Raw genomic sequence first — 168,333 nt, 5'->3', positions numbered from 1 at the left:
CTCACGCTATTTCTCTTGTTAAGGTGAGCATTTTACTCAAGAGAAAAAATAAGCGATTATCATAGGTAATGTTTAAGACAAGAAAGCCATTTATCTGTATTACTAAAAGTTATTTATTCACTTAACTAACAGATAACTTCTTTTTTTGATTGTTATGTTATAAGGACTGAGATGATCCGTGATGATATTGAGAATAAGCTGATTTCACGCTTTTCTCCCCATTTTTTGCAAGTCATTAACGAAAGCCATCGTCATAATGTACCTGCAGGCTCGGAGAGCCATTTTAAAGTCGTTATTGTGAGTGACTTATTTAATGATAAACGCAGTGTGTCACGTCATCGTGATGTTTATCAAACGTTATCTCATGAATTAGATAATGGCGTTCATGCTTTAGCTCTGCACACTTTTACCTTGAGCGAGTGGGATGAACAACAAGATAAAGCATTACACTCTCCAGGATGTCGTGGTGGAAGCCAACAAGATTAATAAGAAGATTGTTAATCGTGAGTAAATGATGACTAAGATGCGTATTTTTTGTTCTTTATGGGGCTAAAAAGCAGTGTTAACCTTGTTTTTATGAAAAAATTGAGGAATAAAACGGCTCTTTCTCGACTCAACCCCTCTAGATCGTTATAATGTCGCGTCTAATTTTCAGTAAGGTTTCGGGATGCTTCTGATATCAGGGATCCTCGTTTTTTTAAATGTGGCGGCCCCGGTTCTGAAAGGAGTATTAAGTCTAATACTACTTGCCGTAGATTAGCTTCCTTTAAAGTAGACCGAGCACTAAAACTTATTTTGAGGTAACAAGATGCAAGTTTCTGTTGAAACGACTCAAGGCCTAGGGCGTCGTGTCACAATCACCGTACCAGCCGCTGATATCCAAAAAGCTGTAGACAGCGAACTGAAAAAAGCTGCTAAAACTGTTCGCATTGATGGTTTCCGTAAAGGACACGTACCAATGTCTATGGTTAAACAACGTTACGGTATGTCTGTTCTGAATGATGTTCTGGGTGATCTGATGCAGCGTAATTTCATCAACGCTATCATCGAAAACAAAGTTAACCCAGTAGGTGCACCTGATTACAAACCAGAGCAATACAAAGAAGGTGAAGACTTTGTATACTCTGTAGAATTCGAAGTTTTCCCAGAAATCGAACTGAAAGATCTGGAAAGCATTGAAGTGGTAAAACCTATCGTGACAGTTAAAGACGAAGACGTTGATAACATGTTAGAAACTCTGCGTAAACAACAAGCCGAGTGGAAAGATAAAGAAGGTGAAGTTGCGGCAGAAGATCGTGTAACTGTTGATTTTAATGGTTCTATTGACGGTGAAGAATTTGAAGGCGGAAAAGCTGAAGATTTCGTACTAGCAATGGGCCAAGGCCGTATGATCCCAGGTTTTGAAGAAGGTCTTATCGGTCATAAAGCAGGTGAAGAATTCACTATCGATGTGACTTTCCCAGAAGATTACCACGCTGAAAACCTAAAAGGTAAAAAAGCACAATTTGCTATCAACCTGAAAAAAGTGGAAGAGCGTGAACTGCCAGAATTAACTGAAGAGTTCATCAAACGCTTCGGTATTGCAGATGGTTCAGTTGATGGTTTACGTGCCGAAGTACGTAAAAACATGGAACGTGAGCTGAAAAATGCGATCCGTACACGTGTTAAATCACAAGTTATCGATGGCTTAGTGAAAGCTAACGAAGTTGACGTACCTGCAGCTGCGGTAGATAGCGAAATTGAAGTTCTGCAACGTCAAGCAGCACAACGTTTCGGTGGTGATGAAAAACAAGCTCTGCAATTACCACGTGAATTGTTCGAAGAACAAGCAAAACGTCGTGTTATCGTTGGATTACTGTTAGGTGAAGTGATCAATAGTAATGAACTGAAAGCAGAAGACGAGCGTGTGAAAGCGTTGATCGACGAAATGGCTTCAGCTTATGAAGATCCATCAGAAGTTGTTGAGTTCTACAATAAGAACGAACAACTGATGAATAACATCCGTAATTTAGCATTAGAAGAGCAAGCGGTAGAAAAAATCTTAGCAACTGCTAAAGTAACGGAAAAAGAAACTAACTTCACTGAACTAATGAACGAAGTTCAGATGGGTTAATTTTTAACCGCGATATCGGTTTTAAGCAAAAACCCGTGGTAAAAACCACGGGTTTTTTTCAGTTTGTGTATATTTATCAAATTTTGTCTTGAAATTTGAGCGATTATCTCCAGATAATTCTATAGTCATTTTATCACTCCTCGCGAGGCGCCTTGAATGTCTTGTGAGAGATTGGATCATTTGCAATGGTCATGATCAATTATCTCAAGTAAAATTGTTGTCATTGGCACCAATAAGAATGCAATAGGAGACAGATATGTCATTTAACGACACCCAGGAACAATTCGCACCTAATATGGCTTTGGTGCCGATGGTTATAGAGCAGACTTCACGAGGTGAGCGCTCTTACGATATTTATTCACGTTTATTAAAAGAACGTATCATTTTCCTGACTGGCCAAGTTGAAGATCATATGGCCAATCTCATTGTTGCTCAGATGTTGTTTTTAGAAGCTGAGAACCCAGAAAAAGATATTAACCTGTACATTAATTCACCGGGTGGTGTGATCACTGCAGGTATGTCGATTTATGACACAATGCAATATATCAAAGCGGATGTTAGCACTATTTGTATGGGACAAGCTTGTTCAATGGGTGCATTTTTATTATCTGCAGGTGCAAAAGGTAAACGTATTTGTCTACCTAACTCACGTGTCATGATCCACCAGCCTTTAGGTGGATACCAAGGCCAAGCGACAGATATTCAAATCCACGCTCAAGAAATTTTGAAAGTGAAATCGCGTATGAATGAGTTAATGGCTCAACATACGGGGAAATCTATTGAAGAAATAGAAAGAGATACTGAGCGTGATCGTTTCTTATCCGCTAACGAAGCGTTAGAATATGGTTTAGTTGATAAAGTTTATACACAACGCAGCTAGTCATATTCCGTTGTAATAGCTATGGAGTTAACAGGTTTTCTTTGTTATAGATTGATATAAAGAAAGCTGCTATTAATCTCTAGATAAAAAAGTCTTTCTTCCTCTTATTTGCTGATAAGAGGAATAACTAAGTGAGGTTAACTGATGACAGATAAGCGCAAAGATAGCTCTGGGAAGCTTCTGTATTGCTCTTTCTGCGGTAAAAGCCAGCATGAAGTAAAGAAATTAATCGCTGGCCCGTCGGTTTATATTTGTGATGAATGTGTCGACCTTTGTGTTGATATTATTCGTGAAGAAATAAAAGAATTAGCACCTCATCATGAACGCAGTGAATTGCCAACGCCACATGAAATCCGTAAACATCTTGATGATTATGTTATCGGTCAGGAGCTGGCGAAAAAAGTATTGGCAGTTGCCGTTTATAATCACTATAAACGTCTGCGTAATGGCGATAAAGCCGATGGTGTTGAGCTAGGGAAAAGTAATATCCTGCTGATTGGCCCGACAGGTAGTGGTAAAACATTATTAGCAGAAACGTTAGCACGTTATCTTGATGTACCTTTTACCATGGCCGATGCGACAACGCTAACAGAAGCGGGCTATGTAGGGGAAGATGTTGAAAACATCATTCAAAAACTACTACAAAAATGCGATTACGATGTGCAAAAAGCACAACGTGGTATTGTTTATATTGATGAAATTGACAAAATCACTCGTAAATCTGAAAACCCATCAATTACACGTGATGTTTCTGGCGAAGGTGTACAGCAAGCATTATTGAAATTAGTTGAAGGGACAGTAGCTTCTGTACCTCCTCAAGGCGGGCGTAAACATCCACAGCAAGAATTCTTACAAGTAGATACTTCGAAGATCCTCTTTATTTGTGGTGGTGCTTTTGCCGGACTGGATAAAGTAGTTGCGCAACGTCTAAATACCCATTCAGGTATTGGTTTTGGTGCAGAAGTGAAAAGCCAAAATGAGAAAGCGAGTGAAGGGGAGTTATTAGCGCAAGTTGAACCAGAAGATCTGATTAAATTTGGTCTGATCCCTGAATTTATTGGTCGTTTGCCTGTTGTTGCAACATTAGGTGAGCTCAATGAAGATGCGTTAATTCAAATTCTGCAAGAGCCTAAAAATGCCCTGACTAAACAGTATCAAGCATTGTTTAAATTAGAAGGTGTAGATTTAGAGTTCCGTAAAGATGCGTTAACCGCGATTGCTAAAAAAGCGATGTCGCGTAAGACAGGGGCGCGTGGTTTACGTTCCATTGTAGAAGCTGCATTACTTGATACAATGTACGATCTTCCTTCATTTGAAAATGCAGAGAAAGTGGTCATTGATGAAAATGTAATCAATGGGAAATCTGAACCGCTGATTATATATAGTCAACCTGAAAATCAGGCATCGGGTGAATAATATAGCGAAAATCAGCAATACCTCTTGTCTGATATTATCTATTTTCTCCCTTTTAGGGCAAAAAAATAGGATAACGCGTGCCAACGCAATAAAAATGAGGGAATTTTCCCTCATTTTGTTTTTTTAATAGGGAATGCTATTGAATGTCGGAAAACTGCCCTTATATATTTTGACAATCCGTAGAATTAATTTTATTTGGTGAGATGCGAATAAAATTACCTGTAAAAGCGTTAAGCTAAAAACGAAGAGAGAGCTCTATGAATCCTGAGCGTCCAGAACGTATTGAAATACCTGTATTGCCATTACGTGATGTCGTTGTATATCCACATATGGTGATCCCGTTGTTTGTTGGTCGTGAAAAATCTATTCATTGCTTAGAAGCTGCGATGAACGACAACAAACAAATTATGCTGGTTGCGCAGAAAGATGCATCTACTGACGAACCAGGTGTTAATGATCTTTTTTCTGTGGGGACAGTGGCTTCTGTTTTACAGATGCTGAAACTGCCTGACGGAACCGTAAAAGTGCTTGTTGAAGGTATTCGCCGCGCAAAAATTACCACATTATCTGATAATGGTGAGTATTTCCAAGCTAAAGCGGAATATCTAGACACGCCCGTTGTTGATGAGCGTGAACAAGAGGTACTAAATCGCACGGCGATCAATCAGTTTGAAGGTTATATCAAGCTGAATAAAAAAATTCCGCCAGAGGTATTAGCCTCATTGCATGCGATTGAAGAATCTGCGAAGTTAGCTGATACCATTGCTTCGCATATGCCTTTGAAATTAAAAGATAAGCAAGCTGTGCTTGAAATGTCTGATGTAACAGAACGCCTAGAGTATTTAATGGCGATGATGGAATCAGAAATCGATCTGCTACAAGTTGAAAAACGCATTCGTAACCGCGTTAAAAAGCAGATGGAAAAAAGCCAGCGTGAGTACTACCTCAATGAGCAGATGAAAGCGATCCAAAAAGAATTAGGTGAGATGGATGATGCACCTGATGAAATGGAGTCGTTAAAACGCAAAATTGAAGCGGCGAAAATGCCCAAAGAGGCGAGAGAAAAGACAGAAGCTGAACTTCAGAAATTAAAAATGATGTCGCCAATGTCTGCTGAGGCAACAGTAGTCCGTAGCTATATTGATTGGATGGTACAAGTTCCTTGGAATAGCCGTAGCAAAGTGAAAAAAGACTTAGTGAAAGCGCAGGAAGTACTTGATACGGATCATTATGGCTTAGAACGTGTGAAAGAGCGTATTCTTGAATATCTCGCGGTTCAGTCTCGTGTCAGCAAAATTAAAGGGCCAATCCTGTGTTTGGTAGGGCCTCCTGGGGTAGGTAAAACGTCGCTAGGTCAATCTATCGCGAAAGCGACAGGGCGTAAATATGTGCGTATGGCATTAGGTGGGGTACGTGATGAAGCTGAAATCCGTGGTCACCGTCGTACTTACATTGGGTCGATGCCTGGTAAGTTAATCCAAAAAATGGCCAAAGTTGGCGTTAAAAACCCGCTATTTTTATTAGATGAAATCGACAAGATGTCATCAGATATGCGCGGTGATCCAGCTTCAGCACTATTAGAGGTGTTAGATCCAGAACAAAATATCGCCTTTAATGACCACTATCTTGAAGTGGACTACGACTTATCCGATGTTATGTTTGTGGCGACATCTAACTCCATGAACATTCCGGCGCCATTACTCGATCGTATGGAAGTGATCCGCTTATCGGGTTATACCGAAGATGAAAAACTCAACATTGCAAAACAGCATCTGTTACCAAAACAGATTGAACGTAATGCACTGAAAGAGAATGAGCTAACAATCCACGATAGCGCGATTATGGGCATTATTCGCTATTATACGCGTGAAGCGGGTGTACGTAGCTTAGAGCGTGAAATTTCTAAATTATGTCGTAAAGCGGTTAAACAACTGCTGATGGATAGTACTATCAAGCATATTGAAATCGATGAAAATAATCTGAAAGATTATTTAGGTGTACGTAAAGTCGATTATGGTCGTGCTGATACAGAAAATCGTATTGGTATGGTAACAGGGCTTGCTTGGACAGAAGTTGGTGGTGACCTACTGACGATTGAAACGGCAAGTGTACCGGGTAAAGGTAAACTGACCTTCACTGGCTCGTTAGGTGAAGTTATGCAAGAGTCGATTCAAGCAGCGATGACTGTGGTTCGTGCTCGAGCTGACAAACTGGGCATTAATGGCGACTTCTATGAAAAACGTGATATTCATGTACACGTACCAGAAGGCGCGACGCCAAAAGATGGTCCAAGTGCGGGTATTGCAATGTGTACCGCGTTGGTTTCCAGTTTAACGGGTAATCCAGTTCGTTCAGATGTTGCAATGACGGGAGAAATTACCTTACGTGGTCAAGTATTGCCAATCGGTGGATTAAAAGAAAAGTTACTTGCGGCACATCGTGGCGGAATTAAGACAGTTCTTATCCCTGATGAAAATAAACGTGATTTAGAAGAAATTCCTGAAAACATTGTTGCTGATCTGGATATTCACCCAGTGAAAACAATTGAGGAAGTTTTAACGTTAGCCCTAGAGAAATCGCCATTTGGCATCGAAGTAGTGACTAACAAATAACACTAAATCGTGATGTGAATCATAATATTTCACTAAAAAAAAGGCTGGATAAGCAATAAAAGCTTGCCAGTCTTTTTTTGTGTCGTTAATTTAATGGGGTTTATTAATTAATAGTCCTGTTTTATCAGTCTTGCTATATATAAAAAGGCTTGATATAACGACGTTTGCAAAATTTGCCATTAATGGTAAAAAATAACGCATAAATTATGGGGATGAAAAGCGTGAATAAAACTCAACTGATCGACAAAATTGCTGCGAATGCAGATATCACTAAAGCGGCAGCGGGTCGTGTTGTAGATGCAATGGTAGCTTCAATCACTGAATCTTTACAAAAAGGTGATGACGTTGCATTAGTGGGCTTCGGTACATTTACCGTACGTGATCGCGCAGCACGTACTGGCCGTAATCCACAAACAGGTAAAGAAATTCAAATTGCTGCGGCCAAAGTGCCTGCATTCCGTGCGGGTAAAGGTCTAAAAGACGCAGTAAATCAATAATTGAGTAAATCGTTTTTCTGCCTAATGTGTTATTGGGTTGACGTTATGGATAAACAGAAAACGAATCGATTAAGAAATAAAGCGCATCTTTAAAGGATGCGCTTTTCTTTTTTACCACAGAAAAGGGGATTAAACCGAGTATTCTCTGGTGATAAGACGTGAAACTAAAGTAGTCATTTGATAGAATAGCGCGTTGTTCTATAACTGAAATAGACAACATGAGAGCATCTCATGGTTAGCTAAAGACTTAACTGACCAATGAGTCAATTAGAGCTGTTTATTTTGTATCTGTAAGATGTGTGTTAAGACTCAAATTTTATACGGGATTGGCTATTTCTAAGGATTGTCGCGTGTTGCGACATTTTGATATTAAGCCAGCGATGAGCATGTTAAATTAGCTGTGCTCAAAATAGTCGTGTAACACCAATAAAAAATAATTTTTTCACCAAACGGAGCCTAGTCTCGTTATGATGGACAACATTCGTTCAACTGCTAATAATCCTTTTATTAAGATACTATTAGCTGTGATCATCCTCTCTTTCGTCCTAACTGGTGTGGGCGGATATCTCTTTAGTTCTGGTGTTAATGATGCCGCTGAAGTTAACGGTTATAAAATAAGTCGTGCTCAGTTAGAGCAAGCTTATCAACAACGCCGAGCACAACTACAAAAAGATATGGGTGACAATTTTGCTTCCCTCGCATCATCAGATGAGGGACAAAAAATGATCCGCCAACAAGCATTGAATGTGCTGATTAACCAAGCTTTGCTGGATCAATTTGCTCAAGAGTTAGGTATTTCTGCTGGCGACCAGCAAATCAGAGACGCGATTTTTGCGCTACCTTATTTCCAAACTGATGGTAAATTTGATAACAAAAAATACGTTGAGTTATTAACGGCGAATAATATTGACGCGGATGCCTTTGCTGAAGGAATTCGTCAAAATCTGATTAATCAACAATTACGTTATTCTATTCAAGGCACTGACTTTGCTTTAGAGAGCGAAGTTAAAGACTTTGCCGGCTTAATGCTACAAAGTCGTAATGTGCGTCTCGCTTCATTAGATATTCAACCATTCCTTGAAAAAGAGACGGTATCAGATGAAGAATTAAAAGCCTTTTATGACCAAAATACCTCTATGTTTATCGCTCCAGCACAAGTTAAAGTGAGCTATATTCAGTTAGAAGCCCAAAAAGATTTAAGCAACATCACTATTTCAGATGATGAAGTTAAAGCTTATTACGATAGTAATATCAGTGAATTTACTGTCCCCGGACAAAAAAAATACAGTCTACTTGTCTTAGCAGATGAAACCGCTGCGAAAGAAGCTGAAGACGCGTTGAAAAATGGCGCTGACTTCGTCACTTTAGTAAAAGAAAAATCTATTGATACTTTTTCTGCTAAACAAAATGGTTCATTAGGCTGGATCACTATTGGTCAAGAGCTACCAGAATTAGCAAATGCGAGTTTGACTGAGAAGGGGCAAATTTCACAGCCAGTTAAAATCAGCAACGGTTATGCTATTTTCCGTCTTGATGATATGAAACCTTCGGTGGTAAAACCTTTTGATGACATTAAAGCTGACTTATTAGTAAAAATGCGTGAAAACAAAGCCATTGATGATTTCTTCGCATTGCAGCAAAAAGTGAGTCAAGCCGCTTCAAATGATAACGACACGCTAGCGACAGCAGCAAAAGCAGGGAACGTCACTGTAATCAATACAGATTGGTTTGATGAAAACAATGTACCAGCAGCCTTGAATAACGAAAAGTTAACACAGCTTATCTTTGGTGGTTCACTGGTTGATGACAATGGCCCTACAGGCATGAACTCAGATATGGTTACCCTTGGTAATGATAGTGCTTATATTGTTCGTGTCGAAGGATATAAACCTGCATCAACCCAACCATTAGATAAAGTACGTGACAAGGTTATTACACTGGTCAAACAGCAAAAAGCTTCTCAAGCGATGAATGCGCAAGCTCAGAAACTCCTTGCAGCCTTAAAAGAAGGTAAAGGAGAGGCGGCATTGAAAGAAGCAAATATCTCGTTTGGTGAGGTAGAAAGCGTGGTTCATTCATCAGCCACAGATCCGATACAAAGTGCTATTTTTGCTATGCCAAAACCAGCAGAAGGTAAAAAAGAGTACGGTATGTCTAATGTACCGGGTTCAAAAGTGGTCTTAATCCAATTAGATAGTGTCACTGATGGTAAGCCAACGGCAGAACAGCTTGAATTTATGACTAATCTCTATCGCGCCCAAATGGGAGAAGAAGCTTTACAACTTATGCTCAGCGATTTAAGAGAAAAAGCAAAAATCGAGATTTTTGATAAAGATTATCAATAAACTATCTTAGATTGATTGAATAAAAACCCAGTTTCGACTGGGTTTTTTTATGGCTAAAATTATATTCAAGATTAGAAATTGCGAGCAGTCACGTCATTTTTTGTAACGCTATTTTTTTATTCAATTTATTTTTCTTACTCTCTCGTAATTCATATGGTTGCTAATTGCTGAATTATTTAAGGCTTGGCATTATTTGATGGCATTCAGTAATCGCTGTTTGCTGTTGAATATACAGTTATTTTTACAAAAAGGAGATGATTAAAATGGATAAAAAAACACTATCAGCATTTATGGCATCAATATGTTTAACATTAGGTTTAGGGTTATCACCACTCTCTTATGCCGATGATATATCGCCTTCAACATCAACCATGTTGATTGAAAAAGGAGATCAAAAAGAGAGTGCTGTCAGTGAGGTAAACGCTAGTGCACAAGGAAAGTTGGATATTAATAGTGCAACACTTGATGAATTAATGACGCTAAAAGGGATCGGAAAAGCAAAAGCGCAAGCCATTATCGATTATCGAGAAAAAGTGGGGCGTTTTGCTTCTTTTGATGATCTCGCCAAGGTCTTTGGTATTGGTATGAAGCTTATTGAACAAAATAAAGATCTAATTATTATCAACTAATTACTCGATAATACTGTACCCCTTTTTTGTGATCAAAAAGGGGTACAGAATTGCCTTTATATAATATTAATAATCAGATGGTATTTTAATTTGGGTAATAAATAATCGGATGAAATATACCCTATTTGATATTTTTGACTATATTTAAGATATTACATAGAAATTTCTCTTAGCTAAAGTTTGTTAGGGATATCAAGAGGTAATAAAGTCATATGAGTACATTAATTAAAGTTTATGGATTCCATTTAGATGTTTTTGAGCATGTGAATAATGCACGTTACCTTGAATTTTTAGAACAAGCGAGATGGGATTGGATTGAACAACACTTAGATCTCGCTTGGTTTAAACGGCATGGTCTAGCACTCGTTGTCGCGAATATTAATATCAACTATCGTTTGCCCGCTAATTTAGGCGATGAACTAATCATTAGTTGTGATATTGCAGAAGTCGGTATTAAAAGTGGCGTGTTGTCTCAAAAAATAGTGAGAAAACAAGATGGTGCATTGATTTCAGATGCATTAGTGACTTTTGTACTCGTTGATATCAATACTAAAAAAGCATTAACACTTACAGATCAGTTACGAGAAAAATTGGAGTATGTACGCCAGTCTGCTGATTAGCATTGATGTTATCCAGTTAACCGTCTAATTCTATCGGTGATCGTAACATATTAGCGGCAGGATATACCGTACTTACCTGTGTAAGGGAGGGAGTAGTCAGCCCACTCGCTGAAGCAGGAACCCACCGAGGCGAGTCAGACTGTGGTCTGAACCGCTGTAGGGAGCCACGTCCTTTAGGGCATGGAGGAGGTCAATTGGTTTTGGTATAGAATAATTCCCCGCTCTGTTGTTTTCAGGGCGGAGAAAATCACAGGGGAAAACTGGGTAAAACAACTGGTTAATTAGTTATCACGGCTTCGACGACTTTATTAGCAACCAAACAGGTCACGAATTAAAAATAACTGCTACGCGTGTAAACGCACAGAAAACAAAGCTAACACATTTTTGACAGATTATTTAAGGCCAACTTTATTTTTCATGGCGTCCATGACGGCATTTTTGTCTTGTAAATAGCCATGAAGTCCACGCTCTCTTAAATGGCAAGCGGCACATTGACCACAACCATCACCTTGAATACCGTTATAACAAGTTAAGGTGTTGTGGCGTACAAAATCTAACTTACCGTAATAGTCAGCGAGTGCCCAAGTTTGCGCTTTATCTAACCACATTAACGGAGTGATAAACTGAATATCACGAGCAATACCTAAATTTACCGCATGATTTAGAGCCTTAACAAACTCATCGCGACAATCTGGATAACCTGAGAAATCAGTTTCACATACGCCGGTAATAACGCTTTCAGCACCAATCTGATAAGCATAAATGGCGGCTAATGTAAGAAATAGAATATTTCTACCAGGTACAAAGGTACTAGGAATATCGCTTTGTTCACTCTGTTTAAAATCAGGCACAGGAATATTGTCACGTGTTAAGCTACTGATAGCGAGTTCATTGAGTAAACTGACATCCAAAACTTTATGTGCGGTTGCACCTAATAATTGACTGACTCTTTGTGCTACCTCAATTTCTTCTTTATGACGTTGTCCATAATTAAATGTAATACAATGAACTTCATCATACTGCTCTAGTGCTTGGATTAGGCAGGTTGTCGAATCTTGTCCACCACTAAAGACAACGACCGTTTTTTTCATCAGAATACTCCTGAATATTGATATTTTTTAAGGATTAATACGCATAATATTGCAGATATTATGACAAGTTATCACCAAATTATCAGTAAGAGATTATTCTTATAGCAGGGGTAGATTATTACTATTTTTTGTAGGGGCATATGTTAAAGGAGTATTTATGTTAGATAAGATTGACCGAAAACTATTAACGCTATTACAGGAAGATTCAAGCCTCTCACTGAATACTTTGGCAGAGGCGGTTAACCTAACCTCAACACCTTGCTGGAAACGATTGAAAAGACTCGAGGATGAAGGGTATATTCGTAAACGTGTTGCATTACTCGACAGCGAAAAAATTGGGCTTGGCTTAACAGTTATTGTTATGATAAGAACACAGCAACATAATAGCGAGTGGTATGAACAATTTGTATCATTCGTTAAGCAAATGCCAGAAGTACTGACATTCTATCGAATGGCGGGTGAGTGTGATTATCTAATGCATGTTGAAGTTGTAGACATGAAAAGTTATGACCAATTTTACAAACGCATGGTTAACGGCGTTCCTGGGCTTATTGACGTAACTTCTAACTTTGCAATGGAAAAAATTAAATACACAACGGCAATGCCGATACCTGAATAAGATCCCTCTTTACCAACTGGCACTTTTATTTTTGTACAACCTTAGGATTTAAGGCGTGGCTCTATTTTCACAGCTCAGTTGGTATTTTATCAGCGAATGGCGTCGTTATGTCGGTGCTATTTTCTTATTGATGGTTATCGCCGTTCTACAAGTGATCCCTCCGAAAATCGTCGGGATTATTGTTGATGGTGTTGATAGCCATAGCCTGTCTTTTCAGCAAATTATGGGGTGGATCGGGATCATGGTATTGATCGCCCTTGCTGTCTATTTATTACGTTATATTTGGCGTCTGTGGTTATTTGGTGCTTCTTACCAACTGGCGGTGAAATTACGTATGCAAATCTATCGCCAACTTAGTCTTCAATCATCGGCTTTTTATCAACGCTATCGCACGGGTGATTTAATCGCACGTACCACTAATGATGTTGATAAAGTCGTTTTCGCCGCAGGGGAAGGGGTGTTAACCCTTGTTGACTCTATGGTAATGGGACTTGCGGTGTTAGTGATGATGAGTATTCAGTTAAGTTGGCAATTGACACTTATCTCATTGTTACCTATGCCATTAATGGCAATATTAATTAAACGCTATGGCGATAAACTACATCACCGCTTTAAAAGTGCACAAGCACTATTTTCTTCATTGAATAATCAAGCGCAAGAAAGTTTAAGTAGCATTCGTATGATCAAATCTTTCGGTCTTGAACAGCAACATGCTTCACGTTTTGAAACGGTTGCAAAAGAGACGGGTCGACAAAATATGCGAGTGGCAAAAGTCGATGCATTGTTTGACCCCACGATTTTTATGGCAATTGGTTTTGCTAACTTACTTGCTGTGGCGGGAGGAAGTTATTTTGTTCTCAATGGCACGATGACATTGGGAGAATTAACCAGTTTTGTAATGTATTTAGGGCAAATGATTTGGCCTATGTTAGCACTGGCATGGATGTTTAATATTGTTGAGCGTGGTAGTGCGGCTTATAGCAGGATCAATGCATTACTTAATGAGCAACCGGCTATGGTTGATGGTCAATTATCACCAATGCATCAAAAAGGAACTTTAGCGGTAGATATTAAAGCGTTTCATTACCCCAAACAGCAAGTTGATGTACTAAAAAACATTCATTTTACACTCTCTCCTGGTGAGATGTTGGGTATTTGCGGTATGACTGGGGCGGGGAAAAGCACTTTGTTAGCGCTGATCCAGCGCTTATATGATGTCAGTGAAGGGGATATTCGTTTTCAATCTGTCCCCCTTTACCAATTAAAATTGGATGAATGGCGGGGAAGACTTGCTGTTGTCAACCAAACACCGTTTCTTTTTTCGGATACGATTGCCGGAAATATAGCCTTAGGACGCCCTGATGCTACCAAAGAAGAGATAGAGGCAGTAGCCAAAATCGCCAATATTCACGATGATATTTTAAATTTACCCGAAGGATATCTGACTCAAGTTGGTGAAAAAGGGGTCATGCTCTCGGGGGGACAAAAGCAACGTATTTCCATTGCTAGAGCTTTACTGTTAGATGCGGAAATCTTGTTATTAGATGATGCGTTATCAGCCGTTGATGGACAAACTGAATACCAGATCTTACAAAATCTGGCTCAATGGCGTAAAGAGAAAACCATTATTATTAGTGCTCACCGTTTATCTGCACTGGTTGATGCAACAAATATATTGGTATTAAAACAAGGCGAAATCATAGAGCAAGGTACTCATCAAACACTTATTGCAATGCCAGGTTGGTATCAAGATATGTACCATTATCAACAACTCGAGGCCGCATTAGATGACGATAAATAATAATAAATCCATTAAAACGTTATTGCCGGCCTTAAAAAGATTATTAGCTTATGGCAAAACCTATCGCAAACCGATGACATTAGGTGTGGTGATGTTATGGGTGGCAGCGATTGCAGAAGTGGGTGGACCTTTACTTATTAGTTATTTTATTGATGCTAAAGTAGCGACTCATCAAGTTGAATGGCGAGGCGCATTAGGTCTTGCTGCTGCTTTTATTCTATTACAAATTATTGCGGCACTATTGCACTATTACCAAACAATCGTCTTTAATTATGCCGCTGTTGGGGTGGTACAACAGTTACGAGCAGATGTGATGAGTGCTGCGCTAAAACAGCCATTAAGTGCATTTGATAATCAGCCTGTAGGACAGCTGATTTCTCGTGTTACCAATGATACAGAAACTATCAAAGATCTATTTGTTAACGTCTTTCCTGCTCTATTTCGTGCTATAGCATTGGTGGTTGTGATGTTAATCGCTATGTTTCTACTCGAATGGCAAATGGCATTAGTGGCGATGACGATTTTCCCTGCGGTTATTGGTGTGATGATGCTTTATCAACGGCTAAGTACACCGATTGTCCGCAATGTGCGTCATTATCTTGCCAATATTAATGATGGCTTTCATGAAGTGATTAATGGTATGTCGGTTATCCAGCAATTTCGTCAACAAGCTCGCTTCGGTAAGAAAATGTCAGATGATAGCTGGCAACATTATCAAGCACGAATGAAAGCACTAAAACTTGACGGGTTATTATTGCGCCCGTTACTCAGTATGCTCTCTGCATTGGTGCTATGTGGCTTATTGATACTGTTTGGATATCAAGGTAGTGCTGTGATTGGTGTTGGAGTAATTTATGCTTTTATCAGCTATTTAGGTCGTCTTAATGAACCTCTTATTACTCTGACGTCTCAACAATCTTTATTACAACAAGCGGTTGTTTCCGGTGAACGAGTCTTTGAGTTAATGGACGCCCCGATGCAGCAATATGGCAATGCAAGCTATACCATTAACCAAGGAGATATAGCCATTAACGGCTTGTGGTTTGCGTATCTAAAACAGCAGTGGGTATTAAAAGAGATTAATCTTGATATACCTGCTCGCCACTTTGTCGCTTTTGTGGGGCATACTGGCAGTGGAAAAAGTACCTTAGCCAGTTTGCTTATGGGAAATTATCCATGGCAGAAAGGACATATCTACTTAGATAACCATCCATTAGAATGTTATTCCCATCAGGCATTAAGAAGCGGTATTGCGATGGTACAGCAAGATCCTGTTTTATTATCAGGCACTTTGCGTGACAATATTACTTTAGGGCGTCACTGCTCTGAAGCTCACTTATGGCAAGTATTAGCAACAGTACAATTAAATAGCTGGGTAAAAACATTACCTGATGGTTTAGAAACCCCCTTAGGTGAACAGGGTAGTCGCTTATCCGCGGGACAAAAACAGTTATTAGCATTAGCTCGAGTATTATTATTTCCACCCCGTATTCTTATCTTAGATGAGGCAACGGCAAATATCGACTCGGGTACAGAGCAAGCTGTTCAAAAAGCCCTTACGCAAATAAGAGAAAAAACCACATTAATTGTTATCGCTCATCGCCTTTCAACCATTATCGATGCTGACGAAATTGTTGTGCTTCATCGTGGTGAGATTGTTGAGCAAGGTAAACATGCACAACTATTGGCACAAAAAGGTCGCTATTACAATATGTACCAATTACAACAAGTTAAAGAGTCATTACAAGTTCAAGAGCCAGCCGTTGTTGAGTGATATAATCTAAATTCCATTCATCCTAACCCAGCCAATGCTGGGTTTTTTATTGCCTCACTTTTTGCCCCAATTTTTAGCATTGTGGACATGATAAGAGCATTTATTGCACTAAGTTAGTGAGTGATATTTATTTTTTATTTATTTATCAATGAAATAAGTATTGGCATATCTCTTGCTCTATCAGTATGGCGCTTTCTAAAACTGTATGGAGCAATTATATGAAATATATCATCGCGATTATTAAACCATTTAAATTAGAAGATGTAAGAGAGTCACTCTCTGAGCTTGGGATTAACGGAATGACAATCAGTGAAGTAAAAGGATATGGGCGACAAAAAGGACATGCCGAGCTTTATCGGGGCGCTGAGTATGAGGTTAACTTTCTTCCTAAAGTAAAAATAGAATTAGCGGTTTGTGATGGGCAATTAGAGCCTGTGCTACAAGCCATAAGCCAAGTTACTGATACTGGTAAAGTAGGAGATGGCAAAATTTTTGTTTTAGAGTTATTGCAGGCGATCCGTATTCGTACAGGAGAGTCTGGTGAAGAAGCCTTGTAGAGGAGCTAACAAATGAAACGATTTATTAGTTATTTTTTTACGTTAGCACTTACATACTTTTTATTACCTCAGTTAGCGATTGGAGCCACCACAATAGACATAGATAAAGCGGACAACAGTTTTATGCTGATCTGTAGTGCATTGGTGTTTTTTATGACTATTCCCGGTATCGCACTCTTTTATGGCGGGTTACTACGCAGTAAGAATGTATTATCACTAATGACGCAAGTGATGTTGATTTTCAGTGTAGTGATTATCCTTTGGATTATGTTTGGCTATAGTTTGGCGTTTACTGCTGGAAATAAGATTTGGGGTGGGTGGTCACTTACTTTTCTCAATAATATTTCAGTCGATTCTGTTGCTGGTGAAATTAATCAATATGTGCATGTTGTATTTCAAGGCTCTTTTGCGGTGATCACCGTGGCCCTGATTGTTGGCGCATTAGGTGAACGTATTCGTTTTTCAGCACTGCTTATCTTTACTGTTATTTGGTTTACTTTTTCATATATTCCCATTGCCCATATGGTATGGGGAGAAGGTGGTTGGCTTATCGATGATGGAGCATTAGATTTTGCGGGAGGGACGGTTGTCCATATTAATGCCGCTGTAGCAGCGCTTGTTGGTGCTTACTTACTAGGTAAACGAGGTGATTATCAACATACTGCGATTAAACCACATAATTTACCTATGGTCTTTACTGGTACAGCGGTACTTTATATTGGTTGGTTTGGTTTTAATGCAGGCTCTGCAGGGAGCGCTAATGGTATTGCTGCATTGGCGTTTTTAAATACAGTTGTAGCTACCGCAGGTGCAGTTCTTGCGTGGACATTTGCTGAATGGCTAGTGAGAAGGAAACCTTCTATGTTAGGTAGTTGTTCAGGATGTATTGCGGGATTAGTTGCTATTACCCCAGCCGCGGGAACCGTAGGCCCTATTGGTGCTTTGGTTATTGGTATTATTGCTGGCATCATCGGGCTTTGGGGGGTTGTGGTTCTTAAACGTTGGTTAAAAGCAGATGATGTCTGTGATGTTTTTGGTATTCATGGTACTTGTGGTATTGCGGGCTGTTTATTAACGGGCATATTTACGGCTTCATTTTTAGGGGGCATTGGTTATAGCGAGCATATGACATTAGGTAAGCAAGTGCTAACTCAATTATTTAGTGTTGTGATTACGCTTATTTGGTCAAGTGTTGTGGCTTACATTGCCTTTAAAATTGCCGATAAGCTAGTGGGATTGCGTGTCTCACAAGAAGAAGAGCATGATGGATTAGATATAACCACTCATGGCGAAAGAGCGTACGAGCAGTAATGGTCTATTCCCCCTCAACTGAGGGGGGAATATTCTCACTGCGTTATTTGTTTGATTTTATTCGTTTTTGGCGGATAACACCTTCTTGAACAGAAGAGGCAACTAGTTGCCCACTCATATTAAACATTTTTCCTCTCACAAATCCGCGACCACCTGAGGCTGATGGACTTTCAATAGCATAAAGTAACCAGTCATCAACACGAAATGGGCGATGGAACCACATGGAATGATCGATGGTAGCCACTTGTAAACTCGGATCCATAAAACCTAAACCATAAGGTTGCAGTGAGGTGGGTAAAAAATCAAAATCAGAGATATAACCTAATAAGTATTGGTGTAGGAAAGGATCAGATGGCATTTCTCCGCGACTACGATACCAAACATAACGTTCCGCAGGTGCTTTCTCATAACCAAACGGGCTAAAATATTGCACGGGGCGTGCTTCAAAAGGTGTTTCTCTTAATGCGAGTGTTCTTAGCGGTTCGGGTAATTTTGGGGCAAGTTTTTTCAATATCTCATCTTGAGAGATCAAATCATTTGGAAAAGGGACTTCAGGCATCATATCTTGATGTTCAAAGCCTTCTTCAAACTCTTGGAAAGAGACGGTCATATAAAAAATAGGCTTACCTTGTTGGATAGCACTGACGCGACGAGTACTAAATGAGCCACCATCACGGATAGATTCCACATCGTAAATAATAGGCTTATGGCTATCACCAGGTCGTAAAAAATAGCTGTGAAATGAATTAACATAGCGATTATCAGCAATTGTTTGTTTTGCCGCATAAAGAGCTTGGCCAACAACTTGTCCACCAAAGACTTGTGGTAAACCTAAATCTTCACTTTGACCTCTAAATAGGCCTTCTTCTATTTTTTCAAGCTCCATTAAGTTGATAAGTTTTTTTAATGCCTGGCTCATAGTTTACCTATATATCATCGGATAGATTATGTTTTATAGTTTTGATTATATACAATCCGCTATCGGATAAAAAAATAATCTGCTGTTTATATTTTGCTAAAAATGCCGTAACACCTTATTTGATAGGGGAGCAATCGCGATATTAGCTAATAGAGGGTATAAATTGAAAGAATTTGGCAAAGCATAAGGCCTTATTGAGTAATTTATCAGCACTTGGTTGGGCTTTCCTTGCTATTTGGATAGCTTTAAAAGATAATGCATATCGTCTTAGCAATAAGACAATCTATGGGGTCTTGTTGGTTCTCCCGCAACACTAACTTGTTAACTCGGTCAGGTCCGGAAGGAAGCAGCCATGGCAGGTGTCGTGTGTGCCGGGATGTCGCTGGCAAGGCCCCACCCAATTTCTGCATTGCAATCCCGCTATTTTTTATCCAGTTACTTTCTTCATCGTAATCGTATCGTTGAACGTTTGCATCTAAACATATTTCTATTTACATATTGTTTAATTAATAGTTTTTTTAACTATATTTACTCTCAATATGGGTTTGGTGAATTAATAAGAAACAGAATGCCTTTCACCTATTATCGCCTACGCGTTATAGATGAATAATAAGAGAAGTTGTAAGAATTATGCCGTCATGCCGTTATAAGCACGGCATGATAGTGTGTAATCATTTTACTTATTAAAAAAGCATGAATAAAACGATACCTAAAAATAAGAACTATTAACCCAATTACTATAAAGAGATAGTAAAAATAAGAGGATACTAATGGTTACTTGCTAATACGATTATCTTACAAATTTCCAAACAGATGCTGGGATCTTGTCATAAAGTTTGTTCATGGTTAGCTCTGCTAAGCGATGGTCTGCAGCTGAATAAAATAGCTCTAACTCATCATCGGTCAGTTCATATTTGTTCTTTTCAATCACTCTTTCAAGGGTTTCGATTGAGGTGCATTTTCTTAAACGCATTAGATAGTCTGTTTTAGTCATGTTGTCTTTTCTCTATAATTTAAATAAAACTAAAGGTAATTTAATTTACTTGATATAACTTTTAGGATTTTTATCGATAAGCGTTAACAGTGAATAGTTTAACTCTTTCCAATTATTCAATTCCGAGTAGGAAATGGAGTCACTACCGAATAACCGATAAGTCTCTTCTATGCACTCTTCCATTAAAGTGTTAATAGCGTGTTTATCAGGATATTTTATCTTAAACAGCCAACTAAAGCCCATAATGTGATCAATTAGGGCATTAAGGTCAACGCTTTTTGTGCTACTTAGATCATTGTTCCAAACTGCGGTACCTTTATCTAATGAGCTTAATGCTTGCTGTAATAGCTCTTCACATAAAAATGACAATTCAGCTAAATCTATTTTTTCTGGTGAATATTCGTCCATAGCTTATTGTGACTGAATTATGCTAAAGAAACACTAATAATTAATACTGATAAATTAGCTATTAATGAAGCTTGCGGCTTAATTCAGTAATGAATTAATTAAACAATCTTAAAATAAACAGCAACTTTATATTTTATTCATATACCAATAATGTTTAATAATTGTTTTTATTATTTCTACATAGTAATGGTGTAATTTGAAAAAGGTATTTAAATACGAAACTACATTCAATGCAAGTTGAAAAAGTGTACAAAATAAAAGTACTGTACGCTTAATATAGCACTATTATTGCATAAGTCACTATCTGAGCGATAGAAATTTGTCTATTTTCGTAAAAATTTAGTTGAGAAGCGTAAAAGTAAGGATAATTAACTTGATGATTATCCTAGTATTTGTTTGCTAAAAATGTCTTATATCGCTAAATAGTCTTGGTGATAAGCTGATATTAATAAAAAATAGTGCGTTAAATTTGACAAAAAGTCATATATAAGAAAAAAATTAAACTGATTTATTGATTAGGGATATGTTTTTCTTTAATTGATAACAATATAAAGGGGCGGGATTAACACGAAAAATTAAAATAAAACAAAAAGGCCGCTAAGCGACCTTTTTGATGGGTAGCCAACAAATTATGTTGGCTGTGGTATAGCATAATGATTACTTAGTTTGGTGCGGATAGTTTGGGTGCTCTAAGTCTTCGTTTTTCTTCGCAAACCTTCTGCGGATCACAACGAAGAAAATAGGAACAAAGTAAATAGCAAGGGATGTCGCGGCAATCATACCACCGAATACCCCTGTACCTACTGAGTTTTGCGCACCGGAGCCTGCACCGTTACTTAATACCAGAGGAATAACCCCAAGCATAAAGGCTAACGATGTCATTAGAATTGGACGTAGACGCATTCTAACGGAGTCTAACGTCGCTTCTACTAGCCCTTTACCCTCTTTTTCCATTAAGTCTTTGGCGAATTCGACAATCAATATGGCGTTCTTCGCCGATAACCCAATGGTGGTAAGTAGCCCAACCTTAAAGTAAACGTCGTTTTCAAGCCCTCTCAATGTAGTAAATGCTAATGCACCAATGACCCCTAAAGGTACGACTAACATAACTGAGAAAGGCACTGACCAACTCTCATAGAGTGCCGCCAAACAAAGGAATACTACAATTAATGAAATAGTATACAGTGCTGGCGCTTGGTTACCTGATAGACGTTCTTGGTATGACATACCCGTCCACTCGTAGCCAATACCACTTGGTAATTTGCTGGCGAGTTGTTCCATCATTAGCATTGCATCACCACTACTTTGTCCTGGTGTTGCACTACCTTGGATCTGGACAGCTGGTAAACCATTATAACGCTCTAAACGTGGTGAGCCATATAACCAAGGATCTTTACTAGTATCAATGAAGGATGAGAAAGGCACCATCTGACCCGCATTGTTACGAACATAAAGATTAGCAATATCTTGTGGCAACATGCGGAATTGTGATTCTGCTTGAACGTAAACTTTCTTCACACGACCACGGTCGATAAAGTCGTTAACGTAGCTACCACCAAACATCGTACCTAATGTTGAGTAGATATCACTGACCGCAACACCTTGAGCTTGTGCTTTTTCTAAGTCGATATAAAGACGATACTGAGAGGTATCTTCTTGACCGTTAGGACGCACACCCGTCAACATTTGTGGCTCTTGTGCTGCCATTCCAAGCAATTGGTTTCTTGCTTCCATGAGTTTTTCGTGTCCCAGGTTGGCATTATCGATTAACTCGAATTCAAAACCACCTGCAGAGCCTAACTCAACAATCGCTGGAATATTAAAGGAGTAAACAAAGGCTTCTTTAATTTGAGAAAGAGCTTGGTTAGCACGACCGACAATAGCAGGGACTTTGTCTTGGTCTGATTTACGCTCATCCCAATCATTTAATACGACGAAAGCAAGCCCCATGTTTTGACCTTGACCACCAAAACCAAAGCCGCTGACGGTAAAGACCGACTTAACCACATCTTTTTCTTTAGTATTAAAGTAGTCATTGACTTGTGCTAATACGTCTTGAGTTTGCTCTTGGGTTGATCCAGCGGGCAACTGAACCATTGTCAGTAATACCCCTTGGTCTTCTTCTGGTAAGAAAGACGCCGGTAAACGCACAAACATAATTGCCATAGCAGCAACAAGTAAGACGTAGATCAGTAAGTAACGACCTGTACCACGCAGTGTACGAGAAACACTGTCTGTATAGTGGTGACTACTTTTTTCAAAAACGCGGTTAAACCAACCAAAGAAACCTGTTTGTACACCATGGCTGCCTTTCGGGATTGGTTTTAACAATGTCGCACAAAGTGCAGGGGTTAAAATCAATGCCACGAAAACAGACAGCACCATCGCTGATACAATAGTAACTGAGAACTGTCGGTAAATCGCACCCGTTGAACCACCAAAGAATGCCATTGGAATAAATACCGCAGATAACACGAGGGCAATACCCACCAATGCACCTTGGATTTGTCCCATAGACTTACGTGTCGCTTCTTTAGGTGACAGTCCTTCCTCTTGCATCACACGTTCAACGTTTTCTACTACAACGATAGCATCATCAACCAGTAGACCGATGGCAAGTACCATCGCGAACATCGTCAAGGTGTTTATCGAATAGCCAAACGCGGACAATATGGCGAAAGTCCCTAATAATACGACGGGTACAGCAATGGTTGGAATTAATGTAGCACGGAAGTTCTGTAAGAACAGATACATGACTACAAATACCAGCATAATGGCTTCAACGAGCGTTTTAACCACTTCAAAAATAGAGATCTTAACAAATGGTGTTGTATCGTAAGGATAAACGACCTCTAATCCAGAAGGGAAGAATGGCTCCATATCAGCCAGTGCCGCACGTACTGCTGTTGCGGTATCAAGGGCGTTAGCACCTGTTGCCAGTTTAATACCAATACCTGCTGCAGGTAAGCCATTAAAGCGAGCAATCGTGCTGTAGTTTTCAGCCCCCATCTCAACAATACCCAGATCTTTTAGCTTAACCTGTGAACCGTCTTGATTGACTTTCATCAGAATATCAGCAAATTGCTCAGGTGTATTAAGTCGAGTTTGCGCAATGATAGATACATTTAAACGCTGACCAGGCACTGGTGGCGTACCACCTAATTGACCTGCCGCCACTTGGTTATTTTGCGATTTAATCGCATTAATAACATCAAGTGTGGTCATGTTATATTTCACCAGTTTATCTGGATCTAACCAAATACGCATCGCGTATTGTGTACCAAATAACTGCGTTTCACCCACCCCTGTGACACGGCTTAATGGATCTTTAATTGTTGCACCTACATAGTCGGCGATGTCATCTTGTGACATCGAGCCATCACCAGAGATAAAACCTGCAACCATTAAGAATGAACTAGAAGATTTATCGACACTAATCCCTTGTTGTTGTACTTCCTGAGGTAAAAGAGGCATTGCCAATTGCAATTTATTTTGCACTTGGACTTGCGCAATATCAGGGTCAGTACCAGCTTCAAAGGTCAGCGTGATATTCATCATACCTGCAGAATCACTGGTTGAAGACATATAAACCATGTTATCGATACCATTCATATTCTGTTCGATAACTTGGGTTACAGTATTCTGTACCGTGGTTGCATCAGCTCCTGGATAGACCGCAGAGATGGAAATCGCTGGCGGTGCAATCGTTGGATATTGTGCAACAGGCAGTTTGATGAGTGCCAAAAGACCAGCAAGCATGGTAATTATGGCAATTACCCACGCAAATATTGGTCTGTCTATAAAAAACTTAGGCATAGATCATCGACTCCTTATTGAGGATCCTTCGCTGGTTCAGATTTTTCAGTTGATGCTGTTGCATCTAAATTTTCTTCTTGTGGCGTAACCTTCATTTCAGGTTTTGCTTTTTGTAGCCCCGAAACGATAACGCGGTCACCAACCTGAACACCACTATTCACTAGCCACTTATTACCAACTGCTTGTGATACTTCAATAGTACGCACTTCAACCACGTTGTCTTTATTAACGACCATGGTTGTTGCTTCACCACGAGGAGTACGAATAACAGCTTGTTGTGGGATCAAAATAGCATTTTGACGAATACCATTTTCTAATTTTGTACGAACAAACATACCAGGCAGTAATTCACCTTTAGGATTAGGTACGATTGCACGCATAGTGATAGAGCCTGTGGATTCATCAACGGTCACATCAGAAAATTCTAAATGACCTTTTTGAGCGTAGGATTGACCATTGGTTAAGGTTAAGTGAACAACAGGTTTACCTTGCTCTTGACGAACAATGCCACTTTCAATTTCATTTTTTAATTTCAGATAATCTTCACTCGATTGTGTCACATCGACATAAATCGGATCGATTTGCTGAACGGTTGTTAAAGCCACTTGCTGACCAGGTGCAACTAATGCGCCTTCTGTTACCGTTGATTTACCTGAACGGCCAGAAATTGGTGCGGTGACTTTGGTATATTCAAGATTAATTTTTGCATTAGTCACTGTAGCTTCAGCTGCTTTTACTGCAGCAACAGCTTGAGCGTACTGAGATGTTGCGGTATCAAAATCTTGTTTACTGACATAATTGGTGCCGAGTAGAGGTTTATAGCGCTCTACAGTTAGGCGAGCAATTTCAGCATTCGCTTTCGCTTTTGCTAAATTAGCTTGAGCACTGTTTAATGTAGCTTGAAAAATAGCAGGATCGATTTGGTACAAAGATGTTCCTGCTTCTACATAACTACCTTCGGTGTAATTGCGTTTTAAGATGATGCCGCCAACCTGAGGGCGAACCTCTGCGATACGATAAGCAGATGTACGACCAGGTAAGTCTGTTGTGATAGTCAGTGGTTTCGCATCTAATGTAACAACACCTACAGCAGGAGCAGGAGGTGGACCTCCAGCAGACTGATTTTTGTCGCCACATCCAGCAATAACCAAGCTGCCTGAAAGCACTAACAGAGCCAGAGGCAAAACCCCTCTGTTTTTTCGCATAAGAAAACCTCTATTCAAAAGTTGTTTCCCGGGATAAAAAATAATTAAGTTGATGAATGATTGCGATGTATAGTACAAACATACATGAATGTATGTAAATTAACTTCAGTCAAAATCGAGGAATAATGGCACGAAAAACTAAACGCCAAGCACAAGAGACAAGACAGCAGATTATTGATGCTGCACTTAGGCTATTTACTGTGCAAGGTGTTTCTGCCACATCACTTTCAGATATTGCAACCGAGGCCGGAGTAACTCGAGGTGCAATATATTGGCACTTTAAGAATAAAGTGGATTTATTTACTGAAGCGTGTGAACTCACCGACTTAAAAATAGAATCATTAGAATTAGAGTATCAATCAAAATATCCAGATGATCCACTATTTGTATTAAGAGAATTGCTTATTTACATATTGACATCAATTGTCGAAGATCCGAAACATAATGCACTTCTAGAAATATATTTCCATAAGTGCGAATTTGTTGGTGAAATGACACCAATTGTTGAAATCCGCCGAGAATTATGTGCAGCCGATTACTCTAGAATAGAGCAATCTTTATCTCGCTGTATCGAAAAAAAACAACTCCCAGCCAACCTTGATTTAAGAAGAGCTGCGATTATGTTAAGAGCTATGATGACAGGGCTTGCTGAAAATTGGTTATTTTCACCAGAAAGTTTTTCTATTAAAGAGGAAAGTCAATATTTGGTTGATAGTTTTATTGATATGATTAAGCATAGCGTAAATATGAGAATATCGGCGCTATCTTAATTTATTCTTAAACATAAGGAAGAAGTTCATGAGCAAAGTATTAGTGATTGCAAATGGTGCAGCATACGGTAATGAATCATTATTTAACGCACTGCGTTTATCTATTACTTTAAAAGAGCAACATCCAGAAACGCAATTAAATATCTTTTTAATGTCTGATGCGGTAACCGGTGCACTGGCTCATCAGCAACCCAAAGAAGGTTACAACCTCCAACAAATGTTAGAAATTTTAACGGCACAAAACGTCCCTGTTAAGTTATGCAAAACCTGTACAGATACTCGTGGTATCAGTGAATTACCTTTAGTGGATGGTGCTGAACTTGGGACATTGGTGGACTTAGCACAATGGACTCTCGACGCGGATAAGATTTTGACTTTCTGATCAATATTCTGTTTTCTCAGGGGAGAAACATCTAGGCGACTTGTTCTAATGACACTGCCAATTTCAAGTAATTGGATTATACTAAGAGGCAGTTTTTCAATATTCATTGAACAAGTTGCTCAATATGCGTGGATCTAACGTTTTTATTCGATTAAATCATTTTATTTCGACAATATTTATTGTCTCTATCCTCTTTGTTTTGTTAGGAAATATACTTTTTACCCCGGCTAAAGCAGAAACAGTCAGCAATAATTTACCCACCAAAGAAAGTATTCAAAACCAGCTTAATTTATTAAATAAACGTAGTGACTTAAGTGCCGAAGATAAACTCACTATTGGTGATCTAGAGCAGGCATTGCTACTTCTTGATAATATTCAACAACTAGAGAAAAAAGCAGACGACTATAATAAGACAGTAGAGCAATTACCAGAAAAGCTACGCAGTATTCAAAATCAATTAAGTCAATTAAAACAGAAAATAGCAAACAAAGAAGTTGATGACTACCGTCAATCTTTAGAGAGTCTACCGCTTGCAACTTTAGAGTCGCAATTAGAAGAGGTTTTACAATCCTTAGCGAAAGCACAGGAAGATTTAGCCAATTACAGTAATGAGCTTATTGTTTTACAAACGCAACCAGAAAGGGCGCAATCTGTTTTATTTAATAACTCAGAAAGATTGCAACAAATACGAATTGCATTAAATAAAAGCAGTGCAGATAAAGCTCAAATGCGATCTTCTTCTGTGCAACTTTTACAATTAGAACAATATTATTTGCAACAACAAAACAGTTTTCAAAAACGAACACTGCAATCTAATGTACAGCTACAAAGCTTATTACAATTACAGCGTGATTATAGTTCAGCCTATATTGACCTCTCTCAAGAGCATGCTCAACTACTGCAAGAGATCTTAAGTGATAAACGTTTAGACAGTTCAGAAGAGGTTGCCAAAGAGGCGCAGACGGCAGAGCTGAGTAATCAGGCGATTAAAAATAACGCTTTTTATTTAGCTCAAGCTGATATTAATAAAAAACTCAGCGATAAGCTGATTATTACTACACAAAATAATAATGAGTTAAATCGCCATAGTTTAATGGTCAAAAACCGCCTAGATAGAGCTATCCAATCAGAGCGCAATCTTAAAGAGCAAATTGATGTATTGAAAGGGAGTCTGTTGCTCTCTCGTATTCTATTTGAAGAGCAAATTGAGCTACCTGATGATATCTTTATCAATAAGTTACCGGATAAAATTGCTGACTTACGTTTAGAACAGTTTGAAATCAATAAACAAAGAGATCAGATTTTTCAGCCGAATCTCTATATCGACCAATTAATGCAAGAGTACCAAGCCGCACATCCGGAAATTACTGATAAAAATGAGCTAAAAGAGCTACATAATGCATTATTACAACTGATTGATGCGCGACGAGATCTACTGGATAAGCTCAATAATCAACTGGGTAGCCAAATTTCTGAATCTATTAATTTACAGATGGATCAGCAACAGCTACGTAGTGTGGTGAGTTCATTAGAAAGCACCTTAGCGCAACAAATATTCTGGGTAAGCAGTAATAAACCGATTAACCTCAGTTGGTTCTCAACCTTTCCAGAGCAGGCAGTGGCTGAATTTCAAAGTTTTAAACTCAACTGGTCAAATGAAAATCTGTTGACCGGGGCTAAAAAATCATATCCTGTGCTGATTGCGCTAGTTTTGTTCAGTAGCATACTGATTTGGCAACGTAAAAAATTTGATAAGCAGTTTGATAAATTAAGTGCTGATATTAATAAGCTTAATAAAGATACGCAGTTACATACTCCATTGGCTTTAGGGATTGTTTTCTTAAAAACATTACCCCTTTCTTGTATTGTGTTAGCGATAGGATATTGGCTAATTAATAGCTTTAATGTGCAACAAGAGTTTATCTGGTCTTTTACTTGGCAGTTTGCGGTATTTTGGCTGATGTTTGAGTGGTCTTATCGTTTAATGTCGGATAATGGAGTGGCCGTTAATCACTTTAAGATCCCCCTAGAGCGAGTACAACAAAATCGTAAACGTTTATTACGTTTATCGCTTCCCATGTTGCCAATTATTTTACTTTCCGCTTATGGTATTAATAACCCATTATTGTTAGTTGGCGATGTGATTGGTCAATTAGTGACAATTATTTCACTCTTTTTTATTAGTCTGTGTGCATTACCTTTTTGTCGTGAAATGTGGCAAGAAAAGGGTAATCATGTTGTGAGAACGGTGGTTATCACCTTATTAACTTTCTCGCCTTTACTTTTAATGGGGTTAGTTATTTTTGGTTATTATTACACCGCACTACGTTTAGCCAATCGTTGGATTGATAGTTTATATCTACTTATGTTGTGGTTTATTGCTTACCACGCGAGTTTACGCGGCCTTACTGTTGCTGCAAGACGACTGGCGTATCGTCGAGCGCTAGAGCGCCGACAAGCGATGCTTAAAGAGAAAAAAGAGGGGGACGATAACACTCTCGAGCCAATCCAAGAGCCACCGATGGATATGGAGCAGATAAACCAACAATCATTAAGATTAACCACAATGATCTTATTTATTATCTTTGCTTCCAGTTTTTATGGTATTTGGTCTGACTTTATTACAATCTTTACTTACTTAGATGGTATTACGCTTTGGCATTATAATTTGCCTACTGAGTTAGGTAATGTGGTTAAAGCAGTGACGGTTGCTGACTTACTCCTCTCTTTTGCCATTATGGCTATCTCTTGGTTTATGATAAGAAACCTACCGGGTTTACTCGAAGTTCTTATTCTTTCAAGAATTAAATTACAGCAAGGCGCTTCTTATGCCATTACGACTATTCTGACCTATATTATTATTGCGATAGGTACAATTGTTTCGCTGGGGATATTAGGCGTAGCATGGGAAAAACTACAATGGTTGGCGGCAGCCTTAACGGTTGGTTTAGGGTTTGGTTTACAAGAAATATTCGCTAACTTTGTTTCAGGGATAATTATCTTATTTGAAAGGCCGGTCAGAATTGGTGATACGGTGACAATTGGCTCTTATTCTGGAACAGTGAGTCGTATTCGTATCCGAGCAACCACGGTAACGGACTTTGATCGCAAAGAGGTTATTATCCCGAATAAAGCCTTTGTGACTGAACGACTGATCAACTGGACATTATCTGATACTGTCACACGTATTATCATTCAAGTCGGTGTTGCTTATGGTTCTGATTTGGATAAAGTGAAAACCATTTTAATGAAAGCAGCAAAAGATAATCCCAAAGTGATGACTGAGCCAGAGCCTGTGGTGCTGTTTACCGAATTTGGGGCTAGCACGCTAAATCATGAATTACGTTTTTATGTTAGAACGCTTGGGGATAGGAATACTGCTATCGACGAAGTCAACCGCGCTATTGATAAACTTTGCAATGAAAATGATATCAATATCGCGTTTAACCAATTAGAAGTGTATCTGCATAATAAACAAGGGGAAGAAGTGCAAGAAATAAAAAAAGGCCCTCTTGATGGTTCAACACCTGAAGCGAATACGCCATTTAATTAAATAGTAGATGTTTAGTTAGCGGTTTGATTATCTCGTTTTTTCTCATAATCAACTCGCACAATTTCCAGTGCCTCAAGTACGGTGTTGGGATCAATATGATTGGTTTCAAATAAGTAAATCAAATCAACCGCTAACTGAACTGATTTAGGGGCATCTTTTAATTCCATTATGGCTCCGATTAATATTTATCTTCTTGTCGTTCAATACTCTTTTCTATAGAAACTAGGGCACTTTTACAACGCGCTAGGCGATTTTCAAGAGCAGCAATCTCTTTTTGTAATTCTTGTTGGCGTACAAAGCCTTGTGCTTGAGTTAAAGCAAGCTCTCTATCTTGGATCATCGACTGTAATCGGCGCTCGTAATCCTGATGTTGGGCAAGTTTTTGGTATAAATCGACACTTTTTTTGCGTTGACTAAGCTGGTTTTCTTGCTTTCTTAGTGTTTGTGTCGATAATTCACGAGTTAATGCTTCAATTTGTTGTAGGATTTGTGTTGCCAGAAACTTAACTTGCTGGCTACGTTGTGCCTCAACACAAGTTATTAACTGAGTAAAATTATCGCGGATCTGTTGCATATAACCACCAAGAGAATCACTACGGTGGTGAAATAGTGCTGTGTCGAAGCAAGGTGCTGCAATTTTTTTGTTTGCAATTGGCGCTAAGGTTTCGGCGAGATTGTCGATCTGTTTTTTAAACAAACTCAATGGATCTGTTTTTTTCATTTGGGCTTTGTACCTGTTTTGCTAAAAACATGAATTGACTTAAAGCAACAAAAAAGAGTTGTTCACTGGCTTTCTGTTGCATTTTAACGGCATATTGCATAGATTCTATCGTTTCGTTTTTTATTATGGCACTGATTATGACTGCTAACGCGCAACAACTGCAATTTATTAAAGACAGCATTGAAACCATTCCTGATTACCCTAAAGAAGGGATCTTATTCCGTGATATTACGACATTACTGGATAATCCCGCGGCATATCAGGCAACGATTGATTTATTAGTTGAGCACTATCAAGGTCAGGGTATCACTAAAGTTGTAGGTACCGAAGCCCGCGGGTTCTTATTTGGTGCCCCTGTTGCTTTACGTTTAGGTGTGGGTTTTGTGCCAGTGCGTAAAAAAGGTAAATTGCCTCGTGAGACGCTTAGTGAAACTTATGATCTAGAGTACGGTACAGATACATTAGAGATCCATAAAGACAGCATTACGGATAAAGATAAAGTATTAATGGTTGATGACTTATTAGCAACTGGTGGTACTATCGAAGCGACTGCTCGTCTTATTCGTCGTTTAGGTGGAACTGTAACAGAAGCTGCATTTATTATCTGTTTACCTGATTTAGGCGGTATTGAGCGTCTAGAAAAAGAAGGGATCCATAGCTTCACATTAGTTAATTTCCCAGGGCATTAATGCTTTTTTAGTGTCAATCAGATGCTTAATGCATTTGCTGGTAAATGCCCATCATCGTGCGGGTGTATCAAAATGTATGACCCAATACATTGAGCCCGCACAATAGTCACCGCTTTAAAGTGTGTGGATAATTTCATCAATATCTCATTTGTTTCCTACAGATCTCGCTCAATAGGCTATCCCTGTGTTAGCATAGAGATAAATCTTGTTCATATTTAGCGGAATCAATGAGCTATCAGGTACTTGCCCGAAAGTGGCGCCCACAAACTTTTAACGATGTTGTCGGTCAACGTCATGTTTTGACCGCATTGGCTAATGGTCTTGATCACCAAAGGTTACATCATGCTTATCTTTTTTCTGGCACTCGCGGTGTTGGAAAAACGACGATCGCCCGTCTATTTGCTAAAGGGCTGAATTGCGAAACAGGCATAACCAGTAAACCTTGTGGTAAATGTGCTAATTGCCTTGAGATAGAGCAAGGGCGTTTTGTTGATTTAATAGAAATCGATGCGGCATCAAGAACGAAAGTTGAAGATACACGAGAGCTACTCGATAATGTTCAATATGCGCCGGCTCGTGGTCGTTTTAAAGTCTATCTTATTGACGAAGTGCATATGCTTTCTCGTCATAGTTTTAATGCGTTACTTAAAACGTTAGAAGAGCCACCTGAACACGTTAAATTCCTGTTGGCTACCACAGATCCTCAAAAACTACCTGTTACTATCTTATCTCGTTGTTTGCAATTTCACCTGCGGGCACTTGATGTTGACCAAATAGCGACACAGCTTGAGAAAGTACTATCCGCAGAACACATTGAAAATGATGTGCGAGCACGCCAATTAATTGCCCGTGCAGCAGATGGAAGTATGCGTGACGCATTAAGCTTAACCGACCAAGCAATTGCGAGTGGCGAAGGTATTGTAAGTACAGAAGTCGTTAGTCGTATGCTAGGCACGATCGATGATGCACAACCATTAGCACTGATTGAAGCTTTAGTAAAAGCAGATGGTCAACAAGTGATGTCGTTGGTTAATGAGGTTGCTTTAAGAGGAACGGATTGGGAAAACTTTTTAGTCGAAACGCTCTCATTATTACATCAAATTGCGATGTTACAACTTTTGCCGAGTGAAAATAATCCCCAAGAGCAATTTACACAAGAGCGTTTACGTTTATTAGCCAAATCAGTGTCGCCACAAGATTTACAACTTTATTATCAAACTTTATTAGTTGGGCGAAAAGAGCTGGCTTATGCGCCAGACAGACGTATGGGTGTAGAAATGACCCTTCTCAGGGCGCTTGCTTTTCATCCTAAAACTGTCATTGATGAAATCCCTACGGCTCCTTTAGCGCAAACATTGCCTTTAGCATCACAGCCGAATCAACAGCGAGTTGAAACATCGGCGCCTCAAGTGAGAAGCAATATGGCAACGGCGACACCTAAAGTATCACCGTCGCCAGAAAACAGTGCTACATTAGGAAATAGCCCTGCGGCACAACTGTTAAGAGCACGGCAAGCCATAAGGGGAGCCGAGCAAGAGACGCCACCAAAAAAGCCTCAACCGGCGACGCCTAAACAGGCTAAGCCGGCTGCTAGTGCATTAGAGCGGCTAGCAGCCGTCAGTGAAAAACGCCAGCAAAGGGTTAATGAAAAACGGTCATCTGTTGCAGTCGAGAAAAAGAAAAAAGAAGCTTATCAATGGAAGCCACAAAATCCACAGGCACAAGTAACTGAGCCCGTGGTCTCTTCACCGAAAGAGATCAAAGAAGTTCTTGAGTATGAAAAAACGCCTGAATTAGCCGCTAAAATTGCGCAAGAGTCGCAACAGCGGGACGAGTGGGCGGCGGAAATAGCTAAAATGCCATTGCCGAAGTTAGTGCAGCAGTTAGCGTTAAATGCCTATAAAGAGACGGTCGGTGAAGAAACGATCATTTTGCATTTACGCAGTAAGCAGAAACATTTAAATTCAGCAAATGCACTACGAACACTGACAAATGCGCTAAGTGAATTGCATGGAAAAGCAATTTCACTCACAATTATAGAAGATGATAATCTAACGGTTAAAACGCCGTTAGAATGGCGACAAGCCATTTATGAAGAGAAGTTGGCGTTAGCGCGTCAATCGATTACTACGGATAAAACCATTCAGACATTACAGCACTATTTTGATGCTGAATTGGATGAAGAGAGTATCCGGCCTGTTTAATCGCAACATGTTGTATATTTCTATACAGCGTAGCTTTTACAAAGAGAGACAATTATGTTCGGAAAAGGTGGTTTGGGCAATCTGATGAAACAGGCCCAACAGATGCAAGAAAAAATGCAGCAAATGCAAGAAGAGATCGCAAACTTAGAAGTCACCGGTGAATCTGGTGCTGGCTTAGTGAAGATCACTATCAATGGTGCTCATAATTGCCGTCGTGTTGAAATAGATCCTAGTCTGCTAGAAGATGACAAAGAGATGTTAGAAGATCTGATTGCTGCCGCCTTTAATGATGCTGCACGTCGCATTGAAGAGACACAAAAAGAGAAGATGGCATCAGTCTCTAATGGTATGCAATTGCCACCAGGCTTTAAGATGCCATTCTAATGCAAACTAGCCCTCTTCTTGAATCATTAATGGAAGCGTTGCGTTGTTTACCCGGCGTCGGGCCAAAATCAGCGCAACGAATGGCTTTTCATCTGCTTCAACGTGATAGAAGCGGAGGAATGCGACTTGCACAAGCATTAACGCGTGCAATGTCTGAAATTGGTCACTGTTGTGATTGTCGAACATTTACTGAAGAAGAGCGTTGTACGATCTGTGCTAATGCTCGACGTCAGCAAAATGGTCAGATATGCGTAGTGGAAAGCCCGGCAGATATTCATGCTATCGAGCAGACAGGGCAGTTTGCAGGTCGATACTTTGTGTTAATGGGACATCTATCTCCGCTAGATGGCATTGGTCCCATGGATATTGGCTTAGATAGACTTGAAGAGCGTCTAAGCCAAGAGCCTATATCAGAAGTGATTTTAGCCACCAATCCTACGGTGGAAGGTGAAGCTACAGCAAACTATATTGCTGAGATATGCGCTCAATATGATATTGCTGCTAGCAGAATAGCACATGGCGTGCCTGTTGGTGGTGAATTAGAAATGGTGGATGGTACCACGTTGTCACACTCTATCGCGGGACGCCAGAAGATCCACTATTAATACACAAAAGATTTAATAAAAAAGCACCTTGTTATCAATATAATGAGGTGCTTTTTTTTTGATTTTACTGTCACCTTGACTGATATTGTTAATATCGCCTCAATTATATTAATAATGACTATTTGTTGCTTATTTGTGATCTAAATCTCCCTTTTTTGCATAATAAAAAAGATTTTTTATGTAATTAATAGTTTTCTAACTTATTGATAGTCATAAATTTGTTATCTCGATCACAAAAAAATCACCTTTTAACATCAGTAAAACCACTCAACTGAGAAAATAGACCGCTTAACTCACTATATAACCGTTTAGCGATTTAATAACACTATTCATCAGACATTCTTCATATGATGTCACTGCGGGTCATTATTTTCATATTCGCTCAAATTATTATCAATTGTCCCGTACTACTCTTTGGCTGTTCGGTCTTGCCTGAAAAAAAGGTGTCTCATGAACAAAAATACATTTCTTAAGCACATACCTTGGGTGATCCTAGGGATTATTGGTGCTTTTTGTCTGTCAGTGGTTGCACTACGCCGTGGTGAACACGTCAGTGCATTATGGATAGTTGTTGCTTCTGTTGCGGTCTACTTAGTCGCTTATCGTTATTACAGTCTTTATATTGCTCAAAAAGTAATGAAGCTCGATCCTACTCGAGCCACTCCTTCAGTAATTAATAATGATGGTTTGAACTATGTTCCAACTAATCGTTATGTCCTCTTTGGTCACCACTTTGCCGCTATTGCGGGTGCTGGACCACTTGTTGGGCCAGTATTGGCTGCCCAAATGGGTTATTTACCCGGTACACTGTGGTTATTAGCTGGGGTGGTACTTGCTGGAGCCGTACAAGACTTTATGGTGCTGTTTATTTCGACGCGTCGTAATGGTAACTCTCTCGGTGAGATGATAAAGAAAGAGATGGGGCCTGTACCGGGAACTATCGCGCTGTTCGGCTGTTTCCTTATCATGATCATCATTCTTGCGGTGCTAGCCCTGATTGTAGTGAAAGCATTAGCAGAAAGTCCTTGGGGAGTATTCACCGTCTGTTCAACAGTACCTATTGCCCTATTTATGGGGATCTATATGCGCTATATTCGCCCAGGTCGTGTGGGTGAAGTTTCTGTTATTGGTATTGTTTTACTGATTGCCGCTATTTGGTTTGGTGGCGTTATCGCGAGTGATCCTTACTGGGGACCTGCATTAACCTTTAAAGACACCACTATTACTTTTGGGTTGATTGGTTATGCGTTTATCTCTGCTTTACTGCCAGTATGGCTGATTTTAGCCCCTCGTGATTATTTAGCGACTTTCCTAAAAATTGGTGTAATTGTTGGTTTAGCTATCGGGATTGTTATTCTAAATCCTGAGTTAAAAATGCCAGCGATGACCCAATATATTGATGGTACAGGACCATTATGGAAAGGGGCTCTATTCCCATTCTTATTTATTACTATTGCTTGTGGTGCAGTTTCTGGTTTCCACGCACTGATTGCATCAGGTACAACGCCTAAATTGATCGCCAATGAAATGGATGCGCGTTTTATCGGTTATGGCGCAATGTTAATGGAATCATTTGTTGCGATCATGGCATTAGTGGCTGCCTCTATTATTGAACCGGGTCTCTATTTTGCGATGAATACACCGCCTGCCGGATTAGGCATTACAATGCCAAATCTGCATGAGTTAGGGGGTGAAAACACCGCAATGATTATGGATCAATTAAAAGATGTCACCGTACACGCGGCTGCGACAGTTAGCTCATGGGGCTTTGTTATCTCACCTGATGAGATTTTACAAACTGCCAAAGATATAGGTGAGCCTTCTGTACTTAATCGTGCTGGTGGTGCACCTACATTAGCGGTGGGTATTGCTATGGTGTTCCATAAAATTTTACCTGCGGCAGATATGGGCTTCTGGTATCACTTTGGGATCTTATTTGAAGCACTCTTTATTTTAACAGCATTAGATGCAGGAACTCGTTCTGGTCGTTTTATGCTGCAAGACTTGTTAGGTAATTTTATCCCATACTTGAAGAAAACAGACTCTTTTATTGCTGGTGTTATCGGTACAGCAGGTTGTGTCGGTTTATGGGGTTATCTATTGTACCAAGGTGTTGTTGACCCACTGGGTGGTGTTAAGAGCTTATGGCCACTGTTTGGGATCTCCAATCAGATGTTAGCGGCTGTTGCACTTGTTTTAGGTACGGTCATCTTAATCAAGATGAAGAGAACGAAATACATCTGGGTAACCGTTATTCCTGCAGTATGGTTATTAATTTGTACAACATGGGCGCTAGGATTAAAACTGCTCAGTAATGATCCGCAAATGGAAGGTTTCTTCTATCTTGCTAATGAGTACAAAGCGAAAATCTTAGCCGGTGGGGCAGATCTTACTGCCGCAGAAATCACCAATATGAACCACATTGTGATTAATAACTACACCAATGCAGGTTTAAGTATTCTGTTCTTAGTGGTTGTTTACAGCATTATTTTCTACGGTATCCGTACCGCAATGAAAGCACGTAAAAATCCGAAAGAGTCAGCACAAGAAACACCATATGTACCTATGCCAAAAGATGTGAAGATATCTTCAGGTCATTAATCTTAGGCGAATAGGCTAAAAACCCTCGCACTCACTTAATGAGTGCGGGGCTTAGGAGAAACTTATGTTTGGTAATTTAGGGCAAGCTGGAAAATATCTAGGACAAGCCGCTCGTATGTTAATAGGTATTCCTGATTATGATAACTATGTGCAGCACATGAAGGACAACCATCCTGATAAACCAGTGATGACCTATAACGAGTTTTTCCGTGAACGTCAGGAAGCCCGTTATGGTGGCGGTGATGGTAAAGGTGGTTTCCGCTGTTGCTAATAATCTGTAAAGGAGACAAATAATGGAACCTATTGCAGTAACAATATTGACTGGCTTTTTAGGATCGGGAAAAACAACGCTTTTACGCCATATGCTCAATGAGGAGCATGGCTATAAAATTGCGGTGATTGAAAATGAATTTGGTGAAGTGCCTATCGATGATGAAATTATTGGTGATAGAGCAACACAAATAAAAACACTCACCAATGGCTGTATCTGTTGTAGTAAATCGAATGAGCTTGAAGATACTTTGCTCGATCTCTGCGATAGCCTTGATCGTGGTGACATTGTGTTTGATCGCCTAGTGATTGAGTGTACAGGGATGGCTGATCCGGGGCCTATCACACAAACATTTTTTTCTCATGAAATGATCTGCCAACGCTATTTATTAGATGGCATTATTACACTGGTTGATACAATCCATGCTCAGCAACAGTTAGATCAATTTGCTATTGCACAATCTCAAATTGGTTATGCGGATCGCATTCTATTAACTAAAACAGATATTCAACCTGCGAGCCAACAATTACTTGCTCGTTTAAGACGTATTAATGCTAGAGCGCCTACCTATACGGTGATCAATGGGCAAATAGATTTAGCACTATTATTTAACGTAAAAGGCTTTATGTTGAATGATACTTTAGAGGTCAAACAACCCCTGTTTCGTTTTCAGCCAGAAAAACAAGATGATATTCAGTCTATTGTACTAAATTTTGATTATCCCGTTGAGTTACAAGCAGTCTCTGATGTTATGGAGTCTTTGTTATTGAGCTTTGCCGATAACTTATTACGTTATAAAGGGATATTAAATATTAAAGATAGTCCTAACCGGTTGTTATTCCAAGGAGTGCAACGATTATATAGCGCTGATTGGGATAGACCTTGGCAAGAGAATGAAACTCGTCAAAGCACCTTAGTCTTTATTGGTATTCATCTGCCAGAAGAAGAAATAAAAGCCAGTTTCGATGCGTTAATGCATAACACTAAATAATATGAGTAATAGCGATTGTTTGAGAAAAGTGTTTGTTGGTAGTGATGTAATAGCAGTAAGTAGTAAGCAGTAAATAGCAGTAACGAATATTAATCATGCTCCTGGACTTGAGGAGGATCCTGTTCCTGGGATCTTATGTTTCACCCCATAATAACCATTATGGGGTGTTTTTTTATACTAATTAGCCATTAGCAACAGCTTTATATTCCATAATTTCAATAATTTGTACATCAGTATGTTGCATTGCTCGACTAGCTAATGCACAAAGATTCTCGATTGTCATATCAACATCATGAGTGACAATGCCGTCATTACCCGTCACACAGGTATCATCTAGCGCCATTAATACCGCTTTATAAGCGGCACTTGCTCCTGTCGACACTTTCATCGCACAACTGTTAGAGGCACCATCACAAATCACGCCACTAATATCGCCAATCATACTACTAATTGCCATTGCCATGGGTTCATAGCGTTCTTCCATTAACCACGCAATAGCACCAGCAGCTCCCATTGATGCGGTTGTTGCAGCACATAGTGCGGAGAGTGCCGGGAATTTGTGGTGAATATAAATGGCTAATAAATGTGAAAGCATTAATGCTCTTGCCATTTTTTCTTCACTAACCTGTAAATATTCAGCAACCACCACAACAGGCATTGTAGCTGCAATACCTTGATTTCCTGAACCTGAGTTACTCATGGCGGGGAGTACGGCACCGCCCATACGTGCATCAGAAGCCGCTGAAGTGCGGATCATAATTTCAGAAAGCAGATCTTTAGCTAACAAGCCACGTTGTTGCTGGCGTTGTAAGGTTTGACCAATATGCAAACCGTAAGTATTGTTCAAGCCTTCTTTTGATAATGCGTCATTTAATTGCGCCGATTGCAAAATAAAAGAAATTTCTTCTACAGGAGCTTGAGTAATAAACTGATAGATTTCTCGTGTGTTAGTGTTGGTTAAGGCTTGCTTAATTTGGCAAGGCGAGGCCGTTTGTTCAGATTGTGATGATAATTTATCAAGCACTACCTGACCATTATGGATAATTTTAACAATATTAGTATGATCACCTGCAATAATGACGGTGGCACTGTTTTCACCATCTTCAACGGTAACCTCAGAGTAAAGCACCTCTTGGCAGGCTTTTTTTATTGATACGCAGACAATGCCTGAATTTAATAGATTTTTACTCAACTCAACTTGTTCTGGTGTGGCATTTTTTAATACTTCTAGACCTGCTTCACTATCTCCAGCAACAGCCCCTAAACTAGCCGCAATAGATAATCCCACCATACCCGTGCCCGGTACAGTCACTCCCATTCCGTTTTTCATTAAGTTAGGAGAAACCTCTGCGCTAATACGGGTGATATTATGTTGCAGATAACGAGCTGCAGTGGCAGCAGCTAATGCAAGTGAAATGGGTTCGGTACAACCTAAAGCTGGCTTCACTTGTTGCTTAACAGCTTCAATTAATATTTTCCAGTAGGAAGATAATTGTTCTTTCATTGCATTATGTCCAATAAATAGTTTAATAATTCAAGGCGTTATATTGTAATTTTGATGCTTTGATCATACTGAATCTATTGGAGAAAATGTTTTCTGAATTTCCTAAGCGGGTGTAAATTTTGAGAAAAAAATACTATTTACAGATATTAAATTAGTAATATTTTATCTTGGATCAGTGAGGGTTATTGAAGAATTTGATGTAGCAGTAATAGTATCAAATCGAACAAAATAATTTCTTTAATGATAGTTGATGATTATAAATAAAAAACAATAGAATGAATGACTCATTCTATTGTTAGTATAATATCATACTTAATGTGGGCTAACTCAGAATAGTTAAATAAATGACCAGCCAGTGATGATGATAGCATCACTTACACTCATTATTTAACATAGTGAATATTATGACTTTTTGCAGCTTTGGTATAAGAATAATCTGAGGTTTTTTTATAAATATATTTATCTATTTGCATGATGTAGATAATAGTAAAATAATAATTAAAATATTCTTTACTATTTTTTATTTAAAATGATTAACAATAAAATAGTTACTATTAATTTTTAGATGGTGAATATTTATAAATTGCCTGAAGCAAATAAATGCTTCAGGCGAGTTACTTAATAATAAAATATAGCAATAATGGCGCAGTGGAAAACAAAACCAACCATAAGAGGAACAGCGGTTCTTTTTACCACATCAAAGGGTTGCAATTTAGCTCCACTGGAAACCGCAATGATCACGCCTGCCACAGGAGACATGCCGCGTCCCATATGTGACGCCTGCTGCATAGGTAAAATCATTGCAATTGGATTAACCCCCATGCTATGGGCAATTTGTGGAATAAGTTCAACGAATGCAAGGAAAGGTGCATTACCTGAGCCCATAATAATTGCGGCAGCCAATGTCACGATAGCGAACACTAATGCCATGGCAAATGGTGGTAGACCAACAGATTCCGCCATAACGATCAGGCTGTCTATTGCACCACTGACTTTAATACCATGAGCAAAAACACCCGCTGCGACTAATAGCCCAACAACATTACTAAATGCAGAACCCATACCCTTTAGAAAATGTTGGAAGCCTGCACACACTGATTTAAAATCACGTAAGCGTAATGTTTCAATCAGCATACAAATTGCCATTGAAATTAATACAATAGTGACGACATCAAGGTGAATACCTTCAACAAATAGGCTTGATGAACTTACTGCCATAATAATAGGTAACATTGGCAGTAGGGCATAAAAGCCGGGGATATTTTTATCACTTTTGGCTTCTTCTGCTATTTTTCCTAATTGGGGTACAAAACCCGCTTTGCGATCACAATGGCGTTGCCAGAAGATATGGGTAATACCAACAGCTAATACAGTTGCAATCGCCGCAGGCCCTTGGTAGTAAAGCACATACTCAACCACGCCTAAGTCAACCGCTTTTGCACCTCGAATAGCATCAATCGCTGTTGGCGTGTAAGCAACGCCTAATGAAGTTGCAATGACACCGGCAGCAGATGCTGGAGATAAACCTAGTCCTATCATAATGGGGAACATGGTACCCATTAGTAGAACGGCCAATCCTGTGGCTGACGGAATAGCAAGTTGCAAAATACTCGCGAGTAAAAAAGAGAAAAATAGCAACACATAAGGTGAGCGCATATTTTTCAATGGGCGAGTTGCAACACGTACAACAGCTTCATTAGCACCAATATGATCCATATAATGGGCGAATCCCATGAGTGCCATGATCATCAGACCTAAATCTGCAGCACGACTACTAAAGAGATCACGCATAACCTCAAAGGGATCTAGCCAGCTAATACCGGTTGTTTTGACATTTTTAGGCAGAATATCTCCCCAACCAAATATCATTGTTAGTGCCATTAAGATTAAACCAGCAACTAACAAAACCGGCTCGGCTTTATATCCTTTTAAGATCATTCTAGCGACAATAATAACGACAATTAAGACCGCAAGAATTTGGATCATGCTTTAGCTCCGGGGGCAAAACGCTCTGCGGTGATCTTAACGACAGATTTCAATACATCGCTGGCAGCATAAAGCGATTTAACGGGAAGATATTCATAAATAGAGTGGAAATTGTGCGCCCCGGTAAAGATATTAGGGCAAGGTAATCCTTTTTGCGATAATGCTGCTCCATCATAGCCACCCCGCATAGGGATTGGACGAGGGGTAATACCATTGGCTTTATAAGCATCAATAGCAATATCGATAGGATATCGATTTTCACCTTGTAGGCTATTAAAGACATTTGCATAACGATCGGCTTGCTTACAAACAACAGTCCCTTCACCCCATAACGCTTCACATTGCTCTGAAAGTTGTTTTAAAAATGCCATACGATGGGCGTAGCCTGCTTCTGTGAAATCACGCACATCCATTTTTAATACAGTACGTGCGCTATTACCCGCCAGTTGTTTTACCCAATAATAACCTTCACGACCTTCAGTATATTCCGGTGCTTCACCGCCCGGTAACATCGCAATAAATTTATGAGCCATTAACAGTGAATTTTTTAATTTACCTTTTGCTGACATAGGGTGTGCTGAGGTTCCGATAAAGGTTATTTCAACATCACCGGCATTCCAATTTTCATATACAAGTTCACCAATACCACAACAATCTAAGGTATAAGCAAAGTCTGCGCCGAATTCTGTTACATCAAAGGCTTTTGCACCACGTAAACCTTGCTCTTCATCGGGTACAAAACCAATTTTAACTGTACCGTGTTTGACTTCTGGATGTTGTTTAAAATATTGCAACATATCCATAATAGAGGCGATAGCCGCTTTGTCGTCAGCGCCTAATAAGCTAGTACCATCTGTTACGATGATATCGTCACCAATATAGTTTTCTAATTCAGGGAATTCACTTTGACGTAAAAAAATCTCAAGTTCTTTGTTTAAGCAAAGGTCGCCACCTTTATAAGGTAAAATTTGTGCTTTAGTATCATTAGTTTGTTCTGCACTGGTATCTAAGTGACCAAAGAAAGCCACGGTAGGAACCTCATAATCAAGGTTAGAAGGTAGTGTCGCGGTAACAATGGCGGTATCGCGAATTTTGATATCTTCAACACCTAACGCCTTTAACTCTTCGACTAATTGTAAAGCGAGGACTCGCTGACCTTCCGATGAAGGCATAATCCCCGCGGCGCCATTTTCTCTATTTGTTGTAGTATTCACCTTGGTGTAAGAAATAAACCGATCAACAATGTTCATGATTAGACTCCGTTGTGTTTTTTGTATTTTATTTAATAAAATTCTGTTGTCTCATTATTGAGAATGAACAACAGTTACTTTTATCACAAAAAAAGCATTAAAGAATTATAAAAAAATAATTTTTTTTACAAGAAAATTTTAATGTTAATCAATGTTTAATTTTTGTTTTTTCATTATTAAAAAACTGTTTTTAATTATGAAAATATTTTAAAGTATAATTATTTTTAGAAAAAACAAAAATAAGTTTTTGCTAGTGTAATTTATTGATTTTTTTAGTGATTTTTGATGTTTAAAATTATTTGTGAAGATAGTGGTGAGTAATTAACTAAAAATTAATTACTTATTGATAGAATTTAGCGAAAGTATAATATTTAATTCTGCTAAATCTATTAGGGAGCAGATATGCAAATTAAAAGTTATTTTAAAAACACTCCATTATCGCTAAAAAGCATTAATAATGAGAGTTATAAATTTAATACAAAATTGAAATCAGCTATATTAAGTTGTTATAATACAATATCCTCTTTTATAAAACCATTTTTTCATAAAACTTCAAATAATTCAGAATTTAAAGTTCATATTTCTAATATTGAAAATATGAAAAAGAATGAAAATATACAATCAGATAATAAAGTAATAAACACGCCTCACTCAATGAAAGATGATAATGATAAATTTGGAGATTTATCTAAAGTACACAAAAAGTTTAAAGTTGATGAAATAATAAATTTAATCATTAATGATATTATCTCTGTTTTAGAAGAAAAACCTACATTAGAGAAAGGAAAAATTATACAATTTGAGGATGAGTTACATTCTCACTCTAAAAGTATTTTATCATCTACTAATGACTTGTCTTTAACTGAGATTAAAAATAAATTTTTAGCATCAATCATCGATAGCATATTAACTTCAGACGAAAAAATAAAATCTGAATTTGGGAATATTAATAATTATAAATATTTTTTATCAAATAGTATAAATGAGACGGTTAGTCGTTCACTGGCTAAAGATAAAAATCTTGTAAAAAATGGCGATAAATAAAATGATAAGCATGAATTATAAAGCTTAAATAAATTTAAAATCATTAATGAATAATGTAGCAAGTTAACTTATTTATAGCTAGTTTCTCAAGGCCTAATAATATTATTAGGCCTTGAAAGAGCATCAAATATCTAAGCGCTTAGCTTGCCATTTACGAGAGCGCCAACGCCATGCATTTGTTAAGCCTCGTAGCCACTCATCGCAAAGAAAACCTATCCAAATCCCAATTAAACCCATTTCCATTTTTATACCAAGGAAATAGCCAATAGGAATAGCAACTCCCCACATAAAACAAACGGCTGTAATGAGTGGGAATTTGGCATCTCCGGCTGCACGTAACGCATTAACCATAACAATATTAAATGTACGCCCAGGCTCCAAAAAGACCGATAAAATAAATAAAGGCAACAGTTGGTCGATAATGCGTTGATCTTCGGTGATAGAATACAAAATAGGATCACGCATAAACCAATAAATAATCACCACACCAATAGTAAATAGCACACCTGCTTTTAAGCTTTTAAAACCCCGTGTAAATGCATCATCAAATCGTTTTGCACCAACTAAATGACCGACTAATATTTCATTACCAATGCTAATCGCAATGCCAAATAACATTAAGAATAATGATAGTTGGAAATAGAGTGTTTGTGCGGCGAGAGGAACTTCTCCCATTAATCCTATAAAGGCAGAGGCGGTCATATAATGTAGAATCCACACTAGGTTTTCACCTGCAGCAGGTAAACCAATATGTAGAATTTTAGCTAACATATTTTTAGACCAAATCACTAATAGTCTTATATCGAACTTAATTCTTAATCCATAGAATAAAAGACCACATAATAAGACAACGGCAATAATACGACCGACAACCGTTGACCATGCAACACCCACTAAACCGTATTGTGGAAGCCCAAAGAAACCATATAGTACAATCATATTGCCGATAACAGTGACAATATTGGCAATTAACGTCACATACATCGCCGCTTTCGATTTACCATAAACCCGCAAACAGGCTGCTAAGATAATTGAAATTGCTTCAGGAATAAGACAAATCCCCAAAATATGGAGATAGTTATAGCCATCTTGTACTAAATGCTCTGGCGTATTCATTACATTTAGAATGTTGTAGCCAAAAAAGAGAATAATAATGGCACTACTAAAGCCCAGCAAAAAGTTAAAGGCGATAGAAATATGAATAGCTTGACTGGCTTTATCGCGCTTACCGGCGCCTAAATATTGAGCAATAACAACGCTACATCCCACGCTAATAAAGTTAAATATGGTGATAAAAAGATCAAAAACTTGGTTACCTACGCCCATTGCAGCTAAATAGGCAGTAGAGACATGACTTATCATGTAAGTGTTAATCAATAGCGTGGCAAGATGAAGAAAAATATCAATAAAAATAGGCCAGCTAAGGGAAAAAAGTGAGCGATCCGCTACATCAGATTGATGCATTGAAAACCTTCTTAAAAACGAGTGAAATAGTGTTGTAAATATAATCAGAGGAAAGTGGAGCGATTTTACATGCTTTATGAATAAGGGAATAGCTAAATTGATGAACCAGTAGCAAAAAAACTTTTTATATGGTTTATTCGTTGATTATTAAACATTATTATCATTCAATAATGATTAACAACGAGAACAGGGAAATAAATGAATACTAAAATAAAAGTCGCTATTGTGGGCTATGGCAATATTGGGCGCTTTGCACTAGATGCAGTACTTGCAGCACCTGATTTTGAGTTAGTGGGGGTAGTTCGCCGTGATAGTCAAAATATTCCAGATGAACTGCGAAATATAACAGTAACAAATGATATTAAAAGCTTAGGTAAGGTGGATGTTGCTTTATTATGTTCACCAACGAGAGCCATTAAAGATTTGGCTAAATCGATATTGAGCTTAGGTATTAATACCGTTGATAGTTTTGATGTCCACAGTGATATCGTTGCATTAAAAACAGAACTGGATGAGGTGGCGAAAAAGCATAACCGTGTTGCAGTGATTTCAGCGGGTTGGGATCCGGGTTCAGACTCTATTATTCGTACCTTAATGTTAGCTATGGCACCTAAAGGTATTACCTACACTAATTTTGGTCCCGGTATGAGTATGGGTCATAGTGTTGCCGCTAAAGCTATTGATGGGGTAAGAGATGCGTTATCAATGACTATTCCATTAGGTACTGGTGTTCATCGGCGTATGGTTTATGTTGAATTAGAAACGGGTGCTAACTTTGCACAGGTTGAGCAAGCCATTAAGGCCGACAGCTATTTCTCATCTGATGAAACACATATTAAACAAGTTGATAGTGTTGATAGCTTAAAAGATGTTGGTCACGGAGTACAAATGACCCATAAAGGGGTGTCAGGCAAAACACACAATCAATTATTTGAATATGCTATGCATATTAATAATCCAGCATTAACATCTCAATTTATGGTTTCTGCAGCCAGAGCAAGTATGAAACAACAAGCGGGTGCCTATACTGTGATTGAAATTCCCCCCGTTGATTTTTTAGCAGGGGATTTAAATACATTAATCGCAAAACTGGTGTAATCAGTTAGGCTTCTTGCAAATAAAATATTGCCCACATGATGTGGGCAATAGGATCAACGCTTAGGCAAACTTGATGATTTGAGATTAGCGTTTAATATTTTTAAACTCTTTTGTTGTTGCAGTTAAAGCGACTTCTGTTGGTAAACGTTCCATTGAACTTGCGCCATAAAAACCATGGCAATCAGGACAGTTATCAAGGATATATTGCGCATCTTTTGGTGTTGCTATAGGGCCACCATGACAAAGTACAATCACGTCAGAGCGTACGGATTTTGCTGCTTTTGCCCAATCGTTAATAAGGGCGACACAATCATCTAAAGTAACGGCTGTTTCTGCACCAATATTGCCACCAGTGGTTAAACCCATATGAGGAACAATAATATCTGCACCAGCTTGTGTCATTGCAATGGCATCTTCACGACTAAAAACATAAGGTGTTGTGAGTAAGCCTTTTTCATGTGCTTTACGGATCATCTCTACTTCAAGAGCATAACCCATACCCGTTTCTTCTAGATTAGCGCGGAAGTTACCATCAATTAAACCAACGGTTGGGAAGTTTTGTACGCCAGCAAAACCGATGGCTTTAACGTCATCTAAAAACTTATCAAAATTGCAGAATGGATCTGTACCATTAACCCCGGCAAGTACAGGTGTCTGTTTTACAACAGGCAATACTTCTTTTGCCATATCCATAACAATTTCATTGGCATTGCCATAGGCTAATAATCCTGCCAGAGAGCCACGACCCGCCATACGATAACGACCTGAATTATAGATAACAATCAGATCGATACCGCCTGCTTCTTCGCATTTTGCGGAAAGGCCTGTTCCCGCACCGCCACCAATAATAGGCTCTTTACGTGCGATCATGTCATTAAATTTTTTGAGTAACACTTCACGTGAATAAGTCATACTTCTTTCTCCGTGGTTAACAAATAAGTTCCTGGTGTAAATCATAAACTTGCTGATTAAATTCAGCAGAATTTATGTGATATGGACTGATGACTAATTGACGAGTCTCGGTCTCTTTAAATGTTGTTATAAATGCATCAAAAAATGCTTGGTTTGCTTGAGGATCCCAGAATGGTCCCCCTTCAATATCTAAAGCAGAAAAACCGCCCTGTGGAAAAATAAACGTCAGTGGGCCTTCACACTGATTCAATTTTTCAGCGATCCAGATCCCCATTTGACAATTTTCCCTTGGTGTTGTACGCATTAAGGTGACTTGCGAATTATGGTGATAGAAATGACGATCTTTATATTTCTCAGGAACGGTAGCAGGGCGACCAAAGTTCACCATATCCAACGCGCCACAAGAGACGATACAAGGTGTTTTAGTGCGGGCGATGGCACCAAAACGATCTTCATCACAAGCAAGGACACCCTCAAATAAATAATCACATACTTCGGTTGTTGTTAGATCCAGAACACTATGAAGTAAGTGGCTGTCTATCAGTTTTTCCATGGCTTTACCGCCACTCCCCGTCGCATGGAAAACTAAACTGTCATAATTATTTTCAAGTTTTTTAGTTAGTTGTTGAATACAAGGCGTAGTTACACCAAACATCGTTAATGCAACAGCCGGTTTATCAACACTATTTTCGTCTTGGTAAAAATAAACAGCGCCGGCAATTTGGTTGGCCGCATTTCTCAATACCTTACGAGAGATACGGTTTAAGCCGGATACATCTGTTACGGAGTACATCATTGAAATATCGCTAGCGCCGATATATCCGGAGATATCACCGGAAGCCATAGTCGATACCATCAATTTAGGTACGCCAATGGGCAAAGATTGCATTGCTGGTGTAATCAATGCCGTTCCCCCTGAGCCGCCTAATCCTAAAATAGCGAGGACATCGTCACAGTGGGTTAAATAACGTTCAAAAGCGACGGACATTGCTGCGATAGCTTTCCCGCGGTCACCGCAAAACACGGCGTTTTTTCCATCTGGATGGTAACTAGCAACTTGTGCAGCTGTGACGTCAGCTTCTCTTTCTAATGCTGTAGGTTTGGTTGTCAAATCTACGGTTTTGACAGGAAGGCCTGCTTTTTTTATTAATTCACTGACATAAAAAATTTCAGCGCTTTTAGTATCAAGCGTAGTCGCAATATAAATGAAGCCAGCATACTGTTTCATAAGCCTTCCCTTACCTTTTATGATTATTGACGTGTAGATTATAATCACAATGAGACTTGAGTTTCATTTATAATAGCATTATTTTGAGACCCATGTCTCATTATTTTTATTTTTTCTCTTTTAAATGTCGCTTAGGTACACTCAATCGCCTAAAGTAAACTTTAATCGTATTAAGAATAGTTCTTAAAATCAGTATAGTAGCCACGAAAAGTGGAGTAATAGCGAAGGAATTTTTATGAGTTTTAGTCGTAATGAAATAGATACAATGTCAGGTACTCGAAAAAGAACCTACCAATTATTGGTGACAACGGCATTGCAACTTTTTGAACAAGGGATGTTACCTACCGTATCAGAGCTTGCAGCACATGCTGGTGTTTCAAGGGCAACGGCGTATCGCTATTTTCCCACTCAAAGTGATTTAATTAGTGCTACTGTTGATGCAAGTTTAGCACCGATCATTGCATGGCAGCCCACTCCAGAAGATAATACACAACAGCGCATTACTGCGTTGCTCAATCTTGCTTATCCACAAATGTTTAAACATGAAGGGGCGTTGCGTGGCGCATTGCAGGTTTCATTACAGCAGTGGGCTAAAGAGCGACAATCAAGCGAATATACAGAAAAACGATTTATTCGTGGTCATCGTAAAGAGATCTTACTTAAAGTCATCGAACCATTAAAAGCGCATTATCCGCAAGAAATGTGGGATAAAGTGATAAAAGCTTTCTCACTTATTTATGGTTCTGAAGTTTTTTTAGTAATGAAAGATATCTGGAAAATGGATGATCAGCGATCAGCAGGTCATTGATATGACCCAATGGATGGCTAAAGCTATTTTAAATCAGGCAAAGTCAGATTTTCCGATAGATAACGATTAATTATTTGAATAAATCGGTTAAAATTGTATAAATCATTTACGTTTTAGCTATTGTAGGATCGTTATGTCACACAAAACTGCAGACCAAGAGTGGCTGGTAGAACAACTAAAATATATTGCACAAGGCATTGGTAAAACATTATCGCCTTTTTGTGAAGTTGTACTTCATGATCTGACCGATAGTGAAAATACCATTATGGTGATTGAAAATAATCTATCAGGTCGAAAAGTGGGGGATAGAGCAACTGAGCTAGGTATGGCAAGGATTGAATCGTCTGATTTTCCACAAATTGTTGCAAACTATCCTAATCAGTTTCCTGATGGTAGAACAGCTAAAAGTACATCGATTGGTATTAAAGATAAACAAGGCAATTATGTTGCTGCTTTATGTTTAAATATTGATATATCGATGATTAAAGGTTTACAAATGGTATTAAATCAATTTTCGACTCTTGAAGAGGGAAATCATATCATTGAAACTTTTAGCTCAGTAACAGAAGATTCGTTGAAAAAACGTATTGATGAATTTTCTGCAACTTATTCAGTGACACCAAGAGCATTGAAACCGCATCAACGACGCGAATTGCTATTGTGTTTACAGGATGAAGGTTACCTTTCACTTCGCAAAGCGATGGAAATTACTGCGCAATATCTCGGTGTTTCAAGAGCAACAGTGTATAACGATTTAAAAGAATGATTAAACGATAAATTATTTTTTAAATTACAGCGGAATACAAATCATTAAACTAAAAAAAGATATCATTTTTGATATCTTTTTTTATTTCTATTTTAAATTAAATGTGATTTTTATTGTAAATGATTAATTAATTACTACTGTGTTATTTTTGTAAGTATAAATTGATAAAAAGAATAAAATAAACAGTTAATTTATTAATGTAAGGGCAATAAAATGAATAGAGTTAATGGTATTGATGTATTTAATAAGGGAATAGAGTTATCTACTAAGAAAGATTATTTAGGATCATGTTATGTAACTTTTGCAAAGAACATAAAGGATATTTCTAATACAACGGCTAAGCCCAGTTTTATAAAAAAAGTTATTCATATGATGGAACGATTTACAATGTTTTTTGCAATTAGCCAAACCGGTAGAATGGGAATAAGTAATAGAGATGGAAATTTAAATAGATATACTGAAACACTTACTGATTTAAAGATTAAGGTGAAAGATTTAAAGTGTAAGATAGATGAGTTTAATAATAAACTAATAAAAAAAGATACAGTAGATAAGGAAAAAGCTGAGATAGCTACAATTACAGCTGAATATCATAACCTAAACCATTTTCTCTCTTTAATAGAGAATGAAAATTCAAGTTTTAAAGATAGATATAGTTTTTTCAATTATTTAAATGAGTTGCAACGAGCGGAGGCCTTTTGCAGAAATTCATCAAATACAGATTATAATCGTCTGGCGGATGAATTTAAAAATATTATTAAGGAAAGAGTTGAAAGAATAAAAAAAGAAGATGTTATAAAAATATTTAATGAAGTGTTGGTAAGGTATGATAATGAAACTCGATTTAAAAATAGCAATGAAAGAATACTAGCTAATTTTTCAAGTAATAAGGAGAAAGAAAAATTTCTGTCTAAAATAAATTTTCTAGTCTGTGTTTCAAAATATAATCTTCCTCTTATGGTAGAGGTAGAGCAGCTTAAAGAAGAATTTCCAGTACAGTTACGGGAAATAATGAATAAAATTCTTTATGAAGAAAGTATAATGGGTGAAATTCTTAATGAAGCGAATATTGATTGCGTATATAAGTATTCACTTAATAAAGTGCAAAATATTTGGATTGAAGAATATATAAATAAGTTTTATGGTGGTGAAGAAATAATAATGGATAAAAGTACAGATGATAATGTCGCTTATTTTGTGGGGGATTTTGAGTGGGATGATGATGATCTTGATGGAGTTAATAGTACTAATAATGTCAAGTTAGATTCTGAACGTAATCTTTCTGAAGTAAGTGAAATTATTCAGGGAAAATTAAATAAATATGTTAAAGGCGATGAAATATCTGATTTAACTTCTATTCTGGAACAAATAGAAATAGATAAAATAGGAGGAAAAGAAACATATACTTTAATTTCTATTCTGAAAGAGATAGAACGAGGTAAATTAGAAGATAACGAAATATATACTTTAATTTCTACTATGAAAGGGATAGAACTAGATAAATTAGAATGGGACGGAATATATACTTTAATTTCTATTCTGAAAGGGATGGAACTAGATAAATTAGAATGGAAAGAAATATATAATTTAATTTCTATTCTGAAAGGGATGGAACTAGGTAAATTAGAATCGAAAGAAATATATAATTTAATTTCTATTCTGAAAAAGATAGAACTAGGTCAATTAGGATTGAAAGAAATATATACTTTAATTTCTATTCTGAAAGGGTTAGAACTAGGTAAATTAGAATCGAAAGAAATATATACTTTAATTCCTCTTCTGAAAGAGATAGAACAAGGTAAATTAATAGGGAAAGGAATATATAATTTAACTTATATTCAGGAAGAAACAGAACTAGATGAAGATAATATAAATAAGGGTAATTTAAAAGAAGGTGATATAAAATATGCTGATATTGTTGAATTAATTGAAGATCAAGTATTTACACAATTAAATGTAGATGGATTTAACATAATAGATAGCGACTATGCGTTCTCATCTGAATAAGGAAAATAAATATTTTATAGTATAAAATATTTATAATACTTTGTTTAAATAATATTTTTTGTCACTAATCGGATAATTTTCTAAGGTGCCAAAAACTTCAAATCCCTGCTTTTGATAAAAAGGCAGGGCTTGAAAGCTAAAAGTATCCACCTCAGCATATTTGGCACCTTTCTTTTTAGCTGTATTTTCCATTGCTTGCAGTAATTCTGTACCAATATTGTTACCACGATAGGCCTTATCAACCCATAGATAACGAATACGTAGCCAATTACCTAATATATCACCAGTGATCCCACCTATTTTTTTACCATTTTCCTCTTTAAAAACGGCTAAGGGCGTATATTGCTCCATCTGAATATACTGAAGGTTATGTGTTAATAAGCCTTCATAAATTTCGTTGATTTCATTCGTCGTCGGGGCGGTAGTAATTTTTAATGACATAATTAGCTCTTAATATTAATAAAAATAATATTTAAATTATCATTATTTGTTTATTAAATATTTATACCAGTGATAGGATTAGTACCATAATTAAAAAAACTGGATAACACAACATGTCATTTTTAAAAAAACTACCGGGAATTCTGTTTTGTGCACTAATTGGTGGGTTATTAACATTATCTGGTCTACCGATGGCGTTGATGTTTGGGCCAATCGTCGTGGTTATTATTGCTTATCGTTTTAAATGGCAGCTCTCTGTTCCTAAGCATACACTGACTTTTATCCAACTGACCTTAGGCACCTCTGTTGGATTGATGTTTAACCAAGTACATTTAGGGAGTGCGGATAATTTAGTGCTTCTTTTGATTATCCTCGTTATTTGTTTAGCCATTCAATTTGTTGTCAGTTTCTTATGGTTTCATCGTCATATTGGTTGGACAAAAGAAGAGGCTATGTTAGGCGCTGTACCTGGCGCGATGGCGGCTATTCTTGCTTTAACAGATCATACCAAAACACCACCACAAAAAATTGTTATTTCTCATACTATTCGTTTAATCGTATTGATTATTATGGCTGGATTTATTGTTGGCTCAGATAAAGCAACCCTTACGGAGTTTACATTACCTGAAATGACACTGTTGTCATCGATGTGGTTATTATTAATTGTCGCGTTAGGGCTAGTATCTGGGCTTTTATTACAGAAAATTCATTTTCCAGCACCGTTTATGTTGACATCATTAGGCAGTGCAATATTGGTACAATCTTTTGTCAGTGAGCCGATTGCTTTTCCAATGCTATTAAATGAACTCAGTATGGTGTTAATTGGGATGAATATTGGCGCACATTTTGTGGTTTTTCCTTTTGCTTCGTTAATTAAAAATGCTTTTTCCTCTGTGCAGGTGGTCATTATCAACGTTATTTTAACGGTGATCGTTGCATTGAGCGCAGCTTATTTAACAGGGGCTCCCTGGACAACGCTGGTATTAGCTTGGGCACCGGGAAGTATGGAAGCAATGACATTTGCCGCGATCACTATGAATGTCGATGCGGCTTTTGTGATGTCGAATCATATATTGCGCATGTTGATCATTCAAAGTATTCCTTCTATTGCCTTGTTTTACAGTGAACGAAAGCAGAAAAGAAAACGTGAGTAAAATAGCAATAACAGTAAGATATCGACAGATATAATAAATTGAAAAGCCACTGTATCAGTTTGATAGAGTGGCTTTTTTATACAATTAATAGTTTAGTAAGCTAAGTGATTTTTGGGCTAGTAGTTGACATTTTTTGTTATGAGCAATTTGTATATTTTTTAAATCCTGATAACTATCTTCATTAAGCTTGCTCATTGGGAGCATTGAATAATTAGAGACATCCCACTGCTGAGATTGTGAAAAAATAATCAGCGCTCGTTCTATTTTTTGTTTTGAGATCTGCTCATAACCACAATCATTATTTAAAAACAGGTATACCGCGGTTAAATCAGCTAAGTCTTCTGCTTGAGTATAAGTGAGTGCTTTTGCACTAGAAGAAAAAAGCGTGGCAAAAGAAAGAATAATAGTGCAGAACAAAGCGAACATTTTTTTCATTAGTGGTGACATTCCTATATGTGATGATTTCACAAGATTTGTTATTTGACTTAATTAAGTTAAAAGTTTTGCAAAGACCCGTTGCTTTGTGTGGTTTCTATTTGACCTTCCAGTAAGGGGAGACTTTAGCATTGCTCAATAGTTTATCGATAAATTTATTTACCTAATTATGACAAATATAGAGTAATTGATTTTATTCAAAGGAATACATTATGCAACGTCGTGAATTTTTAAAATTAGGGGCAACATTAAGCGCCGTCACACTATTACCAAGTTGGAGCCGTCTCGCATTCGCCCAAACTAACACGCCTTCACTCGCTATTCCACCTCAAATTAGCCCAGACAAACAACAAAAGATTGTTCTTAATATCCAACAAGGTGTTTCCCAGTTTACTGCTACAGCAAGTACAACTACTTGGGGATATAACGGTAGCTTATTAGGCCCAGCATTAAAATTAAAACGTGGTGAACCTGTTACTATTGAGATCAATAACACGCTGCCAGAGACTACGACGGTGCATTGGCATGGTCTTGAGATAAGTGGTGAACAAGATGGAGGTCCTCAAGCAACTATCGCACCGGGTAAATCACGAACAGTAACTTTTACGCCAGATCAAGCGGAGTCGACATGTTGGTTTCATCCCCATACTCATGGGATCACCGGAAAACAGGTGGCAATGGGGTTAGGGGGATTAGTGATCATCGAGGATGACGAAACGGCCAAGCGAAAGTTACCTCACCGCTGGGGAGTGGATGATTTACCGGTTATTTTACAAGACAAACGCTTAGACAGTAACGGTCAAATTGACTATCAACTTGATGTGATGAGTGCTGCAGTAGGTTGGTTTGGCGACATGATGCTCACTAATGGTGCGATTCAACCGCAACACATTGTACCAAAAGGTTGGATTAGATTACGTTTCCTCAATGGTTGTAATGCACGTAGTCTTAATTTAGCCACCAGTGATGGCCGACCAATGTATGTAATTGCTAGCGATGGTGGGTTATTAGCGGAACCAGTCAAAGTGACAGAACTCCCTATTTTAATGGGGGAGCGTTTTGAAGTACTGGTTGATACCTCAGATGGACGTGATTTCGATATTGTCACTTTACCTGTCCGACAAATGGGGATGGTATTAGCGCCATTTGATAATGTATTACCTGTATTACGTCTACTGCCTTCAGCAGAAAAAGCGGTGGGTATTTTACCTGATCAATTAGCCTTAATTCCTGCATTACCATCACTAAGTCATATTGCGACACGTTCATTACATTTACGTATGGATATGCGTTTAGATATGCAAGGTATGATGGCGCTAACGGAGCGTTACGGTGATAAAGCGTTAGCGGGAATTCACCATGGTATGAGTCATATGCGTCAGGGCAATGGAAATGGCATGATGGGGGGCGGCATGAATTGTGGTCATGGCTCTGCGGATGTTGATATTTATAATGCAAATAGCATCAATGGGATCCCATTCTCAATGACCGAACCTGCATTTGATGTTAAACAAGGGGTTTATGAACGCTGGCTGGTTTCTGGTCGTGGCGACATGATGTTACATCCATTCCATGTTCACGGAACACAGTTTCGTATTTTATCGGAAAATGGGCGTAAACCTGAAAAACATCGCCAAGGTTGGAAAGATATTGTCAGAGTGGAAGGGCAAATTAGCGAGATCCTTGTAAAATTTGACCATTTAGCGACAAAGGAACACCCATTTATGGCTCACTGTCACTTATTAGAACATGAAGATACAGGAATGATGGCGGGCTTTACGGTGAGTCGATAATTTTTACTGTAATAAGTAACAAAATTAGCGATAAAAGTTTGCAAAGGGAGTAAAGCTAATATTTTATTCCCTTATTTTCCTTCGTTGACAACGTCGCATGATGATAGAAATTCTGGTACAATCGGTTGCTTTCCCCGTTAACCCAATCGAAATAAATCATGAAACATATTGTTGATGTCATGATCTCTGAAGAAGAGATCAAACAGCGTATTGCTGAATTAGGTCGTGAAATCACAGAACATTATCGTTCTCGTCAAGAAAAACACGATTTGGTCTTAATTGGCTTATTAAAAGGCTCTTTTATTTTTATGGCGGATTTATGTCGTGAAATTGAAGTGCCACATGAAGTCGATTTTATGACAGTATCAAGTTACGGTAATGGAATGACGTCAACAAGAGACGTTAAAATCATTAAAGATCTTGATGAAGACATTCGTGGTAAAGATGTTCTGATTGTTGAAGATATTATTGACTCAGGTAATACTTTAAACCGTGTTAAAGAGATTTTAAGTTTACGTGAGCCTGCCTCTATTGCTATCTGTACGCTACTTGATAAGCCATCACGTCGTGAAGTGGATGTGCCAGTAGAGTGGATTGGCTACTCTATTGAAGATAAGTTTGTTATAGGTTACGGCATTGATTATGCACAACGTTATCGTCACCTACCTTATATTGGTCATGTAACGCTACTAGATGAATAATCTTGTTGATTTATATCGTATATTAAAAAACCCGCTTTGGCGGGTTTAATATTAGAAAATCAACGTGGATGGCTTAATTTTGCAATAGCTTGGCGATAAGAGAGTTCTAGTTTTTCACGACTGTCTGAGGTGATATCTAAATCGTGTAATTCACCATTGTTTAAACCGTAAACCCAACCGTGGATCATCACTTTTTGTCCACGTTTCCATGCGGCTTGCATAATAGTTGAGTGACCAAGGTTATAAACTTGTTCTATCACGTTAAGTTCACAGAGTAAATTTAATCTATCTTGTGGTGCGAGTTCACCTAACATGGAGCTATGTTTATACCAGATATCACGGATATGCAGTAACCAGTTATTAATTAAGCCCAGTTCAGTCCCTTCAATAGCAGCTTCAATACCACCACAGCCATAATGACCACAAACAATAATATGCTCAACTTGTAGGACATCAACGGCATATTGAATAACAGAAAGACAGTTTAAGTCGGTGTGGATCACAAGGTTTGCCACATTGCGGTGTACAAATAAATCACCAGGGGCGGCATTAATTAATTTTTCAGCGGGGACGCGGCTGTCTGAACAACCAATCCATAAGAAATGAGGTTTTTGGCCTTTACTCAGCTCTTTAAAAAATTGCGGGTTTTCTTCTGTAACAGAACTTGACCATTGTTTATTGTTGGCTAACAGTTCTTCAATTTTTCTCATCATGATGTGACTGCCTGTAAATTCAGTTTCCCACCATTTGCGCTGACAGTAGGCCAACACGAAATAGCTTTAGTGTTATTGTTGGATGTTTAAGCTCAATAAAGAAAGGGTATTTTTATACCATTACTTTTAAATGAATCAGAAGGCTTTTTTTGAGCCAAGTGACAGTTAATTGCTTGTCTATTTTTGCTTTCAAATAAGATAGAACTTTTTACAGTATTTGTTTAATGAATTTATCAACACATTATTTGATGTAAATCAAATGTATAAAAAGATAACTGATTGTTAACTCGATTATTCTTATTTTGAATAATCGAGGGTAATTATTTTTTCATAAAAAATATTAATGTTTATTTGGGCTGGCGAATGATGAGGATAAAACCTGTTAACGGTATCTGTCCGTTTTTTATTGATAAATTATTGGAGGTAATAAAGCGCATGATAATATCTATCAGTCAGATTGAGTAATAAGGCCAATAAATTTATTGCTATCAAACAGGCTAAATAATAACATTTAGTTATTATTGGCTTTTTATTGAGATTAATACTGGAAAATAGCTACAATTAATCGTCATTTTTATTGATCAGTAATTGCAGTGTTCGCTCTATTGACTATTAAAATAGTTAAATAAAATTTATTTATCTGTTTGAGGCATTATCTGTAAAACGGTTTATTTACGTCTTATTTTTCTCTAGAATATCTTATTCCATTTTGATCCTATTGAACTAAGCCCATTTTCTATACCTATCCTGATTTGCACTCAGGGGAGTAAGGCTTAGTTGAATAGCTATTTCTGATTTCAGCTCAGTCAATGCTGAATAATGCAGTTGATAAAAGGTAATTTCCACTTATGACTTATGCATTGGAGTTAACCGAGTTAACGAAAACTTACCATAATGGTGTCAAAGCGCTTAAAGGAATTAATTTAACCGTAGAAGCGGGGGATTTTTATGCGCTATTAGGCCCTAATGGTGCAGGAAAATCGACCACCATAGGGATTATCAGCTCTTTGGTGAATAAGAGCAGTGGTAAAGTCAAAGTATTTGGCTATGACACTGATACCGATATGGTTAATGCTAAAAGACAACTCGGATTAGTGCCACAAGAATTCAATTTCAACCCTTTTGAAACCGTATTACAAATTGTCCTTAATCAGGCTGGCTACTATGGTGTACCACGAAAAGTGGCATTAGAGCGTGCAAAAACATATTTAACCCAATTAGATTTATGGGAGAAAAAAGATGATAGAGCACGTTTTTTATCTGGGGGAATGAAACGGCGTTTAATGATTGCGCGTGCATTAATGCATGAGCCTAAATTGCTGATCCTCGATGAGCCAACGGCGGGAGTAGATATTGAATTACGTCGTTCAATGTGGACGTTTTTACAACATTTAAATGCACAGGGCACCACTATTATATTAACCACACATTATCTTGAAGAAGCAGAAATGCTGTGTCGGAATATTGGTATTATTCAGCGTGGTGAACTGGTTGAAAACACCAGTATGAAAGGTTTATTAAGTAAATTAGAGTCTGAAACCTTTATTTTAGACTTAGCGGCAAAAAGTCCGTTACCTGAATTACAAAATTACCAATATCGTTTAGTCGATACATCAACACTAGAAGTTGATGTGAAAAGAGAGCAAGGATTGAATGGGGTTTTTGCTCAGCTCAATGCACAAGGTATTCAAGTTTTAAGTATGCGTAATAAAGCTAACCGCCTTGAAGAGTTATTTGTGCATTTAGTTAATGAAGATCATACAGAAACAGAAAAAGGAGAGAGGGAATGATTCAGTTGTATTGGGTAGCCCTCAAGACGATTTGGATTAAAGAAGTGACCCGTTTTGGTCGTATCTGGGTACAAACTTTAATTCCTCCTGTTATCACGATGTCGCTCTATTTTGTTATTTTCGGTAACTTAATTGGTAAGCGTATTGGTGATATGGGCGGTGTTGATTATATGCAGTTTATTGTTCCCGGCTTGATTATGATGGCGGTGATCACAAACTCATATGCTAATGTCTCCTCTTCATTTTTTGGCGCTAAATTCCAACGTAGTATTGAAGAATTATTAGTATCGCCAGTACCGACCCATGTTGTTATTGCCGGATTTGTGGGTGGTGGTGTCGCCCGTGGTATTTGTGTTGGGATATTGGTCACTCTGGTTTCACTATTTTTTGTACCACTAGAGATACACTCTTGGACAATGGTTGTGGTGACATTATTAATGACCTCGATTGTTTTTTCTCTCGCAGGATTGTTGAATGCCATTTTTGCGAAAACCTTTGATGATATTAGTATTATTCCCACCTTTGTTTTAACGCCATTAACTTATTTAGGAGGTGTGTTTTATTCACTCTCCTTATTACCTGCATTTTGGCAAGGTGTTTCTAAATTAAACCCGATTGTTTATATGATAAGCGGTTTCCGTTATGGTTTTTTAGGGATCACTGATGTGTCATTAACGGTGACAATCACGGTACTATGCCTGTTTATTGCCGTGTTTTATATCGTAGCCTGGTACTTAATTGAAAAAGGTCGCGGTTTAAGAAGCTAATCTACAAATTAGTGTTTAAGGTAATAAAAATTAAAATCGGTGTCTGCAACAACAGATGCCGATTTTTTTTAGCTAAATTTCATTCAGTTATGTTAAATTTTATTTAAATTTGTCTTTTGCTATTAACAAGTCTAATTTCTTTGTTTAGTATACTAAACAAATAACTTTGGGATGGTAAAGGATAGAAGCATGGCAGTGGCAAGCGAAACAGCAAAAGAACCAACGGTACTTTCTCGTCGTAAATTGTTATGTATTGCCGGAATGGGGTGGACTTTCGATGCAATGGATGTGGGGCTTCTCGCCTTTTTATTAACGGCGTTAAAAGAAGATTGGGGATTAACAGCAGCGCAATTAGGTTGGATTGGCAGTATTAATTCTATCGGTATGGCCGTAGGTGCTTTTGTCTTTGGCATTATGGCCGATAGAAAAGGTCGTAAACCGGTATTTATCTTAACGTTGCTGCTATTTAGCCTTGGTTGCGGTTTAACCGCATTAGCAAGCTCCTTAATGGTGGTATTAATTTTACGCTTTTTTATTGGTATGGGCTTAGGCGGAGAATTACCCGTTGCTTCTACATTGGTGAGTGAAAGTGTTAAAGCTCATGAGCGTGGTCGTATTGTTGTTTTATTAGAGAGTTTTTGGGCGGTAGGGTGGTTAATTGCCGCGTTAATAGCGTATTTTATTATTCCTGATTATGGCTGGCGTATGGCTATGTTATTGAGCGCACTACCCGCAGTTTATGCACTCTATTTGCGTTCAAAGTTACCAGAACCCAGTTCCACACAGTCATTATTACAAAATCGTTTATCTCTTCGCCAATCAATGGCATTGATTTGGTCACCTCAATATCGCCGTTCAACACTGATGTTGTGGGTATTATGGTTTTGTGTGGTGTTCTCTTATTATGGCATTTTTTTATGGCTACCGAGTGTCGCAATGTTAAAAGGCTTTAGTTTAATTAAAAGCTTTCAATATGTGTTGATCATGACACTCGCTCAGTTACCGGGGTATTTTACCGCAGCATGGTTTATTGAACGTTATGGTCGTAAATTTGTGTTAATCACCTATTTAGCAGGCACCGCGATTAGCGCTTACTATTTTAGCGTAGCCGATTCCACAACCACACTATTAGTGTTCGGTATGTTGTTATCATTTTTTAATTTAGGTGCGTGGGGGGCATTATATGCCTATACCCCAGAACAATATCCTGATGGTATACGAGCTACAGGCGCTGGAACGGCGACGGCAATAGGCCGTATTGGCGGAATATTAGGGCCACTGATGGTAGGCTATTTAGTGCAATATCAATTTGACATAAGCACTATTTTTCTTATTTTTAGCCTTTCCATTGTGATAGCGATACTAGCGGTTATGTTATTAGGTAAAGAAACCAAAAATAGACCACTTAATTCCATTTAATCACTTTTTTTATGACTAAAAATACAGAACGTCTCCTTTCTTGTTATATGATAGCTAATAAGTATTTTATAGGAAAAGAGGAATAATTATGTCTCATTATGAGGAAGTGATTAAGCAGGTTGATGAGGCCATTGCCAGTGCTAGCATACAAACGATGAATGAATTGCTGGTGGAATTAGGTAAAGATAACACAATAGCTTTTGCTCAGCGTTATGAACAGCAAGAGCGTCTACGCACGGCTATTTTTCATCATGGTGAAAAACAGCGCTAAGCAACCTTATAATGATAGAATAATCAAAAAGCGTTTATTTCATGTATTTATTCCATAATAATGGATAAACGCTTTTGTTTTAATCTGTTGGTTTAAAAAGTCTTTTTTCCTTCGAGCACTGCTATTCTATTTTCAATCGAAGGATGGGTTGAAAAAAGAGAGTCTCCCTTATTAAAAATAAAGGCTGCTTTGCGATATGCTCGTCCTGTAGAGCCATCTTCAAAATTTTCAGTTTCGTGTTGTGCTGCAATTTTCTTTAGTGCATTGATCATTGATTGATTATCTTGGGTGAGATCAACCGCTGCCGCATCTGCCATATATTCACGTGTCCGCGATAAATAGAAATAGAGCACTTGAGTAATAATGGGTAAAACAACGTTGAGTACAATTAAAATCAATCGTGCTTTACTGGCGGCATCATTACTTTTACCACCACGGTTACCAGAGGCTATATATAAGCGGCTACCAAAGATATTTGTTACCGTTAAAATAACATTTGCTAAAATACCCACATACAGTGTTAAACGGGTATCACCATGAATAATATGACCTGTTTCATGGGCTAATACGGCTTGTATTTCTTGGCGATTAAGTTGATTTAACAACCCACGAGTGACACCAATAAAGGCATTTTTTTCAGACCAGCCGGCAGCAAAGGCATTGGCTTCTGGTGTATCTAAAATATAAAGCTTAGGGATATAGCCCAAAGTCGCACTTAAACTAAGCTCTTCCACGATATTTAATAATTGTCGCTCTTGGGCATTTAATGGCTCTTCAGAATTAATTAATCGTGCTTTCATGCCCGTCAACATGATTTTATGCCCTTTAAAGTGAACAATAATCAGCAACACAATTGAAATGGCAACAATAATCAATGAAGCAATAGGCAGTGATTGGAATGTCAGAAATGCCAGCATATTATCAATTAAACTTAAATGAGGATTGGCACCTATCGCGCTATCAACTAATAAGCCGATCATTAGCATTAATAGTAAATAGGTGACTATCACAAACCGAGTGCGAATGGCATTTTTTCGCAGTACATTTCTGAAATCCATTTATTATTCTCCAATAATATCTACCGTATTATTTTATGTATAAGCTATGGTGCGTGGTGTTAATCAAAGTTAATACGGCGCGCTTCTTCTGATTTAATCGCTGTTTCATCAAGACGCCAGTATTCTTTATTAATCACGAGACTTGGAAAAATCTTCACAATAAATACCGCAGGGATAGAGGCGATAAACGCACGATATTGCTCTAAGGTACGGTTATAGCCACGTTTAGCAAAAGAGAGTTTATTTTCTGTTGAGACAATCTCTTCTTGTAAATTAGCCATGATAGTATCTGATTTTAGTTCAGGATAGTTTTCAACAGCGACATTAATCGCACCACTTGAAACAATTTTTGATAGCTCATCTTCTGCCGCTTTTGCTTCTTGGTTATTGCTACTTTGTGTTTTAGCTCTTAATTCGGTGATTTTAGTAAAAACATCGGCTTCATGACTAAGATATTTTTTTACTGTAGCTAATAAGCTATCAAACACTTTACCACGACGGTCGAGTTGTACCGATATTTCTGTTTCACTTGAGATAACCGCTTCACGCATAGAGATAATACGGTTGTAATAATAAAAAATAAGACCCAATAACGCGATGGTAATAATTAATCCAGTCATGTGAAGCGCTCTCTTTTCTAATAATAAACAGGGAATTTAGCTAACTCATTGATGTTAATTTTGCCTATTATTATTCAAGATAGCTAGATGATTATTTCATCAAAGAGAAAAAGAATATTGATATGTCACTTAATATCTTAAAAAGAATGTTGTTTGAAGTATAAAAAAGCCCCAAATAAATTTGGGGCAAAATAAATAGGACTCATGTTAGGGAAAATAAAAATTAAAACCAAGGTGATTGGGACATCACATTGCCATAAAATAGCATTCTGCCGGCGATTTCACCGCTAAAAAGGATAAAAATAGTAATAATTGATATTAAAGCCTTTGTAAACAAAGAGCTACGAGATAGTGTGATAATAACACATCCTATTATTAAACTGGCGATGACTTGCCACCATAACAATAAGCTCGCTACGTTAGCACCTGAAATTTGAACTCGTATTACTAATCCCATCAATACTAACAGTAAGCCGATAAAAGCACCGAAATGCAATGTATGAATGGTTTTTTTACCTTGCAACTGTAACCAAGGAATAACAGAGCCAAAACCCAATAATAGGGCCGTACCAATAAAACTTATTTGTGTTGCGGGGGTATGCCATAACGCATGTGTTTGCATTTGATAATAAATTTGTGCTGTTATTAAAATAACGGGTAAGCCAATAAGGCCACAGAACAGACCTAGTAGGCTATTACGGCGTATTTTATTTGGTTGTAGCCAACTTGCTAATGCCCAGAGGGAAATTAAACCGTTTAACATAACAAAGGCAATAGCTTCACGACTTAACCATGAGTGAGCAATACCAAGTACTGAGCGATAAGCGCCGAGAGGATCGCCTAGGTGTCCCATTGACATAGAAGAACCAATTACTTCAATTAACCAAATAAGGGCAATCGTTGTACGTAACGCTTTGGGGCTTAACATGGCGGAGTTTTGTGTTTGCCATTGATAAAGAGATAAGGCAAGTACGGCACCGATCCCCCATTGACTCATTACGGTGAATAGAACCAAAGGCATTTGATAATCATGCATGGTTAATCCTCCATACCAATAATGACAATATTAGGATGACTGATGGTATGATCAGGAACCCCATAACGTTTTTCTAATAATGCCCAATTTGTGATATGTTTTTGGCGCAAATCTTCAATTTCGCCAAACTCAATGGCACCAGTTGGACAAGATTCAACACAGCGAGGTTTTAAGCCTTCGTCTATTCTATCGGCACACATATTACATTTACTGGTCTTCCCTTCTACAGGATCGTAAACCGGCGCATTATAAGGGCATGCCATAATGCACATTTGGCAACCAATACATTTGTCATGATCCTGTATCACAATCCCATCGGCTCGCTTAGTATAAGTATCGGCAGGGCATACTTTTAAGCATTGTGGATCGTCACAATGATTACAGGACATAGTGATAAAAGCTTGCGCATTGGGCAGATCTTCATTGAATTCGCGTACTCTACGCCACAAGACTCCAGGAGGGGTAACATTTTCTGATTTACAAGCCATCGAACAAGTGCGACAGCCATAACAATCTTTACTATTAATCAGAAAACCATACTGTTTTTTAGCCATGATTATGCCTCCCGTCTCACATTAACTAGGGTACTGTTACAACAATGACCATTACCTAAAGGTTCAACATGGTCATTTGTTACATGGCTACTACTCCCCCCTTGTTGTTCCCACCAACCATTATCAAGAGAAACAACACCTTGTTTTATGTGTGTGGTGACAACGGCTATTGCTCTATGTTCACCTCTATCATTAAAAGCAAACACCCAATCACCATTGTTTATTCCACGAGATAACGCATCATTAGGATGTATTAAAATATTGGGTTGATTACGCTGTACTTCTAAAATCCATTCATTCATCCCATGGCTTGAATGAACACTACGTGCTAGCTTACGTTGCACAGCCATTAACGGATATTTTTTTGCTAATTCAGGGGAGCCTGTTGTCGATTCCTTTACTGGATAATAAGTGACTATAGGGGAGTAGTTTTTATCTTGCCATTCTTCAATAAAGAAATGTGCTTTTTGGGTTGATGTACGAAATATTCCGTCTTTAAATGGGATCCAATCGCCTTCTACTGGTCGTACAGGCCCTTTTTCTAGCATTTCTCGCGTAATACCTGATCCCGCGAGGCAAGTATCAATATAGTGCTCAATAGGTTGATTAAATACGTCACCGAAACCAAAGCGTTCAGCAAGACGGGCAAAAATCCAATAATCAGGCTTTGCTTCTCCTGGTGGTTCAACGGCTTTTTCCATTAATTGAACATATTGGCTACGCACACCGGCCATTAAACTTGTATCTTCAAAAATGGTTGTCACTGGAAGTACTAAGTCGGCATAAAGCGCTGTTGATGACATTAAATTATCGGCTACAACAACAAAAGGAACTTTTTTTAGCGCCTTACGTACCATATTGGTATTGGGTAATTGTGTCATCACCCCCATCGTCATGATCCACCAGAAATTAATCGGGTGGGGTCTTTCGTTGACTATCCATTCACCCACTTTTGCAACAGGAATAGGATTAATGGGTTTAACATTTGGTGCAGGGGGAATAATAGGATTAAATTTTGCCATCTGACGCACGCCACCGGCATCACAAATACCCGCGCCTTTCTTACCAATATTGCCGGTTAATAGAGCAAGATAAAACTGGCTTGCTGCAACATAGGCACCAAATTCAGTGCGTTGTGCGCCAGACATATTTTGTACAATCATTGCAGGCTTTATTGTCGCGTAGTCTCGAGCTAAACGAATAATAGTCTCTTGTGGAATATCTGTTTCTTTACTGGTTTTTTCGATAGTCCAGGGTTTAGCTTGCAAATAGATTTGTTCAAAAACGGTGGTGTAATTTATTTTATTTGGCAGTTCATCATGAGTTAACGCCGGTACAATATTGGGGGTATCATGGCGAACAATTTGCTGAGTTAGGGTATCAAAGACTAAATAGCTATCTTTATCATTAGCTGAATCACGTAGTAGTTTTTGTTGTTCATCGACTAAATACACCGCTCCGGTATGGGCACGCAAAAAAGGTTTATCTGTAAGATTTTCTTCAATGATTAATTTGATCATTCCTAATGCAAGGGCGGTATCGGTACCCGGAATAATGGGGATCCACTCATCAGCTTTGGCTGCGGTTTCATTAAAACGCGGATCAATGACTACCATTCTGGCGCCATTACGGCGAGCCTGATTATAATTTTTAAAGTAGGCGTGCATAGTTACTGCTGGGTTATTGCCCCAACATAGAATATAACGGCTATCTTTTACCGTATCACGCGTATCTGCATAGCGTAGGCCAACCATAGGGATCATAGCTGCAGTAACCGCAGAGCAACATAAAGAGCCGGCTTGTTTTGTAGAACCGCCTAAATAGTCGAAAAAGGCTTTACCCATATCGTTTTTGATGGAATCCATATTTCCAGCGTGAGTAGAAATAAAAAGCCCTTCGTTGCCATATTTATCGATAGTTTCTCGAATATTTTTTTCGATAAGATCTAAAGCGTCATTCCAGCTAATAGGTTTAAACTCAGCCTTACCTTTTTCGCCAACACGTAGCAAAGGTGTAGTGAGTCTATCCTTATGATATACCCATTTAGTTCGGCTAATTCCTCGTAAACAACATTTGACATTAAAGCCTTCTGTAGCTTCAATTTTGATTAGTTTTCCCTGATGAGTAAAAGCGGTTAGGTTACAATGGAGACATTCCATTGCACAGGTGGATTGAAAAGTTTGATATTCAGATAATTTTATCCGAGTTTTCTGGTTAAATATGGGTTTATTTTCATTAGCTAGGCTAAACGCATTAGGGGAAAGAGCTGCCAAACCAATAGCTCCCATTCCTTTTAATAGCGTTCTTCTATCTAATTCCCACTGTTTATTTTTATACATAGGACATTCTCACACATAACAATGTTAACTATATATAAACTCAGTTCATTAATAATAAACTTGAGTTAGATCATTCAAGGATAAATAAAGAAGATAATCAACAGAAAATGATTTATATTCTTATTTTTCATAAAATTTTTAGTGTGAATAACTATAAAAATGAATAAAAAAAGAACAAACAATTATCGTCATAAATAAAGATAAATAACGGCTTAGGCGTGGAGAAATAAATGCAGAATTCTCAAGGGGTTAACTCTGTTGATATCGCAGTGACTATTTTAGAGTTTTTAGCATCTCAAGGAGGTGCTGCACGCTCTTCTGAGATAGCTAAGGCATGCTCACTATCAAAAAGTCGTCTACATAAATATTTAGTGTCTCTTTGCCGTAGTGACATGCTCTATCAAGAGAGTGAAGGAGGGCAGTATTGTTTAGGTAGCAAAATTATAATGCTAGCTGAGGCAACACACACAAACCTCTCTTTAGTTGATGAAATTAATCAAAGGCTTTGTGAATTTAGAGATGAGCATAATATGTCAACAGGACTTGTTATTGCTCAAGGTAAGAAGCTCTATTTAGTGAGATATAATCGTAGTTTTAAACATGTCGATATTGATTTTCTGCCAAATACACCCGTTCCACATAAATTGAGTGCGGCAGGCGCGACTTATGCAGTCTTTAGTCATTTAGAAATTGATGCTGATTTATCAATACAGCAAAAAAACAGTATACATCAACAAGGTTTTGCTATTCGCCAACAACCCGCTGAAGGTATTCCTGGGGCTCAATCTATTGCATGTCCTGTATTTAATAGGAAAGGTGAAATGGTCGCAGCCGCATTGACCATGGGATTTATTAAACCTGAAAACCAAATAGAATTAGGTAATGCATTAAAAGCAAAAATTCGCCATGTTTTATCTTAATATTGCGAATATTTTTATCAAATACGTTTACTGGAAAAGTAAACGTATTTGAAAATAGCAAAAATTAAGTAAATAGTCCTTTAGCTAATATATCGCTTGCTTGTGTGACGCCGGGTAATACGAAGTAATAACCCCCACCAAAAGGTTTTATATAGCGCTCTAACGGTTCACCATTTAAACGCTTTTGCGTATCAATAAAGCCTTTTTTAAGGTTATTCTGAAATGAGACAAAGACAAGCCCCATATCTAATTGCCCTGACGGTGTTAGCCCTAATGAGTAGCTATAACTGCGACGACGCAGTTTGGCGCTATAACGTTCGGGGGTTCTGGGTTCAGCTCGTCTCATATGGGAATCAAAGAGTATCCTGTCGCCATGAGGATCTTGTGCAAATTCAGGTGAGTCCATTTCTTGCTTCATTCCTATCGGCGCGCCTGTTGCACGATGACGACCAAAGTTATTCTCCTGATCTTCAAGAGGTGTTCTATCCCAAAATTCCAAGGCAAAACGAATAAGTCTCACTGCTTGATAGCTACCTCCTAAGCACCACTGCGGTTCATTTTGTTTATCGGTGATCCACACTAAATCATCCATTAAATGAGTGTCAGTGGCAGGGGCATTACCTGTGCCATCTTTAAAACCAAATAAATTAATTGGCGTTTGTTGATTATCAATATCACGAGCAGGTAGAAAACCATCTATTTTCCATCGTGCATGCACTTGCCCAGAAAGATATTTTAAAATATCTCTTAATGCATAAATGATACTTTCTTGACTATTGGCACAAAGCTGAAGTAACAGATCACCGCCACACCATTTAGGATCTAAGCGATCGTTGGGGAAGGGTTTCATTGCTTCAAGGCGTTTGGGTTTATGAGCTTGAAAACCAAACCGATTATCAAAAAAACTATCCCCTAACGCCACTGTGATGGTTAATTCATCAGGGTATAATTGGCTACCTAGAATACCGGATCCTGCGGGGGGAAGGTGAGGATTATGACTTTCTTTAAGTTCACGAGATTGTGTTAAAAAAGCAATCCGCTGTGTTAAGGTTCGGAAAATTTTTTCTACTTCCTCAGGGGTTGTTACTGTTAAATCAAGTGCAATAAATGAAGCATGCTTTTGTTCTGGCGTGATAACCCCAGCTTGATGTTTTCCTAAGTAGTTAATAGCACGTTGATAACGAAGTGTTGGTGAACACTTGTTTTTTTCGATGGCATTTGCGCCCATACTGGCAAGCAGTAAACTACCGCCTAACCATTTTAACGTTGTACGTTTATGGTGGTTAACGGGGATTGTGAGAAGTGATTTAAACAGAGTTTTATTTTTCACCATATGCTTCTTTATAGTAATAATAGACATCAATATTGAGCACGTTACGTAATTGTGCAACTTGCTCCGCTAATTGTGTTATTTGTGCAAAGAGCACTGCTTTCTCACTATCAGAAAGCGTATCTAAAGGCTGGAATAGTTCTTCATCTCGCTGATATTTTAAAAATAGTTTGCTAATAGTGTCATACTGTTTGCGTAGTGATTGATATTCCTGAAGTGGAATATGGTTAGATAGCGACTCAATAATTAAGCGTGATCCGTATAAATTGGCATACCCATCACCCAGATCACTTTTTGCATATTGATTTTCAATACCGGCTAATTTGTCGGTTAAAATCAGCTCTAAACTATCACCTGCAGATTGCACTAATTTAGCAATGGGAATATCTTCAATCGCTAAGCGTTTTTTTAGATCACTAATGCCTCTTAACAGTGCCTTGGCTGACTCGGCTGACGATTGCATATCCTCTAATTTAAAGAGTTGATATTCAACCAAATGAAATCCACTAAAACGGGGCGAGTTTTCTCTTTCAAGAAAGAAATCAGCCCGATTATTTAATAGGCGTTCAGTAGCGCCAAACAATGCAATAATCGGGCGGATCACCTCATAGTGATAATGCGCTTGTTGATAGGCGAGTTGGGCATCAGTCAGTTGATTTTTTTCACTGTTAACAATGACATTTTTTAATGCAGTTTCAACGAAGGTCAACTGATCAACAGCTTTCTGCCGATAGTTAAGAATATTGGTTGTAAATTTTTCAGGAGTGGGAATATCCCCTTTAGCAACAACAATATTTTCACTATCTTGAGTAATGCCTTGAATGATTTTTTTTGCAGAAACAGAAAAAGAGCATAGCGATATCAATAGCAAGATGACAATATGATCACCTTTCAATAGGGCGCTATTTGGCATGACGATCCCCTTGTTTAAATAACAGTGCGACCACCAACCAAAACACAATAAAAGTAACAACACTTAAACCGATGGGTTGTGAGCGATAAGCAAAGAATGAAACTAAGAAATTACCAAAAATGCTTGAATCATCCAGAATATGGCTAAGATCCCATAGTGGATAAATCAAAAAGTCAGGTAATTCAATATCCATTTCAATAAGTAGATTAGCTATCTCTTCTACTGCTTTTAATAGCAAGGAAACGGCGAGGAAAAGCAGTAAAAATCCGGTAATAACAAAGAATTTACGCCAAGAAATCATTTTTGATGTTAGCAAAAATAACCATAGAGTTAGTCCCGCTATCAATAGGCCAATGAATACTTCAATCAAGAAAGACAACGCGGTTTGTGCTGTGAGAGCCATAATATGGCTTGATAGGAAAACAACCACTTCGCTGCCTTCTCTCGCAATGGCAATGGCGATGATCAGTAAAATCCCCCAGACACTTTGTTGTTGTGTTTTTTGTGTCAATTCGTTTTCGATATTGGCTTTTAGTGATTTACCTTGTTTGTTCATCCAATAGACCATCTGAACAATTAATAGGCAGGCAATGATTTCCATCATAACCATAAACAGAGATTGCCAGATATCTTCTAAGGAGCTAAATACCCCATAAATGCTAAGAGCTAAAAGAATAGAGAGTAGTATTCCTACTATTACTCCTCCCCAGAGATATTTCATACCTTGTTTAGGGGTAGGAGAGCGTTTTATCCATGCATAAATGATCCCTACCACCAGCAGAGCTTCAAAACTTTCTCGCCAAACAACAAATAGAACTTGTCCCATATTTATTCAGCCTTTTCAGTCGCAACGATTTCACCTTGAGGGTGAGACAGATGAAAATCATCAAAGAAGGTGTAACGTCCAGGTTTTAGAGGCGCAATCACAACGACAGAACTTGCCCCAGGCGCTAATACTTTTTCTTTACGTAATTGAGTGCTTTCAAATTCAACGGGGCTACTACCAGTATTGCGAATTTTGATCCGTATAGGAGTTTTAGCAGGAACATTTAAAACTCGAGGGATCAGTTCCCCCTCTTTCATTTCTAATTCAACGGTGTATTTTTCTGCGGCTAAAGTAGAGCTTGCTATCATTAATAGCAGTAATAGCGTGTATTGATAGAGATGTTTAATCATTGAAATTTCACTTAACAAAATAGAGGAGATAGCCCTATACACAGGGCTATCAATAATTAAGCTAATTAGTAACTGCCTTTACGGCCAGTACCGCTATAGTTAAAATCCCATGACACTTCAAAAGGCTCGAACCAAGCGGCTACCCCCGTCTCTTTGTCGATATGACGACCAAAAACGACATCTTTATTGTAAGAAGGCGGGTAAATTTTATAGGTAACGTTATATTGGCCGTTGCCATCTAATTTTAGGTTTTCACCATAATGAGGACCATCACTGGCGACCATGGCCATAAAAGTTCCCTGCTGTTTTTTCTCCGGTGCATCTAATTTAGTCACGGTATATTCAACAGTGAGATAAGGGATCCAATCACCTTCAGCAAAACCATTCGGATTATCTTCAACAGCATGAATATCTGCTTCTAAATGGATATCAGCTTTATCAGCAGGTAGGTGCTTCATTGCATGATGGCCTTCCTCTGTGTCCATCGTGATAGGTTGTAGATAGACACCTTGAATTTCCATGCCATTTTTAATGATTGGTTGACCTACGGGATACTCAAGAGCGAAGACAGAAGTGGGAATTAATGATAACAACGTGAGAGCACGCACATAACGAGAGTTCATGTTTAATCCTTATATATTGAATGATAATTGTTATTATTCTTATTAAGATTAACATGATTTATAGCAAAAATAGCAGAAACTTATGTAAGAAAAATATCGTTTAATTTGAAGTGGGAAAGGATAAAAATAAGATTAACTAACTCTTTTTTAAAAGAAAAAATTTTGTTATTAAGAAATGATAGATAAATATACTCAATAGGTTTGCTTTTTAATACTAAGTAAAATCATAGTGTTAAAGAGAATAGATGGAAATCTTATTAACTATCTGACAAAGACGAGCAATCACTGATTTCCATATTAGATCATTAAATTTGACTCTGTGCGCTCCAAAATCTTGATTGTGGCGATTTAGCTAAAACTGATTGAATTGCATCGCTCACCACACTGCCTTTTTTAAGACAATTGATAGGTTGGCGGTAGAATGCTGAGCGAGATAGCAATGTCAACTGACAAGCTTTACTGACTGATAAGCCTGCATTATTTAATGATTGAGCGCAGAACTTCTTCTTAGCTACTACCAACCCTTTTTTACAAAAAGATCCTTCATTGCATAATGTTCAAGGCTAACTGCTACAAACATCTTTTTAAGTTTGGCATTTTCCTCATCAAGATCTTTTAATCATTTAACATCATTGGCTTCCATACCACCATACTTTGATTTCCAATTATAGTAACAGGCATTACTGATCCCGTTTTCGCGACAAATATCTTCTTCTTTCATACCAAAATCAGCGAGTTTTAAAAATTAACGATTCGAGTTTCAGTGAAAAAGATTTTTTCATCATGACTTATACAATAACCTAATTATAGCTGTCTCATTTTAGGGGAAGTGGATAATCTGTGATAGATATTTTAATGTAATTTTAAAATTATTCTGTTAATATCATTATAGACTGAATTAAATGGAGTGGTTATGTCTGACGTAAAATACTTAACCTTAAAAGGTAAAAAACAAGGATTAATATCAGCTAATTGTTCTACAGTTGATTCAATTGGTAATAGATATCAAACAGGCCATAAAGATCAAATACAGGTTTTAAGTTTAAATTACACAATAAGCAGGATGCAAAATTCAGTCCACCATCCAGTTTTATTCATTAAACCAATTGATAAGTCATCCCCGTTATTAGGCGTTGCCATATCTAATAATGAATTATTAGATGCTAATTTTGACTTTTTCAGGATAAACCAATTTGGTATTTTAGAAAAATATTTTGAAATTAAATTGAGTAATGCAACTATTGTGGATTTTACACAATCTTCACCAGAATCATCTAACGGATACTCTATCGTCTCCCATGAAAAAATATTACTACGATATGAGTCTATTTCATGGAACCATATTTGTGCTGGTACAAGTGGATATTCCATAAACGAGCAAAATATTATTTGAAGATTTTATAAGTTGCTTTACGTAGGTAATAGTATATTTTTTTTAGATATAGGAGTAGTAAAAGTGAAAACAATAGCCCTGCGACAAATGATGATTCAGGTAATCTAAACATAGCCAGTAAAAAAAATGCAATTACGCTATATCTGATACTATCAAGAATCGATACGAAAAAATTTTTCATCACTTAATTACCATTAATTATAAATTAATCCATTTATTGCTCGATAAACTTCATCAACACTTTTCTTTTCAGATCCTATCATATATAACCATTTTGATATATTTGGTTCTACTATAAAATACCCCATTTCTAAATTCATTAAAACAAGGTCATAATACAGAGTAGGATTGCTATAGCGTAATCTTTCCTTTGCTTGAGAAGCCATCTCTATGATGCCATACCCTCCCACAAAAGCCATTGCTATATTTCCACCACCTCTAATTAACTTGTGGGCAATGGCATTTCTTAGTACCGTATTATATATAAGTTCAGATGCGGCTGTGGCTATGTAAACACGAACTCCTCCTGTTGTTACTAGTGCCCCAGATGTAAGGAATACACCTCTTAATAGGGTTTTAAGATTATTCATTTCATCATCGTTCAGATTAGTAAAAAGGTGTTCTAAGTATCTTATGATAATTGCTCTTATTGGGTTATTACCTTTAAAAGTTTCCTTGACCATTAAAAAAAATCTATCATCTTCATATTTTATATTTTCATAGACATCTTCATAGCCATCAAAAAAATACGATAGATTCCTAACAGATCTATCAAACCCCAATCCCATTGTTTCTACATAACCAGCTGCTAGTTCTCTTGTTGATTCAAGCCCTTTATCTAACACTAAAGCGACTCGATATAGAGCATTATTGAGTTCGTCGTTGTTGTTGTTCATATTTTTACCACTTTTTAATGTTATGGTTATTAAGTGAGTTCAGATGTTATTAGATAACTATTTTTATTTTAGCAAAAAAATAACCTAATGACTCAATGAGGCATTAATTAAATTGGAGCAAAACGACATTATCTGTTTTGTTTTTTCTGTTGAATAAAGGCGATTCGCTTTTTTAAATAAGCACCCTTCAATTTGGATTAAAAGAGCCCAATTTTTTGGGTGCTGTTCAACAAGGTGGGGGAGTTACTAACTTGTATTTATATTGAAAAATGCAAAATAATACCTTTTGCGAAAAAATTCACTATAGATCCTAATTAACGGTTATTTAGGTCATTAAATTTGACTCTGTGCACTCCAAAATAGCTTAGATTGGGTGACAGCGCTGGAAGATGCGATAGGATCTTCATTAAGCGGTGAAGGAAGAAAAGCGGTTGGTGTAACATTTAATTCTTTAGCAATAAGGAAAAGCATATCAACATCAATTTTACATAGCCCATTCTCATAGCGTGAAAATTGCTGTTGGCTAACGCCGACTCTTTCAGCCACTGCTTTAGCGGATAAACGCAAGTGTTGGCGCTGTTGGCGAATTTTATGTCCAATAATTTGAGAAATAGGATAAACTTTTGACATTGGTGACCTCTTTCCTCCTATCAACTACTGATAATATTTCATTAAATATCAATGTTTTTTAAGCTGAATTTTAACGAGCTCAAGCTCTCCTACTTGAATGAGTCAAATTCATACTTTTTGTTATCGGTTAGTTGAGTAAATTATTTATAGTCACAAAATTATTATTGATAATTAATTTTTTATCCTATGTTAAAAAAAATTACTTTGGCAGAATGAAAAACGGCATTTTTTTGATAGAGAGTGCTATATATTGTATAAACGCAATTTTTCTACTTATATAGACTCGCATTTATGATTGAGAAGGAGTAAATAAGAAAGGAGAATAACAAATGATAAACACCTCTTTGACTGATTACACTCAAAAATAGGCGTTATATATTATTTATAACAGACTATTTTTGAGTTTTTTTGTCAGGTCAAATCCGCAATCAGCTTTATGTCATCGAATCAACTCGATTATTTTTACTTTATCTAAATTGATAAATTTACATTCACATCAGATAGACGATAGCGTTAAGATGGTTACTTATAATACATGGTGATTATAAGTATTACAGAGTCATTACCTAATTATCGTCAAGGTCGAGATTATGAATGTAAAAGAGATCATTCGTCATGAACCATTTGGAACATTACTCGGTTATGCACCTGGTGGTGTTGCGATTTACTCTTCAGATTACAGCAGTATAGATAAAGAAGATTATGCCGCCAATGATTCATTCCGTAGTTATATTGGTAATGAGTATATGGGGCATAAGTGGCAATGTGTTGAATTTGCACGCCGTTTTCTCTATTTACATTACGGGGTTGTTTTTACTGATGTGGGAATGGCCTATGAGATCTTCTCGTTACGTTTCTTACGGAGAACAATTGATGACGATATTTTACCCTTGCAAGCTTTTGCAAATGGCAGCAAACAGCCACCGACGGTAGGAGCGTTGCTTATTTGGCAAGAAGGGGGAGAGTTTAAAGTCACCGGTCATGTGGCGGTTATTACCGAAGTATTAGAAGATAAAATCCGTATTGCAGAACAAAATGTGATCCACACTAGGTTACCGCGAGGTCAACAATGGACACGAGAGTTACCGCTTAAAGTGAGTGATAATGGCTATTTTATCGAAGATACCTTTGATAATACCACCTTGCTAGGTTGGATGATCCAAACAGAACCTAATGCCTACAGTTTACCTCAACCTAAAGTTGCCCCTGAATTGTTAGCTATTCATGAGGCCAAATTAGCCAACAAGGGGCAATTTGCTGGAAAATGGCTAGATGAAAGCGATCCGTTAGAAAAAGCCTATGTGCTAGCACAGCACGGTCATACGATTAATCAAGACAGCTATGAATATTTCACCATTTCAGAAAGTGCTGAGCATGAACTTATACGTGCTAGTAATGAAATGCATTTGATGTATTTGCATGCAACGGAAAAAGTGCTGAAAGACGATAATTTACTGCGTTTATTTGCGATCCCTGAAGTGTTATGGCCCCGTATCCGCCTATCATGGCAAAATAGACGTCATCAAATGATCACTGGACGGTTAGATTTTTGTATGGATGAGCGCGGTATCAAGGTGTATGAATATAACGCTGATTCTGCATCTTGTCATACTGAAGCCGGATTAATTATTGAAAAATGGGCTAAACAGGGTGGCATTAAAGCAGGTTATAACCCGGGTGAACGTCTATTAGATGCGTTATCAGATGCTTGGAAACACAGTGATGCGAAGCCATTTGTACATATTCTTCAAGATGATGATAATGAAGAAGATTATCATGCTCGCTTTATGCAACAAGCACTGACTAAAGCCGGTTATAGCAGCAAAATTCTGCGTGGACTAAAAGAGCTGCATTGGAATAGTCGTGGTCAGTTAATTGATGGTGATAAACGTATTGTTGAATGTGTATGGAAAACATGGGCTTGGGAAACCGCGTTAGATCAACTAAGAGAAGAGAGTGAACAACAGTCACTTATTCCTATTCGTATTGGTGATCCGGCGGGAGAAGTTCGTTTAGTTGATGTTCTTTTACGCCCTGAAATCACGGTTTTTGAACCTCTTTGGACACTTATTCCAAGTAATAAAGCGATATTACCTATTTTGTGGCAACTTTTCCCAGATAATCCTTATCTACTTGATACTGAGTTCACTTTAACCCCACGTTTGTCGCAGAGTGGTTATGCAGTTAAGCCTATTGCTGGGCGCTGTGGTAGTAATATTGGTTTAGTTGATCACCAAGAAAATGTATTAGGTGAAACCAGTGGTCAATTTGAACATCAAGAAAATATTTATCAAGAGTTATGGTGTTTACCAAAAGTGTCTAACCGATATATTCAGGTTTGTACCTTTACGGTAGATGGACATTATGGTGGTTGTTGCTTACGCTCTGATCTGACATTAGTGATAAAAAAAGACAGTGATATTGAGCCATTAATTGTCCTTGAAGATAAACACTTTTTAGCGGATTAATTTCATCACCATCATCCAATGAGTAAGAGATCGGTTTAGATTAAACCGATCTCTTTTTTATTTTGTCAGATCACATCCCTTGTAAGATCTGTTTTTTCAGCCATTGAATAAAAAGTTGTACTTTAGCGTTACTCTTTTCATCGCGGGTAACCAGATAATAGCGTTGTGCACAAAAAAACTCACAATTATCAAAAGGGACTATTAATTCATTATTTGCGAGTTGTTTTTGAATTAAGCGTTTACGTCCCATTGCGACACCGGAATGATTAACGGCAGCAATAACAGCTAAATCAGAGCGATCAAAACAAATATTACTTTTATTTGGAAATAATCCTAATCCCATATATTCACTCCAAGCGCGCCATTCATCAAAATCAGAGTTATTACTCCAAGCTTGTCTATCATGTAACAAAGTACAATTAGCAAGGTGATGAATATTACCTACTAATTCATGGCGAGCAGCATATTCAGGGCTACAAACAGGAATAATTGATTCTGAGATTAAATCTTCACAATAGAGATTTTTCAGGTGTTTATCATCGAAATAGATAGCGAGATCGATACCATAACCACGAAAATTAATATCGTCATTGCCAGTAAGTAAGTTTAATTCAATAGAAGGATAGCGTTGAGTAAAATCAGAAATACGAGGTACAAGCCAACATTGCGCAATAGAAGGGCGAGAATACACCGTTAATACGCCAGATATTTCTTGATTATAGATATCTAAAATCTCTTGATTAATATCTTCAAGTGTTTTTTTCAATGCCCAATAAATACGTTCACCTTCTTCGGTTAATTCAATACGCCGATGAAAGCGATTAAATAGCTTTATCCCTAATTCTTTCTCTAGTGTATTAATACGATGGCTAATCGCGCTAGGCGTCAAGGACAATTCCTCTGCGGCTAAAGCGAATGATAAATGCCGTCCTGTTGCTTCAAAAGTGTGAAGTCGTGCTAATTGATAACTGGATAAGCGCTTATTTCTCAAAATCACGTTAGAAGATCCAAACATTTTTTATTCTCATTTAATTATTATTAGTAACGTAAGGTAATAATCAAGTTAATGTTAAGGTGAAAGATAGCCAAGATGAAATCTAAATGATAAATATTTGTGCATCTGATCACCTATTTGGCTTAATTGAATTCATCTTAGTATCTATTTTCATCATTTGTAAGTGTCGAATGATTAATATTCAATATGTTTAACAATAAATAAAAATTAGGGATTGATCTATGGAACCGACACTATGGGTACTAGGTACTCTGATTATAAGTATCTTGCTCATTGTTTTTACTATAATAAAACTTAAGTTTCATCCATTTTTAGCACTACTACTTGCCAGTTTTTTTGTCGGTATGGCAATGAAAATGAACCCATTAGAAATGGTCAGTGCAATTGAAAATGGGATTGGGGGAACGCTGGGATTTTTAGCCGCCATTATTGGTTTGGGTACTATTCTCGGTAAAATGATGGAAATATCGGGGGCGGCAGAGCGCATCGGTATCACCTTACAAAAATGCCGTTGGTTATCACCGGATGTTATTATGGTATTGGTGGGACTGATTTGTGGTATTACCCTGTTTGTTGAAGTAGGGGTAGTGCTACTTATTCCATTAGCATTCTCTATTGCTAAAAAAACAAACACCTCATTATTAAAACTCGCCATCCCTTTATGTACTGCATTAATGGCCGTGCATTGTATTGTTCCTCCACACCCTGCAGCGCTTTTTGTCACTAATGAGTTAGGGGCCGATATGGGAACGGTGATCGTTGCCGGTCTTGCTGTTGGATTATTAGCCTCATTAGTGGGCGGGCCTCTTTTCTTAAAAGTATTGGGTGAGCGCTTACCTTTTAAAACCGTACCAGAAGCATTTTCTGATATGGAAATTCGTCAAGAAAAAGATTTACCTTCACTTGGGGCGACATTATTTACGGTTTTATTACCTATTGTTCTGATGCTGATTAAGACCGCCGCAGAGCTTAATATGGAAAAAGGCACTTCGGTTTATATTGCATTACAATTTATTGGTAACCCGATTACGGCAATGTTTATTGCTGCTTTTGTTGCTTACTATATTTTAGGTATTCGCCGTAATATGGGCATGAGTACCCTATTGAAAAAAACAGAAGATAGTTTTAGCTCTATTGCCAATATTTTGTTAATTATTGGTGCTGGGGGCGCATTTAACGGCATTTTAAAAGGGAGTGGTTTAAGCGATTCATTGGCGGTGATCCTCTCTAATTTGGATATGCATCCTATTTTATTAGCTTGGCTAGTAGCGATTATTCTGCATGCAGCAGTAGGATCAGCAACGGTTGCTATGATGGGGGCGACCGCTATCGTTGCACCATTAATGCCAATGTATCCAGATATTAGCCCTGAAATTATTACATTGGCAATTGGCTCTGGGGCTATTGGCTGTACGATTGTCACAGACTCCCTATTTTGGTTAGTAAAACAGTATTGTAATGCCACATTAAGCGAAACTTTCCGTTTTTATAGTATCGCGACCTTTATTGCTTCATTTGTGGCATTAGGGGGCACTTTTATGCTTTCTTTTGTCATATAAAAGAGAATGACGATGACCACGATAGATATAAATAAATTAAAAAATGATTATCCACTGGTACGTGATTTAGTGGATTTAAAAGAGGTGGTTTGGTTTAACCCCAATGTTACCTCAACTGACCAGGGACTTCCTTATGTAGGTTTAACGCAAAATGATGTGATGGATGCACAGGCAAGATTACAACGTTTTGCACCTTATTTAATGAAAGCCTTTCCAGAAACCGCATCAACTGAGGGGATCATCGAATCAGCCGTTGTGGATATCCCTCAAATGAAAGAGGCACTAGAAAAGCGCTATAACACCCTTATTGAGGGACAATTGCGTTTGAAAAAGGATAGCCACTTACCTATTTCTGGTTCAATTAAAGCGCGCGGGGGGATTTATGAAGTGCTCACTCACGCTGAAAAATTAGCCATAGAGGCCGGGCTTCTGACCACAGAGGATAATTATGAAAAATTATTTTCTGATGAATTCCGCAAATTTTTTAGCCAATACAGTATTGCCGTCGGCTCCACGGGTAACTTAGGAATGTCGATTGGCATTATGAGTGCAAAACTGGGCTTTAGCGTTAGTGTTCATATGTCTGCGGATGCTCGTCAATGGAAAAAAGACAAGCTACGCGCTCATGGTGTTAATGTTGTGGAATATGAGCAAGATTACAGTATTGCGGTTGAACAAGGACGTAAAGAGGCAGAAAAAAATCCTCGTTGTTTCTTTATTGATGATGAAAATTCAAAAACATTATTCTTGGGTTATGCCGTCGCTGGATTACGTTTAAAACATCAATTTGAAACGCTTAATATTCCGGTCGATAGTGAACATCCTCTGTTTGTCTATCTGCCATGTGGTGTAGGCGGAGGGCCTGGTGGTGTTGCTTTTGGGTTAAAACTGGCATTTGGTGATGCAGTACATTGTCTATTTGCTGAGCCAACCCATTCTCCTTGTATGTTACTTGGGGTGTATACCCAGTTACATGATGGTATTTCTGTTCAAGAAGTGGGTATCGACAATATTACTGCAGCTGACGGTTTGGCGGTAGGTAGAGCCTCTGGCTTTGTTGGACGGGCAATGGAGCGTTTGATTGATGGCTATTACACCATTGATGATCAAGAGTTATATAACTTATTGAGCTTGTTAAACAAAGAAGAAGGGATCCAGTTAGAGCCTTCCGCTTTAGCTGGAATGACAGGGGCTATTCATGTTTCTCAAGCTAAAGATTATCTACAAGGTTTATCACTTGATAGTCAAAAAATGCACAATGCGACGCATTTAGTATGGGCGACGGGGGGCGGTATGGTGCCAACTGATGAAATGCAAAAATATCTTGCGCAAGGGGAATAGCAACTATATAACAATAAAACAAATAATAACATTATAAAACAAAAGGATAAGATTATAAGCTTATCTGTAATATCACTTCTGTATTTACACCAGGATGTCACATCAGGGGAAGATGCTGTAGTTTATAACGATAAAAAAAGAGGCACCCATTGGGTGCCTCACTCACTAAAATAAAAGCCATTATTCCAAGATAAACATTCCATAAGGATGGATTTGTAGATAATAGCTATCACCTTCATTAGGTTGAAGTTGGGTTGCATTCACTTGTAATAACAATGTTTGATTTTGCCATGCAACAGTCACCTCATATTGTGGTCCCATATAGGCGACATGGATTATTGTACATTGCTGGCAAGCTTCACCTTGTTGAGATAAGGTAATAGCTTCAGGTCTGACACCCACTCTAATTTCGGTTTTGTTGCTGTTAAAGTTCTCGGGGCGAGGTAAGCGATAATTAAAAATATCAACATAATCAGCCCCTAGAGTAGCAGGGAAGAGATTGGCATCTCCCATAAAACTTGCCATAAACTCAGAGGCCGGTTGGCGATATAAAGTTTGTGGTGAACCTAATTGCATTATTTTGCCTTTATTCATCACTAACACCATATCGGAAACGGCAAAAGCTTCACTTTGGTCATGGGTAACATACAGGGAGGTGATATTAAACTGTTGTTGTAATTCACGAATTTTCTCCCTCATGCTACGGCGCAAGTTAGCATCCAGATTACTTAATGGCTCATCAAATAACAGCACTTTGGGTTTTAAGATCAAAGCACGAGCTAATGCCACTCGTTGTTGCTGACCGCCTGAAATCTGATCGACAAAACGATCTTCAAATCCTGCTAAATCTACCAAGGCTAGAGCCTCTGCCACTCGCTGTTTGATCTCTGCCTTTGGGCGACCTAACATTTTTAAGCCATAACCAATGTTGTCACCTAAAGACATATGAGGGAACAGGGCGTAAGACTGAAACACCATACAAATATCACGTTGTTGGATTGAGCGATCAGTAACATCTTCACCATCAATAAAAATTTTACCTTCTGTCGGTTTTTCTAATCCAGCCACTAAGCGTAGTACTGTCGTTTTACCGCAACCTGATGGCCCCAATAACGAAACCATTTTTCCTTGAGGAATAGACAAACTGAGCGTGTCAATTACCGTGTTTGTACCAAAACGCTTAACAATATTTTTCAGTTCAACGAAATGTGATTGTGTCATGATTTATACTCCGTATTACTGTGCATTTTTGGCTTTAGAGCGTGAAACACGGGCTTCGCCAATCAAATAGTCAAATAAGAAAATAATAGCCAACATCACGATGATTAAAATCGAGCCATAGGCAATTGCGACGCCGTATTCACCATCTTCAACACGATTTAAAATATAAGCGGTAGCAACGCGAGTTTCAGGGGTGACTAAGAATACAATCGCACTGACGGTGGTTATTGCGCGGACAAAACTATAAATTAAAGCGGATAAAATCGCGGGGCGTAATAAAGGCAATAGCACATACAAAATAGTTCGCATTGAATTTGCTCTTAAACTTAATGACGCCTCATCCAGCGATTTATCGATTTGCCCCAATCCTGCAATACCTGCTCGTATTCCCACGGGCACGTTACGCATGGTCATTGAGATAATCACAATGGCTGCCGTTCCTGTTAAATAAAACGGCGAATCATTAAATGCCAAGATATAAGAGACCCCCGCAACAGTACCGGGAACGGCAAAACAGAGCATGGTCGTAAATTCGATACTCTTTTTACCTTTAAAATCTTGGCGCACGACAATATAGGCGATCAAAAGCCCTAAAATAGCGGTAATAGGTGCTGCGATACCTGCATAAAGTAAGGTATCAAGTAATGATGGCCATGCGCCGTCGCTCATCCCTTGACCAAATAATTTAATAAAGTTATCAAAGGTTAAGGTGTAATCCACTCCCCAGTTAACCGTAAAGCTACCGTAGAAAATGCTGCCATAGAGTAAGATATTAAAGATAACCCAAATACCCAACACGCTAGTGACAAAGGTTACTAAGGAGGTGGGTAATGGTTGAACATCACCACGATAGGATTTACCTGACACCGTGACATATGAGCGTTTGCCAATCCACATATATTGAATGCAGAACACTAATAATGAGAATACCAACAGTGAAGCACCTAACGTACTTGCTGCTTGGTAATCAAGTTGAGAGCCGGTGATATAGAAATAAATTTGAGTGGCAATCACGTCAAAGTTGCCACCTAGCACCAATGGGTTACTAAAATCAGCCAATGATTGCACTATAACGATCAAAAAGGCATTGGCTAATGCTGGTTTTAGTAACGGCATAAAAACATGAAAGAATGTTTGGTAGCGATTAGCTCTAAGGGTATAAGAAGCCTCTTCTAATGACGGATGGATTGTTTTAATTGCACCATCTAAGATCATAAAAGACATAGGGGTAAAGGCAAGTACTTGTGCAAGCCAAATTCCCGTAAAGCCATATAACCAGTTGGTATTTTCTAAACCTGCATAAGTTGCCAAAAATTCAGTGATATAACCTGAACGTCCCATCATCAAGGTCACACCTAAACCCACAACAAAAGGGGGAGTGACAATAGGTAAAATAGAAAATACTCGACCAATAATCGCTGATCTTACTGCAATACGTGATGTATAAATGGCGAGGATCAAACCAAAAAAAGTACAGCCAATACCAACTGCGATAGACAGTAAGATTGAATTGATCATCACCTGAACAATATGGGCTTGGCTGAGAATGGCAATAAATTCAAAGGGGGCAAAATTGCCAGCACTATCTTGAAACATCGGAATAAAGATAGCGACACTTGGAAAGATAATAAAAACACCGATTAAGGCGACAACTGTGATTAATGAGCCAATCACAAAGCTATCACCCCCTAACCACTCTAAGCGTGTTAAAGCATGCTTGGCTATCATTCCTAATGAAATAAATAGCACGATAACCGAATAACCCAGACCACGACCTTCCATCGTTGCGGTAACAATAGTGATAAAGGCGCAGAAAAAGGCAAAACTTGCATCAAAATAGTGACGAATACGATTTTCTCGCCCTACAGGATGTAAAGGACGAATTAATAGTATGCTGGGAAGTAAAAACCAGAGCAGACTGATATTTAAGTTACTCCAGCCATAAGAGGTAAGTAATTCATCTGCGGTAGAATCAAATAGACCATAATCAAGGCTCCATGAAGGCATTAATATAAATGCCATCCATGCAATCAGGATCCATAAAAATATGGGATCCCACCTCTTTTTTTCAGACAAAGCGAGTGTGTGAGACATAAATCCCCCGACAGTAAAGCTCATTATTATTATGTAAAAAAAAGAGCGAGAGCATCTCTCGCCCTATTGATAGGCTATTTACCCATTTTTACTTCGGTAACCCATTTATTTATCAGCTCCTTACGAACATCACTATCGCCATATTTATCCATGTCGTAGTTAATCAGTTTTAAGTCTGATAATTTCAAAGCCATCGGGGAAGACTCAGCCGTGGTATTGGTGAGAATTTGGTAAGATTTACCCTCTTTCCAACTAATTTCTTGTGCTTCTTTAGAGAGTGTCCAGTCTACAAATAACTTAGCGTTATCCATATTACGGGCATTTTTGATGATACTGACACCGCCAATTTCGTAACCTGTGCCCTCACAAGGTGAGATAAGCTCTAGTGGTGCCCCGTTTTCAACTTCGAGTGAATAGTCGTGTAAGAAGCCGATACCAATCGCGGCCTCACCACGGGCGGCGTTACGCGCTGGTGCAATACCTGATTTAGTATATTGAGAGATATTGGTATTTAGTTTTTTCAGATAATCAAAGGCTTGCTCTGTTCCCCACAATTGATCGAAAGTTGCTAATGCAGTGTATGCAGTGCCCGAACTTTGTGGATCAGCGATTTGAATTTCACCTTTGTATTCAGGTTTGACTAAATCTTTCCAACAGGTCGGAATAGGTAGACCTTTTTCTTTTAAACGATCTTTATTGACACCAAAACCTAGAATACCGACATAAACCGCAGAAGAGTAGTTTCCTTTGCGTTTAGCCGGATCACGAAATTGTGGCATGATCTGATCAAGATTGGCGGATACATAAGGCTCTAGCAGATCCATTTCACCCGCTTGTGAGTGAGGATCCATTGTTCCGCCATACCAAACATCAGCTTGCGGATTGCGTTTTTCTGCTTCTATTTTCGCTAATGTACTGCCGGAGCCATTACGAACAAAAGTGGTTTTAACATCATACTTTTCAGCAAAAGCTTTAGTTTCAGCTTCACACATCGCATTTGTGGCACTGCAATAAACCACTAAGCGACCCGCGGCACTGGTGGATAAACTTACCGTAGAAAGAGCTAAGCCGGCGGCAACAAGTGTAGAGAGAGTTTTCAGTTTCATGTTCAGAACCTTTTAAATGTGTCGTCATCGGAAAATGAAAGTGGGCCAACTAAATGCTCACGTTTACTGACATCAGCGATCAGCAATGGCATTAGTAGTAGTCCCATTAAGGCCGCAGCACTGGTTAATAATACAAACATCCCAGTCCAACCATAATGCGCCATGACCTGACTTAATGGCCAACCTGCTATTGCAGCCCCTAAATAGGCATACAATCCCAAGTAGCCTGTTACCGTACCTGCTGCGTTTTTATGACAATATTCTGTGGCAGCAAGTCCGATTAACATCTGTGGTCCAAACACAAAAAAACCGATACTGAAAAAACAGGCTGCAAGCAATGCATAATGATGAATTGGCATTAGCCAAAGTGCTGTTACTGCGATAAAAAGCCCGAGTGAAAACAGCAATATCATTGGTGCTCGTTGGCCACGGAATAATAAATCCGAGCCCCAGCCTGAACATAACGCGCCTAACAATCCACCCATCTCAAAAAGAGAAAGAATGGCATTAGCACTTAACAAGTTAGCGCCATGGGTTTCTGATAACCAAATATTTCCCCAATCATTTATCGCCATACGGATGAGATAAATTAAAATATAAGAAAAACCTAGTAACCAGATCATTCGGTTAAATAAGATGCTTTCTTTCAAAATGGTTAACATAGGGGTCGGAGGCGATACTTGCTCTTGACGTAATTCAAAAATATCGCGCCGCCATACACCTACTGTGGGTAACCCTTCTTCTGCTGGTGTTCCTTTTAGTTGCATACAAAGCCATAACCCCATAACAATGCCTATTAGGCCGGGAATAACTAAGGCTATTTGCCAACTAAAATGGGTTGCCAACCAAGCGGTTAAAAGGGGAATACTCATCCCGCCAAGATTGATGGAGATATTCCATAATCCCCACCAGAAACCGCGTTCATTACGTGAATACCAATGGGTGAGTAACCTTGCACAAGGGGGCCAACCCCATCCTTGAAAGAAACCATTAAGTGCCCAGACTAAAAGCAAGGCAGGAAAGGATAAACAGTAGGCAAAAATAATATTCATCACCCCTGTCATTACCAGACCTGCGCCCATAAACCAACGGTAGCCGTATTGGTCATGGAAAATACCAGAGAGAAATTTTGATAGACCATAAGTGAGATAAAACAGGCTGGCTATCCAGCCAATATCACTTTTATCTAGATGCAGTTCCGTTTGCATAACGGGCATCACAAAATTGACGCTTTTACGAGTCAGGTAAAACGTGGCATAGCCAATGATCATCGACAACATTAAATTTTTACGCCAAAAATCATAGGTCTTATTTATTGATGCCAAATTTTTACCTAACATAACATCCTCTCTGATATTGCCAATGTAAGAAAAATGCAGTTAAAAAGAATGAGAGAAGGTTGTAGATGACTAAGACTAATTCCTAGTTTTCACGCTTTTCTATTGAATTTGTGGGTAAGTTAACAATTATTTTAGTACCAAGCTGACTAATTACTTCCCATTCTCCCCCCAATGCGCAGATCCGCTCTTCAATACCTCGTAGCCCAAAACCGTTATTAGGTTGTGTAGGCAAAATGCCAATACCATTATCATGAACAACCAGTCGTAATTGTGCTTGATGTTGAGTAAGCGAAATGTGGATTTCACTGGCATTAGCGTGTTTGCTGATATTATTGAGTAGTTCTTGCACTAGTCGGTAGAGTGTAAAAATAATGGTGTCGCTTTCAGGCTCTGTTTCAAGAGCATAATGAAAATGACAGTGAATACCATTTTCATGAAATGAGAACTCATCAATTAAATGGTGTAGAGCCTTCTCTAATGACATCTCTTCTAAAATAGGCGGCCTTAGTTGGCGTAGCAGTTGTCGGGTAGATTGATGTATTTGTTGGGCTAATCGCTCAATTTGCTCGCCTGACTGGCGTGTTTTATCGTTATCTGCACTTCTTTTTACTAACATTGACTGAATTTGAATAGCTGTAATATTTTGTCCAATTTCATCATGTAATTCACGAGCAATGGCTTTTTTAACATCTTCTTCGGTATGTACTAGTTGTTCCATCAACGCTCGGCGTGCTTGTAACTCTTGCTCTAAACGTAGCTGATAATGACGTAAATTATTGGCAAGTTGTTGCTGGCGACTAATAGCAATACCTAAACCAATACCAATTAAGGCTTGGGTTGTTAAAAACATCTCTAATTCATGCAAATCGGCAAAAGCACCATTTACTTGTCTAGCAAAGGTAATCATTAAACTACCTAACAACGCGGATAATACGCCCCCTTGCCAACCATAACGATAAGCCATAAAAACATTAGGAATAAAAACCAGAATAACTAATAAGCGTTCAATTTCTGGGGTAAGAAAGAATTGTGCACTTAATCCAATAAGACAAAAGAGGAATACCCACATTAATAAGGAGGTACGCAATGGTGGCTCTGGGGTGATTTCGGCGATTAATACTCGACTTTGTAATTCGCGTAAATATTCATAAAGTAGAAAAACAAAGGGAGCTAATAAAATACCACCTGTTATTGAGGTCAAAAATATTGCGCTGGTGGACGTCGTGAGAAAAAAACTGAGTAGAAAGGCTTGTAATAGGCTATTAAATCCGACCGCTGCGATAAGTAAGGTTAACCGTTGCCAATAAAGTGGGTAACGCCACCAGATCCGTTGTACTTCTAGTGCGACCAATAAGCTGATTAAAGGTGAGAGATAAAGAGTTACATGGGTAATTAATTGCTGTTGAGTTAGCCAGTAATAAAGCCCCCATTCGGCCAATAACATCGGCAACCAAAAACGTCGCCAAAGTAAAATAAATAATGCTAGCCGTAAGCCTTGAGGTAAAAAAAGTGCGGCTTGTTGACCATTATGACTAAGATAAAAACTGATCACCCAAAGTGACAACCAGAGTAAAGAGTAGGTCAACAATAAAAAGAGAGATTGAAGAAAAAAACGTGCGCCTCTTTGCATGTTAGAGTGTTCCGGTGATTAACTGGTTGTTTAATGCAAAATGGACTAAATCAATGGTTGTTTCACAGTTCAATTTACCCAGTATATTGGCTCGATGAACATGCACCGTTTTATGACTGAGATTCAGTTGTACGGCGATAGCTTTAACATTAATACCTTGTACTAGCAGATTAAAAATCTCTCTTTCGCGAGGGGTTAAACTATGTAAAGCATCTTCTTTTTCTGGTGTCTGTCGAAGTGCTTTCATGGCATCAGCACAGAGATAACAGCCCCCTTGATACACAGCACGTACTGCTTGAACGAGCTCTTGTGGACCACAGCGCTTAGTTAAATAGCCATGGGCACCGGAATCTAAAGCGCTTTGTACAAATGCGGGGGTATCATAAATACTTAAAATAATTGTCCGAAAATCAGGGCGTTTTTGTTTTAATCGACTTTGTAATTGTAGGCCACTCTCTCCAGGCATAGAGAGATCCATCACCGCCACATCAATATTATCATTTAATAAATAGGGCCAAGCTTCTTGGCCATTTGCGTATTCACCGACAATATTAATATCCGGCTCTAGCATTAGCAGTTGTGCAAACCCAGAACGCACAACAATGTGATCATCGATGAGAGCAACGTTTATCATATTTTTATTAGGCTAAGCATTGTTAGGTAATATTTATCTGTTTTATAACAAGCTACAGGAAGTTATGCGAGAAAAAAGGGAGCAAAAACACGCTTTTGCGCTTTGTCTCTCGCTTTTAGCGTATTGAATCGAGACAATTAGCAGGGCAGAATTACCCCCTCACAAACAGGGAACCTCCATTTGTAAGGGGGATAGGCAGATTAAGCGACTTGAACGGGAACGGCTTTAGCAATGCGTTTCATTTCATTGTCGCCTTCAAAATAGGCAATGTTGGGTTTATGGCTACGCGCATCGCTATCTGGAATTTGCACATAAGAGCAAATAATTAAGCGATCACCTACAGCAGCACGGCGAGCGGCTGCGCCATTGACAGAAATAATACCAGATCCTCTTTCTGCGCAAATGGCATAAGTAGAGAAACGTTCACCATTATCAACGTTATAAATATCAATGGCTTCATTTTCAAGAATACCAGCGGCATCCATAAAATCCTGATCAATCGCGCAAGAGCCTTCATAGTGAAGATCAGCTTGGGTGACTTTTACGCGATGAAGTTTGCCTTGTAACATGGTGCGTAGCATTGTTGTGTTTCCTATTTTTAATTATTCATTAGACTAAGCTAACTTGTTGGCTATCGATTAAACGAGTGTTACCCAACCAAGCTGCCATTAAAATAACGGCACATCGGCTCTCTTCGCTAAGTGGTGCTAGTGTTTGTGCATCACAAATAAAACATTCATCAGCACGAAAGCCTTGCTGTTCAAGGGTTGCTTTGGCTGTTTGTAATAGTTGGTTAACATCAAGGTTTCCCGATTTTAATTGCTCGGCTATCTGTTGCATAGCTTGATAAAGCACAGGGGCTTGTTGTTTTTCATTATCTGATAACAAACGATTTCGAGAGCTAAATGCCAATCCTGTTTTATCACGCACAATAGGGACTGGAATAATACTGATATCAAAACATAAATCACTGACCATTTTTTTTATGATCTGCAGTTGTTGATAATCTTTTTCACCAAATAGCGCGACATCAGGCTGTACAAGGTTGAATAGTTTACTTACAACGGTTGTTACACCGCGGAAATGTCCTGGGCGACTAGCGCCTTCTAACACAGAAGAAAGTACTGGAACCTCAACAATCGTTTGGTTTTCCATCCCATTTGGGTACATCTCTTTCGCTGATGGGGCAAAGACAATATCAACATGTTTATCGCGCAGTAACTCACAATCTTCTTGTAGGGTTCGTGGATAGTTTGCTAAATCGGCTTCTCTATCGAATTGCATTGGATTAACAAAAATAGAGGCGATAACCACATCAGCATGAATACGCGCTTCTTCTATCAGTTTTAGGTGACCTTGATGCAGGTTGCCCATGGTCGGAACCAATGCAATGCGTTTACCTTCTTGTTTTAGTCGCTTAATTTCGCGGCGTAAGATAAGCGTTGTTTCAATAATTAGCATAGCGTGACTCCTTTAAACTATTTTAATGAATTTAAATGATAAATCAGTTAAATGAGTGTTGTTCTTGAGGGAACAGTTTTTGTTCAACTTGTTGAACATACAGTCTGACAGCCTCGGGTAAGGAGCCAGCTTCTTGTAAGAAATTTTTAGAAAATTTAGGGGCATTAGGTGTTAGACCTAATAAATCATGCATCACAAGAATTTGTCCATCAGTGACATTGCCGGCACCAATGCCGATAACGGGAATATTGAGTGATCCGGTAATAGTTTTTGCTACGGAAACGGGGACGCATTCTAATACAGCTAGTTGTGCTCCTGCGGCTTCAAGCGCCATAGCATCTTGCTTAAGTTGCTCTGCAGCAGCTTCTTCTCGACCTTGTACTTTATAGCCACCAAACACATTAACAGATTGAGGGGTTAAGCCTAGGTGAATACAAACAGGCACTGCGCGTTCAGTGAGCATTTTGACTGTAGGAATAAGCCAGCTTCCTCCTTCAATTTTGACCATATTCGCTCCCGCTTGCATTAAAATAGCTGCGTTAAGACAGGCTTGCTCTGGAGTGGAATAAGACATAAAAGGCATATCAGCAATTAAGAAAGCGTTAGGGGCGCCTGCTCTTACACAACGGGTATGATAGGCAATTTGCTCAACGGTGACAGGTAATGTGCTGTCATGACCTTGTAGTGTCATACCGAGTGAATCACCAATTAACATGGCAGGAATACCTTCATTGGCAAATAGACGAGCAAAGCTAGCATCATAAGCCGTGATAGTGGCAAACTTTTTCTTTTCTTGTTTATAGCGATTGAGCGTAGATAGCGTAACCGGCTTCATGATAATAAACTCCATGGTGTGTTGCGTGTAAATTGAGTTATTTATGTCAGTTAATTATTTGTTTATTAAAGAGAATATGGCATAAATAAAAAACATTAACTGCTGATTGTAGCATCTACGTACTAAAAACGAAGAAAAAGTCGTGAATTGAATAATAAAAAATAGAAATAAAAAATATTTTGATATTTATCCAAGAATTAGAAATGGTGATATAACAGGCGGGAGGGAAGGGCGTATTTTATCACTTATGGGGAGGGATAACGCGATAAAGGAACAGTACAAGAGAGTTGTGAACGGGGTTGATACTGTCAGTCAACAGCATCAACCATTAACATCAAACACGCTTATTATGTGGTATCACCACTTTTCCATACCATTTTTAGGTACGAGCGCTAATCTGTCTGCTAATCGTTCTCCGTCATCAGGGAAACAAAGTTCAGGTGCTAAATCCGCCAATGGATAAAGCATAAATTCACGCACCTTAAGTCCATAATGAGGCACAGTTAAACGTTCGGTCTGTATAACTTGATCACCAAATAACATGATATCTAAATCAAGGGTACGAGGTCCCCAACGATTACCTGCTTTTCTTTCACGACCATGGGCAAGTTCAATTGCTTGTGTATGGTCGAGCAACTCTTCTGGGGCTAAAGTAGTATCAACGGCGACAGCCATATTGAGATAATCGGGTTGATCTTGAGGTCCCATAGGGCGTGTGCGATACCAAGGTGATTGGGCAATCAGTGTAGTATTAGGGATTTCACTAATCGCTTTTATCGCCGATTTTACTTGCTGTTCTGGTGAGTTTAAATTACTGCCCAGAATAATATACACACGCTGTTGTTGCTTACTCATGTTTGTTCTCTTGTCTTGGTGCATTATTTTTTGCATTAGGGTGACGAGGACGTTTACGAGGACGTGTTCTTTTGCGTACCGGGCCTGGACCTAATTCAGAGACCATAGAGCGTTGTTGTGTATTGTTTGAAATCTGAAAATCAGCCCACCAAGCGGCTAATGCTTCCAGATCAGGATTTCTTTGTACATTAGCGCGTAATTCCAGTAGATCAAATGCTGCACGGAATTTAGGATGCTCAAGCAGTTTATTGGCTCGGCGCCCTTGACGCTTAGGTAAACGCTGCTGTAATTGCCAAATATCACGCATCGTGGTGGTGATACGTTTAGGGATCGCAATAGTACGACATTGCTCATCTAAAATATCATTCATTGCCATTGAGAAAGCATCGTAATAAGACAGTCCACTTTCTTGAGCCAGTTTTTCGGCATGCTCCACTAAGGGATACCATAGCATTGCTGCAAATAAGAATGCCGGATTTACGCGCATTTCTTTACTAATACGATAATCGGTATTCTTTAGCACCTGTTCGATCATTCTTTCCATTGGGGTATCTTGTTGCTCAGTGATCCTTGAGGCAACTAATGGAAAAAGAGGCTCTAAGAGTTGGAAATGGCGCATTAACCGATAGGTTTTATAACCATGTCCTGTTTGTAATAATTTCAGCGATTCTTCAAATAGGCGTGCTGAAGGAATATTACGTAATAGTGGTGCTAATTGGCTAATTGGCTCTGCAGTTTCCGGTGCGATACGCATATCCAGTTTACTGGCAAAGCGGATAGCTCTTAGCATCCGAACCGGATCTTCACGATAGCGAGTTTCAGGAGAGCCAATTAAACGAATAGTACCTGATTTAAGATCAGCCAAGCCCCCCACATAATCACGTACAGCAAAATCATCGACGCCGTAATAGAGACTATTTAAGGTAAAATCACGACGAATGGCATCTTCTTCAATCGATCCGAAGATATTGTCGCGTAGCAACATACCGCTTTGTGCTTGTTGTGACTGATTGCGATCGGATGTTTCATGATCTTCATGAGAGCCACGGAAAGTAGCGACTTCAATCACTTCGGGGCCAAACATAATATGCGCTAGACGAAAGCGTCGACCTACTAAGCGGCTATTACGAAATAATCGACGGACTTCTTCTGGCGTTGCATTGGTAGCAATATCAAAGTCTTTTGGTTTTTTCCCTAATAATAGATCGCGTACACCACCACCCACTAAATAAGCCTGAAAGCCTGAATTATTCAGACGATAAAGAACTTTTAGTGCGTTATCACTGATGTCTTTACGCGAAATCGGGTGTTGATCTCTTGGGATCACAGTCATTGGCAAATCACTCCCGTTCGCCTTTTCGTTATTACTTTTGTTCTTACGGGGACGGTCTGCGGATAGGGCAGGACGCCGACGCACAGTCGTTTGTGTTTCTTTTTTAGGTCGGTCAGATGCAGTGACAGGCCTTTCACTCGCTACCGATTCTGTATCTGACGATGTTGTTTGTCGTCCTAGCAAATTACGGCAGAAATGCGCTACTCGGTTAAAAATATGACACCTCGAATAATTAAATCTAATAATTAAAAAATTAAGCGGCTAATCATAGCCTACTGAACATTTTTTGAGAATGCTTTGTGTGGGTTATTGTGCATCTTCATCATAATGTTAACGAATAATCTTGCCTGACAGCAACGGTTGACGAGGTAAGAAAATGTGCTCCATCAATATTGTTCCTTGCTTATGGCCATCAGCTATAGTGATAGAATTATACGCAAATAACTTCTCTTTTATGTGAATAAACATCGTCATCACAGTGCGAATAGTCTGAGTTATTGTATCAAGAAGTATTAATTGGAGGATGATATTATTGATGTGAAAGCGCCAACGCTCATAATTTGTGTCAGCTTGAAGATAACGAGCCAATGCTGTAACCAAACCACCAAAACAAAGTTGGTTTATTAATAATGGCACTAAATGCCTAATACACATTGTCATCTTGGGTATTAATGTTTAGATTAAAGCCCCAGCACCTAAGTACTGAGGCTATACTCATTAATTAGCCAGCCATCTGTTTTTCACGGATTTCAGCTAATGTTTTACAGTCGATACAGAGATCGGCTGTTGGACGAGCTTCTAAACGGCGGATGCCGATTTCAACACCGCAAGACTCACAAAAGCCGAAGTCATCATCTTCAACTTTCTTCAGTGTTTTCTCAATTTTCTTTATGAGTTTACGTTCACGATCACGGTTACGCAGCTCAAGACTGAATTCTTCTTCTTGTGCAGCACGGTCAACAGGATCGGGGAAGTTGGCCGCCTCATCTTGCATATGAGTGACGGTACGGTTGACTTCATCCCTGAGCTGATTGCGCCAAGATTCAAGTATTAGCTTAAAATGCGCTAATTGGGCTTCGTTCATGTACTCTTCGCCCGGTTTTTCCTGATATGGCTCAACGCCAGCAATAGCGAGAATGCTCATGGACGATGTTTTACGCTTTTGCCCTTCTTGCATAATGCTTCTCCTACATACGCATTTTCTGAATAATCCCCCACCTTAAATAGGAAGGGAAAAAAATAGGGCGCTATAAATAGCAGATGCCCGCGCGGATAGCAATTATTCCTTTAATAAGTTTTCTCATGATGTGAAGGCACGCAAGTAAAAAGGCCATTTTAGTTAAAAAATACTTAACCAACACCATGAAAATGTATTAACCTTTTGAAATAAAAGGTAATTGCTTTCCAATTGTTAAATCGTACTCACTAATATTGATGCGATAACATAAAATTTCAACCCCAGCATCACATGCTTGTTTTAGCAATAAGTCATACTTAGGGTCAATCTCTTTAGCAACAGACACTTGTGTAATGCCAGTATGGGGGACAGCGTAAAATAAGATAGCCCTTAAGCCCGATTTTGCGATAGCGGTCAACTCTCGAAGGTGCTTTTGACCTCGCTCTGTTTTAGCGTCAGGAAAATAGCCCATTCCAGCATCTAATAAAGTGACCGATTTCACTTCAATATAGCAGTCAACTTTATGATTTGACTTAAGTAAAATATCAATACGGCTATTCTCACTACCATACTTCACTTCGCGTCTTATCTCATCATAGTCAGATAATTCTGGAATATCGCCAGCTTCTATCGCATCGGCAATGATCGTATTAGCTCTTAAGGTATTAATACAGATCCAATCACCTGATTGAGTTTGGGTTAATTCCCAACTATGAGGATATTTTCTTTTGACATTCGATGACGTGGAATACCAAACCGTATCACCTGGAGTTGCGCATCCCGTCATCGCACCCGTATTAGCACAATGGAGCGTGAATTCTTCACCATTTGCCGTCACTACGTCTGCTAAAAAACGTTTGTATCGTTTTAATAAAGTGGCAGATTGTAGTGGTTGTTCAAATTTCATAATCACCCCGGTGAAAATACGTCCTTTAATAAAGGGCTAATGCTACAATGAGCCACAGAGAAAGTTAATCAGTTATGGAGCTTGTGTGCATCTATTGCCAATTTTTGAGGTAGCAGGATCTGTTGTTACTGCATTAAAACAATGTCCCCAAGTCTTACTTCACGCCCCCACAGGGGCGGGAAAATCAACCGCACTGCCGCTGTATTTGCTTCAACAAAATATATTTGATGGCAAAATTATTTTATTAGAGCCAAGGCGTATTGCGGCAAAAAGCATCGCTTATCGTTTAGCAAGTCAACTCAATGAAGAGGTGGGTAAAACGGTGGGGTATCGCATGCGTGCTGAAAGTAAAGTGAGTCAGCAGACGCGCCTTGAAGTGATCACCGAAGGGGTGTTGACACGTATGTTACAGCAAGATCCTGAACTGACAGGTGTAAGTTTAGTGATACTTGATGAATTTCATGAGCGGAGTTTGCAAGCAGATTTAGCATTAGCACTGCTATTAGATGTGCAATCAGGATTACGTGATGATTTACGCCTTTTGGTGATGTCTGCAACATTAGATAATCAAAAATTAACTTCACTATTGCCGGATGCGCCGATGATTAGCTCTGAAGGGCGTAGTTATCCTGTTTCACGGCACTATTATCCTATTCAATCACACCTGCCTTTTGAACAAGAAGTTGCCACGATGGCGCGACGTTTGCTTACACAAGAGACGGGCTCTTTACTTGTTTTTTTGCCCGGTAGTGCAGAAATTATTAGAGTCGCGCAATTATTAGCTGACAAAGTGGATAAACACACCTTAATTTTTCCACTTTATGGGGCACTTTCATTAGCACAACAGCAACAGGCCATAGAGCCTGTAGAAAAGGGATATCGCAAAGTTGTATTAGCAACAAATATTGCAGAAACCAGTTTAACAATCGAAGGTATTCGCTTGGTGCTCGACAGTACCATTGAAAAACGTGCCCAGTTTGACTTAAAAAGTGGTGTAACAAGCTTATTGCGCCAACGAATAAGTCAAGCTTCACAAACGCAAAGAGCGGGGCGGGCAGGACGTCTTGAAGCCGGAATTTGTTGGCACTTAATCAGTCAGGAGCAAGCTGAGCGCGGGGCAACTCACCAAGTACCTGAAATTTTATCTAGTGATCTCTCTTCGTTATGGCTTTCAATATTGCAATGGGGATGTCGTGATATAAACCAACTCTCTTGGTTAGATACACCTACACCAGCAGCAATAAACGCAGCTAAAACATTATTGCAACGATTAGGTGCCATTGATAATCAAGGGGGATTAACCTCGCGGGGAGTACGTATGGCACAGTGGGGCATCGATCCCCGATTGGCGGCAATATTAGATTATGCTAGTGAAAAAAGTGAGCATCATCTTGCTACCGCAGCAAGGTTGTGTGCCATTTTAGAACAGCCACCAAGAGACAGAGAGATTAATCTTGAATGGCTGATCCAACAGAAAAATCATCAATGGTCACAGCGTGAAAAACAGCTATTACAGCAATGCAAAGGGCAATGTCGCCCAGAATTATTAGCATCACTATTGAGTGTCGGATTTGCAGATAGAATAGCCAAAAACCGTGATAATCAAGGTCGATTTCGCCTCGCTAATGGACAAGGCGCAATGATGGATAATACTCAACCAATGAGCCAATCGCCGTGGATTTTAGCACCATTGTTGTTGCAAAATGCACATTATGCGGATGTGCGAATTTTATTAGCCTTACCTATTGATATTAATGAAGTATCCTCTATCTTTCCGGAATTGATACAAGATAATACCACCGTTGAATGGGATGAAAAGCGCGGTACACTTCTTGCGTGGCAACAGCGCCGATTAGGTCAGTTAACCGTTAGCCAAATGCCATTAGATAAACCTAATAAAGCGCAAATGCAAACGGCATTATTAAATTGGTTACGTAAACAAGGATTAAGTGCTCTACCCTTAAGTGAAGAGAGCAAGCAACTGTTTATTCGCCTTGCTTTAGCGCAAAAGTGGTGCCCTGAGGCCAATTTACCTGTATTGAATGAAGCCGTTTTATTAGACTCATTAGAATTGTGGTTACAACCTGAATTAGGCGATACCCAATCACTTAAGGCACTGCTACAAATGGATATTAATGGGATAATTAAAAATCAGTTAACTTGGCATGAGCAACAATTATTGCAAGAGCTGTTCCCAACACACTATATTGCTCCAACGGGCACTAAAGTGATGATTAGGTATGATTTAGATAATCCGCCGATTATTGCTATCAGGATCCAAGAGGTTTATGGTGAAAAACAAAGTCCTATTGTGGCAAAAGGGCAATTACCTGTAGTGATGGAGTTACTTTCTCCAGCTATGCGACCTATCCAAAAAACACAAGATCTCGCTACTTTTTGGGCCGGAAGCTATACACAAGTGCAAAAAGAGATGAAGGGGCGATATCCCAAACATTTGTGGCCAGATTCACCCGCAACAACGGCCCCCACTCGACGTGTAAAAAAATGGAGTTAGCGCGTATTTATACGTGCTGAATAACAATTTGAGAGCTTTCCTGTGGGATAGCTTGGAAAAATAGCGACAATGTTAGGCTTCTTTACCCTAAGGGTGTGGTGAAGAGGTTTTAATGAGAGAAACTGTTCATGAGTAGAAAGAAAAAACCAGTAAAGAAAACCAATAGAAGGCGTTCTTGGTTTTGGTTATTTGTTAAAATCGCCATTGTGGTTGCGGTTTTAGTCGGCATCTATGGTGTTTATTTATATTCCCAAATTAAAGAGCGCCTTGACGGTAATGTATGGGAATTGCCTGCTGCCGTTTATGGACGTACTGTCAATTTAGAACCTGGCATGAACTATAGCCAAAAAGAGATGGTAAGTTTACTGGAAGGTATGCAGTATCGCCATGTCAATAAAATCACCCGTCCTGGGGAATTTGTCGTTAAAAATGGCACTATAGAGATGTTACGTCGACCGTTTGATTTTCCAGATGGTCGCGAAGAGCAAATTTTAGCGAAATTGACCTTTGAACAAAACTCATTGGTGAGTATCACCAATATGAATAATCAGCGTCAATTTGGTTTCTTCCGCCTCGATCCTAAGCTTATCACTATGATGCAATCGGCTAATGGTGAACAGCGTCTATTCTTAGCAAGAGATAAATTTCCTCAACTATTAGTCGATACATTAATTGCTACGGAAGATCGCCGTTTTTATGAGCATGATGGCATCAGTATTTATTCTATTGGTCGTGCGGTGTTAGCGAACTTTACCGCAGGTAGAGCGGTACAAGGGGGAAGTACTTTAACGCAGCAATTAGTAAAGAACTTATTCCTAACCAATGAAAGAACGCTAAAAAGAAAGCTTAATGAAGCCTATATGGCGATTATTATGGATGCGAGCTATAGCAAAGATCGTATTTTAGAGCTGTATCTTAATGAGGTGTTCTTAGGGCAAAGTGGTGATGAGCAAATTCGTGGTTTCCCACTGGCTAGCCTTTACTATTTTGGTCGACCTGTTGATGAACTAAGTCTTGATCAACAAGCATTATTGGTTGGAATGGTGAAAGGGGCTTCTGCATACAATCCATGGCGCAATCCTAAGGCTGCATTAGAGCGCCGTAATGTGGTACTAAAATTATTACAGACCCAACAAATTATCGATCAAGAGCTTTATGATGTATTAAGCGCACGTCCTTTAGGAGTAAAACCTCGTAGCGAAGCGCTAACGCCACAACCGGCATTTATGCAGTTAGTTCGTCAAGAGCTACAAACTAAATTAGGTGATCAGGTTAAAGATTTATCGGGGACTAAAATTTTTACAACGCTTGATCCTGTTTCACAAGATGCAGCGGAAAAAGCGGTAGAAGCGGGAGTTGCTGATTTACGTAAAACACGCAAAATCAACGATCTCGAAGGCGCGATGGTCGTTGTAGATCGCCTCAGTGGTGAGGTTAGGGCGTTAGTGGGCGGTTCACAACCACAATATGCCGGTTTTAATCGTGCCATGTCCGCTCGTCGTTCAATTGGCTCATTAGCAAAACCGGCAACTTATTTAACCGCATTAAGTGAGCCTGAGCGTTTTCGTTTAAATACCTGGTTGGCGGATGAACCTATTTCAGTGCCTATTCCGGGAGGAAAACCATGGCAACCACGTAACTACGATCGTGGTTATAAAGGGCGATTAATGTTGGTGGATGCTCTTGCTACATCACGTAATGTACCAACGGTTAATCTTGGTTTAGAAGTCGGGTTAGACCAAGTGATCAAAACGTGGATCAAACTAGGTGCCCCAGCAGAAAATTTAGAAAAAGTACCAGCGATGTTACTTGGCGCACTAAACTTAACCCCAATGGAAGTGGCGCAAACTTTCCAAACAATCGGAAGTTTAGGTAATCGCGCTAAATTATCGGCATTGCGCTCTGTTATCAACCAAGATGGTACGGTGCTTTATCAAAGCTACCCGCAAGCAGAAACAACGGTTTCTCCACAAGCAGCATATATGACACTGTTTGGTATGCAACAGGTGGTTAATTCAGGTACAGCAGCACGAGCATTAAAACCTAAATTTGGTCAATATAACCTTGCAGGTAAAACCGGAACCACCAACGACTTACGTGATAGCTGGTTTGCGGGTATTGATGGTAAAGAAGTCACTATTGCATGGATGGGACGTGATAATAATGGCCCAACTAACTTAACAGGATCGACAGGGGCATTGATCCTTTATCGTCATTATTTAGAAAATCAAACACCATTAACATTAAATCCACCTGTACCAGAAGATATAGCACAGATGTCGATTAATGCTGAAGGTAACTTTGTTTGTTATGGTGGCGGCGTGCGTACATTACCTGTGTGGACAGCAGATCCTGATAGCCTCTGTACACCGTTACCACAAGAGAGCGACGGCGACGATAGTGCGGCGCCTAAATGGTTACGCGATCTGTTTTCTGAGTAATTATTCACAATACTATTGAGATAAAAAATATCCTCCTGCAATCGCGGAGGATATTTTTTTGCCAGCAATACCAGCAATAAATGCTATTTAAGTAATGAAAGATTACGCTTTCATTTTGCTAAAGGCGTATTCAGCCGCATCGATAGTACGTTGAATATCTTCTTTGCTATGAGCGATAGACATAAAGCCAGCTTCAAAAGCCGACGGAGCGAGGTAAATACGTTTTTCTAACATTAAGTGGAAGAACTGTTTGAAGCGTTCGACATCGCAGTTCATTACGTCTTGATAGCAAGTCACTTCTTTGGCATCGGTAAAGAATAAACCAAACATACCGCCTACATGGTTCACTACCATAGGGATACCTGCTTGTTGTGCTTTTTCAAGTAAGCCATCCGCTAACATAGTGGTAAGCTCATCCAGTGTTTGGTGAACTCCCGGTTGTGAAACTTCTTGCAAACAAGCTAGACCCGCCGCCATCGCAATGGGGTTACCCGATAATGTTCCCGCTTGGTAGACAGGACCGATAGGGGCTAATTGAGACATCACTTCTTTATGTCCGCCGAAGGCGCCTACAGGCATGCCACCACCTATAATTTTACCTAAACAGGTCAAGTCAGGATCAATATCGTAATAAGCTTGTGCGCCGCCTAATGCGACACGAAAACCTGTCATTACTTCATCAATAATCAGTAATGCACCAAATTCATCACATAATGCACGTAATCCCGGTAGAAAATCGGCTTTAGGTGGAACACAGTTCATATTACCGGCAACGGGTTCAACAATAATACAGGCGATTTCTTCCGGATAATTTTCAAATGCTTGACGTACTGAATTTAAATCGTTGTAAGTACAAGTTAAAGTGTGTTTAACAAAATCAGCAGGAACGCCTGGAGAGTTTGGTTGTCCCATCGTCAATGCACCAGATCCTGCTTTGACTAATAAGCAGTCTGCATGTCCATGGTAACAGCCTTCAAATTTAATGATTTTGTCACGACCCGTGTAGCCACGAGCAAGACGAATGGCACTCATGGTGGCTTCTGTACCTGAGTTCACCATACGAACCATATCCATCGAAGGCACTAACTCAGTGACTAAATTTGCCATTTCCACTTCAGCAGCCGTAGGAGCACCAAAGCTTAGGCCTTTTTGCACCGCATCAGTTACAGCGTGGCGAATAGCGGGGTGATTGTGGCCTAATACCATCGGTCCCCATGAACCGACATAGTCAAGATAAGCACGTCCATCGGCATCATAAATATACGCACCATTAGCACGTTCAATAAAAAGCGGTGTGCCACCAACACCGTTAAATGCTCTAACCGGTGAATTGACGCCACCAGGTATCACTTGTTGTGCGAGATTATAAAGCGTTTCAGACTTGCTCATGTCAGACTCCTAATGATGGGTGAGCGTAAGATTAACGCCTATTCTAAAGCACAGTGCAGATGAAGCCAAATACACGACAACAACATTTTGATTTATCATTGTTATTGTTCGAGTTGGCACTCATTAATAATGAAAAGTTGTGTATCAAAAAGTGCATTTTGTCCACAACAAACTTGAAGGTTAAGAGCAGGTATTAGATAATCATCACATTATATCAGCAAGAAGCATCAATTTTTGCTGGCTGTTTTTTACTGGATTATCCAGTCTGGAGTGAACAATGAGTGATGATATGGCTCTGCCGTTACAATTTACAGATGCGGCTGCAAATAAAGTAAAAGATCTAATTGCGGATGAAGAAAACCCAAATCTGCGTCTACGTGTTTATATCACCGGTGGTGGCTGTAGCGGATTCCAGTATGGTTTTACCTTTGATGATGCTATGAATGAAGGTGATATGACTATAGAAAAACAAGGCGTTGCCTTAGTTATTGATCCAATGAGCTTGCAGTATTTAGTGGGTGGCTGTGTTGATTATACTGAAGGCCTTGAGGGCTCACGTTTTATCGTCACCAATCCTAATGCGAAAAGCACTTGTGGTTGTGGTTCATCGTTTAGTATCTGATTTTTATATTATTTGACGTCGTGGCTATCCTGCCGTGCCACGGCGTTAGCAATCCCCACATCTTTATATATGCTCCGCTCACTGCACGTTATTGGTTGTGTTGCAGCTTGCCTACGACTCTTGTCTTTTAACCTCTTCAATCTTCATTTAAATAGTTAATTGACTTTAAAATGAGTGGATTGCGATAGACTCACAAATCTGTTGAGCCGCATAAATAATACGTGGTGCTGGTCTGCTAAAACTATCTTCATCAATAGCGATAATAGGAATATCTAGTTGAGGTTGCCAAAATTGTTGTATTGCGGCAACTTGGTTTGGTTTACCACTAAATAAAATCAAATCAGGTTTTTTACTGATCACTTGCTCGCGGCTGACTTGTGGCCAAGGAACTGCACTATTTGCAAAAATATTTTCACCGCCACAAAGTTCGGTAATCTCATTTTGTAATGAATGTTTTGATGTCGTAAATAGGGGTTGCATACCAAACTGAATAAAGACTTTTTTCTTCGCTTGATGAGGCGTCGTTGAGGCGTACTTTTGCTGTAATTCTTGATATTGCTGACGTAATTTTTGTGCACTTGCTAAAGCGACTTCAGGATGAGTGCTATAAGAAGAAAGTCGGGTAAGATCGTCAATGATTTCTTCGATACTGTGTGGATCAGAGTAAATAATAGGGATACCCAATGATTTTAACTGATCGAGGGGTCGTTGAGGATTACCGCTTGGCCATGCAATAATTAAATCAGGTTTTAATAGCAAAATGCGTTCTACATTAATGCCTTGCCAGTCGGCAACTTGTACGAGATCTTTTGCTGCTTGTGGATAATCAGAATAAGCGCTCACCGCAACCATATTCTCTCCCATACCTGCGGCATAAGCCATTTCCGTGGCAGACGGGGATAAAGTAATAACACGTTGTGCGGGAGTGGCTGCGATAACATAACAAGGTGTCAATATCAGGCTTAGCAGCAGTGCAAAAGTGTTTAAGAAACGCATTTTTCTCGTCTTTATAGTCAAATATACCCGTCTATTTTTATCTTACCTGCTGAGCTAAAAGAGAGACGGGTTTGTTAAGCGGCTTATCGATTAAATAAATTAAAACTGAGTCTCTGTTTTTAATTTATCAAGCATAGTAGTGACCATTAAGCTTGATTGTTGTGCGGCAACAGATAAAAACTCATCAAAACTTAAATGCGATTCTTTATCTGCCACATCTGAAATGGCACGAACAACAACAAAAGGTGTATCAAATTGATGGCAAACATGTCCAATAGCGGTTGATTCCATCTCAACAGCGACGACTTCTGGAAAAGTACGACGAATACGTGCTAATGGCTCGGCACCATTAATAAAAGCATCGCCACTACAGATTAATCCACGCACGGCATTTAATTTTAGTGATCCAATACACTCTTGAGCAATATTGACCAGTTTGGGATCGGCAATAAATGCCGGTGGGCATTGTGCCATTTGTCCTGGTTCATAACCGAAAGCAGTAACGTCGGCATCGTGATAACGTACTTCTGTTGATACGACAATATCGCCAACATTTAATTTTGCATCTAACCCACCTGCAGAGCCGGTGTTGATCACAACATCAGGGCGAAAATGTTCAAGTAATAGTGTGGTACCGATGGCGGCAGCCACTTTACCAATACCTGATTTTAGTAATGCAACATCTACACCATTGATTTTGCCAGTATAAATTTCACAACCACCACGAGAGACTATTTCGCAGTTTTCAATTTGTTCACGCAGAAGTTTGACTTCTTGTTCCATTGCACCTATTACGCCAACTCTCATTGTGTCATACTCCCTTGTAGGTTAATAATATATAGCGTTAACCAAGAGTTTATCATTTATCGCAAAAACACGATATAACGCAGCGAATTCGTTTCATCGATACCAGAAAGAGGATAGAAATGATCGATTTTAAACTGAAGTTAAATTATCAACGCAAATATAACAGCAGTGATATCGATATTGATGATGAAATGCAGATCTCGCGCCAATTTGAAAGCGATCGTGGGCGTATTATTAATTCAGCGGCGATCCGTCGGTTACAACAAAAAACACAGGTATTTCCATTAGAGCAAAATTCGGCGGTACGAAGTCGATTAACCCATTCGCTGGAAGTACAACAAATAGGCCGTTATATCGCTAAGCAAATAATCGGCGAACTAAAAAAGCATAATAAATTAGAAGAATATGGCTTAAATGAACGGATTGATAGCGTTGAAAGTTTAATTGAAATGGCGTGTTTAATGCACGATATTGGCAATCCTCCTTTTGGTCATTTTGGTGAAGCTGCAATTAAACATTGGTTTCGTAAGGTGTTAGCACCTGATGCTTCCATAGAATTTGATAATTGTCCTTTTTTACCTATTCGCTATTCAGCAGACCGACACTTAAATGAATTAAAACAGACTTTGCGTCAAGACTTATGCCATTTCGAAGGCAATGCTCAGGCAATTCGCATGGCGCATCACTTGTTAAAACTCAATTTAACCTATGCGCAAATTGGCTGTGTTTTAAAATATACACGCCCAGCTTATTGGCAAGGTGCTACGCCGAAAGAATTTAGCTATTTAATGAAAAAACCAGGTTATTACTGGTCTGAAGCTGAATTTGTTAAGGAAGTACAAGAGAAACTTGCAATGAAAGATTTTTGTCGTTTTCCACTGACTTATATTATGGAAGCGGCAGATGATATTTCTTATTGTATTGCTGATTTAGATGATGCGGTAGAAAAAGGCATTTTTGATATCAATCGCTTAGTGCAGTTATTAAAAAATGCATGGAGTGAAAGTGGTGCGGTAACAGAAGGTGATCTGTTTGATATCACTGTTAATCGAGCTTTTAAGAAAGTTGATCAAAATGAAGCTAAGCGTAGCATGCAAGATCAATTTTTTATGTATTTGCGCGTCTATATTACCGGAAAACTAGTACCTTACACCGCCTATCGCTTTATCAAGAACTTACCTCAAGTTTATGAGGGCAGCTTTAACCACGCTTTACTGGAAGGAAAGAGTGCTGAACATCGTTTATTGGCAACGTTAAAACGAGTGGCGCAAAAGTGGGTATTTAGTCACCCCGAAGTTGAAGAGCTTGAAATGAAGGGCTATCGAGTGATCAGTGGGTTATTGGATATTTATAAGCCATTGCTTTTATTATCGACCGATGATTTTCTAAGACTACATAAATATAATGAACATCCTCATTATGTTATTGAGACGCGTTTATATCATAAGCTTTCGATTAAACATAAGCTTGCTTATAATGAAGCATTAGAAAAAATTTACGATATTAATAGTGAAGAGGGAAAAACCTTAGAGTTTTATTATCGTACAAGATTGATACAAGATTATATCAGTGGTATGACCGACCATTATGCATATGAAGAATATAGAAAATTAATGGTATGTGATTAATGTGTAATCGATTGAAATATCTATCATATTGATTAATGATAATTTTTAGATTTTTCTTAGAGATAGTTACGCGTTATTAAAATAACAGAAAATATTTGTTATTAATTGTAAATATATTCAATGTAAACGTTATATATAATAGTTTTTAGTTATAGAATAATATTAAATCTATATAAAAGAGTACTTCTACTTGTTAGCATAAAAATATTTTTCGATTTCATAAAAATATTGCTTATATCAGTTAAGTAAATAACTTGTTCGATGGTATACTCTCCTCATATCTTATTCTAAATGGTCTAGTAAACACTTAATTCTGTTTGCGGAGTGAAAATGTCAAACTAGGCTGTTTTAGAGTTAATCCGCAATAGATTCATAAAATTTAATACTATGGTGCAGTTTTATTCCCCTAAAAAACGTCCTGCTAAAAAACAGGTAAAAAACTTGGCGGTAACCGCTAATGCATTGGATGCTAACGGTCAAGGTATTGCTCATGCTGAGGGCAAAACCATTTTTGTTAAAGGATTACTTCCACAAGAAACTGCACGCATTCGTTTGACCGAAGAAAAACGCCAGTTTGCCAAGGGAGAAGTGATCACACGGTTAACCACAAACCCAGAAAGAGTGACACCACCCTGTCAGTACTATCAACATTGTGGTGGGTGCCAGCAACAACATGTGCCTATTGATTGGCAACGTACCACTAAAGCTGAGGTTTTATCACATCTTATTAAACGTGAAACTAATGTGGTCATTTCAGCACAGCCTGTTATTGCCGGTGCGGAGTATGGCTATCGGCGCCGAGCAAGATTAGGGTTACGTTATCACCCTAAAAAGGGTTTGGTAATGGGATTTCGCCAAGCACTCTCTAATGACTTAGTGATGGTCACCCAATGCCCAGTATTAAAACCACAACTTAATGTACTGTTATTGCCACTGTGGCAGTGTTTAAAGCAACTCTCTGTCGTGCGTGATTTAGGTCATGTGGAATTAGTGTTAGCAGATAATGGGCCATTAGTGATTTTGCGTCATTTATCACCGCTATCTGAGGGTGATAAGCAATTGTTAGATGATTTTTCTCATCACGCTCAAGTGATGATATATCTGGCGGGTGATAATGGTGAGATCGCACAATTAACAACGATTGAGAAGGAACCCTTCTATCAGATAGAGGGTCTAAAATTACACTTTGCACCAACGGATTTTATTCAAGTTAATGATGAAATAAATCATAAGATGGTTGCTCAAGCGATAGCATGGCTCGATTTATCGCCAAACGATCGCGTACTAGACTTGTTTTGTGGCATGGGTAACTTCACATTACCTATGGCAAAGCGTGTTGATAAAGTCGTTGGTGTCGAAGGTGTTCCTGCACTGGTGGCAATGGCGAAAAAAAATGCTGAACTTAATCAATTAGATAATGTTCAGTTTTGGCATGCTGATTTATCCGCCGATTTTTCTGCTATGCCTTGGGCACAGGAAGGATTTAATAAAGTTCTGCTAGATCCCGCAAGAGCGGGAGCTGCACAAGTGATGTCACATATTGTGACGTTATCCGCAGAAAAAATTGTGTATGTTTCCTGTAATCCGACCACGTTAGCCAGAGATAGTAAGATATTATTAGATTCCGGATATCAGCTAACCCAGTTAAGAATGTTGGATATGTTTCCACAAACAGGGCATCTGGAATCAATGGCATTGTTTATTCGCAAATAAACAGATAGCCACTCAATAAGTCGCAGATAAGATTTATATCGAGTAGGGAGAGAATATGGTTGCAGTTAGAAGTGCTCACTTAACACCTGCAGGGGAGTTTGCCGTTGATAAATGGGTTAATAGCTTGAATTTAACTCATGCGAATGCGGGGAGTGAAATCATGCAAACCTGGGAATACTGTCATCGTACTGTTCTGGGCCGTGAAGATGCGCAACTGTTGCTATGGCGCGGTGTTGAGATGGTTGAACTTCTTTCGACACTCAGTATGGATAAAGATAGCATGAGGGCAGCACTTCTCTTCCCACTTGCTGAAGAAGATCTTATTAACCAGGAAGTTATCACTGAACATTTTGGTGAGGCGATATGGAATTTAGTGCGTGGCGTAATGGAGATGGATGCTATTCGCCAGCTTAAAGCGACACATACCAACGAAACTAGCTCAGTACAAGTCGATAATGTACGCCGTATGTTATTGTCTATGGTAGAAGATTTTCGTTGTGTAGTTATTAAACTCGCAGAGCGGATTGCCCATTTACGTGAAGTGAAAGATGCCACTGAGGATGAACGAGTCTTAGCGGCAAAAGAGTGTTTTAATATCTATGCACCATTAGCCAATCGATTGGGGATTGGACAATTAAAATGGGAGCTTGAAGATTTCTGTTTCCGTTATCTTCATCCTGATGAATATAAGCAAATTGCAAATTTACTGCATGAACGCCGTATTGATCGCGAACAGTATATTGATAATTTCGTCAGTACGGTGCGTGGTTATATGCAGCAAGAGAATATTGAAGTCGATATCTACGGACGTCCCAAGCACATCTATAGTATTTGGCGAAAAATGAAGAAAAAAAATCTCGCCTTTGATGAGCTATTTGATGTTCGTGCGGTACGTATTGTTGTCGAACGCCTACAAGATTGTTATGCCGCTTTAGGTATTGTACATACTCATTTTCGTCATTTACCCGATGAATTTGATGATTATGTTGCCAATCCAAAACCAAATGGTTACCAATCTATTCATACGGTAGTACTTGGCCCTGAAGGTAAAACCGTTGAGATCCAAATACGTACTCGTCAGATGCATGAAGATGCTGAATTAGGTGTTGCAGCGCATTGGAAATATAAAGAAGGTGCTACTGGTGCAACAACCAAAGGCGGGACGGGAAGTTATGAAAATCGTATTGCGTGGTTACGTAAATTAATTGCATGGCAAGAAGAGATGGCTGATTCTGGTGAAATGCTAGATGAAGTACGTAGCCAAGTATTTGATGATCGCGTCTATGTCTTTACGCCAAAAGGGGATGTGATTGATTTACCTGCAGGCTCGACACCATTAGATTTTGCTTATCATATTCATAGTGATGTTGGTCATCGCTGTATTGGTGCTAAAATCGGCGGGCGCATCGTTCCATTTAGCTATCAGCTACAAATGGGCGATCAAATTGAAATTATTACTCAAAAACACCCTAATCCAAGCCGAGATTGGCTAAATCCTAATCTTGGTTATGTGACAACCAGTCGTGGTAGAGCAAAGATCCACAACTGGTTCCGTAAACAAGATCGCGATAAAAATATTATTGCAGGCCGCCAAATCTTAGATAATGAATTAGCGCCGCTTGATATTAATATGAAAGAAGCAGAAAAACTGCTGATTGCTCGTTATAACGTCCATAGTCTTGATGAAGTGCTGGCAGGTATAGGCGTTGGTGATATCCGTATCAATCAATTAGTCAATTTCTTACAAAGTAAGCTGAATAAAGCCACAGCGGAAGATGAAGACAAAGAGGCGTTACGCTCATTAGAAAATAAAACGGCTACACCAAAAACAACCACGTCAGGTGGTGGCAGTATTGTGGTCGAGGGTGTCGGGAACTTAATGCATCATATCGCACGTTGTTGCCAACCTATTCCTGGCGATAATATCGTTGGATTTATTACCAAAGGACGTGGTATTTCAATTCACCGTGCAGATTGTGATCAATTAGCTGAGTTACTTTCTCACGCACCAGAGCGTATTGTCGATGCGGTGTGGGGTGAGAATTACTCAAGTGGTTATTCATTAGTGGTGCGGGTTGTGGCTAATGATCGCAGTGGTTTATTACGCGATATCACCACTATTTTAGCTAATGAAAAAGTGAATGTGCTGGGAGTTAGTAGCCGCAGTGATGTGAAGCAACAAATAGCGACCATTGATATGAATATTGAGATTTATAATCTCCAAGTATTAGGGCGTATTTTAGCGAAACTCAATCAATTACCTGATGTCATAGAAGCCAAACGCTTTTCTCATTAAGACATTGGTCACCTTAACGGATAAAATGCCAAGCACAATGTGTCTTGGCATTTTTTTACGAAATTTTGTTAACTCGACATAACGATCACTTTTATATACAAGGCCAGATAATGTCAGAAAACCGTGAAATTTTACGTTTATTAGCCATTATGGCGCAATTACGTGATCCTCAAACAGGCTGTGAGTGGGATAGGGTACAAACCTTTGACACCATAGCCCCCTATACATTAGAAGAAACCTATGAAGTACTGGATGCTATTGCCCGCAAAGATTTTAGCGCACTTAAAGAGGAGTTAGGGGACTTACTCTATCAGGTCGTTTTTTATGCCAGAATGGCGCAAGAACAGCAATTATTTGATTTTAATGATGTCTGCGAAGCTATCAGCAATAAATTAGAACGTCGTCATCCACATATTTTTGCTACAGAAAATGAAAATAATTTAGCGACTGAAAAGCATCGTTGGGAAAAAATCAAGGCTCAAGAGCGTGAAGCGAAAGCACAATATTCATTACTTGATGATATTCCTGCTACTTTACCGGCACTGATGAAAGCAGAGAAAATACAAAAGCGCTGTGCCTCCGTTGGCTTTGATTGGCACGAGCTTTCTCCTGTATTAGATAAAGTGTATGAAGAAATAGATGAAGTGATGGCAGAGGTGAAAAAAGCCCCTAGAGATGATCAACGTATTGAGGATGAGTTGGGGGATTTGCTTTTTTCTGTGGTTAATTTATCGCGCCATTTAAAACAGAAGCCAGAGCAGGCACTTAATCGAGCTTGTCGTAAATTTGAGCAACGGTTTAGGTTTGTTGAAAAAATGCTCACAGAGCAGGGTATAAACATAGAAAATGCTTCATTAGAAGAGATGGAGATCAGTTGGCAAAAAGCGAAGGAAAAAGAAATTGAGTGAAGAATGACTCATCATTATTTGTTTTTGTGACATTAAGTGCGAAAAACAATAGATAGAATCTCATTGTTTTTGCTCACTTTTTATAAAAAATTATAAAAGGCGAAATTATAAAAGGTAATTTCGCTTTTTTTATTTTAGGTGGCTTTAAATATCGTTGTTGCATTTGATTTGCTAAAAAGTGTGATTAACCTCAAAAAAATTAAAAGCATGATCATAAGCAAAAGATATGTCACGAAACCTGCTACACTTTATATCGTGAAAAAAATAAAGCATCTATTCTCTAAAAGTGATATCTTAGCTGAAAGGATTAAGCTAAAATGCTTGAGAAATATTTTCACGGGTTTAGTTGATTGAATTTTTACTGTTTTTTCGTGTTTAAACGGATAAGTAATGTGATGAAAAAGAACTTTATACAACTAAGAATGTTTGTAGCGAAAATAAGGTTCGGGTATACTGTGTTCCCGTCCAGTTATATCCATCATCCAAATACACCTAAACTTTCAGGTTCAGCATGAAAACGAATTATATTTTTGTGACCGGCGGGGTCGTATCCTCTCTGGGTAAAGGCATTGCCGCAGCCTCTTTAGCGGCTATACTAGAAGCCCGTGGACTCAATGTCACCATGATGAAGTTAGATCCGTATATTAACGTCGATCCAGGTACGATGAGCCCAATTCAACACGGAGAAGTCTTCGTCACTGACGATGGAGCTGAAACTGATCTTGACTTAGGCCATTACGAGCGCTTTATTCGCACGAAAATGACGCGTCGTAATAACTTTACGACCGGCCGTGTATACTCAGAAGTGCTACGCAAAGAGCGTCGTGGTGACTATCTTGGTGCTACTATCCAAGTTATTCCTCATATCACTAATGAAATCAAAGAACGCATCATCCGTGGCGGTGAAGGTCATGATGTCGTGTTAGTTGAAGTTGGTGGTACTGTCGGTGATATCGAATCACTTCCTTTCTTAGAAGCTATCCGTCAAATGGCGGCGGAAGTAGGGCGTGAGCATACTTTCTATCTGCACTTAACATTAGTGCCTTATTTAGCGGCTTCGGGTGAAGTAAAAACCAAACCAACGCAACACTCTGTAAAAGAGTTACTCTCGATTGGTATTCAACCAGATGCATTAATTTGTCGCTCAGATCGCGTTATTCCAGCTAATGAACGCGCCAAAATTGCACTGTTTTGTAATGTTCCCGAGAAAGCGGTTATCTCATTAAAAGATGTCGATTCCATTTATAAAATCCCTGCACTCTTGAAATCGCAAGGATTAGATGATTATATCTGTAAACGATTCAGCTTAGATTGCCCAGTGGCAAATCTGTCTGAATGGGAACAGGTTATCTACGAAGAAGCCAACCCTGAAGGCGAAGTTACCATTGGTATGGTTGGTAAATATGTTGAATTACCAGATGCCTATAAATCAGTGATTGAAGCATTAAAACATGGTGGTTTCAAAAGCCGTGTTGCGGTAAATATCAAATTAATTGATTCTCAAGATGTGGAAACTCGTGGTGTAGAAATCCTAAAAGGGTTAGACGCAATCTTAGTTCCAGGTGGTTTTGGTGAACGTGGTGTTGAGGGCAAAATTATGGCTGCTCGATATGCACGTGAAAATAAAATCCCTTATTTAGGCATCTGTTTAGGTATGCAGGTGGCTATGATTGAATTTGCACGCAATGTTGCCAATATGGAAGATGCTAACTCCACAGAGTTTGCACCTGATTGTAAATACCCAGTTATTGCGCTTATTACTGAATGGCGTGATGAGAATGGCAATCTTGAAGTGCGTACAGAAAATAGTGACTTAGGTGGAACAATGCGCCTTGGTGCACAACCTTGTCATTTAAGTGGCGATAGTTTAGTGCGTACTCTGTATGGTAAAAATACCATTACAGAGCGTCATCGTCATCGTTATGAAGTGAATAATCTACTGTTAAAACGTATCGAAGATGCGGGTTTACGTATTGCAGGTCGTTCAGTTGATAACAAGCTGGTGGAAATTATTGAAAATCCAAATCATCCTTGGTTTGTTGCTTGTCAATTCCACCCTGAGTTTACCTCAACGCCACGTGACGGCCATCCGTTATTTGCTGGCTTTGTGAAAGCAGCCTTTGACTACCAAAAAGGCTTGCTAAAATAGGATATGTGAGAAGAGAGCGCGTATCTCTCTTCTCGGAAATTTAACTTGTACAGAGGAAAACCGTATGTCCAAAATCGTTAAAGTACTTGGTCGTGAAATTATCGATTCTCGTGGCAACCCAACAGTTGAAGCTGAAGTTCACTTAGAAGGTGGTTTTGTTGGTATGGCGGCGGCTCCATCAGGCGCATCAACAGGTTCTCGTGAAGCTTTAGAATTACGTGATGGCGATAAGTCACGTTTCTTAGGTAAAGGTGTTCTGAAAGCGGTTGAAGCTGTTAATGGACCAATCGCTAAAGCTCTTTTGGGTCAAGATGCTAAAGACCAAGCTAATATCGATAAAATCATGATCGATTTAGATGGTACTGAAAACAAATCAAACTTTGGTGCAAACGCAATCCTAGCTGTTTCTTTAGCAAACGCAAAAGCAGCTGCTGCAGCGAAAGGTATGCCTTTGTATGAGCATATTTCTGATCTGAACGGTACTCACGGTCAATACTCAATGCCTTTACCAATGATGAATATCATCAATGGTGGTGAGCATGCTGATAACAACGTTGATATCCAAGAGTTTATGATCCAACCTGTTGGCGCGCCTACTCTGAAAGAAGCGGTTCGTATGGGTTCTGAAATCTTCCATCACTTAGCAAAAGTGCTGAAAGCAAAAGGCATGAACACTGCGGTGGGTGATGAAGGTGGTTATGCGCCAAACTTAGAATCTAATGCGGCTGCATTAGCGGCTATCAAAGAAGCAGTAGAAGCTGCGGGTTATGTTTTAGGTAAAGATGTAACTCTGGCTATGGACTGTGCTGCATCTGAATTCTATAACAATGAGACTGGTAACTACGAACTGAAAGGCGAAGGTAAAACTTTCACTTCACAAGAATTCACTCATTACTTAGAAGAACTGACTAAACAGTATCCAATCGTTTCTATCGAAGATGGCTTAAACGAATCTGACTGGGATGGTTTCGCATACCAAACTAAAGTACTTGGTGACAAAATCCAACTGGTTGGTGACGACCTGTTTGTAACTAATACTAAGATCCTAAAAGAAGGTATCGATAAAGGTATTGCTAACTCTATCCTGATCAAATTCAACCAAATCGGTTCACTGACAGAAACGTTAGCTGCTATCAAAATGGCGAAAGACGCAGGTTATACTGCTATCATCTCTCACCGCTCTGGTGAAACAGAAGATGCAACTATCGCTGATTTAGCAGTAGGTACAGCAGCAGGTCAAATCAAAACAGGTTCTATGAGCCGTTCTGACCGTGTTGCTAAATATAACCAGCTGATCCGTATCGAAGAAGCATTAGGTAGCAAAGCACCTTTCAATGGTCTGAAAGAAGTTAAAGGCCAAGCATAATCGTAATTTCGATTAGAAAGATTTATTAATTTTAAATGGGTGAATGTATTGTTCACCCATTTTTTTTGGCGCTAGATAGGGAAAGTAGGATATTTACACTAGAACAATGGAATAAAAAGTGTGATGCGTAAGAGAAAATAGTGTTCAATTTTTACTCTTTTATTAATAAATCGGTTAATTCTCGTGGATCAGATCCCAATTATAACTTTTGCACATTTTCAATGGAGTGAAATGTTTTTATATTTCACATATAACCTATTTCGTTAACAATTATGGCTTAGTGAACTTAATGTTCACGTCAGCTAATGTGGAGTATTATCATGGATGCGTCCAATTTAGCCCCATCGGCGAAATCAAGCCCGATAAACAAACGAGGGTTAATTATTTTAGCAATCGACGTTGTACTACTGCTGTTATTGCTAGAATTTTTACCCTACGATCCAAAAGCTAATGCAGGTTTAGCGTTAATGGTGTTTGTGGGTGTGTTATGGCTGACAGAAGCTATTCACGTAACTATTACAGCGTTGTTTATTCCAATCCTTGCGGTAGTGCTCGGGTTAATGAACACCAATGAATCGCTAAAATCTTTTGCTAATCCGATTATTTTCTTATTCTTCGGAGGATTTGCATTAGCAACAGCGCTTCATATTCAAGGATTAGATCGCTTAATCGCTAACCGCTTATTGATGATTGCTAAAGGCAAGCTCTCCATTGCTGTCTTGTTACTTTTTGGGGTAACGGCATTACTCTCAATGTGGATCAGTAACACGGCAACTGCGGCAATGATGTTACCGTTAGTGTTAGGCATTTTATCTAACTTAGATATTCGTTCAGAACGTAATACTTTCGTCTTCGTACTATTAGGTGTTGCTTATAGTGCCAGTATCGGTGGTTTAGGTACGTTGGTGGGTAGCCCGCCAAATGCAATTGCTGCTGCTCAACTAAATTTAGATTTTATTACTTGGATGAAGTACGGTGTTCCAATCATGTTAGTGCTATTGCCTATCATGTTTATTGTGATGTATCTGATGCTACGTCCTAACCTAAAACATAAGTTTGATCTGAAATTAGAAGTGTTAGAGTGGAATAACAAACGTGTTATTACCATGATTATCTTCTTAGTAACGGTATTTTGCTGGATCTTTAGCTCCTTTATCAGTAGCGCTTTCGGTGGTGTGAAAGATTTAGATACCGTCATTGCAGTCAGTGCCGCTATTGTTATCGGGGTGACGGGTGTAGCAAGTTGGAGCCAAATTCAGGAAAATACAGAGTGGGGCGTATTAATGCTGTTTGGTGGTGGTTTAACACTGAGCGCAATTTTACAATCTTCTGGTGCAAGTTTGGTTATGGCTGATTTTATGAAAGATACTTTTGGTAACAGCCATTGGTTTGTCATTATTCTTGCTGTAACAACCTTTATTATTGTTTTAACTGAATTCACCAGTAATACCGCCAGCGCTGCGTTACTTGTTCCTATCTTTGCAACGGTGGCACAAGCTTTAGGTATGCCTGTTATGGCGTTAACGATGATTATTGGTATCGGTGCATCATGTGCCTTTATGTTACCAGTGGCAACGCCACCCAATGCGATTGTATTTGGCTCCGGATATATTAAACAGACAGAGATGGTACGTGTAGGTGGGGTACTTAACCTTGTGTGTATCTTAGTTATCTCTCTCTTTGCTTGGTTCTTCTGGTTATAATTACAATTACTAATTAATAAATAAAAGGTATCTATAAAAATAGGTACCTTTTTTATTTTAATTAAATTAGTTTTTTTATTTTAATTATTCTAATTTTTTTAATTTTATTAAATTAGAAAAAAAACAAATTGTACCTATACTTTAATTTCATTCTTTATTCTAATAAAAATAGTAGGTACAGGGTATGATTACAGTTTTAGATTATTTATTAGTAAGATTAAAAGAGTTAGAAATTAAAACTATTTTTGGTGTTCCCGGCGATTATAATTTACCTTTTATTGGTGTTGTTGATAATGATAAAGATATTCAATGGGTAGGCGCATGTAATGAATTAAATGCATCATATGCTTGTGAAGGATACGCACGGATCAAAGGTTTTTCTGCTCTGTGTACAACCTATGGAGTGGGGGAGTTAAGTGCGATAAATGGTGTTGCTGGCGTATTTGCAGAGCAGGTTCCCATTATTCATATTGTTGGTGCGCCTTCTCAGTCAAAGCAAGAGAAAGGAAAAACATTACATCATTGTTTAGCGACGGGTAGGTTTGATGCCTTTGAAAAAATGTATCGTCATATTTCAAAAACAACGGCTGTATTAACATATCACAATGCGACGGAAGAAATTGATAGAGTATTAGAAACATTGTGGCGTTATCGATATCCGGTTTATTTATTAATACCAGAGGATGTCGGCGTGATGAAAGTTAATAAACCAAAGTTACCATTACAATTAACATTACCTCAAAGTAATCCCGACGATTTAAATAAAGTTATTACTCTTCTTGAAAATAAAATTAAGCAATCAAAATCACCATGTATTATTATTGGCGAACAAGTATCACGTTACCAATTAAGAAAACAAGTTGAGAATTTATTAGAAAAAACTAATCTGCCGTTTTTTACTGTATGGGGAAGTAAAGGGGTTGTTGATGAAGGGCGTCAACAGTATGGTGGAATATTATTTGGTGAATTATCTAATCCACAAGGTTTAGATTATATTATAAATTCTGATTTAATTATTAGTCTTGGGGTGAGTTGGGATGAAGTTAATACAGCGGGATTTACCTTCGACGTTCCCACACAAAATTGCTATCAATTTTATGATACTTATAGCTTAATAGAGGAAGAGAAGATTTATGGCGTTTCTTTACTCGATATGCCTAACGCCTTATTAGCCCTTGACTATATTTATCCCCACAACATAGCGTTACTACCGCAAAAAATAGTACCGCCTGATTGGCAAGGACTGATAAAAATAGATTCTATTCCTCTTCTGTTAGATAAAGTCCTTGATGATAATTCGGTTATTCTTGCTGAAGCAGGTAATGCTTTTTTATGTGCTGTTAATCATATATTTTCTGGTAACAGTCAATTAGTGGTCAGTAATATTTGGGCATCCATTGGTTATACTTTACCCGCCGCATTAGGTGTTACTCTTGCATTAGAAAACCAAGGACGTGCCTTTGTTGTTATTGGTGATGGTGCATTTCAGATGACTGCACAAGAGCTTTCTACTTTATTACGCTTAAAACTCAATCCCGTTATTTTTATTGTTAATAATCAAGGTTACGCATTTGAAAAGATCTTTTACGGGCCTAAAGATACCTTTAATGATATCCAAAACTGGAATTACTCACAGTTACCTGAGCTATTTAATTGTGATGCTTATAGCGTGAAAGTGGATAGTCTAGAAGCGTTAGAAACCGTATTACCTTTATTAAAAGTGCATCAAGATAAACTGTGCCTTGTTGAACTTGATATGGATAAACATGACTATTCGGAGCCAATCAGTGAATTTATTGCGTTGCTTAATCAGTATAAATGATGGGTATTAAAATGTTATAAAGTAAACAGCCATCTAACTATCCGCTCGATAGTTAGATGGCGTTAACTGTTTATCAAGGCGCTAAAAACTATTTTTTTAAGTAAAGCGTTAATTGCGTTCCCGGTTTTAACATCTTGATATCAGCATTCCAGCTCATTAATTGCTTAAGATTAATATTGTGACGACGAGCAATACTGTAATAAGAGTCACCTTGACGAACTTTATAGTAACTTGGTGAAGCGCCGGTTGGTTTGCTTGTTGGACGATTGTTCACACTACCTGCATTATGAATTTTTAATGTTTGCCCAACTAATAAGGTACTCTTTGCACTTAATCCATTGAGTCGTTGTAGCTCTTTTACACTCATATTATAACGTCGAGCAATGGCATAAAAAGAATCACCGGAGCGGACTTTATAAATGCCTTCTTGTTTAATCGACTGATTGGCTTTAGCGACCGCTAAACGGATGGTCTTTAAAATCGCTTCGTCAGCAAACGCATTTTGGAACTGCGCAAGTTTATTACGAGGAAGCAAAATAACATGAGGGCCATTTGGTGCGGTGATCCCGCGCTTATAGCCTGGGTTATAGTCTTTTACGGTTGTAATAGGTAATTGGCTAAGTTCAGCGACTTTGCTTAATGTTATCTGTTCGCCAATATCAATTGCGGCTAATGATTTATCGCGATAGTTACTTTTCGGGAAAGTGATATCGGCTTCATTGTCACGGATAACTTTACTTAATGCGAGAATTTTAGGCACATAATTCATGGTCTCTTTGGGTAATGAAAGTGACCAGTAATCGGTAGGTAGGTTTTTGCTCTCATTAGCTTTTATCGCTTGCATAACACGACCTTCGCCCGCATTGTAAGCGGCTAATGCTAAAGGCCAGTCGCTATCAAACATAATGTAAAGGCGCTCAAGCAAATCTAAGGCTGCATTAGTAGAAGCGACAACATCACGGCGACCGTCATACCATTGATTTTGTGCTAGACCATAATAATTAGCTGTGACAGGGACAAATTGCCATAAGCCCGCCGCTTTAGCTGAAGAGGTGACATGAGGATTAAACGCGCTTTCTACCACCGGAACCAGTGCAAGCTCCATCGGTAGATTACGTTTTTCTATTTCCTCAATAATCCAATACATATAAGGCTCTGCACGTAATGCAACGGTTTGTATATGTTTTGGATTATTTAAAAAATAAGTTTCTTGCTGCGAAATCCTTTCATTGTCAGGGATATCCATTTTTAATTCACTTACTACATAACCCCACAAATTGGTTTTTATATCATATTGTGGTTGGTAAGAAGTTGAAGTCCCTAAAGATGTGGGTGTTATCGCAGACAAATCGGGTTTTATGCTCTTAGATTGCTGGCAACCCGCCAATAGCAATATAGAGAACAAAATCACTTTTGTCTTCATGTTCGAAAATTAGTCCTGTGTGTTTTTTGCCCTAAATAATACTAGTGTTCCCAAATAAAACAACCGATAGGAACTAAAAGTTGTCTTTTAATTCTCTTAATTTTGTAAATGTCTTTATTGGAGCATAAGTATTAGAAGTTATACCTAAAATTCTTTGTAAATCAATATCGTCAGATTTTAGAAAAAGATTAATATTCTTTTCATTTTTCAGTGTTATCGGCACTGTTGGTTGCAAATGATGGCGCATTTCAGTAACTTTGTTTAAATAATCGGTAATATCAGGATTTTTTGGCATAATATGGTGCGCAAAGGTCAAGTTAGCTAATGTATACTCATGGGCACAACAAATTAAGGTGTTATCAGGTAATGCCATTAACTTTTGTAATGAGCTAAACATTTGTTGTGCACTACCTTCAAATAAACGTCCGCAACCGCCGGAAAATAGCGTGTCACCGCAAAATAAATAAGGTTCGCTATAGTAGGCGACATGACCTAATGTATGGCCTGGTGTTCCGATGACTAAAAAAGAAAAAGAATCAACAATAATGTGTTCTTGATCATGAATAATTTTATTAGCGCCTTTAGTTTGTGTTTCTTGTGGACCAAAAACCTCAATGTTAGGATATTTACTAACCAACCCAGCAACACCACCGACATGATCTTCGTGGTGATGAGTTAACAAAATAGCGACAGGTGTTAATGAACGTTGTGAGATAGTATCTATAACCGGTTTGGCTTGGGAAGGATCGACAATCACACATTCACTATTTTCATTACTTAATAGCCAAATGTAGTTATCGGATAAAGCGGGAATTCTGATAAGCTCCATAAAGTTACCTTACTTATAAATATAAAAGGGTTAAACGATGAAAGCAGCGCGTTCGGGAAAACCAATTTGTATGCCAAGCTCTTGGCGTAATATTCCTTGGGGAGAATATTACCGTATGGCAATTGAATTGCGATTACAAAATTGGTGGCCGAAAATATACGGTTTTCATATGCTTAAATTAGGTCAACTTAGTGCTGAACTCGATACTAAATCCAGTATGGTCTCACATCAAGTTAACGTGACTACAACGACGACAAACACAGATGTTATGGCGTCTCTCAATTATCTGCCATTTGAAAATAAATCGGTTGATGTCTGTCTTATGGCTCATGTTTTAGATTACAGTGCAGATCCTCATTGGTTATTAAGAGAAGCCGATCGTGTATTAGTGGATGACGGTTGGATCATCCTATCAAGTTTTAATCCTATCAGCCTATTAGGTATAGGAAAATGTACGCCTATTTTACGGCATAAACAGCCCTATTATTGTCGGATGTTTTCACTTCGTCGCCAAGTTGATTGGTTAAGTGTGCTTAATTATGAAGTGATAACACAACAGAACTTCCAGATTATGCCATTTTCCCGTCCCGTAAAACGTGATGGTAAGCGCTATCATGTCGGGGGATGTTTAAATTTAATATTAGCACGTAAAAGAACGCTTCCTTTAACACCCACCGCGATGAAGTTTGCATTACCGCGTATGAGTGTAAAAGGCAGAGTTTTAGGCGCTACACGTAATCGACCTGATTAATATCACTATCTGCCGTTATTACTCTCAGGTTTTATCTTGTTGACTTTCTAGATAGCCAGTATCTTCTTTTGTGGGAGATTGCGCGGCCGCTTTGGCCAGTTCATCACAGCGTTCATTTTCGTCATGGCCTGCATGACCTTTAACCCAATGCCATTCAATTTCATGACGCTCAATGGCTTTATCAAGACGCTTCCATAAATCAACATTCAGCACAGGGCTTTTATCTGCTTTACGCCATTGGCGTTTTTTCCAACTATGTATCCACTTGGTAATTCCCTGTCTGACATACTGGCTATCCGTAGTCAGTGTAATTTTACAAGGGAATTTTAACGCTTCTAATGCTACGATAGCAGCAAGGAGTTCCATGCGGTTATTGGTGGTCATAAAAAAACCTTCACTAAGGGTTTTTTCATGCTGTTGGTAGCGTAAAATTGCACCATAACCACCAGGACCTGGGTTGCCTAAACATGAACCATCGGTGAATATTTCTACCTGCTTGTGCATAAAGGCGACTTATCCTTTTTAAGTAATACGAAAAATTAACCCTAAGTCTGACATAAAAACGGATTATGAGCACTCCAATCACACGACAAATTGTACTAGATACCGAAACTACCGGTATGAACAAACTGGGCGTTCACTATGAAGGCCATAATATCATTGAAATTGGTGCCGTTGAGGTTATCAATCGTCGCTTAACTGGGCGAAATTTCCATGTTTATATAAAACCAGAAAGACTGGTTGATCCTGAAGCTTTTGAAGTTCACGGGATCAGTGACGAATTTTTAGAAGATTGTCCTTCATTTGCAGAAATAGCGGATGAGTTTTTAGCGTATATTCGTGGTGCAGAATTAATTATCCATAACGCCTCGTTTGATATCGGCTTTATGGATTATGAGTTTCAGAAGCTTAACCGTGATATTCCTCTCACAGAAACTTTTTGCCAAATAACCGATAGCCTTGCTATGGCAAGGGAGTTATTTCCTGGCAAACGCAATAATCTAGATGCGCTATGTGACAGATATTTAATTGATAACTCCAAACGAACACTGCACGGCGCATTATTAGATGCCGAGATCCTCGCTGATGTTTACTTAGCTATGACCGGTGGGCAAACCGCATTAGCTTTTTCAATGGAAGGTGAACCGAACGAAGAGCAAAAAGGGGATGATATACAACGTATTGTACGACCAGTGCGTGGATTAAGAGTAATAAAAGCCTCTGCAGAAGAGTTAGTTGCGCACGAAGCTCGGTTAGATTTAGTGGTGAAAAAAGGAGGCCACTGTTTATGGCGTCCAGCTCCTGCTTCGAATGATGAAACTGCCTAAAGGTAAAGTGATATAAATAGAGTGTTGAGATTAAAAACTATCCAAACGCATCTTTTTGTTAGAAAAATAGTTGACGACAAGGTAAGAGATTCGTAATATTCATCTCGTCCGAAAGGATACGCGGAGCGGTAGTTCAGTTGGTTAGAATACCTGCCTGTCACGCAGGGGGTCGCGGGTTCGAGTCCCGTCTGTTCCGCCAGAATATGACGCCATGCTATTGATTAGCATGGCGTTTTTTTTTAGGTTATGATGGAATACCATTATTGACTTACTTAGATTTGGATATTTCGTATTGATAATCTCACCATTTTTATGGTCATCCTAATATATTTTGGGGTCAAAAATAATAGTAACCGTTCCACGGTAAGTATCAGGTCTTGTTAAAAGCATTTTATCGACATCATGTTGCGCTACCAGAAAATCAATATTCCCCTTACGATTACTTCCAATATCTTTTGTTAAAAACGTATTATTTACTATATCCTTATGGATTGGCATTAGCGCACGTGTAACCGTGCTATTGGTTTTCTGATTAATAATATTATTTGGTAAGCTCAAATACGCTTTTACTGGAACCAGTTGACCATTATTGTCACTTTTTATGGCACAATTTTCACCGTGAACATATTGGCATTGTATATAAGTCGTAAATGCACCTGTTGAAGACAGTAAAAAATCACTTCGAGCAGTAAGCTGAGGTGTAATTTTCGTTATCATCCAACGTTCCCAGTTTTGCTTTCCTTGCTCTTCGGTACAAATTTTACCTGCGCTACAAGGTTGCAATGATAACGCACGACTTTCAGGCGTTGTAGTGACGATTAAATCATGATTAACAGAAAGAATAAGATTGATATCAACAACGCTGTCACTGGCTTGGTAATTATCGCCAAAATCAAAGTCGCCTCCTGGTCCTACAGTAAATGATAATTTCCCTTTATAGGTCCCTGATCCTACGGTTAATAAGTTATCTTTAGCCACTAATGAATAACCCATGCTCATGTCATAAAATCGGTGAGGTTCGGTTCTGTTTATGGTACTTATTTTATAACAGGGTGAAGTGTTGTTTGATGTTTTCCAAATAAATTGGATCCAGCTTCCTGAGCCTGACCCTCCTCCCCATGAAGGAGTATAAAAAGTACAGCCCCCTCCCCGAGGTGCGCTAAAATCTTTGCCTTCATCCCAACTAGATGAACTGCTATTTGTTGTAAGTTGTGAAGAATAACTAGTAACCCTAAATATAACGTCAAATGTTTCACCAGTATTCTGATTTCTTACTGTAAGTATTCTAGGGGTTTTAGGAAAATTAAAGTAAGCACCTTCACGAGGTTTATTTTTAGCAACAATAGGATATGAAATTGTTGTTGTTAACGGCAAATAAACACTGACATCATTAGCATCGCAATATTTTGGCCATCGAGAACAATATCCGCTTCTGGGGGTTGTATTTGTAAAAATACCATCACTATTACTGTTATTTATTGCGGGGGTGAATTTTGCGGTTAAATTAATCGTTGCACTATTAACAACCGCACTCATTGCGAGCATAACAGTGCCAAGAATGTAATGATAATAGCGCATTACATATCTCCTATTGGTGAACAATGAATAACTGGGAAAAACTGTACGTCTTTTCCTGGTGATAGGACATCAGGTAATTGACACGATAACGCCGGTGATTGACTATTGCCTAAGACCGTTAATTTTTGGTTATTAATACCTGAATCTAATGTCAAAACGCCTTCTGCATTAATAATCCCACTGCTGATATCACTAGTAACCTGACGATGCTTTAATATTTGACCAAAGTTATCTTGTAGCATTGCCACCAGCACTGTTGTTTTGACGGCTTTTAATTTTAAATATTTCACACTACCCCGGTTCATATTTATCGATTCATACTCAGGAAAAACTTTGCCGTTATTTGTACCCATGCTGTAAAAATGAATAGGCTCATTTTTCCAGATATCAGTAGGAATGATATTTCGTCCCTGAAATAATTTTGTTTCTTTGATACTGTCTGAGGCGACAATTTGCATATCGGGATCATCTGACTCTAAGTCAACGATAAATGCCGATTCCATCCCTAAACTGCGTTCGCCACTACTCACCGCAAAATTTCCTTCACCCAACACCAGTGTTTGACTTATGTTGATCCCCGTTGTTGTGCTTTTGTCTTGCACGTAATGCTGGACATATGCATCACCACTAAGTGTTCGACTTTCCAAGGCGCCGTTACCGCTAATGAGTGTATTTTCACTACTTTGTGATATTCCTGCACCTAACCAACGAACAGCCCCTTCATCTTGGGGTTGCCATTGGTAATTTAGGCTAGAATAACTATTGCTATCGTTAATACCTGCATCTACTGATAAAGTATGTTTTGCACTCGGCATTACTGACAGGCTGACGCCTAGTGCCACACCCTGCTCCCGATTTTTTTGATTAAACCCGGGGCGGTCATACGCACTTAACCGAAAATTAACATCTCGATTAGCCAAAATCGCTTTTGTTGTCAATGCGGTATCAATCTCAACTCCTTCTCTTGATGGGGTTTTCATATATTGTCCATTCAATGTCAGTGAGCTAGACCAAGGTAATTGGGTGAATAGTGAAGCTCCCCAAGTATTTCCTACTTGTTGAGACGACTCTGTTAAACGATAATTTTGATTGGAAGTTCGACGCCAAAATACATTCATTGAATTCCCCGGTGAAAGTGTTCGGTAATAGCGTAAATCCACGCCTGAATTTTTTCGGGTATCTTCATTAGTCAGGGTGTATTGAGCAAAAAAACTATCATCAGAAGATAATGTTATATTTGATCTTGCACTGAGTTGATAGTTATCAGCCGATATCAAGAGGCTACTTCCTAAAATGACACGGGGGGTGAATAAGTAATCTATGGCTCCGCCACCAATAAATGCGCTATCATTTTCAGTTGTATTCTTACTACTAAGAACTAAATCCTTTTTTTGTCCTCCCCATAAATTCAAACGCCATTTTTGATTAGGGTTTTGCCACCCTAGCGGTTTGTATACTTGAGCCGTTTGAGTATCCACAACTTTACCATTTTCAAGGGTATTAATTGTTATGTTATAAATACCACTAGGTAAACGCCGTGTGTCAATGGCTTGCATGCCAGGTTGCAGTTGTTGTGAATAGATGAGCCGATTATCTAGCCATACTTCTGCGATCCCTTGATTGGCGGCCGTGATATAAATAGGGGAGGCACTGACACTTTCGTTATTTATCAATAATGCATTTGATGTTCCCCACATCACTCCGGCGACAGAGCCTGTATTAAATCCGTTGGTTTCGACATTTCCTTTATCCGTATCTGGAGAAAAAATGCCCAAGCGGATAAAGCTACCGGCTAATTCTTTTTGGGTGTATAGCGCATAAATATTGGTTTCTTGTGATTGGTTGGCCTGACTAGAGCCATAGGACTGTAGTGATATATTTTGCGTCCAGCCGAAAAGAGATGAAATTACGGATGAACTAAAATTCCAGGTCTTTGCTGAATGCACTGAAACGGCTGACAAATTATTGTGCATAATGACACCATTTGGCAAAGCGCTAGGCAAATAGATATAATCACTTTTCACTTGTTCAGTTTCATAGTGCGAAGTAAATAATTTTAATGAAGAATTATCTAGTCGATATTCAGCAGAGACGAGTCCTGCGGGGCAGGAAGCATCACAAGCACCTAATGAGATGCCTTTTTGTAAAATCTCAGCCCATTCATTTTTAACTTGCGGTTTAATATCAGGTTCTTCATCTAAAATTCTCAAGAGATTAATTTGTCCATTTTCATGAAGTGAAAAGACAGCTTCAAAAAGGGGAGAATCATTAAGATACACTTGAGAAACAATTTCTGAGTTATAAAAATATTGCTTAAATTCACTCGGTATTTTTATTGTATTATTTGCCAGGAATACACTTGATCCTAAGGCTATTTCTGGTATTAACATTAATGCAAATAATACTTTCATATCACATATACTCACTAAATCACTGTATACTTATGTAACAAAAGCGTTCCGATGCTTAATAAGCACAAAAATATTCTTATCAGAACGAAATGTGGTTAGCCTAGGTAACAAGAAGGAAGGCTCTAAAGAGCCCCCTTAGTTGAATAATTTATTAGCTTTCAGGCTCAACTGGAGTCTCAACTACAGGCTCAAAAACCATGGCTACTTGGCCTGTAAAAGAGCCTGTTACTGTTAGAGGGGTATCAGTTTGTTGTGTAATACGAAGGTTGGTACGACCGCCTGTTTTGGCATCATCAGCATTAACTACAGTGCTAGGCGTTTTACTGAGTGTTACGCCGTTAAAAATGACTGCTAATGGAATGGTATCATTACCATTTGATAAGATTGCGGTACCCTTTGAGTCAGTATTTGTTAAAGTTGCTTGAATACCCCCAGAGGTGTTTTTATATTGAAATTGCTTGGTGAAATCTTGTAATTTACGGGTGCCTAAATCGAAAGCCATTTCTTGTGTTTGGTTTATCCAACCACTCTCAACAGGGATAACCTGAAAAGATTCTGTAGGAATAGTTGCCGTTAAATCGATAGCATAGCGTTGTTCATCTGCTGCGTGAGCTACCATTGAACCTAAGGCGCCACAAGATAGAAATATAATGGATAATGATCTTTTTAACATTTAGAAATACCTCATATATTATGATTGATAAAAAATAAAACAAATAAACTCTATTTATTTGCGATTACTGAAATTTAAATTAGTTGTTTAGATTAATATTAATAATTAAACGTGTTAGATTTATCACCTTCGATTAATACAAAGTCAATTTTATTATTTATTTTTTTTTGTAGAACAAATTCTCTTCCTGGTAAGATAATTTCTCGCGCTTTATTCTCACAGTGTGACTTTATATTTTCACAATAACGGATATTATCCAATATAATGGTGGCGTTTCCTTTATTTTTTATTGAAATTTGTTTATTTGTGTCATCAATAACGGTATTAAATAAGGGATTTTTAGCTTGCATCACAACCACACTGCCGTAGCCAGTTAACACATTAACTCCCACATCCAATGCATTTTTTTTGTATTGTGTTATTTCATCTTTGCTCATTCCAAAACCATCATTTTCTTCAGGAAGAACGGGAGTAAAACGAATTCTAAAATAACGTTCTTTTTCTCTATCCCCTGGCCATAGTATGCGGACTGACTGAAAACTTGATGGTGGAATAATTAATCTCAATGGGGAGACAATCAGCCGTTCTTGCGTTAATGAACCTTCTTTAATTTCTTTTTGTGCTGATTCACGCTGATTCATTTTTGGATCAGCATCAATTTCCAATATCTCAACACGAACAAACGCAGTAGATGTTCCTGTGTTATATACGCGCTTGGTGAGGCTTTGGGTTTCTGGTGTAAAAACATCATACATACTACCAATGCCAATAGAAGGTGAAGCATAGACTGATGTTGTTATACTTATTAATGATAATACAGAATAAATTAAAATAAAGTTAAGACGTTTAAGCATATATAATCCAATCTTTATGTAATTAAATAATAATTCAAAATAATATAAATAGTAAATTTAAATCATATTAAGACTTAAATTAATTCCAGTAAAATAGATTGATGTTAAATGCAGTCTAGTTTATTAGTGTTAATTCAGTATTGAATTGTTGTTGACGCTGGTATTCAGTTAAAATTTCACCGGGATCTTCATAAAATACCTCAGCAACTAAATCAAATATTGTCTTATCCAATTCATTTAATAAATATAAAATAATTTCGATTGTAAAATTTGTTTGTCCTCGTTCTAATCGAGAAATATGTTGTTGGGAAAGATTTAATTTTTTTCCTAGGCTTTTCCCTGAGATACCTAGTAGTGTCCTATGTCTTCGAATAAATGAACCAACACGAACATTTATGTTTACTGTATTATATTTCATTAACACCTTTCACCTGTTTTTTTGAAATAAAATAAAGGGTATACCTAAATTATTAGGATAAGCATCTGGGCTGTTGGAAGGAAAGGGTAGGGTAAATTAGCCAGCAGTGGAAATAGTTTAAAACGATCTGTTTTGTCTTTTTTGATAGTTTTTAACTATCATTGTGTGTTTTATTGATCGTTTATATCAATATTTTTTGCCTTTTAATATTTTACTTTATGATTTTAAAATAGTTTTTTATAGCATATAAAGATACACAAAGAAATTATAACTCTAGTTATTATATTGTAATTGAAATATTAATTCATATGATGCAATGGTATGTGACACATTACTCATTTTAGTTGTTTTTTTTTTGGGCTAGTCATTAGCTATAGGATCATCATGGGTAATTGAGCTTTAGTGATGAATAAAGTATCTGTTGAAATGTTTAAGTTTTATTTGCTATTAAATAAGAGCAATTCATATCAACTGGTAGCTTTATTTTACCTATTACATCTTGTTATTGAGAATAGTAACTATTATCGTTATAGTTTTAATTCGCATTTGCTTGCTATAATATCGCTTATACCTAGCGTGGGGTAACTAACAGGCTAACATTCAATGAGCGAAAATAGAGCGTCTAAACAACACTCAAGTAAAACAACAAAAGCAAGGGTAGTGAAGGAATATCAGCGACAGATACTTCGTCGTTTCTTTTACTTAATGATATTAGGGGGCGTGTTATGTAGCGTTTTGATCCTTGATTTTACTTTAGGGCCTTCAGGATTATCGCTGACTGAACTGTGGAATACACTAATATCGCCAGAAACTGCCGATGCTGGCACTCGGGTTATTGTGTGGGATATCAGGCTACCTTACTCCCTTATGGCGGTTGTCGTTGGAATGTCACTCGGGTTAGCGGGTGCTGAAATGCAAACTATACTCAATAACCCGCTGGCAAGTCCCTTTACGCTTGGCGTCTCTTCTGCTGCTGCTTTTGGTGCTGCTTTAGCGATTGTTTTAGGAATTGGTATTCCGGGGGTTCCTGCTCAGTGGTTTATTTCAGTTAATGCGTTTATTTTCGCATTACTGGCAACGTTGTTACTGGACTTTATCTCACGTTGGATGCGAGTTTCTACCTCTGGAATTATTCTCTTTGGCATAGCGTTAGTGTTTACTTTTAATGCTGCCGTTTCCATTATGCAATTTATCGCTAACGAAGATACGCTTCAGGGATTAGTGTTCTGGACAATGGGTAGCCTTAATCGGGCATCGTGGGATAAGTTATACATTTTATTGGTTGTATTAGTGATTATCTTCCCCTTGTCATTGATGAATGCTTGGAAACTGACGGCACTTCGTCTAGGGGAAGATCGTGCGATGAGCTTTGGGATCAACGTCAGACGCTTACGCCTAACAACATTACTTCGTATTAGCATCATTTCTGCCTTGGCGGTGGCATTTGTTGGCCCAATAGGTTTTATTGGATTAGTCGCTCCTCATATTGCTCGGATGACTTTTGGCGAAGATCATCGTTTTTATTTGCCCGCAAGTGCTCTTATTGGCGCATTGGTATTATCGATAGCTTCTTTAGTCTCCAAAAACCTTTTGTCTGGTGTGATTATTCCGGTGGGAATTGTGACTTCTCTTGTGGGTATCCCTTTCTTTGTTAGTATCATTTTGCGTCATCGCGGGAGAATATAATGAACACGGGATTGAATGCTGGGTTGCGTATTGAAAAGCTTTCTACGGGATATTCGAAGCGAGAAATAATTAAAGAATTAACGGTCTCACTGCTTCCACGAGGGAAAATTACTGTTCTTTTGGGGCCTAATGGCAGTGGTAAATCGACATTGTTAAGGGCGCTTGCTGGGCTTAATAGCGCACAAGGAAAGCTTTTTCTTGGTGATGATGAATTACTCTCCCTCTCTTTTTCTAAACGAGCAGAGCAGGTGGTTTATTTGCCACAAACTCTACCTGCGGGTGTTCATTTGAGTGTCTTGGAGTCAATTCTGGTTGCAAGACGAGCTTTAGGTGAACATCGTTCTCATTCAGCGAATGATGAAGTTATAGATATATTAGAACAACTGGGAATTTCACATTTAGCTATGCGATATCTTGATGAGTTATCCGGTGGACAGAAACAATTGGTAGGGCTTGCTCAATCACTAATTCGACGACCAAGTTTATTATTGCTAGATGAACCACTCAGCGCACTCGATCTTAATTATCAGTTTCATGTGATGGAATTAATCGCGAGAGAAACCAAGAAACGTAATATGATTACTGTGGTTGTTGTTCACGATATTAATATTGCATTACGCCATGGAGAGTATGTATTAATGCTTAAAAATGGGGAGTTAGTTGCCAATGGTTTACCAACTGAGGTGATCACACCAGAAATACTCGCCGATGTTTATCGCGTTAGCGCCCGTATTGAACGATGCTCTAGAGGCCATCCACAGGTATTAATTGATGGGAGGATAAATGATATATAGCATTTTTAAACCACTCAAATAATTGTATTTGATATGATGACTATACTTATTTGGGTGGTCTTTGATAGATTCAATTTGGTTTATATTTACCATTGATAATACGGGTGGCTTGTTTTATTAAAGGTAAATCAATCATCTCCCCATTAATCTGAAAAGCATAACTGGCTGTTGATTGCTTAACTACTTCTTGCGCCCATTTAATTTTTTCCTCAGTAGGTTTAAATGCCTTATTAACAGTATCTATTTGATCTGGATGAATACAGAGTTTAGCGCCAAACCCAAGAGTGCGAGCATGGTTGGCATCCATTAATAATGTATTAGGTGTGCAAAATTCAGGGGTGACACAGTCAATAGGGGAGATAAGGTTGGCAATGCGTGAAGCGATAACGATTCGGCTTCTTGCGTATAGCAACGCTTCTGCTGTTTGTTGGCAATCAATATCTAGTGAGTAATCTAATGAGCCGAATGCTAATCTCGTTACACCACTATTGGCAATCTCTTCACAATGGTGCACTCCACGCGCTGTTTCTATAATGCCTATAAATGGTCGCTTTGATATAGCCAGATGAAGTTTTGATTTTATATAGGAAAGTATTTCCGCATCTTCCAGTTTTGGGATCATTACTCCTGTCATTAGCGTTTCATTTAATGAATTTAATAGATCAACATCGTTTTTAAATTCTTTCTCTTTAGGATGATTTATTCTGATATATATACTGGTGTTAATGATGGTGTTATTTATTGTCGTTAGCCAATTTTGAATGTTGTCACGTCCGAGCGGTTTTTCATCAGGATGAACCGCATCTTCAAGATCAAGAATGATCGCATTTGCACCATAAGTTAACGCTTTGGAAATCATAACTTTTTTATTAGCAGGGACAAACAGATAGCTAATCTCTTCGTTCATATTTACCTACCTTAGTAATAAATATAATGTATCTTCCATAAAAACGAATAATTATGAGAATGAGATTGATTATTATTTACATCATCATTTTCTGATGGTAGCTTACTCATCAACCTTTTTCAAGACGCTCGAAAAAGTAAAAAAAGGTTAAGTAACCCCCCAAGATAGATAAATTTAAATTAATTGTTTAAGCCTTATTTCTTTGGGAGAAAAATGATGGAGACGGTAGAGAAAAAGAGTATTGCAGGGCAACAAACTGCTATACAAACAGATTTTTCAACACGTAATGCCCTTGCTCGTATCATTCGCTGTCTTTTTGCAGAAAAATTATTGGATGATAATAAACTGCAAGTTTTCAATGATGAAAATAACGTTAAGTACCCGCTTTCTGATGGGATACATATCCTTCAATTTAATCAAACGACCGTTTTTCCTGCAAATACAGTTATTAATCGCGGTGATATTATCCTTAAATCAATGGATGGCCGCCACCGAATGGTGCAATCCCATGAAGAACTCATGGAGATACTGAAAAACGAACTTAGTTTCACCCCTACAACGGAGGGAATAACAAAATTCAATAAAGATGTAGCAAACAGTATCCATAATGATCGATTAGCTAGAGCACATCGGTCAAAGTGGCGGGATATGATTTCTAATGAGATGGCACAAGAGGGAACATCTTGTTTTATTGAATGGATAACACGTCATTACAGTCGGCGTGATGGTGCAACTTTTCTCGATCAGTGGGGCGCTCTTGAAGGTCATTCTTATTACCCAACTTGGAAGTCTAGACCCGGTTTAAGCGATGATGATATTGTCGCACTATCAGCTGAATTTGGTGCACGAGTTAATCTGCGTATCGCAGCCATACAAACCGATATGGTTTATTGTGAGAAGATGCCCCATATTCAGGATATCCATCAATGGTTTTCATCGGCTTTTCCAACCGTTTGGAATAAATGGTGTGAGTGGCTTACAAGTCAACATCAAAACCCACAAAAATGGTTACCTATTCCTCTGCATCCTTGGCATCTTGAACACTGGATCATTGAGCATTTCTCAAAAGAAATAGATGAAGGCATTCTTCTACCATTAGGCCCTCAACTTGAGACCGCGGCATCCATGTCGTTTAGAACCATGCTTCCTACCGCATCTAAATCACCTTTTATCAAATTACCTGTTGCTATCTGGATGACTAGCGAAATGCGCAGCCTTCAAGCCAAATCTATTCATATGGGGCCACGTATTAGTACGATTATTGAGGATATTTTGCGGGTGGATAAGGATTTTGATGGCAAGCTGGACTTTTTCCGAGAAGAAGTGGCGTGGCATTTCCGTCATAACGTGCGTATGGATGACGCTGAAGGTAAGTTTCTCTCGGTTGTATTTCGTGATACGCAAGCATGGGAAAGAAACGATAATTTAATCGCTATCACAGTTGCATCATTATTTACTGAACTCCCACATAAACCCCAACCCCTTATTAGCGAGCTGATCGCATTATCAGGCGACTTACCTGAAACATGGTTTCGTAATTATACCAAAGTCATACTGAAACCGGTTTTAGCGATGTATTTAATTTATGGCATTGCCCTTGAGGCACACCAACAAAATACGCAAGTTTTGTTTGATGATTCCGGTCGTGCGGTCACCATGCTTATTCGTGATTTTGGTGATGGACGCAGTTGGGCTCCTGCACTGCGCCAGCAAGGTTATGAGCTTCAACCTTATATCTGGCCCGGCATTTTACCCACGGTGTTTGAAGATGATATTGAACCTGTCAGAACCTTCGTTGTAGATGCTTGTCTTGTCAGCCATTTACATGAAATTGCGCTTTGTTTAACTCAACTTTATGACATCCCTGATACCCGCATATGGACTGTGATCGGCGAAGAGCTTGAACTTGTGTTTAAAGCACTTCAACCCAGAGTAGAGGCGGATTTTTGGCACAAAGAGCGTGAACATTTTCTCCACCACCCTTGGTATACCCGCTCATTAATGAGCATGCATTTACAGCAATATACTGATTACCGTCTTCAGCATGGACTTAACAATCCGTTAGCTGGTGAACAAGTAGATAACTCTAAGATCTGAGAGAATAATAATGATCACAAACAAACATTTTTTAGCATTGACTATTGCAGCAAGTTTAATTCCTGATTTCGTCAGCGCGGAAGAGAGAATTATTGTTAACGCAGAGCGCGTTAACCCCCAAACTAAAGGTAGGTTATCACAACAAGCCAACATAGGTTTATTGGGAAATAAGGATATCCAAGATATTCCATTTAGTATTAAGGGATATACCTCGAAATATATTGAGCAACGACAGGCTAAAACACTTGGCGATGTAATAAAAGATGATCCATCCGTTCAAGTGACATCTCCGTCAGGTGGTATTCTTGATTCCTTTATGATCCGAGGATTCCCTATCGGGGAAGGTAATATTGGTGAAGTTGCCCTCAATGGTGTTTATGGTGTAGCGCCAAATTATCAGTTATTACCTCAATATTTAGAGCGAATAGAATTACTAAAAGGGCCTGGTGCGGGGCTTTATGGTATCTCCCCCAATGGCGGCGTTGGCGGTGTTGTTAACGCTGTGACGAAAAGACCTACTCGTCAGGGAACTAAACAGATTACCACCACTTGGGGATCTGATAATCAACTTGGTGCCTATATAGATGTAGGTAAATTGTGGGTAACCCCAGACGGTGAAATGTGGGGCGTCCGATTTAATGGTGGTGGTAGTGGTGGAGATTTGGCGCTTGATAATACTCATAAAAAAACGGCATTAGGTGCACTCGCTCTTGACTATGGAAAAGATGGATTCACTGTTTCAGTTGATTTATTCGATCAATATCAATATGTCAAATCACCTAATCGTCCTTTTATTGTCTTAGCGGGTATCGATGTTCCTAAGGCCCCTAATGGTCGACGCAATATTGCCCAAAAAGGGATGTGGTGGAACACCCGCGATCAGGGCGTATTACTGCACAGTTCATACGAGCTTAACGATAATCTAACACTCTTCATGAATGCCGGTGGTGGTCGTTCAATCGTTTCACGTATCTCTGAGCAAACCCCAAAGATTATTAACGACAATGGAGATGTTGAATCGGCAATCACTAATTATCGCTTTAATGTACATCGTTATATTTTTGAAACCGGTGTCAGAAGTTATTTTTCAACGGGCGCTATTGATCATCAGATGACATTACAGGCCAGCTATTATCATGACCGCCTTGCTGTTGCGGGTAATGTAGGAAAACAAAAGGTGATTTCTAATATTTATTCACCATTAGAAGTCGATGTTACCCTACCATCGTCTCCAGCAAGCGTTCCCAAAGTATCTTCTAGTCAATTAACTAGCTTTGCCGTTTCGGACATCATGACCATATTGAATGGCAGTGTGGATATTATCCCCGGGATACGTTTGCAAAGAGTGCAAGCCGATAACTTTATGGCTAATGGACAGCGTTCGGTCACTTATGATGAATCAGCGGTGACGCCAATGTTGGGGCTGGTTTACCATCCTTTAGAGTCTGTTTCGCTCTATGCCAACTATATTGAAGGGTTAAGCAAAGGCGATATAGCGCCGAGTTTTGCAAAAAATGCCGGCCAAGTGATGCGTCCTTACCGCTCGCGACAGTACGAAGTTGGGGTTAAGTATGATAATGCGGGAATACAAAGCAGTTTGGCTCTTTTCCAGATAACCAAGCCTAGTGGTGCTATCGACAGCACTGATAATATATTTAATGCTAATAGTGAGCAGCGAAATCGTGGCGTTGAAGTTAATCTTTCAGCGCAGGTGCTGGATAATTTACAAATCTCAGGCAATCTTTCTCTTATTGATGCCGAACTTATCAAATCGCCTAAATCTGATATCCGTGGTAACAAACCCGTTGGCGTTTCTCCTCTACAAGCAAATGTGGGAGTGGAATATGACCTTCCTATTTTGCATGGATTGTCATTAAACAGTTATGTCAATTATAGCGCAAAGCAATATGTCAATCAGGCAAATACACAGTCTATCAATTCTTGGACAACGGTAGATATGGGAGCCTCCTATAAAACACGTGTGTATGGTGCGCCTACCACTTTCCGTTTTGATGTACAGAATCTATTTAATCACCATTACTGGTCTGGTGTCGCGTCATATACCACTATTGCACAGGGAGCACCACGTACTTTCCTTGCCTCGGTAAGTGTTGACTTCTAAGAGGGTTCCATATGTCTTCGTTGTTAAATACTTATTACCGAGCAAATGAATCTTGGCAGATCGCTATAACCCAAGCATTACCCCCTTATATCGATCCGGTTATTATCCGTTGGTTGGAGACATCCCCTGATACCCTTGTTCATTTAACACAGATATATGGTTCACCCCTTAATATTGTCTGGCCTCATACTGTGGAGCAGAACGTTAATGCCATGGTCGAAGTCGCCAAAACATTTGGTATACAAACCAATTTGTATTATGGGGTTAAAGTCAATAAATCACAGTCATTATTACAAGCCGCTGTTGCTGCGGGAACTGGGGCGGATGTATCTAGCCTATATGAACTCAACGATGCTATTCGTGCGGGATGTAAAGGTACAGAGTTGTGTGCTACAGGCCCTGCCAAAACAACGGCATTTTTACAGGCGTTAATAGTGCAAGGGGCACGGATTGTTATTGATTCTATTGAGGAAATGGACGAGCTTATTCACCTTGCTACAAGGTGGATAAGTCCATCAGGACGTATAAGTATACTGCTGCGTTTTCGTCCTGAGTCTAATCATATCAGTCGTTTTGGTATGTCATCCGCTGAGATCATGACAGCGCTTGAGAAACTTAATTATAGTGACCAAGTAAAGGTTGATGGATTCCATTTCCATCTTAGTGGTTACTCTTCGGTATCTAGGATCAAGGCTTTTTTTGATACCTTACCCTTGATTAGCTACGCACGTGCTTTGGGTTACTCCCCTTATATTATCGATATTGGGGGAGGGTTACCTGTTCAGTATGTAGACAGTCATTGTTATAAGAAATGGCTCTCTACGCAAACACATAAAGACTATCGTACTCGACGAATTCCTGATTCTTTCTATCCATATGGTGGAGAGATAAATGCCCAAGGCTGGCTCACTGAGTTTCTAACCGGAGTCGATCCCACAGGTAAAAGAGTTTGTGATGCATTAATTGAGGAAGGATTAACACTTTGCCTTGAACCCGGAAGGAGCTTGGTTAATCAAAGTGCGATCAGTGTGTTTCGTGTCTGTCGAGTTCGTCCATATGATCATGTCGGACATGTTATTTTTGTCGAAGGAACTAGTTTTAGCGCATGTGAAACGTGGTTTAATTCTGAATTCTTAAGTGATCCTCTCCATATTTATCGAAATAACCATCAGCCACTTTCTTCTGCTGGAAATGCTTGGATTGCAGGCCATAGCTGTTTGGACGACGATGTTATCACCAATCGTTTGATCGCTTTTGCACACCTACCAAAGCCAGGTGATTTACTGATATTTGCTAATACCGCAGGTTACCAAATGGATTTACTGGAAAATCAATTTCATCGGCATCCGTTGCCCACAAGATTAACTGCGGTCATAAACTCACATCCAAAACCTATATTTACCATTGATAATTAAGGACTTTTAATATGGTTTTTAGCAAAGTAACTGATTTAATTGGTAATACTCCTATCATTCAATTACCGCTGCTGCAATCGGATACGCGTCTTTATATCAAAGTGGAGAAAAATAATCCCGGAGGCAGTATGAAAGATCGCATGGCGAGAAATATGGTTGTTGCGGCACTGAAATCTGGAAAGATCAAGCCTGGTAGTACAATTGTGGAGTCGTCATCAGGAAATACTGGCATTGGGTTGGCAATCGCTGCTATCGAATTTGGGCTTCGATTTATCGCGGTGGTCGATCACCATGCTGCCCAAGATAAAATTGCTATCATGCGCGCTTTGGGTGCTGAGATCCGCTACGTTAAAGGCGACTATGGTGAAAATGAAGTTGCTGTTGTGGAACGCCAACGTATGGCGGCTGAAATCGCCAATGAAATTCCCGGCGCTATCTTTATGAATCAATCAGATAATGCAGCCAATGCGGGAGGATATGCAGATCTGGTACGTGAACTTATTAGTCAGATAGGCAAAATTGATGCGTGGGTTGGATGTGTAGGTACGGGTGGCTCTATGACAGGGATAGCCCATGGATTAAGGGTTCATAATCCAGAACTTGTAACCATTGCCGTAGAGCCGGAAGGCTCCATCGTATTCGGAAAACCCGGTAAACCATACTATCAATCAGGTACAGGCACCCCACAAGGCGATACAGTGGGGTTAGTGTTGGATTACAGTTGTATTGATTATGGCGAACAAGTCTCTGATGTATGTGCTTTTGAAACGGCTCGTTACCTTGCTCGTCGTTTTGGTTTACTGGTTGGTGGCTCTACAGGGGGAGTGGTATATAAAGCGCTGGAGTTGATTAATAACAGTACAATTTGCGGAAATGTTGCACTTGCTATGGCTGATGGTGGTGAAAAATATCTGCAGACGATTTTTAATGACACATGGCTTAAAGAGCGAAATCTAATATCGGAGTCAGTCTGGGAACAACTTGATAATTGGTTTTCTTTGCCAACTTGTTTGGGGGATAGCAGATGATCCCAAATGAGAAATTGAGAGTAACACTATGTGGAGCCGGTCGTACAGGGCATCTTGCGGCAATTTTATTTAGCTTAAATCCTGCGATTGACGTCACTCTTTACAGCAGTCGCTCAGAAACTGTGACAGCATATAAAGAAAATGATCATCAACTTCAGGCGGTGATGCCTGATGGTCAAGTTATTAAAACCCGTTCGGTTAGGATGACAGAAGCCATTGATGAGGCGTGCTCTAAGGCAGATATCATCATTATTACGACACCAAGTCATGTACGTGAAAGTTTACTTCAACGTATGGCGCCAATACTGCCGAAACATAAAAACATCTTTGTGGGCGCCATTCCCGGTTTTGCTGGCTTTGACTGGCTGGCTGAAAAAACGTTAGGCGATGCACCCAATATTGTTATATGGGGAATGAAAGATGTTCCCCATATTGCATTTGATCTGCAACCGGGAAAAAGTGTCAGAATGGGGGGCGGAAAATCACAACTCTATGTAGCTGTGCATGGAAGAGAAAAACCGCAATATGCCAATCTTCTTCTCAATTACCTCAAACAACTTTATGACTCACCTATTACGCTACTGACCGATTATCTAGAAATTACCCTAACGCCAGGAAATCCTATTATGCACAGCTCTGTTATCTATGGCCTTATCGGTCCATGGGGACAGTGGCACAATAGGCCTTTTGAGAGCATTCCATGTTGGTGGAACGATTGCCCTGAGTTGGGTGCCTATTTTCTTGCCCGCTGTGATAGGGAGAATCAAGCGTTATGTAATAAAGCAGAAATTGTATTGGGGATTAATCTCAGTTCCGTGCAACCATTACAGCAGGAAATAGTAGCCGCATATGCGGACTCAATTGCTGATCCGCGAACATTACTCAGTGTGTTACGAACGAATAAGGCCTATCAGGGTATTCCTTTACCTCTTATTTCTACAGCACGATCCCATGGTTATATTTTTGACAAACAACATCGGGTTTTTCAGGAAGACATTGCCTATGGACTAGCGCTTCTTGTTGCTCTTGGAGAACGTCTTCGAGTGCCAACACCCTATATAAGAGAAATATATGATTGGTGTTGTGGTTATATAGGAGGAAGTTTGCCTCACCCTCAGCTCCCAATGGATTGGCCAATAATAAGGGTGAAATAGTATGCGTGTTACCGGCAGTGTCATTTTTATTGTCCAGTTTTTATTTATCGTACAGCTACTCTCAATGGGAGCCATGGAAATGAGTGGCCCTTTTTGGCCGCTTCATCTCGAAAGTATGGCGTCGACAGAGCTACTGAGTATCGTGGGAACCGGCGTGTATATCGCACCTATGTTGGGCGTTATGCTAACCAGTACCTTTTGGGGACGAATAGGCGATAAAACTGGCAATAAAGTGATGATGATCCGTGCACTGATGGGGCTTGCATTAACGCAATTGGGGCTCGCTTTTGCCAATGATGTCTGGGTAATACTGCTACTACGCTTTTTACAGGGAACTTGTGCGGGGTATATTGCACCTGCTCAAGCTTATGGTATTGCCATGATCCCCATAGCACAACGTACTCGGCTTTTGGCATGGTTACAAGTATCTACCAATGCAGGATCGTTAGCTGGAGCCATTGCTGGTGGGGCCATCCTCGATTTACTGAGTTTCTTTTGGATAAACTTCGGGGCATTTATCATTTGTACGTTATGTGCACTACTGGTTTTTTTCATATTACCGAATGATTTACCGCGCCACGCTTCATCCAATTGCGTCACTTCCTCAACAAATAAAGCAAAAGCGATATCATCAATTAACCACAGCGTCATTGTTGGCTTACTTACCGTACTGGGTTTGTTATTAATGAGCCGCATGATCACACAAACCCCTTTTTCTCTTTATGTCAGTAGCGTATTTAATGCCCCTAACTGGTTAACAGGGGTCGCTTACGGATTGCAGGCTACAGGTGTGATTGTCTCAGCCTCCCTCTGGGCAAGATGGTTTGAAGCACACAACATATCTCACGCACTCTATCGAATGGTGGGGATCATTGCGGGATGTTTTATTGTGACCTTACTGCTAGCATCTGTAAGAGAAATAAGCTGGTTTATCGGACTTTATTTTTTGTGGGGCATTCTTCTTGGGGCAACAACGCCAGTATTAACCGCATTAATATCTCGCTCAACCGCTGAAAGTAAACAGGGTTATATTTTGGGACTGGTGCAAAGTATTAGCCAGTTTGCCTCTATGGTTGGCATTGCACTGGGGGGCGGAATACTTGTTTGGCCTGGGTTGACCACGTTGTTTTTGTGTGTGGCGGTGATGTATTGCATTACTTTAATTATTACGCTGAAAATGAGTTACTCTTCAAAAAACACTAACCAAAAATAGGTTATTAATCATGATATTACGATTTATATTTTCTATTGTATTGTTGTATTCATCAATGGCTTACTCACAGCAAGTTGTAACACCTGTTACTGATCTACTTGGCAGAACCGTGAATGTCAAATTACCGGTACAGCGCGTCATTTTGGGGGAAGGACGACAGCTTTATTTAGTGGCTATGTTTGATAAAGAAAATCCAGCACAAAGGATAGTCGCTTGGCGAAAAGATTTAATACAGTCCGATCCGGCCACATGGCAGCAGTACCGACAACAATTTCCACAGTTGGCAAAAATCCCTACCTTTGGTGGCAGCGAACAAGGAACGTTTGATATAGAGCAGGCGATTAATCTGCAACCTGATGTCATCATCATGAATATGGACGCACGCAATACTATTGTTGATGCTGGACACGAAGCTGCACTAGCCCGAGCGGGTATTCCCATTGTTTATGTCGACTTTCGCTATGATCCTATTGCACACATTCCTCCAACAGTGACGTTATTTGGTAAATTATTTGGCCAACCAGATCGCGCAGAAGCTTATTTAACATTCCGTGATAAAGAGTTACAACGAGTGACATCTCGAGTTGAACAATTACAGGGGGCATTGCCAAAAGTATTTTTAGAGCGTCTTGGGGGCTATTCAGAAGAGTGCTGTATGACCTTTGGTAAAGGGAGTTTTGGCCGTTTTGTTAAAATAGCGGGGGGGGATAATATTGCCGACCATCTTGCTCCGGGAACCTTTTTTACGCTAAATCCAGAAAAAGTGGTTGTTGCAAATCCCGATATTGTGATTATTACCAGCGGCAATTTTCAGGCATTTGTGCCGGGTGGAAAGTGGATCCCACTTGGGCCGGGGATTAATATTCAACAATCAAAACACCGACTCGCATGGTTTACGACTCGCCCTGCTTATGTTGATAGTAACGCTCGTCGTCGTGGCGCATTTTTTGCTATTTGGCATCAGTTCTATAATAGTCCCTATGATGTTATTGCTATCCAGCAGCTAGCTAAGTGGATACATCCCCAATTATTTGCTGATCTTGATCCTGATGACACATTCCGTCGTTTACATCAAGAATTTCTACCCATCTCATATCAGCCGGGATATATGATTGATTTGGAAAAAGAGGGGAGGTAAATATGGAGTATGATGTCGTGTTATATCCCATTGCCTTGCTCCGTCCTTCAGAAGAAGTCAACATGGCTCATGTTGAAGCTTTAACTAAGGAAATAGTCCGTTGCCAAAGATGGACAACACCTATACCCATTGAAAAAGAGACCGGAATTATTATGGACGGTAATCATAGGTATCAAGTCGCTCATCATCTTGCTCTCACTTATATTCCTTGTGTGTTGCTTGATTACACTGATACACGCATAACTGTGTATGATTGGCAGAATGGACGAGCGTTTAGCCCATTAAGAATAAGGGAGCAGATATTAAAGCAAGGTAATATTTTCCCTTATAAAACTACTCGACATCTATTTTCTCCAAGCCTTCCGGCCGTTAATTTTCCGCTTGAACAGTTAGTTGAAAAAATAGCTAGTAATCATCTGAATGTTTTCAAGTTAGGTGTTGGTAGGTGACCATTAACAGTGGGAAAATTAAATAGCTTAGTATTTATTTGATTTGATGGATAAAACAGCAACGTAATTTTAGCTTGATTAGTCGTATCAAGCTAAGGTTTAATAAGATACTTCTTAATTGCGCAAATAAAAGTCATTTTTCATTTTTGTTGCGCAACAATGTGGTGGTGTAATGTTATTTTCCGCGTTTATCGTAATAAATGCTGTTTAAATCAAAGAATTATTGATTTTCACTGATTACGATAGCCACCTTTGTGGATTTTTTATATTGCGGTTTTTTGCCCGCATTGAGAGAATCAGCTATCTAGATGCTTTTTATCCGACTTGGAGTAGAAAATGACCACTCGTAAAACCCTTGCAAATGCGATCCGTTTTTTAAGCATGGATGCAGTGCAAAAAGCCAAATCAGGGCACCCTGGTGCACCTATGGGCATGGCTGATATTGCAGAAGTATTATGGCGTGATTTTTTAAATCATAATCCAACTAATCCTCACTGGGCAGATCGTGACCGTTTTGTTTTATCTAACGGCCATGCTTCAATGCTGATTTATAGCTTATTACATCTGTCTGGTTATCAAGTTTCTTTAGATGATCTAAAAAATTTCCGTCAGCTGCATTCTAAAACACCGGGTCACCCAGAATATGGTTATACCCCAGGTGTTGAAACTACCACGGGTCCTTTAGGTCAAGGGATTGCTAACGCAGTAGGTTTTGCGATCGCAGAACGCACATTAGCGGCTCAATTTAACCGTCCTGGTCACGATATCGTAGATCACTACACCTACGCCTTTATGGGGGATGGTTGTATGATGGAAGGTATCTCTCACGAAGTATGCTCTTTAGCAGGTACTTTACAGTTAGGTAAACTGATTGCATTTTACGATGACAATGGCATTTCTATTGATGGTAAAGTACATGGTTGGTTTACTGATAATACTGCTGAACGTTTCGAAGCGTATGGCTGGCATGTTATTAGTGGTATTGATGGTCATGATGCAGCGAGTATTAAAGCTGCGATTGAAACCGCACAACAAATTACTGATAAGCCTTCACTGTTAATTTGCAAAACCACTATTGGTTTTGGTTCTCCTCATAAAGCAGGTACTGCCGATTCTCACGGTTCACCATTAGGTGATGCAGAAATTGCAGAAACTCGTAAAGCTCTGGGCTGGGAGTATGGTCCTTTTGAAATTCCACAAGAGATCTACAAAGAGTGGGATGCTAAAGAAGCTGGTAAAGCAAAAGAAGCTGCGTGGGACGCTAAATTTGCTGAGTATGCAGCACAATTCCCTGAATTAGCAGCTGAATTTAAACGTCGTATGTCTGGCGAATTACCTGCAAATTGGGAAAAAGAGTCAACAGCCTTTATTGAACAGTTGCAACATAACCCAGCGAGTATTGCTAGCCGTAAAGCATCACAAAATACATTAGAAGCGTTTGGTAAAGTTTTACCTGAGTTTATGGGTGGCTCTGCTGACCTTGCACCAAGTAACTTAACTATGTGGTCTGGCTCTAAAGCATTAAATGAAGATAAAGCCGGTAACTACATCCATTATGGTGTTCGCGAATTCGGTATGTCTGCCATTATGAATGGTATTGCATTACACGGTGGTTTTGTTCCTTACGGCGCTACCTTCCTGATGTTTATGGAATATGCACGTAATGCGGTACGTATGGCTGCACTGATGAAAATCCGCAGTATCTTTGTTTATACCCATGACTCTATCGGTTTAGGTGAAGATGGTCCTACTCACCAACCTGTTGAGCAAATGGCAAGTCTGCGTGTAACACCAAATATGAGTACATGGCGCCCATGTGACCAAGTTGAGTCAGCAGTAGCATGGAAATACGCTGTTGAGCGTAAAGATGGTCCAACTGCGCTCATCTTCTCTCGTCAAAACCTTGCTCAACAGCCACGTACTCCAGAGCAACTGGCTAATATCGAGAAGGGTGGTTATATCCTGAAAGATTGTGACGGTACACCTGAACTTATCTTTATTGCTACGGGTTCTGAAGTTGAATTAGCTGTTAATGCTTACGATCAATTAACAGCAGAAGGCCGTAAAGTCCGTGTGGTTTCAATGCCAGCAACAGATGCATTTGATAAACAAGATGCTGATTATCGTGAAGCAGTATTACCTGCAGCGGTTAAAGCTCGTGTTGCTATTGAAGCGGGTATCGCGGATTACTGGTTTAAATATGTTGGTCTTGATGGTGTGATTGTCGGTATGCATAGCTTCGGTGAATCTGCTCCTGCAAACGAACTGTTTGCTGAGTTTGGTTTTACTGTTGAAAATGTGGTTACACAGGCAAAAACTCTACTTAAATAATCAATAAATGTTAACAAGAGCACATTTTTGGGAATAATTTCTCAGATGTGCTCTTTTTTTATGCTTCCCCCTTTTTTTGCTATTGCGATTTTCTCTCATTTCTCGTAATCTGAATACCAATAAGCTGAACCGTTTCAGTTGTACTAAAAATGTCGGTGACCGCACATTTTTTAGTTTTACTTGATTTATCGTTGTTGATTAGTCAATTGCTCGATTATTCTAGGCGGTTGCATAATTACGAGTTATCAAGGAAGTTACATGACAATTAGAGTTGCTATTAACGGTTTTGGTCGAATAGGGCGTAATGTGTTAAGAGCGCTTTATGAATCTGGAAAGCGGGCTGAAATAAGCGTTGTTGCAATAAATGAATTGGCTGATGCGACAGGTATTGCTCATTTGCTTAAATATGACTCAAGCCATGGTCGTTTTGCTTGGGATATTCGTGTTAATAATGACTTATTGCAAGTAGGTGATGATGCAATCCGTCTTTTCCATCATGCCGATATTGCAGACTTACCTTGGGGTGAGTTAGGTATTGATGTGGTACTTGATTGTAGTGGCGTTTATGGATCTCGTGCCGATGGTGAGGCGCATATTGCTCAAGGGGCAAAGAAAGTGCTCTTTTCTCATCCGGGAACGATAGATCTTGATGCTACGGTGGTATTCGGTGTTAATCAACATGAACTGAAAAAACAGCACCGCATCGTCTCTAATGCCTCTTGTACCACAAATTGTATTATCCCGATTATTAAAATGATGGATGATGCTTTTGGTATAGAGTCAGGTACAGTGACGACAATCCATGCTGCGATGAATGATCAACCTGTTATTGATGCATATCATAAAGATTTACGTCGTACACGAGCCGCAGGACAATCGATTATTCCGGTTGATACCAAATTAGCTGCCGGTATTACACGGATTTTCCCGAAATTTAAAGATCATTTCGAGGCAATTTCTGTACGAGTTCCTACAATTAATGTGACAGCAATTGATTTAAGTGTCACGGTAAAAAATGCTGTAAATGTGTTAGATGTCAATAAGTTAATTCAAAAATCAGCAACTGGCGCATTTCGTGGTATAGTGGATTACACAGAATTGCCATTAGTCTCAACAGATTTTAACCACGACCCTCATAGTGCCATTGTTGATGGTACACAAACTAGAGTCAGTGGGCAGCATCTGATTAAAACGTTAGTCTGGTGTGATAATGAATGGGGCTTTGCTAACCGAATGCTTGATACGACGTTAGCTATGGCTGCAACTGGTTTTAAATAATCATGTATTAATGACGGTACTCAGCAATAGCACATTATGTGATAATGCGCGGTACTGAACAGAAGATTACTAAATTTTAGAGAATCAATGAGAGGATTCATCATGTCTGTAATTAAGATGACCGATTTAGACCTGGCCGGTAAACGAGTACTAATTCGTGCTGACCTGAACGTTCCAGTGAAAGATGGAAAAGTAACTTCAGATGCACGTATTCGTGCTTCATTACCGACTATTGAAGCGGCTTTAAAACAAGGCGCTAAAGTTATGGTAACTTCACACTTAGGCCGTCCTACTGAAGGTGAGTACAACGAAGAGTTCTCTTTAAAACCAGTTGTTGACTATCTGAAAGAGAAATTATCTGCACCCGTTAGCCTAGCAAAAGACTATTTAAACGGTGTTGATGTTAATGCAGGTGAATTAGTTGTACTTGAAAACGTCCGTTTTAATAAAGGCGAAAAGAAAGACGACGAAACGCTGTCTAAACAATATGCTGCATTATGTGATGTCTTTGTCATGGATGCATTCGGTACGGCTCACCGTGCTCAAGCGTCAACACACGGTGTTGCTAAGTTTGCGGATATCGCTTGCGCGGGTCCTCTGTTATCAGCAGAGCTTGAAGCATTAGGCAAAGCATTAGATAAACCAGAGCGTCCAATGGTGGCTATCGTTGGTGGCTCTAAAGTATCTACTAAATTAACAGTTTTAGATTCATTATCAAAAATTGCTGACCAATTAATCGTTGGTGGTGGTATTGCTAACACCTTTATCGCAGCAGAAGGTCATTCTGTAGGTCGTTCATTATATGAAGCAGACCTTGTTGACGATGCGAAAAAATTAATGGAAAAATGCGATATTCCAGTACCAACAGATGTCCGTGTCGCGACAGAATTCTCAGAAACAGCGCCAGCTGTACTGAAATCAGCAAATGACATCAAAGATGATGAACAAGTATTAGATATCGGTGATGTGACGGCTGAACGTTTAGCTGAAATCCTGAAAAACGCCAAAACCATTCTGTGGAATGGCCCTGTGGGTGTCTTTGAATTCCCTAACTTCCGTAAAGGTACTGAAGTGATTGCTAAAGCGATTGCTGATAGTGATGCTTTCTCTATCGCTGGCGGTGGTGATACATTAGCGGCTATCGATTTATTTGATATCGCAGATAAAATCTCTTACATTTCAACCGGTGGTGGTGCTTTCTTAGAATTCGTAGAAGGTAAAAAACTTCCTGCGGTTGCTATGCTGGAAGAACGCGCTAAACAGTAATTAAGTCACGCTCATACAGGTAGAGTGTAAAACTCTGCCTGTTCCAAATATAGGATCTTATTACATGTCTAAAGTTTTTGATTTCGTAAAACCGGGTGTCATCACTGGTGATGATGTACAAAAAGTATTTGCAGTAGCAAAAGAAAATAATTTTGCTCTGCCTGCAGTTAACTGCGTAGGTACAGACTCAATTAATGCTGTATTAGAAGCAGCTGCGAAAGTGCGTTCTCCTGTTATTGTTCAATTCTCTAATGGTGGTGCTGCATTTATCGCAGGTAAAGGTCTTAAAGCTGAAGCGCCACAACAAGCGGCTATCCTAGGGGCTATTTCTGGTGCTCACCATGTACACCAAATGGCAGAATACTATGGTGTTCCTGTTATTTTACACACTGACCACTGTGCGAAAAAACTGTTACCTTGGATTGATGGTCTGTTAGATGCAGGTGAAAAACACTATGCGAAAACAGGTAAACCACTATTCTCTTCTCATATGATTGACTTATCAGAAGAGTCATTAGAAGAAAATATTGAAATCTGTTCTAAATATTTAGCGCGTATGGCTAAAATCGATATGACTTTAGAAATCGAATTAGGCTGTACTGGTGGTGAAGAAGATGGCGTTGATAACACAGGTATGGATAGCTCTGCGCTATATACCCAACCTGAAGACGTTGCTTACGCTTATGAAAAACTAAATGCTATCAGCCCACGTTTCACTATCGCTGCATCATTTGGTAATGTTCACGGCGTTTATAAACCAGGTAACGTTCAATTAACACCAAAAATTCTTCGTAACTCACAAGACTATGTGTCAGAGAAATACAATCTGCCACACAATAGCTTAAACTTTGTTTTCCACGGTGGTTCTGGTTCATCTGCAGAAGAAATCAAAGAAGCTGTAAGCTACGGTGTTGTTAAAATGAATATCGATACCGATACTCAATGGGCAACTTGGGACGGTATCTTACAGTTCTACAAAAAGAACGAAGGCTATTTACAAAGCCAATTAGGTAATCCAGAAGGCGCTGATAAACCTAACAAGAAATACTATGATCCACGTAACTGGTTACGTCATGGTCAAACATCAATGGTTGTTCGTTTAGAGCAAGCATTTAAAGAGCTAAATGCGATTGATGTTCTGTAATACAATTTTATTGTAATACACCTAAAAAACCCGCTTAGTATGCGGGTTTTTTGTTGGTTGTTAGCACTAGGTACGATGGTATTGGGCTATTTAGTTTCGGTTATATTTGTCATTAAAGGTTTGGTCTGAAATACACAGATAATAAATTCCTTCAATAAAACCGATAATAGCGGGTATCCCCGTCCAGCAAAAAATGAGATATAAAATCCCCATTCCTACTTTACGAAGATAGAATTTATGTATTCCTAGCCCACCAAGAAAAATAGCTAATAATGCGGCTGCTAGCTTATTTTTATCATTCATTAATATCTGCTCCTATTACCAATCATTGGTTTTTAATCATGAATATTGATTATTAGACAATGCTAAATATTGTCAGTTTCAATTAAAGGTACTATTTATAAGATAGATTAAAACCAGAAAAAAGAAAAAAAGAGAAGATCACTAATCATAAATAATAAAAGATTAAGGTTGTAGAAGATTTAATCGCTAAGCGTTTTTATAAGAGATAAAAAAGCGCCTTTCTAGGCGCTTTGTCTGTGATAAGCAAAGGTGTTTGCTTATTTTATTTACTTAATCATTTTACTCTCTTCTTTCATCATGCGGTTTAGTAAAGGTACTGTTGCCCACATAATCAAGCCAACCACTAAGGTAACGATACCGATTTTGCCAAACACATCAGTATAAATAGGCAGTGTTTGTAGTGGATCGGTAATACCTTCAGGTGGGGCGGTAAAGGTTGCTACATGGCCTCCTAACAGGTAAGCCGTCGCTTGTGTTAAGAACCACATACCTAAAATAAAGCCCATCATATATTGCGGTACAAAAGCGGCAATCATCGCTAAGCCTAATGCACTGATCATCAATTCCCCTAGACTTTGGAAGAGATAAATCAGTACAACAAACCAAGGTGATGTTAAACCTTGAGCATCAGCAAACCACATACCTGAAGCGGCAGCGGTTAGGAAGCCTAATGAGCATAAAAGCATACCTGTGGTAAATTTTGCCGGCATGGATAAATCTTTGCCTTTCGCGCCAAAATGGCTATAAGCCATTGCTAAGATAGGGCTGGCAATAATGATCCAAAATGGATTTAATGCTTGGAAACTCACCGGGTTAATATCAAAGCCTAACAGGGTATGGTGAACATTATGGATAGCAAAGAAGTTAAGTGAGGTTGGCATCTGAGCGTAGAGAATATAGAAAATAACAGCTTCTAACATCAGAACAAATGCAACATACATTTTATTACGTGCTACTCTGTCTTTTTGTTTAAAGGCTTCACGAAAATAAATGATAACCACAACAATAGACAAGCTGATTAAAACGATGTTAGCAATCATCACATTGTGCAACAACCATGCACAAATAAAGACCATAGCGACAGAGCCTGCAATAACTAATAGCAGTTTGTTGAAATTCATTGGCAGGTGATCTGGCTCAGAACCAATATTCACGACCATTTTACGGCAGAAAAAATAGACCAATATGGCCATTATTAAGCCGATACCACAAATATTATAAGTCAGCGCATAGCCGTAGCGATCGGCAAGAACGGGGGCAATAGATAAGGAGATTAATGAACCAACATTAATCGACATATAAAATAGTGTAAATGCACCATCAAGACGGGGATCTTTAGGTTTATAGCATTTAGCTAATAGGCTTGCTGGATTTGCTTTAAATAAACCGTTACCTACTGCGATAGTGGCTAAAGCATAAAAGATTAAATTAGGATACATAATTGACATGCCGGTCATAAAATAACCGATAGCCAATACGATAGCCCCTAAAACAATGGTTCGTTTAGTACCTAATAGATGGTCACCAACATAACCACCAATAGAAATAAGCCCATAAACTAATGCGGAGAATGCACCAAAAGTAATAAAAGCTTGTTCTTGAGAGAATCCGAGTTTACTAACAAAATAAACGGCAAGAATACCTTGTACGCCGTAGTAACCAAAACGTTCCCATAATTCCACAAAGAAAATCATAAAGAATGGTTTAGGCTGTTGTAATAAACCGACTTTAGCGGGTTTATCCATATCTTTAATGCCCCTAATTATTATTTATTTTCAACAACGATGCTATTTACTCAAATTCACGATGAATGTTACACCCTGATAACATTATCTGTTGTATTTAGAGTGATGTTTGCAAATTTAAGATGGTGATCAGTAAGTCCGGTAGACTAATATATTGATAGAATGACTTCTCAAAGGTTGATCACACTGTTAGTAAGATTAATACCAGATTGAAAAAAATAGTCATTAATTTATTTTCAATTAAAGCGATTTAATTGATCTTTGGTATAAATAATCACCAAAAAGAGCCTGTTTTGTTTATATTTTAAGCTTAATAAAGCTGATAAAATATAAGCATAAAAATAGAGTGGAAGGGTTATTTATATCGTGACTAATTGATTTTCTAAAGAAAAAGTTTTCTTATAATTTTAATAATTTCTTTTATAACAAACAGATGTTAAAAATAGTTTAATAAAACGCTGATAGCTCTATTTTAGGATAAAGTGAAATAAATATGCATGAAGTGCGGGTAATTATTTAAAATTTAACAAAGGTAATAAAAACGCCTTTATTAATAATGAAGGATTTAAATTGATACCCTCTTCAAAATAATAAAGTGCGTTTTTGTTTTTAATATTAGCTAATTAAGCGGTGGTTGGGACTAATTTATGTTTAACAGGATGGAAGCGACGCTTAAAATAAATTAAGCCATCGCCATCTTCTCGAACCGCAATATTTTTTATCTCTGCCATATAAACAAAGTGAGTACCTACTTGGCGTACATCGTAAATATCACCTTCTAGGCTAGCGAGTGCATTGGTTAATATCGGTTGCTGTAATGCGCCATATTGCCATCCTGGTTGGGTAAAGCGATCAGCCATTGCCAGACCTGTCATACCGGCAAAATGGCAAGCCATCTCTTCTTGTTCATGATTTAAAATATTGATACTTAATTTGCCATTTTCTTGAAACGTACTATTCATTTGGCTTTTACTATTGATGCAAATCATCACTGTCGGTGGAGTATCGGTAACTGAACATACAGCTGTTGCTGTTAAACCACAGCATCCTGCATCACCATTAGTTGCGACAATATTAACGGCAGCACCTAAGCTTGCCATTGCATCCCGAAAAAGTGGGTTAGCCTGTTTTTCATCAGACATTTTTTACTCCTACTGCCAGACTTCTCATCTGTGGGCGTCTTCACTTAAAATAACCATTAGTTAGAAAATCAGAATTTATCTAACTAGTGCCGCTTCACAAAGTTGTAATGATCTTGCTGATTTCTTTGCTGTGTGAATTTAAAGCCGTAACGCTACCTCGCATTAGCCAAGAGATCAATCTTTCTTTGTTACAACCTGTTAACTTTATCTCAAAAAGTCGTGAGACAACCTTATCGCTGGTTGTTATTATTCCTAATAAGTCAAGAAAAGCGATAGGTAAATCAGGTGATTTAGCCTAGTTTGCTGATAAATAACACGAAATGACACATATTATCCTGTTATTTTTTGGGGATATTACGCGGTTTTGTCTGAGAAAAGTACTAAGGTCATCAATTGCTAAAATAGCCTAAAATGTTAGAAATTGAGTCAAGTTTATTTATTTGTTAATATGATTAATTGTAATAAAAAGTCTATTCTTAGAATATTATTCATTTATAACTATAACGAGTTATAATTTTCACCGGCTAGATTGAGTGATTTTTCATCAATTTATCTATCAATAAAGAGCTTCTGATTATGCATGAGTCATTAACAATCGCGCTATTGCAAGCACGGGAATCTGCGATGGGATTTTTTCGCCCCGTTCTTAAAGAGCATAATCTGACAGAGCAGCAGTGGCGGATCATCCGAGTTCTTGCTGATAAGCGCTCTATCGATTTTCACGAATTAGCACAAAAAACCTGTATCCTGCGTCCAAGTTTGACAGGTATTTTGATTAGAATGGAAAGAGATGAGCTAATTTGTCGATTAAAACCAGTGAGTGATCAACGTAAATTATTCGTTTCTCTATCAACCAATGGGCAAAATTTATATGATAAAATCCAGCCTAAGATAGAAGAAGGGTATCAATTACTCGAACAAAAGTTTTCTACAGAAAAACTGCAACATTTGTCTATCTTACTGAAAGAACTGATAGCGTTAAATCCAGAAAATAGTCATTCAACTGAAAAATAACATGTGTGCACCAAGAAAAAAGAGATGATGTTATACCATCATCTCTTTTGTTTTTATGTAATAGGTGAAATTACCTTTTACCTAATACGTGTAAGAAGTGAATATGTTTTTCATACTGATCGAGAATGTCATGAATAATTTGTTCTTTTGTCCAGCCCATGACATCGTAATCTTGCCCACCTTCTTTGAGATGAATTTCAGCGCGATAGTATTTATGCTCTTCATCTTTTTCTTCATCTGTTAAGCCGGCTAGCGCGAAAGCGGGTTGAGTATAGAATCGTAATCGTACTTCATAAAAGAAGTTCATATCCTCACCTAAGTCCACTTCAAAGCCGATGCGATCTTCTTCTTCGTCATGGATATAGCATTGAATACCTTGTTTGCTTAATTCAGCCGACACCATTTCCATGGAAGGATTAACGACTTCTTCCATAAAACGTTTTACATGTGAACGTTTAGGAAAATAAGCAATATTTCTTAATCGACGTTGCCAAGGAATAGGATTACGGCTAGCCGGTGGGGCGATAGTCGTCATCTGTTGGCTATCTCGCTTATAAACATCCACTCGCAATGCCTTAATTAATCCATAAATTGATGCCAATAGCACGATGGCAAATGGTAACGCACTGGCAATGGTGACAGTTTGTAATGCTGATAAACCTCCTGCCAATAACAAGGTAATGGCTGAAATACCCATTAATGCAGCCCAGAAGATACGTTGCCATACAGGGGTTTCTGAATCTCCTCCTGACGCTAGGGTATCAACCACCATTGCACCGGAGTCTGCTGAGGTGACAAAAAAGACAATGACCATCAGCATTGCGACAAAGGAAAGCACTGATGAGAATGGAAAATAATTTAAGAATTCAAACAGTGCTAATGACACATCTTGTTGTACTATATTCGCAAGAACTTCTGCACCTTTATCTTTAATTAAATAGATAGCGGTATTACCAAAGACAGTCATCCAAAGTAAGGTAAAGCCAGCTGGAACAAAGAGTACGCCGACAACAAACTCACGAATAGTACGACCACGGGAGATCCGTGCAATAAACATACCGACAAAAGGCGACCACGATAACCACCAGCCCCAATAAAGCAGTGTCCATCCACCTAACCAATCACTTGATTTTGGCTCGTAGGCATAAAGATTAAACGTTTTACTCACTATTTCTGATAAATAGCCCCCTGTATTTTCAACAAACGATTTTAAAATCAATACAGTAGGGCCAAGAATAATGACTAATAAAAGAAGAATAACGGCTAAACCAAGGTTAAGCTCGGATAAAAAACGGATACCTTTTTCTAATCCAGAGACAACCGAAATAGTAGCAAGCCCGGTGATAACAACAATTAAAACCACTTGCACGGTTGGATTAATTGGAATATCGAATAGATGGTTTAAACCGGCATTAACTTGTAGAACACCAAAACCCAGTGAAGTTGCGACACCAAATACGGTGCCCATCACAGCAAAAATATCTACCGCATGCCCAATAGGGCCATAAATACGGTCGCCAATGATAGGATAAAGGGCGGAACGTAACGTTAATGGCAAGCCATGGCGGTAGCTAAAAAACGCCAGAATTAATGCCACGATGGCGTAAATAGCCCAAGCATGTAATCCCCAGTGGAAGAAAGTCAAACGCATAGCTTCTTTGGCGGCTTCAATCGTCTGCGCATCCCCTGTGGGTGGCATTAAATAGTGCATAACGGGTTCTGCGACACCAAAGAACATCAGCCCAATACCCATACCTGCTGAAAACAGCATCGCGAACCAAGCAAAATAGCTAAAATGTGGACGAGCATGATCAGGGCCTAATTTTATTTCGCCAAAGCGCGATAGCCCTAAATAAGTCACACTCAGCAAAACCAATGCTACGGCTAAAATATAAAACCAGCTCGCGTTGGTGAAAAGGTTTTCCTGAAGGTGCCCTAGCTTGTCATTAGCGAGTTCAGGAAATAGCGCTGAAAACCCTACGACGAGCATAATAAGTATTGCGGAGGTGTAAAATACGGGAGGATTAATTTTCATCCTAATTTTTTTTGGTGTGATTTCATTTTGTTGGCTCATAGTTAACCTATTTTTGTTATTTTTCTTAGACAAGACTTTTCGATATTGCAATCTAGCATGTTAGTGGTATCGCTAGGAAAGAAAAGTTTGTAAGAAAATTTGAATAAAACATCAGATGATCTTGAAGCTTTATAAAAGAACGGAAATAAATTATATTTTTCCGTAAGGTGAAGAAAATTACAATTAAATCAATTTATTATCATATGTTTTTAGTCAGCGTCTTGACGCTTTAATAGGTTTCTCCTGTTGAAAAAAGGATAGTATGGTTACATTTTTTGCTTAATCGATCAACTCCTGTTTGTTTTTTGCACAAAAAAAGCCAGTAAAATATTACTGGCTTTTTCAACATCAAAATTTCTGAAATGAAATTATTTATTATCAGCCTTTAGAGAATCAATTTTTTGCTTTGCTTGATCGGTGAGCTCATCGGCTTTATCAAGCGCTTTATCTTTAGTATCTTGCGCTTGCTGTTTTACATCATCACTGGTTTTAGCCGCATCTTCTTTTAGTTGCGCTGCTTTGTCGCTAGCATTTTGTTTTAAGTTATCTGCAGTGGTATTCGCGTTTTGTTTCACTTCTTCTGCTTTACCAGCCAGTTTGTCACTTTCATTATTTAAACTTTGTTTGATTTCATCTGCTTTTGCACTTGCAGAATCTTTTAGTTCATCTGTTTTTTGTGCAATGCTCTCTTTTAATGCATCGGTTTTTTGATCGGCTTGTGCTTTAAGCTCTGCAGCTTTATCTTCAGCTTGCTCTTTTAGCTTGGCCGCATCTTGTTTTAATTCGTCAGCTGTCGCTGATGCACTCTCTTTTAAATCAGCGGCTTTTTCTTTAGCTTGATCTGTTAATTCTTTTGCTTTGTCTTGAGCCGTTTCATTTACTTGGGTTGCTGTCTCTTTTGCTTTATCAATACCTTCATCCACTTTTTTCGATGAATCATCACAACCTGCTGTAATGGTAACAAGACCTGCTAGAATTAAAGATGCCAGTAATTTTTTGTTCATGTTTCTCTCCAGAGAATGTATCCAAAACATATCGATGATATCTCGCATAACTAGTATTAAAAGCGAGAGGTTATTGAGTTGATATTTTATATATTATCTTAACTCCCAATAAAATAAGTATAGTGAGAGTCTGAAAATCAACAAGGTTAAGTATATTAAGTGATTACCACTAGTCAAATATATTAGATTTGTAAGGTTAATATCTGTCAGATTTCTCTCAATGGTATGTTTTATGCTTTATAATTACAGTGTGAATCGTTTTGCAAAGGTGCTTAAGAAATGGAATATTATCTGCTTGTGGTTATCAAGTTTATTATTGGTTTTACAATAATTTTGGCTCATATGAATATTTCAGGGAAGACACAACTCTCTCAACTAACTCCCATTGATTTTATTGGTAATTTTGTTTTAGGGGGGATTATGGGAGGGGTTATTTACACAGATGCAATCCCGCTTTACCAATATGTTATTGTCTTTTTGATAGGTGTATTTTTTATTTCTTTTCTCAATTATATCAGTAAAAAATTTAATTTTTTCCGAGCAGTAGCGATAGGTAATCCGATCCCGATTATTAAAAAGGGAAGATTTATTATGGAAAACATTACTGAGAAGAAAAATAAGATTGATATTCTTAATATCACCTCTAGGTTACATGCCCAAGGAATTCATTCTTTTCAAGAAGTTAATTATGCTCAAATTGAACCTGATGGACAAATAACGGTAGTGTGTGATGGTGCTAAAATGCCCTCTATCATTATTATGAAAGATGGTGTTATCCGAACTTCTGAACTTGAGCAGATAGAACGAGATGAAAATTGGTTAAACGAAGAGATGAAAAAACAACATATAGATAACCCAGAAGATGTTTTTTTAGCCGAATTTTGGGATGGTAAAGTCAATTTCATTTTGCAAGACGGTAAGATCAAACACGATTTCATTCCGACTGCTGAGTAGCAATATCCTGTGAAAGAATAAAAGCAACGATTAATACTATCTCAAGAGTCGCTATCGTTGCTCTATTTTGATTTAGTATTAGTTAAAGTTTGAATGTCTCAAAATCACTGGCGATTTGTGTATTGTCAAATACAGTATGACATTCCGCTAATAGTTCGGGGGTTTCTTTAGGTGAATAGCGACTACTGATATGGGTAATGATTAGTCGCTTAGCATTCGCCTTTTTGGCTAACTCAGCTGCCTGTATGGTACTTGAATGTCCACGACTATTGGCTTTATCAGCCATGTCATGTTTAAAGGTTGCTTCATGGACAATAACATCGGCATTCTCAGCGAGTTTAACTGCATTAGGCGTTGGTTGTGTATCGCCAAAAATCACAATACAACGGCCTTTGATCTCTGTGCTTAGATAATCTTTTCCATCTATGATCCGTCCATCAGGTAGTGTAACGGTTTTCCCTTGTTTTAATAATTTATACCAAGGGCCTCTAGGGATATTCTCTGCCTCTAGCTTGTCAGCATTGAGTTTACCTGGTTTATTGTCTTCTTCTAGACGATAACCAAAGCAGGGGACAGGATGTGATAATGCGCCACAACTTACACGTATACCTTCTTCTTCAAAAAGAAAACCATCTTGTTCTATTTCAATAATATCTAAAGGGTAAGTGAGATAAGATTGGCTTAATGTAAGGGCTGTTTCTATAAATGCCTTAATGCCTGTAGGCCCATAAATGGTTAACGGGTTTTCTGTGCCCCCCATTGAACGGCTACAGAGTAGTCCGGGTAAACCAAAAATATGATCACCATGTAAATGGGTAATAAAAATCTTATTAATGCGTGATAGCTTTACATGGCTATGTAAGATCTGATGCTGGGTCGCCTCTCCACAATCGAACATCCACAGACTTTTTTGTTTATTTTGTAAATCAAGCACCATACTGGTGACGTTGCGATCTTTAGAAGGTACGCCTGCATTAGTGCCTAAAAAGGTAAGTTCCATAATGAAATCCTGATCTCCATGGTGAATTTTTAACATTCATCTTAATCGTAATGGTATCTAAACTAAATAAAATTCTGCAACTGTGATTAAGATAATCTTCTCACTAAAGTTGATATGAATAATAGTGTGAATAAAAGATAATATACTTTATTTACTAAAATTAAATTTCTCTGATTAACGATTTAAATGTATCTGTTTTTATACAAACAGAATGAATGGGGCATATTCTTAATTTGTTTATTTTTTTTAATAAAGTTTAAAGTTCTTATTGAAAAAATAAAAAAAGTAAAATTTAAATTATGATTTTTTGAGTAAATAAAAAATAAACATATCTTACAAATTGAAATACTTTTTGTGTTTTTTTTACAATTTTAGTTTTTAATTTTTATCTTAAAAAGTTGTTTTGTTAATACAATGTAATGATATTAATTCTGTCTAATCAGAAAATATTCCATTATGAAGGTTTAATTTCTATATAGTTCTTTTTTATTATTTGGTTACAGCATTATTTAATTTTATTATGTCTATTTCTTAGTAAGTTAACGCTTTCAATTTTCTAATTAATTTCTTGTTTTTCATACTGTTAAATTTAACCGCAATATTTCAAAATAACCTTTTAGTTTTAAAATCCATTAAAAATAATTTATTGGTTTTTTATTCTGAAAAATCATCGTTATTGAATAATAAAAGTTATAATATTGTATATTTTTTGTGCTTATATGTAAATTTATGGTTATTTGTTTTTTTGTTATAATATTAAAATAATAAAATTTATTTCTATTTATAAAAATATGTTTCCTTCAATTTTTTACACTTTATATCTAAGTATTTTGTATTTAAAAGTCTATAAATATTCTTTTTATGATGCTATTTTTGGTTTTTTTATCTAATTACTTATTTTGGGGGTAATTATAATTTGCGTAAGATGAAAAAAAATCCAATTAATATCAGTGTATTAATAAATATATATTTAATTAAATTTATCAGGTTTGACTTAAATAAAGTGGCAGAGAATAATAAACCCAACTTGATATGAGCGTTATCTAATTTCGGTTGTTAATTATTATTTATTTTATGTATTGATGATTAATTATAGAGATTAATTTTTACAATATATCAAGATATACCAAATTCATTGCGTATCTTATTCATAAAAGAGAAGTGTATCGCCTGTATGGGATTATTTTTCTTAATTGAATGTTGTTGCTTTTATACTTTATTTAACTTTTATATTTTAGGAAAACAAAATGAAATTAAAAAAACTGCATTTAGTTTTAGGGTTAGGCTTATCTATCATTGCGGGCTCTGCATTAGCGGCAGATCAGGGGCATGGTACTGTTGAATTCTATGGTTCAATTATTGATGCTCCTTGTTCTATCGATCCTGATTCAGGTGCTCAACGTATTCCATTAGGTCAAGTGTCATCTAGCGCACTGAAGGACGGTGGCCGTAGTGCGTCAAAAATGTTTAAAATCAAATTATTACAGTGTTCTACTGAGACATATAAAACAGTCAAAACAACCTTTACCGGTGCTGAAGCTCCTGATGTTTTAGAGGGGGCTTTAGGTATTGAAGGGATCGCCAAAAATGCAGCTGTTGTTATCACCAATGCAGGTGGTGAACAAATCAAATTAGGTCAAGCAAGTGCCGCCCAAACATTGAATGACGGTAACAATGACTTAAATTTTGCCGCTTATTTACAAGGTTCTTCCTCAAAAGCTGCTATTCCTGGTGATTTTACAGCAATAGCCACTTTTGCTTTATCTTATCAATAATAGTCGTCAAATAAAGCTTTGTATAAGGATATACAAGGCTTTGTTAACTGATGAGTTTTCTTATCGTTAGGACACTTTTGTCATCGCGCTAGATATCGATGGTGAGTAATAGTAAAACGCGCTCTTTTTATAAATACAAAAGGATTATCAAACATAGTGATATTTCATCCGTAGGGGCATTACCGATAATTGACTGTTTTGGGCTCGAATATCACTAAATGGATTAGTTAGGTTTACTTATGGCTAAATTATTCAAGACGATTGATTTAAATGTTAAACATAAAAGTAAGCAGTGCAGAGGTCGTTCTGCTACCACACTGATCTATTTCGTGATTATAGGGATGGCAAGTATTGCCAGCGAGTCATTTGCTGTTAGCAAAGATATTGAATTTAACTCAGATATTCTTGACTTAAAAGATCGAGGAAATATTGATTTATCAAGCTTTTCCCGAGCGGGATATATTACTCCTGGCAAGTATGAGTTAATTATTAATATTAATAACAATGAATTAAGTGGAACTTATCGTGTTGACTATATTGTGCCCAAAGATGATCCCAAGGCAAGCGAACCTTGTATCTCACCCATATTAGTTAAGCAGTTTGCACTCAGACCAGAATGGTTAAAAAAGTTAACTTGGAAAGATAAGGGTAATTGCCTTAATGAGGCATCGTTACCAGGTATGAGCCTGAGGACAGATTTAGGTAGTGGGGTTTTTTTTATTACTCTTCCTCAAGCTTATCTAGAGTATTCATCACCGAATTGGGAATCGCCTTCTTTTTGGGACGAAGGTATTGCTGGATTATTGTTTGATTATAACGTTAATGCCAATGTCAGAGCGCCTAGTGATGGCAAGCAGAAACAGCAGATCACCGCAAATGGTACGGCGGGGGCAAATTTAGGTGTTTGGCGTTTTCGGGCAGATTGGCAAGCAAGTTATGAGCACACTACAGGTGTATTGCATAGCACAGAAAATCACTGGAATTGGGATCAATTCTATCTTTATCGAGCGATAACGAAATGGGGCGCCCGTTTAGTCATGGGGGAGACTTACTTACGTTCAAACCTATTAGATAATTTCCGTTTTACGGGAATAAGTTTACTTACGGATGAGCAAATGTTGCCCCCTAATTTACGAGGTTATGCTCCAGAGATCACGGGAGTTGCAAAAACGAATGCAAAAGTCACTGTGAGTCAACAAGGACGGATTATCTATGAGACACAAATCGCGCCTGGGCCATTTCGTATTCAAGATCTGCATGATGCGGTAAGTGGACGCTTGGATGTTCGTATTGAAGAGCAGGACGGAACAATACAAGAATACCAAATTGATACAGCCAATATTCCTTATCTTACAAGACCGGGACGCCTTCAATATAAAGTATCTGCGGGTAAGCCTTCTCGATTAGATCATAAAACTGAAGGGCCTATTTTTGCAATGGGAGAGTTTTCTTGGGGAGTGAATAATGGTTGGTCTCTTTTTGGTGGCACTTTAGTTTCTAAGGATTATAACTCGGCCTCGCTAGGTTTTGGACGAGATCTAATGATGTTAGGTGCTATCTCTTTTGATACGACTCATTCATGGGCAACCTTCGCTAATGAGAATAAACACTATCATGGCAGTTCATATCGAATTAGCTATTCAAAGCGTTTTGAATCTATTGATGGGCAAATCACTTTTGCAGGCTATCGATTCTCTGATCGTCATTTTATGAGTATGGATCAATATTTAGATAGGCGTTATCGCTATGGCGCACAAGAAAATAATAAAGAGCTTTATACCCTTACACTGAGTAAACAATTTCCTCAATGGGGACTTAGTACCTATATAAATTATAACCATCAAAGGTATTGGGATAGACCGAATAACGACTATTACAACTTCTCTTTATCAAAGTATCTCGCTATCGGGAAGTTTAAAAACATTAACATTAGCTTATCCGCTTATCGTAATCGTTTTAATGGCAATCATGACAACGGCGTGTATTTCAACATTAATTTGCCTTGGCGTGATAGAGCAACGATAAGTTATAACTCGGTCATAAATAAAGAAGGTAACTCACATAATGTCAGCTATTTCGATCGCATTGATGATAACAATAATTATCGTCTAAGTGCAGGAGTTAGTAGTCGAGGTAAACCATCGGCGGATGGTTTCTTTACACATTATGGTGATGTTGCTTTAGTAACGGCTTCAGCCAGTCATATTAACGGCGACTATACTTCGGCATCTTTATCTTTCCAAGGTGGGGCAACATTAACCACTAAAGGCGGGGATTTTCACCGTAGCAATATGCCGGGGGCAACCCGTTTGTTAATTGATACTCAAGGTGTTTCTGATGTCCCGGTAAAAAGTCTTAGTGCTATATCTCATACCAATATTTTTGGCAAGGCGGTGATCCCCGATATTAATCACTATTATCGAGGCAGTGCTTCTATCGATCTTAAACAGCTACCAGACAATGTTGAAGCACTACGTTCTATTCATCAATTAACTTTGACTGAAGGCGCTATTGGCTATCGTCAATTTGATGTGATTGCCGGACACAAAGCGATGGCAACAGTACAGTTGGCTGAAGGAGGCGTTCCGCCATTTGCAGCGACAGTAACAACGCTTAATGGTCGAGAATTAGGTGTTTTTAACGACGGTGGAAAGGTTTATTTAAGCGGTATTAATTCAGGCGATGTCTTGTATGTACATTGGGATGGTAAAAACCAATGCCAATTATCCATTCCTAAATTGGCGGATACACAACTGATCACATCACTGCTTTTAACTTGCTTTCAAAGACAGCCGACTATTTCAACATCATTCCTGGAAACAGATAAAACGCAAGCATTACCTCAACATTCATTCCTTAGTAAATAACGCTAAGTAATAACAATAATTGATTAATAGAGAGAAGAGTAATTAAAGATGATGGCATCTAAACATTTATTTATGGTAACTACCACCTTATTAACTGGAATGGTGTTTACGTCGCAAGTTGGTGCGACAATCGCTTTAGATCGTACACGTATTATTTTTAATGGTGCTGATAAATCAGTAAGTCTGAGTATAAGTAATCAAAACAAAGAATTACCTTATTTAGCTCAAGGTTGGCTAGAGAACGAGCAAGGAGAAAAAATAGAAACACCTCTTATTGTATTACCTCCTATTCAGCGTATTGAACCTGGGAATAAGAGCCAAGTGAAAGTGCAATCATTACCTGATATTGCACAACTACCTCAAGATAGAGAGAGTGTTTTTTATTTTAATTTACGTGAGATCCCTCCACGTAGTGATAAACCCAACGTATTACAAATTGCACTACAAACGCGGATAAAATTGTTCTATCGACCAAAATCTATTTATGCCACCCAAACTGATTTAAGTAATCCATGGCAGGAAAAAATTACCTTAACAAAGCAGGGGGAGAGTTATGTTGTGCATAATCCCACACCCTATTATATCACTATTGTTGATGGTCTAACGGATCTGAAAGGGAAAAGCTTAGAAGGATTTACCCCTATCATGGTAGCGCCTCGAGGGCAGGAAAAACTCAATTTAACGGTTTCTACGCTGGGGGCTTCTCCGGTATTAAGTTACATCAATGATTACGGTGGTCGTCCAAGATTGAAATTTAGCTGCGATAGTCGTGAATGTAAGGTGATAGAAACAGACCAAGGAAATTAATAGGTATATTTATGAAACAGCAGATTAATAAAAATAGTCTTGTATCAATATTGGTACTATTGAGCTTTTTTATCACAACAAATGTAACTGCTGTGACACCAGTTTTGTCAAGTACGGGACTATCACAAAATTCGCCTATTACACCTATTTATCCGATCCCTATCAATATAAAAGGGTACGTTATCGCTCACCCTCCTTGCATGATCAATGAGGGCAAAACGGTAGAAGTGAATTTCGGTGATGTGCTAAGTACACGAGTTGATGGCTTAAATTACAAACGTCTAGTTGATTATCATCCAAGTTGTGAACAAATGCCCATTAATACACTAAAACTTTCTGTCGAGGGGAATGGTACTTTTTTTGATGCCAATGCATTAATGACCAATATTACCGGATTAGGTATACGTATTTTGTATCAAAATAAACCACTTAAGTTAGGGCAGGCAATTAATTTTACTTATCCCGATTTCCCTGTATTGGAAGCGGTGCCTGTGCGTGATTTTTCTACTCTTCTTGTGGGAGGAGACTTTTCTACCACAGCGACATTGCGCATGGAATATCAGTGAGGAGATAACGGGAATGTTTAATAAACAGAGGATATTCTTTTTCATAACGTTACTTTCATCATTTTCATTAATGGCTGATGAGACGGCAAATAAGGCGACAATCACTAACAGCGAAAATAATTTGAGATTATTTGGCACACTATTTATTCCCCCTCCTTGTGTGATCCAAAACAATGACATGATTGATGTTAATTTTGGTCACCAACTGGGAACGAGTCGCATCGATGGCATTAATTATACAAAGACCGTCAATTACACGTTGCAGTGTGAAGAAAATGCAAAAGGTTGGGCATTAGGTTTATCCATTATCGGCTCTGCAAGCCAATTTGATGCGGCTGCTTTACAAACCAATATAACGGATTTAGCCGTACATCTCACGATAGATAGTGAGCCATTTATTTTAAATAAACGGTTTGTTATTACCTCTGATAAACCGCCGATTATTTTAGCTGTGCCTGTAAAAAAATCAGGAAGTACCTTAACAAAAGGTGCATTTGAGGCAACAGCAACGCTACTTGCTGAATATCAATAGGAGTATCGGGATGATATTACAAAGATTATCTCTGAGTACTGCAATCTTTGCCGCTGTGATAGCTATGGCTAATGCTGATCCTAATATGCGTTTTCATGGTGAGTTAATTGATGAGCCATGTGTAATAAAACCCGGTGATGAAATTATTGTCATCACGCTGGATAAAGTGACTGATAGTGCTTTTTACAATGGAGTAGAAAGAACTAAAAGCCAGCAATTTGAGATCCATCTATCGGAGTGCGATCTCTCTATGAATAACAAAGTTTCCATCACATTTAAAGGTGATGAAAATAAGGCGATGGCAGGGAAAGGTTTTCTAGCATTGAGTCCAATAAGTCGAGCCTCTGGTATTGCTATTGGTCTAGAAGATAGCGATGGAGTCCTCTTACCCATTAATCAGCCATCAAAAAATATGGCTTTACTTTCAACTAATAACACATTGAGGCTTAGTGCTTTTATACAAGCAGAACCTACCGCAATTGCTAATCAATCAATAAAACGGGGGCCTTTTAGCGCCATTGCTACATTCCATTTAAATTATGACTAATGTTGACTTGAGGTTTATATGCTTATACCTAAGCGCCAATTAATCTTTTACTTATTTACTAGCATGTTGATATATCCAGCTTCCTCTATAGCCGCTATTTTTTCTTATATTACAGAATCAAAACCAGTAGGTAATGAGGGGACAGGGGCTGATTACACTTTTATTATCCAACGTTGGGATCCCGAGCCACCAACGGCTTTAAATCCTTGTTAATAAAAAAAAACCTTGTTATATAACCATAAATCATCGTCATCAGCCTAACCAGTCTGGAGGTTCAGCGACCAGAACTATTTTAAGTGATGGGCATAAATATCGAAGAATGGAAGATCTACGTATTGCTGTTATGAAAGAATTAGGAGGATTCCCTTATGGCCCAGGAGTTGCCATTCATCGATATGTTGATACATCAACCATACAAGAGTGCGTTGGTATATTTTATCAGCCAAATGCTTATGGTTTTGCTGAAGATGGCTATTTATTACCGGGTTCTATTTGTGCAATTGCTCCCCCTCCTGTTGGACATTGTGATGTGTTAGCCCATTCTGTTGAGTTGGATTACGGCAATGTGGGGGAAAATGAATTAGACAATGCGGTTCGTTCTCAAACTGTGAATGTGACGTGTAATCGTGATGTCTCTTTACAGGTTGTTGCAACAGGAATGAATAATCGTCAAGTCCCACTACGTAATGACAATAGCTTATATGCTGATTTATATATTAATGATAAATCTGGCGAAGAGGGAGAGGCTATCTTTGTCGCTAAAGGCAAAATGGTTTCTATACAAGTGAGTTCTAAATTGAGAACCAATGGACATGTTGCTCCAGGGTATTTTTCTGGCTCTGGCGCGTTGATTCTAACGTTACCATAATAATAAAAGGTTGAAATATCATGGTGAAATATCGTCGTGCAAATATTGATGTCAATGCACTGGTAGGTAAGCGCATACAAAAAAGGCGTAAAGAGTTAGGTTACACAGGTAGCCAATTGGCGGCAAAACTAGGGGTTAGCCAACAACAATTCTCACGCTATGAGCGGGGGTTAAACAAAATAGATCTTACTTATCTAGTGCTATTAGCTAAGTTCTTAAACACACCCATTTACTGGTTTTTTGAGGACTGTATTACTTCAACGTCGGTCAAAAGTGGCAAACCGCTAAGTCGACGAAGCAATCTTTTAGCCAAAAAAGCACTAGACGCATTTCTGTATTAACCTTTACCTCTTACAAGAAAAAGTCCTTAAATAAGCAACCTATTTAGGTCAGGCTAAGGGGATGTTTTCCCTTAATGATCGCTATAGCGATATTGACTGTCGAGTTATGTTGCACTCATTAGGCTTGCAATCACTATCCCTAAGCGAGCTTAGATGGGTAGTGATTGCTTTATGAGCATTATAAATGTGTAGAAAGAGACGAAAAAATCAGAATTAATTGTATTTTGAATATATCTCTTATACTAAGTTAAATTATTAATGATAAATCTTTTTAATGTTTTTCTGTGGGTAAATGGATACCTTCTAAGATAGAGTCTATTGGAATAAAAATGATTATATTTCAAAAAAAATTAGTACACCAAATATGACCGGGTTTATTAAAATCAAGTATCATTAATTAATTCTTTATTAAGATTACTATCGTGATTATTTATATTAAATGATATAATTTTTAATATAAATCCTAATTTGAATTAAAAAGAAAAAAATATCTATATTCTTATTGTAAAATAAAACGTACTCAATTATTGATATTAACTTTTTAAGTAATCTATTAATAAAGAACTATTGTGAGTTTCGCGTTTCCCACATATTGATAAATCGTTTTGAGTTACTTGCTGTATAAATAACCGTATGGGAAATATTACGATGGCCTAAATAGTCTTGAATTAAACGTGTATCTCTGCCTAAATCCGCCAGTGCGTAGCCACAGGCGTGGCGTAACATATGAGGGTGTGGACTAATAGAAACATTGGCTTTTTTACCTAAACGGCGTAATAGCCCATAAACTTGTTGACGGGAAATGGGGCCCGTTTTTTGTGATAAAAATACCCATTCAGAATCTGATTCTCTCCAGTTTTCTCTACTTTTCAACCAGTTGCATAAGGCTTCATATTCCTCATCAATAATAGGTTGTGTTGTTGAAAGCCCACCTTTTAAACGCCTGACATAGAGTATTCTACTTTCTAGATCAATATCGCTTAATGTTAAATTACATAGTTCGCTAACACGAAAACCATGTAAAAAACACATTAAAAACATACAGTAATCTCTTTCGGGATACCTACCTTCCTTAGCTTGCTTTAAAATAGCATTCACTTCAAAACGTGTAAGAAATTTACGTTGCTTCATTTTCGTAACCTTTTCAATTAGATAATAAACAACAAAAGTCAGTTGCAGCATCACTATAGCAAGTAATATGCATCAATAAAGGGTTGTGTTTTTTTTATACTTTCTTTTTTACTCGTTAATTTTAAACAAGTTTATTGAAAGTTTGCCAATTTTTAGAAAACGAAAACCATTGATAGGTAAGAGAAAGGAGAATAGCAGATGATATTTACACCTATTTAGAGAAACAAT

141 protein-coding genes, 1 tRNA gene, 1 other RNA gene and 3 pseudogenes are annotated in these 168,333 nt (G+C 38.5%); 82 read left to right on the top strand and 64 right to left on the bottom strand.

The features are described 5' to 3' along the window. Positions 1–171 precede the first annotated feature (171 nt). The 9 genes from bolA (at position 172) to HMPREF0693_RS09550 (ending at position 11,112) form a co-directional block, all read left to right on the top strand. Positions 172–486, top strand: a complete 315-nt coding sequence (gene bolA / locus HMPREF0693_RS09590) for a transcriptional regulator BolA (RefSeq protein ID WP_004245090.1) — start codon at positions 172–174, stop codon at positions 484–486. A gap of 322 nt (positions 487–808) precedes the next feature. Next, positions 809–2,113: a trigger factor gene (gene tig, locus HMPREF0693_RS09585; protein ID WP_004245089.1), complete on the top strand. Its 1,305-nt coding sequence runs from the start codon at positions 809–811 to the stop codon at positions 2,111–2,113. 256 nt (positions 2,114–2,369) lie between these two features. Beyond that, positions 2,370–2,993: an ATP-dependent Clp endopeptidase proteolytic subunit ClpP gene (gene clpP, locus HMPREF0693_RS09580; RefSeq protein ID WP_004245088.1), complete on the top strand. Its 624-nt coding sequence runs from the start codon at positions 2,370–2,372 to the stop codon at positions 2,991–2,993. A gap of 144 nt (positions 2,994–3,137) precedes the next feature. After that, complete coding sequence (clpX, locus tag HMPREF0693_RS09575) at positions 3,138–4,409, top strand: ATP-dependent protease ATP-binding subunit ClpX (protein WP_004245087.1); 1,272 nt, start codon at positions 3,138–3,140, stop codon at positions 4,407–4,409. A gap of 257 nt (positions 4,410–4,666) precedes the next feature. After that, positions 4,667–7,021, top strand: coding sequence for an endopeptidase La (gene lon, locus HMPREF0693_RS09570; RefSeq protein ID WP_004245086.1), 2,355 nt, complete (start codon positions 4,667–4,669; stop codon positions 7,019–7,021). A gap of 221 nt (positions 7,022–7,242) precedes the next feature. Further along, entirely contained in the window at positions 7,243–7,518 is a 276-nt protein-coding gene (gene hupB, locus HMPREF0693_RS09565) for a nucleoid-associated protein HU-beta (RefSeq protein ID WP_004247229.1), read from the top strand. Positions 7,519–7,985: 467 nt separating this feature from the next. Beyond that, positions 7,986–9,863 (top strand): peptidylprolyl isomerase, encoded by a 1,878-nt coding sequence (gene ppiD, locus HMPREF0693_RS09560; RefSeq protein WP_004245084.1) that lies wholly within the window; start codon positions 7,986–7,988, stop codon positions 9,861–9,863. Between the two features lie 254 nt (positions 9,864–10,117). Beyond that, entirely contained in the window at positions 10,118–10,492 is a 375-nt protein-coding gene (locus tag HMPREF0693_RS09555; protein ID WP_004245083.1) for a ComEA family DNA-binding protein, read from the top strand. 212 nt (positions 10,493–10,704) lie between these two features. Beyond that, a complete protein-coding gene (locus tag HMPREF0693_RS09550) occupies positions 10,705–11,112 on the top strand; it encodes an acyl-CoA thioesterase (protein ID WP_004245082.1) in 408 nt (135 codons plus the stop codon). A gap of 392 nt (positions 11,113–11,504) precedes the next feature. Here HMPREF0693_RS09550 and queC read toward each other — a convergent pair whose 3' ends face one another. Beyond that, positions 11,505–12,203 (bottom strand): 7-cyano-7-deazaguanine synthase QueC, encoded by a 699-nt coding sequence (gene queC, locus HMPREF0693_RS09545; protein ID WP_004245081.1) that lies wholly within the window; start codon positions 12,201–12,203, stop codon positions 11,505–11,507. Positions 12,204–12,360: 157 nt separating this feature from the next. Between queC and HMPREF0693_RS09540 the strand changes: the two genes are divergently transcribed. From HMPREF0693_RS09540 to amtB, 5 genes are all read left to right on the top strand, one after another. Next, on the top strand, positions 12,361–12,822 hold the full coding sequence (locus HMPREF0693_RS09540; RefSeq protein ID WP_004245080.1) for an Lrp/AsnC family transcriptional regulator: 462 nt from the start codon (positions 12,361–12,363) through the stop codon (positions 12,820–12,822). A 55-nt stretch (positions 12,823–12,877) separates the two neighbouring features. Further along, positions 12,878–14,623: a SmdA family multidrug ABC transporter permease/ATP-binding protein gene (locus HMPREF0693_RS09535; RefSeq protein WP_004245079.1), complete on the top strand. Its 1,746-nt coding sequence runs from the start codon at positions 12,878–12,880 to the stop codon at positions 14,621–14,623. Further along, the gene (locus HMPREF0693_RS09530) at positions 14,610–16,397 is read left to right on the top strand and encodes a SmdB family multidrug efflux ABC transporter permease/ATP-binding protein (RefSeq protein WP_004245078.1); all 1,788 of its coding nucleotides are present in this window, start codon (positions 14,610–14,612) and stop codon (positions 16,395–16,397) included. The genes HMPREF0693_RS09535 and HMPREF0693_RS09530 overlap by 14 nt, the downstream gene beginning before the upstream one ends. A gap of 218 nt (positions 16,398–16,615) precedes the next feature. Further along, the gene (locus tag HMPREF0693_RS09525; protein ID WP_004247234.1) at positions 16,616–16,954 is read left to right on the top strand and encodes a P-II family nitrogen regulator; all 339 of its coding nucleotides are present in this window, start codon (positions 16,616–16,618) and stop codon (positions 16,952–16,954) included. 12 nt (positions 16,955–16,966) lie between these two features. Further along, positions 16,967–18,265, top strand: coding sequence for an ammonium transporter AmtB (gene amtB, locus HMPREF0693_RS09520; protein ID WP_004245076.1), 1,299 nt, complete (start codon positions 16,967–16,969; stop codon positions 18,263–18,265). A gap of 43 nt (positions 18,266–18,308) precedes the next feature. On the opposite strand, the gene tesB is transcribed toward amtB, so the two are convergent. Beyond that, a complete protein-coding gene (tesB, locus tag HMPREF0693_RS09515; RefSeq protein ID WP_004245075.1) occupies positions 18,309–19,184 on the bottom strand; it encodes an acyl-CoA thioesterase II in 876 nt (291 codons plus the stop codon). Between the two features lie 294 nt (positions 19,185–19,478). On the opposite strand from tesB, the gene ffs reads away from it, so the two are divergent. Further along, positions 19,479–19,575, top strand: an RNA gene (ffs, locus tag HMPREF0693_RS18350) — signal recognition particle sRNA small type. Positions 19,576–19,974: 399 nt separating this feature from the next. Here the strand turns inward: ffs and HMPREF0693_RS09510 are convergent. The 4 genes from HMPREF0693_RS09510 to HMPREF0693_RS09495 all read right to left on the bottom strand — a co-directional run bounded on the left by HMPREF0693_RS09510 (position 19,975) and on the right by HMPREF0693_RS09495 (position 25,607). Next, positions 19,975–20,178 carry an HHA domain-containing protein gene (locus HMPREF0693_RS09510; RefSeq protein WP_004245074.1) on the bottom strand — a complete coding sequence of 68 codons (204 nt, stop codon included), beginning with the start codon at positions 20,176–20,178 and terminating at the stop codon, positions 19,975–19,977. A gap of 45 nt (positions 20,179–20,223) precedes the next feature. Then, positions 20,224–20,586, bottom strand: coding sequence for an Hha toxicity modulator TomB (gene tomB / locus HMPREF0693_RS09505; protein WP_004245073.1), 363 nt, complete (start codon positions 20,584–20,586; stop codon positions 20,224–20,226). 657 nt (positions 20,587–21,243) lie between these two features. Then, positions 21,244–24,402: an efflux RND transporter permease subunit gene (locus HMPREF0693_RS09500; RefSeq protein ID WP_004245072.1), complete on the bottom strand. Its 3,159-nt coding sequence runs from the start codon at positions 24,400–24,402 to the stop codon at positions 21,244–21,246. Positions 24,403–24,416: 14 nt separating this feature from the next. Then, a complete protein-coding gene (locus tag HMPREF0693_RS09495) occupies positions 24,417–25,607 on the bottom strand; it encodes an efflux RND transporter periplasmic adaptor subunit (RefSeq protein WP_004245071.1) in 1,191 nt (396 codons plus the stop codon). 125 nt (positions 25,608–25,732) lie between these two features. Here HMPREF0693_RS09495 and acrR point away from each other — a divergent pair, with 125 nt between their 5' ends. The 3 genes from acrR (at position 25,733) to mscK (ending at position 30,312) form a co-directional block, all read left to right on the top strand. Then, a complete protein-coding gene (gene acrR, locus HMPREF0693_RS09490; protein ID WP_004245070.1) occupies positions 25,733–26,377 on the top strand; it encodes a multidrug efflux transporter transcriptional repressor AcrR in 645 nt (214 codons plus the stop codon). A 28-nt stretch (positions 26,378–26,405) separates the two neighbouring features. Then, positions 26,406–26,759, top strand: coding sequence for a DsrE/DsrF/TusD sulfur relay family protein (locus tag HMPREF0693_RS09485; protein WP_004245069.1), 354 nt, complete (start codon positions 26,406–26,408; stop codon positions 26,757–26,759). 124 nt (positions 26,760–26,883) lie between these two features. Further along, complete coding sequence (mscK, locus tag HMPREF0693_RS09480; protein WP_004245068.1) at positions 26,884–30,312, top strand: mechanosensitive channel MscK; 3,429 nt, start codon at positions 26,884–26,886, stop codon at positions 30,310–30,312. A gap of 11 nt (positions 30,313–30,323) precedes the next feature. On the opposite strand, the gene rsmS is transcribed toward mscK, so the two are convergent. Then, entirely contained in the window at positions 30,324–30,479 is a 156-nt protein-coding gene (rsmS, locus tag HMPREF0693_RS18575; protein ID WP_004245067.1) for a pleiotropic regulatory protein RsmS, read from the bottom strand. Positions 30,480–30,490: 11 nt separating this feature from the next. Further along, the gene (priC, locus tag HMPREF0693_RS09475) at positions 30,491–31,033 is read right to left on the bottom strand and encodes a primosomal replication protein PriC (protein WP_004247249.1); all 543 of its coding nucleotides are present in this window, start codon (positions 31,031–31,033) and stop codon (positions 30,491–30,493) included. Positions 31,034–31,170: 137 nt separating this feature from the next. On the opposite strand from priC, the gene apt reads away from it, so the two are divergent. From apt to yjiA, 7 genes are all read left to right on the top strand, one after another. Continuing rightward, positions 31,171–31,722, top strand: a complete 552-nt coding sequence (gene apt / locus HMPREF0693_RS09470) for an adenine phosphoribosyltransferase (protein ID WP_012367485.1) — start codon at positions 31,171–31,173, stop codon at positions 31,720–31,722. A 227-nt stretch (positions 31,723–31,949) separates the two neighbouring features. Beyond that, entirely contained in the window at positions 31,950–33,926 is a 1,977-nt protein-coding gene (gene dnaX / locus HMPREF0693_RS09465; protein WP_004245061.1) for a DNA polymerase III subunit gamma/tau, read from the top strand. A gap of 54 nt (positions 33,927–33,980) precedes the next feature. After that, a complete protein-coding gene (locus HMPREF0693_RS09460) occupies positions 33,981–34,310 on the top strand; it encodes a YbaB/EbfC family nucleoid-associated protein (protein ID WP_004245060.1) in 330 nt (109 codons plus the stop codon). Next, positions 34,310–34,915: a recombination mediator RecR gene (gene recR, locus HMPREF0693_RS09455; RefSeq protein WP_004245059.1), complete on the top strand. Its 606-nt coding sequence runs from the start codon at positions 34,310–34,312 to the stop codon at positions 34,913–34,915. Before HMPREF0693_RS09460 ends, recR begins: the two co-directional genes overlap by 1 nt. Positions 34,916–35,365: 450 nt before the next feature. Next, the gene (locus tag HMPREF0693_RS09450) at positions 35,366–37,516 is read left to right on the top strand and encodes a carbon starvation CstA family protein (RefSeq protein WP_004245058.1); all 2,151 of its coding nucleotides are present in this window, start codon (positions 35,366–35,368) and stop codon (positions 37,514–37,516) included. Between the two features lie 64 nt (positions 37,517–37,580). Next, on the top strand, positions 37,581–37,787 hold the full coding sequence (locus HMPREF0693_RS09445) for a YbdD/YjiX family protein (RefSeq protein WP_004245057.1): 207 nt from the start codon (positions 37,581–37,583) through the stop codon (positions 37,785–37,787). Positions 37,788–37,809: 22 nt separating this feature from the next. Next, positions 37,810–38,778 carry a GTPase gene (yjiA, locus tag HMPREF0693_RS09440; protein ID WP_004245056.1) on the top strand — a complete coding sequence of 323 codons (969 nt, stop codon included), beginning with the start codon at positions 37,810–37,812 and terminating at the stop codon, positions 38,776–38,778. A gap of 181 nt (positions 38,779–38,959) precedes the next feature. Here yjiA and HMPREF0693_RS09435 read toward each other — a convergent pair whose 3' ends face one another. From HMPREF0693_RS09435 to pepT, 3 genes are all read right to left on the bottom strand, one after another. Next, on the bottom strand, positions 38,960–40,282 hold the full coding sequence (locus HMPREF0693_RS09435) for an L-cysteine desulfidase family protein (RefSeq protein ID WP_004245055.1): 1,323 nt from the start codon (positions 40,280–40,282) through the stop codon (positions 38,960–38,962). Between the two features lie 618 nt (positions 40,283–40,900). Further along, positions 40,901–42,268, bottom strand: a complete 1,368-nt coding sequence (gene dcuC, locus HMPREF0693_RS09430) for a C4-dicarboxylate transporter DcuC (protein WP_004245054.1) — start codon at positions 42,266–42,268, stop codon at positions 40,901–40,903. After that, on the bottom strand, positions 42,265–43,518 hold the full coding sequence (gene pepT / locus HMPREF0693_RS09425) for a peptidase T (RefSeq protein ID WP_004245053.1): 1,254 nt from the start codon (positions 43,516–43,518) through the stop codon (positions 42,265–42,267). The genes dcuC and pepT overlap by 4 nt, the downstream gene beginning before the upstream one ends. A gap of 402 nt (positions 43,519–43,920) precedes the next feature. Between pepT and HMPREF0693_RS09420 the strand changes: the two genes are divergently transcribed. Then, entirely contained in the window at positions 43,921–44,562 is a 642-nt protein-coding gene (locus HMPREF0693_RS09420; protein ID WP_004245052.1) for a hypothetical protein, read from the top strand. Between the two features lie 123 nt (positions 44,563–44,685). Here the strand turns inward: HMPREF0693_RS09420 and HMPREF0693_RS09415 are convergent, their stop codons facing one another. Next, the gene (locus HMPREF0693_RS09415; RefSeq protein ID WP_004245051.1) at positions 44,686–46,026 is read right to left on the bottom strand and encodes an MATE family efflux transporter; all 1,341 of its coding nucleotides are present in this window, start codon (positions 46,024–46,026) and stop codon (positions 44,686–44,688) included. 198 nt (positions 46,027–46,224) lie between these two features. On the opposite strand from HMPREF0693_RS09415, the gene HMPREF0693_RS09410 reads away from it, so the two are divergent. Further along, the gene (locus HMPREF0693_RS09410) at positions 46,225–47,124 is read left to right on the top strand and encodes a diaminopimelate dehydrogenase (RefSeq protein ID WP_004245049.1); all 900 of its coding nucleotides are present in this window, start codon (positions 46,225–46,227) and stop codon (positions 47,122–47,124) included. 84 nt (positions 47,125–47,208) lie between these two features. Here the strand turns inward: HMPREF0693_RS09410 and HMPREF0693_RS09405 are convergent, their stop codons facing one another. Continuing rightward, entirely contained in the window at positions 47,209–48,036 is an 828-nt protein-coding gene (locus HMPREF0693_RS09405; RefSeq protein WP_004247257.1) for a phosphoenolpyruvate hydrolase family protein, read from the bottom strand. Positions 48,037–48,052: 16 nt separating this feature from the next. Then, positions 48,053–49,264, bottom strand: a complete 1,212-nt coding sequence (locus HMPREF0693_RS09400; protein WP_036932366.1) for a Tm-1-like ATP-binding domain-containing protein — start codon at positions 49,262–49,264, stop codon at positions 48,053–48,055. A 235-nt stretch (positions 49,265–49,499) separates the two neighbouring features. On the opposite strand from HMPREF0693_RS09400, the pseudogene HMPREF0693_RS09395 reads away from it, so the two are divergent. From HMPREF0693_RS09395 to HMPREF0693_RS09385, 3 genes and pseudogenes are all read left to right on the top strand, one after another. Further along, a pseudogene (locus HMPREF0693_RS09395) lies at positions 49,500–50,142 on the top strand (TetR/AcrR family transcriptional regulator). Positions 50,143–50,205: 63 nt separating this feature from the next. Further along, entirely contained in the window at positions 50,206–50,838 is a 633-nt protein-coding gene (locus HMPREF0693_RS09390) for a helix-turn-helix transcriptional regulator (RefSeq protein ID WP_004245045.1), read from the top strand. A gap of 213 nt (positions 50,839–51,051) precedes the next feature. Further along, positions 51,052–52,845, top strand: a complete 1,794-nt coding sequence (locus tag HMPREF0693_RS09385) for a hypothetical protein (RefSeq protein ID WP_004245044.1) — start codon at positions 51,052–51,054, stop codon at positions 52,843–52,845. Between the two features lie 30 nt (positions 52,846–52,875). Here HMPREF0693_RS09385 and HMPREF0693_RS09380 read toward each other — a convergent pair whose 3' ends face one another. After that, the gene (locus HMPREF0693_RS09380) at positions 52,876–53,286 is read right to left on the bottom strand and encodes a GNAT family N-acetyltransferase (protein WP_004245043.1); all 411 of its coding nucleotides are present in this window, start codon (positions 53,284–53,286) and stop codon (positions 52,876–52,878) included. 113 nt (positions 53,287–53,399) lie between these two features. On the opposite strand from HMPREF0693_RS09380, the gene HMPREF0693_RS09375 reads away from it, so the two are divergent. Further along, positions 53,400–54,440, top strand: a complete 1,041-nt coding sequence (locus tag HMPREF0693_RS09375) for an AbrB family transcriptional regulator (RefSeq protein WP_004245042.1) — start codon at positions 53,400–53,402, stop codon at positions 54,438–54,440. Positions 54,441–54,524: 84 nt separating this feature from the next. Here the strand turns inward: HMPREF0693_RS09375 and HMPREF0693_RS09370 are convergent, their stop codons facing one another. After that, a complete protein-coding gene (locus HMPREF0693_RS09370) occupies positions 54,525–54,875 on the bottom strand; it encodes a YacC family pilotin-like protein (protein ID WP_004245041.1) in 351 nt (116 codons plus the stop codon). A 212-nt stretch (positions 54,876–55,087) separates the two neighbouring features. Between HMPREF0693_RS09370 and cueO the strand changes: the two genes are divergently transcribed. Both cueO and hpt read left to right on the top strand, forming a co-directional pair. Next, on the top strand, positions 55,088–56,668 hold the full coding sequence (gene cueO, locus HMPREF0693_RS09365; protein ID WP_004245040.1) for a multicopper oxidase CueO: 1,581 nt from the start codon (positions 55,088–55,090) through the stop codon (positions 56,666–56,668). A gap of 158 nt (positions 56,669–56,826) precedes the next feature. After that, positions 56,827–57,369: a hypoxanthine phosphoribosyltransferase gene (gene hpt, locus HMPREF0693_RS09360; protein WP_004245039.1), complete on the top strand. Its 543-nt coding sequence runs from the start codon at positions 56,827–56,829 to the stop codon at positions 57,367–57,369. A gap of 59 nt (positions 57,370–57,428) precedes the next feature. Here hpt and can read toward each other — a convergent pair whose 3' ends face one another. After that, a complete protein-coding gene (gene can / locus HMPREF0693_RS09355) occupies positions 57,429–58,082 on the bottom strand; it encodes a carbonate dehydratase (RefSeq protein WP_004245038.1) in 654 nt (217 codons plus the stop codon). An 848-nt stretch (positions 58,083–58,930) separates the two neighbouring features. On the opposite strand from can, the gene HMPREF0693_RS09350 reads away from it, so the two are divergent. The 4 genes from HMPREF0693_RS09350 to HMPREF0693_RS09335 all read left to right on the top strand — a co-directional run bounded on the left by HMPREF0693_RS09350 (position 58,931) and on the right by HMPREF0693_RS09335 (position 62,329). Beyond that, positions 58,931–59,872, top strand: a complete 942-nt coding sequence (locus tag HMPREF0693_RS09350) for an ABC transporter ATP-binding protein (RefSeq protein ID WP_004245037.1) — start codon at positions 58,931–58,933, stop codon at positions 59,870–59,872. Continuing rightward, on the top strand, positions 59,869–60,639 hold the full coding sequence (locus HMPREF0693_RS09345; protein WP_004245036.1) for an ABC transporter permease: 771 nt from the start codon (positions 59,869–59,871) through the stop codon (positions 60,637–60,639). The genes HMPREF0693_RS09350 and HMPREF0693_RS09345 overlap by 4 nt, the downstream gene beginning before the upstream one ends. Positions 60,640–60,828: 189 nt before the next feature. Continuing rightward, positions 60,829–62,058: an MFS transporter gene (locus tag HMPREF0693_RS09340; RefSeq protein WP_017628285.1), complete on the top strand. Its 1,230-nt coding sequence runs from the start codon at positions 60,829–60,831 to the stop codon at positions 62,056–62,058. A gap of 88 nt (positions 62,059–62,146) precedes the next feature. Continuing rightward, positions 62,147–62,329: a DUF2526 family protein gene (locus tag HMPREF0693_RS09335; protein WP_004245034.1), complete on the top strand. Its 183-nt coding sequence runs from the start codon at positions 62,147–62,149 to the stop codon at positions 62,327–62,329. Positions 62,330–62,421: 92 nt separating this feature from the next. Here HMPREF0693_RS09335 and htpX read toward each other — a convergent pair whose 3' ends face one another. The 5 genes from htpX to HMPREF0693_RS09310 all read right to left on the bottom strand — a co-directional run bounded on the left by htpX (position 62,422) and on the right by HMPREF0693_RS09310 (position 67,936). Further along, entirely contained in the window at positions 62,422–63,387 is a 966-nt protein-coding gene (gene htpX / locus HMPREF0693_RS09330; protein ID WP_004245033.1) for a zinc metalloprotease HtpX, read from the bottom strand. 59 nt (positions 63,388–63,446) lie between these two features. Beyond that, complete coding sequence (locus HMPREF0693_RS09325; protein WP_004245032.1) at positions 63,447–64,007, bottom strand: LemA family protein; 561 nt, start codon at positions 64,005–64,007, stop codon at positions 63,447–63,449. A gap of 223 nt (positions 64,008–64,230) precedes the next feature. Then, positions 64,231–65,043, bottom strand: coding sequence for a dimethyl sulfoxide reductase anchor subunit family protein (locus HMPREF0693_RS09320; protein ID WP_004245031.1), 813 nt, complete (start codon positions 65,041–65,043; stop codon positions 64,231–64,233). A 2-nt stretch (positions 65,044–65,045) separates the two neighbouring features. Further along, a complete protein-coding gene (locus HMPREF0693_RS09315; RefSeq protein WP_004245030.1) occupies positions 65,046–65,597 on the bottom strand; it encodes a 4Fe-4S dicluster domain-containing protein in 552 nt (183 codons plus the stop codon). A 2-nt stretch (positions 65,598–65,599) separates the two neighbouring features. Beyond that, positions 65,600–67,936, bottom strand: coding sequence for a molybdopterin-containing oxidoreductase family protein (locus tag HMPREF0693_RS09310; protein ID WP_004245029.1), 2,337 nt, complete (start codon positions 67,934–67,936; stop codon positions 65,600–65,602). 230 nt (positions 67,937–68,166) lie between these two features. Between HMPREF0693_RS09310 and HMPREF0693_RS09305 the strand changes: the two genes are divergently transcribed. Further along, entirely contained in the window at positions 68,167–68,856 is a 690-nt protein-coding gene (locus HMPREF0693_RS09305; RefSeq protein ID WP_004245028.1) for a helix-turn-helix domain-containing protein, read from the top strand. 64 nt (positions 68,857–68,920) lie between these two features. Here HMPREF0693_RS09305 and efeB read toward each other — a convergent pair whose 3' ends face one another. The 6 genes and pseudogenes from efeB to HMPREF0693_RS19525 form a co-directional block, all read right to left on the bottom strand. Next, entirely contained in the window at positions 68,921–70,189 is a 1,269-nt protein-coding gene (efeB, locus tag HMPREF0693_RS09300) for an iron uptake transporter deferrochelatase/peroxidase subunit (protein ID WP_036932362.1), read from the bottom strand. Continuing rightward, on the bottom strand, positions 70,176–71,099 hold the full coding sequence (locus HMPREF0693_RS09295; RefSeq protein ID WP_004245026.1) for an EfeM/EfeO family lipoprotein: 924 nt from the start codon (positions 71,097–71,099) through the stop codon (positions 70,176–70,178). The genes efeB and HMPREF0693_RS09295 overlap by 14 nt, the downstream gene beginning before the upstream one ends. Beyond that, positions 71,089–71,925: an FTR1 family iron permease gene (locus tag HMPREF0693_RS09290; protein WP_004245025.1), complete on the bottom strand. Its 837-nt coding sequence runs from the start codon at positions 71,923–71,925 to the stop codon at positions 71,089–71,091. Before HMPREF0693_RS09290 ends, HMPREF0693_RS09295 begins: the two co-directional genes overlap by 11 nt. A gap of 2 nt (positions 71,926–71,927) precedes the next feature. Further along, positions 71,928–72,275 carry a cupredoxin domain-containing protein gene (locus HMPREF0693_RS09285; RefSeq protein WP_004245024.1) on the bottom strand — a complete coding sequence of 116 codons (348 nt, stop codon included), beginning with the start codon at positions 72,273–72,275 and terminating at the stop codon, positions 71,928–71,930. Between the two features lie 65 nt (positions 72,276–72,340). Next, entirely contained in the window at positions 72,341–72,898 is a 558-nt protein-coding gene (locus HMPREF0693_RS09280) for an iron transporter (RefSeq protein ID WP_004245023.1), read from the bottom strand. Positions 72,899–73,224: 326 nt separating this feature from the next. After that, positions 73,225–73,690 (bottom strand): annotated as a pseudogene (locus HMPREF0693_RS19525) (transposase); the annotation flags it as partial. 121 nt (positions 73,691–73,811) lie between these two features. Here HMPREF0693_RS19525 and HMPREF0693_RS09275 point away from each other — a divergent pair. Then, positions 73,812–74,291 (top strand): Hcp family type VI secretion system effector, encoded by a 480-nt coding sequence (locus HMPREF0693_RS09275; RefSeq protein WP_004245019.1) that lies wholly within the window; start codon positions 73,812–73,814, stop codon positions 74,289–74,291. Positions 74,292–74,485: 194 nt separating this feature from the next. Here the strand turns inward: HMPREF0693_RS09275 and HMPREF0693_RS09270 are convergent, their stop codons facing one another. Continuing rightward, positions 74,486–75,187 (bottom strand): hypothetical protein, encoded by a 702-nt coding sequence (locus tag HMPREF0693_RS09270; RefSeq protein WP_004245018.1) that lies wholly within the window; start codon positions 75,185–75,187, stop codon positions 74,486–74,488. A gap of 333 nt (positions 75,188–75,520) precedes the next feature. Beyond that, positions 75,521–75,817 carry a helix-turn-helix domain-containing protein gene (locus tag HMPREF0693_RS09265; RefSeq protein ID WP_004245017.1) on the bottom strand — a complete coding sequence of 99 codons (297 nt, stop codon included), beginning with the start codon at positions 75,815–75,817 and terminating at the stop codon, positions 75,521–75,523. A gap of 590 nt (positions 75,818–76,407) precedes the next feature. Here HMPREF0693_RS09265 and gss point away from each other — a divergent pair. After that, complete coding sequence (gss, locus tag HMPREF0693_RS09260; RefSeq protein ID WP_004245016.1) at positions 76,408–78,285, top strand: bifunctional glutathionylspermidine amidase/synthase; 1,878 nt, start codon at positions 76,408–76,410, stop codon at positions 78,283–78,285. 70 nt (positions 78,286–78,355) lie between these two features. On the opposite strand, the gene dsdC is transcribed toward gss, so the two are convergent. Then, entirely contained in the window at positions 78,356–79,300 is a 945-nt protein-coding gene (gene dsdC, locus HMPREF0693_RS09255; protein WP_004245015.1) for a DNA-binding transcriptional regulator DsdC, read from the bottom strand. 221 nt (positions 79,301–79,521) lie between these two features. Between dsdC and dsdX the strand changes: the two genes are divergently transcribed. Both dsdX and dsdA read left to right on the top strand, forming a co-directional pair. Continuing rightward, positions 79,522–80,859, top strand: a complete 1,338-nt coding sequence (dsdX, locus tag HMPREF0693_RS09250; protein WP_004245014.1) for a D-serine transporter DsdX — start codon at positions 79,522–79,524, stop codon at positions 80,857–80,859. Between the two features lie 12 nt (positions 80,860–80,871). Next, entirely contained in the window at positions 80,872–82,200 is a 1,329-nt protein-coding gene (dsdA, locus tag HMPREF0693_RS09245; protein ID WP_004252512.1) for a D-serine ammonia-lyase, read from the top strand. 180 nt (positions 82,201–82,380) lie between these two features. Here the strand turns inward: dsdA and fbpC are convergent, their stop codons facing one another. From fbpC to sfsA, 14 genes are all read right to left on the bottom strand, one after another. Continuing rightward, positions 82,381–83,421, bottom strand: a complete 1,041-nt coding sequence (gene fbpC / locus HMPREF0693_RS09240) for a ferric ABC transporter ATP-binding protein (RefSeq protein WP_004245012.1) — start codon at positions 83,419–83,421, stop codon at positions 82,381–82,383. A gap of 15 nt (positions 83,422–83,436) precedes the next feature. Further along, a complete protein-coding gene (locus tag HMPREF0693_RS09235) occupies positions 83,437–85,515 on the bottom strand; it encodes an ABC transporter permease (protein ID WP_004252510.1) in 2,079 nt (692 codons plus the stop codon). A gap of 74 nt (positions 85,516–85,589) precedes the next feature. Then, positions 85,590–86,621, bottom strand: a complete 1,032-nt coding sequence (locus HMPREF0693_RS09230; RefSeq protein ID WP_004245009.1) for an ABC transporter substrate-binding protein — start codon at positions 86,619–86,621, stop codon at positions 85,590–85,592. Between the two features lie 2 nt (positions 86,622–86,623). Further along, entirely contained in the window at positions 86,624–87,961 is a 1,338-nt protein-coding gene (gene uhpC / locus HMPREF0693_RS09225) for an MFS transporter family glucose-6-phosphate receptor UhpC (protein WP_004245008.1), read from the bottom strand. Positions 87,962–88,043: 82 nt separating this feature from the next. Further along, complete coding sequence (locus HMPREF0693_RS09220) at positions 88,044–89,591, bottom strand: MASE1 domain-containing sensor histidine kinase (RefSeq protein ID WP_004245007.1); 1,548 nt, start codon at positions 89,589–89,591, stop codon at positions 88,044–88,046. 1 nt (position 89,592) lies between these two features. Beyond that, the gene (locus HMPREF0693_RS09215; protein ID WP_004245006.1) at positions 89,593–90,225 is read right to left on the bottom strand and encodes a response regulator transcription factor; all 633 of its coding nucleotides are present in this window, start codon (positions 90,223–90,225) and stop codon (positions 89,593–89,595) included. Positions 90,226–90,425: 200 nt separating this feature from the next. Beyond that, the gene (gene panD, locus HMPREF0693_RS09210) at positions 90,426–90,806 is read right to left on the bottom strand and encodes an aspartate 1-decarboxylase (protein ID WP_004247282.1); all 381 of its coding nucleotides are present in this window, start codon (positions 90,804–90,806) and stop codon (positions 90,426–90,428) included. A 28-nt stretch (positions 90,807–90,834) separates the two neighbouring features. Beyond that, complete coding sequence (gene panC / locus HMPREF0693_RS09205; RefSeq protein WP_004245004.1) at positions 90,835–91,686, bottom strand: pantoate--beta-alanine ligase; 852 nt, start codon at positions 91,684–91,686, stop codon at positions 90,835–90,837. Positions 91,687–91,729: 43 nt separating this feature from the next. Further along, positions 91,730–92,521, bottom strand: coding sequence for a 3-methyl-2-oxobutanoate hydroxymethyltransferase (gene panB, locus HMPREF0693_RS09200; protein WP_004247283.1), 792 nt, complete (start codon positions 92,519–92,521; stop codon positions 91,730–91,732). A 357-nt stretch (positions 92,522–92,878) separates the two neighbouring features. Then, a complete protein-coding gene (gene folK / locus HMPREF0693_RS09195; protein WP_004245001.1) occupies positions 92,879–93,376 on the bottom strand; it encodes a 2-amino-4-hydroxy-6-hydroxymethyldihydropteridine diphosphokinase in 498 nt (165 codons plus the stop codon). Continuing rightward, on the bottom strand, positions 93,369–94,925 hold the full coding sequence (pcnB, locus tag HMPREF0693_RS09190; protein WP_370463127.1) for a polynucleotide adenylyltransferase PcnB: 1,557 nt from the start codon (positions 94,923–94,925) through the stop codon (positions 93,369–93,371). The genes folK and pcnB overlap by 8 nt, the downstream gene beginning before the upstream one ends. Positions 94,926–95,039: 114 nt before the next feature. Continuing rightward, positions 95,040–95,345, bottom strand: coding sequence for a hypothetical protein (locus tag HMPREF0693_RS09185; protein ID WP_004252502.1), 306 nt, complete (start codon positions 95,343–95,345; stop codon positions 95,040–95,042). 85 nt (positions 95,346–95,430) lie between these two features. After that, positions 95,431–95,886, bottom strand: a complete 456-nt coding sequence (gene dksA, locus HMPREF0693_RS09180; RefSeq protein WP_004244998.1) for an RNA polymerase-binding protein DksA — start codon at positions 95,884–95,886, stop codon at positions 95,431–95,433. A gap of 196 nt (positions 95,887–96,082) precedes the next feature. Further along, positions 96,083–96,793, bottom strand: a complete 711-nt coding sequence (sfsA, locus tag HMPREF0693_RS09175; protein WP_004244997.1) for a DNA/RNA nuclease SfsA — start codon at positions 96,791–96,793, stop codon at positions 96,083–96,085. 85 nt (positions 96,794–96,878) lie between these two features. Between sfsA and hrpB the strand changes: the two genes are divergently transcribed. Next, positions 96,879–99,308, top strand: a complete 2,430-nt coding sequence (gene hrpB / locus HMPREF0693_RS09170) for an ATP-dependent helicase HrpB (protein WP_004244996.1) — start codon at positions 96,879–96,881, stop codon at positions 99,306–99,308. A gap of 131 nt (positions 99,309–99,439) precedes the next feature. Then, positions 99,440–101,749, top strand: a pseudogene (mrcB, locus tag HMPREF0693_RS09165) (bifunctional glycosyl transferase/transpeptidase); the annotation flags it as partial. Positions 101,750–101,851: 102 nt separating this feature from the next. Here mrcB and hemL read toward each other — a convergent pair. After that, a complete protein-coding gene (gene hemL / locus HMPREF0693_RS09160) occupies positions 101,852–103,138 on the bottom strand; it encodes a glutamate-1-semialdehyde 2,1-aminomutase (RefSeq protein WP_004244994.1) in 1,287 nt (428 codons plus the stop codon). 277 nt (positions 103,139–103,415) lie between these two features. On the opposite strand from hemL, the gene erpA reads away from it, so the two are divergent. Next, positions 103,416–103,760, top strand: a complete 345-nt coding sequence (gene erpA / locus HMPREF0693_RS09155; protein ID WP_004244992.1) for an iron-sulfur cluster insertion protein ErpA — start codon at positions 103,416–103,418, stop codon at positions 103,758–103,760. A 165-nt stretch (positions 103,761–103,925) separates the two neighbouring features. On the opposite strand, the gene btuF is transcribed toward erpA, so the two are convergent. Then, positions 103,926–104,756 (bottom strand): vitamin B12 ABC transporter substrate-binding protein BtuF, encoded by an 831-nt coding sequence (gene btuF / locus HMPREF0693_RS09150; protein WP_004244991.1) that lies wholly within the window; start codon positions 104,754–104,756, stop codon positions 103,926–103,928. A gap of 99 nt (positions 104,757–104,855) precedes the next feature. Then, entirely contained in the window at positions 104,856–105,563 is a 708-nt protein-coding gene (gene mtnN / locus HMPREF0693_RS09145; protein ID WP_004244989.1) for a 5'-methylthioadenosine/S-adenosylhomocysteine nucleosidase, read from the bottom strand. Between the two features lie 119 nt (positions 105,564–105,682). Here mtnN and dgt point away from each other — a divergent pair, with 119 nt between their 5' ends. The 8 genes from dgt to HMPREF0693_RS09100 all read left to right on the top strand — a co-directional run bounded on the left by dgt (position 105,683) and on the right by HMPREF0693_RS09100 (position 119,148). Next, positions 105,683–107,191 carry a dGTPase gene (gene dgt / locus HMPREF0693_RS09140; RefSeq protein WP_004244988.1) on the top strand — a complete coding sequence of 503 codons (1,509 nt, stop codon included), beginning with the start codon at positions 105,683–105,685 and terminating at the stop codon, positions 107,189–107,191. 387 nt (positions 107,192–107,578) lie between these two features. Beyond that, entirely contained in the window at positions 107,579–108,904 is a 1,326-nt protein-coding gene (gene rlmD / locus HMPREF0693_RS09135; RefSeq protein WP_004244987.1) for a 23S rRNA (uracil(1939)-C(5))-methyltransferase RlmD, read from the top strand. Between the two features lie 55 nt (positions 108,905–108,959). Then, positions 108,960–111,200 (top strand): GTP diphosphokinase, encoded by a 2,241-nt coding sequence (relA, locus tag HMPREF0693_RS09130; RefSeq protein WP_004244986.1) that lies wholly within the window; start codon positions 108,960–108,962, stop codon positions 111,198–111,200. A 110-nt stretch (positions 111,201–111,310) separates the two neighbouring features. Beyond that, a complete protein-coding gene (gene mazG, locus HMPREF0693_RS09125; protein WP_004244985.1) occupies positions 111,311–112,108 on the top strand; it encodes a nucleoside triphosphate pyrophosphohydrolase in 798 nt (265 codons plus the stop codon). Positions 112,109–112,619: 511 nt separating this feature from the next. Continuing rightward, positions 112,620–114,257, top strand: a complete 1,638-nt coding sequence (pyrG, locus tag HMPREF0693_RS09115) for a glutamine hydrolyzing CTP synthase (RefSeq protein ID WP_004244983.1) — start codon at positions 112,620–112,622, stop codon at positions 114,255–114,257. Between the two features lie 64 nt (positions 114,258–114,321). Beyond that, positions 114,322–115,623 (top strand): phosphopyruvate hydratase, encoded by a 1,302-nt coding sequence (gene eno, locus HMPREF0693_RS09110; RefSeq protein WP_004244982.1) that lies wholly within the window; start codon positions 114,322–114,324, stop codon positions 115,621–115,623. Between the two features lie 320 nt (positions 115,624–115,943). Continuing rightward, on the top strand, positions 115,944–117,326 hold the full coding sequence (locus HMPREF0693_RS09105) for an SLC13 family permease (protein WP_004247295.1): 1,383 nt from the start codon (positions 115,944–115,946) through the stop codon (positions 117,324–117,326). A gap of 184 nt (positions 117,327–117,510) precedes the next feature. Next, on the top strand, positions 117,511–119,148 hold the full coding sequence (locus HMPREF0693_RS09100) for an alpha-keto acid decarboxylase family protein (protein ID WP_004244979.1): 1,638 nt from the start codon (positions 117,511–117,513) through the stop codon (positions 119,146–119,148). An 88-nt stretch (positions 119,149–119,236) separates the two neighbouring features. Here the strand turns inward: HMPREF0693_RS09100 and mltD are convergent, their stop codons facing one another. Together mltD and gloB are read right to left on the bottom strand one after the other, a co-directional pair. Next, entirely contained in the window at positions 119,237–120,571 is a 1,335-nt protein-coding gene (gene mltD, locus HMPREF0693_RS09095; protein ID WP_004244978.1) for a murein transglycosylase D, read from the bottom strand. A gap of 73 nt (positions 120,572–120,644) precedes the next feature. Then, positions 120,645–121,400, bottom strand: a complete 756-nt coding sequence (gene gloB / locus HMPREF0693_RS09090) for a hydroxyacylglutathione hydrolase (protein WP_004244977.1) — start codon at positions 121,398–121,400, stop codon at positions 120,645–120,647. A 37-nt stretch (positions 121,401–121,437) separates the two neighbouring features. Between gloB and HMPREF0693_RS09085 the strand changes: the two genes are divergently transcribed. Then, complete coding sequence (locus HMPREF0693_RS09085; RefSeq protein ID WP_004244976.1) at positions 121,438–122,151, top strand: class I SAM-dependent methyltransferase; 714 nt, start codon at positions 121,438–121,440, stop codon at positions 122,149–122,151. A gap of 24 nt (positions 122,152–122,175) precedes the next feature. On the opposite strand, the gene rnhA is transcribed toward HMPREF0693_RS09085, so the two are convergent. Continuing rightward, positions 122,176–122,655 carry a ribonuclease HI gene (rnhA, locus tag HMPREF0693_RS09080; RefSeq protein ID WP_004244975.1) on the bottom strand — a complete coding sequence of 160 codons (480 nt, stop codon included), beginning with the start codon at positions 122,653–122,655 and terminating at the stop codon, positions 122,176–122,178. A 65-nt stretch (positions 122,656–122,720) separates the two neighbouring features. Here rnhA and dnaQ point away from each other — a divergent pair, with 65 nt between their 5' ends. Continuing rightward, the gene (gene dnaQ, locus HMPREF0693_RS09075) at positions 122,721–123,479 is read left to right on the top strand and encodes a DNA polymerase III subunit epsilon (RefSeq protein ID WP_004244974.1); all 759 of its coding nucleotides are present in this window, start codon (positions 122,721–122,723) and stop codon (positions 123,477–123,479) included. Positions 123,480–123,601: 122 nt separating this feature from the next. Then, positions 123,602–123,678 (top strand) — tRNA-Asp (locus tag HMPREF0693_RS09070). A 122-nt stretch (positions 123,679–123,800) separates the two neighbouring features. On the opposite strand, the gene HMPREF0693_RS09065 is transcribed toward HMPREF0693_RS09070, so the two are convergent. The 5 genes from HMPREF0693_RS09065 to HMPREF0693_RS09045 all read right to left on the bottom strand — a co-directional run bounded on the left by HMPREF0693_RS09065 (position 123,801) and on the right by HMPREF0693_RS09045 (position 129,413). Beyond that, positions 123,801–125,057, bottom strand: a complete 1,257-nt coding sequence (locus HMPREF0693_RS09065; RefSeq protein ID WP_004244973.1) for a hypothetical protein — start codon at positions 125,055–125,057, stop codon at positions 123,801–123,803. Continuing rightward, entirely contained in the window at positions 125,057–127,468 is a 2,412-nt protein-coding gene (locus HMPREF0693_RS09060) for a TcfC E-set like domain-containing protein (RefSeq protein ID WP_004244972.1), read from the bottom strand. The genes HMPREF0693_RS09065 and HMPREF0693_RS09060 overlap by 1 nt, the downstream gene beginning before the upstream one ends. 151 nt (positions 127,469–127,619) lie before the next feature. Further along, complete coding sequence (locus HMPREF0693_RS09055; protein ID WP_004247302.1) at positions 127,620–128,141, bottom strand: CS1 type fimbrial major subunit; 522 nt, start codon at positions 128,139–128,141, stop codon at positions 127,620–127,622. 98 nt (positions 128,142–128,239) lie between these two features. Beyond that, entirely contained in the window at positions 128,240–128,995 is a 756-nt protein-coding gene (locus tag HMPREF0693_RS09050) for a hypothetical protein (protein WP_004247303.1), read from the bottom strand. A gap of 115 nt (positions 128,996–129,110) precedes the next feature. Further along, complete coding sequence (locus HMPREF0693_RS09045) at positions 129,111–129,413, bottom strand: helix-turn-helix domain-containing protein (protein WP_004244968.1); 303 nt, start codon at positions 129,411–129,413, stop codon at positions 129,111–129,113. 705 nt (positions 129,414–130,118) lie between these two features. Between HMPREF0693_RS09045 and HMPREF0693_RS09040 the strand changes: the two genes are divergently transcribed. Together HMPREF0693_RS09040 and HMPREF0693_RS09035 are read left to right on the top strand one after the other, a co-directional pair. Further along, the gene (locus HMPREF0693_RS09040; protein ID WP_223232014.1) at positions 130,119–131,099 is read left to right on the top strand and encodes a FecCD family ABC transporter permease; all 981 of its coding nucleotides are present in this window, start codon (positions 130,119–130,121) and stop codon (positions 131,097–131,099) included. Continuing rightward, positions 131,099–131,893 carry an ABC transporter ATP-binding protein gene (locus HMPREF0693_RS09035; protein ID WP_004244966.1) on the top strand — a complete coding sequence of 265 codons (795 nt, stop codon included), beginning with the start codon at positions 131,099–131,101 and terminating at the stop codon, positions 131,891–131,893. The genes HMPREF0693_RS09040 and HMPREF0693_RS09035 overlap by 1 nt, the downstream gene beginning before the upstream one ends. A 70-nt stretch (positions 131,894–131,963) precedes the next feature. Here HMPREF0693_RS09035 and HMPREF0693_RS09030 read toward each other — a convergent pair whose 3' ends face one another. Beyond that, the gene (locus HMPREF0693_RS09030; RefSeq protein WP_004244965.1) at positions 131,964–132,800 is read right to left on the bottom strand and encodes an HpcH/HpaI aldolase/citrate lyase family protein; all 837 of its coding nucleotides are present in this window, start codon (positions 132,798–132,800) and stop codon (positions 131,964–131,966) included. A gap of 213 nt (positions 132,801–133,013) precedes the next feature. Between HMPREF0693_RS09030 and HMPREF0693_RS09025 the strand changes: the two genes are divergently transcribed. From HMPREF0693_RS09025 to fbaA, 12 genes are all read left to right on the top strand, one after another. After that, a complete protein-coding gene (locus tag HMPREF0693_RS09025) occupies positions 133,014–134,897 on the top strand; it encodes an IucA/IucC family protein (RefSeq protein WP_004244964.1) in 1,884 nt (627 codons plus the stop codon). Positions 134,898–134,907: 10 nt separating this feature from the next. Next, complete coding sequence (locus tag HMPREF0693_RS09020) at positions 134,908–137,019, top strand: TonB-dependent receptor (RefSeq protein ID WP_004244963.1); 2,112 nt, start codon at positions 134,908–134,910, stop codon at positions 137,017–137,019. Between the two features lie 11 nt (positions 137,020–137,030). Then, positions 137,031–138,434, top strand: coding sequence for a Y4yA family PLP-dependent enzyme (locus HMPREF0693_RS09015; RefSeq protein WP_004244962.1), 1,404 nt, complete (start codon positions 137,031–137,033; stop codon positions 138,432–138,434). Between the two features lie 11 nt (positions 138,435–138,445). Continuing rightward, entirely contained in the window at positions 138,446–139,462 is a 1,017-nt protein-coding gene (locus HMPREF0693_RS09010) for a PLP-dependent cysteine synthase family protein (RefSeq protein ID WP_004244961.1), read from the top strand. Further along, the gene (locus HMPREF0693_RS09005) at positions 139,459–140,616 is read left to right on the top strand and encodes an NAD/NADP-dependent octopine/nopaline dehydrogenase family protein (protein ID WP_004244960.1); all 1,158 of its coding nucleotides are present in this window, start codon (positions 139,459–139,461) and stop codon (positions 140,614–140,616) included. The genes HMPREF0693_RS09010 and HMPREF0693_RS09005 overlap by 4 nt, the downstream gene beginning before the upstream one ends. 1 nt (position 140,617) lies before the next feature. Next, complete coding sequence (locus tag HMPREF0693_RS09000) at positions 140,618–141,829, top strand: MFS transporter (RefSeq protein ID WP_004244959.1); 1,212 nt, start codon at positions 140,618–140,620, stop codon at positions 141,827–141,829. A 10-nt stretch (positions 141,830–141,839) separates the two neighbouring features. Next, positions 141,840–142,967 (top strand): ABC transporter substrate-binding protein, encoded by a 1,128-nt coding sequence (locus HMPREF0693_RS08995; protein ID WP_004244958.1) that lies wholly within the window; start codon positions 141,840–141,842, stop codon positions 142,965–142,967. A 2-nt stretch (positions 142,968–142,969) separates the two neighbouring features. Next, positions 142,970–143,416: a ParB N-terminal domain-containing protein gene (locus HMPREF0693_RS08990; RefSeq protein ID WP_004244957.1), complete on the top strand. Its 447-nt coding sequence runs from the start codon at positions 142,970–142,972 to the stop codon at positions 143,414–143,416. Positions 143,417–143,752: 336 nt separating this feature from the next. Next, the gene (gene tkt / locus HMPREF0693_RS08985) at positions 143,753–145,747 is read left to right on the top strand and encodes a transketolase (protein WP_004244955.1); all 1,995 of its coding nucleotides are present in this window, start codon (positions 143,753–143,755) and stop codon (positions 145,745–145,747) included. Positions 145,748–146,005: 258 nt separating this feature from the next. Further along, positions 146,006–147,025 carry an erythrose-4-phosphate dehydrogenase gene (gene epd, locus HMPREF0693_RS08980; RefSeq protein ID WP_004244954.1) on the top strand — a complete coding sequence of 340 codons (1,020 nt, stop codon included), beginning with the start codon at positions 146,006–146,008 and terminating at the stop codon, positions 147,023–147,025. Between the two features lie 102 nt (positions 147,026–147,127). Then, positions 147,128–148,291 (top strand): phosphoglycerate kinase, encoded by a 1,164-nt coding sequence (gene pgk / locus HMPREF0693_RS08975; protein WP_004247314.1) that lies wholly within the window; start codon positions 147,128–147,130, stop codon positions 148,289–148,291. 64 nt (positions 148,292–148,355) lie between these two features. Beyond that, a complete protein-coding gene (fbaA, locus tag HMPREF0693_RS08970; protein WP_004244952.1) occupies positions 148,356–149,435 on the top strand; it encodes a class II fructose-bisphosphate aldolase in 1,080 nt (359 codons plus the stop codon). 90 nt (positions 149,436–149,525) lie between these two features. Here the strand turns inward: fbaA and HMPREF0693_RS08965 are convergent, their stop codons facing one another. From HMPREF0693_RS08965 to hpaC, 3 genes are all read right to left on the bottom strand, one after another. Next, a complete protein-coding gene (locus tag HMPREF0693_RS08965) occupies positions 149,526–149,738 on the bottom strand; it encodes a TM2 domain-containing protein (RefSeq protein ID WP_004244951.1) in 213 nt (70 codons plus the stop codon). Between the two features lie 266 nt (positions 149,739–150,004). Continuing rightward, positions 150,005–151,483: a dipeptide/tripeptide permease DtpB gene (gene dtpB / locus HMPREF0693_RS08960; RefSeq protein ID WP_004244950.1), complete on the bottom strand. Its 1,479-nt coding sequence runs from the start codon at positions 151,481–151,483 to the stop codon at positions 150,005–150,007. A 623-nt stretch (positions 151,484–152,106) separates the two neighbouring features. After that, positions 152,107–152,625, bottom strand: coding sequence for a 4-hydroxyphenylacetate 3-monooxygenase, reductase component (gene hpaC, locus HMPREF0693_RS08955; RefSeq protein ID WP_004244949.1), 519 nt, complete (start codon positions 152,623–152,625; stop codon positions 152,107–152,109). 107 nt (positions 152,626–152,732) lie between these two features. Here hpaC and HMPREF0693_RS08950 point away from each other — a divergent pair, with 107 nt between their 5' ends. After that, on the top strand, positions 152,733–152,924 hold the full coding sequence (locus HMPREF0693_RS08950) for a hypothetical protein (RefSeq protein ID WP_004244948.1): 192 nt from the start codon (positions 152,733–152,735) through the stop codon (positions 152,922–152,924). Positions 152,925–153,201: 277 nt separating this feature from the next. Next, positions 153,202–153,639 carry a homoprotocatechuate degradation operon regulator HpaR gene (gene hpaR, locus HMPREF0693_RS08945; RefSeq protein WP_004244947.1) on the top strand — a complete coding sequence of 146 codons (438 nt, stop codon included), beginning with the start codon at positions 153,202–153,204 and terminating at the stop codon, positions 153,637–153,639. 70 nt (positions 153,640–153,709) lie between these two features. On the opposite strand, the gene betT is transcribed toward hpaR, so the two are convergent. Together betT and HMPREF0693_RS08935 are read right to left on the bottom strand one after the other, a co-directional pair. Then, positions 153,710–155,713 (bottom strand): choline BCCT transporter BetT, encoded by a 2,004-nt coding sequence (gene betT, locus HMPREF0693_RS08940; RefSeq protein WP_004244946.1) that lies wholly within the window; start codon positions 155,711–155,713, stop codon positions 153,710–153,712. Between the two features lie 368 nt (positions 155,714–156,081). Further along, complete coding sequence (locus HMPREF0693_RS08935) at positions 156,082–156,717, bottom strand: hypothetical protein (RefSeq protein ID WP_004247317.1); 636 nt, start codon at positions 156,715–156,717, stop codon at positions 156,082–156,084. 279 nt (positions 156,718–156,996) lie between these two features. On the opposite strand from HMPREF0693_RS08935, the gene HMPREF0693_RS08930 reads away from it, so the two are divergent. Continuing rightward, positions 156,997–157,671: a DUF421 domain-containing protein gene (locus HMPREF0693_RS08930; protein WP_004244944.1), complete on the top strand. Its 675-nt coding sequence runs from the start codon at positions 156,997–156,999 to the stop codon at positions 157,669–157,671. An 82-nt stretch (positions 157,672–157,753) separates the two neighbouring features. Here HMPREF0693_RS08930 and rnz read toward each other — a convergent pair whose 3' ends face one another. Further along, entirely contained in the window at positions 157,754–158,671 is a 918-nt protein-coding gene (gene rnz, locus HMPREF0693_RS08925; RefSeq protein WP_023843513.1) for a ribonuclease Z, read from the bottom strand. A 1,247-nt stretch (positions 158,672–159,918) separates the two neighbouring features. On the opposite strand from rnz, the gene HMPREF0693_RS08920 reads away from it, so the two are divergent. From HMPREF0693_RS08920 to HMPREF0693_RS08885, 9 genes are all read left to right on the top strand, one after another. Continuing rightward, complete coding sequence (locus HMPREF0693_RS08920; RefSeq protein ID WP_004244940.1) at positions 159,919–160,446, top strand: fimbrial protein; 528 nt, start codon at positions 159,919–159,921, stop codon at positions 160,444–160,446. A gap of 239 nt (positions 160,447–160,685) precedes the next feature. After that, the gene (locus HMPREF0693_RS08915) at positions 160,686–163,313 is read left to right on the top strand and encodes an outer membrane usher protein (RefSeq protein ID WP_004244939.1); all 2,628 of its coding nucleotides are present in this window, start codon (positions 160,686–160,688) and stop codon (positions 163,311–163,313) included. Positions 163,314–163,361: 48 nt separating this feature from the next. Further along, positions 163,362–164,120 carry a fimbria/pilus periplasmic chaperone gene (locus tag HMPREF0693_RS08910; protein WP_004244938.1) on the top strand — a complete coding sequence of 253 codons (759 nt, stop codon included), beginning with the start codon at positions 163,362–163,364 and terminating at the stop codon, positions 164,118–164,120. Positions 164,121–164,131: 11 nt separating this feature from the next. Beyond that, positions 164,132–164,686 carry a fimbrial protein gene (locus HMPREF0693_RS08905; protein ID WP_004244937.1) on the top strand — a complete coding sequence of 185 codons (555 nt, stop codon included), beginning with the start codon at positions 164,132–164,134 and terminating at the stop codon, positions 164,684–164,686. Positions 164,687–164,699: 13 nt separating this feature from the next. Beyond that, on the top strand, positions 164,700–165,218 hold the full coding sequence (locus HMPREF0693_RS08900) for a fimbrial protein (protein ID WP_004244936.1): 519 nt from the start codon (positions 164,700–164,702) through the stop codon (positions 165,216–165,218). A 10-nt stretch (positions 165,219–165,228) separates the two neighbouring features. Continuing rightward, complete coding sequence (locus HMPREF0693_RS08895; RefSeq protein ID WP_004244935.1) at positions 165,229–165,765, top strand: fimbrial protein; 537 nt, start codon at positions 165,229–165,231, stop codon at positions 165,763–165,765. Positions 165,766–165,783: 18 nt separating this feature from the next. Continuing rightward, complete coding sequence (locus HMPREF0693_RS19520; RefSeq protein ID WP_004244934.1) at positions 165,784–165,978, top strand: MrpH family fimbial adhesin; 195 nt, start codon at positions 165,784–165,786, stop codon at positions 165,976–165,978. Then, positions 165,968–166,633 carry an MrpH family fimbial adhesin gene (locus HMPREF0693_RS19515; protein ID WP_428829689.1) on the top strand — a complete coding sequence of 222 codons (666 nt, stop codon included), beginning with the start codon at positions 165,968–165,970 and terminating at the stop codon, positions 166,631–166,633. Before HMPREF0693_RS19520 ends, HMPREF0693_RS19515 begins: the two co-directional genes overlap by 11 nt. A gap of 20 nt (positions 166,634–166,653) precedes the next feature. After that, positions 166,654–166,974, top strand: coding sequence for a helix-turn-helix domain-containing protein (locus HMPREF0693_RS08885; protein WP_004244929.1), 321 nt, complete (start codon positions 166,654–166,656; stop codon positions 166,972–166,974). A gap of 564 nt (positions 166,975–167,538) precedes the next feature. On the opposite strand, the gene mrpI is transcribed toward HMPREF0693_RS08885, so the two are convergent. After that, positions 167,539–168,105: a phase variation DNA invertase MrpI gene (mrpI, locus tag HMPREF0693_RS08880; protein WP_004247323.1), complete on the bottom strand. Its 567-nt coding sequence runs from the start codon at positions 168,103–168,105 to the stop codon at positions 167,539–167,541. Between the last annotated feature and the right edge of the window lie 228 nt (positions 168,106–168,333).

Source organism: Proteus mirabilis ATCC 29906, from assembly GCF_000160755.1.
Classification (GTDB): Bacteria; Pseudomonadota; Gammaproteobacteria; order Enterobacterales; family Enterobacteriaceae; genus Proteus; species Proteus mirabilis.
The sequence above is the reverse complement of the archived record's forward strand: the minus strand, read 5'-3'. Positions and strand labels throughout refer to the sequence as shown.

Excerpts from the sequence above, each read along its gene's own strand:
- bolA (WP_004245090.1), top strand. The coding sequence starts at position 172 with ATGATCCGTGATGATATTGAGAATAAGCTGATTTCACGCTTTTCTCCC.
- tig (WP_004245089.1), top strand. The coding sequence starts at position 809 with ATGCAAGTTTCTGTTGAAACGACTCAAGGCCTAGGGCGTCGTGTCACA.
- clpP (WP_004245088.1), top strand. The coding sequence starts at position 2,370 with ATGTCATTTAACGACACCCAGGAACAATTCGCACCTAATATGGCTTTG.
- clpX (WP_004245087.1), top strand. The coding sequence starts at position 3,138 with ATGACAGATAAGCGCAAAGATAGCTCTGGGAAGCTTCTGTATTGCTCT.
- lon (WP_004245086.1), top strand. The coding sequence starts at position 4,667 with ATGAATCCTGAGCGTCCAGAACGTATTGAAATACCTGTATTGCCATTA.
- ppiD (WP_004245084.1), top strand. The coding sequence starts at position 7,986 with ATGATGGACAACATTCGTTCAACTGCTAATAATCCTTTTATTAAGATA.
- HMPREF0693_RS09555 (WP_004245083.1), top strand. The coding sequence starts at position 10,118 with ATGATTAAAATGGATAAAAAAACACTATCAGCATTTATGGCATCAATA.
- HMPREF0693_RS09550 (WP_004245082.1), top strand. The coding sequence starts at position 10,705 with ATGAGTACATTAATTAAAGTTTATGGATTCCATTTAGATGTTTTTGAG.
- queC (WP_004245081.1), bottom strand. The coding sequence starts at position 12,203 with ATGAAAAAAACGGTCGTTGTCTTTAGTGGTGGACAAGATTCGACAACC.
- HMPREF0693_RS09540 (WP_004245080.1), top strand. The coding sequence starts at position 12,361 with ATGTTAGATAAGATTGACCGAAAACTATTAACGCTATTACAGGAAGAT.
- HMPREF0693_RS09530 (WP_004245078.1), top strand. The coding sequence starts at position 14,610 with ATGACGATAAATAATAATAAATCCATTAAAACGTTATTGCCGGCCTTA.
- HMPREF0693_RS09525 (WP_004247234.1), top strand. The coding sequence starts at position 16,616 with ATGAAATATATCATCGCGATTATTAAACCATTTAAATTAGAAGATGTA.
- amtB (WP_004245076.1), top strand. The coding sequence starts at position 16,967 with ATGAAACGATTTATTAGTTATTTTTTTACGTTAGCACTTACATACTTT.
- tesB (WP_004245075.1), bottom strand. The coding sequence starts at position 19,184 with ATGAGCCAGGCATTAAAAAAACTTATCAACTTAATGGAGCTTGAAAAA.
- HMPREF0693_RS09510 (WP_004245074.1), bottom strand. The coding sequence starts at position 20,178 with ATGACTAAAACAGACTATCTAATGCGTTTAAGAAAATGCACCTCAATC.
- tomB (WP_004245073.1), bottom strand. The coding sequence starts at position 20,586 with ATGGACGAATATTCACCAGAAAAAATAGATTTAGCTGAATTGTCATTT.
- HMPREF0693_RS09500 (WP_004245072.1), bottom strand. The coding sequence starts at position 24,402 with ATGCCTAAGTTTTTTATAGACAGACCAATATTTGCGTGGGTAATTGCC.
- HMPREF0693_RS09495 (WP_004245071.1), bottom strand. The coding sequence starts at position 25,607 with ATGCGAAAAAACAGAGGGGTTTTGCCTCTGGCTCTGTTAGTGCTTTCA.
- acrR (WP_004245070.1), top strand. The coding sequence starts at position 25,733 with ATGGCACGAAAAACTAAACGCCAAGCACAAGAGACAAGACAGCAGATT.
- HMPREF0693_RS09485 (WP_004245069.1), top strand. The coding sequence starts at position 26,406 with ATGAGCAAAGTATTAGTGATTGCAAATGGTGCAGCATACGGTAATGAA.
- mscK (WP_004245068.1), top strand. The coding sequence starts at position 26,884 with ATGCGTGGATCTAACGTTTTTATTCGATTAAATCATTTTATTTCGACA.
- rsmS (WP_004245067.1), bottom strand. The coding sequence starts at position 30,479 with ATGGAATTAAAAGATGCCCCTAAATCAGTTCAGTTAGCGGTTGATTTG.
- priC (WP_004247249.1), bottom strand. The coding sequence starts at position 31,033 with ATGAAAAAAACAGATCCATTGAGTTTGTTTAAAAAACAGATCGACAAT.
- apt (WP_012367485.1), top strand. The coding sequence starts at position 31,171 with ATGACTGCTAACGCGCAACAACTGCAATTTATTAAAGACAGCATTGAA.
- dnaX (WP_004245061.1), top strand. The coding sequence starts at position 31,950 with ATGAGCTATCAGGTACTTGCCCGAAAGTGGCGCCCACAAACTTTTAAC.
- HMPREF0693_RS09460 (WP_004245060.1), top strand. The coding sequence starts at position 33,981 with ATGTTCGGAAAAGGTGGTTTGGGCAATCTGATGAAACAGGCCCAACAG.
- recR (WP_004245059.1), top strand. The coding sequence starts at position 34,310 with ATGCAAACTAGCCCTCTTCTTGAATCATTAATGGAAGCGTTGCGTTGT.
- HMPREF0693_RS09450 (WP_004245058.1), top strand. The coding sequence starts at position 35,366 with ATGAACAAAAATACATTTCTTAAGCACATACCTTGGGTGATCCTAGGG.
- HMPREF0693_RS09445 (WP_004245057.1), top strand. The coding sequence starts at position 37,581 with ATGTTTGGTAATTTAGGGCAAGCTGGAAAATATCTAGGACAAGCCGCT.
- yjiA (WP_004245056.1), top strand. The coding sequence starts at position 37,810 with ATGGAACCTATTGCAGTAACAATATTGACTGGCTTTTTAGGATCGGGA.
- HMPREF0693_RS09435 (WP_004245055.1), bottom strand. The coding sequence starts at position 40,282 with ATGAAAGAACAATTATCTTCCTACTGGAAAATATTAATTGAAGCTGTT.
- dcuC (WP_004245054.1), bottom strand. The coding sequence starts at position 42,268 with ATGATCCAAATTCTTGCGGTCTTAATTGTCGTTATTATTGTCGCTAGA.
- pepT (WP_004245053.1), bottom strand. The coding sequence starts at position 43,518 with ATGAACATTGTTGATCGGTTTATTTCTTACACCAAGGTGAATACTACA.
- HMPREF0693_RS09420 (WP_004245052.1), top strand. The coding sequence starts at position 43,921 with ATGCAAATTAAAAGTTATTTTAAAAACACTCCATTATCGCTAAAAAGC.
- HMPREF0693_RS09415 (WP_004245051.1), bottom strand. The coding sequence starts at position 46,026 with ATGCATCAATCTGATGTAGCGGATCGCTCACTTTTTTCCCTTAGCTGG.
- HMPREF0693_RS09410 (WP_004245049.1), top strand. The coding sequence starts at position 46,225 with ATGAATACTAAAATAAAAGTCGCTATTGTGGGCTATGGCAATATTGGG.
- HMPREF0693_RS09405 (WP_004247257.1), bottom strand. The coding sequence starts at position 48,036 with ATGACTTATTCACGTGAAGTGTTACTCAAAAAATTTAATGACATGATC.
- HMPREF0693_RS09400 (WP_036932366.1), bottom strand. The coding sequence starts at position 49,264 with ATGAAACAGTATGCTGGCTTCATTTATATTGCGACTACGCTTGATACT.
- HMPREF0693_RS09390 (WP_004245045.1), top strand. The coding sequence starts at position 50,206 with ATGTCACACAAAACTGCAGACCAAGAGTGGCTGGTAGAACAACTAAAA.
- HMPREF0693_RS09385 (WP_004245044.1), top strand. The coding sequence starts at position 51,052 with ATGAATAGAGTTAATGGTATTGATGTATTTAATAAGGGAATAGAGTTA.
- HMPREF0693_RS09380 (WP_004245043.1), bottom strand. The coding sequence starts at position 53,286 with ATGTCATTAAAAATTACTACCGCCCCGACGACGAATGAAATCAACGAA.
- HMPREF0693_RS09375 (WP_004245042.1), top strand. The coding sequence starts at position 53,400 with ATGTCATTTTTAAAAAAACTACCGGGAATTCTGTTTTGTGCACTAATT.
- HMPREF0693_RS09370 (WP_004245041.1), bottom strand. The coding sequence starts at position 54,875 with ATGAAAAAAATGTTCGCTTTGTTCTGCACTATTATTCTTTCTTTTGCC.
- cueO (WP_004245040.1), top strand. The coding sequence starts at position 55,088 with ATGCAACGTCGTGAATTTTTAAAATTAGGGGCAACATTAAGCGCCGTC.
- hpt (WP_004245039.1), top strand. The coding sequence starts at position 56,827 with ATGAAACATATTGTTGATGTCATGATCTCTGAAGAAGAGATCAAACAG.
- can (WP_004245038.1), bottom strand. The coding sequence starts at position 58,082 with ATGATGAGAAAAATTGAAGAACTGTTAGCCAACAATAAACAATGGTCA.
- HMPREF0693_RS09350 (WP_004245037.1), top strand. The coding sequence starts at position 58,931 with ATGACTTATGCATTGGAGTTAACCGAGTTAACGAAAACTTACCATAAT.
- HMPREF0693_RS09345 (WP_004245036.1), top strand. The coding sequence starts at position 59,869 with ATGATTCAGTTGTATTGGGTAGCCCTCAAGACGATTTGGATTAAAGAA.
- HMPREF0693_RS09340 (WP_017628285.1), top strand. The coding sequence starts at position 60,829 with ATGGCAGTGGCAAGCGAAACAGCAAAAGAACCAACGGTACTTTCTCGT.
- HMPREF0693_RS09335 (WP_004245034.1), top strand. The coding sequence starts at position 62,147 with ATGTCTCATTATGAGGAAGTGATTAAGCAGGTTGATGAGGCCATTGCC.
- htpX (WP_004245033.1), bottom strand. The coding sequence starts at position 63,387 with ATGGATTTCAGAAATGTACTGCGAAAAAATGCCATTCGCACTCGGTTT.
- HMPREF0693_RS09325 (WP_004245032.1), bottom strand. The coding sequence starts at position 64,007 with ATGACTGGATTAATTATTACCATCGCGTTATTGGGTCTTATTTTTTAT.
- HMPREF0693_RS09320 (WP_004245031.1), bottom strand. The coding sequence starts at position 65,043 with ATGCATGATTATCAAATGCCTTTGGTTCTATTCACCGTAATGAGTCAA.
- HMPREF0693_RS09315 (WP_004245030.1), bottom strand. The coding sequence starts at position 65,597 with ATGGCTAAAAAACAGTATGGTTTTCTGATTAATAGTAAAGATTGTTAT.
- HMPREF0693_RS09310 (WP_004245029.1), bottom strand. The coding sequence starts at position 67,936 with ATGTATAAAAATAAACAGTGGGAATTAGATAGAAGAACGCTATTAAAA.
- HMPREF0693_RS09305 (WP_004245028.1), top strand. The coding sequence starts at position 68,167 with ATGCAGAATTCTCAAGGGGTTAACTCTGTTGATATCGCAGTGACTATT.
- efeB (WP_036932362.1), bottom strand. The coding sequence starts at position 70,189 with ATGGTGAAAAATAAAACTCTGTTTAAATCACTTCTCACAATCCCCGTT.
- HMPREF0693_RS09295 (WP_004245026.1), bottom strand. The coding sequence starts at position 71,099 with ATGCCAAATAGCGCCCTATTGAAAGGTGATCATATTGTCATCTTGCTA.
- HMPREF0693_RS09290 (WP_004245025.1), bottom strand. The coding sequence starts at position 71,925 with ATGGGACAAGTTCTATTTGTTGTTTGGCGAGAAAGTTTTGAAGCTCTG.
- HMPREF0693_RS09285 (WP_004245024.1), bottom strand. The coding sequence starts at position 72,275 with ATGATTAAACATCTCTATCAATACACGCTATTACTGCTATTAATGATA.
- HMPREF0693_RS09280 (WP_004245023.1), bottom strand. The coding sequence starts at position 72,898 with ATGAACTCTCGTTATGTGCGTGCTCTCACGTTGTTATCATTAATTCCC.
- HMPREF0693_RS09275 (WP_004245019.1), top strand. The coding sequence starts at position 73,812 with ATGTCTGACGTAAAATACTTAACCTTAAAAGGTAAAAAACAAGGATTA.
- HMPREF0693_RS09270 (WP_004245018.1), bottom strand. The coding sequence starts at position 75,187 with ATGAACAACAACAACGACGAACTCAATAATGCTCTATATCGAGTCGCT.
- HMPREF0693_RS09265 (WP_004245017.1), bottom strand. The coding sequence starts at position 75,817 with ATGTCAAAAGTTTATCCTATTTCTCAAATTATTGGACATAAAATTCGC.
- gss (WP_004245016.1), top strand. The coding sequence starts at position 76,408 with ATGAATGTAAAAGAGATCATTCGTCATGAACCATTTGGAACATTACTC.
- dsdC (WP_004245015.1), bottom strand. The coding sequence starts at position 79,300 with ATGTTTGGATCTTCTAACGTGATTTTGAGAAATAAGCGCTTATCCAGT.
- dsdX (WP_004245014.1), top strand. The coding sequence starts at position 79,522 with ATGGAACCGACACTATGGGTACTAGGTACTCTGATTATAAGTATCTTG.
- dsdA (WP_004252512.1), top strand. The coding sequence starts at position 80,872 with ATGACCACGATAGATATAAATAAATTAAAAAATGATTATCCACTGGTA.
- fbpC (WP_004245012.1), bottom strand. The coding sequence starts at position 83,421 with ATGACACAATCACATTTCGTTGAACTGAAAAATATTGTTAAGCGTTTT.
- HMPREF0693_RS09235 (WP_004252510.1), bottom strand. The coding sequence starts at position 85,515 with ATGTCTCACACACTCGCTTTGTCTGAAAAAAAGAGGTGGGATCCCATA.
- HMPREF0693_RS09230 (WP_004245009.1), bottom strand. The coding sequence starts at position 86,621 with ATGAAACTGAAAACTCTCTCTACACTTGTTGCCGCCGGCTTAGCTCTT.
- uhpC (WP_004245008.1), bottom strand. The coding sequence starts at position 87,961 with ATGTTAGGTAAAAATTTGGCATCAATAAATAAGACCTATGATTTTTGG.
- HMPREF0693_RS09220 (WP_004245007.1), bottom strand. The coding sequence starts at position 89,591 with ATGCAAAGAGGCGCACGTTTTTTTCTTCAATCTCTCTTTTTATTGTTG.
- HMPREF0693_RS09215 (WP_004245006.1), bottom strand. The coding sequence starts at position 90,225 with ATGATAAACGTTGCTCTCATCGATGATCACATTGTTGTGCGTTCTGGG.
- panD (WP_004247282.1), bottom strand. The coding sequence starts at position 90,806 with ATGCTACGCACCATGTTACAAGGCAAACTTCATCGCGTAAAAGTCACC.
- panC (WP_004245004.1), bottom strand. The coding sequence starts at position 91,686 with ATGCTAATTATTGAAACAACGCTTATCTTACGCCGCGAAATTAAGCGA.
- panB (WP_004247283.1), bottom strand. The coding sequence starts at position 92,521 with ATGAAGCCGGTTACGCTATCTACGCTCAATCGCTATAAACAAGAAAAG.
- folK (WP_004245001.1), bottom strand. The coding sequence starts at position 93,376 with ATGAGTAAGCAACAACAGCGTGTGTATATTATTCTGGGCAGTAATTTA.
- dksA (WP_004244998.1), bottom strand. The coding sequence starts at position 95,886 with ATGCAAGAAGGGCAAAAGCGTAAAACATCGTCCATGAGCATTCTCGCT.
- sfsA (WP_004244997.1), bottom strand. The coding sequence starts at position 96,793 with ATGAAATTTGAACAACCACTACAATCTGCCACTTTATTAAAACGATAC.
- hemL (WP_004244994.1), bottom strand. The coding sequence starts at position 103,138 with ATGAGCAAGTCTGAAACGCTTTATAATCTCGCACAACAAGTGATACCT.
- erpA (WP_004244992.1), top strand. The coding sequence starts at position 103,416 with ATGAGTGATGATATGGCTCTGCCGTTACAATTTACAGATGCGGCTGCA.
- btuF (WP_004244991.1), bottom strand. The coding sequence starts at position 104,756 with ATGCGTTTCTTAAACACTTTTGCACTGCTGCTAAGCCTGATATTGACA.
- mtnN (WP_004244989.1), bottom strand. The coding sequence starts at position 105,563 with ATGAGAGTTGGCGTAATAGGTGCAATGGAACAAGAAGTCAAACTTCTG.
- dgt (WP_004244988.1), top strand. The coding sequence starts at position 105,683 with ATGATCGATTTTAAACTGAAGTTAAATTATCAACGCAAATATAACAGC.
- rlmD (WP_004244987.1), top strand. The coding sequence starts at position 107,579 with ATGGTGCAGTTTTATTCCCCTAAAAAACGTCCTGCTAAAAAACAGGTA.
- relA (WP_004244986.1), top strand. The coding sequence starts at position 108,960 with ATGGTTGCAGTTAGAAGTGCTCACTTAACACCTGCAGGGGAGTTTGCC.
- mazG (WP_004244985.1), top strand. The coding sequence starts at position 111,311 with ATGTCAGAAAACCGTGAAATTTTACGTTTATTAGCCATTATGGCGCAA.
- pyrG (WP_004244983.1), top strand. The coding sequence starts at position 112,620 with ATGAAAACGAATTATATTTTTGTGACCGGCGGGGTCGTATCCTCTCTG.
- eno (WP_004244982.1), top strand. The coding sequence starts at position 114,322 with ATGTCCAAAATCGTTAAAGTACTTGGTCGTGAAATTATCGATTCTCGT.
- HMPREF0693_RS09105 (WP_004247295.1), top strand. The coding sequence starts at position 115,944 with ATGGATGCGTCCAATTTAGCCCCATCGGCGAAATCAAGCCCGATAAAC.
- HMPREF0693_RS09100 (WP_004244979.1), top strand. The coding sequence starts at position 117,511 with ATGATTACAGTTTTAGATTATTTATTAGTAAGATTAAAAGAGTTAGAA.
- mltD (WP_004244978.1), bottom strand. The coding sequence starts at position 120,571 with ATGAAGACAAAAGTGATTTTGTTCTCTATATTGCTATTGGCGGGTTGC.
- gloB (WP_004244977.1), bottom strand. The coding sequence starts at position 121,400 with ATGGAGCTTATCAGAATTCCCGCTTTATCCGATAACTACATTTGGCTA.
- HMPREF0693_RS09085 (WP_004244976.1), top strand. The coding sequence starts at position 121,438 with ATGAAAGCAGCGCGTTCGGGAAAACCAATTTGTATGCCAAGCTCTTGG.
- rnhA (WP_004244975.1), bottom strand. The coding sequence starts at position 122,655 with ATGCACAAGCAGGTAGAAATATTCACCGATGGTTCATGTTTAGGCAAC.
- dnaQ (WP_004244974.1), top strand. The coding sequence starts at position 122,721 with ATGAGCACTCCAATCACACGACAAATTGTACTAGATACCGAAACTACC.
- HMPREF0693_RS09065 (WP_004244973.1), bottom strand. The coding sequence starts at position 125,057 with ATGCGCTATTATCATTACATTCTTGGCACTGTTATGCTCGCAATGAGT.
- HMPREF0693_RS09060 (WP_004244972.1), bottom strand. The coding sequence starts at position 127,468 with ATGAAAGTATTATTTGCATTAATGTTAATACCAGAAATAGCCTTAGGA.
- HMPREF0693_RS09055 (WP_004247302.1), bottom strand. The coding sequence starts at position 128,141 with ATGTTAAAAAGATCATTATCCATTATATTTCTATCTTGTGGCGCCTTA.
- HMPREF0693_RS09050 (WP_004247303.1), bottom strand. The coding sequence starts at position 128,995 with ATGCTTAAACGTCTTAACTTTATTTTAATTTATTCTGTATTATCATTA.
- HMPREF0693_RS09045 (WP_004244968.1), bottom strand. The coding sequence starts at position 129,413 with ATGAAATATAATACAGTAAACATAAATGTTCGTGTTGGTTCATTTATT.
- HMPREF0693_RS09040 (WP_223232014.1), top strand. The coding sequence starts at position 130,119 with ATGATATTAGGGGGCGTGTTATGTAGCGTTTTGATCCTTGATTTTACT.
- HMPREF0693_RS09035 (WP_004244966.1), top strand. The coding sequence starts at position 131,099 with ATGAACACGGGATTGAATGCTGGGTTGCGTATTGAAAAGCTTTCTACG.
- HMPREF0693_RS09030 (WP_004244965.1), bottom strand. The coding sequence starts at position 132,800 with ATGAACGAAGAGATTAGCTATCTGTTTGTCCCTGCTAATAAAAAAGTT.
- HMPREF0693_RS09025 (WP_004244964.1), top strand. The coding sequence starts at position 133,014 with ATGATGGAGACGGTAGAGAAAAAGAGTATTGCAGGGCAACAAACTGCT.
- HMPREF0693_RS09020 (WP_004244963.1), top strand. The coding sequence starts at position 134,908 with ATGATCACAAACAAACATTTTTTAGCATTGACTATTGCAGCAAGTTTA.
- HMPREF0693_RS09015 (WP_004244962.1), top strand. The coding sequence starts at position 137,031 with ATGTCTTCGTTGTTAAATACTTATTACCGAGCAAATGAATCTTGGCAG.
- HMPREF0693_RS09010 (WP_004244961.1), top strand. The coding sequence starts at position 138,446 with ATGGTTTTTAGCAAAGTAACTGATTTAATTGGTAATACTCCTATCATT.
- HMPREF0693_RS09005 (WP_004244960.1), top strand. The coding sequence starts at position 139,459 with ATGATCCCAAATGAGAAATTGAGAGTAACACTATGTGGAGCCGGTCGT.
- HMPREF0693_RS09000 (WP_004244959.1), top strand. The coding sequence starts at position 140,618 with ATGCGTGTTACCGGCAGTGTCATTTTTATTGTCCAGTTTTTATTTATC.
- HMPREF0693_RS08995 (WP_004244958.1), top strand. The coding sequence starts at position 141,840 with ATGATATTACGATTTATATTTTCTATTGTATTGTTGTATTCATCAATG.
- HMPREF0693_RS08990 (WP_004244957.1), top strand. The coding sequence starts at position 142,970 with ATGGAGTATGATGTCGTGTTATATCCCATTGCCTTGCTCCGTCCTTCA.
- tkt (WP_004244955.1), top strand. The coding sequence starts at position 143,753 with ATGACCACTCGTAAAACCCTTGCAAATGCGATCCGTTTTTTAAGCATG.
- epd (WP_004244954.1), top strand. The coding sequence starts at position 146,006 with ATGACAATTAGAGTTGCTATTAACGGTTTTGGTCGAATAGGGCGTAAT.
- pgk (WP_004247314.1), top strand. The coding sequence starts at position 147,128 with ATGTCTGTAATTAAGATGACCGATTTAGACCTGGCCGGTAAACGAGTA.
- fbaA (WP_004244952.1), top strand. The coding sequence starts at position 148,356 with ATGTCTAAAGTTTTTGATTTCGTAAAACCGGGTGTCATCACTGGTGAT.
- HMPREF0693_RS08965 (WP_004244951.1), bottom strand. The coding sequence starts at position 149,738 with ATGAATGATAAAAATAAGCTAGCAGCCGCATTATTAGCTATTTTTCTT.
- dtpB (WP_004244950.1), bottom strand. The coding sequence starts at position 151,483 with ATGGATAAACCCGCTAAAGTCGGTTTATTACAACAGCCTAAACCATTC.
- hpaC (WP_004244949.1), bottom strand. The coding sequence starts at position 152,625 with ATGTCTGATGAAAAACAGGCTAACCCACTTTTTCGGGATGCAATGGCA.
- HMPREF0693_RS08950 (WP_004244948.1), top strand. The coding sequence starts at position 152,733 with ATGATCTTGCTGATTTCTTTGCTGTGTGAATTTAAAGCCGTAACGCTA.
- hpaR (WP_004244947.1), top strand. The coding sequence starts at position 153,202 with ATGCATGAGTCATTAACAATCGCGCTATTGCAAGCACGGGAATCTGCG.
- betT (WP_004244946.1), bottom strand. The coding sequence starts at position 155,713 with ATGAGCCAACAAAATGAAATCACACCAAAAAAAATTAGGATGAAAATT.
- HMPREF0693_RS08935 (WP_004247317.1), bottom strand. The coding sequence starts at position 156,717 with ATGAACAAAAAATTACTGGCATCTTTAATTCTAGCAGGTCTTGTTACC.
- HMPREF0693_RS08930 (WP_004244944.1), top strand. The coding sequence starts at position 156,997 with ATGGAATATTATCTGCTTGTGGTTATCAAGTTTATTATTGGTTTTACA.
- rnz (WP_023843513.1), bottom strand. The coding sequence starts at position 158,671 with ATGGAACTTACCTTTTTAGGCACTAATGCAGGCGTACCTTCTAAAGAT.
- HMPREF0693_RS08920 (WP_004244940.1), top strand. The coding sequence starts at position 159,919 with ATGAAATTAAAAAAACTGCATTTAGTTTTAGGGTTAGGCTTATCTATC.
- HMPREF0693_RS08915 (WP_004244939.1), top strand. The coding sequence starts at position 160,686 with ATGGCTAAATTATTCAAGACGATTGATTTAAATGTTAAACATAAAAGT.
- HMPREF0693_RS08910 (WP_004244938.1), top strand. The coding sequence starts at position 163,362 with ATGATGGCATCTAAACATTTATTTATGGTAACTACCACCTTATTAACT.
- HMPREF0693_RS08905 (WP_004244937.1), top strand. The coding sequence starts at position 164,132 with ATGAAACAGCAGATTAATAAAAATAGTCTTGTATCAATATTGGTACTA.
- HMPREF0693_RS08900 (WP_004244936.1), top strand. The coding sequence starts at position 164,700 with ATGTTTAATAAACAGAGGATATTCTTTTTCATAACGTTACTTTCATCA.
- HMPREF0693_RS08895 (WP_004244935.1), top strand. The coding sequence starts at position 165,229 with ATGATATTACAAAGATTATCTCTGAGTACTGCAATCTTTGCCGCTGTG.
- HMPREF0693_RS19520 (WP_004244934.1), top strand. The coding sequence starts at position 165,784 with ATGCTTATACCTAAGCGCCAATTAATCTTTTACTTATTTACTAGCATG.
- HMPREF0693_RS08885 (WP_004244929.1), top strand. The coding sequence starts at position 166,654 with ATGGTGAAATATCGTCGTGCAAATATTGATGTCAATGCACTGGTAGGT.
- mrpI (WP_004247323.1), bottom strand. The coding sequence starts at position 168,105 with ATGAAGCAACGTAAATTTCTTACACGTTTTGAAGTGAATGCTATTTTA.